At 61.4% G+C, this 224,458-nt stretch carries 217 protein-coding genes, 3 tRNA genes, 1 pseudogene and 1 riboswitch (1 of these 222 cut by a window edge); of the genes and pseudogenes, 125 read left to right on the top strand and 96 right to left on the bottom strand.

The window, feature by feature from the left end:
- Positions 1-635 carry the 5' portion of an aldo/keto reductase family oxidoreductase gene (locus tag AB6803_RS15540; protein WP_371109715.1) on the bottom strand. 244 nt of this gene lie to the left of the window's left edge, so only the first 635 of its 879 coding nucleotides appear in the window; the start codon lies at positions 633-635; its stop codon lies off the left edge, out of view.
- A gap of 95 nt (positions 636-730) precedes the next feature.
- On the opposite strand from AB6803_RS15540, the gene AB6803_RS15535 reads away from it, so the two are divergent.
- A complete protein-coding gene (locus AB6803_RS15535; RefSeq protein ID WP_007702765.1) occupies positions 731-1,681 on the top strand; it encodes a LysR family transcriptional regulator in 951 nt (316 codons plus the stop codon).
- Positions 1,665-2,195, top strand: coding sequence for a tRNA (N6-threonylcarbamoyladenosine(37)-N6)-methyltransferase TrmO (gene tsaA, locus AB6803_RS15530; RefSeq protein ID WP_371109714.1), 531 nt, complete (start codon positions 1,665-1,667; stop codon positions 2,193-2,195). The genes AB6803_RS15535 and tsaA overlap by 17 nt, the downstream gene beginning before the upstream one ends.
- Here the strand turns inward: tsaA and AB6803_RS15525 are convergent.
- Together AB6803_RS15525 and betC are read right to left on the bottom strand one after the other, a co-directional pair.
- A complete protein-coding gene (locus AB6803_RS15525) occupies positions 2,192-2,401 on the bottom strand; it encodes a molybdopterin-binding protein (protein WP_007702758.1) in 210 nt (69 codons plus the stop codon). The genes tsaA and AB6803_RS15525 overlap by 4 nt on opposite strands.
- Before the next feature lie 65 nt (positions 2,402-2,466).
- Positions 2,467-3,981, bottom strand: coding sequence for a choline-sulfatase (gene betC, locus AB6803_RS15520; protein WP_371109713.1), 1,515 nt, complete (start codon positions 3,979-3,981; stop codon positions 2,467-2,469).
- A gap of 139 nt (positions 3,982-4,120) precedes the next feature.
- On the opposite strand from betC, the gene AB6803_RS15515 reads away from it, so the two are divergent.
- The gene (locus tag AB6803_RS15515) at positions 4,121-5,023 is read left to right on the top strand and encodes a LysR family transcriptional regulator (RefSeq protein ID WP_371109712.1); all 903 of its coding nucleotides are present in this window, start codon (positions 4,121-4,123) and stop codon (positions 5,021-5,023) included.
- Here the strand turns inward: AB6803_RS15515 and otsA are convergent.
- Together otsA and otsB are read right to left on the bottom strand one after the other, a co-directional pair.
- The gene (gene otsA, locus AB6803_RS15510; protein WP_371109711.1) at positions 5,001-6,416 is read right to left on the bottom strand and encodes an alpha,alpha-trehalose-phosphate synthase (UDP-forming); all 1,416 of its coding nucleotides are present in this window, start codon (positions 6,414-6,416) and stop codon (positions 5,001-5,003) included. The two genes, AB6803_RS15515 and otsA, sit on opposite strands and share 23 nt — an antisense overlap.
- Positions 6,417-6,461: 45 nt before the next feature.
- Positions 6,462-7,256: a trehalose-phosphatase gene (gene otsB / locus AB6803_RS15505; RefSeq protein ID WP_371109710.1), complete on the bottom strand. Its 795-nt coding sequence runs from the start codon at positions 7,254-7,256 to the stop codon at positions 6,462-6,464.
- A gap of 621 nt (positions 7,257-7,877) precedes the next feature.
- Between otsB and AB6803_RS15500 the strand changes: the two genes are divergently transcribed.
- Positions 7,878-8,693 (top strand): class II glutamine amidotransferase, encoded by an 816-nt coding sequence (locus tag AB6803_RS15500; RefSeq protein ID WP_371109709.1) that lies wholly within the window; start codon positions 7,878-7,880, stop codon positions 8,691-8,693.
- On the opposite strand, the gene coaBC is transcribed toward AB6803_RS15500, so the two are convergent.
- A complete protein-coding gene (gene coaBC / locus AB6803_RS15495; RefSeq protein ID WP_371109708.1) occupies positions 8,680-9,891 on the bottom strand; it encodes a bifunctional phosphopantothenoylcysteine decarboxylase/phosphopantothenate--cysteine ligase CoaBC in 1,212 nt (403 codons plus the stop codon). The two genes, AB6803_RS15500 and coaBC, sit on opposite strands and share 14 nt — an antisense overlap.
- Positions 9,892-10,060: 169 nt before the next feature.
- Here coaBC and AB6803_RS15490 point away from each other — a divergent pair, with 169 nt between their 5' ends.
- On the top strand, positions 10,061-10,507 hold the full coding sequence (locus AB6803_RS15490) for an ester cyclase (protein WP_371109954.1): 447 nt from the start codon (positions 10,061-10,063) through the stop codon (positions 10,505-10,507).
- Between the two features lie 78 nt (positions 10,508-10,585).
- On the opposite strand, the gene AB6803_RS15485 is transcribed toward AB6803_RS15490, so the two are convergent.
- Positions 10,586-11,350: an SDR family oxidoreductase gene (locus tag AB6803_RS15485; RefSeq protein ID WP_371109707.1), complete on the bottom strand. Its 765-nt coding sequence runs from the start codon at positions 11,348-11,350 to the stop codon at positions 10,586-10,588.
- A 118-nt stretch (positions 11,351-11,468) separates the two neighbouring features.
- Between AB6803_RS15485 and AB6803_RS15480 the strand changes: the two genes are divergently transcribed.
- Positions 11,469-12,374 carry a LysR family transcriptional regulator gene (locus tag AB6803_RS15480; protein ID WP_371109706.1) on the top strand — a complete coding sequence of 302 codons (906 nt, stop codon included), beginning with the start codon at positions 11,469-11,471 and terminating at the stop codon, positions 12,372-12,374.
- Here AB6803_RS15480 and AB6803_RS15475 read toward each other — a convergent pair whose 3' ends face one another.
- Entirely contained in the window at positions 12,375-13,250 is an 876-nt protein-coding gene (locus AB6803_RS15475) for a LysR family transcriptional regulator (RefSeq protein ID WP_371109705.1), read from the bottom strand. It abuts the gene before it with no gap.
- Positions 13,251-13,347: 97 nt separating this feature from the next.
- On the opposite strand from AB6803_RS15475, the gene AB6803_RS15470 reads away from it, so the two are divergent.
- A complete protein-coding gene (locus tag AB6803_RS15470) occupies positions 13,348-14,631 on the top strand; it encodes an MFS transporter (RefSeq protein ID WP_371109704.1) in 1,284 nt (427 codons plus the stop codon).
- 15 nt (positions 14,632-14,646) lie between these two features.
- Complete coding sequence (locus AB6803_RS15465) at positions 14,647-15,048, top strand: VOC family protein (RefSeq protein ID WP_371109703.1); 402 nt, start codon at positions 14,647-14,649, stop codon at positions 15,046-15,048.
- On the opposite strand, the gene AB6803_RS15460 is transcribed toward AB6803_RS15465, so the two are convergent.
- The 9 genes from AB6803_RS15460 to AB6803_RS15420 form a co-directional block, all read right to left on the bottom strand.
- Positions 15,045-15,440: a type II toxin-antitoxin system VapC family toxin gene (locus AB6803_RS15460; protein ID WP_371109702.1), complete on the bottom strand. Its 396-nt coding sequence runs from the start codon at positions 15,438-15,440 to the stop codon at positions 15,045-15,047. The two genes, AB6803_RS15465 and AB6803_RS15460, sit on opposite strands and share 4 nt — an antisense overlap.
- Positions 15,437-15,679, bottom strand: a complete 243-nt coding sequence (locus AB6803_RS15455; protein ID WP_371109701.1) for an antitoxin — start codon at positions 15,677-15,679, stop codon at positions 15,437-15,439. The genes AB6803_RS15460 and AB6803_RS15455 overlap by 4 nt, the downstream gene beginning before the upstream one ends.
- A 68-nt stretch (positions 15,680-15,747) precedes the next feature.
- Positions 15,748-16,425, bottom strand: coding sequence for a spermidine synthase (locus AB6803_RS15450; protein ID WP_371109700.1), 678 nt, complete (start codon positions 16,423-16,425; stop codon positions 15,748-15,750).
- 70 nt (positions 16,426-16,495) lie between these two features.
- Positions 16,496-18,157, bottom strand: a complete 1,662-nt coding sequence (locus AB6803_RS15445) for a urocanate hydratase (RefSeq protein WP_371109699.1) — start codon at positions 18,155-18,157, stop codon at positions 16,496-16,498.
- Between the two features lie 204 nt (positions 18,158-18,361).
- A complete protein-coding gene (locus tag AB6803_RS15440) occupies positions 18,362-18,691 on the bottom strand; it encodes a cold-shock protein (RefSeq protein ID WP_371109698.1) in 330 nt (109 codons plus the stop codon).
- Positions 18,692-18,706: 15 nt separating this feature from the next.
- Positions 18,707-19,807, bottom strand: a complete 1,101-nt coding sequence (locus tag AB6803_RS15435) for a DUF917 domain-containing protein (protein WP_371109697.1) — start codon at positions 19,805-19,807, stop codon at positions 18,707-18,709.
- A gap of 4 nt (positions 19,808-19,811) precedes the next feature.
- Positions 19,812-21,086 carry a Zn-dependent hydrolase gene (locus AB6803_RS15430; RefSeq protein WP_371109696.1) on the bottom strand — a complete coding sequence of 425 codons (1,275 nt, stop codon included), beginning with the start codon at positions 21,084-21,086 and terminating at the stop codon, positions 19,812-19,814.
- The gene (locus tag AB6803_RS15425) at positions 21,086-22,483 is read right to left on the bottom strand and encodes a dihydroorotase family protein (RefSeq protein ID WP_371109695.1); all 1,398 of its coding nucleotides are present in this window, start codon (positions 22,481-22,483) and stop codon (positions 21,086-21,088) included. Before AB6803_RS15425 ends, AB6803_RS15430 begins: the two co-directional genes overlap by 1 nt.
- A gap of 15 nt (positions 22,484-22,498) precedes the next feature.
- Positions 22,499-24,082, bottom strand: a complete 1,584-nt coding sequence (locus AB6803_RS15420; RefSeq protein WP_371109694.1) for an aromatic amino acid lyase — start codon at positions 24,080-24,082, stop codon at positions 22,499-22,501.
- A gap of 221 nt (positions 24,083-24,303) precedes the next feature.
- Here AB6803_RS15420 and AB6803_RS15415 point away from each other — a divergent pair, with 221 nt between their 5' ends.
- Positions 24,304-24,636, top strand: a complete 333-nt coding sequence (locus tag AB6803_RS15415) for a DHCW motif cupin fold protein (protein WP_047461858.1) — start codon at positions 24,304-24,306, stop codon at positions 24,634-24,636.
- Between the two features lie 66 nt (positions 24,637-24,702).
- Here the strand turns inward: AB6803_RS15415 and ubiB are convergent, their stop codons facing one another.
- Complete coding sequence (gene ubiB / locus AB6803_RS15410) at positions 24,703-26,277, bottom strand: 2-polyprenylphenol 6-hydroxylase (protein ID WP_007702710.1); 1,575 nt, start codon at positions 26,275-26,277, stop codon at positions 24,703-24,705.
- Between the two features lie 62 nt (positions 26,278-26,339).
- A complete protein-coding gene (gene ubiE, locus AB6803_RS15405; RefSeq protein WP_371109693.1) occupies positions 26,340-27,116 on the bottom strand; it encodes a bifunctional demethylmenaquinone methyltransferase/2-methoxy-6-polyprenyl-1,4-benzoquinol methylase UbiE in 777 nt (258 codons plus the stop codon).
- A 247-nt stretch (positions 27,117-27,363) separates the two neighbouring features.
- Between ubiE and mutM the strand changes: the two genes are divergently transcribed.
- From mutM to AB6803_RS15380, 5 genes are all read left to right on the top strand, one after another.
- Complete coding sequence (mutM, locus tag AB6803_RS15400; RefSeq protein ID WP_371109692.1) at positions 27,364-28,254, top strand: bifunctional DNA-formamidopyrimidine glycosylase/DNA-(apurinic or apyrimidinic site) lyase; 891 nt, start codon at positions 27,364-27,366, stop codon at positions 28,252-28,254.
- A 33-nt stretch (positions 28,255-28,287) separates the two neighbouring features.
- Positions 28,288-29,061, top strand: coding sequence for an enoyl-CoA hydratase (locus tag AB6803_RS15395; RefSeq protein ID WP_371109691.1), 774 nt, complete (start codon positions 28,288-28,290; stop codon positions 29,059-29,061).
- Between the two features lie 192 nt (positions 29,062-29,253).
- Entirely contained in the window at positions 29,254-29,529 is a 276-nt protein-coding gene (gene rpsT / locus AB6803_RS15390; RefSeq protein ID WP_007702696.1) for a 30S ribosomal protein S20, read from the top strand.
- An 876-nt stretch (positions 29,530-30,405) separates the two neighbouring features.
- Entirely contained in the window at positions 30,406-31,959 is a 1,554-nt protein-coding gene (gene dnaA / locus AB6803_RS15385) for a chromosomal replication initiator protein DnaA (RefSeq protein ID WP_371109690.1), read from the top strand.
- Positions 31,960-32,101: 142 nt separating this feature from the next.
- Positions 32,102-33,184: a saccharopine dehydrogenase C-terminal domain-containing protein gene (locus tag AB6803_RS15380; RefSeq protein ID WP_371109689.1), complete on the top strand. Its 1,083-nt coding sequence runs from the start codon at positions 32,102-32,104 to the stop codon at positions 33,182-33,184.
- A gap of 5 nt (positions 33,185-33,189) precedes the next feature.
- Here the strand turns inward: AB6803_RS15380 and gcvA are convergent, their stop codons facing one another.
- Entirely contained in the window at positions 33,190-34,086 is an 897-nt protein-coding gene (gcvA, locus tag AB6803_RS15375) for a transcriptional regulator GcvA (RefSeq protein WP_371109688.1), read from the bottom strand.
- A 151-nt stretch (positions 34,087-34,237) separates the two neighbouring features.
- Here gcvA and AB6803_RS15370 point away from each other — a divergent pair, with 151 nt between their 5' ends.
- A complete protein-coding gene (locus tag AB6803_RS15370) occupies positions 34,238-35,161 on the top strand; it encodes a DMT family transporter (protein WP_371109687.1) in 924 nt (307 codons plus the stop codon).
- 103 nt (positions 35,162-35,264) lie between these two features.
- On the opposite strand, the gene hemW is transcribed toward AB6803_RS15370, so the two are convergent.
- The 4 genes from hemW to rph are packed head-to-tail and all read right to left on the bottom strand — an operon-like array spanning position 35,265 to position 38,283.
- Complete coding sequence (hemW, locus tag AB6803_RS15365; RefSeq protein WP_371109686.1) at positions 35,265-36,458, bottom strand: radical SAM family heme chaperone HemW; 1,194 nt, start codon at positions 36,456-36,458, stop codon at positions 35,265-35,267.
- Between the two features lie 19 nt (positions 36,459-36,477).
- Positions 36,478-37,122 carry an RdgB/HAM1 family non-canonical purine NTP pyrophosphatase gene (gene rdgB, locus AB6803_RS15360; RefSeq protein ID WP_371109685.1) on the bottom strand — a complete coding sequence of 215 codons (645 nt, stop codon included), beginning with the start codon at positions 37,120-37,122 and terminating at the stop codon, positions 36,478-36,480.
- Between the two features lie 11 nt (positions 37,123-37,133).
- A complete protein-coding gene (locus tag AB6803_RS15355; protein ID WP_371109953.1) occupies positions 37,134-37,547 on the bottom strand; it encodes a VOC family protein in 414 nt (137 codons plus the stop codon).
- Between the two features lie 19 nt (positions 37,548-37,566).
- Positions 37,567-38,283: a ribonuclease PH gene (rph, locus tag AB6803_RS15350; RefSeq protein WP_174050177.1), complete on the bottom strand. Its 717-nt coding sequence runs from the start codon at positions 38,281-38,283 to the stop codon at positions 37,567-37,569.
- Between the two features lie 172 nt (positions 38,284-38,455).
- Between rph and hrcA the strand changes: the two genes are divergently transcribed.
- Complete coding sequence (gene hrcA, locus AB6803_RS15345) at positions 38,456-39,544, top strand: heat-inducible transcriptional repressor HrcA (RefSeq protein WP_371109684.1); 1,089 nt, start codon at positions 38,456-38,458, stop codon at positions 39,542-39,544.
- A 68-nt stretch (positions 39,545-39,612) separates the two neighbouring features.
- Here the strand turns inward: hrcA and AB6803_RS15340 are convergent, their stop codons facing one another.
- Entirely contained in the window at positions 39,613-40,047 is a 435-nt protein-coding gene (locus AB6803_RS15340) for a GFA family protein (RefSeq protein ID WP_371109683.1), read from the bottom strand.
- Positions 40,048-40,267: 220 nt separating this feature from the next.
- On the opposite strand from AB6803_RS15340, the gene grpE reads away from it, so the two are divergent.
- Entirely contained in the window at positions 40,268-40,894 is a 627-nt protein-coding gene (gene grpE, locus AB6803_RS15335) for a nucleotide exchange factor GrpE (protein ID WP_371109682.1), read from the top strand.
- Positions 40,895-40,985: 91 nt separating this feature from the next.
- Here grpE and ptsN read toward each other — a convergent pair whose 3' ends face one another.
- From ptsN to lptC, 6 genes are all read right to left on the bottom strand, one after another.
- Complete coding sequence (ptsN, locus tag AB6803_RS15330; protein WP_153367102.1) at positions 40,986-41,450, bottom strand: PTS IIA-like nitrogen regulatory protein PtsN; 465 nt, start codon at positions 41,448-41,450, stop codon at positions 40,986-40,988.
- A gap of 88 nt (positions 41,451-41,538) precedes the next feature.
- Positions 41,539-42,114, bottom strand: coding sequence for a ribosome hibernation-promoting factor, HPF/YfiA family (gene hpf / locus AB6803_RS15325; protein WP_371109681.1), 576 nt, complete (start codon positions 42,112-42,114; stop codon positions 41,539-41,541).
- A gap of 252 nt (positions 42,115-42,366) precedes the next feature.
- Entirely contained in the window at positions 42,367-43,926 is a 1,560-nt protein-coding gene (rpoN, locus tag AB6803_RS15320) for an RNA polymerase factor sigma-54 (RefSeq protein ID WP_371109680.1), read from the bottom strand.
- Between the two features lie 195 nt (positions 43,927-44,121).
- Complete coding sequence (lptB, locus tag AB6803_RS15315) at positions 44,122-44,892, bottom strand: LPS export ABC transporter ATP-binding protein (protein WP_371109679.1); 771 nt, start codon at positions 44,890-44,892, stop codon at positions 44,122-44,124.
- Positions 44,893-44,947: 55 nt separating this feature from the next.
- Complete coding sequence (locus AB6803_RS15310) at positions 44,948-45,613, bottom strand: LptA/OstA family protein (RefSeq protein WP_371109678.1); 666 nt, start codon at positions 45,611-45,613, stop codon at positions 44,948-44,950.
- Complete coding sequence (gene lptC, locus AB6803_RS15305; RefSeq protein WP_371109677.1) at positions 45,610-46,296, bottom strand: LPS export ABC transporter periplasmic protein LptC; 687 nt, start codon at positions 46,294-46,296, stop codon at positions 45,610-45,612. The genes AB6803_RS15310 and lptC overlap by 4 nt, the downstream gene beginning before the upstream one ends.
- A gap of 327 nt (positions 46,297-46,623) precedes the next feature.
- Between lptC and sppA the strand changes: the two genes are divergently transcribed.
- The 3 genes from sppA to AB6803_RS15290 all read left to right on the top strand — a co-directional run bounded on the left by sppA (position 46,624) and on the right by AB6803_RS15290 (position 48,509).
- Positions 46,624-47,580 carry a signal peptide peptidase SppA gene (sppA, locus tag AB6803_RS15300; RefSeq protein WP_371109676.1) on the top strand — a complete coding sequence of 319 codons (957 nt, stop codon included), beginning with the start codon at positions 46,624-46,626 and terminating at the stop codon, positions 47,578-47,580.
- Between the two features lie 27 nt (positions 47,581-47,607).
- On the top strand, positions 47,608-47,916 hold the full coding sequence (locus AB6803_RS15295) for an integration host factor subunit beta (protein ID WP_371109675.1): 309 nt from the start codon (positions 47,608-47,610) through the stop codon (positions 47,914-47,916).
- A 260-nt stretch (positions 47,917-48,176) separates the two neighbouring features.
- Positions 48,177-48,509 (top strand): LapA family protein, encoded by a 333-nt coding sequence (locus tag AB6803_RS15290; protein WP_371109674.1) that lies wholly within the window; start codon positions 48,177-48,179, stop codon positions 48,507-48,509.
- On the opposite strand, the gene AB6803_RS15285 is transcribed toward AB6803_RS15290, so the two are convergent.
- Both AB6803_RS15285 and AB6803_RS15280 read right to left on the bottom strand, forming a co-directional pair.
- Positions 48,510-48,959 carry an N-acetyltransferase family protein gene (locus tag AB6803_RS15285; protein ID WP_371109673.1) on the bottom strand — a complete coding sequence of 150 codons (450 nt, stop codon included), beginning with the start codon at positions 48,957-48,959 and terminating at the stop codon, positions 48,510-48,512.
- Between the two features lie 20 nt (positions 48,960-48,979).
- Positions 48,980-49,432 (bottom strand): carbon monoxide dehydrogenase subunit G, encoded by a 453-nt coding sequence (locus tag AB6803_RS15280; RefSeq protein ID WP_371109672.1) that lies wholly within the window; start codon positions 49,430-49,432, stop codon positions 48,980-48,982.
- Between the two features lie 115 nt (positions 49,433-49,547).
- Here AB6803_RS15280 and AB6803_RS15275 point away from each other — a divergent pair, with 115 nt between their 5' ends.
- The 5 genes from AB6803_RS15275 to AB6803_RS15255 all read left to right on the top strand — a co-directional run bounded on the left by AB6803_RS15275 (position 49,548) and on the right by AB6803_RS15255 (position 55,544).
- Entirely contained in the window at positions 49,548-50,702 is a 1,155-nt protein-coding gene (locus AB6803_RS15275; protein WP_371109952.1) for a class I SAM-dependent methyltransferase, read from the top strand.
- The gene (locus AB6803_RS15270; protein ID WP_371109671.1) at positions 50,699-51,559 is read left to right on the top strand and encodes a TrmH family RNA methyltransferase; all 861 of its coding nucleotides are present in this window, start codon (positions 50,699-50,701) and stop codon (positions 51,557-51,559) included. The genes AB6803_RS15275 and AB6803_RS15270 overlap by 4 nt, the downstream gene beginning before the upstream one ends.
- Positions 51,556-52,074, top strand: a complete 519-nt coding sequence (gene lspA / locus AB6803_RS15265; RefSeq protein ID WP_371109670.1) for a signal peptidase II — start codon at positions 51,556-51,558, stop codon at positions 52,072-52,074. The genes AB6803_RS15270 and lspA overlap by 4 nt, the downstream gene beginning before the upstream one ends.
- Before the next feature lie 55 nt (positions 52,075-52,129).
- Complete coding sequence (locus AB6803_RS15260; RefSeq protein ID WP_371109669.1) at positions 52,130-54,442, top strand: ATP-binding protein; 2,313 nt, start codon at positions 52,130-52,132, stop codon at positions 54,440-54,442.
- Positions 54,443-54,665: 223 nt separating this feature from the next.
- On the top strand, positions 54,666-55,544 hold the full coding sequence (locus AB6803_RS15255; RefSeq protein WP_371109668.1) for a GNAT family N-acetyltransferase: 879 nt from the start codon (positions 54,666-54,668) through the stop codon (positions 55,542-55,544).
- 33 nt (positions 55,545-55,577) lie between these two features.
- Here AB6803_RS15255 and AB6803_RS15250 read toward each other — a convergent pair whose 3' ends face one another.
- Both AB6803_RS15250 and AB6803_RS15245 read right to left on the bottom strand, forming a co-directional pair.
- Positions 55,578-56,987, bottom strand: a complete 1,410-nt coding sequence (locus tag AB6803_RS15250; RefSeq protein WP_371109667.1) for an adenylate/guanylate cyclase domain-containing protein — start codon at positions 56,985-56,987, stop codon at positions 55,578-55,580.
- A 78-nt stretch (positions 56,988-57,065) separates the two neighbouring features.
- Positions 57,066-59,354, bottom strand: coding sequence for an NADP-dependent malic enzyme (locus AB6803_RS15245; protein ID WP_371109666.1), 2,289 nt, complete (start codon positions 59,352-59,354; stop codon positions 57,066-57,068).
- 112 nt (positions 59,355-59,466) lie between these two features.
- Between AB6803_RS15245 and mutS the strand changes: the two genes are divergently transcribed.
- The 20 genes from mutS (at position 59,467) to AB6803_RS15145 (ending at position 81,166) form a co-directional block, all read left to right on the top strand.
- Entirely contained in the window at positions 59,467-62,208 is a 2,742-nt protein-coding gene (mutS, locus tag AB6803_RS15240; RefSeq protein ID WP_371109665.1) for a DNA mismatch repair protein MutS, read from the top strand.
- Positions 62,209-62,235: 27 nt separating this feature from the next.
- Entirely contained in the window at positions 62,236-62,529 is a 294-nt protein-coding gene (locus AB6803_RS15235) for a hypothetical protein (protein WP_371109664.1), read from the top strand.
- Positions 62,530-62,686: 157 nt separating this feature from the next.
- A complete protein-coding gene (locus AB6803_RS15230; RefSeq protein WP_371109663.1) occupies positions 62,687-65,602 on the top strand; it encodes a [protein-PII] uridylyltransferase in 2,916 nt (971 codons plus the stop codon).
- Positions 65,599-67,200, top strand: a complete 1,602-nt coding sequence (gene murJ, locus AB6803_RS15225; RefSeq protein ID WP_371109662.1) for a murein biosynthesis integral membrane protein MurJ — start codon at positions 65,599-65,601, stop codon at positions 67,198-67,200. Before AB6803_RS15230 ends, murJ begins: the two co-directional genes overlap by 4 nt.
- A 4-nt stretch (positions 67,201-67,204) precedes the next feature.
- The gene (locus AB6803_RS15220) at positions 67,205-67,600 is read left to right on the top strand and encodes a VOC family protein (RefSeq protein WP_371109661.1); all 396 of its coding nucleotides are present in this window, start codon (positions 67,205-67,207) and stop codon (positions 67,598-67,600) included.
- Between the two features lie 114 nt (positions 67,601-67,714).
- On the top strand, positions 67,715-68,779 hold the full coding sequence (trpS, locus tag AB6803_RS15215) for a tryptophan--tRNA ligase (RefSeq protein WP_174163782.1): 1,065 nt from the start codon (positions 67,715-67,717) through the stop codon (positions 68,777-68,779).
- Between the two features lie 74 nt (positions 68,780-68,853).
- Positions 68,854-69,345, top strand: a complete 492-nt coding sequence (locus tag AB6803_RS15210; RefSeq protein ID WP_047461320.1) for a universal stress protein — start codon at positions 68,854-68,856, stop codon at positions 69,343-69,345.
- Positions 69,346-69,464: 119 nt separating this feature from the next.
- Positions 69,465-70,031 (top strand): NifU family protein, encoded by a 567-nt coding sequence (locus AB6803_RS15205; RefSeq protein ID WP_007695391.1) that lies wholly within the window; start codon positions 69,465-69,467, stop codon positions 70,029-70,031.
- Positions 70,032-70,056: 25 nt separating this feature from the next.
- Positions 70,057-70,713, top strand: coding sequence for a tRNA (adenosine(37)-N6)-threonylcarbamoyltransferase complex dimerization subunit type 1 TsaB (tsaB, locus tag AB6803_RS15200; RefSeq protein ID WP_371109660.1), 657 nt, complete (start codon positions 70,057-70,059; stop codon positions 70,711-70,713).
- 2 nt (positions 70,714-70,715) lie between these two features.
- Positions 70,716-71,210, top strand: coding sequence for a GNAT family N-acetyltransferase (locus tag AB6803_RS15195; RefSeq protein ID WP_371109659.1), 495 nt, complete (start codon positions 70,716-70,718; stop codon positions 71,208-71,210).
- Positions 71,211-71,248: 38 nt separating this feature from the next.
- Positions 71,249-71,677 (top strand): Fur family transcriptional regulator, encoded by a 429-nt coding sequence (locus tag AB6803_RS15190; protein WP_371109658.1) that lies wholly within the window; start codon positions 71,249-71,251, stop codon positions 71,675-71,677.
- 30 nt (positions 71,678-71,707) lie between these two features.
- Entirely contained in the window at positions 71,708-72,505 is a 798-nt protein-coding gene (locus tag AB6803_RS15185; protein ID WP_371109657.1) for a lysophospholipid acyltransferase family protein, read from the top strand.
- A 60-nt stretch (positions 72,506-72,565) separates the two neighbouring features.
- Positions 72,566-73,978 carry a tRNA (N6-isopentenyl adenosine(37)-C2)-methylthiotransferase MiaB gene (miaB, locus tag AB6803_RS15180; protein WP_371109656.1) on the top strand — a complete coding sequence of 471 codons (1,413 nt, stop codon included), beginning with the start codon at positions 72,566-72,568 and terminating at the stop codon, positions 73,976-73,978.
- Between the two features lie 30 nt (positions 73,979-74,008).
- Positions 74,009-75,073, top strand: coding sequence for a PhoH family protein (locus AB6803_RS15175; RefSeq protein WP_371109655.1), 1,065 nt, complete (start codon positions 74,009-74,011; stop codon positions 75,071-75,073).
- Positions 75,073-75,579 (top strand): rRNA maturation RNase YbeY, encoded by a 507-nt coding sequence (gene ybeY, locus AB6803_RS15170; RefSeq protein ID WP_371109654.1) that lies wholly within the window; start codon positions 75,073-75,075, stop codon positions 75,577-75,579. Before AB6803_RS15175 ends, ybeY begins: the two co-directional genes overlap by 1 nt.
- A gap of 25 nt (positions 75,580-75,604) precedes the next feature.
- Positions 75,605-76,774, top strand: a complete 1,170-nt coding sequence (locus tag AB6803_RS15165; RefSeq protein ID WP_371109653.1) for a hemolysin family protein — start codon at positions 75,605-75,607, stop codon at positions 76,772-76,774.
- Between the two features lie 79 nt (positions 76,775-76,853).
- The gene (gene lnt, locus AB6803_RS15160; RefSeq protein ID WP_371109652.1) at positions 76,854-78,455 is read left to right on the top strand and encodes an apolipoprotein N-acyltransferase; all 1,602 of its coding nucleotides are present in this window, start codon (positions 76,854-76,856) and stop codon (positions 78,453-78,455) included.
- A gap of 153 nt (positions 78,456-78,608) precedes the next feature.
- Positions 78,609-79,028 (top strand): helix-turn-helix domain-containing protein, encoded by a 420-nt coding sequence (locus AB6803_RS15155; protein WP_034489843.1) that lies wholly within the window; start codon positions 78,609-78,611, stop codon positions 79,026-79,028.
- 186 nt (positions 79,029-79,214) lie between these two features.
- Positions 79,215-80,468 (top strand): methionine adenosyltransferase, encoded by a 1,254-nt coding sequence (gene metK, locus AB6803_RS15150; RefSeq protein WP_371109651.1) that lies wholly within the window; start codon positions 79,215-79,217, stop codon positions 80,466-80,468.
- Complete coding sequence (locus AB6803_RS15145; RefSeq protein ID WP_371109650.1) at positions 80,465-81,166, top strand: tRNA (guanosine(46)-N(7))-methyltransferase TrmB; 702 nt, start codon at positions 80,465-80,467, stop codon at positions 81,164-81,166. Before metK ends, AB6803_RS15145 begins: the two co-directional genes overlap by 4 nt.
- A gap of 144 nt (positions 81,167-81,310) precedes the next feature.
- On the opposite strand, the gene AB6803_RS15140 is transcribed toward AB6803_RS15145, so the two are convergent.
- Positions 81,311-81,571 (bottom strand): DUF1150 family protein, encoded by a 261-nt coding sequence (locus AB6803_RS15140; protein ID WP_007695413.1) that lies wholly within the window; start codon positions 81,569-81,571, stop codon positions 81,311-81,313.
- 45 nt (positions 81,572-81,616) lie between these two features.
- On the bottom strand, positions 81,617-82,048 hold the full coding sequence (locus AB6803_RS15135) for an Hsp20 family protein (RefSeq protein ID WP_047461348.1): 432 nt from the start codon (positions 82,046-82,048) through the stop codon (positions 81,617-81,619).
- 229 nt (positions 82,049-82,277) lie between these two features.
- Here AB6803_RS15135 and AB6803_RS15130 point away from each other — a divergent pair, with 229 nt between their 5' ends.
- Positions 82,278-83,222 carry a nucleoside hydrolase gene (locus tag AB6803_RS15130; RefSeq protein WP_371109649.1) on the top strand — a complete coding sequence of 315 codons (945 nt, stop codon included), beginning with the start codon at positions 82,278-82,280 and terminating at the stop codon, positions 83,220-83,222.
- Positions 83,223-83,298: 76 nt separating this feature from the next.
- Here AB6803_RS15130 and AB6803_RS15125 read toward each other — a convergent pair whose 3' ends face one another.
- The 3 genes from AB6803_RS15125 to AB6803_RS15115 form a co-directional block, all read right to left on the bottom strand.
- Entirely contained in the window at positions 83,299-85,638 is a 2,340-nt protein-coding gene (locus tag AB6803_RS15125) for a methyl-accepting chemotaxis protein (protein WP_371109648.1), read from the bottom strand.
- 232 nt (positions 85,639-85,870) lie between these two features.
- Positions 85,871-86,770 carry a ribokinase gene (locus AB6803_RS15120; RefSeq protein ID WP_371109647.1) on the bottom strand — a complete coding sequence of 300 codons (900 nt, stop codon included), beginning with the start codon at positions 86,768-86,770 and terminating at the stop codon, positions 85,871-85,873.
- Between the two features lie 103 nt (positions 86,771-86,873).
- A complete protein-coding gene (locus AB6803_RS15115; protein WP_371109646.1) occupies positions 86,874-88,070 on the bottom strand; it encodes a DNA recombination protein RmuC in 1,197 nt (398 codons plus the stop codon).
- Positions 88,071-88,256: 186 nt separating this feature from the next.
- Between AB6803_RS15115 and def the strand changes: the two genes are divergently transcribed.
- The 6 genes from def to mqo all read left to right on the top strand — a co-directional run bounded on the left by def (position 88,257) and on the right by mqo (position 93,244).
- The gene (def, locus tag AB6803_RS15110; RefSeq protein WP_371109645.1) at positions 88,257-88,772 is read left to right on the top strand and encodes a peptide deformylase; all 516 of its coding nucleotides are present in this window, start codon (positions 88,257-88,259) and stop codon (positions 88,770-88,772) included.
- A gap of 66 nt (positions 88,773-88,838) precedes the next feature.
- The gene (locus AB6803_RS15105; RefSeq protein ID WP_371109644.1) at positions 88,839-89,099 is read left to right on the top strand and encodes a plasmid stabilization protein; all 261 of its coding nucleotides are present in this window, start codon (positions 88,839-88,841) and stop codon (positions 89,097-89,099) included.
- Positions 89,100-89,167: 68 nt separating this feature from the next.
- A complete protein-coding gene (locus AB6803_RS15100; RefSeq protein ID WP_371109643.1) occupies positions 89,168-89,587 on the top strand; it encodes a type II toxin-antitoxin system VapC family toxin in 420 nt (139 codons plus the stop codon).
- Positions 89,588-89,660: 73 nt separating this feature from the next.
- Positions 89,661-90,608 carry a methionyl-tRNA formyltransferase gene (gene fmt / locus AB6803_RS15095; protein ID WP_371109642.1) on the top strand — a complete coding sequence of 316 codons (948 nt, stop codon included), beginning with the start codon at positions 89,661-89,663 and terminating at the stop codon, positions 90,606-90,608.
- Entirely contained in the window at positions 90,608-91,405 is a 798-nt protein-coding gene (truA, locus tag AB6803_RS15090; protein WP_371109641.1) for a tRNA pseudouridine(38-40) synthase TruA, read from the top strand. The genes fmt and truA overlap by 1 nt, the downstream gene beginning before the upstream one ends.
- A gap of 120 nt (positions 91,406-91,525) precedes the next feature.
- A complete protein-coding gene (mqo, locus tag AB6803_RS15085) occupies positions 91,526-93,244 on the top strand; it encodes a malate dehydrogenase (quinone) (protein WP_371109640.1) in 1,719 nt (572 codons plus the stop codon).
- Between the two features lie 180 nt (positions 93,245-93,424).
- Here the strand turns inward: mqo and AB6803_RS15080 are convergent, their stop codons facing one another.
- The 3 genes from AB6803_RS15080 to dapD form a co-directional block, all read right to left on the bottom strand.
- Positions 93,425-94,024, bottom strand: a complete 600-nt coding sequence (locus AB6803_RS15080; RefSeq protein ID WP_371109639.1) for a hypothetical protein — start codon at positions 94,022-94,024, stop codon at positions 93,425-93,427.
- Positions 94,011-95,204 carry a succinyl-diaminopimelate desuccinylase gene (gene dapE, locus AB6803_RS15075; RefSeq protein ID WP_371109638.1) on the bottom strand — a complete coding sequence of 398 codons (1,194 nt, stop codon included), beginning with the start codon at positions 95,202-95,204 and terminating at the stop codon, positions 94,011-94,013. Before dapE ends, AB6803_RS15080 begins: the two co-directional genes overlap by 14 nt.
- 168 nt (positions 95,205-95,372) lie before the next feature.
- Complete coding sequence (gene dapD, locus AB6803_RS15070) at positions 95,373-96,230, bottom strand: 2,3,4,5-tetrahydropyridine-2,6-dicarboxylate N-succinyltransferase (protein ID WP_371109637.1); 858 nt, start codon at positions 96,228-96,230, stop codon at positions 95,373-95,375.
- 213 nt (positions 96,231-96,443) lie between these two features.
- Between dapD and AB6803_RS15065 the strand changes: the two genes are divergently transcribed.
- Complete coding sequence (locus AB6803_RS15065; protein ID WP_371109636.1) at positions 96,444-97,316, top strand: LOG family protein; 873 nt, start codon at positions 96,444-96,446, stop codon at positions 97,314-97,316.
- A 63-nt stretch (positions 97,317-97,379) separates the two neighbouring features.
- Here the strand turns inward: AB6803_RS15065 and AB6803_RS15060 are convergent, their stop codons facing one another.
- On the bottom strand, positions 97,380-98,015 hold the full coding sequence (locus tag AB6803_RS15060; protein ID WP_371109635.1) for a calcium-binding protein: 636 nt from the start codon (positions 98,013-98,015) through the stop codon (positions 97,380-97,382).
- A gap of 113 nt (positions 98,016-98,128) precedes the next feature.
- Positions 98,129-98,833, bottom strand: a complete 705-nt coding sequence (locus tag AB6803_RS15055; protein WP_371109634.1) for a pyrimidine 5'-nucleotidase — start codon at positions 98,831-98,833, stop codon at positions 98,129-98,131.
- A gap of 222 nt (positions 98,834-99,055) precedes the next feature.
- Between AB6803_RS15055 and AB6803_RS15050 the strand changes: the two genes are divergently transcribed.
- On the top strand, positions 99,056-99,826 hold the full coding sequence (locus tag AB6803_RS15050) for an isocitrate lyase/phosphoenolpyruvate mutase family protein (RefSeq protein WP_371109633.1): 771 nt from the start codon (positions 99,056-99,058) through the stop codon (positions 99,824-99,826).
- Positions 99,827-99,882: 56 nt separating this feature from the next.
- Here AB6803_RS15050 and argB read toward each other — a convergent pair whose 3' ends face one another.
- Positions 99,883-100,770 carry an acetylglutamate kinase gene (gene argB, locus AB6803_RS15045; RefSeq protein ID WP_371109632.1) on the bottom strand — a complete coding sequence of 296 codons (888 nt, stop codon included), beginning with the start codon at positions 100,768-100,770 and terminating at the stop codon, positions 99,883-99,885.
- 181 nt (positions 100,771-100,951) lie between these two features.
- Here argB and AB6803_RS15040 point away from each other — a divergent pair, with 181 nt between their 5' ends.
- From AB6803_RS15040 to AB6803_RS15030, 3 genes are all read left to right on the top strand, one after another.
- Complete coding sequence (locus AB6803_RS15040) at positions 100,952-101,491, top strand: sigma-70 family RNA polymerase sigma factor (protein WP_371109631.1); 540 nt, start codon at positions 100,952-100,954, stop codon at positions 101,489-101,491.
- Positions 101,488-102,198: an anti-sigma factor domain-containing protein gene (locus AB6803_RS15035; protein WP_371109630.1), complete on the top strand. Its 711-nt coding sequence runs from the start codon at positions 101,488-101,490 to the stop codon at positions 102,196-102,198. The genes AB6803_RS15040 and AB6803_RS15035 overlap by 4 nt, the downstream gene beginning before the upstream one ends.
- Before the next feature lie 108 nt (positions 102,199-102,306).
- Positions 102,307-102,864, top strand: coding sequence for a fasciclin domain-containing protein (locus AB6803_RS15030; RefSeq protein WP_371109629.1), 558 nt, complete (start codon positions 102,307-102,309; stop codon positions 102,862-102,864).
- 71 nt (positions 102,865-102,935) lie between these two features.
- Here the strand turns inward: AB6803_RS15030 and yihA are convergent, their stop codons facing one another.
- Positions 102,936-103,595, bottom strand: coding sequence for a ribosome biogenesis GTP-binding protein YihA/YsxC (yihA, locus tag AB6803_RS15025; RefSeq protein WP_371109628.1), 660 nt, complete (start codon positions 103,593-103,595; stop codon positions 102,936-102,938).
- A 121-nt stretch (positions 103,596-103,716) separates the two neighbouring features.
- On the opposite strand from yihA, the gene AB6803_RS15020 reads away from it, so the two are divergent.
- Positions 103,717-104,046: a hypothetical protein gene (locus AB6803_RS15020; protein WP_371109627.1), complete on the top strand. Its 330-nt coding sequence runs from the start codon at positions 103,717-103,719 to the stop codon at positions 104,044-104,046.
- A 111-nt stretch (positions 104,047-104,157) separates the two neighbouring features.
- Here AB6803_RS15020 and yidC read toward each other — a convergent pair whose 3' ends face one another.
- From yidC to rpmH, 3 genes are read right to left on the bottom strand one after another with little or no spacing between them, the layout of a single operon-like run.
- Positions 104,158-105,960 (bottom strand): membrane protein insertase YidC, encoded by a 1,803-nt coding sequence (yidC, locus tag AB6803_RS15015; protein WP_371109951.1) that lies wholly within the window; start codon positions 105,958-105,960, stop codon positions 104,158-104,160.
- Positions 105,960-106,361, bottom strand: a complete 402-nt coding sequence (rnpA, locus tag AB6803_RS15010; RefSeq protein WP_371109950.1) for a ribonuclease P protein component — start codon at positions 106,359-106,361, stop codon at positions 105,960-105,962. The genes yidC and rnpA overlap by 1 nt, the downstream gene beginning before the upstream one ends.
- A gap of 20 nt (positions 106,362-106,381) precedes the next feature.
- A complete protein-coding gene (rpmH, locus tag AB6803_RS15005) occupies positions 106,382-106,516 on the bottom strand; it encodes a 50S ribosomal protein L34 (RefSeq protein ID WP_046794124.1) in 135 nt (44 codons plus the stop codon).
- Between the two features lie 427 nt (positions 106,517-106,943).
- On the opposite strand from rpmH, the gene AB6803_RS15000 reads away from it, so the two are divergent.
- The 3 genes from AB6803_RS15000 to AB6803_RS14990 all read left to right on the top strand — a co-directional run bounded on the left by AB6803_RS15000 (position 106,944) and on the right by AB6803_RS14990 (position 110,828).
- A complete protein-coding gene (locus AB6803_RS15000) occupies positions 106,944-108,938 on the top strand; it encodes a methyl-accepting chemotaxis protein (RefSeq protein ID WP_371109949.1) in 1,995 nt (664 codons plus the stop codon).
- A gap of 168 nt (positions 108,939-109,106) precedes the next feature.
- Positions 109,107-110,627, top strand: coding sequence for an ATP-binding protein (locus tag AB6803_RS14995; protein WP_371109626.1), 1,521 nt, complete (start codon positions 109,107-109,109; stop codon positions 110,625-110,627).
- Positions 110,628-110,751: 124 nt separating this feature from the next.
- A tRNA-Arg gene (locus AB6803_RS14990) sits at positions 110,752-110,828 on the top strand.
- 184 nt (positions 110,829-111,012) lie between these two features.
- On the opposite strand, the gene AB6803_RS14985 is transcribed toward AB6803_RS14990, so the two are convergent.
- From AB6803_RS14985 to AB6803_RS14975, 3 genes are all read right to left on the bottom strand, one after another.
- The gene (locus AB6803_RS14985) at positions 111,013-111,333 is read right to left on the bottom strand and encodes a hypothetical protein (protein ID WP_371109625.1); all 321 of its coding nucleotides are present in this window, start codon (positions 111,331-111,333) and stop codon (positions 111,013-111,015) included.
- 119 nt (positions 111,334-111,452) lie between these two features.
- Positions 111,453-113,015, bottom strand: a complete 1,563-nt coding sequence (locus AB6803_RS14980) for an MDR family MFS transporter (protein WP_371109624.1) — start codon at positions 113,013-113,015, stop codon at positions 111,453-111,455.
- Positions 113,012-113,461 carry a MarR family winged helix-turn-helix transcriptional regulator gene (locus AB6803_RS14975; RefSeq protein WP_371109623.1) on the bottom strand — a complete coding sequence of 150 codons (450 nt, stop codon included), beginning with the start codon at positions 113,459-113,461 and terminating at the stop codon, positions 113,012-113,014. Before AB6803_RS14975 ends, AB6803_RS14980 begins: the two co-directional genes overlap by 4 nt.
- A gap of 137 nt (positions 113,462-113,598) precedes the next feature.
- Here AB6803_RS14975 and AB6803_RS14970 point away from each other — a divergent pair, with 137 nt between their 5' ends.
- Positions 113,599-114,075, top strand: coding sequence for a BA14K family protein (locus AB6803_RS14970; RefSeq protein WP_371109622.1), 477 nt, complete (start codon positions 113,599-113,601; stop codon positions 114,073-114,075).
- Between the two features lie 47 nt (positions 114,076-114,122).
- Here AB6803_RS14970 and AB6803_RS14965 read toward each other — a convergent pair whose 3' ends face one another.
- On the bottom strand, positions 114,123-115,070 hold the full coding sequence (locus AB6803_RS14965; RefSeq protein ID WP_371109621.1) for an oxidoreductase: 948 nt from the start codon (positions 115,068-115,070) through the stop codon (positions 114,123-114,125).
- A 227-nt stretch (positions 115,071-115,297) separates the two neighbouring features.
- Between AB6803_RS14965 and AB6803_RS14960 the strand changes: the two genes are divergently transcribed.
- Both AB6803_RS14960 and AB6803_RS14955 read left to right on the top strand, forming a co-directional pair.
- Positions 115,298-115,996 carry a class I SAM-dependent methyltransferase gene (locus tag AB6803_RS14960; RefSeq protein ID WP_371109620.1) on the top strand — a complete coding sequence of 233 codons (699 nt, stop codon included), beginning with the start codon at positions 115,298-115,300 and terminating at the stop codon, positions 115,994-115,996.
- An 11-nt stretch (positions 115,997-116,007) separates the two neighbouring features.
- Positions 116,008-116,661: a TetR family transcriptional regulator gene (locus AB6803_RS14955; RefSeq protein ID WP_371109619.1), complete on the top strand. Its 654-nt coding sequence runs from the start codon at positions 116,008-116,010 to the stop codon at positions 116,659-116,661.
- A 2-nt stretch (positions 116,662-116,663) separates the two neighbouring features.
- On the opposite strand, the gene AB6803_RS14950 is transcribed toward AB6803_RS14955, so the two are convergent.
- On the bottom strand, positions 116,664-117,593 hold the full coding sequence (locus AB6803_RS14950; RefSeq protein ID WP_371109618.1) for a LysR family transcriptional regulator: 930 nt from the start codon (positions 117,591-117,593) through the stop codon (positions 116,664-116,666).
- A 133-nt stretch (positions 117,594-117,726) separates the two neighbouring features.
- Between AB6803_RS14950 and AB6803_RS14945 the strand changes: the two genes are divergently transcribed.
- The 6 genes and pseudogenes from AB6803_RS14945 (at position 117,727) to AB6803_RS14920 (ending at position 124,510) form a co-directional block, all read left to right on the top strand.
- Positions 117,727-118,563, top strand: a complete 837-nt coding sequence (locus AB6803_RS14945) for an oxidoreductase (protein WP_371109617.1) — start codon at positions 117,727-117,729, stop codon at positions 118,561-118,563.
- Positions 118,564-118,602: 39 nt separating this feature from the next.
- On the top strand, positions 118,603-119,484 hold the full coding sequence (locus AB6803_RS14940; RefSeq protein WP_371109616.1) for an aldo/keto reductase: 882 nt from the start codon (positions 118,603-118,605) through the stop codon (positions 119,482-119,484).
- Between the two features lie 591 nt (positions 119,485-120,075).
- Positions 120,076-121,380 carry an alpha/beta hydrolase gene (locus tag AB6803_RS14935; RefSeq protein ID WP_371109948.1) on the top strand — a complete coding sequence of 435 codons (1,305 nt, stop codon included), beginning with the start codon at positions 120,076-120,078 and terminating at the stop codon, positions 121,378-121,380.
- Positions 121,381-121,490: 110 nt separating this feature from the next.
- Positions 121,491-122,737, top strand: a pseudogene (locus AB6803_RS14930) (NAD(P)/FAD-dependent oxidoreductase).
- Between the two features lie 10 nt (positions 122,738-122,747).
- Positions 122,748-123,458 carry an SDR family oxidoreductase gene (locus AB6803_RS14925; protein WP_012650894.1) on the top strand — a complete coding sequence of 237 codons (711 nt, stop codon included), beginning with the start codon at positions 122,748-122,750 and terminating at the stop codon, positions 123,456-123,458.
- 14 nt (positions 123,459-123,472) lie between these two features.
- Positions 123,473-124,510, top strand: a complete 1,038-nt coding sequence (locus tag AB6803_RS14920; protein WP_371109615.1) for a 4-hydroxyproline epimerase — start codon at positions 123,473-123,475, stop codon at positions 124,508-124,510.
- A 3-nt stretch (positions 124,511-124,513) separates the two neighbouring features.
- Here the strand turns inward: AB6803_RS14920 and AB6803_RS14915 are convergent, their stop codons facing one another.
- Both AB6803_RS14915 and AB6803_RS14910 read right to left on the bottom strand, forming a co-directional pair.
- Positions 124,514-124,945 (bottom strand): RbsD/FucU family protein, encoded by a 432-nt coding sequence (locus AB6803_RS14915; RefSeq protein ID WP_371109614.1) that lies wholly within the window; start codon positions 124,943-124,945, stop codon positions 124,514-124,516.
- The gene (locus AB6803_RS14910; RefSeq protein ID WP_371109613.1) at positions 124,929-126,176 is read right to left on the bottom strand and encodes an ROK family transcriptional regulator; all 1,248 of its coding nucleotides are present in this window, start codon (positions 126,174-126,176) and stop codon (positions 124,929-124,931) included. The genes AB6803_RS14915 and AB6803_RS14910 overlap by 17 nt, the downstream gene beginning before the upstream one ends.
- A 253-nt stretch (positions 126,177-126,429) precedes the next feature.
- On the opposite strand from AB6803_RS14910, the gene AB6803_RS14905 reads away from it, so the two are divergent.
- The 5 genes from AB6803_RS14905 (at position 126,430) to pyrC (ending at position 131,294) form a co-directional block, all read left to right on the top strand.
- The gene (locus tag AB6803_RS14905; RefSeq protein WP_007695513.1) at positions 126,430-127,455 is read left to right on the top strand and encodes a sugar ABC transporter substrate-binding protein; all 1,026 of its coding nucleotides are present in this window, start codon (positions 126,430-126,432) and stop codon (positions 127,453-127,455) included.
- Positions 127,456-127,632: 177 nt separating this feature from the next.
- Positions 127,633-128,697: an ABC transporter permease gene (locus tag AB6803_RS14900; protein WP_371109612.1), complete on the top strand. Its 1,065-nt coding sequence runs from the start codon at positions 127,633-127,635 to the stop codon at positions 128,695-128,697.
- Positions 128,673-129,479: an ATP-binding cassette domain-containing protein gene (locus AB6803_RS14895; RefSeq protein ID WP_371109611.1), complete on the top strand. Its 807-nt coding sequence runs from the start codon at positions 128,673-128,675 to the stop codon at positions 129,477-129,479. The genes AB6803_RS14900 and AB6803_RS14895 overlap by 25 nt, the downstream gene beginning before the upstream one ends.
- Complete coding sequence (locus AB6803_RS14890; protein WP_371109610.1) at positions 129,476-130,108, top strand: nucleoside triphosphate hydrolase; 633 nt, start codon at positions 129,476-129,478, stop codon at positions 130,106-130,108. Before AB6803_RS14895 ends, AB6803_RS14890 begins: the two co-directional genes overlap by 4 nt.
- A 145-nt stretch (positions 130,109-130,253) precedes the next feature.
- Positions 130,254-131,294, top strand: coding sequence for a dihydroorotase (gene pyrC / locus AB6803_RS14885; protein ID WP_371109609.1), 1,041 nt, complete (start codon positions 130,254-130,256; stop codon positions 131,292-131,294).
- Positions 131,295-131,308: 14 nt separating this feature from the next.
- Here the strand turns inward: pyrC and AB6803_RS14880 are convergent, their stop codons facing one another.
- A complete protein-coding gene (locus tag AB6803_RS14880) occupies positions 131,309-131,785 on the bottom strand; it encodes a DUF1772 domain-containing protein (RefSeq protein WP_371109608.1) in 477 nt (158 codons plus the stop codon).
- Between the two features lie 192 nt (positions 131,786-131,977).
- Here AB6803_RS14880 and AB6803_RS14875 point away from each other — a divergent pair, with 192 nt between their 5' ends.
- Positions 131,978-132,676 (top strand): orotate phosphoribosyltransferase, encoded by a 699-nt coding sequence (locus tag AB6803_RS14875; RefSeq protein ID WP_371109607.1) that lies wholly within the window; start codon positions 131,978-131,980, stop codon positions 132,674-132,676.
- A 76-nt stretch (positions 132,677-132,752) separates the two neighbouring features.
- The gene (locus AB6803_RS14870) at positions 132,753-133,679 is read left to right on the top strand and encodes a carbohydrate kinase (RefSeq protein ID WP_371109606.1); all 927 of its coding nucleotides are present in this window, start codon (positions 132,753-132,755) and stop codon (positions 133,677-133,679) included.
- 143 nt (positions 133,680-133,822) lie between these two features.
- Here AB6803_RS14870 and pgi read toward each other — a convergent pair whose 3' ends face one another.
- Both pgi and AB6803_RS14860 read right to left on the bottom strand, forming a co-directional pair.
- Positions 133,823-135,448: a glucose-6-phosphate isomerase gene (gene pgi, locus AB6803_RS14865; RefSeq protein ID WP_371109605.1), complete on the bottom strand. Its 1,626-nt coding sequence runs from the start codon at positions 135,446-135,448 to the stop codon at positions 133,823-133,825.
- Positions 135,449-135,622: 174 nt separating this feature from the next.
- Positions 135,623-137,320 carry a long-chain fatty acid--CoA ligase gene (locus tag AB6803_RS14860; RefSeq protein ID WP_371109604.1) on the bottom strand — a complete coding sequence of 566 codons (1,698 nt, stop codon included), beginning with the start codon at positions 137,318-137,320 and terminating at the stop codon, positions 135,623-135,625.
- Between the two features lie 350 nt (positions 137,321-137,670).
- Here AB6803_RS14860 and AB6803_RS14855 point away from each other — a divergent pair, with 350 nt between their 5' ends.
- The gene (locus AB6803_RS14855; protein ID WP_371109603.1) at positions 137,671-138,066 is read left to right on the top strand and encodes a PRC-barrel domain-containing protein; all 396 of its coding nucleotides are present in this window, start codon (positions 137,671-137,673) and stop codon (positions 138,064-138,066) included.
- Between the two features lie 59 nt (positions 138,067-138,125).
- On the opposite strand, the gene AB6803_RS14850 is transcribed toward AB6803_RS14855, so the two are convergent.
- Positions 138,126-138,521: a VOC family protein gene (locus tag AB6803_RS14850; RefSeq protein WP_371109602.1), complete on the bottom strand. Its 396-nt coding sequence runs from the start codon at positions 138,519-138,521 to the stop codon at positions 138,126-138,128.
- 209 nt (positions 138,522-138,730) lie between these two features.
- On the opposite strand from AB6803_RS14850, the gene AB6803_RS14845 reads away from it, so the two are divergent.
- Together AB6803_RS14845 and AB6803_RS14840 are read left to right on the top strand one after the other, a co-directional pair.
- Positions 138,731-139,114, top strand: coding sequence for a YciI family protein (locus AB6803_RS14845; protein WP_371109601.1), 384 nt, complete (start codon positions 138,731-138,733; stop codon positions 139,112-139,114).
- A 111-nt stretch (positions 139,115-139,225) separates the two neighbouring features.
- Positions 139,226-139,630, top strand: a complete 405-nt coding sequence (locus AB6803_RS14840) for a hypothetical protein (protein WP_371109600.1) — start codon at positions 139,226-139,228, stop codon at positions 139,628-139,630.
- Between the two features lie 49 nt (positions 139,631-139,679).
- Here the strand turns inward: AB6803_RS14840 and AB6803_RS14835 are convergent, their stop codons facing one another.
- The 4 genes from AB6803_RS14835 to AB6803_RS14820 all read right to left on the bottom strand — a co-directional run bounded on the left by AB6803_RS14835 (position 139,680) and on the right by AB6803_RS14820 (position 143,574).
- On the bottom strand, positions 139,680-140,429 hold the full coding sequence (locus tag AB6803_RS14835; protein WP_371109599.1) for an ABC transporter permease: 750 nt from the start codon (positions 140,427-140,429) through the stop codon (positions 139,680-139,682).
- A complete protein-coding gene (locus AB6803_RS14830; RefSeq protein WP_371109598.1) occupies positions 140,426-141,373 on the bottom strand; it encodes an ABC transporter ATP-binding protein in 948 nt (315 codons plus the stop codon). The genes AB6803_RS14835 and AB6803_RS14830 overlap by 4 nt, the downstream gene beginning before the upstream one ends.
- A complete protein-coding gene (locus AB6803_RS14825; protein WP_371109597.1) occupies positions 141,370-142,536 on the bottom strand; it encodes an ABC transporter permease in 1,167 nt (388 codons plus the stop codon). The genes AB6803_RS14830 and AB6803_RS14825 overlap by 4 nt, the downstream gene beginning before the upstream one ends.
- Positions 142,537-142,665: 129 nt before the next feature.
- Complete coding sequence (locus AB6803_RS14820; protein ID WP_371109596.1) at positions 142,666-143,574, bottom strand: ABC transporter substrate-binding protein; 909 nt, start codon at positions 143,572-143,574, stop codon at positions 142,666-142,668.
- 436 nt (positions 143,575-144,010) lie between these two features.
- Between AB6803_RS14820 and AB6803_RS14815 the strand changes: the two genes are divergently transcribed.
- Positions 144,011-145,228, top strand: coding sequence for a LysR family transcriptional regulator (locus tag AB6803_RS14815; protein WP_371109595.1), 1,218 nt, complete (start codon positions 144,011-144,013; stop codon positions 145,226-145,228).
- On the opposite strand, the gene AB6803_RS14810 is transcribed toward AB6803_RS14815, so the two are convergent.
- The gene (locus AB6803_RS14810; protein WP_371109594.1) at positions 145,221-145,514 is read right to left on the bottom strand and encodes a hypothetical protein; all 294 of its coding nucleotides are present in this window, start codon (positions 145,512-145,514) and stop codon (positions 145,221-145,223) included. The two genes, AB6803_RS14815 and AB6803_RS14810, sit on opposite strands and share 8 nt — an antisense overlap.
- A gap of 157 nt (positions 145,515-145,671) precedes the next feature.
- On the opposite strand from AB6803_RS14810, the gene AB6803_RS14805 reads away from it, so the two are divergent.
- Positions 145,672-145,941: a hypothetical protein gene (locus tag AB6803_RS14805; protein WP_371109593.1), complete on the top strand. Its 270-nt coding sequence runs from the start codon at positions 145,672-145,674 to the stop codon at positions 145,939-145,941.
- 99 nt (positions 145,942-146,040) lie between these two features.
- On the opposite strand, the gene AB6803_RS14800 is transcribed toward AB6803_RS14805, so the two are convergent.
- Entirely contained in the window at positions 146,041-146,340 is a 300-nt protein-coding gene (locus AB6803_RS14800; protein ID WP_034520190.1) for a putative quinol monooxygenase, read from the bottom strand.
- Between the two features lie 439 nt (positions 146,341-146,779).
- Here AB6803_RS14800 and AB6803_RS14795 point away from each other — a divergent pair, with 439 nt between their 5' ends.
- Complete coding sequence (locus AB6803_RS14795) at positions 146,780-147,853, top strand: RelA/SpoT domain-containing protein (RefSeq protein ID WP_371109592.1); 1,074 nt, start codon at positions 146,780-146,782, stop codon at positions 147,851-147,853.
- A 98-nt stretch (positions 147,854-147,951) separates the two neighbouring features.
- Here the strand turns inward: AB6803_RS14795 and AB6803_RS14790 are convergent.
- The 3 genes from AB6803_RS14790 to AB6803_RS14780 all read right to left on the bottom strand — a co-directional run bounded on the left by AB6803_RS14790 (position 147,952) and on the right by AB6803_RS14780 (position 149,582).
- Positions 147,952-148,027: transfer RNA gene (locus AB6803_RS14790), tRNA-Thr, on the bottom strand.
- A gap of 137 nt (positions 148,028-148,164) precedes the next feature.
- Complete coding sequence (locus AB6803_RS14785; RefSeq protein WP_371109591.1) at positions 148,165-149,124, bottom strand: NAD(P)H-dependent flavin oxidoreductase; 960 nt, start codon at positions 149,122-149,124, stop codon at positions 148,165-148,167.
- Between the two features lie 146 nt (positions 149,125-149,270).
- Positions 149,271-149,582, bottom strand: a complete 312-nt coding sequence (locus AB6803_RS14780) for a hypothetical protein (RefSeq protein WP_371109590.1) — start codon at positions 149,580-149,582, stop codon at positions 149,271-149,273.
- A 299-nt stretch (positions 149,583-149,881) separates the two neighbouring features.
- Between AB6803_RS14780 and AB6803_RS14775 the strand changes: the two genes are divergently transcribed.
- Complete coding sequence (locus tag AB6803_RS14775) at positions 149,882-151,114, top strand: hypothetical protein (protein WP_371109589.1); 1,233 nt, start codon at positions 149,882-149,884, stop codon at positions 151,112-151,114.
- Positions 151,115-151,133: 19 nt separating this feature from the next.
- Here AB6803_RS14775 and ppk2 read toward each other — a convergent pair whose 3' ends face one another.
- Positions 151,134-152,015 (bottom strand): polyphosphate kinase 2, encoded by an 882-nt coding sequence (gene ppk2, locus AB6803_RS14770; protein ID WP_371109588.1) that lies wholly within the window; start codon positions 152,013-152,015, stop codon positions 151,134-151,136.
- A 246-nt stretch (positions 152,016-152,261) separates the two neighbouring features.
- On the opposite strand from ppk2, the gene phoR reads away from it, so the two are divergent.
- The 7 genes from phoR (at position 152,262) to phoB (ending at position 159,934) form a co-directional block, all read left to right on the top strand.
- A complete protein-coding gene (gene phoR, locus AB6803_RS14765; protein WP_371109947.1) occupies positions 152,262-153,518 on the top strand; it encodes a phosphate regulon sensor histidine kinase PhoR in 1,257 nt (418 codons plus the stop codon).
- Between the two features lie 188 nt (positions 153,519-153,706).
- Complete coding sequence (locus AB6803_RS14760; RefSeq protein ID WP_371109587.1) at positions 153,707-154,741, top strand: substrate-binding domain-containing protein; 1,035 nt, start codon at positions 153,707-153,709, stop codon at positions 154,739-154,741.
- A 71-nt stretch (positions 154,742-154,812) separates the two neighbouring features.
- Positions 154,813-156,294, top strand: coding sequence for a phosphate ABC transporter permease subunit PstC (gene pstC / locus AB6803_RS14755; protein ID WP_371109586.1), 1,482 nt, complete (start codon positions 154,813-154,815; stop codon positions 156,292-156,294).
- Complete coding sequence (gene pstA / locus AB6803_RS14750) at positions 156,291-157,625, top strand: phosphate ABC transporter permease PstA (protein ID WP_371109585.1); 1,335 nt, start codon at positions 156,291-156,293, stop codon at positions 157,623-157,625. The genes pstC and pstA overlap by 4 nt, the downstream gene beginning before the upstream one ends.
- 13 nt (positions 157,626-157,638) lie before the next feature.
- Positions 157,639-158,454: a phosphate ABC transporter ATP-binding protein PstB gene (gene pstB, locus AB6803_RS14745; protein WP_371109584.1), complete on the top strand. Its 816-nt coding sequence runs from the start codon at positions 157,639-157,641 to the stop codon at positions 158,452-158,454.
- Between the two features lie 51 nt (positions 158,455-158,505).
- Positions 158,506-159,219, top strand: coding sequence for a phosphate signaling complex protein PhoU (phoU, locus tag AB6803_RS14740; RefSeq protein WP_371109583.1), 714 nt, complete (start codon positions 158,506-158,508; stop codon positions 159,217-159,219).
- Positions 159,220-159,250: 31 nt separating this feature from the next.
- On the top strand, positions 159,251-159,934 hold the full coding sequence (gene phoB / locus AB6803_RS14735) for a phosphate regulon transcriptional regulator PhoB (protein ID WP_120662906.1): 684 nt from the start codon (positions 159,251-159,253) through the stop codon (positions 159,932-159,934).
- 87 nt (positions 159,935-160,021) lie between these two features.
- Here the strand turns inward: phoB and AB6803_RS14730 are convergent, their stop codons facing one another.
- Positions 160,022-160,558 carry a GcrA family cell cycle regulator gene (locus AB6803_RS14730; RefSeq protein ID WP_007695572.1) on the bottom strand — a complete coding sequence of 179 codons (537 nt, stop codon included), beginning with the start codon at positions 160,556-160,558 and terminating at the stop codon, positions 160,022-160,024.
- A 429-nt stretch (positions 160,559-160,987) separates the two neighbouring features.
- Between AB6803_RS14730 and AB6803_RS14725 the strand changes: the two genes are divergently transcribed.
- The 3 genes from AB6803_RS14725 (at position 160,988) to AB6803_RS14715 (ending at position 164,215) form a co-directional block, all read left to right on the top strand.
- A complete protein-coding gene (locus AB6803_RS14725; protein WP_371109582.1) occupies positions 160,988-162,187 on the top strand; it encodes an aspartate aminotransferase family protein in 1,200 nt (399 codons plus the stop codon).
- A gap of 71 nt (positions 162,188-162,258) precedes the next feature.
- Entirely contained in the window at positions 162,259-163,176 is a 918-nt protein-coding gene (argF, locus tag AB6803_RS14720; RefSeq protein ID WP_007695576.1) for an ornithine carbamoyltransferase, read from the top strand.
- Between the two features lie 49 nt (positions 163,177-163,225).
- Positions 163,226-164,215 carry an Hsp33 family molecular chaperone gene (locus AB6803_RS14715; protein ID WP_371109581.1) on the top strand — a complete coding sequence of 330 codons (990 nt, stop codon included), beginning with the start codon at positions 163,226-163,228 and terminating at the stop codon, positions 164,213-164,215.
- 6 nt (positions 164,216-164,221) lie between these two features.
- On the opposite strand, the gene apaG is transcribed toward AB6803_RS14715, so the two are convergent.
- Both apaG and AB6803_RS14705 read right to left on the bottom strand, forming a co-directional pair.
- Positions 164,222-164,614, bottom strand: a complete 393-nt coding sequence (apaG, locus tag AB6803_RS14710; RefSeq protein WP_371109946.1) for a Co2+/Mg2+ efflux protein ApaG — start codon at positions 164,612-164,614, stop codon at positions 164,222-164,224.
- A gap of 321 nt (positions 164,615-164,935) precedes the next feature.
- A complete protein-coding gene (locus AB6803_RS14705) occupies positions 164,936-166,120 on the bottom strand; it encodes an O-succinylhomoserine sulfhydrylase (protein WP_371109580.1) in 1,185 nt (394 codons plus the stop codon).
- A 44-nt stretch (positions 166,121-166,164) separates the two neighbouring features.
- Positions 166,165-166,243: riboswitch (SAM riboswitch) on the bottom strand.
- 75 nt (positions 166,244-166,318) lie between these two features.
- Between AB6803_RS14705 and AB6803_RS14700 the strand changes: the two genes are divergently transcribed.
- The 4 genes from AB6803_RS14700 (at position 166,319) to AB6803_RS14685 (ending at position 169,329) form a co-directional block, all read left to right on the top strand.
- Positions 166,319-167,410 (top strand): 2'-deoxycytidine 5'-triphosphate deaminase, encoded by a 1,092-nt coding sequence (locus tag AB6803_RS14700; protein WP_371109579.1) that lies wholly within the window; start codon positions 166,319-166,321, stop codon positions 167,408-167,410.
- 58 nt (positions 167,411-167,468) lie between these two features.
- Positions 167,469-167,542, top strand: a tRNA-Gly gene (locus AB6803_RS14695).
- Positions 167,543-167,713: 171 nt separating this feature from the next.
- Positions 167,714-168,301 carry a DapH/DapD/GlmU-related protein gene (locus AB6803_RS14690; RefSeq protein WP_371109578.1) on the top strand — a complete coding sequence of 196 codons (588 nt, stop codon included), beginning with the start codon at positions 167,714-167,716 and terminating at the stop codon, positions 168,299-168,301.
- Between the two features lie 152 nt (positions 168,302-168,453).
- Entirely contained in the window at positions 168,454-169,329 is an 876-nt protein-coding gene (locus tag AB6803_RS14685; RefSeq protein ID WP_371109577.1) for a transporter substrate-binding domain-containing protein, read from the top strand.
- A gap of 9 nt (positions 169,330-169,338) precedes the next feature.
- Here the strand turns inward: AB6803_RS14685 and AB6803_RS14680 are convergent, their stop codons facing one another.
- The 4 genes from AB6803_RS14680 to AB6803_RS14665 all read right to left on the bottom strand — a co-directional run bounded on the left by AB6803_RS14680 (position 169,339) and on the right by AB6803_RS14665 (position 172,341).
- Positions 169,339-169,752 carry a tellurite resistance TerB family protein gene (locus AB6803_RS14680; protein WP_371109576.1) on the bottom strand — a complete coding sequence of 138 codons (414 nt, stop codon included), beginning with the start codon at positions 169,750-169,752 and terminating at the stop codon, positions 169,339-169,341.
- Positions 169,753-169,834: 82 nt separating this feature from the next.
- A complete protein-coding gene (locus AB6803_RS14675) occupies positions 169,835-171,094 on the bottom strand; it encodes a hypothetical protein (RefSeq protein ID WP_371109575.1) in 1,260 nt (419 codons plus the stop codon).
- Positions 171,095-171,109: 15 nt separating this feature from the next.
- On the bottom strand, positions 171,110-171,775 hold the full coding sequence (locus AB6803_RS14670) for a helix-turn-helix transcriptional regulator (protein WP_371109574.1): 666 nt from the start codon (positions 171,773-171,775) through the stop codon (positions 171,110-171,112).
- A 137-nt stretch (positions 171,776-171,912) separates the two neighbouring features.
- Complete coding sequence (locus AB6803_RS14665) at positions 171,913-172,341, bottom strand: hypothetical protein (RefSeq protein ID WP_371109573.1); 429 nt, start codon at positions 172,339-172,341, stop codon at positions 171,913-171,915.
- A 106-nt stretch (positions 172,342-172,447) separates the two neighbouring features.
- Here AB6803_RS14665 and AB6803_RS14660 point away from each other — a divergent pair, with 106 nt between their 5' ends.
- On the top strand, positions 172,448-172,804 hold the full coding sequence (locus AB6803_RS14660; protein WP_371109572.1) for a DUF952 domain-containing protein: 357 nt from the start codon (positions 172,448-172,450) through the stop codon (positions 172,802-172,804).
- A complete protein-coding gene (locus AB6803_RS14655) occupies positions 172,801-173,889 on the top strand; it encodes a quinone-dependent dihydroorotate dehydrogenase (RefSeq protein ID WP_371109571.1) in 1,089 nt (362 codons plus the stop codon). The genes AB6803_RS14660 and AB6803_RS14655 overlap by 4 nt, the downstream gene beginning before the upstream one ends.
- Here AB6803_RS14655 and AB6803_RS14650 read toward each other — a convergent pair.
- From AB6803_RS14650 to AB6803_RS14640, 3 genes are read right to left on the bottom strand one after another with little or no spacing between them, the layout of a single operon-like run.
- Positions 173,865-175,214 carry an MATE family efflux transporter gene (locus tag AB6803_RS14650; RefSeq protein WP_371109570.1) on the bottom strand — a complete coding sequence of 450 codons (1,350 nt, stop codon included), beginning with the start codon at positions 175,212-175,214 and terminating at the stop codon, positions 173,865-173,867. The genes AB6803_RS14655 and AB6803_RS14650 overlap by 25 nt on opposite strands.
- Before the next feature lie 17 nt (positions 175,215-175,231).
- Positions 175,232-175,735 carry a CAP domain-containing protein gene (locus tag AB6803_RS14645; protein ID WP_371109569.1) on the bottom strand — a complete coding sequence of 168 codons (504 nt, stop codon included), beginning with the start codon at positions 175,733-175,735 and terminating at the stop codon, positions 175,232-175,234.
- 1 nt (position 175,736) lies between these two features.
- Positions 175,737-176,003, bottom strand: coding sequence for a DUF6460 domain-containing protein (locus AB6803_RS14640; RefSeq protein ID WP_007695617.1), 267 nt, complete (start codon positions 176,001-176,003; stop codon positions 175,737-175,739).
- Between the two features lie 167 nt (positions 176,004-176,170).
- Between AB6803_RS14640 and AB6803_RS14635 the strand changes: the two genes are divergently transcribed.
- Together AB6803_RS14635 and AB6803_RS14630 are read left to right on the top strand one after the other, a co-directional pair.
- Positions 176,171-177,115, top strand: a complete 945-nt coding sequence (locus AB6803_RS14635; protein ID WP_371109568.1) for a methyltransferase domain-containing protein — start codon at positions 176,171-176,173, stop codon at positions 177,113-177,115.
- Positions 177,116-177,221: 106 nt separating this feature from the next.
- Positions 177,222-177,857 carry a YitT family protein gene (locus tag AB6803_RS14630; RefSeq protein ID WP_371109567.1) on the top strand — a complete coding sequence of 212 codons (636 nt, stop codon included), beginning with the start codon at positions 177,222-177,224 and terminating at the stop codon, positions 177,855-177,857.
- 12 nt (positions 177,858-177,869) lie between these two features.
- On the opposite strand, the gene AB6803_RS14625 is transcribed toward AB6803_RS14630, so the two are convergent.
- Positions 177,870-178,061 carry a DUF2735 domain-containing protein gene (locus AB6803_RS14625; protein WP_371109566.1) on the bottom strand — a complete coding sequence of 64 codons (192 nt, stop codon included), beginning with the start codon at positions 178,059-178,061 and terminating at the stop codon, positions 177,870-177,872.
- A 442-nt stretch (positions 178,062-178,503) separates the two neighbouring features.
- Here AB6803_RS14625 and AB6803_RS14620 point away from each other — a divergent pair, with 442 nt between their 5' ends.
- The gene (locus tag AB6803_RS14620; RefSeq protein WP_007695624.1) at positions 178,504-179,544 is read left to right on the top strand and encodes a glutamine synthetase beta-grasp domain-containing protein; all 1,041 of its coding nucleotides are present in this window, start codon (positions 178,504-178,506) and stop codon (positions 179,542-179,544) included.
- 374 nt (positions 179,545-179,918) lie between these two features.
- Here the strand turns inward: AB6803_RS14620 and AB6803_RS14615 are convergent, their stop codons facing one another.
- Positions 179,919-180,380: a carboxymuconolactone decarboxylase family protein gene (locus AB6803_RS14615; RefSeq protein WP_371109565.1), complete on the bottom strand. Its 462-nt coding sequence runs from the start codon at positions 180,378-180,380 to the stop codon at positions 179,919-179,921.
- Positions 180,381-180,403: 23 nt separating this feature from the next.
- Positions 180,404-180,904 carry an Rrf2 family transcriptional regulator gene (locus AB6803_RS14610; RefSeq protein WP_371109564.1) on the bottom strand — a complete coding sequence of 167 codons (501 nt, stop codon included), beginning with the start codon at positions 180,902-180,904 and terminating at the stop codon, positions 180,404-180,406.
- 402 nt (positions 180,905-181,306) lie between these two features.
- Here AB6803_RS14610 and AB6803_RS14605 point away from each other — a divergent pair, with 402 nt between their 5' ends.
- Both AB6803_RS14605 and pdeM read left to right on the top strand, forming a co-directional pair.
- A complete protein-coding gene (locus AB6803_RS14605) occupies positions 181,307-183,817 on the top strand; it encodes a ligase-associated DNA damage response DEXH box helicase (RefSeq protein WP_371109563.1) in 2,511 nt (836 codons plus the stop codon).
- A 75-nt stretch (positions 183,818-183,892) separates the two neighbouring features.
- Positions 183,893-184,618 (top strand): ligase-associated DNA damage response endonuclease PdeM, encoded by a 726-nt coding sequence (pdeM, locus tag AB6803_RS14600; protein WP_371109945.1) that lies wholly within the window; start codon positions 183,893-183,895, stop codon positions 184,616-184,618.
- Here the strand turns inward: pdeM and AB6803_RS14595 are convergent.
- A complete protein-coding gene (locus AB6803_RS14595) occupies positions 184,615-185,175 on the bottom strand; it encodes a dihydrofolate reductase family protein (RefSeq protein WP_371109562.1) in 561 nt (186 codons plus the stop codon). The two genes, pdeM and AB6803_RS14595, sit on opposite strands and share 4 nt — an antisense overlap.
- Positions 185,176-185,286: 111 nt before the next feature.
- Here AB6803_RS14595 and AB6803_RS14590 point away from each other — a divergent pair, with 111 nt between their 5' ends.
- The gene (locus AB6803_RS14590) at positions 185,287-185,790 is read left to right on the top strand and encodes a winged helix-turn-helix transcriptional regulator (RefSeq protein ID WP_371109561.1); all 504 of its coding nucleotides are present in this window, start codon (positions 185,287-185,289) and stop codon (positions 185,788-185,790) included.
- Here the strand turns inward: AB6803_RS14590 and AB6803_RS14585 are convergent, their stop codons facing one another.
- Both AB6803_RS14585 and AB6803_RS14580 read right to left on the bottom strand, forming a co-directional pair.
- Positions 185,791-186,600: a TIGR02186 family protein gene (locus AB6803_RS14585; RefSeq protein WP_371109560.1), complete on the bottom strand. Its 810-nt coding sequence runs from the start codon at positions 186,598-186,600 to the stop codon at positions 185,791-185,793.
- Entirely contained in the window at positions 186,597-187,523 is a 927-nt protein-coding gene (locus AB6803_RS14580) for a sulfite exporter TauE/SafE family protein (RefSeq protein WP_371109559.1), read from the bottom strand. Before AB6803_RS14580 ends, AB6803_RS14585 begins: the two co-directional genes overlap by 4 nt.
- 292 nt (positions 187,524-187,815) lie before the next feature.
- Between AB6803_RS14580 and AB6803_RS14575 the strand changes: the two genes are divergently transcribed.
- Positions 187,816-188,202 (top strand): hypothetical protein, encoded by a 387-nt coding sequence (locus AB6803_RS14575; RefSeq protein ID WP_371109558.1) that lies wholly within the window; start codon positions 187,816-187,818, stop codon positions 188,200-188,202.
- Between the two features lie 12 nt (positions 188,203-188,214).
- Here AB6803_RS14575 and AB6803_RS14570 read toward each other — a convergent pair whose 3' ends face one another.
- Positions 188,215-191,892, bottom strand: coding sequence for a peptidoglycan-binding protein (locus AB6803_RS14570; RefSeq protein WP_371109557.1), 3,678 nt, complete (start codon positions 191,890-191,892; stop codon positions 188,215-188,217).
- Positions 191,893-192,298: 406 nt separating this feature from the next.
- On the opposite strand from AB6803_RS14570, the gene AB6803_RS14565 reads away from it, so the two are divergent.
- From AB6803_RS14565 to AB6803_RS14550, 4 genes are all read left to right on the top strand, one after another.
- Positions 192,299-193,303 (top strand): acyltransferase family protein, encoded by a 1,005-nt coding sequence (locus AB6803_RS14565; RefSeq protein WP_371109556.1) that lies wholly within the window; start codon positions 192,299-192,301, stop codon positions 193,301-193,303.
- 278 nt (positions 193,304-193,581) lie between these two features.
- The gene (locus tag AB6803_RS14560) at positions 193,582-195,378 is read left to right on the top strand and encodes an acyl-CoA dehydrogenase C-terminal domain-containing protein (protein WP_371109555.1); all 1,797 of its coding nucleotides are present in this window, start codon (positions 193,582-193,584) and stop codon (positions 195,376-195,378) included.
- 208 nt (positions 195,379-195,586) lie between these two features.
- Positions 195,587-196,795, top strand: coding sequence for an acetyl-CoA C-acetyltransferase (locus tag AB6803_RS14555; RefSeq protein ID WP_371109554.1), 1,209 nt, complete (start codon positions 195,587-195,589; stop codon positions 196,793-196,795).
- A 14-nt stretch (positions 196,796-196,809) separates the two neighbouring features.
- Positions 196,810-199,020 (top strand): FAD-dependent oxidoreductase, encoded by a 2,211-nt coding sequence (locus AB6803_RS14550; RefSeq protein WP_371109553.1) that lies wholly within the window; start codon positions 196,810-196,812, stop codon positions 199,018-199,020.
- Between the two features lie 117 nt (positions 199,021-199,137).
- On the opposite strand, the gene AB6803_RS14545 is transcribed toward AB6803_RS14550, so the two are convergent.
- A complete protein-coding gene (locus AB6803_RS14545; RefSeq protein WP_371109552.1) occupies positions 199,138-200,349 on the bottom strand; it encodes an MFS transporter in 1,212 nt (403 codons plus the stop codon).
- Positions 200,350-200,491: 142 nt separating this feature from the next.
- Here AB6803_RS14545 and AB6803_RS14540 point away from each other — a divergent pair, with 142 nt between their 5' ends.
- The 4 genes from AB6803_RS14540 to galE all read left to right on the top strand — a co-directional run bounded on the left by AB6803_RS14540 (position 200,492) and on the right by galE (position 204,303).
- On the top strand, positions 200,492-201,058 hold the full coding sequence (locus tag AB6803_RS14540; RefSeq protein WP_371109551.1) for a TetR-like C-terminal domain-containing protein: 567 nt from the start codon (positions 200,492-200,494) through the stop codon (positions 201,056-201,058).
- Positions 201,059-201,305: 247 nt separating this feature from the next.
- Positions 201,306-201,731, top strand: coding sequence for a large conductance mechanosensitive channel protein MscL (mscL, locus tag AB6803_RS14535; protein ID WP_371109550.1), 426 nt, complete (start codon positions 201,306-201,308; stop codon positions 201,729-201,731).
- A gap of 145 nt (positions 201,732-201,876) precedes the next feature.
- Positions 201,877-203,043, top strand: coding sequence for a pyridoxal phosphate-dependent aminotransferase (locus tag AB6803_RS14530; RefSeq protein ID WP_371109549.1), 1,167 nt, complete (start codon positions 201,877-201,879; stop codon positions 203,041-203,043).
- Between the two features lie 225 nt (positions 203,044-203,268).
- The gene (gene galE / locus AB6803_RS14525) at positions 203,269-204,303 is read left to right on the top strand and encodes a UDP-glucose 4-epimerase GalE (RefSeq protein WP_371109548.1); all 1,035 of its coding nucleotides are present in this window, start codon (positions 203,269-203,271) and stop codon (positions 204,301-204,303) included.
- A gap of 10 nt (positions 204,304-204,313) precedes the next feature.
- On the opposite strand, the gene AB6803_RS14520 is transcribed toward galE, so the two are convergent.
- Positions 204,314-205,231 carry a LysR family transcriptional regulator gene (locus AB6803_RS14520; protein ID WP_371109547.1) on the bottom strand — a complete coding sequence of 306 codons (918 nt, stop codon included), beginning with the start codon at positions 205,229-205,231 and terminating at the stop codon, positions 204,314-204,316.
- A gap of 171 nt (positions 205,232-205,402) precedes the next feature.
- Between AB6803_RS14520 and AB6803_RS14515 the strand changes: the two genes are divergently transcribed.
- From AB6803_RS14515 to mmsB, 8 genes are read left to right on the top strand one after another with little or no spacing between them, the layout of a single operon-like run.
- Entirely contained in the window at positions 205,403-206,611 is a 1,209-nt protein-coding gene (locus AB6803_RS14515) for an ABC transporter substrate-binding protein (protein WP_007695670.1), read from the top strand.
- 16 nt (positions 206,612-206,627) lie between these two features.
- Positions 206,628-207,410: an ABC transporter ATP-binding protein gene (locus AB6803_RS14510; protein WP_371109944.1), complete on the top strand. Its 783-nt coding sequence runs from the start codon at positions 206,628-206,630 to the stop codon at positions 207,408-207,410.
- Between the two features lie 2 nt (positions 207,411-207,412).
- Entirely contained in the window at positions 207,413-208,114 is a 702-nt protein-coding gene (locus AB6803_RS14505) for an ABC transporter ATP-binding protein (protein ID WP_371109546.1), read from the top strand.
- Positions 208,115-208,118: 4 nt separating this feature from the next.
- Positions 208,119-209,006, top strand: a complete 888-nt coding sequence (locus AB6803_RS14500) for a branched-chain amino acid ABC transporter permease (RefSeq protein WP_371109545.1) — start codon at positions 208,119-208,121, stop codon at positions 209,004-209,006.
- A 1-nt stretch (position 209,007) separates the two neighbouring features.
- On the top strand, positions 209,008-209,991 hold the full coding sequence (locus AB6803_RS14495) for a branched-chain amino acid ABC transporter permease (RefSeq protein WP_371109544.1): 984 nt from the start codon (positions 209,008-209,010) through the stop codon (positions 209,989-209,991).
- 11 nt (positions 209,992-210,002) lie between these two features.
- Positions 210,003-211,598: a GMC family oxidoreductase gene (locus tag AB6803_RS14490; protein WP_371109543.1), complete on the top strand. Its 1,596-nt coding sequence runs from the start codon at positions 210,003-210,005 to the stop codon at positions 211,596-211,598.
- A 39-nt stretch (positions 211,599-211,637) separates the two neighbouring features.
- A complete protein-coding gene (locus AB6803_RS14485; RefSeq protein WP_371109542.1) occupies positions 211,638-212,693 on the top strand; it encodes an enoyl-CoA hydratase/isomerase family protein in 1,056 nt (351 codons plus the stop codon).
- 23 nt (positions 212,694-212,716) lie between these two features.
- The gene (gene mmsB / locus AB6803_RS14480) at positions 212,717-213,604 is read left to right on the top strand and encodes a 3-hydroxyisobutyrate dehydrogenase (RefSeq protein ID WP_371109541.1); all 888 of its coding nucleotides are present in this window, start codon (positions 212,717-212,719) and stop codon (positions 213,602-213,604) included.
- Here the strand turns inward: mmsB and AB6803_RS14475 are convergent.
- Positions 213,601-215,670: an ATP-dependent helicase gene (locus AB6803_RS14475; protein ID WP_371109540.1), complete on the bottom strand. Its 2,070-nt coding sequence runs from the start codon at positions 215,668-215,670 to the stop codon at positions 213,601-213,603. The genes mmsB and AB6803_RS14475 overlap by 4 nt on opposite strands.
- A 263-nt stretch (positions 215,671-215,933) precedes the next feature.
- Here AB6803_RS14475 and AB6803_RS14470 point away from each other — a divergent pair, with 263 nt between their 5' ends.
- The gene (locus AB6803_RS14470; protein WP_371109539.1) at positions 215,934-216,806 is read left to right on the top strand and encodes an SMP-30/gluconolactonase/LRE family protein; all 873 of its coding nucleotides are present in this window, start codon (positions 215,934-215,936) and stop codon (positions 216,804-216,806) included.
- A gap of 70 nt (positions 216,807-216,876) precedes the next feature.
- Here AB6803_RS14470 and secD read toward each other — a convergent pair whose 3' ends face one another.
- The 3 genes from secD to ybaL all read right to left on the bottom strand — a co-directional run bounded on the left by secD (position 216,877) and on the right by ybaL (position 221,808).
- Positions 216,877-219,432 carry a protein translocase subunit SecD gene (secD, locus tag AB6803_RS14465; protein ID WP_371109538.1) on the bottom strand — a complete coding sequence of 852 codons (2,556 nt, stop codon included), beginning with the start codon at positions 219,430-219,432 and terminating at the stop codon, positions 216,877-216,879.
- Between the two features lie 93 nt (positions 219,433-219,525).
- The gene (locus tag AB6803_RS14460) at positions 219,526-219,945 is read right to left on the bottom strand and encodes a hypothetical protein (RefSeq protein ID WP_371109537.1); all 420 of its coding nucleotides are present in this window, start codon (positions 219,943-219,945) and stop codon (positions 219,526-219,528) included.
- 15 nt (positions 219,946-219,960) lie between these two features.
- Positions 219,961-221,808, bottom strand: a complete 1,848-nt coding sequence (gene ybaL / locus AB6803_RS14455) for a YbaL family putative K(+) efflux transporter (RefSeq protein WP_371109536.1) — start codon at positions 221,806-221,808, stop codon at positions 219,961-219,963.
- 37 nt (positions 221,809-221,845) lie between these two features.
- Between ybaL and AB6803_RS14450 the strand changes: the two genes are divergently transcribed.
- Positions 221,846-222,157 (top strand): helix-turn-helix domain-containing protein, encoded by a 312-nt coding sequence (locus AB6803_RS14450; RefSeq protein ID WP_371109943.1) that lies wholly within the window; start codon positions 221,846-221,848, stop codon positions 222,155-222,157.
- Between the two features lie 8 nt (positions 222,158-222,165).
- Here the strand turns inward: AB6803_RS14450 and AB6803_RS14445 are convergent, their stop codons facing one another.
- Entirely contained in the window at positions 222,166-223,662 is a 1,497-nt protein-coding gene (locus AB6803_RS14445) for an ArnT family glycosyltransferase (RefSeq protein ID WP_371109535.1), read from the bottom strand.
- Between the two features lie 179 nt (positions 223,663-223,841).
- A complete protein-coding gene (locus AB6803_RS14440) occupies positions 223,842-224,300 on the bottom strand; it encodes an AAA family ATPase (RefSeq protein WP_371109534.1) in 459 nt (152 codons plus the stop codon).
- Positions 224,301-224,458: the final 158 nt, after the last annotated feature.

Genomic DNA, 224,458 nt, shown 5'->3' with positions numbered 1-224,458 from the left:
AACGGCACATAGGCGGTACTCTCGCGGGCAAGCGCGTCGATCAGGGCGTCGTCATCGCGGTGTGCCAGATTGTAGAAGTTCTGCACGCAAACGATCTCGCAGATCTTGCGGCCGTCGGCAATCTGCGTCGGTGTGACGTTGCTGAGCCCTATATGGCGCACCAAGCCCTTTTGCTGGAGTTCGGCAAGCACCGTCAGGGGCGCTTCGAGCGATCCCTCGATCGGGCCGTACACATCGAGCATGCTACGAAGATTGACGATCTCAAGCACATCGAGACCGAGATTGCGCAGGTTGTCATGCACGGCCTGTGTCAATTCTTCGCGCGACATCGCCGGGATCCACGAACCGTCCGTTCCGCGACGGGCACTGATCTTGGTAACGATGACAAGTTCGTCAGGATAGGGATGGAGCGCTTCGCGGATGATTTCATTGGTGACGTGCGGGCCGTAGAAGTCGCTGGTGTCGATATGGTTGACGCCGCTCGCAATGGCTTCCCTTAGGACGGCCACCGCCGCGTCGCGATCCCGAGGCGGCCCGAACACGCCGGGCCCGGCAAGCTGCATGGCTCCATAGCCGAGCCGCTTCACGCTGCGATCGCCAAGGGTGAATGTTCCGGAGTGGTCGATGCTGGACATGGGATATCTCCTTTTAACTTCCATCCAGAAATAGGCGTTGCTGGCCTGCGTGATAATCCGGTACAATCCGCACAGGCTGTGCGGAGTAGCGAACAGTGAAGATCGATCTGTTGGACATGAGCGCGTTTGTCGCCGTAGCGCGTGCCAAGGGCTTTCGCGAGGGCGCGCGCCTGAGCGGCAAAAGTCCTTCCGGCTTGAGCGAGGCGGTCCGCCGCCTTGAGGCCGAGCTTGGTGTGCGATTGCTTAATCGGACAACCCGCAGCGTCGTGCCGACCGAGGCGGGAGAACGACTGCTGGAAAGGCTCGGGCCTGCACTGTCGGAGATGGAGGCGGCCTTCGACGTGGTCAACGGTTTCCGCGACAGGCCGGCGGGAACCTTGCGGCTGAACGTGCCGATCAGCGCAGCGCGGCTTGTACTGCCTGACATCGTCCCGCGGTTTCTCGCCGCCTATCCCGATATCCAGCTGGAGATCATCGCCGAGGACAGCTTTGTCGATGTCCTCGCAGCCGGCTGCGATGCCGGCATCCGCTATGACGAGCGGCTGGAGCAGGACATGATCGCCATACCGATCGGACCACGCACCCAGCGCTTCGCCACTGCCGCTTCACCCTCGTACCTTGACCTTCATGGCAGGCCGGAGCATCCGAGCGAGCTGATCAATCACGCCTGTCTTCGCGGTCGTTTCTCCAGCGGCCTGATGCCGCCCTGCGAGTTCGAGCGTGACGGCGAAATCGTGCGGATCACGCCCACAGGCCCGCTTATCGTCAGCATCGGCGGCGCGACCGATCTCGTCGTGGCCGCTGCGATCGCCGGCACCGGCATCGTCTATCTTTTCGAGGAATGGCTGCGTCCGCATCTCGACAGCGGCGCGCTCGAACCCGTGCTCGAACCATGGTGGCAGTCCTTCTCCGGGCCGTTTCTCTATTATCCCGGGCGGCGCCTTGTGCCCGCTCCGCTCAGGGCATTCATCGATTTTATAACCACATCGGCCAAGCCGCCGAACACTCTTGCTCCGGAAGGGGGAAACCATGGTCCGCGAGAATGAAATCCGCGAAAACGAGGTGGCGGTCGAGCCGCCGGCCGCGGCCGATGCCGGTCTCACCTTCATCGGCCGCATCTCGACGCCATGGACCTCGCGGATGGAGACGCCGCGCCAGGGGCGACATGACGGGCCGCTTTGCCGCATCGAGATTTTCGAGCCCTGGGTGCCGGCGCTGAAGGGCGTGGAGGCTTTCGAACGGCTGGAAATTCTCTATTGGCTGGATCGCTCACGCCGCGATCTCGTACTGCAAAGCCCGGCCAAGAGCGGCAAGGTGCACGGCACGTTTTCGCTGCGCTCGCCGGTGCGGCCAAACCCGATCGGCACCTCCATCGTCAAGCTGGAAGCGGTAGAGGGAGCTATTCTGCTCGTGCGCGGCCTCGATTGCCTCGATGGTACGCCGCTTCTGGACCTGAAGCCGGACAGGACATTGTTCAAACCGATCGCACCGCCGCAGCCCGGCGATTTCCAGACCGGCGACGAGGGAAGGGCGCATTACTGCCAAAAGCGGGAAACTTAGTCGACGGCGACCATGACGTCGGATGCCTTGATGACGGCATAGGCGTCAGCGCCGACCGTCAGGCCCAGTTCGTCGACCGCCTCGTTGGTGATCGATGAGGTGACGATCGAGCCGTTGCCGATATCGATGCGGACATGGGCGGTCGTCGCACCCTTGGTGACTTCGACGACCTTGCCCTTGAGGCGATTGCGTGCGCTGATTTTCATGGACATTTTCTCCCCGATGTCGGCCGGACCATATCGTCTCCGGCAAAGCCCGGCCACAGGAAACCTCATTCCCCGCGTGGAAAACGCTGGTTCTCCTCCAGGACGTTCAGGTCCATATGGTTGCGCATATAGCGCTCGGAGGCCTTCTGCAGCGGCTGGTAATCCCAGGGATAATAGGCGCCGTTGCGCAGCGCCGCATAGACCACCCATCGCCGCGCCTGGCTCTCGCGCACGGCGGCGTCGAAGGCGGCGAGGTTCCAGCGCTGCATCGCCTGCGCGGTCAGCTGCGCCAGCGTTTCCGCATGGGCGGGATCGCCGGCGAGATTGGTCAGCTCCTTGGGATCGGCTTCGAGATTGAAGAGCATGGGCGGGTCCTTGTCGCAGAGCACCAGCTTGTAATGCCCATCGCGCAGGCCGATGAGCGGCGCTTCGGACCCTTCCGCCGCATATTCCATCGGCACCGGTCCACGGCTTCCCGTACCATGGGCGAGGGGCGCCAGATCCTCGCCATCGGTCCATGGGCGGAGCGAGGCGATATCGATACCGGCAAGACCGGCCAGCGTCGGTGTGACGTCGAGTGTCGAGACCGGCTGGTCGATGCGACGGGCTTGCCAGCCGGGTGCAGCGATCATTAGCGGCACGCGGGCCGAGCCCTCGAAGAAGTTCATCTTGAACCACAGTCCGCGCTCTCCGAGCATATCGCCATGGTCGGAGACGAAGAGGATAACGGTGTTGTCGGCCATGCGGCCGCGCTCCAGCGCATCGAGGATTTCGCCGATCTTCTCGTCGACATAGGAGATATTGGCGAAATAGCCGCGCCGCGCCCGGCGGACCTGTTCCGGCGTGATGTCGAAGGCGGCATGATCACTCGCCTTCATCAAGCGCTGCGAATGCTGGTCCTGCCGGTCGAAGGGGATTTCGCCAACCTCGGGGTCGAGCGCCGGGCAGTCCTCGTAGAGATCCCAGAAGCGGCGGCGGGCGACGTAGGGGTCGTGCGGGTGGGTGAAGCTGACGGTCAGGCACCAGGGCCGCTCATCGTGTCCGCGCGACAGATCGAGCAGCTTGCGGGTGGCGTGATAGGCGACCTCGTCGTCATACTCCATCTGGTTGGTGATCTCGGCGACACCGGCGCCGGTCACTGAGCCGAGATTGTGATACCACCAGTCGATGCGTTCGCCGGGCTTGGTATAATCCGGCGTCCAGCCGAAATCGGCGGGATAGATATCCGTGGTCAGACGCTCCTCGAAGCCGTGCATCTGGTCCGGCCCGACGAAATGCATCTTGCCGGAGAGCGCCGTCTGATAACCGGCGGCGCGCAGATGATGCGCGAAGGTCGGGATATCGGAGGCGAATTCGGCGGCATTGTCATAGACGCGGGTGCGGCTCGGCAATTGTCCGGACATGAAGGAGGCTCGCGCCGGCGCGCAGAGCGGACTTGCCGTATAGCTGTTGGCAAAGCGCACGGAACGTTCTGCCAACGCCTTCAACACGGGCGCGTGGAGAAAATCGGTCGGGCCGTCGGGAAACAGGGTTCCGTTGAACTGATCGACCATCAGGATGAGAATATTCGGACGCGCCATTGCTGCAATTCCTTGGGCGGGATCGGAGGCCGAAAGAGGTCTTTACGATTCTCTCTTACTATTTGCTGATTTTATTGAACATCAGTAGCATCGAGGCTGTAAAGCTTGCTTTTTTCGATAGGTGCCAAAAGGAAATTTTATGGCTGAACGGCCAATAGATCTCGGGTGGCTGCGGATTTTTGTCGAGGTGGCACGTTCAGGCAGCCTGTCATCTGCGGCAGCCAGCCTCGGACTGACACAGCCGGCCGTCAGCTATCAGATCCGGCGGATCGAGGAGCAGATGGGTGTCCCCCTGTTCCATCGCCAGCATCGGGGCGTCGAACTGTCATCGGAAGGCCGTCGTCTGTTGGAGATCGCCGAAAAAGCGGTCGGTGGCGTCGATTCATTGGTGCACAGCTTTCGCGCCGAAGCGGAGCGCCCGATGGTGCGGCTGCGGACCGACTATGCCTTCTCCGCCCTGTGGTTGATCCCGCGCATGCAACGTTTTCGCTTGGCCTATCCGGAGCTGGATATCCAGATCGTCGCCACGCAGCGGCAGGAGCGCGGCCAGTCGGACAGCGGCGATGTCGCCGTCGTCTTCGGCACCCGTCAGGAGTTTGGCCCCGAAGCGGTGCTGCTGTTGCCCGAGAAGGTGGCGCCGGTCTGTGCGCAGGGCTTCGTCGACAAATACGGCCCTTTCAACGATCCAGGCCATCTGGTGCGGGCAACGCTCATACATCTGGACACGGAAGCGCCATCGCCCTGGTTCGACTGGAAGAGTTATTTCGCCGAACTTGGCATCATTAGGGACACCTATGCCGCCCAAGGCGACCTGCGGTTCAACACCTATTCTCTGGTGGTGCAGGCGGCGATCGGCGAGCAGGGGCTGGCGCTCGGCTGGATGGGCCTGGTGGATCAGTTGCTGGCCGGGTGCATGTTGGTAACCGCTGGTCCGATGCTGGAGACACCGGATCGCGGTTACTGGCTTCTCCCGCCGAAGTCGCCGAGCATGCATGCCGGGCGACTGACGGAATGGCTGCTCACGGAACCAGCCGTAAAGTGACCTGATTGACCGGCGGCTTCGCCTCTTCCGTCAGGTCCTTCAGAAAATCATTGCACCAGCGCACGACATCATGTTCGAGCAGATAATCCATCATACCGCGCCAGCGCCGCTGCCGTTCTTCAAGCGGCATGGTCAGCCCACGCGCCATGGCATTGGCGGTTGCCTCGATGTCGTAGGGATTGACGAGGAGTGCGCCCTTCAGCTCGCGCGCGGCGCCTGCGAAACGCGATAGCACCAGCACGCCGGGATCATCTGGGTCCTGTGCTGCCACATATTCCTTGGCGACGAGGTTCATGCCGTCACGCAGCGGCGTCACCAGACCGATCCTGCCCAACCGATAGAGGCCGGCCAGCACGGGGCGGCTGATCGAGCGGTTGATATAGCGGATCGGCACCCAGTCGACCGTGCCGATCGCGCCGTTGACGCGACCCGCCTGCTCGGCGACGGCCTGTTGCATCGCCTCGTATTCCGGCACCTCGGAGCGCGATTTCGGGGTAACCTGCAGATAGGTCACACGGTTCTGATAGGCGGGATTGTCGCCGAGGAAACGCTCGAAAGCTTCGATGCGTTGGGTGATCCCCTTGGAGTAATCGAGTCGGTCGACGCCGATGATCAGGTCGCGGCCCTCGATGCTCTGCCGGGCCTTGCGCACCATGCTGTGACCGGCCGCTTTGCGGGCGAAGTCCGCGAAGGCGGCGGTCTCGATGCCGATCGAATAGGCCCCACCACGAAACGTCCGGCCATGGGCGCTGAAGAGGCCGGGACCGATCTCGTCGCCGATCTCCTCACGCTTGAGGCAACTGGCGAAGTTTTCGAGGTCGTGGTCCGTCTGGAATCCGAGCAGATCGTAGGCGGAGAGACTGCGCATGATCTCCTGATGCACGGGCATGATGGCGAGCACATCGGCCGGCGGCCATGGGATGTGCAGGAAGAAGCCGATGCGGTTCTTCAGACCCATTTGCCTCAGCTCGGCTGCCAGCGGAATGAGATGATAGTCATGCACCCAGATGACGTCGTCCGGCTCGATCAGCGGCGCGAGGCGATGGGCAAAGAAGCGGTTGACGCGGAAATAGCCGTCCATCTCCTTGCGGCCATATTCGGCAAGATCCAGCCGGTAATGACAGATCGGCCAGAGCACGCGGTTGGCGAAGCCATGGTAATATTCCTCGACATCGGTCTGGGTGAGATCGGTCAGGGCATAGGTGATGTTGCCATGGTCCGTCATTACCAGTGGTTCCGGCTCCTTGTCGCCGCTGGAATTGCCGGACCAGCCCATCCAGATGCCGCCATGCTCTTCAAGTGCCGCGCGCAGGGCCACGGCCAGACCGCCAGCGGCGGTGCCTTTCTTATCGGGAACGGAGACACGATTGGAAATAACGATGAGACGGCTCACGGGGTGTCCTTTCAAAACGAATACGACAATCGGCAGTGAAGGTGCCTATGCCGCGAGGGACGCGAGTATCTCTCTTAAACGCGCGGGCGAGGAAATGGATGCACGCGCCAGTGTTTTGTCGTTTGGCGGGCCGATGCGCACGGACTGGCCGCCGAGGCGGTTGGCGGCGGCGAACATGGCTTCGTCGGTGACGTCGTCGCCGATCGTAAGCGGCTTTCGCCCGATGAAGGGCTCCTCGCCGAGAAAGGCTTCGACGGCATGGCCTTTGCCGGCGCGCGCCGGGCAGATCTCGACCACCGACTTGCCGCGCTGCAGGGTCCAGTCCGGGCCGGCTTCCTCGAGATAGCGCTGCATCGCCTCGGCAATCTCGGCCTCGCGCTCCGGTGCCTGCCGGTAGTGAACGGCGACCGCAGCCCCCTTGTCCTCGACAAGCGCGCCGGGCCAGGCTTCCGCCTCCCGTGCAATCGTGCGTTTCATTTCCTCAAATGCCGGCGGGATCAGAGCGCGCCGCAACCGTCCCGCCGCGTCGCGCCGCTCAGCACCATGGAGGCCTGCGACCGGAAAGTGGAAGGGGGCGAAGAGGGGGTCGACAAAGGCAACAGAGCGACCCGTTACCACTGCCAGAGCGCCGCCGAGCTTACGGGAAAGGGCCTGCAGGGCGTAGGGCAGGGACGGAGGAACGACAATCGCTTCCGGCGTTTCCGCGAGGTCGAGCAGCGTTCCGTCGATGTCGAGAAACAACGCCCACTGGTCAGGATACATTGAGAGTGCGGTAAGCGCCGGTTCGTTCGACAGCGCCGGTTTGGCTTCGCCCTGTTCGGGCTGTTCCTGGTAAGTCATACAGGGTTAGCTAAGGCGCTCTTCCCATTCGGCAAGTAAAAAAGCGACCGCAAGCTGGTTTCTCTTGGAGATGAGCAGTCTTGGATGCCGCGATATCGGTAATCGCCGGACACAAAAAAGGGCCGCACGAAGCGACCCTTCCATGAGTTTTGGCCCGTAACTGGCCTGAAGCGTAGACCGCTTCCGGAAGGCTTTGATCAGAGCGAGGGCTGCCCCGCTGCGCTCACAACCATTTCCATGCCCGGTACGAGGACCGAAATCTCACTAGACATTGGATCACCTTCCTTTCGTTACGTTGATAATATGCCTAACGTAGCTCAAATTTCACCGGATGCAAGAGGGTGGGTGCTTGGAGCGTTTCACGCTTCGTTTCGCATTGAAACGCGACGACCTCATTGCGCTTTTGCTTGAGGCAGGATGCGCTGCCTCAAGAGCGCCGTTCACAAAAGAAAAATGCTGCGACGCAAAAATGTGATCGGACGATGCGTCAAATATCTGTCATCTTGACGGTCGGAGCAGCCAGAAATTAACAGTTTATTACCCATTCCGCTGAACAATCGTCCTTAGATTTGACATTCTCCCGCGAGACAGGAAGCCAGCGGGAATTGGAGAAAAAGACATATGTGTCGCTGGGCAGCCTATCGTGGAGACCCCCTCTATCTGGAGGAGCTGGTGTCTTCGCCTGCCCACTCCCTGATCGAACAATCTCATTGCGCTACGCGCGCCAAGACGGCGACCAACGGCGACGGTTTCGGCATTGCCTGGTATGGCGACCGGCCGGAACCGGGCCGCTATCGCGATATCCTGCCGGCCTGGTCCGACTGCAATTTGAAGAGCCTGGCGCGACAGATTCGCTCGCCGCTCTTTCTCGCCCATGTCCGCGCCGCGACCGGAGGCGGCACGCGGCGCGACAATTGCCACCCCTTCGTGCATGAGAACTGGGCTTTCCAGCACAACGGCCAGATCTCCAATTTCGACCGCTTGCGCCGGCCGATGGAAGCCATGCTCGACGATCACCTGTTTCAGGCTCGCAGCGGCACGACCGATTCCGAGCTGATGTTCCTGCTGGCGCTGCAGTTCGGCCTCACGACCAACCCGGTCGCGGCCATTTCAGAGACCATCAGCTTCGTCGAGGGTCTGTCGGTGCATCTGACCGGTTCGGCGCTGGTGCGCTTCACGGCTGCCTTTTCCGATGGAAAATCGCTGCATGCAGTGCGCTATGCCACCGACCGCAAGGCGCCGACGCTCTATGCCTCGCCGGTCGGGTCAGGCTATTGCTTGGTGTCCGAACCGCTGAACGACGATGTCGATGCCTGGACGGAAATTCCGGATGGAAGCGCCGTTTTGATCGACGACATGGGCGTGCACATCACGCCCTTCCAGCCGGAAAAGCGCAGCTCGGCCGTACCCCAGACGGCTGCCGCTATCCCTGCCTGAATTGTTCGGCGATCAGCGCCGCCAGCCGCGCCGCCACCTCGTCCTTGTCGAGGTCGGGCCATTGCTCGACGCCGTCATGACGGACGAGCTTCACACGGTTGCGCGTGCCACCCATGATACCGGTTGAGGGCGAGACATCGTTGGCAACGATGATGTCGGCGCCCTTGCGCTCCAGCTTTGCCTTGGCGTTGTTCTCCACATCCTGCGTTTCGGCAGCAAAGCCGATGACGAGCTTCGGCCGCTGCGTATGATGGCCCACGGTTTTCAGGATGTCGGGATTTTCGGTGAGTGCCAGCGTCGGGATGGATTCGCCCGGATGCTTCTTGATCTTCTGGTCGGCGGCTGATGCCACCTTCCAGTCGGCGACGGCGGCGACCATCACGGCGATATCTGCCGGAAGGGCTGAGAGCACGGCATCGCGCATCTCGTCTGCTCGCTCGACATGGACGACGCGCATGCCGGTCGGATCGGGGATGGTGACGGGGCCGGAAACGAGGGTGACATCGGCGCCGAGGGCTGCGAGCGCCGAGGCGATGGCATGGCCCTGCCGGCCCGATGAGCGGTTGGCGATATAGCGCACCGGGTCGATCGGCTCATGCGTCGGACCCGAGGTGACCACGGCTTTCCGGCCAGCAAGCGGTCTTGCTCCATCATCCAGCCGCATCTCGACGGCGGCGACGATCTCCAGCGGCTCGGCCATGCGGCCGGCGCCGGCCTCCTTGCTTTCCGCCATCTCGCCGACCATGGGGCCAACAAAGCGGACGCCGTCGCCCCGCAATATCTCGACATTGCGCTTCGTTGCCGCATGCGCCCACATTTTTGGGTTCATCGCGGGCGCCACAAGCACAGGCCGGTCGGTGGCGAGCAGGATCGTCGAGGCAAGATCATCCGCAAGCCCGTTCGCCATCTTCGCCAGCAGATCGGCGGTGGCTGGGGCGATCAGCACTAGGTCGCAGTCCCGCGCCAGCCGGATATGGCCGACATCCTGTTCGTCCTGCCGCGAGAACAGGTCGGTGAAGACATGGTCGGCCGCCAACGCGCCAACGGCAAGCGGCGTCACGAATTGCTGGGCGCCCGATGTCATGACCGGACGGACGGCAGCGCCGCGTTCGCGCAGCCGCCGGATGAGGTCGAGGCTCTTATAGGCCGCGATGCCACCGGAAATGATCAGAAGAATACGTTTTCCCGCAAGAACCATGGCTTGAGCCCGCCGCTTGTTTTTATGCCCATGAGCCTAAGCCTTTGGCAGACAATAGGCAATCGCCAGTCGTGGTCAGCCGGAAATCACGGCTTTGTCATTTGCGACGCTTCGTCGGGTCGGCGAGCATTGGCGGAAAGTTCGCCAAAGGAGTAAAGCCTTGAAACTGATGAAGGTCGTGATGATCGCTCTACCGATTCTGGCCGCAGCCATGCCGGCCTTCGCCGAGCGCGCCTATTCGCCGGAGGAGCAAAAGAACAAGGAAATCGTTCTGGATTTCTACCAGAAGGCGCTGAATGACAAGGACTTCGATGCCGCTTCAAAATATCTCGGCAAATATATTCAGCACAACCCGCTTGCCGCCGATGGTCCCGAGGGCCTGCGCGGCTTCATCGAATTCCTGAAGAAAACCTATCCGCATTCCAAGAGCGAAATTACCCGGGTAATGGTCGATGGTGACTATGTGATCCTGAGGGTCCACGCCATTCGTGAACCCGGCGACAGGGGCAGCGCTATTGTCGATATTTTCCGCGTCGAGAACAACAAGATCGAGGAGCATTGGGACTCGGTCCAGCCGATCCCGGAGAAGTCGATGAACACGAATACGATGTTCTGAACGGATAGGCCGCGAGAAGGATCCGCGGCCTGTCTTTATGCATTCATGCCGCCCGCGATGAGCGCGCCCTGAAAGCGGTCAGGTCCGGGTGATCGAGACGCCGCCATCGACCAGCGACGCGGTGCCGGTGACAAAGCTCGCATCGTCGGACGCAAGATAGAGGACCGAGCGGGCAATCTCTTCGGGACCGGCAACACGCTTCAGCGCATGCAGATTGGTCACGAAAGCCTGCTTGTCGGGCGTATCGTTCATCTCGCGATACATGTCGGTGTCGACCGCGCCCGGCAGTATGGCATTAACGCGCACATTCTGCGGACCGAATTCAGCGGCAAGTGTCTGTGTCAGGCCGATCAGACCGGATTTGCTGGCGGCATAGGCGGCGACACCCGGGAAGCCGACAGTATGGCCGACAAAGGTCGAGGTGAAGATCACCGAACCACCACCGTGCTTGACCATTTCGCCGATCTGATGCTTAGCGGCTAGGAAAGAGGCAGTGAGATTGATCGCCAGTGCTTCGGCAAAGCCTGCCTCCGAAACCTCGGTGCTGGGGCCTGCCTCGCCGAGTGTGCCGGCATTGTTGAAGGCGATGTCGAGCTTGCCGTAGCGCTCGACCGCAAGCGTGACCAGCGCCTTGTGATAGTCTTCGGAGCGCACATCGCCGGCCAATGCGGCTGCGTCACCGCCGGCGGCCTCGATCTCGGCAACGAGGCTTTCCAGTTCGGCTCCGCGACGAGCGCCGACGATCACTTTTGCACCTTCAGCGGCGAAGAGCTTGGCGGTGGCGCGGCCGATGCCGGAGCTGGCGCCGGTGACGATTGCGACTTTTCCATTCAAGCGATTCATTGTTCGATCTCCTGTGTGAGGACGGTCCGTTGTCTCGTCCGATGCAGGCAAGATGGTCTTTTTCAATCGTTCGGATTAGTCTGCAAGTCATGGAACTCGAATTCGGGATTGCCGAACGATGCTCAAGATTGAAGGGCTCACTGCTTTTGTAACAGTTGCCGAGGCGGGATCGATCAGCGAGGCTGCCCGCCGGCTGCGCCTGTCGAAATCCGTCGTCAGCGAGCGGCTGGCGGAGATGGAAAAGACGCTGGGTGCCACGCTGCTGCATCGCACGACGCGCAAGTTGACGCTGACGGAGGACGGCACCGTATTCCTGGAGCGGGCGACGCGGATCGTACGCGAGGTGCGTGAAGCCGCGGCCGATCTCGCGGAACGGCGTGGCACGCTTGCCGGGCCGCTGCGGATCGCCGCCCCCGTCACCTTCGGCCGCATGCATCTCGGCCCGGCGCTCTATCCCTTTCTGGCCGCCCATCCCGAGATCGAACTGACGCTCGAACTCGACGACCGCCGCGTCGATGCTGCGTCCGATGGATACGACGCGATCATTCGTCATGGGCTGATTGCCGATTCCCGTCTCGTCGCCTGGCCGCTCGCCCGCAGTCGCCGGCTTCTCGTCGCTTCGCCTGACTATCTGGCACGGCATGGCCTGCCTGCCTCGCCATCCGATCTCGAAAACCACAGGGGGATCTTCTACACCAATCGCGGTGTCGCGGACTGGCGTTTCCAGGGGCAGGAGGGGGCAGTCGTCGTCAGAGGGAAATTGGCGCTCGGCATCAACAATGGCGATGTCTCCCGCGATGCGGCGATCGCGGGGCTGGGCATTGCGCTGTTGCCGGCCTTCATCGCCGGTCCGTCCGTCAACGAGGGGCTGCTTGTCGAAATCGATGTCGGCTGCCGGCCGGAGCCCGAATTCGTTTTCATGGCGCATCCGGAGGGGCGCAATCCCTCCGCGAAGCTGCGCGCCATCGCCGATCACCTGAAAAAGGCATTCGGTGATCCACCCTATTGGGATACCTTGAGATAGTCAGGCAATCAGGCTCATCAGATTGGCCGCGACCGGCGAACGCTGCGCCTTCAGCACCGCGAGCCCGAGCCGCGCCACCAGCGGCGGCCCGTCGATGGGGCGGTAGGTGACGCCGTCGAGCTTGATCTGGGCGATCGAGGCGGGAACGATGGAGACGCCGAGATTGGCGGCGACGAGATTGACGACCGAGGGGATTTGCGGCGCCTCCTGCGTCACCAAGAGCTCGAAACCGGCGTCGCGGCAGGCGGCGGCGATATCGTCATAGAGGCTCAGCCCCACCATGCGGGGGAAGAGGATGAAGGGCTCTTGCGCAAGCGCCGCGATCGGCACGCGGTCCTTCTCGGCGAGGGGATGATGAGCGGGCAGGGCGATCAGCATCGGCTCGTCGTCGAAGCGTTTGAGGCGGACGTTGCGCGGGTCTTCCAGGCCGGGGCGAATGAAGGCGGCGTCGATCTCGCCGCGCATCAGCCGCTCTGTCAGGGCATTGGTGTTCATCTCGGTCAGCGACAGACGCACCTGCGGCCAGCGGTTGCGGAATTCGCGGATGGTCGAGGTGACGATCGTGTTGAAAGCGGAAGACGCGGTAAAGCCAAGCGACAGGCGGCCGATCTCGCCGCGATTGGCGCGCTGGGCAGCAAGCTTGGCCTTTTCCGCCGCATCCACAGCCAGCTTGGCCTCGACCTGAAAAGCCTCGCCCGCCGCTGTCAGCTCCGCGCCATGCGGGACACGGTGAAACAGTGCCGCGCCGACTTCGTTTTCGAGGTCGCGGATCTGCTGGCTGAGCGGCGGCTGGCCGATGCCGAGCTTGGCGGCGGCGCGGGTGAAATTTCCCTCATCCGCCAGCGCCAGAAAATAGCGGATATGTCGCAGTTCCATCGCTATCTCCAAAAACTATTGAAATCGTCTGTTCCATATATTGGACTAATGACGTCGGCTTGGCTAGATTTGTGGGCAAGAAAGGTTGTGTGCCCTCATGTCCCGCGCCGTCCAGACGGAAGATCTTGTCATCTCCGAAGTCCCCTCCCGCCCCGAATTGAAACTTGTCGATACCGAGCCGCATTCAGAGGCCCGGCAATTCCTGACGCGCGGCACGCGGCCTTTCAGGCGTGCGACGATCGCTCTGTTCCTCTCCGGTTTCGCGACATTCTCGCTGCTCTATTGCGTGCAGCCGCTGATGCCGATCTTCGCCGAGGATTTTGGGGTGACGCCGGCGGCAAGCTCGCTGTCGCTGTCTCTCTCGACCGGTTTCCTCGCCTTTGCGATCTTCTGCGCCGCCGCCGTTTCTGAAAGCCTCGGCCGCCGCAGCCTGATGTTCATTTCGCTGCTGGGCGCTGCCCTTTGCACCATTGCCTGCGCCGTCGCGCCGAACTGGCAGACATTACTGGTGTTCCGCGCACTGGAAGGATTCCTCCTCGGCGGCGTGCCGGCGGTCGCCATGACCTATCTCGCCGAAGAGATCGATCCGCGTGGCCTTGGCGGCGCCATGGGCCTCTATATCGCCGGCAATGCCTTTGGCGGCATGGCCGGCCGTGTGGTCACGGGTACGATCGCCGAACTCTTCACCTGGCGGCCTGCGCTTGCCGCTGTCGGTGTGCTCGGGCTGATCGCCGCTACCGGCTTCCTATTCCTGCTGCCGCCATCGCGCAATTTCACCCCGCGCAAGGGCTTTGATGCCGCCTTCCATATTCGCGCCTGGGCCGGTCACTTCCGCAATCCGGCGCTGCCGCTGCTCTTCGCCATCGGCTTCCTGGTCATGGGCTCCTTCGTCACGGTCTATAACTATGCCGGTTTCCGGCTGGTGGCCGATCCCTATGATCTCAACCAGACAGAACTCGGCCTGATCTTCACCGCCTATCTCTTCGGTATCGTCGCCTCGTGGCTCGCCGGTCTGCTCGGCGATCGTATCGGCCATTTTGTCGTGCTGCCCGCTGGCGTACTGGTGACTGCGCTTGGCGCTGCCGTCACGCTCGCCACGCCGCTGCCGTTGGTCATTCTCGGCATTATCCTGGTGACCATCGGCTTCTTCGTTACCCATTCCGTGGCCAGCGCCCTGGTCGGCCGGCTTGCAAGCGGGGCCAAGGGGCATGCATCGTCGCTCTATCTGCTGGCCTACTACCTCGGCTCCAGCATCGCCGGCTCGGTCGGCGGCTATTTCTGGCTTGCCGATGGCTGGTCGGCCGTGGTTGCCTTCATCCTCGCCATGCTGGCCATATGCCTTGTCAGCGCCTTTGGGGTGGCAGGGCTGGCTCGCCGCTAAGGACGGAGATTGAGAATGATCCGCATCGACCATCTCGATCATCTGGTACTGACGGTCGCCAGCATCGAGGAAAGCTGCGCTTTCTACGCCCGCATCCTCGGCATGGGCGTGGAAACCTTCGGCGAGGGCCGCAAGGCCCTGACCTTCGGCAGTCAGAAGATCAACCTGCATCGGGCGGGGCACGAGTTTGAGCCGAAGGCCAAGCGCCCGACACCGGGCTCCGCCGATCTCTGCTTTATCAGCGAGACGCCGCTGAGCGATGTCATCGCCCATCTGACAGCAGAGGGCGTCGTCATTGAAGAAGGCCCGGTCCGCCGCACCGGCGCAACCGGCCCTATCCTCTCGGTCTATTTCCGCGATCCGGATGATAATCTGATCGAGGTTTCCAGCTATCTCGGTGCGAACGACGGGCTCTAAGCCGTCTCCCAATCCTCGACGCGCAGATTTTTGACGCGCTGAAATTCCTGAACATTGTGCGTTATCAGGATCAGGTCGCGGGCCACCGCCTGGCCCGCGATCAGCACGTCATAGGCGCCGATCGGCGTGCCGAGGATGGCAAGTGTCGCCCGAATTTCGCCTGCCTTGCGCGCATCCTCCCTGTCGAAATCCAGTGTCTCGAATTGCAGGGCATCGACACGCGCCAGATTGTCGACAACGCGCTGGCCTTTATAGGCGCCGTAAAACAGCTCGTGCGCAACGATCGCCGGAATGGCGAAATCCTGAGGCTTGTGTTTGCGGATCTCCACTACGAAGCCGGGATTGCCTTTCATCAGCGCGATGACGGCATTGCTGTCGAGCAGATACTTCACTTGAAAATATCCAGCTCCGGGCGCTCCTGCTCGACCGGCTGTTCAGTCGTCGCCTCGGCAAAATCCTGGTCGACGGGACCAGTGACTGTCTCCAGCCAGTCCCAATCCTCGACGATCGGCTCCAGGATGATCGCCTGTCCCTGCCGCCGAATGCGTACTGCATCCGTATCGAAGCGGAATTCCTTCGGCAGACGCACGGCCTGCGAGCGGCCGGACCAGAAGATTTTTGCAGTGTCCATGCCATGGCTCCTCTTGAGATATGACATTGATATATAGCAATTGGGTGGTTATTTCAATGCGGTGGTTTCTACCGCCCCGCCTTCACCGCCAGCCAGATGACATGCCGCGCACCGCTCTTGCCGTTGGCGCGGGTGTTGATCTCTTCGACGGTAAAGCCGGTGTCGCGCAGTCGACGGGTGAAATCCCGGTCTGGGCCGGATGACCAGACGGCGAGGATGCCGCCGGGGCGCAGTGCGTCATGAGCGGCCTTCAGGCCCTTGAAGTCGTAGAGGCCGTCATTGGCCTCATGGGTAATGCCATCGGGTCCGTTGTCGACATCGAGCAGGATGGCGTCATAGGTCGCCTTGCTGGCACGGATCAGCGGACGGACATCGCCCTCATGGATGACGACACGCGGATCGTCGAGGCAATTGTCGAAGACAACGGCCATCGGCCCGCGCGCCCAGGCGACGACCGCCGGAACCAACTCCGCGACGGTGACCTTGGCATCACCGCTCAATTCACCGAGGGCGGCGCGCAAGGTAAAACCCATGCCGAGACCGCCGATCAGGATATGCGGTGCGGCCCGACCTTTGATCTTCTCGCAGGAGAGCGTGGCAAGCGCCCGCTCCGAACCGCTGAGGCGGCTGTTCATCAGCTCATTGGTGCCGAGCATGATCGAAAACTCCTGGCCGCGCTGCTTCAGGCGCAGCTCGCCGCCGCCATTGGGGATTTTCGCGGTATCAAGCAGGGTCCAGGGGATCACGGGCAACTCTTAAAGGTCGTTTCGAATTGCCCGGGACCATAGTCGTTCGTACTCTGTAAGAACAGATGCCCTATCCAAGCCGAATATAGGGCACATCTTTCTTCGCCACTTCGTCCAGCGCCTCTTCATAGCCGGCATCGGCATAGCGCATGACGCCGAGCGCCGTGTCGTTGGTGAGCGCATGGTCGAGCCGCTCGTCGGCGTCTGCCGTGCCGTCGGCAACGACGGTGACGCCGCAGCTCGTCATATAGCCGGCATAGCCGCCGCCGCCGGAATGGATGACGACAAGGTCGGCCATGGACGAGCACAGCATCATGGCGTCGATCAGCGGCCAGTCGGCAATGGCGTCGGAGCCGTCCTTCATGCGCTCGGTCATGATATTCGGATGCGCCATGGCGCCGGCGTCGAGATGGTCGCGCGAGAAGGCGACCGGGCCCTTGAGTTCGCCGCTCGCCACCAGCTCGTTGACGCGGCGGGCGAGGTCCGTGCGTTCGCCGTGCCCGAGCCAGGCGATCCGCGCCGGTAGGCCCTCGAAGGGCACATGCTCTCGAGCAAGCCTGATCCAGTTGGTGATGATTTTGTTATCAGGGAACATTTCGAGCAGCAGATCGTCGATACGCGCGATATCGCTTTCCTCGCCCGACAGCGCCATCCAGCGGAAGGGGCCGATGGCGCGGGCGAACAGAGGCCTGAGATAGGCTTCGGTGAAGATCGGGATATCGAAGGCGTTCGTGACACCGCCTTCCTTTGCCTGAGTGCGGATCAGGTTGCCATTGTCGAAAACCTCAGCACCTTGTCTCTGGAAATCCAGCATGGCTTTGACATGCTCGACGATCGAGGCGCGGCTGGCGGCCATCAGCTGGCCCTGGCCGTCGTCGCGCAGATCCTTGACCTGGGCAAGGCTCATGCCCTTCGGCACATAGCCGTAGACGAGGTCATGCGCCGAGGTCTGGTCGGTGACGATATCGGGCACGATGCCGCGCCGGGCGATCTCGGGATAGATCTCTGCCGCATTGCCGACGAGGCCGACTGAGAGTGCTCTTTTGTCCTTCACCGCCGCATCGATCATCGCCAGTGCCGCATCGAGGTTCGGCGCGATCTCCTGGAGATAGCCGATCTCCTGCCGCTTCTTCGCACGCTCCGCATCGATATCGACACAGAGGATAGCAGCGCCCGCCATACGGCCGGCCAGCGGCTGCGCACCGCCCATGCCGCCGAGCCCGGCGGTCAGCACGAAGCGACCGAGCAGGTCGCCGCCGAAGCGGCGTTCGGCGATCCGCATGAAGATCTCATAGGTGCCCTGGATGACGCCCTGACTGCCGATATATTGCCAGGCGCCGGCCGTCAGCCCGCCCCAGCAGATCAGGCCCTTGCGCTGCAGCTCGTAGAAGACTTCGGCTTTTGCCCATTGTCCGACGATGTTGCAGTTGGCCATGATCACCAACGGCGCCTTGGCATGGGTGCGAACGAGGCCGATCGGCTTGCCGGACTGGATCAGCAGAGTCTGATCCTCCTCCATCTCAGTCAAAGCCTTGACGATGCCTTTATGTGCCGCCCAGTTGCGCGCCGCCTTGCCGAGTGCTGCATAGACAATGAGATTGTCCGGGTCCTCGCCGACGGAGAGCACGTTTTCCAGCAGCCGCAGCAGCGCTTCCTGCCGCCAGCCCTTGGCGCGCAGCACCGGGCCGCCCGGAATGGGGAATTTCGGATGACGTGGATTGGCTTTCGGCATGATTGCTCTTCCCTGTTGTTTGGTGGTCTCTCCTTCTCCCCGCCGGGGAGAAGGTGGCCCGAAGGGTCGGATGAGGGGGCGGTGCGGCATATGCCGTCTTCGCTTGCCGCTCAGACGTTCGCTCCTTCGTCGCTCACCCCCTCATCTGTCCTGACGGACATCTTCTCCACGGCGGGGAGAAGAGGATTGCTCTTCAATACTCGTTCATTTCGGCGGCAGGCCTTCGACGAAGTCCAGCGCGGCAAGTAGTAGCCGCTTGCGCAGCATGTCGTTGCCGTAGGCTTCCGGCCCGGCGCGCACCCAGCCCTGCATTTCGCGCGGGCCTAACAGCATGGGCTTGATATCAGACAGTTCCAGTGCCCAGCTGTCGTTGCCCTTGCCGAGGCGCACCAGCATTCCGTCTTCGCGCGCGCCGCAGAGCAGATGGCCATTGAGCAGAAAGGCCCAGCCGCCGAACATCGTTTTTTCGCTGAGTCCGGGCCTTTGCCCGAGATCCTCTCTCAGCAATTCCTCAAGACCTGCGTCGCGGGCCATCTGCGCCTCCTGATGTCAACCTTTCTGGCCGGCCAGTGCGTATCTGGCGATCTCGATCCCCATCGCCTTTTCGACCGAGGGGTAGACTGTCGGATCAAGGACGCTGGCCGAGAGCGGGATGATATCCATCGGCACATGCAGGATGAAGACATGCATGCCCTCGTGCAGCTGGCCGACGCTCAAGGGTTCACCCTCCGGCGACAGCGTGGTGATGACCGAGGGGAATGTCGCCAGGCGCTTACCATCGGTGTCTTCGACCGCCATGTATTCGTTCATCACATGCATGGTGACGGCCTTGTCGCCGGCGCCGACCGTGATGGTGCCGATATCGAAGGCTTCCTTGGTGTAGACGACATCCTTTCTGGCGATGACGCCTTCGGCAAGGATATGCCCGCCAGTCGTCTTGCAGATCGCGTCGATGACGGCACTGCCGCCCTTCTTTTCGGCGTCGATGATCGCTTCGCCAAGCGCGAGCGCCATGGAGATCCCGCCGAGTGCTGCATGGGTGCGGACATAGGAGGCCCGTAGCGGATTGCGGCAGGAGGCGATGAAGCCGCCGGACTGATCGGAGGCGGCGCGCAGGATCGGAGAGATCTTCGCCGTCGCGCCCTTCACTACCAGCTCGATATAGCGGTTTTCGGCGCGATTGCCGCCGACGGCGGTCTGGATCATCTGTTCGGGCGAGCCCGCCATGCCGATCGAGCCCATGTCGCCGGTCGGATGCGCGCGGATGTCGCCGACCGCATCCACAACCTTGGTGCCGAGAATGGCAGAGGGCAGCCAGCCGTTCAGCGTCGAGGACTTTCCATTCTGGCCGATGATCAAGCCGGAAAGCTTTTCGCCAAGCTCGTCCTGCAGCAATTGCACGGCCTTCACATAGTCGATGCCCTGCATTTCCCAGGGGGTCGTGGAGGCCGGCGCGCCGATGGCGGCAGCCGTCGCGATCCAGTCGGTATCATTGAGCTCGTCGATCGACACCAGCTCCGGCTTTCCGACATTGACGGCGGCATAGCCGAGCATGCGGCCGTGATCGGCCCAGCCGCCGCCGCCGGCGGCATAAACGGAGCCGCCCTTGACGGCTGCTTCGACATCCTTGGCTACGAGTATGCGTCCCATCCGGCTACTCCTGGCTGGTTTTCTGCAGGTTCTTGTCCATGTCGCGCACGGCTTCGAACAGCACGGCGGCGCCCATGGCGATATCGTCATTTTCGGCCCATTCGTCGGCACAATGGCTGCGGCCTTCCTTGCAGGGCACGAAGATCATGGCTGCCGGCGCCACCTTGGCAACCCAGGCGGTGTCGTGGCCAGCGCCAGACGCCATGCGGCGGTGCTTGGCTCCGACCGTCTCGCAGGCACGTTCCAGCGTTTCGAGCAGGCCGGCATCGCCGGGCGTCGGGAAATTGTCGGAGACGCGGACAGGCGGCTTGATCGTTACCCCGTAAGCCTCGGCTATCTTTTGTACGGCGCCATCGATCCAGGCCAAAAATTGTTCCATATCGCTGCGGATCTCCGCGCGCCCGTCGATCAAAAGCACGACCTTGGAGGGAACGACATTGGCGGCATTCGGCTCGATGCGGAATTCGCCCACCGTGGCCGCGAAATGACCCGGCGTCTTCGCCTGCTCTGTCGCTTGGCTCCGGATATCGAGCACCAGTTGCGAGGCGGCCACCAGTGCGTCGGCGCGGCGTCCCATCGGCGTGGTGCCGGCATGGTCGGCACGGCCCTCGACGGTGATCTCGATGCGGGTGATACCGGCAATGGCGGTGACGATGCCGATATCCTTGTTTTCGGCTTCGAGGATAGGCCCTTGCTCGATGTGCAGCTCAAGGAAACCGGCAAGATCGGGACGCTTCTGCGCGAGCAGCGTCGCCGGATCGCCACCGACCTCGGCAATGCCCTGCGCGAGGTTGCGGTCGCCGCTCACGCGCGTCAGCCACGCCTCCGGCAATTGCCCGGTCATCCCGCGACTGCCGATGCAGGAAACGCCGAAGATGCTGACTTCCTCGGCAAGGAAATCGACGATCTCCAGATCGTGATCCAGCTGAATATCCTGATCCTTCAGGGAGCGTGCGACTTCCAGCGCCGCGATCGTGCCGGCAATGCCGTCGAAGCGGCCGCCATCGGGTACGGTGTCGGAATGCGAGCCGACGAGGATGGTGCCGAGGCCGGGCCTTGCGCCAGCGCGCCGGCCGATCAGATTGCCGGCGGCGTCCATCCGGGTCTCCAGCCCTGCCGCCTTCATCCGTGCGTCGATGTAAGCACGGCCTTCCAGAAACAGCGGCGAAAAGGCGCGGCGCGTCCAGGGGTGATCCGGCTCGGTGATCTTGGCCAGCGCGTCGATATCCTCGGCGATGCGATCGGCGTTGACGGGCAGGTTGCGCTTCGGTTGGTTCATCAGGCAGTCTCTCCAGCAATATTCTGGCCGGCAATAATCTGACGGGGAAGCGGGCGAACGAATTTGCCGCCGCCCGGCTCGGCCAGCACTTTGTTTTTGTCAGTAATCTGTTTGCCCCTGAGATAGGTGGCCGACACCGTCCAGGGCAGACGGATGCCGTTATAGGGGCTCCAGCCAACGATATTGTTGCCGCTCGAGGCGGCGTCATAGATGGTTTCGCGCGGTTCCAGCACGACGATATCGGCATCCTTGCCCGGCGTCAGCGCCCCTTTGATATGGTCGAGGCGAAAGTGCTTAGCCGGGTTCTCCGCCATCAGCTTCGCCGCCCAGGTGAGCGGCACGCCGCGCTCCAACGCGCCCTTGACGAAGAGCGGCACCATAACTTCCAGCCCCGGTACGCCGGAAGCGTTCGCCAGCATGTCCGGATTGGTCTTGCGGTTTTCCGACCAGCTGACATGGTCGGTCGAGACCAACCAGACATTGCCTTCCGCCACCTTGCGCCACAGCGTCTCGACTTCGGCGCGCGAGCGAATCGGCGGGTTGATCTTGGCCTTGCCGCCAAGGCGCTTCACGTCGTTTTCCTCGTCCAGCGTCAGGTAGTGGATGCAGCACTCCACCGTCGCCTCGAAGCCGTCGCGGCGATAGGCGCGGGCGATGTCATAGCCGCGTCCGAGCGAGCAATGCACCACATGCGCCGGGCAGCCGGTATTGGCGCCGGTCTCGAAGATCGTGTGCATGGCGAGCAGTTCGGTGATCGGCGGACGGGAGAGGCCGTGAGCGCGATAGTCGGTGACGCCGCTCGCCTTTACCTGCTCCATATAGGTTCGAACCGCTTCGTCATCCTCATTGTGCACGCCCGCCGTCAGTCCGGTCGGGGCGATCGCTGCAAAGCAGGCGTCGAGCAGGGCAGGGGGAATGCGCGGGAAACGCTTGGGGTCCGTGCCGAAGGTCGAGAACTTGAAGGCCGCAACGCCGGCCTCGACCATCTCGCGGATTCGCGCAGGCCCTTCTTCCGGGTCGACCGTGCCGTAGAGCGCGAAGTCGACGCGCGCCTGCGGCGACGCATGATCGACCTTCTTCTTCACGGCTGCCGCCGAGCAGACGAGATTACCCTCGTCATAGGGCATGTCGACGATGGTGGTGACGCCGCCGGCGGCGGCAGAGCGTGTCGACCAGATGAAATCTTCCTGATCTTTCTGGGAGAGCGAATGCACCTGGGCGTCGATCGCGCCGGGCAGGATCAGCGCTTTCCCGAGCAGATGCCGCTCGCGTGCTTGCGGCGGCACGCCGATGCCGATCTCGGCGATCTTGCCGTCGCGCACGGCGACATAGCCCTCTTCCACGATGCGGTCCGGCAGAACCACCGTACCCTGCAGAACGAGATCGAAGTCAGCCATACCCATTCTCTCCGTTCAGATTGTTACTGTATCGCGATAAAGCCGTTCTTCGACCCGTTCCAGTGAACCGAGGGCGAAGAAATCATCATAGGCGAGGATCGGCTGATGGGCGATCATCTCGGACACGAAGGCCTCGGAGCCCAGCTCCTCCTCGATCGCCTCGACCTCGGCCGACAGCGGCCGGTCGACTTCATAGAAGTCGGCATGTTTGCGCACGACATCGTAGAGCATCCGGGCAACCCCTTCCGGCTTGTCGCCGAGAATGTCTATCGCCTGCGCCGAGAGCAGGGCTTCCAGCGCCGCAAGGCGTTTCAGCGCCCGCATCTGCCGATCGAAGCGTTCGATGACCAGCGGCAGGAAGGCGGCCTCGTCCTCCATGCCGCCGGCCACCACCAGCGACTGCGCCGAGACCGGATTGGACATGGACAGCACTCGCGAAAAGATCTCGCCGGCAAGCTTGATGATCGGGCCGAAGCCGGTGGCGATCTTGCCTTCGGGCACCAGATTGACCGGCAGGCCACGCCGCTGGCCGTTGCCGAGCAGGACGCAGTGGTTGAAGGCATTGCGTGCCGCATGCGCCATGCAGATGACGGCGGCTTCGAGCAGGATGGTGACGTCGAGCGGCAGCGAGCCGCCGGAGGTCATGACGCGCCCGTCGACGATGACGGGATTGTCGTCGGAGCGGCCGGTCGCCGCCAATATCTTATGGCCGGCGGTCAGGAGATTCTCGATCACCGCGCCATAGACCTGGCCGATCATGCGCAGGCTCAAGGGATCCTGCACGTGTGTGGCGACCGGCCATGGCCACTCGTCCGAAGCATTGCAGAGCCATGCGCCGATCAGGGCTTCCCGCGCCGTGCCGACATGGCGCACCGCATACCAGGGATCGCGCGAGGCGCCGAGCGCGCCTGCCGCCATCATGCTGGTTGCCAGCAGGACCCGGATCGAGGAGGCGGCGTTGCGGGTGGTCTCGGCGGCGGCCGCGAAGCTGACCGCGTTGACGCTGAGCGAGGCAAGGCTGTCGCGCGGCAGCATCTTCACCGGCTCGATGCCGGCAGCGGTAAAGGCATCGGCCGCCTGCATGCGCCGGCCGCGATAGACGGCCTCGCCGACCCCGGTCAGCACCGCGCCGATCTGGCCCATCAGGCCGATATCGGCGCAGCCGATCGAGCCGGTGCGGCGAACGACAGGGATGACGTCGGTATGCAGAAGCTGGAGATAGGCGTCGATCAGACCCGGCGAGCAGCCGACCTTGCCGGTCAGCGCCGTGTTGACGCGGATCGCCATGGCATTGCGCACAACGGACATGGAAAAAGGTGCGCCGGTTCCGAAGTGATGGGCGCGCACCAGGCCGAGATTGAAGGCGTCAAGGTCTTCCGGCGACCACTCCACATCCTTCATCGCCCCGACGCCTGTGGTCGAGCCGTAGACGGGCATACCGGACTGGATCGTGCTTTCGAGAACCTCGCGCGCCACGTGCACCCGCGCCATGCCGCTTTCCGATGCCGTCGGTATTACGGCGCCCGCGCCGATCCGCATCAGATCGCTGAACCCCAGGGGGTGCCCGGTGAGTTCGATGCCGGCCTTCTGACGCTCCATCTTCGCTGTTCTCCTTTTCCGCAAGGCTATGCGAGCATCATCGACAATGGGATATCCCAAATGATGAACACCTATTATTCCGGGCATGAAAAGCACGGGCAAAATATGCTGGGGCACAGTCAAGCACGCATTATAGCTGAAAGTGGAGTGCAGGATTGACCAATAGGTTCCGCAACGGTTTTGATATCGAATCACCTATCCAATCTCAGAAGATCAGCAAGATGAAAATCCCGGAACTCGCTTTCACCACAACGAATTGGGATGAGGTTCCCGCGACCCGGCACGAGGGCGAGAGCGGCCATGCGCTCTGGCGAACCTTAAATATCGGCGATATCCGCGTCCGGGTCGTCGAGTACACGCCCGGCTATGTTGCCGACCACTGGTGCGATCGCGGCCATGTCATCTATGTGCTCGAGGGAGAATTGATCTCGGAGCTGAAAGATGGGCGGGTCTCGGTCCTGACGAAGGGCATGGGCTATCAGGTGTCCGATTTCGGTGATGCCGCGCACCGCTCGTCAACCAAGACAGGCGCCAAGCTGTTCATCGTCGACTAGCGCATCGGTTAGGGCGACTTGAGCCGACAGCGAGCCGCGGCCCCAATCCAGGGCCGCTGAGACGGGTTAGCTCAGGTGCCAGGCCAGATAGAGCAGCGAAAGCGCGATGATCCAGAGCGCCAGGCGGCCGGACCGGCTGTGCTTGGCCTCCGCCTTGCCGATCGCCTCGGCGGTCTGCGGGTCGAAACGCACGCCGTTCTCGCTCATATGCAGCAGTTCGTGATGGAACTTCTCGGTCTTGGCGGCGATTTCGGGGATAGCCTCCGCAAGCTTCACGGCCGCTTTCAAACCGTCCTTGAGGTCGGTTACGATGCGTTTGGGTCCGAGATTGGTGCGGATCCAGTCACCGACGACAGGCTCGGACGCCTTCCACATGTTGAAACGCGGATTGAGCATGCGTGACACGCCCTCGACCACGACCATGGTCTTTTGCAGCATCACCAGCTCCGGCCGCGTCTCCATGTCGAAGAGTTCGGTTACTTCGAAGAGCAGCGTCAGGAGCTTGCCCATCGAGATCGTCTCGGCCGGCTGGCCGTGGATCGGCTCGCCGATGGCGCGGATCGCCTGCGCGAAACTCTCGGTATTGTGATGCGCCGGCACGTAACCGGCCTCGAAATGCACTTCAGCGACGCGGATATAATCGCGGGTAATGAAGCCGTAGAGGATTTCGGCGAGGAAACGGCGTTCCTTCTTCCCGAGCCGCCCGACGATGCCCATGTCGACGGCAACGATCATGCCCGTGGCATCGACGAAGAGATTGCCGGGATGCATATCGGCATGGAAGAAGCCGTCGCGCAGCGTATGCCTGAGAAACGACTGGATCAGCGTGTCGGCAAGCGTATTGAGATCGTGGCCGGCGGCCTTCAGGCCCTCGACGTCGGACATCTTGACGCCGTCGATCCACTCCATGGTGATGACGTCGCGGCCGGTGCGCTCCCAATCGACCTTGGGGACGCGGAAGCCCGGATCCTTCTCGGTGTTCTCGGCGATCTCGGATAGCGCGGCCGCCTCCAGCCGCAGATCCATCTCGACCTTGGTCGTCTGCTCCAGCGTCCGCGTCACCTCGACGGGCCGAAGCCGGCGGCTCGACGGCAGGAAACGCTCCTGCAGATGGGAAACGAGGTACATCGCCTGGATATCGTTGACGAAACGCTGGCGCACGCCGGGCCGGATCACCTTGACGGCAACGCGCTTGCGGCCCTCTGGTGTTTCGACTTCGGCCGGATGCACCTGTGCGATCGAAGCGGCTGCAATTGGTTCGCCGAAGCTGACATAAAGCTCATCGATCGTCCGGCCAAGCGAGCCCTCGATCGATGACTTTGCCGCCGCATGCGGAAAGAACGCCATGCTGTCCTGCAGCTGCGACAGGTCGTTGGCCATGTCGACGCCGACGACGTCGGGCCGCGTGGCCAGGAACTGGCCGATCTTCACATAGGAAGGCCCGAGACGCTCGACGGCCTTGGCGAGCCGGTCGCTGCGCGCCTGGCTCTTGGCGCGCTTGCGGGCGAACATGCCGACGAAGGATTTGGCAAGGCTGACGGAGGGCGGCAGGCCTTCCGAGGGAAGCGAAATGACCACGCCTTCGCGCACCAGCACCCAGCCGACCCGGAGAAGGCTGAAATATGCGTTGAAAGCACTCATCGGGTCTCAAAATCTCGCAGGCTGCCAGCCGGAAACCGCGTCACATCTTTCGGTATCATGCGTCAGAGCTTCCAGCCGGAGTGCAGGGCGGCAATACCGCCGGTATAATTGGTGAAGTTCACGCGCGAAAAGCCGGCCTCGCGGATCATCGTCGCGAAATCCTGCTGGTTCGGGAATTTGCGGATTGATTCCACCAGATACTGGTAGGGCTCGGCGTCGCCGGTGATCGCCTTACCGAATTGCGGAATGGCATTGAAGGACCAAGCGTCGTAGACGCGGTCGAGCAGCGGCAGGTCGACCTCGGAAAATTCCAGCACCAGCAGCCGGCCGCCGCGCTTCAGCACGCGATAGGCTTCCTTCAGCGCCACGTCGATGCGCGGCACGTTGCGGATGCCAAAGGCGATCGTATAGGCGTCGAAGGAGTTGGGCTCGAAGGGCAGTTCCTCGGCATTGGCCTCGACGAAGGTGAGGTTGTCGGTCAGCTTCTTCTTCGCCGCGCGCTCGGCACCGACGCCCAGCATCGAGCCGTTGATGTCGAGCACGGTCGCATGCGCCAGCCGGTTCGAGGCTTCGACGATGCGGAAGGCAATGTCGCCGGTGCCGCCGGCGACATCGAGAACCTTGTAGCTCGGATCCTTGCGCGGATTGAGCGCCGAAATCATAGCGTCCTTCCAGGCCCGGTGCAGGCCCATGGACATGACGTCGTTCATGATGTCATAGCGCTTGGCAACCTTATGGAACACCTCGTTGACGAGGCCCTGTTTCTCGCCATCGGCCACCTCGCGGAAGCCATAGGATGTTTCCATGCCGCCATCGGCGGAGGTGCGGCTTTCTGCCATCAGCTCAACTCCGTTACACTACAGCGCCGCGCGTCATATGCGACGCGCAAAGGTCGCTGTAGCACTTTAAATCTGCTGCATAATTTTATCCTTAAATCGATCCCGATTTCAGGAATTATGCAGTATTCAGCGGCGGACCATAGCGAAATCGCGTTTGCCACGCTATCTCATCAGCCAGGTGACCGGCCGCAATGCTCTTGGGCTATAGCCCAGATCATAAGCGGTTGAAACATAAAGATGGATAGAGATGCCGGAATTACCAGAGGTCGAAACCGTCAGGCGCGGGCTTGCTCCTTCCATGGAAGGGGCGGTGCTCGCCGCGCTGGAACTGCGGCGCAACGACCTGCGCTTTCCCTTTCCGGCCGAGTTTTCACGCCTCGCCTCCGGCCGCGGCATCACGTCGCTGTCGCGCCGCGCGAAATATCTGCTGATCGATCTCGATGACGGCATGACCATCATCGCGCATCTCGGCATGTCCGGCTCCTTTCGCGTCGAAAGCGGCGCGGTCGCGGAGACCCCGGGCGAGTTTCATCACCCGCGCTCCAAGGACGAGAAGCACGATCACGTCATCTTCCATCTGACGGGTGCCAACGGACCTGCGCGCGTCATCTATAATGATCCTCGCCGCTTCGGCTTCATGGATATTGCCAGGCGCGCCGATCTCGCCAGCCACCCGTCCTTCCGCGATCTCGGCCCCGAGCCGACCGGCAATACGCTGAGCGCCGACTATTTGGCCGAGCGCTTCTCGGGCAAGGCGCAGCCGCTGAAAAGCGCACTGCTCGACCAGAAGAACATCGCCGGTTTGGGCAATATATATGTGTGCGAGGCGCTATGGCGTTCGCATCTGTCGCCGGTGCGCGCCGCCGGCAGTTTGGTCACCAAGGCCGGAAAGCCGAGCGGGGAGTTGCTTCGATTGGTCGAGGCGATCCGTGAGGTCATCGCCGACGCGATCGCGGCCGGCGGCTCGTCCTTGCGCGACCATATTCAGACGGATGGCTCGCTTGGGTATTTCCAGCATTCCTTTTCGGTCTACGACCGCGAGACCCAGCCTTGCGGCACGCCCGGCTGCGGCGGTACGGTCGCCCGCATCGTCCAGGCGGGGCGCTCTTCTTTCTATTGCGCTTCCTGCCAGAGCTGATTGACCGGACCTGATTGAACGGAGGAGAGACACATGGCCTATGAAACCCTGATCGTCGAAACGCATGGAGCCGTCGGTCTCGTCCGGCTGAACCGGCCGCAGGCGCTGAATGCGCTGAATTCGACCGTACTGGCCGAGTTGAAGCAGGCCTATGCCGCCTTTCACGCCGATGACGCCATCGGCGCGATCGTGCTGACCGGCTCGGAAAAGGCGTTTGCGGCCGGCGCCGATATCAAGGAGATGCAGCCGCTCGACTTCGCCGATGTCTACAAGGGCGATTTGATGAGTGGCTGGGACGAGATTGCCGGCGCCCGCAAGCCCGTTATCGCAGCCGTCAGCGGCTTTGCGCTCGGCGGCGGCTGCGAACTCGCCATGATGTGCGACTTCATCATTGCCGCCGATACGGCGAAGTTCGGCCAGCCGGAGATCACGCTCGGCATCATCCCCGGGATGGGCGGCTCGCAGCGCCTGACGCGCGCTGTCGGCAAGGCCAAGGCGATGGATCTGGTTTTGACCGGCCGGATGATGGATGCGGCCGAGGCGGAGCACTCCGGCCTGGTGTCCCGCATCGTGCCGGCCGACAGGCTGATCGATGAGGCGCTCGCCGCGGCGGCCAAGATCGCCTCGCTGTCGCGCCCCTCTGTGCTGATGGCCAAGGAGGCCGTCAACCGGGCGCTGGAGACGACGCTGGAAGAGGGACTGCGCTTCGAGCGCCGGCTGTTCCACAGTCTGTTTGCCACCGAGGATCAGAAGGAGGGCATGGCGGCTTTCATCGAGAAGCGCAAACCCGTCTTCAAGAACAGGTGAAGGCAAGATTCCGGAATTGCGCGGGTTCCGCAAGAATCCGCGTTGACGTCGTCGCTCATTCCGGCTATATGCCCGCCACAGTTTGGAAAGCCGATCTGGTTTTCCGCAATTGCTCCCGCATTGCTGGATGAAGTGGCCGCAGGGCCCGCGCTGCACTGACGGAGTTATGTTCGAATTCTAAGAGAGGCATACATGGCCAATACCAGCTCGGCGAAAAAAGCGACCCGCAAGATCGCCCGCCGCACCGAAGTCAACAAGGCTCGTCGCTCGCGCGTTCGCACTTTCGTCCGCCAGGTCGAAGAAGCCATCGCATCGGGTGACGCTACCCTCGCGAAGGAAGCCTTCCTCGCCGCGCAGCCGGAACTGGCTCGTGCCGCTACCAAGGGCGTCCTGCATGCCAACACCGCTTCCCGCAAGGTTTCGCGTCTTGCCAAGCGTGTGAAGGCGCTTTCGGCTCCGACCGCGTAATATTTCCTTAAAGATTCAGTCGTTAGACTTAAGCCCGGCCTTTGTGCCGGGCTTTTTGGATTCTGCCAAATTGCTTCATTTCGCTAAAATGTAGCCGGCTGACCATGTCAATGACATGACAGAAATATACATTTTAAAACAGTGGGTTACAGCAGGTTATCCCAGCGCCGAGTGATCCGCGTGATACGTTGCCGGCTCATGAGTGAGTCAAGGGATTTTTTATTTTTTTTGTTTTTAAACCCCAGGGAATCGCGCTGAATGGGAATCTCCTTGATTCAAAAGCGATTCTTTTTTGACGGGCTTGTGACAGTCAAAAACGGCCTCCCGAGTCAATGGCTGCCTCTTAATTTTGTGTAAAATTCATCGTTGATATCCGCCCTCGATCCTGCCTAAATGGCTTTCAACAAGGGGCGCGGACATCACCTTCAACGGCTTCGGCGAACACTGCCACTAAAGGCGGTGGGGGTGGTTTTTGTCTCTTGTGACGGAGCGGTTCAGTTCCGTTTTTTCAAACAGTTGATGAGTTGAGACCGCAAGCGGTAACGCCGGCGGAACGAGAAAGCTTGTCTGCCTTTACAGTCTAATTCCCGAGCGTGACTGTAGGGGAGGGGAGAAAAATTGACAGCCGTTTTGGAGCAGCCGGTCGGAATACGAGGACCGCACGGCTGCTCCAGATAAAAGATGCGAGGGCGAAATCTGCGCAAGCAGCCATTTTCGCCGAAGCATTTTCGTCAGGTCCATTTGGCGGGACCCGGCTGATGAACCGGTATGCGGCGAAGCTCATAATAACGAGCGCGACCGTTATGCCATGGCGTAGACGTAAGGGCGGCGGCGCAATCTCCGCCCTATAAAAAAGAGACTGTGGAAGGCGGCATTATGCAAATAAATACGAGGACGACGGGTGCGTTGGAGAATGGGGACAATGCACCGCAGGCGTTCAGTGCGGTTTGCCTTGAAGCGGCGGGGGAAAAGGGGGAGATGCAGCATAATGTATTGTTCGAGCGTGTCAGTGCACGCTTGAAGGCTCAGGTCGGTCCGGATGTTTATGCCAGCTGGTTTGCACGGCTTAAGCTGCATTCGGTCTCGAAGAGCGTCGTTAGGCTGACTGTTCCGACAACATTTCTGAAGTCCTGGATCAACAATCGTTATCTTGATCTCATCACCAGCCTGTTCCAGGCCGAAGATGCGGAAGTCCTGAAGGTTGAAATTCTGGTTCGCACCGCGACCCGTCACGCTGCAAAGCCTTGCGCGGACGAACAGGTCGTGGTTCCGGACTCGACCGCGGTGGCGCCAATCCGTCGCACGACGGCCCAGCCTGCCGGTCAGATCGTGGCGCATGCCGTGAGCGCGGCTGCCGCTGCCCGGCCGGCGACGATGGGTTCGCCGCTGTTCGGCTCACCGCTCGATTCCCGCTTTACCTTCGACACCTATGTCGAGGGCAGCTCGAACCGGGTGAGCCTCGCCGCCGCCAAGACCATCGCGGAAGCCGGTTCCGGCGCGGTGCGGTTCAATCCGCTCTTCGTTCATTCGACGGTCGGTCTCGGCAAGACGCATCTCCTGCAGGCGATCGCCAATGCGGCCGTGCAGAACCCGCGCAACCTGCGCGTCGTCTATCTGACTGCGGAATACTTCATGTGGCGCTTTGCCACCGCCATTCGCGACAACGACGCGCTGACGCTGAAGGATTCGCTGCGCAATATCGACTTGCTGATCATCGACGACATGCAGTTCCTGCAGGGCAAGATGATCCAGCACGAGTTCTGCCATCTGCTGAACATGCTGCTCGACAGCGCCAAGCAGGTCGTCGTTGCCGCCGACCGTGCACCCTGGGAGCTGGAATCGCTCGATCCGCGCGTTCGCTCGCGCCTTCAGGGCGGTGTCGCCATCGAAGTCGAGGCGCCGGACTACGAGATGCGTCTTGAAATCCTCAAGCGCCGTCTGGAGGCTGCCCGTCTGGAAGATCCGTCGCTGGAAATCCCGGCCGAACTCCTCTCGCACGTCGCCCGTAATGTCACGGCAAGCGGTCGTGAGCTGGAAGGCGCCTTCAACCAGCTGATCTTCCGCCGCTCTTTCGAGCCCAACCTGACGGTCGAGCGCGTTGATGAGCTGCTCGCGCATCTGGTCGGCTCCGGTGAACCGCGCCGTGTTCGCATCGAGGACATCCAGCGCATCGTGGCGCGTCACTATAACGTCTCGCGCCAGGAGCTGGTTTCCAACCGCCGTACTCGCGTCATCGTCAAGCCGCGCCAGATCGCCATGTATCTGTCGAAGACACTGACGCCGCGCTCCTTCCCGGAGATCGGCCGTCGCTTCGGCGGTCGCGACCACACGACGGTTCTGCATGCCGTGCGCAAGATCGAGGAGCTAATTTCGGGCGACAGCAAGCTGTCGCATGAGATCGAGCTGCTGAAGCGCCTGATCAACGAATAGTTCGCGACATCTAGCGATTGATGGACGGCCGGCTTCATCGCCGGCCGTTTTCATTTATGCGGCCTTTATTCTATAAATATCTGAAATGCTGAGTCGGATGCCCGGCTTCCGGCGGCCGGCGGCGCCAAGGGGGAGGCTATCGATGGGCTTTGACAGAATTGCCGTTCTCGGTCTCGGCAAGGTCGGGCGGCTTGCCGCCACCTTGCTGCATGAAAGCGGCTTTGCCGTCATCGGCGTCGATGCACGCCTGCCTGCGGAAACTCTGCCTTTTGCCTGCGAGACGGGGGATGTTTCCGATCCGGCACTGATCGGCAATCTCTTTTCCCGCGTCGATGCCGTGCTCTCCTGCCTGCCCTTTCACCTGAACGCCGCGCTGGCGAAGCTGGCCCATGACGCAGGCATTCACTATTTCGACCTCACAGAGGACGTGCCGACCACGAATGGCATCATCGGGCTTGCAAAGAGCGCTCGCGGCCTGATGGCGCCGCAATGTGGCCTGGCGCCCGGTTTCATTGGCGTAGTCGGCGCGAGCCTTGCCGATGGCTTCGATCGCTGCCGCTCGATCCGCATGCGCGTCGGCGCGCTTCCTCAGAATCCGACGGGATTGCTGGGCTATGCCTTCAACTGGTCGCCGGAAGGCGTGGTCAACGAATATCTGAACGATTGCGAGGTCATCGAGGGCGGCGTGCGCAAGCTGGTCTCGCCGATGGAGTGGCACGAGACGCTCTATGTCAATGGCGTCAAGCTTGAAGCCTTCACCACCTCGGGCGGCCTTGGGACCATGTGCGCCACTATGCTCGGTCGCGTGGAAAATCTCGATTACAAGACTATCCGCTATCCCGGCCATATGGAGCTGATGAATTTCTTCTTTCATGAGCTGCTGATGCGTGACCGCCGCAAGCTCGCCGGTGAGATCCTGACCGAGGCGAAGCCGCCGGTTGATGACGATGTCGTCTATGTCCATGTCTCTGCGGAAGGCACGATCAATGGCAATCTGCGCCGCAAGGAATTCGTGCGCGCCTATTATCCGATCGAGATTGCCGGCGAGAGCCGCACCGCCATTTCCTGGACCACCTCGGCCTCCGTCGTCGCGGTCATCGAACTGGTGCGCGCTGGCCGGCTGCCCGCGACCGGCTTCCTGCATCAGGAGCATATTCCGCTCGACACGTTCCTGGAGACGCGGACCGGCAGCCTGTTCAAGGGCGGCGCCACCCATCTCGGGTGATCCGCCTATACCGGCGGCGTTGTGCGCGTAACCTCGGAAAACAACCAGAGGCGGAAGGCGGCGATGGCCGGCCGCTCCAATGCCGCCGGCGGATAGACCAGATGATAAGCCAGCGTGCTTGCAAGCCCAATGGGGAAGGGTGCGACAAGCGTGCCGTCAACCAGCTCCTGTTCGATGAAGGAACGGCGCATCAGCGCGATGCCAAGCCCCGCCTTCATAGCGTGGTAGGCGCCCATGCCGTCGGTGAAGATCGGACCGCGTGTGGCGTCGACCTTCGTTGCGCCGGCCGCCTCCAGCCAAAGTTGCCAGTCGCGCCGGTAGACGTCATGGATCAAGGTCAGGCTGGCCAGCGCATCGGCCGGGGGCGAGGGGCCGAGGGCGGCGGCGATCTCGGGGGTGCACACCGGCACATATTGGTCGTCGAGCAGCCTCTCGCTCGCCAGTCCCTCATAACCGCCAAGGCCGTGGCGAATGGCGATGTCGATGCCGTCGCGCTGGAAATCCATCATCCGATACGAGGCGCTGATGCGCAGATCGATGTCGGGATGGGCCTGCTCGAAACGCAGGAGCCGCGGCACCAGCCAATGGGTGGCGAAGCCAGCGGTACAGGTGACGGTCAGCACCGTGTCGCGCGCCCGCATGGTCAGCGCCGTCGTTGCTTCACGTATCAGGCGGAAAGCGGTGCGCAGCGTCGCGAAATAATCCGCGCCCTCCGCCGTCAATGCCAGACTGCGGGCGCGGCGCTCGAAAAGCCGGACGCCGAGCGCGGTTTCGAGATCGCGCACTTGCAGGCTGACGGCGCCGGGCGTCACATGCAGCTCCCTGGCGGCGAGCGTCATGCTCAGATGCCGGGCGGAAGCTTCGAAGGCGCGCAACGCCGAAAGGGAGGGCAGTTGGTCCATGACGATTGAGTATAACTAAACTATCGAGTGAGAAAGATTCGCTTGTCAGAGCCTTATGATCGCGAGATCATCCCATTAATATCGATGGTTGGCAAGAAAGTGCATTTCAGTTCTCATCGAGAATAACTCAATAAAGGGGAAGGATATCAGGATGGCGCAGAAATCGATGGGCGCGGCGGAGTGGGGCATGCTGCTGGGGTTGTCGATCCTCTGGGGCGGCTCGTTTCTGTTCAACGGCATCCTGGTGCATGAGTTGCCACCCTTCACAATCGTCACCGCGCGCGTCGCCTTGGCGGCGGTCGCCCTGCATGTCATCGTGCGGATGACCGGGCAGGCGATGCCGCGCGACCGTCAGGCCTGGGCCGCCTTCTTCGGCATGGGGTTCCTCAACAATGTCATTCCCTTCCTGCTGATCGTCTGGGGACAGACCCATATCGCCAGCGGCCTCGCCTCGATCCTCAACGCCACCACACCGCTCTTTGCGGTCGTGGTGGCGCATTTCCTGACGGCGGACGAGAAAATGACCGGCAATCGCCTGATCGGCGTCATCGTCGGTTTTGCCGGCGTGGCGCTGATGATCGGTCCGTCGGTGCTGAGCAGCCTCGGCTCGAACGTGCTGGCGCAGCTTGCCGTGCTGGGCGCTGCCTTCACCTATTCGCTTGCCGGCATCTTCGGCCGCCGCTTCCGCCGCATGGGTCTGGCGCCGATTATCCCCGCGGCCGGGCAGGTGACGGCCTCGACGATCCTGCTGCTGCCGGTCGCCCTCTTCGTCGATCATCCGTGGACGCTGGCGCTGCCTTCGACCGAAACTTGGGCAGCACTGGCCGGCCTGGCGATCCTCTCGACCGCAATCGCCTATGTCCTGTTCTTCCGCATCCTGGCGACGGCGGGCGCCACCAACCTGATGCTGGTCACCTTCCTTATCCCCGTCAGCGCCATCCTACTCGGCGCGCTGTTTCTCGGTGAGCAACTGCAGCTGAAGCACTTCATCGGCATGGCAATGATCGCCGTCGGCCTTGCGGCGATCGACGGGCGGTTACTTACCCTCACCTCGAGGGGGAGGGTCGGCACATAGTACCGGGGTCGGGTGAATGCGGTAAGCACTGAGGCATCAATTTGTCCCCGGGGATCACCCCACCCGCCGCTTTGCGGCGACCTCCCCCTCAAGGGGGAGGTAGTTAACGCGCCAGATCCGCGACCACGGAATCGAGGATCAGCATTCCAGCCGGCGTACAGCGCAGGCGGGAATTGCCGAGGCGCTCGATGAAGCCGTGTTCCAGCAGGAACTGCTCGCGCGCCTGATCGGGCTCCCGGCCGGAGAGCTGCTGCCAGCGGACGAGATCGATCCCCTCTTTCAGGCGCAGGCCCATCAGCAGCAATTCGTCGGCCTGTTCGTCGTCGCCGAGCATTTCCTGATCGGCTATGCCGTGGCCGTCACGCTCGACCAGTTCCAGCCACGCCTCCGGCTTGCGCTCGGTAGCGGTCGCCAGTTTCTTCGGGCCGAGGGTCAGGCGGCCATGGGCGCCTGGACCGATGCCGGCATAGTCGCCATAGCGCCAGTAGGTGAGGTTGTGGCGGCTTTCCGCGCCTGGGCGGGCGTGGTTGGAGACCTCATAGGCCGGCATGCCCTCGCGCTCGGTGATCTCCTGCGTTGCCTCGTAGAGCAGCGCCGACTGATCGCCATCCGGTACGATCAGCTTGCCCGCCTTGTGGAGGCCGTAGAAGGGCGTGCCTTCCTCGATGGTGAGCTGGTAGAGCGAAAGGTGATCGACGGCATAGGAGATCGCCTCCTTCAGCTCGCGCTCCCATTCCTCGACGGTCTGGTTCGGGCGGGCATAGATGAGGTCGAAGGACATGCGCGGAAAGATATCGCGCGCCAGCTTGATCGCTTTCAGCGCGTCGTCGACATTGTGTAGGCGCCCTAAGAATTTCAGATCGCGGTCGTTCAGCGCCTGCACGCCCATCGACACGCGGTTGACGCCGGCGGCGCGATAGCCGCGGAAACGCTCGGCCTCGACGCTGGAGGGATTGGCCTCCATGGTGATCTCGATACCATCCGGCACATGCCAGTGCTTGGCGATGCCGTCGAGAACCGCACCGACCGTCTCCGGCTTCATCAGCGAAGGCGTGCCGCCGCCGAGAAAAATGCTGGTCACGGTCTTCGGGCCGCCGATCGCCCGCATCGACGCCATCTCCTTCAGGAAGGCGGCTGTGAAGCGCTCCTGATCGACCGGCTGATGGCGAACATGGCTGTTGAAATCGCAATAGGGGCATTTGGCCGCGCAGAAAGGCCAATGCACATAGACACCGAAGCCGGGTTCACCGGTATCGGGCAGCAATTGCGCCTCACGCGTCATGTCTTGCGGTTCCATGATGTCCACAGGCTTGAGCTTACGCCTCCAGACAGGTTTCGACAAAGAGCTTGAAGGCCCGGGCACGGTGCGACAGCGCCTGCGCGTCGCCCGGCTTCCAGCCGTGCTTTTCTTCGGCGCTCATCTCGCCAAAGGTTGTGTCATAACCCTTGGGCTGGAAGATGGGATCGTAGCCGAAGCCTTGGGCGCCGCGCGGCGGCCAGGCAACGGTGCCCTCGACTTCGCCGCGGAAAAGCTCGGTATGTCCATCCGGCCAGGCGAGGCAAAGCACGCTGACAAAGCGCGCGGTGCGGCTTTCGGGTGCGGTCGCGCCGGCCTTTTCCAGTGCTGTCTCGACCTTCTGCATCGCCATGACGAAATCGCGGGTGCCATCAGTTGTTTCCGCCCAGTTGGCGGTATAGACGCCGGGATCGCCGCCGAGCGCATCGATCACTAGGCCGGAATCGTCTGATAGTGCGGGCAGGCCGGAAGCATTGGCCGAGGCCAGCGCCTTGATCGTCGCATTTTCCTCGAATGTCGTGCCGGTTTCGTCCGGCTCGATGAAATTAAGGTCGGCAGCCGATTTTGCGGTAAAACCGAACGGGCCGATCAGATCCTGGATTTCACGGATCTTGCCGGCATTGTGGCTGGCGACAACGATGGTCTTGGTATCGAGCTTACGCATATCCTGTCCTGTCAGATGCCCCAGATCCGGGGTTCGGCGCATTCCAGGCTGTTGCCGGCCGGGTCGCGGAAATAGATCGAGCGGCCGCCGTTCGGCCAGTGAAAATCGGCTTCAATCGCGACGCCGGCGGCTTTCAGTCTCTTCGCCATCGCCTCGATATCGTCGCCGCTGATCCGGAAGCAGACGTGACCATGGCCCGTCGTGCCATGCGGCGGTACGGGCAGGGTACTCGGTTCCGGCGGCTTCACCGTCTCGGCCGGATTGAAGATCAACAGCACGCCCGGCCCGCAGCGATAGAACACATGCCGGTTGCCGCCGCGCGAGATCTTCTGAAGCCCGAGTATGCCGCCATAAAAAGCTTCGGCGGCATCGAGATCATCGGCATAGAGAGCGGTTTCGAGAATGCCTTCCAGCGACGGGTTCATCGGCTGATCGCCTTTCCGGTCAGGCAATCGCCTGCTTCTGCAGCTCCACCAGTTCGGCGATGCCGTTCTTGGCGAGATGCATCAGGGTGGTGAATTCCTCTTCGCTGAAGGGCGTGCCTTCGGCTGTGCCCTGGATCTCGACGATGCCGCCCTTGCCGGTCATGACGAAGTTGGCGTCGGTCTCGGCGGATGAATCCTCGAGATAGTCGAGATCGATCACCGGCTGGCTGGCGAAGATGCCGCAGGAAATGGCGGCGATATGATCCTTCAGGACACGATCGACCTTGATCATGTTGCGGCTTTCCATCCACTTCAGGCAGTCGTAGAGCGCGATCCAGGCGCCGGTAATCGAGGCCGTGCGCGTGCCGCCATCGGCCTGGATGACGTCGCAGTCGATGGTGATCTGGCGCTCGCCGAGCTCCTTCAGATCGACGACAGCGCGCAGCGACCGGCCGATGAGACGCTGGATTTCCTGTGTGCGGCCACCCTGCTTGCCGGAAGCGGCTTCGCGCTTCATGCGTTCGCCGGTGGCGCGCGGCAGCATGCCGTATTCGGCCGTGACCCAGCCCTTGCCGCTGTTGCGCAGCCATGGCGGCGTCTTTTCTTCCAGGCTTGCCGTGCAGAGCACATGCGTATCGCCGAACTTCACCAGGCACGAGCCTTCCGCATGCTTGGAAAAATTGCGCTCGAACGAGACCTTGCGCATCTGGTCGGTTTTTCTGCCTGAAGGCCGCATTCTACTCTCCTGAACGTTTATCGACCGCTTCTACGATCCACCGGCGGCTTTTGCAAAGGAAAAGCAGGCTGAAAGGCCCGGATGTGGCGGTGTTGGCATTTTTCCCTTTTGCCAATGCTAACTGAATGATTATATTTTAACTGAGGTTCAACAGAAGGGGTCTGACAGCGAAATGGGGTTCACGACATCGTCGGTTACGGATGCCATTGCAGCGCTGGACGAACGCTCGAAAGAAATCTTCCGTCGCATCGTCGAAGGCTATCTTGAGAATGGCGAACCACTCGGCTCGCGCAATCTTTCGCGCCTGCTGCCGATGTCGCTGTCGCCGGCCTCGGTGCGCAACGTCATGAGCGATCTGGAAGAGCTCGGGCTGATCTATTCGCCGCATATCAGTGCCGGCCGCCTGCCGACGCAGATTGGTCTGCGCTTTTTCGTCGACGCCTTCATGCAGGTCGGAGATCTCTCGGCGGAGGACCGGGCCACCATCGACCGGCAGGTGCGCGGCAGCAATCGCGACCAGCCGATGGAATCGGTCATGACCGAGGCGAGCCGCATGCTCTCGGGCATTTCACGCGGCGCGGGGCTGGTGATCACCTCGAAGAACGATCCGGTGCTGAAGCATGTCGAATTCATCCGCCTGGAACCGACCAAGGCGCTCGCTGTGCTCGTGGGCGAGCATGATCAGGTGGAAAACCGCATCATCGAACTGCCGGCCGGCGTCACCTCCTCGCAGTTGACGGAGGCCGCCAATTTCCTCAATGCCCACATGACCGGCCAGACCCTGCCCGATCTGCGCCGTCAGTTGCAGACGCTGAAGGAGAGCGTGCGCCACGAGCTGGATACGCTGTCGCATGAGCTGGTCGAGCGCGGCATCGCCGTCTGGTCGGGCGGCGAGGATGAAGGCAAGCCGACCCAGCTCATCGTGCGCGGTCACGCCAATCTGCTGACCGAAATCGGAGGCGCCGAGGATCTGGATCGGCTGCGCATGCTCTTCGACGATCTCGAAAAGAAGGACAGCCTGATCGAGATCCTGAACCTGGCCGAAAGCGGGCCGGGCGTGCGCATCTTCATCGGCTCGGAAAACAAGCTTTTCTCGCTCTCCGGCTCGTCGCTGATCGTTGCGCCCTATCGCGATGACGATGACCGCATCATCGGCGCCGTCGGCGTCATCGGCCCGACGCGGCTGAATTATGCCCGCATCGTGCCGATGGTGGACTATACGGCCCAGCTTTTTTCCAGGATGTCGCGGCCCGGGCTTTGACGGAAGACGCTCTGATCGTTCGGAACATCTCATCCGCTTTCAAGTGCTTTCGCCGAAAGCGGGATGTCCTAATCCGGAAGCAAGGTTCCGGATCCACCCATTTCCGCCGGCATGTCCTTTTGCTTTGGCAGACCGTCCCTCAGGTGCAACACGGTGTTTTCGTAGTTGACATGAAGCGCCGGCTGAAAGTCGAGTGTGGGAATGATGGCAGAGTAGACGTCGGTTACACCCCACAAAGGATGCTCGGTCAGCAGATGGCCGCCGCAAATCTCGCACCATTTGCGCACACTCGTTCCGCTTCTCTGGTAGCTGCCGACATGATCGGCACCCTTGGTGACGTGGACGGCTTCCGGCGGCCACAGCGAGAACGCATTGATCGGCCCGGCCGACCATTCCCGGCAGGAGTCGCAATGGCAATAGCCCATTGCCACCGGTTGGCCACTGACCACGACCTCCACGGCGCCGCAGAAGCATTTGCCTAAATGGGATTTGCCGTTGGACATGGATCATACCTCCCGTCGTATTGAAACGGTGCCAATTATACCGGGAAAGGGTGGTAGATAGTAGAGGCCTCAACGGAGGAGGCGTTCTTACCCGATTGGTATTCGTGCAAATAAGGCCAGAATGCCGGGAATCGGCTGTTCTTCGCGACAAAGCCTTGATTTTTTCCAGCCAAACCTCGATATCGGGCACATTCAAAAGACAAACAATTCGGAGACCGTCATGACCGACGAAACAACGAAAACCGGACCTAACGCCACGGCGGCCGACCTCGCGCAAGATGTCGCGGACACTGTGGAGACGGCGGCTGAAACTCAAGAGCCGGATCCGGTCGAGCTGCTGAAGGCCGAGAATAGCGATCTGCGCGACCGCTACCTGCGCCTTGCCGCCGAGATGGACAATCTGCGCCGTCGCACCGAGCGCGAGGTCAAGGATGCCAAGTCCTATTCCGTCGCCGGCTTTGCCCGCGACATGCTCGCCGTATCGGACAATCTGCGCCGCACGCTGGACGCCATCCCGGCGGAACTCCACGACGATGCCGGCCTGAAGACGCTGATCGAAGGCGTTGAGATGACCGAGCGTTCCATGCTGTCGGCGCTGGAGCGCCATGGCGTGCGCCAGATCGAGCCGGTCGGACAGAAGTTCGATCCCAACTTCCATCAGGCGATGTTCGAAGTGCCGAACCCGGAAGTCCCAAACAACACCGTCGTGCAGGTGGTACAGGCGGGTTACACGATCGGCGAGCGCGTTCTGCGCCCGGCCATGGTCGGCGTCGCCAAGGGCGGTCCTAAGCTTGCCGAAGTCTCAGAACTGGGCTCCAACAGCCCGTTCGACGAAAAAGACGCCTGAGTCTCGAAAAGCATACTCAAAAGCAAAAGCCGGATGATCGAAGATCATCCGGCTTTTGTCGTTTCAGCGTCCTGAATTCAGTTTATGCCGCTCAGGCGGCATTGGATGCCTGTTCCTCGTTGAGGAAGGCGTAGATCGCCGAGGCGGAATCCGTGGCGCGCAGCTTGGCGACGAGATCCTGGTCGCGCAGCACGCGTGCAATGCGCGACAGCGCCTTCAGATGGTCGGCGCCGGCGCCCTCAGGCGCAAGCAGCAGGAAGACGAGGTCGACGGGCTGGTCGTCCAGCGCCTCAAAGTCGACGGACTGTTCCAGGCGCGCGAAAATACCGATGATGGACTTGATGCTATTGAGCTTGCCGTGCGGAATGGCGATGCCGTTGCCGACGCCGGTGGAGCCCAGGCGCTCGCGCTGCAGCACGACATCGAAGATTTCGCGTTCGGGCAGTCCGGTCAACTTGGAGGCTTTGGCTGCCAGTTCCTGAAGCAGTTGTTTCTTGGAATTTGCCCTCAAGGCGGGGATGATCGCATCTTGGTGCAGCAAATCTGCCAATGCCATTCTCTTTATCCTTCGTGTCGCCGAGATCCAATGACGGAGGAGCGGCGGCCGGCTGACATGGTGCAGGGCCGCCACTCATCTTCTTTTCTCAGCTTTTGATATTGGCTGCGTCTATCCAGCCAATGTTGCCGTCCTGACGACGGTAAACGATGTTCAAATGATCCTTGCCCGGGCTGCGGAAGAGCAGCAACGGCTCGTCGGTCATGTCGAGCGCCATCACGGCGGTCGCGACCGACATGGTCTTCAGCTGTTTCGTGCTTTCGGCGACGATCGCCGGCGCGAAATCAGCTGGGATTTCCTCGTCGTCGTCCGACATGCCGTCCATCACGGTATAGGCGACTTCGATATGGCCGTTCGCGTGGCTCGCGGCCTGATGATCTTTCAGTTTGCGCTTGTAGCGGCGCAAGCGCTTCTCGATGCGTGCGGACGCCGCGTCAAACGCCAATTGCGGGTCCATCGCCTCTCCGGCGGCATGCAGAACGACGCCACTGTCGAGGTGAAGCTTGCAATCGGCTGCGAAGCGGGAACTGGATTTCTGCACCGTCACATGGCCTGAATACCCCCCGTCGAAGTATTTCGTCACGGCCATACCGATCTGGTCTTCAATCCGCTGGCGGAAGGAGTCACCAATTTCCATATGTTTACCGGAGACACGCACACTCATGGAGTTTCCCTTCTTGTCGTGGTTATTGCGCGTACCAGTTTACGCCAAGCCTCAAGCTCATCCAAGCACTTCACGCGCTCAAAGACAAATTGCGTTTATGCGGGGCCTTTGGGATGATGGGGATAAGTTCATGGTCGTGCCGTCGTCCTGCACCGATTGCGGCGGGCTTCTAGCCCTGCCGCATGGGAAAGTCAACTGCGTCTTAACGATCCGTTAGGAGTCTTGCAGTCCAAGGTTGAATCTGGGCAATTGCTAAAAGTTTGCGACTTTCGCCATTGCGCGCTTCTCTCGCCGCCGCTGCACGGACGAAGGGATGTTCATCGCCTCGCGGTATTTTGCAACCGTGCGGCGAGCCAGCTCAATGCCACCCTTCTTCAGCGTATCGACGATATCGTCGTCGGAAAGAACGGCCTCCGGACTTTCATGCGAGATCAGCAGGCGGATCTTGTGGCGCACAGCTTCGGCGGAATGGCTGTCGCCGCCCTCGACGGCGCTGATCGAGACGGTGAAGAAATATTTGAGTTCGAACAGCCCGCGCGGCGTCAGCATGTATTTGTTCGAGGTTACGCGGCTGACGGTGGACTCGTGCATCTTGATGGCGTCCGCCACGGTTTTCAGATTAAGCGGCCGCAAATGGTCGACGCCGTGGATCAGGAAGGCGTCCTGCTGCCGGACGATTTCGCTCGCCACCTTCATGATCGTCTTGGCGCGCTGATCGAGGCTGCGCGTCAGCCAGTTGGCGTTCTGCAGACATTCCGACAGGAAGGCATGGTCCTGGCTCGTCTTGGTAACGGAGGCGAAATAGGATTGGTTGACAAGAACGCGCGGCAGCGTATCGGGATTGAGTTCCACCAGCCAGCTGCCGTCGGAGGCGGGGCGTACGACGATATCGGGCGTGATCGCCTCGGATATGCCGGTCTCGAAGCCGCTGCCGGGCTTCGGGTTCAACTGGCGGATCTCGCCCATCATGTCGAGCAGGTCTTCCTCGTCGACGCCGCAGAGCCGCTTCAGAGTCGCGAAGTCGCGGCGGGCGAGAAGTTCGAGGTTCTGGATCAGCCGCTCCATGGCGGGATCGAAACGATCCCGCTGCCGGAGCTGGATTGCCAGGCACTCGCTGAGGGAACGGGCAAAGACGCCGGGAGGATCAAGCTGTTGCAACACGCCAAGCACGCGCTCGACATCGCCAAGGGTCGCACCGAGACGTTCCGCAATCTCGCGCAAGTCAACCTGCAGATAGCCGCAGTCGTCGAGCTGATCGACGAAATGCTGGGCGATCAGCCGATCGGCCATGACGGGTAGGGAAAAGGGGATCTGTTCGTTGAGATGGTCGCGCAGCGAGACCTGGCCTGCGACGAAATCGTCAAGATCGTAGCTTTCGCCGGCCTCGCCGCCGGGCATGGATTTCCACTGGCTTAGAAGCTCGGGCGCATCGGCGCGCTGCGCGGCACTATCGTCGGGATAGACATTGCTGAAATTGGTGTCGAGTTCATCGTTCAGCCGGTCGGCGTGACCGGTATTCTCGCTCTCGTACCAGTCGCTCTTCAGGTCGCCGCTGTTACGGTCGGATCCATCGTCGCCACGGTTCTCGTCCGCGGCGTCGTATCGTTCGTCCTTCGCCTCGCGTTCGTTGCTGCTGCCTATATCCTCGTCATTTGACGTAAATTCGAGCAGCGGATTCTTTTCGACTTCCTGGGCGATGAACTGGGTGAGCTCAAAATGCGTCATCTGCAGCAACTGGATGGATTGCATCAGTTGCGGTGTCATCACCAGGCTTTGGCTTTGGCGCAGGAAAAGATTGGCCGATAATGCCATGGCGGACGCGGGACTCCCCTTGATCTCCTAGGGATTCGCGTTTTCTTTTCAGAAAAATGACCGCAAAATCCCAACTGGCCCAAAAATTGCTTTTTTATTGGGTTTGGTCAAGCGGAACTGTATCGGTAAGGTGAATTTCCGGAGCGCCGTGCCTTTTGGCACCGTAACAGCACGCTCCGGTCTGGGCCTAGACTATCAAAGACTGAAATTGTCGCCAAGATAGAGTTTGCGCACTTCCGGATTGCTGACGATATCGTTGGCCCGGCCATGGGTCAGCACTTCACCGGCATGGATAATATAGGCGCGGTCGATCAGGCCGAGCGTCTCGCGGACATTGTGGTCCGTGATCAAGACACCGATGCCGCGCGCCGTCAGGTGATGCACCAGATTCTGGATGTCGGCGACCGAGATGGGGTCGACGCCGGCAAAGGGTTCATCGAGCAGCATGAAGGTCGGATCGGTCGCCAGAGCGCGGGCGATTTCCAGACGCCGCCGCTCGCCGCCGGACAGCGCGATTGCCGGCACCGTGCGCAGATTGCGGATGTGGAATTCCTCGAGCAGCTCGTCGATCTTGTGTTCCCGCTTCTCCTTGTCCTTTTCGTGGACTTCGAGCACGGCGCGGATGTTCTCCTCCACCGTCAGGCCACGAAAGATCGAGGCTTCTTGCGGTAGATAACCGACGCCAAGACGAGCACGACGATACATTGGCATCGAGGTGACATTGTTGCCGTCGATCTCGATGGTGCCTTCATCGACGGGCACGAGCCCGGTGATCATGTAGAAACAGGTCGTCTTGCCGGCGCCGTTCGGCCCGAGCAGGCCGACAGCCTCGCCACGCCGCACAACCAGCGAAACGCCGTTGACGACGCGTCGGGTGCGATAGGTCTTGGTGAGGCCGCGCGCGATCAGGGTGCCCTGATAACGCGCTTTATCAGCGGTCGGCGTGCCGGATGCCGCGGTGGGCAACCCGGACGCGCCGGGCAAGGGGGATGTTGTCGATGTCGTCACGAGGGGGCCAGAATCAATTCTTTTTTTGCTGTTGCTGTTGCACTTGCTGCGACTTCGGATCGAGCTGGATCTGGACGCGGCCCCCACAGGCATCCAGCTGTGCTTCGCCCGTCGCCATGTGCACGGTCAGCTGGCAGCCGGTGAAAACGTTTGGCCCATCGGTCAACACGACCTTCTGGCCCTTCAGGATTGCAAGCTGGTTAGCCATGTCGAAGGAGCCGTCATCCGCCGTTGCCGTCTGTGTGCCGGAGACGAGGTAGACCTTGTTGGTGACCAGAATGTGGTCGATATTGGCATCGCCGGAGACCAGCGACTGGTTCTGTTCCTTGGCGGCCTTTGCGACTGGATTGTCGGTCGCCGGCTTGGCGTCGGCGTCTGCGGCGGGCTGCTTCTTCTTGTAGAAGACCGTCATCTTGCCGGCCTGCATCGTCGTCGTCCCCTGGACAACCTTGACGTTGCCGGTAAAGACCGCCTGGCTCTCCGCGTCATGGATTTCCAGCTTGTCGCTTTCGATCTGAATCGGTTGATCGCTGGAAAGGGCGAGGCCGGGCATCTTGCTGGTGGTCGTCTGTGCATCGGCCGCGGCCGCCGCGAAAAACGCCAGCGCACCGAGCGCACAGAGAAGCCCAGCCTTGCGCCGGTTGGAATTAAAAAGTGAATATTGCCAATCGTTTATCATGAACCGCCCGGCCGTTGTTCGCTAGCTTTGTTGTGGAGTGTGGTCGGATCAATATTCATCCGAACCTGTCCGTCGAATTCGATTACGCTCCCCTTATCCGTCATCTTGATCGACTGCGCAACAACCGACATGCCGCCTCTGTAGATTGCAACCTGATCCTGGCTGGAGAGGTCGCCTTTCTTGACATCGAGGAAGGCGGTTCGGAATTCCGCGCGCAGACCATTGTCCATCAGGATGGTAAAGGGGTCGGTGAGTTTCAGCGTGTCGGCTTGGCGGTCGAAATCCGCGCTCGCAGCCGTCACATGTGCGATCACGTCGTTGTTGACCGGCATGGAGGCCTTGATGCTCTTGAGCGTGATCATGTTCGGATTTTTAATGTCCTGCAGCGCCTTCTCGGCGAGCATGGAGTAATTAATGCCGTCCTTGTTGCGGCCGGCGATCGCGGGTCGTTCCATCACGACCTTGCCGTCCTCGATCCGCGCGCCTTCGATCTGGATATTTTCCGGCAGATAGGCGCGCACCAGTGAGACGGCGATGAAGATCAATGAGACGATCAGAGCGGCCAGCGGCAGGAATATCCTCAGCTTGCGTACGCGCGTGGAATGAAAGATCGCGTCCTTATACGCGTTCCTCTCCGCCTCGGAGCCGATTGCCTGGCCGGTGGTCTCGACAGTATTGAGCATGCAACAGGTCCGTGTTCTCTGATCCGGAAAACCGCATTGGGTTATGCACAGACTGTGCCAACAAGCCCGCCGGATCGTTTCGCATTATTGCATTGGCTTGCCAATATGGATTTTTTCTGCAACCGAGCAAATTTAGCAGAAAAACATAATGGCTGCCTGTTTCATCGGATCGGGTGACGCCCTATCTGACAAAGTACTGGACAGAAGTCCTGATATATAAGCCCGAAAAGGCGGCCGGCATACTCGCGAAGGATTGCGCCCGTTTCAAGGTATTATATATCCGGTTGTAGCATGCCCAGTTTACAACAAGGGGAGAGATAAGGCGTCATGGACAGTTCTGCAATCGCAGACAGGCGGCAATTGCGCCGCAAGGTTGGTTTTTGGCGCATCATCGCCGTTCTTCTCTTGGTGGCGCTTGGTTTTGCTCTGTACCGTTTCTTCGCGGCTGACCTGCCGGATACGCGCGGGCCGCAGATCGCCCGGGTCACTATTTCCGGCCTTATCCAGGATGATAGCGAGCTTCTGGAGCGGCTGAAGAAGATCAAGGACAATGACCAGGTCAAGGCGCTGATCGTGTCGATCTCGTCGACTGGCGGCACGACCTATGGTGGCGAACGGATCTTCAAGGCCATCCGCGCCGTCGCCGCCAAGAAGCCCGTTGTTTCCGATATCCGCACCGTCGCTGCCTCCGCTGGTTATATGATCGCCACGGCGGGTGACGATATCGTCGCGGGCGACACCTCGATCACCGGTTCGATCGGCGTCATCTTCCAATATCCGCAGGCCAAGGACCTGCTCGACAAGCTCGGCGTCTCGCTGGAGGATATCAAGTCGTCGCCGATGAAGGCCGAGCCGTCACCTTTCCATCCGCCGAGCGAGGATGCCAAGAACATGATCCGCAACATGGTGATGGACAGCTACGGCTGGTTCGTCGATCTTGTCGCCGATCGCCGTAAACTGCCGCGCGAAGAGGTGCTGAAGCTTGCCGACGGCAGCATCTTCACCGGCCGTCAGGCGCTGCAGAACAAGCTGATCGACACGCTCGGCGGCGAGGACGAAATTCGCGCCTATCTCGATACGCGCAAGGTCAACAAGGACCTGCGGATCGTCGATTGGAAGGCTGAGGACAAAACGTCGTCCTTCTTTTGGCCGGGCGCTGCTTCCTGGTTGCTAAATCTCTTCGGTTATGATGATTTTGTGAAGGGAGAGGATCTCCAGAAAATAATGACCGAGAAGTTGTTTCTTGACGGCCTGCTTTCTGTTTGGCAGGGTGCAGCCAATTGATAAATCAATGATTTAAGGGGGCAAACCGTGATCAAGTCGGAATTGGTGCAGATTGTTGCGGCTCGTAACCCGCATCTCTATCACCGCGACGTCGAAAATATCGTCAATGCGGTCCTCGACGAGATCACCGATGCGCTCGCCGCCGGCAACCGAGTGGAGCTGCGCGGCTTCGGCGCTTTCTCCGTCAAGAACCGTCCTTCCCGATCAGGCCGCAACCCACGTACCGGCGACACCGTGTTCGTCGAGGAAAAATGGGTTCCCTTTTTCAAGACGGGCAAGGAGCTGCGCGAACGTCTCAATCCCGGCGCTGGCGACGAAGAAGACGACGACAGCTAACAGCTGCTTCCGACCGAAATTCCCCGATGGCTACTCATGGTGGACATCATTGTGCCGCAACCTGGCGGCACTTGAACTCTGCCCAGTCTTTCTTATTCTGCGGCTGGAGCACCCGCTTTCCGGTGAAACCATTTGAAAGCGGATAAGATGCTCTAGATTAAAATGCTAGAGCGACCTTTATGCGTTCAAATGAACGCACGGCGCTCTAGGGGCGATACGAGTGCGTTGCACGAAGGCGTCGGGATACAGGAGCGTGCGCAATGACCAAGAAGATCATTAATCTGCTGATATTGCTGCCGCTTGGCATCATCCTGATCGTCTTCTGCGTTGCCAACCGGCAATCGGCCACGCTGGCGCTCAATCCGTTCAGGCCCGAGGACCAGGTGCTGTCGCTGCATGCGCCGCTTTTCGTGCTGCTATTTGCCGCACTGATACTCGGCATGGTGGTCGGCGCGGCGGTCACTTGGGTTAACCAGAGCAAACACCGCAAGCGCGCTCGCAATCAGTCGCGCGAAGCCGTGCGCTGGCAGGCCGAAGCCGACAAGCATCGCAGCCGCGCCGAACAGATTGCCGGTCAGCTCCCCTCGAAGTGACTATTCGCCGCCGAGCTGCATGTCCTTGTAGTCGCCCTCCGGCGATGCGCCGTCGCCGACGATCTTAAAGCCGATGGCGCGGTAGAAGGCGATGGCGCGCGTGTTCTTCACCAGGCATTTCAGCCGGTAGCGTCGCCTCGGCCAATCCGGCAGCGTGGCAAGCAATGCCTTGCCGGCGCCGCGGCCCTGAAATTCCGGCAGAATATAGAGCATATGGATGAAGTCATCCGGTTCCCACAGCGTCAGGAAGCCGGCGATCGTCCCATAACCATCCTCGCAGACGAAGACACGCTCGCCCTGCGTATGCGCGGCGAAATCTTCCCGGTGGAATCGGACGGGATCGACCCAGATAAAAGTCTGGCGGCGCACGCCGAGATAGATTTCGGCGAGACTGTCCGTGTCCTGCTCGCGTGCCGGTCGGATGATCCAGTGGTTTGCCTCAGACGTCATGAGCGATCTTCAAGAGGCAATCAGGTGTTGGTCTGGCCATTGATCGCGGCGGTGAAGTCGGCGAAAAACTGCTGCGCCAGCTTCTTGGCGCTGGAATCGACCAGCCGCGAACCGAGCTGGGCGATCTTGCCGCCGACCTGGGCTCTCGCCTCATATTGGAGGATCGTCTCGTTGCCATCCGCCTTGAGAACGACATCGGCTCCGCCCTTGGCGAAACCGGCAATGCCGCCCTTTCCTTCACCGGAGATCGTATAGCTCTCCGGCGCATTGATGTTGGAAAGCGTCACTTCGCCGTTGAAGGAGGCGGAGACCGGACCGATCTTCAATTTCACTGTCGCTGTCAGTTCGGTCGGCGAAATCCTCTCCAGGCTCTGGCAGCCCGGAATGCATTGCTTGAGAATGTCGGGGTCGTTCAGTGCGGCCCACACCGCATCCCGCGGTGCGGCAATCCGTTCTTCGCCGGTCATGTCCATGCGCAATCCTCCCGATCTGGCATTTTGTCCGGGGATCATCGCAGATCGGAAAGCGCTTTGCCAAGTGGCGGGCAGATGCTATTTGCACGCACATATCAATTTCGAGACAAGCATGGTGAAACACAGGGAAAGCCGGCCCGGCCAGAGAGCCGCGGGCGGCGCGAGCGCAAAATCCCCAAGGGATGCAAGGCGAGAGGCGCCCGTCAAAGCCGGCAAGCCACCGGCAAAGCCCGTGCGCGATGCCGGTCCGAGGCCGGCGGCGGTGGCGCGGGACCGTGGTGAGCGAATGGCGGAGCCACGCGACGCGGCACCCGTTCCGTCAGCGCCGGAACGCCCGCTGATCGTGCGCAGCGGCGAACGTCCGGTCGAGCGTGTTCCCGTTATCCTCGAATCGATGGGCGCCGGCGATTTCCACCTGATCGACACCGGCAATGGGCTGAAGCTCGAGCAATATGGTCCCTACCGCATCGTGCGGCCGGAGGCGCAGGCGCTGTGGCAGCCGTCACTCCCCGCCCATGTCTGGGACAATGCCGATTCGATCTTCACCGGTGACACCGATGAGGACGGCATGGGCCGCTGGCGGTTTCCGCGCGAGGCGCTCGGCGAGACCTGGCCGCTGAAACTGCTCGGCGTCGATTTCCTCGGCCGCTTCACCGCCTTTCGCCATGTCGGGGTCTTCCCGGAGCAGATCGTCCATTGGGCCTGGATGAAGCAGCAGGTGGAAGCCGCGAACCGACCGCTGAAGGTGCTGAACCTCTTTGGCTATACCGGCGTTGCCTCGCTGGTGGCAGCTGCCGCTGGCGCGGAGGTGACCCATGTCGACGCCTCGAAGAAGGCGATCGGCTGGGCACGCGAGAACCAGGCGCTCGGCCGCATGGAAAAGCTGCCGATCCGCTGGATCTGCGAAGATGCGATGAAATTCATCCTGCGCGAGGAACGGCGCGGTAATACCTATGACATCATCCTCACCGACCCGCCGAAATTCGGCCGTGGTCCCAATGGCGAGGTCTGGCATCTGTTCGAACATTTGCCTTCGATGCTCGATATCTGCCGCGAGATCCTGTCGCCCAAGGCGCTTGGCCTGGTGCTGACGGCCTATTCCATCCGCGCCAGCTTCTATTCGATCCATGAGCTGATGCGCGAAACCATGCGCGGTGCCGGCGGTGTCGTCGAATCCGGCGAGCTGGTGATCCGCGAGGCTGGCCTCGACGGCAAGACGCCGGGCAGGGCGCTTTCCACATCCCTCTTCAGCCGCTGGGTGCCGAAATGAACCAGGACTATAGAAATGACGGTCCCCGCAAGGTCGGACAGGTCAAGGAGGTCACCTCGCTTGCCAATCCGATCATCAAGGACATCAAGGCGCTGACCAACAAGAAGTCGCGCGAGGAGAGCGGCGCTTTCCTTGCGGAAGGGCTGAAGCTCGTCATCGACGCGCTTGAACTCGGCTGGACGATCCGCACGCTGGTTTACGCCAAGGCCGCCAAGGGCAAGCCGCTGGTCGAGCAGGTGGCCGCCAAGACTGTCGCCGCCGGCGGGCTGGTGCTGGAAGTCAGCGAAAAGGTCATTGCCTCGATCACTCGGCGCGACAATCCGCAGATGGTGGTCGGCATCTTCGACCAGCGCTGGCGACCGCTTCGGGACGTCAGGCCGAAGGCTGGCGAGACCTGGGTCGCGCTCGATCGCGTGCGCGATCCCGGCAATCTCGGCACCATCATCCGCACGGCGGATGCGGCCGGCGCGTCGGGCGTGATCCTCGTCGGCGAGACGACCGATCCCTTTTCGCTGGAAACCGTGCGCGCCACCATGGGCTCGGTTTTTGCCGTTCCCGTCGTTAAGGCAACGCCGGAAGAGTTTCTAACCTGGAAGAAGACGGCCGGCGTTTCGGTCGTCGCCACACATCTGGCCGGCGCGGTCGACTATCGCACCATCGATTACAAGAAGAAACCCGTCGTGCTCCTGATGGGCAACGAGCAATCCGGTCTGCCGGATGCCCTGGCGAAGGAGGCCGATGCGCTTGCCCGCATTCCGCAGGCCGGCCGCGCCGACAGCCTCAACCTGGCGGTGGCGACGGCGGTGATGCTGTTCGAAGCCCGCCGCCATCTTCTCACTCTCAGCGAGACACGATGACCGACAGCGACATCAACGACCAGGCCGCCGCCAAGCCCGCATTGTTTTCCCGGCCCTTGCCGATCCTGATTTTCATCATCATCGCCGTCATCCTCGACCAGGCCGTGAAGATCATGGTCGATCACTGGCTGCCGCTGCAGGAGATGGTGCCGGTCATTCCGATGCTGGCGCTCTACCGCACCTACAATCTCGGCGTCGCCTTCTCGATGCTGTCGGGCATGGATGGCTGGTTCATCGTCGGCATGCGGCTCGTCATCGTCGCCTTCGTGCTCTGGCTCTGGCGGCGTACGCCCAATCATCGCTGGCTCGCCCATCTCGGCTTCGCCCTGATCATCGCCGGCGCGCTTGGCAACCTGATCGACCGGTTTCTCTACGGCCATGTGATCGACTACGTTCTCTTCCACACGGAGACATGGTCTTTCGCGGTCTTCAATCTCGCCGACAGTTTCATCACCGTCGGGGCCGCCTGCGTCATTCTGGACGAGCTTCTCTTGCCAAAAAAGGCAAACGCTTAAAATTCTAGCGAATCCCTGAAGGCATCGGGAAGAGTGCGCGTGTTAGCAAACGGGCATGAGCACTCTGGCAAACCTGCAGGATAAGCTTGTCGCCGCCGCTGATGACCAAACCGGTTCGCGTGAACGGCCGCTCGTGGACGCGCCCGGCCTGGACGCCGATCCAATCGAGATCTTGCCGGCAGCCGGGCAGGGCCCATCCACTCCGTCCAGATTTTCTCCCAGATTTTCTCAATGGCTGCAAAGCCATTGGCTGAACGGCGGCGGCCTGATCGCCGGCGCGGCGCTGTTGTGCGCCGGCTATCTCGGCGGCCCGCTGGTGCTCGTCGGCCTGTTGGGCCTGATAGCCCTGGCAATCGCGGTTGCGGGTATCGCCATGGAGCGGAAGACCGGCCGCAGGGTCATCGCCGATGCGCCGCCGCTCAGCGAGCAGGAGTATGACCGTCTCTGGGAGAGCAACGAGAGCACCAGCCTGTTTGCCACTATCCATGATGCGCTCGGCGATATCACGGTCACGCGCAGCATCGAGCGCCGCATCATTCATGCGAATGCGACGTTCCGCAAGCTGACCGGCAAGGCGAATCCGGAGGGCCTGACGCTGGAAGAGGCCGGGCTCGTCTTTCGCGCCGTTACGGCATCGCAGCGTCAGGATGCCGAGATTTTGACGCCCGAAGGCCCGCGCATCTTTGCCTGGCACGATGTGATGTTCCGCGATCCGGTCACAAGCCGGCTGAGTATCCAGAGCGTCGCCCGCGATGTGACCGAGGAGCGGCAAGCCACGCGTCTGCGCGAAGAGGCACGGCTGAAAGCCGAGTACAACAGCGCCGCCAAGTCGCGGCTGCTTGCCACCGTCAGCCATGAGATCCGCACGCCGCTGTCGGGTATTCTCGGCATGAACCATCTGCTTGCCCAGACGCCGCTGACCCTTGAGCAGGCCAATTATCTGACCGGCATCCGCCAGTCCGGCAATGCGCTGGTGCAACTGGTCGAGGACCTCCTGGATTTCTCGACGATCGAAGTCAATCGATTCCAGCTTCGCCCGCGCGCCGAGACGCTGCGGCCGCTGCTCGAAGGCGTCGTCGAGATGCTCGCCCATCGCGCCCACGAGAAGGGCATCGAGATTGCCGCGACCGTTTCGGCCGATGTTCCCGAAACCATGGAGTTCGATCCGGCCCGGCTGCGCCAGGTCCTGTTCAACGTCATCGGCAACGCCGTGAAGTTCACCCAGACGGGCGGCGTCCTCATTCGCGCCAGCCTTGACGGCGGCAATCTGCTGATATCGGTCAGGGACAGCGGGCCGGGCATGACGGAAGAGGAGCAGGCGCGGATATTCGGCGAGTTCGAGCAGGCCGGCAATATGCTGGACAGAAGCGCCGGCACGGGTCTCGGACTTGCGATTTCCGCCCGCATCCTGCGCGAATTCGGCGGCGCGCTAAGCGTCGCCAGCGAGCGGGGCAACGGCAGCGAATTCACCATCCGCTTCCCGGTTTCCCTCGTCGCCGGCGAGGATGCGCCCGGCAGGCGGGATGATCTGCTCAAGGGCTCCCGCATCCTGCTGCTGGCGCCGGAAGGGGCGGCAAGCACGGCGATCGCCGAAACCATCCGAACGCTTGGCGGCCGCTGCCGCCTGATCGGCCCCGACGATACCGAAAGCCTGCGCCTGTACGTGTCGTATAGCGAAGATGGGCCGCTGACGGATCTGATCGTCGATCACCGCATGGCCCCATGGTATTTCCGCGAGGGCAGCGAACTGGCGACTTCCCGTCTGCGCAAGATCTTCCTGGTCAACCCGGAGGAACGTAACACGCATCCGCTTGATCTGTTCGATGCCTGGCTGATCCGGCCGCTGCGCGAGCAATCGCTGATCGATGTCTTGAGCGGCCGCATGCGCGGCATGGAGAAGCGGGAAGCGTTGATCGACAATCCGCCTGGCTTCGGTCTGATGGCGCCGGAAGCGACGGACTTGGCCTTCAATGTCCTGCTCGGCGAGGACGATCCCGTCAATGCCATGCTGGTTCGTGCCATGCTGGCCAAGGCCGGACACCGGGTTCGCCTCGTCGAGGATTTCACCGGCCTGCTGGCTCGCATGGAAAAGGGCGAGAGCCGTCCAGACATTATCGTCACCGATCTCACCATGCCCGGCGGCGATGGCGTAACCGTGCTGGCGCAATTGCGGGCGCAGGAGCGCCGGGCCGGCCTTTCGCCTTTGCCGGTGATCGTGCTGACCGCGGACAGCCGCGATGCCATTCGCCGTCAGGTGCTCCTGGCCGGCGCCGATGCCGTCATCGTCAAGCCGGTCGATCCCCAGCGCCTCATCACCATGGTGCAAAACCTGTCGAAGATCGCTTTCGAACGCGCCAGGAACCAATAATCTGATTGCGAATCAACGTTCCCCTTGATCCGCTTATTTAAGCACGATCTTATTGGAAAACCGCGTGGCATCATTTCGCGGGTCCCCTCGGAAGTTGGGGACTTTGCGCTTATTAGACATTTGCAACAGGCACGCTTCTTGCTTTTCGTAAAGCACCATGTCACTTTCCTGTCGCAAGAATTTGCTTTATGGCGCTATATCAACCCGCCGAGGGGGAGGCGTCATGTCCATCGAAATTTTGAATCGCGAAGCTCAGGGCGAAATGGTTCAGTCTTCAAAGGCGACGATCGCACCGGTTGCAAGCGATGTGTTCGGACGCATCGGAAATCTAGAAACCCGCCTGGCTCGCACGGCGCGGGAAATCGACGCTGCTCAGGCTGTTCGTTATCGCGTCTTCGTCGAGGAGATGAACGCGCAATTGCCGGCCGACGCCATGCGTCGCCAGCGCGATGTCGATAGCTATGATTCGATCTGCGATCATCTGCTGGTGCTCGACCGTTCGCTGGAAGGCGATACCGAAGATCAGATCGTCGGCACCTACCGTCTGCTGCGCCAGGAAGTGGCCATGGCAAATGGCGGCTTCTATTCCTCGTCGGAATTCGACGTCGACGCGCTTCTGGCCCGCCATCCCGACAAGCAGTTCATGGAACTCGGCCGCTCCTGCGTGCTGCCGGCCTATCGCAACAAGCGCACCGTCGAATTGCTGTGGCAGGGCAACTGGGCCTATGCGCTGAAGCATGGCATGGGCGCCATGTTCGGTTGCGCCTCCTTCCCCGGCATCCGTCCGGAACAGCATGCACTGGCGCTGTCCTTCCTCTATCATAACGTCGTTGCCAAGGATGAATGGACCGTCGGCGCGTTGCCATCGCTCGCGCGCACCATGGACCTGATGCCCGTCGAGGCTATCAATTCCAAGAAGGCGCTGATGGCGTTGCCGCCGCTGATCAAGGGCTATCTGCGCCTCGGCGCCATGGTCGGCTCCAATGCCGTCGTCGACCATGCCTTCAATACGACAGACGTGTTGATCGTCCTGCCGATCGCCAGCATCTCGGACCGCTACGTCAACTACTATGGCGCTGCCGCCGGCCGGTTCGCGAGCTGATCGAAGCAAGCCCCATTCGCTCGGTTAAAGCCCTCAGGGAATAGCGAAAATATCGATCTCATCCGTGATGCCGCGAAGCGAGACATGATGCGAGACCGGCTTCAGGCCGCGCATCGTCAGGAGCTCGGCGGCGCGGGGATTGTCGAGCACCGGGCCGGTCGCGAATATCTCGCGTGATGTCGCCAGATGCTGCACGCGAGAGGCGATGTTGACCGTCTGTCCGAAATAATCCTGTCGCTCGTTAAGGCTGACCGCGATGCACGGTCCCTCATGGATACCGATTTTCAAAAGAAGATCGTTATTGCCGCGCTCATTGTTGAGACCGAGCATGGCTTCGCGCATCCGCATCGCCGCGATCAACGCCCGATCCGGGCTGGGAAAGGTCGCCATGACAGCATCGCCTATGGTTTTGACGACGGCGCCCGCCTCATCGGCGACGATCTCGTGCAGAATGCCGAAATGGGTTCTGACCAGGTCGAAGGCCGCGAGATCGCCGACCCTTTCGTAGAGCTCTGTCGAGCCGCGCAGATCGGTGAAGAGGAAGGTGAGACTGGTGATCTTCAGCCGCTGGTCCACATCGATTGTGTCGGTGCGGTGGATGTCACGGAAGGTCTGGTTGGAAAGCAGGCGCTTTGCGGTCAGGAACGGGCGGCGATGGCCGAGCAACTCGTGAAGGGCGTCGTTCGCCACGCAAACGGATGGCAGCGCGCGGACATTCGTATGGTTTTCCATCACAATACGCAGGGGACCGGGCCGCAGAGTGATGGGATCGCTGTGCCGATGCAGGCGATCGAAGACGAGCGAGATGGTCTGGCGTTCCCGTGACGGTTCGCCCTTGACATCAAGGAATTGCGCCGCATGGGTGACCGGCTCGAAGATGATGACGAACTCCGCCGGCAATTGCAGCGACAATACCGCTTTCTCTCCGGCGGGCAGTTCCAGCGACTCCAGCACGAATTCGTCGACCTTCGCCTCATAGCCTTCTTCAGGCAGGTCGACGCCTGAACTCCAATAGATCTGGCGGAAATATTCGAACGGTGACAGCTCGTGCGGATTATGCGCCTCGATGTGGCGCACACGGGGGCTGACGGTGAAGGTGACCTCGACCATCTCGTCGAGCGTCGGTTCATATCCGGCTGCGCAAAGGGCGCAGCTATAGGTGTCGCTCTGCACGGTCTTCAGAGAAGTATTGGCGTCCAGCACCCCACCGCAGCCGGGGCAAAGAACATTCCAGGATATTTCGAACAGGCCAAGCCGGGATGCATGCAGGAACGCATTAATAACCTGTTCTTCATCGAAGCCATGATCGGCTGCGAAGGCAAGGGCGTTCACGCGGTTGAGCTTGCGGTCGGGCGCCTCAAGGACGAGCCGCTCGATAGCGTCGACAATATCTGGCCGCGCTGAATGGCGCAGCGTTCCAAAGAGGGGACGAGCTTCACTCATCTTCGTATTCTACACCCAATTGAGGCGGCGGCCATCGTCTTTCTTTGACCGCCGACCCTCCATGATATGGGTTCCCAGTTAGGATCCCCCGCCATAGGCGGCAATCGCCGCCATGTTGACGATATCGGAATCCTTGGCGCCCATCGAGGTAATCTGCACCGGCTTGTCGAGGCCGACGAGCAGCGGACCGATGACGGTGGAGCCGCCGAGTTCCTGCAGCATCTTGGTGGAAATTGCGGCGGAGTGGAAGGCCGGCATCACCAGCACGTTGGCGGGACCGGAGAGGCGGGAGAAAGGATACTGGCTCTCCATGATCTTGCGGTTCAGCGCCACGTCGGCGGCCATTTCGCCGTCGAACTCGAACTTGACATAGCGCTTGTCGAGGATGCTGACGGCTTCGCGCACCCGTTCGGAACGCTCGCCCGAGGGATGGCCGAAGGTGGAGTAGGCCAGCATGGCGACGCGGGGTTCGTAGCCCATGCGCCGCGCGAAGCCGGCGGCTTCCTCGGCAATATCGGCCAGCTCCTCCGCCGTCGGCATGTCGTGGACGGCGGTGTCGGCGACGAAGACGGTGCGGCCGCGGGCAAGCACCAGCGACACGCCGACGACGCGGTGCCCCGGCTTGGCGTCGATGCAGCGGCGCACGTCTTCGAGCGCGGTCGAATAGTTGCGGGTTACGCCGGTCACCATGCCGTCGGCATCGCCAAGCGCCACCATGCAGGCGGCGAAGTGATTGCGGTCGTTATGGATCAGGCGCGCCACGTCGCGGTGCAGGTAGCCTTTGCGCTGCAGCCGGGCGTAGAGATAGTCGATATAGGCCTCGACCCGCTTGGAAATGCGGGCATTGACGATTTCGAGGCCGGGCCGGTTGAGGTCGATGCCGGCGCGCTCCGCGGTGGCGTGGATCAGGTCCTCGCGGCCAAGCAGGATGGCAGTGCCCAGCTCCTGGTTGGCATAGGATAGCGCGGCGCGCATGACCTGCTCTTCTTCCGCCTCCGCAAAGACGATGCGTTTGGGACGCTGGCGCACGCGCTCGTAAAGCTGCGACAGCGTCGAGGCGATCGGGTCGCGCCGGGCCGATAGCTCGCGGGCATAGGCGGCCATGTCGGGAATGGCGCGGCGGGCGACGCCGCTTTCCATCGCGGCCTGCGCGACGGCAACCGGGATCGCCGAGATCAGGCGCGGATCGAAGGGCACGGGGATGATGTATTGCGCGCCGAAACGTGGTCTTGCGCCCTGATAGGCGGCGACCACGTCGTCTGGCACGTCTTCACGCGCCAGGCTCGCCAGGGCCTTCACTGCGGCGATCTTCATTTCATCGTTGATCGTCGATGCACGAACATCGAGCGCCCCGCGGAAGATATAGGGGAAGCCGAGGACGTTGTTGACTTGGTTCGGATAGTCCGAGCGCCCGGTTGCCATGATGGCATCGTCGCGGATGCGGGCGACTTCCTCCGGCGTGATTTCCGGATCGGGATTGGCCATGGCGAAGATGATCGGTCTGTCGGCCATGGAACGGATCATCTCGGCGGAGAAGGCACCCTTCTGCGACAGGCCGAAAACCACGTCGGCGCCCTTCATGGCTTCTTCCAGCGTCCGCTTGTCGGTTTTCACCGCATGCGCCGATTTCCACTGGTTCATGCCTTCGCTGCGGCCCTGGTAGATCACGCCCTTGGTGTCGCAGAGCACGACGTTTTCCGGATTGAAGCCCATCGCCTTGATCAGCTCGACGCAGGCAATCGCGGCAGCACCCGCGCCATTGCAGACGAGCTTGGTGGTCTTGAGGTCGCGGCCGGTCAGTTCCAGCGCATTGATTAAGCCCGCGGCGGCGATGATGGCGGTGCCGTGCTGGTCGTCGTGGAAGACGGGGATGTCCATCAGCTCGCGCAGGCGCTGTTCGATGATGAAGCAGTCGGGCGCCTTGATGTCCTCGAGATTGATGCCGCCGAAGGAAGGGCCGAGATAGCGCACGCAATTGATGAACTCGTCGACATTTTCGGTGTCGATCTCAAGATCGATCGAATCGACATCGGCGAAACGCTTGAAGAGAACAGCCTTGCCTTCCATCACCGGCTTGGAGGCGAGCGCACCCAGATTGCCGAGGCCGAGAATGGCGGTGCCGTTGGAGATGACGGCCACCATGTTGCCACGCGCCGTGTAGTCGTAGGCCGTCGCCGGATCGGCGGCGATCGCCTTTACGGGAACAGCGACGCCCGGCGAATAGGCGAGCGAAAGATCGCGCTGCGTCGCCATTGGTTTCGTCGGGTTGATCTCAAGCTTGCCGGGGCGGCCCTGCTTGTGGAAGTCGAGTGCTTCCTGATCGGTGATCCCCGTTCCTGGACGCGACGTGGTGTTGGTGTCAGGCATGTATCCTCCAAACCTCCTGTGGGCGACCGGTTCCTCTTGCCCGATAGCTGTTGTCTTCTATAGCGGCACGCGGATAGGGTGACACCTCATTTTTGGGAAAAACTGCACATCCGTGAATGAACGAATAATGACCAGCGTCGATGCTTTCTCGGCCGCCGAGCTTGCCTCGGAGGAAAGTCGTGCCTCCGCGACTCCGATGATGGAGCAATATATCGAGATCAAGGCGAACAATCCCGGTTCGCTGTTGTTCTATCGCATGGGCGACTTCTACGAGCTGTTCTTCGAGGACGCCGTCGACGCCTCGCGGGCGCTTGGCATCACGCTCACCAAGCGCGGCCAGCACATGGGCCAGGATATTCCGATGTGCGGCGTGCCGGTGCATGCCGCCGATGATTACCTGCAAAAGCTGATTTCGCTGGGTTTCCGCGTTGCCGTCTGCGAGCAGATCGAGGATCCGGCGGAGGCGAAGAAGCGCGGCGGCAAATCGGTGGTCCGGCGTGATGTCGTCCGTCTTGTGACGCCGGGAACCATCACCGAGGAAAAGCTGCTTTCGCCCTCGGAATCCAACTATCTGATGGCGCTCACCCGTATTCGCGGTGGCACCGAGCCGCAGCTGGCGCTGGCCTGGATCGATATATCGACCGGTGTCTTCCGGCTGGCCGAGACCGAGGCGTCACGGCTGCTTGCCGATATCCTGCGCATCGATCCGCGCGAGCTGATCCTGCCGGACACGATGTTCCACGATCCGGAGCTGAAGCCGGTTTTCGACGTGCTCGGCCGCGTGGCCGTGCCGCAGCCGGGTGTCCTCTTCGACAGCGCCAGCGCCGAGGGCCGCATTACCCGTTATTTCGGCGTTTCGACGCTCGATGGCTTCGGCACGTTCACCCGTGCCGAGCTTGCCGCAGCTGCGGCAGCCGTTGCCTATGTCGAAAAGACCCAGATCGCCGAGCGGCCGCCGCTTGGGATGCCGGAGCGCGAAAGCGGCGCCTCGACGCTGTTCATCGATCCCGCCACCCGTGCCAATCTGGAACTGGTGCGCACACTTTCGGGCGACCGCAACGGTTCGCTGCTGAAGGCGATCGACCGCACGGTGACCGGCGGCGGCGCGCGCCTGCTGGCCGAGCGGCTGATGTCGCCGGTGACCGACCCCGCGCGCGTCAGCGAACGGCTGGATTCGATCGGCTTCCTCGTGGAAGAACCCTCGCTTTGCAACGATCTGCGCACGGCACTGAAACATGTGCCCGACATGCCGCGCGCGCTGTCCCGCCTGGCGCTCGACCGGGGCGGCCCGCGCGATCTCTGGGCGATCCGCCAGGGTCTCGGTGCCGCCGCCGATATCGCTCGGATGCTCGGCTCGGCGCTTCTGCCGGAAGAGCTGGAAGCTGCCCTTGCCGGGCTCCGCTCTCTGCCTGCCGATCTTGAAGCTCTGCTTGCCGAGATGCTTGCCGATGAATTGCCGCTTCTGAAGCGCGACGGCGGTTTCCTGCGGGAAGGGGCGAATGCCGAGCTGGACGAGGTGCGGGCGCTCCGCGACCAGTCGCGCCGCGTCATTGCCGGGCTGCAACTGCAATATGCCGAGGAAACCGGCATTAAATCGCTGAAGATCAAGCATAACAACGTGCTCGGCTATTTCATCGAGGTCACCGCCGGCAATGCCGGGCCGATGACCGACAGCGCCGAAGCCAAGGCGCGCTTTATCCATCGCCAGACCATGGCCAACGCCATGCGCTTCACCACGACGGAGCTTGCCGATCTCGAAAGCCGTATCGCCAATGCCGCCGACAAGGCGCTGACGATCGAGCTGGCCGCCTTCGACCACATGGTCGCGGCCGTCGTTGCCGAGGCAGAGGCGATCAAGGCCGGCGCCCGCGCGCTGTCGGTGATCGATGTCGCCGCCGGGCTGGCGCTGCTCGCCGAAGAGCAGGCCTATTGCCGGCCCGTGGTCGATGCCAGCCGGATGTTCGCCATTGAAGGCGGCCGCCATCCGGTGGTCGAGCAGGCGCTGCGCCGACAGGCGGGTGGCCCTTTCGTCGCCAACAATTGCGATCTGTCGCCGACATCAGATGGCAAGGATGGGGCGATCTGGCTGCTGACCGGCCCGAACATGGGCGGTAAATCGACCTTCCTGCGCCAGAATGCGCTGATCGCCATTCTTGCGCAGATGGGCTCCTTCGTGCCGGCTGCCTCCGCCCATATCGGCATCGTCGACCGCCTGTTCTCGCGCGTCGGCGCGTCCGACGATCTGGCGCGCGGCCGCTCCACCTTCATGGTCGAGATGGTCGAGACGGCGGCGATCCTCAACCAGGCGACCGACCGCTCGCTGGTCATCCTTGACGAGATCGGCCGCGGCACCGCCACCTTCGATGGTCTCTCGATTGCCTGGGCTTCGGTGGAGCATCTGCATGAGGCCAACCGTTGCCGGGGCCTGTTCGCCACGCATTTCCATGAGCTGACCGTGCTATCGGAAAAGCTCGAGCGGCTCTCCAATGCCACCATGCGCGTCAAGGAATGGGACGGCGACGTCATTTTCCTGCATGAGGTCGGGCCGGGTGCCGCCGACCGTTCCTACGGCATTCAGGTGGCCCGGCTTGCCGGCCTGCCGGCCTCGGTCGTGGCACGCGCCCGCGACGTTCTGACGCGTCTGGAGGACGCCGACCGCAAGAATCCGGCAAGCCAGCTCATCGATGATCTGCCGCTCTTCCAGGTCGCGGTCCGCCGCGAGGAGGCGGGCGGCAGGCGCGGTCCGTCTAAGGTCGAGGAGGCGCTGAAGACGCTCGATCTTGACGATTTGACGCCACGCGCAGCTCTCGATGCGCTATACGAACTGAAAAAGACTCTGAACAAGGCCGGCTGATAACAGGCGATTCCCAAGGATAATCGGATGCATATCGAAAATCTTCTTGCCGAGGTCCGCGTTCTCGCCGACCGCTTTTCGCCGATTGCGGCGCGCGGCAAGATTTGCGGCGAGGGGGAAGCGCCCGACTGTGAGTCCGATCGGGGGCTTCTCAACATCGCCTTGTCCTGCAGCCGGATTTCCGACATCACGACTGCAATCGCCAAGGCCGGCTATTGGGAATGCGAGCGGGAAATGGTGACGCAGATCGGTGCTCAATCGCGAAACATATTGCATAGCATAAACGAGCTGAGACGGTCGCTTGTGGTGCCGCAGCCCTAAAACCGCCGATTTCTGCGTCGACAGCCGTCACTCTTCGTCAACCTTGACCCGATAGAACTCCCGAAAGCGCTGGTTCGGGGAATTGGGCTCCAAGCCGGATTACGGGATTCGGGCGTAGAAAGCCTGTGTCAATCGCCGGGCAAAGAGGCTATAGCGCATGCAGACGAAAAGACAGGCGCGCCGGCAATTGGCCGCGGTCAATGAACAGGATTCCGGTCGGCCGAGCATGGTTAAGCATGACATCGATTTCTCCGTCATTCTCGACGTCCCCGCGCTGAGGGCGGAATGCGAGACCCTCGCCAAGCGCCATGAAGACAAGAAGGACGAGCGTTCGGCCCTTCTCGCTCTGTTGAAGAAGGCGAGCCAGGAAGGCCGCGAAAACGCGCGCCGCCTGCTCTCGGAAGAAGGCGGCGGGCTCGATTGCGCGCACCGGATTTCCTGGCTGCAGGATCAGATCATCACTGTTCTCTACGACTTCACGGTCAGCCACGTCTATCCGAGGCAGAAGGGCAGCTTCACCGTTACCGCCGTCGGCGGCTATGGCCGCGACACGCTGGCGCCGGGCTCGGATATCGACCTTCTCTTCCTCTTCCAGCCGAAACCGGCAGAGGAGACGCACAAGGCGGTCGAGTTCATCCTCTATATGCTCTGGGACATGGGCTTTAAGGTCGGCCATGCCACGCGCACCGTCGAGGAGTGCATGCGCGAGGCGAAATCCGACATGACGGTACGCACCGCCATCCTCGAGACACGCTATATCTGCGGCAACGAGCCCCTGGCGCACGAGCTGGAGACGCGGTTCGACAAGGAAATCGTCACCAATACTGGTCCGGAATTCATCGCCGCCAAGCTTGCCGAGCGCGACGAGCGCCACCGCAAGGCCGGCGATACCCGCTATCTGGTCGAGCCCAACGTCAAGGAAGGCAAGGGCGGCCTGCGCGACCTGCACACGCTGTTCTGGATCTCCAAATATTATTACCATGTCCGCGATCCGGTCGAGCTGGTGAAGCTCGGCGTGCTCTCGAAACAGGAATACCGCCTCTTCGAAAAGGCTGAGGATTTTCTCTGGGCCGTGCGCTGCCACATGCATTTCCTCACCGGCAAGGCGGAAGAGCGGCTGTCCTTCGACATTCAGCGCGAAATTGCCGAGGCGCTCGGCTATCACGCCCGCCCCGGCCTTTCCGCCGTCGAACGCTTCATGAAGCACTATTTCCTTGTCGCCAAGGATGTCGGTGATCTCACCCGCATCCTCTGCGCGGCGCTCGAGGACCAGCAGGCCAAGGCGACGCCGGGCCTGACCGGCGTCATCAGCCGGTTTGCCCATCGCTCGCGCAAGATCCCCGGCACGATCGAGTTCGTCGAGGATCGCGGCCGCATCGCGCTTGCCAATCCCGATGTCTTCAAGCGCGATCCGGTAAGCCTCATCCGCCTGTTCTTCGTGGCCGATATCAACGGGCTTGAATTCCATCCCGATGCGCTGAAGCGCGTCACCCGCTCGCTGGGGCTGATCGACAATGATCTGCGCGAGAACGAGGAAGCGAACCGCCTGTTCCTGGCGATCCTGACCTCGAAGCGCGATCCGGCGCTGATCCTGCGCCGCATGAACGAGGCCGGCGTGCTTGGCCGCTTCATTCCGGAGTTCGGCAAGATCGTCTCGATGATGCAGTTCAACATGTATCATCACTATACGGTCGATGAGCATCTGATCCGCGCCGTCGAGGTGCTGTCAGAGATCGACAAGGGCAAGGCCGAGGATATCCATCCGCTCGTCAACAAGCTGATGCCGGGCATCGAGGACCGCGACGCGCTCTATGTCGCCGTGCTGCTGCATGACATCGCCAAGGGCCGCGAGGAGGATCACTCCGAAGCCGGTGCCAAGGTGGCGCGCAAGCTTTGCCCGCGCTTCGGCCTGTCGCCGAAGCAGACCGAGTTGGTGGTCTGGCTGATCGCGGAACATCTGACCATGTCGATGGTCGCACAGACCCGCGACCTCACCGACCGCAAGACCATCATCGACTTCGCCGACCGGGTGCAGTCGCTCGACCGGTTGAAGATGCTGCTGATCCTGACCGTCTGCGACATCCGCGCCGTCGGCCCCGGCGTCTGGAACGGCTGGAAGGGGCAGTTGCTGCGCACGCTCTATTACGAGACCGAGCTGCTGCTGGCCGGCGGTTTCTCGGAGGTATCGCGCAAGGAGCGGGCGGAAGCCGCCGCCAAGGCGCTCGAAGCATCATTGGATGATTGGGGTCAGAAGGCCCGCAAGGCCTATGTCAAGCTGCACTACCAGCCCTATCTTCTGTCCGTGCCGCTGGAAGACCAGATCCGCCATACGCGGTTCATCCGCCAGACCGACAAATCGGGCCAGGTTCTGGCGACGATGGTGCGCACCGACAGCTTCCACGCCATCACCGAAATCACCGTGCTGTCGCCGGACCATCCGCGGCTTTTGACGGTTATCGCCGGCGCCTGCGCCGCAGCTGGTGCCAACATCGTCGACGCGCAGATCTTCACGACGGCGGATGGCCGCGCGCTCGACACCATCCATGTCAGCCGTGAATTCACTGACGATGCGGACGAGTTGCGTCGGGCCGGCACCATAGGCAGAATGATCGAGGACGTGCTGGCCGGCCGCAAGCGCCTGCCGGAAGTCATCGCCACGCGCACCAAGAATCGCCGTAAGAACAAGGCTTTCGTCATCCCGCCATCGGTGACGATCTCCAACAGCCTGTCCAACAAGTTTACCGTCATCGAGGTCGAATGCCTCGACCGCACCGGTCTTCTGTCGGAAATCACTTCGGTTCTTTCGGACTTGTCGCTCGATATCCACTCGGCGCGGATCACCACCTTCGGCGAGAAGGTCATCGATAGTTTCTACGTGACCGATCTGGTCGGACAGAAGATCTCCAACGAAAACAAGCGAGCCAATATTACCGCGCGCCTGAAGCCGGTGATGGCGGGTGAGGAGGACGAGATGCGCGAGCGCATGCCGTCCGGCATGATCGCGCCCGCCTCCACGCGGTCGCTCAATGCCGAAAAGCCCAATACCGAAAAGAAAGCCGGTTCTGCCGCATGAGCCTCGTCAAGAAATTCATCACCGTCGGTGGCGCGACGCTCGGCAGCCGCATCTTCGGTTTCGCCCGCGAAACGCTGATGGCCGCCGCCCTGGGTACCGGGCCGATGGCCGACGTGTTCTACGCCGCCTTCCGCTTTCCGAACCTGTTCCGCCGCCTTTTCGCCGAGGGTGCCTTCAACGCCGCCTTCGTGCCGCTGTTTGCCAAGGAGATCGAGGCGAACGGCATCGACGGCGCCAAGCGCTTTTCCGAAGAAGTCTTCGGCGTTCTCTTTTCCGTTCTGTTCCTGATCACTGTCGTCATGGAACTGTGCATGCCGCTGATCGTGCGCTGGATTATTGCGCCGGGCTTTGCCGACGATCCGGAGAAGTTCTCGATCACGGTGCGCCTGGCGGCCGTGATGTTCCCCTATCTCATGTGCATGTCGCTGACGGCGATGATGAGCGGCATGCTGAATTCGCTGCATCATTTCTTCGCTGCCGCCGTGGCGCCCATCTTCCTCAACGTGGTGATGATCGGAGCGCTGTTCTATTCGCTCTATTTCGGCGCCGTTCCGTTGGAGACCGCCTGGTACCTGTCTTGGGGCGTGCTCGCCGCCGGCATCCTGCAATTGCTCGTCGTCTATATCGGTGTGCGCTATGCCGGCATCAACATCGGCTTCCGTTGGCCGCATTTCACGCCGAATGTGAAGCGTCTGCTGATCCTCGCCATTCCCGCCGCCGTGACCGGCGGCATCACGCAGATCAACCAGATGATCGGCCAGGCGATTGCCTCCAGCCGCGAAGGCGCGATCGCCGCCCTGCAATATGCCGACCGTATCTATCAGCTGCCGCTCGGTGTCGTCGGCGTCGCCGTCGGTGTCGTGTTGTTGCCGGAGCTGGCCCGCGCGCTGAAATCCGGTCATCTGAAGGAAGCCGGCAATCTGCAGAACCGCTCGATCGAGTTCGTGCTGTTCCTGACCTTGCCGGCCGCCATGGCGCTCTGGGTGCTCTCGGATGACATCATTCGCGTTCTCTATGAACGCCGCGCTTTCCATCAGGAAAACACTCTGATCGTCGGCTCGATCCTGGCAATCTACGGCCTTGGCTTGCCGGCCTTCGTCCTGATCAAAGCGTTACAGCCCGGCTTCTATGCGCGCGAGGATACCAAGACCCCGATGCGGTTCTCTGGTGTTGCGGTCGCCACCAACTGCGCGATCGCGCTCAGTCTCTTCCCTTACATGGGCGCGCCCGGCATCGCCGTGGCCGAAGCGACGGCCGGCTGGATCAGCACGGTGCTGCTGTTCACGACGCTGTTGCGTCGGGGACATCTGACCTGGGAATGGGCGCTCGCCCGCCGTGCCGCGCTGCTGGTCGTTTCCGCAGGCGTCATGACGGCGATGGTCGTTTATCTCCAGCACCGCTGGGAGCCATGGCTTGCCTCGAGTGCATCGCTGTTGACCAAGGTCAGCACGCTCGGCCTGTTGATCGGCATCTCCATGCTGGTCTACTTCACCGTCGCCTTCCTGATCGGCGGCGCCGACATCGGCATGATCCGCCGCAATGTGAAACGCAAGCCGCGGACGCCAGCACCGGATGCGGAAGTGGTGAACGGGGAGTAGCATCTTGCCGCGGCAATCCCTCTTCCTCATCACCCTCGTTGTCGACGACTACGATCGCGCCAAGGCGTTCTATTGCGATTGCCTCGGCTTCGACTGCCTACAGGACGAGCCGCAGCCCGAGGGCAAGCGCTGGGTCGTGGTGAAGCCGAAGGGCGATGAGGGTGCGGCGTTGTTGCTCGCACAAGCCGTGGACGACGGGCAGAGGGCCGCTATCGGTAATCAGGCCGGCGGCCGTGTCGGCTTCTTCCTCAAGACCGATGATTTTGCCCGCGATCACGCGGCGATGGTCGCAAAAGGCGTCCGTTTTCTGGAGGAGCCGCGCCATGAGGTCTACGGCACCGTCGCGGTCTTTGCCGATCCCTACGGCAACACCTGGGATCTGATCCAGCATTCTTCCTGAATTCCCGCCACATATCCTCTTGATCCCCGCCTGTCCGCCGTGCATAAGCCCGCCGAACACCAAGGGTCGAGCGCGAGCTCGCCCGGGCCCTCCACCAGCCTTTTTGAGGACGACATGACCGAATTCAAGCCGCTCGTATTCTCCGGCGTCCAGCCGACCGGCAATCTCCATCTTGGCAACTATCTCGGCGCGATCCGTAAGTTCGTGGCGCTGCAGGAAAACAACGACTGCATGTATTGCGTCGTCGACATGCATGCGCTCACCGCGCAGCTCGTGCATGAGGACATGCGGAGCCAGACGCGGTCGATCACCGCTGCGTTTCTTGCCGCTGGCATCGACCCGGAAAAGCATATCGTCTTCAATCAGTCGACTGTGCCGCAGCATGCCGAACTCGCCTGGATCTTCAATTGCGTCGCCCGCATCGGTTGGATGAACCGCATGACGCAGTTCAAGGACAAGGCCGGTAAGGATCGCGAGCAGGCTTCCCTCGGTCTCTACGCCTATCCGAGCCTGATGGCCGCCGATATTCTGCTTTATCGCGCCACCCATGTGCCGGTCGGAGACGACCAGAAGCAGCATCTGGAACTGACCCGCGACATCGCCATGAAGTTCAACCTGGACTTCATGGAACACATCCGCCGCTCGGGCTATGGTATCGACATCACGGTCGGCGATGAGCCGGTGCATGCCTATTTCCCGATGGTCGAGCCGCTGATCGACGGCCCGGCGCCGCGCGTCATGTCACTGCGTGACGGCACCAAGAAGATGTCGAAGTCGGATGCCTCCGATCTGTCGCGCATCAACCTGCTCGACGACGAGGAAAACATCTCGAAGAAGATCCGCAAGGCCAAGACCGATCCGGACGGTTTGCCGAGCGAGATCGCCGGTCTTGCCGGCCGCCCGGAAGCCGACAATCTGGTCGGCATCTATGCAGCCCTTGCCGATAAGTCGAAGGCGGATGTGCTCTCGGAATTCGGCGGTCAGCAGTTCTCCGTCTTCAAGCCGGCCCTGGTCGATCTCGCCGTCAATGTGCTGTCGCCGATCACCGGCGAGATGCGCCGCCTGATGGCCGATCCCGGTCATATCGATGCGGTCCTGCGTGACGGCGGTGCCCGCGCCCGCGCCCGCGCCGAGGTGACGATGAACCAGGTCCGCGACATCGTCGGCTTCATTTATTGACCATCTTATGAAGGCAGCCCCCGTCGACAAACGGGGGCTTGCAAAACGCCTCCTTCAGGTGGCAGAGTCGTCGCATGGTATCAAAACGTCTCTCACGGCTCGAAGGTCACCGCCGCAAGTTTATGGCGGTCATCGACGGCACGCCTGAATGCCAGCGCGCCGTCCATTATGCCGGCCGGCGGGCCAAGAATTCCAATGGCGGCCTTGTGCTTCTCTATGTGATCCCCGAGGGCGATTTCCAGCAATGGCTGGGTGTCGAGGAGATCATGCGGGCGGAAGCGCGCGAGGAGGCCGAGGCGACGACGGCGAAAGCGGCGCAGATCGTGCGCGAGAATATCGGCATCGATCCGGAGATTGTCATTCGTGAGGGGTCGGCCGCCGATGAGATCAATGCGATGATCGAGGAAGACCGGGATATTGCACTTCTTGTTCTGGCCGCAGGTTCGGCCAAGGAGGGGCCAGGGCCGCTGGTATCTTCGATCGCAGGGCGTGCTGCTGCCTTTCCGATCCCGGTGACGGTGCTGCCGGATACGTTGACGAACGAGGAAATCGACGCCCTGAGTTGAGTTGGCGAGGGCTATTTCTTGAGGCCTGGTCTCTTGATTAGAGCGGCCAAAAAGCCTATCTTCTTTTGAAATATTCTAAAGTCGGCGCAGGGCTTTTAGCCCGCCGCATGGAGATCAAGATGTTCATTCAGACCGAAGCGACGCCGAACCCCGCCACCCTGAAGTTCCTGCCGGGCAAGGTGGTCATGGAAAGCGGCACGGCCGAATTCCGCAGCGCTGATGAGGCGGAAGTTTCGCCTCTCGCCGCTCGCCTGTTCGATATCCCCGGCGTCAGCGGCGTCTATTTCGGCTACGATTTCATCTCCGTCTCCAAGGACGACCAGGAATGGCAGCATCTGAAGCCCGCCATCCTCGGCTCGATCATGGAGCATTTCATGTCTGGCAAGCCGGTCATGGGCGCGGCATCGGTTCTCTCCGAAGCGCAGGATGCCAGCGGCGAGTTCTTCGATGAGGGCGACGCGACGATCGTGTTGACCATCAAGGAATTGCTGGAGACCCGCGTTCGTCCGGCCGTTGCCCAGGATGGCGGTGACATCACCTTCCGCGGCTTCCGCGACGGCAAGGTCTACCTCAACATGAAGGGATCCTGCGCCGGTTGCCCGTCGTCCACGGCGACGTTGAAGCATGGCATCCAGAACCTGCTGCGCCATTTCGTTCCGGAAGTTCAGGAAGTCGAAGCCGTCTAAATCTTCGCATTTCGGAAAAATAAACATGATTGTACTGGCGCTCGACACGGCAGGTGTAGATTGCGCTGCCGCGGTGTATGATAGCGGCAGTGATTCTGTGATGGGGGAGGTCACGGAGACGATCGGGCGGGGGCATGCCGAGCATTTGATGGATGTTGTCGACGCGGCGCTGGCGAAAGCCGGGATAGCGCTTGCGGCGGTCGAACGCATCGTAGTGACCGTCGGCCCCGGCTCTTTCACCGGCATCCGCATCGGCGTCGCTGCCGCTCGCGGTTTCGCGCTCTCCCTCAATATTCCAGCCATCGGCATCACGACCCTAGAGGTCATGGCCGATGCCGCGCGGGAACAGAATCCGGGTCAATCGGTTCTGGCCGCCATCGATGCCAAGCGCGAGGAGATTTATCTCCAGTCCTTCGACGCCGATGGTCGCCCGTTGGACGAGGCCCGTGCCGTGACGATCGACGAAGCGCGGGCAATCGCCGGCGCCTTCGATGGTGTCGTCACCGGCACGGCCGTCGCCCGGCTCAGCGATGCGCCGCCCGCGGAGCGGCCCGACGCATTTCCGATTGCCGTCGTTGCCCGGCTGGGTGCTGCCAAACCCGTCAGCGACAAGCCGAAACCGCTTTATCTTCGCGGACCCGATGCCAGACCGCAGGCCGGATACGCTGTTGCCAGGCTATAGACATGCTCGAATCCTATCTGACCCTGAAAGCCGAATATGAAATCGTCCCGATGCAGCTGCGGGATTGCATTGAAGTAGCTGCCCTGCATGGCGAGCGCTTCGCGCGGGTCTGGAGCGATACCGAGTTCGAGGATCTGCTGTCGCAGGACACGACCTTCGGCTTCGTCGCCCGGCAGACCAACGCCATCCTGAAGAAGCCGCTTCCGGGCTTCGTGCTGGCGCGGCATGTGGCGGGTGAGGCCGAAATCCTGACGATTGCCGTCAGCGCCAAGCTTGGCCGGACGGGCCTTGGCTGGCGGCTGATGCAGGCGGCGCTGCGCGAGGCGCGCAATCGCGGCGGCGAAACCATGTTTCTCGAGGTTGACGGCGTCAATCAGCCGGCCATCGGGCTCTACCGCAAGCTCGGTTTCGAGACGGTGGGCGAGCGCAAGGCCTACTATGTCGATGAAAACGGTGCGAAATCGACGGCGCTTGTCATGCGGCGCGTTCTTCGCTAGTCCGTTGTCATAGACGAAGTGACCGAAGACCGTATTTGATGATCGATCCCGTAAAATCTCTGGAGGAGCTTTGCGCCGAGCGCGGCATGCGTATGACGGAGCAGCGCAAGGTCATCGCCCGGATCATCGAAAGTTCCGAGGACCATCCCGACGTCGAGGAGCTGCACCGCCGCTCTGTCAAGGTGGATGCGAAGATCTCGATTTCGACGGTTTATCGCACGGTGAAGCTTTTCGAGGATGCCGGCCTTCTTGCCCGTCATGATTTCCGCGACGGTCGCTCGCGCTATGAGACAGTGCCGGAAGAGCATCATGATCATCTGATCGATCTGAAGAGCGGCGAGGTGATCGAGTTTCACTCGCCGGAGATCGAGGCGCTGCAGGAGCGCATTGCCCGAGAACATGGTTTCAAGCTCGTCGACCACCGGCTGGAGCTTTATGGTATCCCGCTGAAGAAGGACGAACGCTGACGTGATGACTGTCGTGCCGGAGCGAAAGATTTGGTGACCTGGCTGCGCGTCGGCTGTGCCGCTATCGTCATCTTTGCCGTCAGTCTCGTCATGCTGCCGTTGCAGATCCTCTGCCTGCGCTTCGACTGGAAGCTCCGGCGCTATCTGCCGCGCTACTGGCACCGCATCGTCTGCTATTGGCTCGGCGTCCGCATCCATGTCATCGGACAGCCGGAAAGCCGCCGGCCCCTGATGCTGGCCGCCAACCATTCGTCCTGGCTGGATATCCTCGTGCTGTCAGCCGTTGCCGACGTCGCCTTCATCGCCAAGTCGGAAGTGCGGGACTGGCCGATCTTCGGCCAGTTCGCTGAGTGGCAGAAGAGCGTCTTCATCGAGCGCGAGCAGAAGCGCAAGACAGGCGATCAGGTGAACGAAATTGCCGAGCGCATGGCCAATGGCGAGATCATGGTGCTGTTTCCCGAAGGCACGACCTCGGACGGCAATCGCCTGTTGGAGGTCAAATCCTCGTTGTTCGGCGCCGCCGCCGCCGCCCTGCCGAAAACACCGGATGCGGTCGTGCATGTGCAGCCGGTGGCGGTCGCCTATACCCGAATTCACGGCATCGCCATGGGCCGCTACTATCGCCCGATCGCTGCCTGGCCCGGTGATATCGAGCTGGTGCCGCACCTGAAGGATATCGTCGCCTGTGGCGCCATCGATGTCGATGTCTGCTTCGGCGAGGCCGTGGAATATCGCGCCGACACCAAGCGCAAGGATGTCAGCGCCACGATCGCGCGGCGCATCCGCAATATGCTCGCAAGCCGGCTGCTCGGCCGCGAGATTGCCTGATATCCGGGCGTTTTCAACTTTTTGATTTTCTCGGCGAGCAAAAGCCACTACATAGCGGCCATGACCAAGGACAGCTTAACTCTCGACGCCCCCGAGCCGACCGCCCTGCAGCTCGGCCCGCGCGATGGCTCCAACAGCCGCAAGGTTTTCATCAAGACCTACGGCTGTCAGATGAACGTCTATGACTCGACGCGGATGAGCGATGCGCTCGCCCGCGATGGCTATGAGCCGACCGAGGACATGGAAGAGGCCGATCTGGTCCTGCTGAACACCTGTCATATCCGCGAGAAGGCCGCCGAAAAGGTCTATTCCGCGCTCGGGCGCCTGCGCGACATGAAGAAGCGCAAGGCTGCCGACGGCCGCGAGATGATGATCGGCGTCACCGGCTGCGTCGCCCAGGCCGAAGGCGAGGAAATCCTTCGTCGTGCGCCGGCCGTCGATGTCGTCATCGGCCCGCAGACCTATCACCGCCTGCCGGACGCGCTGCGCCGTGCCAAGGAAGGCCACAGGGTCGTCGATACGGAATATGCGCTCGAGGATAAGTTTGAACATCTGCCGATTGCAGAAAAGTCGAAGATCCGCGCTCGTGGCGTCACGGCGTTCCTGACGGTGCAGGAAGGCTGTGACAAGTTCTGCACTTTTTGCGTGGTGCCCTATACGCGCGGCTCCGAAGTCTCCCGTTCGGTCGCCCAGATCGTCGAAGAGGCTGAGAAACTTGTGGATGGCGGGGTGCGCGAAATCACGCTTCTCGGCCAGAATGTCAACGCCTGGCACGGCGCTGGCCCCAATGGCGAGGCCTGGAGCCTTGGCGATCTGCTCTACCGGCTGTCGGACATTCCGGGTCTGGCCCGGCTGCGCTACACCACCAGCCACCCGCGCGACATGGACGACCGGCTGATCTCGGCGCACCGCGACCTGCGCACGCTGATGCCTTATCTGCACCTGCCGGTGCAGTCCGGATCGAACCGCATTCTGAAGGCGATGAACCGCCGGCATACGGCGGCCGAATACTTTGCCCTGATCGAGAAAATCCGCGCTGCACGGCCGGATATAGCCCTTTCCGGCGATTTCATCGTCGGTTTCCCGGGGGAGACAGAACAGGATTTTGCGGATACACTCCGTCTGGTGGAGGAGGTGAACTATGCGCAAGCCTTCTCGTTCAAATATTCGACCCGCCCGGGCACGCCCGGTGCGGAGCTGAAGGACCAGGTGCCGGAAGAGATCAAGGCGGAACGGCTTGAACGGTTGCAGGCGTTGCTATTGAAGCAGCAACACGCTTTCGCCGATGCTTGTGTCGGCAAAGTGGTCGATGTGCTCCTGGAAAAGCCTGGCCGCATGCCGGGACAGTTGATAGGTCGCTCTCCCTGGCTTCAGTCTGTGAATATTGATGCAAAAGCATCGCAAATCGGTGACATTATAAACGTACGAATCACCGGGACCAGCACCAACAGCCTTTTTGCTGAGTTGCTCTAGGTTCCGGACGGGCACAAGGAGCCACACCGCTTGAACGGACAGGAATTGGTTTCTTCATCATCGCGCCAGCCCCGCATCGCGAGCGACGCCAATCACTTCATCCTGACGTTCGAGAATAATCGGTTCGCCAGCGAACTTTTCGGACAGTTCGATCAGAATCTGAAGCTGCTGGAGGAGCGTCTCGGCATCGACGCCCGCGCCCGCGGCAACTCCGTCGTCATCACCGGCGATGTCTCGGCCACTAACCAGGCGCGCCGCACTCTCGATTATCTCTATGACAAGCTGCAGAAAGGTGGGAATGTGGAGCGCTCCGACGTGGAAGGGGCAATCCGTATGGCGGTTGCCGCCGACGACCAACTGACGTTGCCGACCATGGAGAAAAAAGCCAAGTTGACGATGGCGCAGATTTCGACGCGCAAGAAGACGATCATCGCGCGCACGCCGACACAGGATGCCTATATGCGGGCGCTGGAGCGTTCCGAGATGGTCTTCGGCGTCGGCCCTGCCGGTACCGGCAAGACCTATCTGGCCGTCGCCCACGCCTGCCAGCTTCTGGAGCGCGGTGCCGTCGAGAAGATCATCCTGTCCCGCCCGGCCGTCGAAGCCGGTGAGCGCCTCGGCTTCCTGCCCGGCGACATGAAGGACAAGGTCGATCCCTATCTCCGTCCGCTCTATGACGCGCTCTACGACATGATGCCGGCCGACAAGGTCGAACGCGCCATTACCGCCGGCGTCATTGAAATTGCGCCGCTTGCCTTCATGCGCGGCCGCACGCTCGCCAACGCCGTCGTCATTCTTGACGAGGCGCAGAACACCACGGCGATGCAGATGAAGATGTTCCTGACCCGCCTCGGCGACAACGGACGCATGATCATCACCGGCGACCCGAGCCAGGTCGACCTGCCGCGCGGCATCAAGTCCGGCCTGGTGGAGGCCCTGGACCTGCTGACCGGCGTCGAGGGCATCACCATCGTCCGCTTCAAGGACGTAGACGTCGTCCGCCATCCGCTGGTGGCGCGCATCGTCAGGGCCTATGATGCGACCTATGCCGTCCCTGCTGTGGGTGGTGGCGGTGAGGCCGATCCGCAGATCTGATGGCCGAACTCGATATACAGATCAGCGTCGAGGAGGGCGATTGGCCCTCCGAAGACGTTTTGCAGGCTTTGGCTGAGCGCGTTCTTGGCGTAGCCGCCGCCTATCTCAAAAAAAATGAGAAGCAGCCTTTTCCGAAAACGGCGCCGGAACTGTCGCTCGTCTTCACCGACGATGCCGCGATCCGTGAGATCAATGCGGAATGGCGAGAACAGGACAAGGCGACCAACGTCTTGTCTTTCCCCGCTTTTCCGCTGGTTCCCGGCGGCAAGCCCGGCCCGATGCTCGGCGATATCATCATCGCCCGGGAGACGGTGGAGCGTGAGGCGGTCGAGCTGGAAAAGAGTTTTGACGACCATCTGACCCATTTGATGGTGCATGGTTTCTTGCATCTCTTCGGCTACGACCATATGAATAATAGCGAAGCCGAAAGAATGGAGGGGCTGGAGACTCGCATTTTGGCTAGTCTTGGCCTATCTGATCCCTATGCGGGGCAGGACCCCATTTGACTTGAACCCTGTCTGATCAGGAACAATGAGCGACTTTACGACAAGACCGGCCTCTGAGGCCAAAGACGGCGCCGACACCGCCTCCTCCGATGAGGCAGGCAGTAGTAGCAACGGCAAGCGATCGCAATCTTCCTTCTGGGCACGCGCAGCGCGCATTCTACGTCCGGCTCAAGGGTCGGCACGACTGCGCGAGGATCTGGCCGACGCGTTGATGACCAGCGCAACGGATGACGATGCCTTTTCGCCGGACGAACGGGCGATGCTGCACAATATCCTCCGCTTCCGCGAAGTGCGTGTCGAGGATGTCATGGTGCCGCGCGCCGATATCGAGGCGGTCGACCAGAACATCACCATCGGCGAATTGATGATCCTCTTCGAGGAGAGCGGCCGCTCGCGCATGCCGGTCTATGCCGAAACGCTGGATGACCCGCGCGGCATGGTGCATATCCGCGACCTCCTCTCCTATGTCGCCAAGCAGGCGCGCAACAAGCGCCGTGCCGGCAATGGCAAGACCGCTGCGTCTGCATCGACCGCGACGCCGGCCGAAAAGCCGGCGCGCTCGGCCAAGCCGAATTTCGACCTTTCGCGCGTCGATCTCCAGAAGACGCTGGCCGAAGCCGGTATCATCAGGAAAATCCTGTTCGTGCCGCCCTCGATGCTCGCCTCGGATCTTCTGCGCCGCATGCAGGTCAACCGCACGCAGATGGCGCTCGTCATCGACGAATATGGCGGCACCGACGGTCTCGCCTCGCATGAAGACATCGTCGAAATGGTCGTCGGCGATATCGATGACGAACATGATGACGACGAGGTGATGTTCAAGCGCGTCTCCGAAGACGTTTTCGTTGCCGACGCCCGTGTCGAACTGGAGGAGATCGCTGCGGCGATCGGCTCCGATTTCGACATCAGCGAGCAGGTGGACGAGGTGGATACGCTGGGTGGATTGATCTTCTCGGCGCTTGGCCGCATCCCGGTGCGTGGCGAGGTTGTCCAGGCGCTGCCGGGCTTCGAGTTTCATATTCTCGATGCCGATCCGCGCCGCATCAAGAAGGTTCGCATCACCCGCAAGCGTCATCCGGTGCGCCGTCGTCCGGCCAGGGCGGACGGTGAGGGAGGCGGGCTCGACCGGGATCTTCCATCGCCGGATATGCTTTCTGAGGTATCTTCGGCCGAACGGAACGCCGCCAACCAATAGAGTGGCGCTTCAACAGGACAAATCGCTGCTTTTTTGAAAGACTGCGGCCAATTGATTCGCAGTTTGACGGAGCGCGCGCATGGAACGGCTTTCGGGCAAGGTGATCCTCGTCTGGGGTTTCAAACGCGCACTGCTTGCCATTCTCGCCGGAGCCATCGGTGTCCTGGCGCTGCCGCCTTTCGGCTTCTTCGCGGCGATGTTCGTGTCCTTCACCTTGCTCGTCTGGCTGCTGGATGGCGCCGCCGCCGGTCCTGATAGCGGCTTTCTCGGCCGTCTGTGGCCGGCTTTTGCCACAGGCTGGCTGTTCGGCTTCGGATATTTCGTCGCCGGTCTCTGGTGGCTCGGCCACGCGCTTCTGATCGATGCCGATCAATTTGCCTGGGCATTGCCGTTGGCGATCCTCGGTCTTCCTGCCTTCCTGGCGATTTTTTACGGTCTGGCGGCGGTGCTTGCCCGCCTGCTCTGGTCCGACGGCATGGGGCGTATTGCCGCACTCGCCTTCGGTTTTGGCCTGCTGGAATGGCTGCGCAGCTTCCTTTTTACCGGCTTTCCCTGGAACGCCATCGGTTATGGCGCCATGCCCATTCCGCTGATGATGCAATCGGCGCATGTGATCGGTGTGCTCGGCGTCACCGTGCTCGCCGTCTTCGTTTTCGCCGCGCCGGCCTTGCTCGGAACGCGCCAGGGCCGGCTGCCGGGGATCGGGCTTGCCGTGCTCATCGCCGCCGCGCATTTCGGCTATGGCTATTATGCGCTCAACCTGCCAGCGGCACCGCCGGCGGCCGGCAAGGCCGCTCCGGTGGTACGCATCGTCCAGCCGGCGATCGACCAGGAAGCCAAGATGGATACGGCCGCCGATCGTGCTGCCATCTTCGACAAGCATCTTTCGCTCTCGGTCCAGCCGCCGGCGAATGGCGGCAAGCGGCCCGACATCATCGTCTGGCCGGAGACCGCTATCCCCTTCATTCTGACCGATAATCAGGATGCGCTCACCCGCATTGCCGACCAGCTCGACGACGACCAGATCTTGATCACCGGCGCGGTTCGGGTCGAGGACATGGGGCCGGGCGTCGAGCCGCGCTATTACAATTCCGTCTATGTCATCGACGGGCGCGGCCAGATTATCGGCGCCTCCGACAAGACCCATCTCGTCCCCTTCGGCGAATATGTGCCCTTCGAAAATATCCTCGGCTATCTCGGCATCCAGAATGTCGTCGAGCTGCCTGGCGGCTTTTCGGCGGCCGCGAGCCGGCAGTTGCTGGCGCTGCCCGATGGCATCAAACTCTACCCGCTGATCTGCTACGAGATCATCTTTCCAAACGAGATGACGCCGGAAATCCGCCAGGCGGATGCCATTCTGAACGTTACGAACGATGCCTGGTTCGGGGATACGCCCGGCCCTTACCAGCACTTCCTGCAGGCGCGGGTGAGGGCGGTCGAGCAGGGGCTGCCGCTGATTCGCAGCGCCAATACCGGAGTTTCGGCCTATGTCGATGCTCACGGACGTTTGGTTTCCGGCATCGACTTTAATGAGCAAGGATTCGTTGACGCTACTTTGGGTGGCGCAACCGTATCGCGAATCGACGATAGCGTACGGAAAACCTATTTCTGGTTGATCATCGGGATGGTCGGCATAATCGCTGCGATTTCACGCATGGGTTTTATTTCGAGGGCGAATTGACCAAAAAACCCTAAAATTGCATAGTGCTTGCCGTACGCCATTTTGTACGTAAACTAGAAGTCGGGTGGGCGTCGACTGCAACGTGGCGTTAATAGGGGCGGTTAAGGGCACCGGGTGGCAGGACCTGTATTCAACCTATGTTAGGGTAAACTAATGATTGAGAATAAAAAGAAGCCGAACCCGATCGACATTCATGTCGGTAGCCGCATCCGCCTCCGTCGTACCATGCTGGGCATGAGTCAGGAAAAACTCGGCGAGAGCCTCGGAATTACGTTCCAGCAAATCCAGAAATATGAGAAGGGCACCAACCGCGTTGGCGCCAGCCGCCTTCAGAATATTTCGAGCATTCTTAACGTTCCCGTTTCTTTCTTTTTCGAGGACGCTCCAGGCGAGCATACGGCCACCGCCGGCGGTTTGGCCGAAGCCTCCAGCTCCAATTATGTGGTTGATTTCCTGTCCTCCTCCGAGGGTCTGCAGCTCAACCGCGCCTTCGTGAAGATTTCCGATGGCAAGGTCCGCCGCAAGGTGGTTGAGCTCGTGAAGGCGCTCGCGGCCGAGGCCGATGCGGAATAGCCATTTCGCGGTAGTCCCGTAACGTAAAGTCGAAAGGCGGTCATTTTGGCCGCCTTTTGCATGTTTGGCGCAAAAATTTATCCCGCCCGATGGGACATAAAGATATATTTATGTCCTTCTGTGTCTTGTTTTTCGGCCCCGACACGAATATCAAAAGAGGAGTTTGTTCTTTGAGGGGAATCCCGCATGCGCGCGAATTATCTGTTTACCAGCGAGTCTGTTGCCGAAGGTCACCCGGATAAAGTTTGTGACCGTATCTCCGATGAAATCGTCGATCTGGTCTACCGCGAAGCCGCAAAGACCGGTATCAACCCCTGGGGCGTGCGCATTGCCTGCGAGACCCTTGCCACCACCAACCGCGTCGTCATCGCCGGCGAGGTTCGCCTGCCGCCGAGCCTGATGAAGAAGGACAAGGACGGCAACGACGTCATCAATCCCTCGAAGTTCAAAGCTGCCGCTCGCCGTGCCATCAAGGACATTGGCTACGAGCAGGACGGCTTCCACTGGAAGAAGGCACGCATCGACGTGCTTCTGCATTCGCAGTCCGCCGACATCGCTCAGGGTGTCGACAGCGCCTCCGACCAGCAGGGTGACGAAGGTGCGGGCGATCAGGGCATCATGTTCGGTTATGCCTGCCGCGAAACCCCGGATCTCATGCCGGCACCGATCTACTATTCGCACAAGATCCTGCAGTTGCTCGCGACCGCTCGCAAGAAGGGTGACGGCGATGTTGCCAAGCTCGGTCCGGACGCCAAGAGCCAGGTGACTGTCCGCTACGTCGACGGCAAGCCGTTCGAGGCAACCTCGATCGTGCTGTCCACCCAGCATCTCGACGAGAGCTGGGATTCGAAGAAGGTTCGCGCCGTTGTCGAACCCTATATCCGCGAAGCGCTCGGCGAGCTGAAGATCGCTCATGATTGCAAATGGTACATCAATCCGACCGGTAAGTTCGTCATCGGCGGACCGGACGGCGATGCTGGTCTGACTGGTCGCAAGATCATCGTAGACACCTACGGTGGCGCAGCGCCGCACGGCGGCGGCGCCTTCTCCGGCAAGGACACGACCAAGGTCGACCGTTCCGCCGCCTATGCCGCGCGTTATCTCGCAAAGAACGTCGTTGCCGCCAGCCTTGCTGATCGTTGCACGATCCAGCTTTCCTACGCCATCGGCGTTGCCCAGCCGCTGTCGATCTACGTCGACCTGCATGGCACCGGCAAGGGGGTTACCGAGGACCAGGTCGAAGCGGCGATCCGCAAGAACATGGATCTTTCGCCGACCGGCATCCGCCGCCATCTCGACCTTAACAAGCCGATCTATGCCAAGACCTCGGCATACGGCCATTTCGGCCGCAAGGCGGGCCGTGACGGTTCGTTCTCCTGGGAGCGCACGGACCTGGTCAAGGCGCTCAAGGAATCCGTGAACGCCCGGGAAGCTGCATGATCGATACGGAGCGCCGGTCACGGGCGACGGAAGCATTCTTCGGCCGGCGCAAGGGTAAAGCCTTGCGCGGCCAGCAAGCCGAAAAGCTTGAAACGCTGCTGCCGCAGTATCTCGTCGACCTTTCTATGCCGGCGCCTCTGCCGCTGAAAGACCTGTTTCCGGTGCCGGCCGAGCGTCTGCGCCTGGAAATCGGTTTTGGCGGCGGCGAGCACTTGATCCACAGGGCGCTCGAACAGTCGACGACCGGCTTCATCGGTGTAGAGCCTTTCGTCAACTCCATGCAGAAGCTGCTTGCCAGCATCGATGAGACCGGCGCGCGCAATATCCGCGTCTATAACGACGACGCGGCACAGCTGCTGGATTGGCTGCCGGACGCCTGCCTCGATCAGATCGATCTGCTCTATCCCGATCCCTGGCCGAAGAAGAAACACTGGAAGCGCCGCTTCGTCTCGCAGGTGAACCTCGAACGTTTCCACCGCGTCCTGAAGCCCGGCGCGCGCTTCTGCTTCGCTTCCGACATCGACACCTATGTCAACTGGACGCTGCAGCATTGCCACGCCCATGGCGGCTTTGAATGGACGGCTGAAAATGCCGCCGACTGGCTGACACCCTATGAGGGCTGGCCGAGCACGCGCTATGAGGCGAAAGCTCGGCGTGAAGGGCGGTCTTCCGCCTATCTGACGTTCAAGAGAGTTTGAGCAGCCGTTTCGGGGTCGCCGGAGGTTGATCTCCAGACATTCAGGCTCTCGTGCCGCATCGGCCCTGACGCAGCCCTGTCGGGCTGCGCGCATCGACGTTGCGAACGTCGCGGCGTTTGTTCCGCCGCCTCGTCTTACCGGCGCTTAATGCAGGCTAACAGTCTTCAACTCGTCCTCGGCCGCCTTGTAGAAGGTGCTGGACCGGTTGTCGGTCAGAAGGATCGGGGTGCCGTCGGCGCCGAAGAGCGCCCAGAGGTCGACATCGGGATCGATATCGGAAGGCGCTTCCGGGAAGCAGCGGGACACTTCTTCGGAGCGAATTTTCCGGATATAGGCAACCTCACCGCTGCCCAGATGGGCAAGCTCGGATTGGGTCAGGCGGGCAGTGGCTTCTCTCATAAGCATGTTCGTACCTCCAGTATGAGGGACCAACGGCAATCAGCCGTTGTCCTACTGTGAGACCGAAATGTTAATTTTCTTTACCATACGCGCCGGCTCCGGCCGAATGAGGTCGACGGAGAGCAGCCCATTCTTCAAAACGGCGCCAAGCACCTGCATGCCATCCGCCAAAACGAAGACGCGCTGGAATTGGCGGGCCGCGATGCCGCGATAGAGATAATCGCGTTCTTCCTGCTCGACCTGCCTGCCGCGGATCAGAAGCTGGTTTTCTTCCGTGGTGATGTCGAGCTCGTCTTCCGAGAAGCCGGCGACCGCAAGCGTGATGCGCAGGCGCTCGGGCTCGCCCGAAACGCGATCGGGGCGCATGCGTTCGATATTGTAGGGGGGATAGCCATCGCTGGCCTTGGAAATCCGCTCCAGCGTCTTTTCCATGGTATCGAAGCCCAGAAGGAGAGGGCTGGCAAAAGGCGTCGTCCGGCTCATCGTCAAGTCCTTGGGTAGCAAGCGACCTTTCCGGACCTGATTTTCAGCACCCGGTTACAGCTAATATGGGAGTATGGGTGGGGGAGTGCAAGACGGTGCGGCTTCGCACCTGCGAAATCAGTTTGGCTGGGAAAATGTTCGTTGTCATCGCGCCCTGATGGCTGCTTGACAAAGCTCGGGCGGGCTCGCATCAAGTCATGCCGATCTGCACCGGAGGGAAGCCACAGACATGACCGAGCCCAGAAAAATTATCATCGATACCGATCCCGGCCAGGATGATGCCGCCGCGATCTTGCTCGCCTTCGGAAGCCGCGAGGAGCTCGACGTGCTCGGCATCACGACGGTCGCCGGCAATGTGCCGCTGGCTTTGACGAGCCGCAACGCCCGTATCGTCTGCGAGCTCTGCAATCGCCGCGACGTCAAGGTCTTTGCTGGCGCCGACGCGCCGATCAAGCGCAAGCTGGTCACCGCCGAGCATGTGCATGGCAAGACCGGCCTCGACGGTCCCGAGCTGCCCGAACCGACCATGCCGCTCCAGCCGGGCCATGCCGTCGATTTCATCATCGAGACGCTGCGCAAGGAACCGGAGGGTACCGTCACGCTCTGCACGCTCGGTCCGCTCACCAATATCGCGCTGGCCTTCCAAAAGGCCCCCGACATCGTCGGCCGCGTTCGCGAGCTGGTGATGATGGGCGGCGGTTTCTTCGAGGGCGGCAACATCACGCCGGCCGCCGAATTCAATATCTATGTCGATCCGGAAGCCGCCGACGTCGTGTTCCGGTCCGGTGTGCCGATCGTCATGATGCCGCTCGATGTGACCCATCAGCTTCTCACCCGCAAGGATCGCGTCGCGCGCATCGCCGCGATCGGCTCGGCTCCGGCCAAGGCGATGGTCGAGATGCTGGAATTCTTCGAGCGCTTTGACATCGAAAAATACGGCTCCGACGGCGGCCCGCTGCACGACCCGACCGTTGTCGCCTATCTGCTGAAGCCGGAACTCTTCAAGGGCCGCGATTGCAATGTCGAGATCGAAATCACCTCGGAACTGACGGTTGGCATGACCGTTGTCGATTGGTGGCATGTGACCGACCGCAAGCACAACGCCAAGGTCATGCGCGACGTCGATGCCGACGGCTTCTTCGCGCTGCTGACGGAGCGTTTCGCGCGCATCTGATAGCCACGCTGGCCCGCATAAATGCAAAAGGCCGCCGGGATGAACCGGCGGCCTTTTACGTTTCTATTTAGTCGGCTCAGAACTCTTCCCAGTCGTCCCGGGCAAGGGCATTGGCGCCCTGCGTCTGAGGCTGCGCCTTGCGGGCAGGCTGGGGTGGGAGTGCGCGACGGGCAGGTGCGGGTGCGCGCATCTGTTGGGCGGTAGCACGCAGTGCCGAGGCATTGTCCTGTGTGCCGTGCGAAGTACGGAAGCGGGCGACAAGCGCCCTCAGGGTCTGCGCCTCGTCGTTCAGCGTGACACTGGCGGCGGTGGTTTCCTCCACCATCGCCGCGTTCTGCTGCGTCACCTGATCCATCTGGTTAACCGCCGAGTTGATTTCCTTCAGCCCGATGGCCTGCTCGCTGGCCGAAGCCGAGATCTGCCGGATGAGGCCGTTGATCTCCATCACCTGCTCGGCGATCTTGTGCAGCGCGTTGCCGGTACGGCCGACGAGATCGACGCCTTCCTTCACTTGGCTGGCCGAGGTGTTGATCAGGGTCTTGATTTCCTTGGCGGCGTTGGCGGATCTCTGCGCCAGCTCGCGAACTTCCTGTGCCACGACGGCAAAGCCCCTGCCGGCTTCGCCGGCGCGGGCGGCTTCGACACCGGCGTTGAGAGCCAGTAGATTCGTCTGGAAGGCGATCTCGTCGATGACGCTGATGATGCGGGAGACCTCCTGTGAGGACTGCTCGATGCCCTGCATGGAGGCGATCGCCCTCTGGACGATTTCGCCGGAGCGTCCGGCATCCTCCGACGCCGCATTGACGCTGTTCGCTGCCGTGCGGGCATTATCGGCGCTGGAATTGACTTGGGCGGTGAGCTGGTTGAGCGCGGCCGCGGTCTCCTCCAGGCTCGCCGCCTGCTGTTCCGTGCGCCGAGCGAGGTCGGAGGCGCTGTTGCTGATTTCGCCGGTGCCGCCGCCGATATTGCCGACGCTGAGGTTCATTGTGTGTACGGTCTCTTCGAGGCTTGCGAGGGCTTCGTTGAAATCCTGCTTCAGGCTGGCATATTCACCCGGAAACTCCTCGGCGATGCGATGGCCGAGATTGCCCTTGGACAACTCCGCTAGGCTCTGGCCGAGAATGGTGACGATGCGCCGCTGCAGCGCGACGGTTTCGCCGCGTTCCGTCTCCGAGCGGTAGCGCTCGCCTTCCGCGGCGCGACGCTGATTGTCCGCCTCAGTTTCAAGGCGCTTCGCATGGGCAAGCCCAAAGCGGAAGCCTTCCAGCGCCTTGGCGACAGAGCCGATCTCGTCGGTGCCGGTTTGACCCTTGACGGGCTCGGCGTAGTTGCCGGCGCTGAGGCTGTTGACGCTGGCCACCAATCCGCCAAGCGGCCTCTGAACGAAGCTGCGGACGGCGGCATAGAGGGCAAGCATGACGGCGGCGAGCACAAGGATGCCGCCGATGATCATCATGTAGGTCTGATCGCGCACGGGCGCTTCGATCGCGCTGTGCGGCACATCGACGAGAACGACCCAGGTGGCGTTGAGGCCCGGCACCGCGAAGGGATAGACCACGCGGTCGAATGTTTCACCGCCGCTGTCGGCGAGGTTCTTCAACAGGCCCGCTGTCGAGGAGGTCAGCGCGGCCTTGATGGTCTCAGTGCCTTCGCCGTTATAGTCCTTCATCAGCAGTTCCTTGCTTGGCGCCACCAGCCACTTGTTATCCTGCGAAACCAGCAGCACGCGGCCGGAACCGAAGGGATGCAGGTTCTGCAGCTTGGTGGATAGCGAGGCGAGCGAGATGTCGACGCCGGAAACGCCGATCATCTTGCCGCCGGACATCACCGGATAGGCGATTGAGCTCATGGTCGTCGGAACTTCGGTGCCCTCGGCCATGTAGGGTGGCGTGATCGCGCCCTTGCCGCTGTCGGCGGCGAGCTTCCACCAGGCGGCGGTGTAGTCGTTGTCGAAGGTGGAGTACTGGATGCCGCCATCCTTGGTCTTCGACCAATAGGGCGTAAACGCGCCCTTGTCGTTGACGCCTTGATCCTTGTTGCCGGCAAGCTCCGTCGTCTTGCCGTCGAACGTGCCGAGTTGCTCGCAGAACCAGCTGCCGAAGGCGAAGGCGTTCTGCTCGACATTGGCCTTGAGGATATTGATGATGCCCTTGCGATCGAAGGTGTGGCCCTCGTGGCCACGGCCGATCACGGCCGCCATCGAGCGGGCGGCGCTGGCGAGTTCGCCGACATTGGCGGCGATCTCGTTGGAGATGGATTTGGCCTCGCTATTGGCCTGGTCCATCGTCAGCGTCTGGACGCGCTCGCGTGTCTGAGAAATCAGCAGGAAATTGGAGACGAACAGGACGAGCGCAATCGCCAGCCCGGTGACCAGGATGAGCTTGGCCGCAAGCGACTTCATACGAAAGATGGACATCATTTCCTCGAGAGAACGATGCGTCGGATGCACATTATCCGAATGCAAGGTCGGCACAGGATGGCCCTGTCATGGGGCCGCCGGGAGGGCGCCTGCCACCACCAGACGGCGATACACGGCAGACGAGAGGAGAATGATGGCGAAGCGGAAAAATTTAATTAACTTGCTTTGCTGAAATATCCCGTTCGCAGGCGATTTCGCCTGCAAACGGGATACTCGAGCACAGTGGGTTTCAAAGACGCGCGGCGACGTCGCTTGCAACCGGAATGGCAGGCTGTGCGCCGGGCTTCAGGCAGGCGAGCGAACCGGCGACGGCGGCGCGGCGCAGGCTCGCGTGGAAATCCAGACCCTGGTCGAGGCTGGCGGCGAAATAGCCGCAGAAGGTGTCGCCGGCACCGACGGTATCGACCGGCTCGATGACGAGGCCCTTGGCGCGCGAAAGCTCGCCATTGCGGATGGCGATGACGCCGTCGCCGCCGAGCGTGACGATCAGCGTCTGCCCGGTCTCGGCATGCAGGCGGGTAAGCGCTGCCTCGCGATCGCTCGCGGACATATTGTCCTGGCCGGCCAGCAGCTCGAATTCCGTCTCATTGGCGATGACGATGTCGGCGAGCCGTCCGAGGCGCGCTGCTTCAGGGATCAGCGGCGCGAGATTGAGAATTGTGCGAACGCCCTTGGCCTTGGCGGCAACAAGCGCCGTTTCGACGGCCGCGACCGGGATTTCGAATTGCAGCATCAGCGTATCGCTGGGGCTCAGCGCATCGACGACGGCGGTTGCGTCTTCGGCCGTCTTTGTGCCGTTGGCGCCGGGGACGACAGCAATCATGTTCTCGCCGTCACCGCCGACCAGGATCAGTGCCGTGCCGGTCGGTTCGGAAACATGGGCCACGGTGGAAAGATCGGTGCCGGCAGCGTCGAGGAGGGCAAGAGCGGGCTTGGCGAAACCATCATTGCCGACGGCACCGGTCAGGCGCACCGTCGAGCCGGCACGCCGCGCGGCCAATGCCTGGTTGGCGCCCTTGCCGCCGGCGGCGGTGGAAAAGTCGTTGCCGGCCACCGTCTCGCCCGGCTTCGGCAGACGGTCGGTGGTGGCGATGAGGTCCATGTTGATGGAGCCGAAAATGGTGATCATGGGATGTCCTGCCCTGCTTGCTGGTCTTGCACGCTCCCATCCAAGAATTGCTTCATCCTTTGGCAGGGCACGCATTGATTTGGCGCGACACTGCCCGAAGCGGTCAGTCCTCGTCAACCACCCTTAGCTTGAGTTGACCGGTGCGATTGTCGATCGGTTTCGGCCGGTCCTCGGCGGCGGGCTTTGCCGGCTCGGCCGCGGCCTCGAATTCGAGCGCTTCTATTCGCTCGCCACGCCGCGCCAGCTTGTCGGCGGAGGTGACGATCATATCGACATCCTTCTGCGCCATGGCGAAATGCCCCTGCAGCTTGCGCACCCGCTCGTCGAGGCGGGAGAGATCATCCATCAGATGCGCGACTTCCCCCTGGATCACATGCGCCTGCTCGCGCATGCGCTGGTCCTTCAGCACCGCCTGGATGACCTGGATCGACAGCATCAGCAGCGACGGCGAGACGATGACGATGCGTGAGCGCTGCGCCTTCTGCACGATCGCTTCGAAATTCTCGTGGATTTCGGCAAAGATCGATTCGGAGGGAACGAAGAGGAAGGCGGTGTCCTGTGTCTCACCCTGGATGAGATATTTCTCGGCAATATCGCGGATATGCACTTCGAGATCCCGGCGGAATTGCTGCGCGGCGATCTTGCCTTGCTCCGGGCCTGTCGCTGTGGCGTTGCGGATGGCGTTCCAGGCTTCCAGCGGAAATTTCGCGTCGATGACCAGCGGCGGCGAGCCGTTCGGCATGCGGATGGTGCAGTCCGGCCGCGAGCCGTTCGACAGCGTCGGTTGGAACGCATAGGCGCCCATCGGCAACCCATCGGCGATGATCGTCTCCATGCGTGCCTGGCCGAAGGCGCCGCGCGTCTGCTTGTTGGAGAGAATTGCCTGAAGCCCGACGACATCCTTTGCCAGCGACTGGATATTGGTCTGCGCCGCGTCGATGACGGCCAGCCGCTCCTGCAGGCGGCGCAGGTTCTCATGCGTCGAGCGCGTCTGTTCGCCGATCGTCGCCGTTACCCGTTGGGACATGCCATCCAGACGCTGACCAATGGCCTGATTGAGCTCCGCCTGCCGCGAGCCGAACACCTCGGTCATGGCGGCAAGCCGCCCCTGCATCTCCGCCTGCGCCCTGAGGATCGCCGCCATGTTATGCTCGGCATCCTCGGCTCGCAGCATATCCTCCTCCGACTGCCGCCCTCTGCCGTTGACGACAAGAACGATGACAATGATCAGAAGAAAAATAACAAGGCCGGTCAGAGCCGGAACTGCGGGAATTGCTTGGCCGAGCAGGGTAAAGGACATGATATCGTATATACTCGTGGAACTCTTGCCGGCACCATAACAAAACCGCGAAGAATATCCAGATCAAAACGTGAACAAAATTCCGAGGCGTCTTTGTCGACCCGAAGCCGCAGTCGTTGAAAAAACACGCTTCGACTGCCAACTAGATAATTCCATCGCGCCAAAAGATGCGTTATGGGAAACGTCATGACGATCAAGCCACTCATCATTTTGCCCGATCCGCTGCTCCGCCAGGCCTCCAAGCCCATCGAGCGCGTCGATATCGAAATTCTGCGCCTTGCCGACGACATGCTGGAAACCATGTACGATGCGCCGGGCATCGGCCTTGCCGCCGTCCAGATCGGCGTGGCCCGCCGCATGCTGGTGATCGATGTGGCGCGCGAAGGCGAGGACAAACAGCCGCTGGTCTTCATCAATCCCGAAGTCGTCGCCTCGTCGGACGAGCGTTCGGTGTACGAAGAGGGCTGTCTCTCAATCCCTGACTATTACGCCGAAGTCGAGCGTCCTGCACGCGTCACGGTCAAGCATATCGACCGCGACGGCGAGGAGCAGGTGATCGAAGCCGACGGCCTGCTCGCCACCTGCCTGCAACACGAGATCGATCATCTGAACGGTGTGCTGTTCATTGACTATATCTCGCGCCTGAAGCGCGAGATGGTGATCAAGAAATTCACCAAGGCGGCCAAGTCGAAGGCGCTCTGAGGAGCGGCTGTTGAAAGATGGATCTGAAGCGCCTATGATATCAGTGATATCAAATGGAGGTGCTGAATGAGCGATCTTTTGCTACGCGGCATGGACGCGGCACTGAAAAAGCAACTGCAAGCGAATGCCAATCGACATGGCAGAAGCCTTTCCGATGAGGCAATCGATCTGTTGCGCCAATCTCTTGGACGGCAGCAGAATGCAGGTACCTCTGCGGGGCAGAGACTGCGGGCCATTCTTGGCAAAGAGAAATTGACCGAGGATGAGATTGAGGCAATCGCCGCTTTCCGGCATGCGCCGGATCGCGAGCCGCCGCGGTTCGAGTGACTGCACTGTACAACAGGCTGTGTTGCAGGAGATGCTGCTGTGAGTGATCTCCTACTCGGAGATTCCGAATGATCGTTCTAGACACCAATGTTATATCGGAGCTGCAGGGGCGGTTATACAGCGATCGGATACTTTCGTGGCTCGATGCTCAGGATGCTGAGGCTGTTTTTCTGACAACGATTACCATTGGCGAGGTTCGTTTTGGACTGGAGCTTCTGGCCGAGGGCAAGCGCAAAGCCGGGTTGCTTTCGGAATTGGAGGCAATCGAAGCGGAATTTACAGGGCGTATTCTTGTTTTTTCGCCGAACGCTGCTCATCAGTACGGAGCGCTTTCTGCCCAACGCCACAAGATCGGGCGACGCATGGAAACCAAGGACGCCATGATCGCCGCCATATGCCTTGCGCATGGGGCAACACTGGCGACGCGGAATACAAAAGATTTCGAAGGGCTTGATCTTAAGCTCGTAAACCCGTTTGAAGGCGGCTAGGCATGATCCCAAAAAGCGTGAACCGTTTTTTGGGATCATGCCAAACTAAATACCTCTCAGCCGGACGGATCGCATGTCGCTCAGCATCATCTTTATGGGAACGCCCGAATTTTCCGTGCCGACGTTGCGGTCGCTGATCGATGCCGGCCACAGGATCCGCGCCGTCTACACGCAGCCGCCGCGTCCCGGCGGGCGGCGTGGGCTCGATCTGCAGAAGTCGCCGGTGCATCAGGCGGCGGAGCTGTTGGGCCTGCCGGTGTTCACGCCGGTCAACTTCAAGGATCCGGACGAGCGCCAACGTTTTCGCGAACTCGATGCCGATGTGGCCGTGGTTGTCGCCTACGGTCTGCTGCTGCCCGAGGCGATCCTCACCGGCCCGCGGCTCGGATGCTACAATGGCCATGCTTCGTTGCTGCCGCGCTGGCGGGGTGCTGCACCCATCCAGCGGGCGATCATGGCCGGCGACAAGAAGACCGGCATGATGGTGATGAAAATGGATAAGGGCCTCGATACCGGCCCGGTCGCCCTGACCCGCGAAGTCGAGATCGGCAGCACCATGACTGCCGGCGAGCTGCACGGCAAGCTCATGCTGACCGGCGCCAAGGCGATGGCCGAGGCGATGAATAAGCTGGAATATAATGAGCTGCCGCTGACCGAGCAGCGCGCCGAGGGCGTCCTCTACGCTGCCAAGATCGACAAGGGCGAGACCCGCATCGATTTCAGCAAGCCGGCCGCCGATGTTCACAATCATATTCGCGGCCTGTCGCCCTTTCCCGGCGCCTGGTTCGAAATGGAAATCGCCGGCAAGCCGGAGCGTGTGAAGGTGCTTGGGTCTGAACTCGGCGAGGGCGAGGGTGCTGTTGGCAAAGTGCTGAGCGACAATCTGGTGATTGCCTGCGGCTCTGGTTCCGTCAGGCTGACGAAATTGCAGAAGGCCGGCGGCAAGCCGTTGGCCGCAGCCGACTTCCTGCGCGGCACGCCGATTGCGGCCGGCGCGATTCTGACGACGGGATCTGTCTGATGCCGCGTTACCGCATGACTGTCGAATATGACGGTATTCCCTATGTCGGCTGGCAGCGTCAGGACAACGGTCCTTCCGTGCAGGGCGCGATCGAGCGCGCCATCCTGTCGTTGACGGGGGAGAAGGTTTCCATTCGCGGCGCGGGACGCACCGATTCCGGCGTGCATGCCGTGGGTCAGGTTACCCATGCGGATCTTTCCAGGGAATGGAAGCCGCATACGCTGCGCAATGCGCTCAACGCCCATCTGCGCCTTGCCGGCGACCGTGTCGCAATTCTCGATGTCACGGAGGTTGATGCCAGCTTCGACGCCCGCTTCTCGGCGATCCGCCGGCACTATCTCTATCGTATCATCGTCCGCCGCGCGCCGCTGGCGCTGGAGGCCGGGCGTGCCTGGTGGGTGCCGAAGGATATGGATCACGAGGTCATGCACGCGGCGGCGCAGACGCTGGTCGGCCTGCACGATTTCACGACATTCCGCTCGGTGCATTGCCAGGCCAACAGTCCGGTACGCACGCTCGACCGGCTGGACGTGACGCGGAGTGGCGAGCTGATCGAGATCCGCGCCACCGCGCAGAGCTTCCTGCACAACCAGATCCGTTCCTTTGCCGGCACGCTGAAGCTTGCGGGCGAGGGCAAGTGGACGCCGGACGACGTCCGTGCCGCATTGGAGGCGCGCGACCGCAAGGCCTGCGGCCCTGTCGCGCCGCCGGACGGGCTCTATTTCATGCAGGTGGATTATCGCGATGATGCCGGTTCTGCGCCGCCGATCATTGACGACGAATCCGACGATTCGTGAAGTACCCATCCAGGTCTGGGTGGAGTGATACATTATGTCGCGCGCATACTTGTCACGGCACAATCGATGGCTTATAGCCCTGCCCGGGAGGATCGACAGCCGAATAATATGAGGTTTGCGATGCCCAATAATTCCAAGAGCATCAACACGCGCGCCGAGCGCTCTCCCACCATTGAGATGAGCCGGCGGCAACTTCTTGGATCCGCAGCCGCCAGCGCCGCTGCTTTCAGCCTTCCCGCAGTGCCCAGCTGGGCCGCGCCTGCCGAGAGGGCAGTGGATGTTCTCCTTGTCGGCGGCGGCATTATGAGCGCGACGCTCGGTGTTCTCCTGACCGAGCTGGAGCCGTCCTGGACGATCGAAATGATCGAGCGGCTCGATGATGTCGCGCTGGAGAGCTCCAACGGCTGGAACAATGCCGGGACCGGCCATTCGGCTCTCGCCGAGCTCAACTACACGCCCCAGGACGAGAACGGTGTCGTCCATATCAGCAAGGCGGTCGAGATCAACGAATCCTTCCAGATTTCGCGCCAGTTCTTTGCCCATCAGGTGGATGTGGGTGTTCTGAAAAACCCTCGCTCCTTCATCAATTCGACACCCCATATGAGCTTTGTCTGGGGCGACAAGAATACCGACTTCCTGGAAAAGCGTCATCAGGCGCTGAAGGCGAGCCCGCTCTTTTCCGGCATGAAGTTCTCGCGCGATCACGATGAGATCGCGAAATGGGTTCCGCTCATGATGGAAGGCCGCGATCGCTCGCAGAACATCGCGGCGACATGGTGCCCGCTCGGAACCGACGTGAATTTCGGCGAGATCACCCGGCAATATGTCGCGCATCTCAAGAGCCAGTCGACCTTCAAGCTGCACGCCTCTTCGGAAGTGAAGGAGATTACGCGCAACGAGGATGGCACCTGGCGCGTCACCTATGCTGATACCAAGGACGGCTCCAGCAAGGGCGCGATCAACGCCAAGTTCCTGTTCCTCGGCGCCGGTGGCGCAGCACTACCATTGCTCCAGATGTCGGGCATTCCCGAAGGCGACGATTATGCCGGCTTCCCGGTCGGCGGTTCGTTCCTCATCTGCGACAATCCCGATGTCGTGAGCCAGCACCTGGCAAAGGCCTATGGCCAGGCGTCAACCGGTGCGCCGCCCATGTCCGTGCCGCATCTCGACACGCGCATGCTGGACGGAAAGCGAGTGGTTCTGTTCGGACCCTTCGCCACCTTCTCCACCAAGTTCCTGAAGGAAGGATCCTTCCTTGACCTGCCGGCCTCGGTGACGCTCGACAATATCTGGCCTATGATCCGGGTAGCCCTGGATGAGTTCAGCCTCGTCGAATATCTGGCAGGCCAGCTGATGCTGTCCGACGAGGATCGTCTGGCGGCGCTGCGCGAATATTTCCCGAAGGCCGAAGCGAAAGATTGGCGTCTGTGGCAGGCCGGTCAGCGTGTTCAGATCATCAAGCGCGACGAGGAAAAAGGTGGCGTCCTCAAGCTCGGGACCGAAATCGTTGCATCGAAGGACGGCAGCATCGCCGCGCTGCTCGGCGCTTCGCCCGGTGCCTCCACCGCGCCGCCCATCATGCTTGATCTGCTCAAGAAGGTGTTCGCCGAGCGGCTCGCGACGGCCGAATGGCAAGAAAAGATCCACAATATTGTTCCGAGCTATGGCGTGAAGCTGAACGAGACTCCTGAGGTGCTTGCTAAGGAATGGGCCGCGACGGCCGATCGGCTGCAACTGGCTATCGCTTCGCCGGCCATCGATCCGTCCGTGCTCGCAAAGCCCGATGGGACGAGTGCTCCGAACGGTGCAGTCAAGCATGTTCCGGATATGGCACTCTGATTGTGCTCCGGCACGATCGGCTCTGAGATGTCTGTGAAATTAGGTCGCGACGCCGTAGCGCTTCGAAAGAGCGCTACGGCTTTTTATTTGTTGTATCGCTTGACGGACCGCTTTTGTCGTTGTGGCGCATCTCTCCATTCCCATGGGAATAATGCGCGGTCCTATGCCGGGAGCAGACATCTAGCCCGGCGGATAGATGCCGAGGAAGCGCTGCAGAAAATCAGTCAGCAGCATGGTCGGGATCAGCAGCACCAGCGTCAAGGTGCCGATGAAAAGCGGATGGGTACCGCAGATCATCCTCAGCATGCGGGCAAGCGAAAAGACGATCGCCATCATCAGCCCCAGCCACAGGATAGCCACCAGCCCGCCCGAGCCGGGGATGAAGGCAAGTAGCGCGATCAAGAGGGCATTGAGATAGGACGTCGGCAGGCCGAGCCAGTTGACGACGACGACGACAGGCGCGAATTTGTCGCCGAAGCGGAAGATCATCAGCAGCACGCCGGCGAGCACCAGCGGCGTCAGCCAGCTGGCCGCCTCGACCAGCGCCAGACGCAGGAAGAAGGCCATGCCGGTCGAGGTTTCCGGCGGCATGGCGCTAAGATAGGCCTGCTGCCACCACAGCCAGGAAATGCCGATCGACGGCAGGCTCCAGAGGATCGCCCAGAAGGAGCGCAGCATACCACGGTCCGATATGTCGAGATATTGGAAGCCTCGCGTGTCCATGCGCAGCAGAAGCCACAGGCCCGCCAGATAATATTGGACTTCCTTAAAGCTCGGCATTCGCAAACCAGCGCTGGATGAAGGTCTCGTAGATCTCGGTCAGGGTTTCGAGATCTGCGACAGCCACCCGTTCGTCGACCATGTGCATGGTCTGGCCGACAAGACCGAATTCCACCACCGGGCAATAGTCCTTGATAAAGCGGGCATCCGAGGTGCCCCCGGTGGTCGAAAGCTTCGGCGTGCGGCCGGTGACGTTTTCGACTGCGGAGGAGAGCGAGGCGATCAGCGCATTGTTGCGCGTCAGGAAGACTTGGCTCGGACGGTCGGACCAGATGATGTCATATTTAGTCGGCTCACGACCGGGACGGAGCGCCTGATCGGCCGCAGCGGCATCGAGGCGGGCGAGAATCTCCGCCCTCAGGGTCTCGACGGTCCAGGTGTCGTTGAAGCGGATATTGAAGGCAGCGGTCGCCTTGGCGGGGATGACGTTGGTGGCGGCATTGCCGACATCGATCGTCGTCACTTCGAGGTTCGACGGCTGGAAATTGTCGGTGCCGGCGTCGAAAGGCGGGTCGAGCAGCGCCTCGGTCAATTTGATGATGCTGCGCACCGGATTGTCGGCGAGATGCGGATAGGCCGCGTGACCCTGCACGCCATGAACGGTGATGAAGCCGGAGATCGAGCCGCGCCGACCGATCTTGATCATGTCGCCGAGCTGATCGGGATTGGTCGGCTCTCCGACGAGCGAGGCATCCCATTGCTCGCCGCGCTCGGCTGCCCATTGCAGCAGCTTGACCGTACCGTTGATAGCAGGGCCTTCCTCGTCGCCGGTGATGAGGAAGGAGATGGAGCCGGCCGGCAGTCCATGCTTTTCGATATGGCGTGCGATGGCGGCCGCAAAGCAGGCGATGCCGCCCTTCATGTCGACCGCGCCGCGGCCGAAGAGCTCGCCACCGGCGATGTCGGCGGCAAAGGGCGGATGGCTCCAGGAAGCGGCGTCGCCGACGGGAACGACGTCCGTATGCCCGGCGAACATCAGATGCGGCCCCTCGGTGCCGAGACGGGCATAGAGGTTCTCGATATCGGGCGTGCCTGCCTCGCTGGCCGTCATGCGCTCCACCTTGAAGCCAAGCGGCAGCAGCATGTCGGCGAGCGCGGTGAGCGCGCCGCCTTCGGCCGGCGTCACGGAGGCGCAGCGGATCAGGGTTTGCAGATTGGCGACGGGATCGGTGGCGGTCATCGGAGGCTACTTATCCGGGGAGAGATGGCAAGGCGATGGCGAAGCTATGGCAACTGATGGGCCATTATTGTCTGAAATTTCCGCCGCGGTTCCAGCCTATCATGCGGGGGCCGTCACACGGCCGGCGAGCGGGAGCGCTTCCCCAGGAGGTGCGCTCCCGAAGTCGTATCAATCGCGCAGCAGCTCGTTGATGCCGGTCTTGGAGCGGGTCTTTTCATCGACGCGCTTGACGATGACGGCACAATAGAGGCTCGGAGCCGGCTGGCCGTTTGCCATGGTGTTGCCGTTCGGCAGAGCGCCGGCAACGACGACTGAGTAGGGCGGCACTTCGCCATAGGTGATCTCGCCGGTGGCGCGATCGACGATCTTGGTCGACTTGCCGATGAAGACGCCCATGCCGAGCACCGAGCCTTCACGGATGATGCAGCCTTCGACCACTTCCGAGCGCGCACCGATGAAGCAATTGTCCTCGATGATCGTCGGGCCTGCCTGCATCGGCTCCAGCACGCCGCCGATGCCGACGCCGCCGGAAAGATGCACATGCTTGCCGATCTGCGCGCAGGAGCCGACCGTCGCCCAGGTGTCGACCATGGTGCCCTCGCCGACATAGGCGCCGAGATTGACGAAGGACGGCATCAGGATGGCGTTCGGAGCGATATAGGCAGAGCGGCGGACGACGGCGTTCGGCACGGCGCGGAAGCCTGCCTCGCGGAAGCGGTTCTCGCCCCAGCCCTCGAACTTCGACGGCACCTTGTCCCACCAGGTCGAGCCACCAGGGCCGCCATCGACGATCTCCATGTCGTTCAGGCGGAAGGAGAGCAGCACGGCTTTCTTGAGCCACTGGTTGACGGTCCAGTTGCCGTCGGAACCGCGCTCGGCCACGCGCACCTTGCCGCTGTCGAGCAGGTTCAGCGCCGTTTCCACGGCGTCGCGAACTTCGCCGCGTGTCGAGACGTTCACATTGTCGCGATTTTCAAAGGCCGCCTCGATGGCGTTTTCGAGAGAGGCGAGATCGGTGGCGCTCATGAGAATTCCTTAAACTTCAATGGCTATCGTTGCGATCGGAAGAGTGTCCGGAGATGCGGTCGATTGGTCCTACAGCATGGGCCCGAAAAATGGAATGATTTTTCGGTGCGGATTGAGCTTGGATTGAAGGCGTTAGAGGGGCATATGCGATACTCGGCCGCTCGCGCTGCGGTGTATGGCGGCCCTTGAAGGATCGATCGAAAGGCATTGGAAATGAGCAAGGCGAAGAATGGCAGGCTGAGGCGCAAGGATGGTGTATGGGATCCCTTGAAGACGAGCTCGGCCGACAAGCAGCGGGCTGAATCCGTTCCGAAGACGCCACAATCGATGTCGCCTTCCTATCGTCTGGCCTATGCCGACGAGGATTTTCTCTGCCGTGAGGAGCTGCGGCCGATCCGGCTGCAACTCGAACTCCTGAAGACCGAGATGTCTCTCACCGAGCGCGGCATCAAGTCGACAGTGGTGATGTTCGGCGGCGCGCGCATACCAGCGCCGGGCACCAGCGCCTGGGCGGCGCGCAACGACGTGCAGCGGGCCAATCTCGAAGCGGCTTCCGTCTATTACGAGGAAGCGCGCAAATTCGCGCGGCTGTGCTCACGCTATTCGGCGAGCTTTGATTTCCATGAGTATGTCGTGGTCACCGGCGGTGGCCCCGGTGTCATGGAAGCCGGCAATCGCGGTGCATCGGAGGAAGGCGCTCCCTCGATCGGCCTCAACATCGTGCTGCCGCACGAGCAGGCGCCGAATGTCTATGTGACGCCGGAGCTCAGCTTCAATTTCCATTATTTCGCGATCCGCAAGATGCATTTCATGGTGCGCGCCAAGGCGATCGCGGTGTTTCCGGGCGGGTTCGGCACGCTGGACGAACTGTTCGAATGCCTGACGCTGATCCAGACCGGCCGGATGGAGCGCCTGCCGCTCATCCTGTTCGGCGAAAAATTCTGGCGCGACATCATCAACTTCGATGCGCTCGCCGAATTCGGCACCATCGCGCCCGACGACGTCAAGCTGATCAGTTTCGTCGATACGGCTGAGGACGCATGGAAGATTGTCTCGGATTTCTACGAGCACGACAACGGACACTGACAAGAAAAACCCGCCGAAAGGCGGGTTTTTCAGTTCAATGGTCAATCATACCCGATCGGACATTCAGAGCAGCGGGCGGTCCGGCATGTCGTCCAGCGAGATCACGCCGTCATGGTTGCGGTCCATGCGGTCGAAGAACTTGTTGGCGGCGTCTTCAGCTTCCTGCTTGCTGATCTGACCGTTTTCATCCTTGTCGATGCGGTGGAACAGCATCATGCCACGCATCAATCCGGCTTCATGCATGAAGCGACCGTGATGTCCGTGATGGCGTGGGCCGTTATCGCCCTTGTTGTCGTCGTTTTGAGCCTGGTCGCCCTTGGCCTGATCGTTCTGGGCCTGGTTGTTGGCCTGATCGTCATCGCCCTTGGCGTGCGCGGCCTTCCATTCCTTGATGCGCTCCTGACGATAGGCGCGCACTTCACCGGGGGTGATCTGGCCATCGTGGTTGGTGTCGATCTGATCGAATATCTTGTCGACGCCGGCCTTGACTTCATCTTTGGTGATCTTCGTGTCGCCAGGCTGGCCGAACTGCTTCAGCATGCGAACATAGGCGATTTCCGGCGAAAAGCGCGGACCGTCTCGACCATCCCGGCCATCTCTGCCGTCGTGGCCGCGTTGCGCGGCAAAGCTGCCCTGCGCGGCAGCGCCGACCAGAAGTGCTGCGGAAAGGCCCGCCAGAAGAAGTTTTTTCCCGTTCATCGTTTTTCCTTTCGTGTCGAGGACTGGTCAAACGATACGGCTGGCGGTCAGAAACGACCAATTAAACATCTGTAAGGCGGATGAAACTTTCGTAACCCGATCCTAATGAATCCTTAAACCAAAGTTTTGAGGAAGGCCGTGAGGTCGTCGGTCACATAGTCGATATGCTCGTCCTCGCCGGTGGTCTTTTCCCACCATTCGACGATGGTGCCCTCAAGGTTCTGCGGCACGAGCAGCACAGTCTTCATGCCGAGTGCCTTCGGTACGGTGAGATTGCGCGGAAGATCCTCGAACATGACGGCACGCTTCGTATCCACCCGGTTGAGGCTCATGAACTTGTCATAGGTGCTGCCGGCCGGTTTCGGCACGTAGTCGGCGGCGACGATGTCGAAAATATCGTCGAAGTGATCGAGGATGCCCAGCGCACCGGCGGTTGCCTGCGCATGGCTGACACTGCCGTTGGTGAAAATGAACTTGCGTCCCGGCAGCGCCTTGATGGCGGCAGCCAGCTCCGGCTGCGGCATCAGCGCCGAATAGTCGATCGCATGCGCCTTCTCCAGGAAGTCGTTGGGGTCGATGCGATGATGGATCATCAGCCCCTGCAATGTCGTGCCGTGTTCGAGATAATATTGCTTCTGCAGCTTGCGCGCCTCGTCCCGCTCCATCTGCAGGAGCGTTGAGACATAGGCCGTCATGTTCTTGTCGATCTGCGCGAACAGGTCGACATGATGCGGATAGAGCGTATTGTCGAGATCGAACACCCAGTCACGGATATCGGAAAAATCGGCGGGCGTGGGCTGTGTTTTTGTCTGGGTCATGGCGGCGTTATGGCATGCGGCATCGCCTGAGGAAAAGCAAAATATGCCGGCGGCCCATAGGACAAATGGTGCCGACATTGCCGGCAGTTACAATGCAGGCTATGGTCTTGACGGTTGAACTCCGGGGTTTTGCGCTAGTTTCCTGGTTGAGGAGGAGCCTGGAACTTCCTCGGATGCATGGGACGGAATCGGCCCGGTCGGGCTTTTGCAAAGGGGGATGCGATGAGTCAGGTGGAGAAGGCGGAGGAGTTCGCGCGGCTGCACAAGAAGGGTGATCCGTTGATCCTCTTCAACATATGGGACGCAGGTTCGGCCAAGGCGGTGACCGAAGCGGGCGCCAAGGCGCTGGCGACGGGAAGCTGGTCGGTCGCCGCGGCCAATGGCTTCGGTGACGGCGAGGCCGTACCGCTATCGCTACTCGCGGTTATCGCTCGCCTGATTTCGGTGACGAGCCCTCTGCCGCTTTCTGTCGATTTCGAGGGCGGCTACGCCGTGGAGCCCGATGCTGTCGCCACCAATGTCGAAAAGATCATGGATCACGGCGCCATCGGCATCAATTTCGAGGACCAGGTGATCGGTGGTCGCGGCGTTCACCCGATCGAGACGCAGGCGGCTCGCATCCGCGCTATCCGCGAGATGACCACCCGGCGGGAAATGCCCTTCTTCATCAATGCCCGCACCGATTTGTTCCTGCAGGAAAGCGACACCGCGCACCACCAGCTGCTGCTTGACGAGGCCTATCGCCGTGCCGACGCCTTTGCCGAGGCCGGCGCCAGCGGCTTTTTCGCGCCGGGCCTTGTCGATGCAGAGCTGATCGAAGCGCTCTGCGATCGCTCGCCCTTGCCAGTCAACATCATGGTGCGCCCCGCGACCCCCGACAATATCACCATGGCCGGCCTCGGCGTCAGTCGCATCAGCTACGGCCCCGCACCTTACCGCTCGGTGATGGGAATGCTGAAAAGCGAAGCCCAGGCGCTTTATCAGCAGGATTGATCAAGTTCGATGAACGCTCCCGCAAGCGTGCCTGCGCGAGCGCATAAAACTTCTTGTCAGGGAACGATCAGAGTGCCGGCACCGTGCTCGGTGAAGATCTCGAGCAGCACGGAATGGGCGGTCTTGCCGTTGAGAATGACGACGCCCTGGACGCCGGCCTTGATGGCGTCGATGCAGGTCTCGACCTTCGGGATCATGCCGCCGGAAATCGTGCCGTCGGCGATCAGCGCATGCGCCTGGGCGACGGAGAGTTCCTTGATCAGCTGGCCCTGCTTGTCGAGCACGCCCGGAACGTCGGTGAGGAAGAGCAGGCGGGTGGCGCTGAGCGCACCGGCGATCGCGCCGGCAAAGGTGTCGGCGTTGATGTTGTAGGTGGCGCCGTCGCGGCCTGGGGCGACTGGAGCGATCACGGGGATCATCTCAGACTTGGCGAGCAGGTCGAGCAGGGTGCGGTCGACTTCGACCACTTCGCCGACGAAGCCCAGATCGAGCACGCGCTCGATGTTGGAGTCCGGATCCTTGATGGTCTTGTGCGCCTTTTCGGCGAAGACCATGTTGCCGTCCTTGCCGCAGAGGCCGATCGCCCATTCGCCGGTCTGGTTGATCAGCGCGACGATTTCCTTGTTGATCGAGCCGGCGAGCACCATTTCGACGATCTCTACGGTCTTGGCGTCAGTGACGCGCAGCCCGCCTTCGAATTTCGATTCGATGCCCATCTTGGTCAGCATGGCGCCGATCTGCGGGCCGCCGCCATGGACGACGATCGGGTTGACGCCCGACTGCTTCAGGAGCGCGATATCGGCCGCGAACGCCTTGCCGAGCTCGGCATTGCCCATGGCGTGGCCACCGTATTTCACCACGATGGTCTTGTTTTCATAGCGCTGCATGTAGGGCAGGGCCTTGGCAAGCAGGCTGGCCTGAAGTTCGCTTTGGGCTTCGGACATGGGGCACCCCGTAAGATTGATCGCGGCCTTTTATCTCAAGTTTTTGACAGAGGGAATAATGATGACAAGATTAGTTTTTATTACGTCACATCATCTCTTCCGTGTCTCATCCTTTAGGCGAGCTTGTCGACCGGCATTTTTCCCTTAAAGATGCTTGAGATGGCCGCGACCGGGGGAGCAGATGGCGGGTGAGGAGATAGAGACGCTGATCAGCCGGGTGGCGATGCGTGACCAGAAAGCCTTTGTTGCGCTTTACAGGCAGACCAGTCCGAAACTCTATGCCGTCTGCTTACGTATCCTTCGCAACAAGACTGATGCCGAGGAGGTTTTGCAGGAGGTCTATGTGAAAATCTGGCAGCGGGCCGAGCGCTTTCTTGCCTCCGAAGGGCCGGCGATGCCGTGGCTGACGACGATTGCGCGCAATCAGTCGATCGATGCCATCCGCGCCCGAAAACCCGTAGCCGACGAAATAGACTCAGCCTATGATCTTGCCGACACCGAACCCGGTCCGGAGGAGCAGGCAATCGTGAAGGGAGAGGGAAGGCGCATTGACAGGTGCATGGAAGAGTTGGAAGCTGGTCGGGCTCAAGCTGTTCGTAGCGCCTATGTCGAGGGCCTGAGCTACCAGGAACTTGCCGAGCAATATTCGGTCCCTTTGAATACCATGCGTACCTGGCTGCGCCGAAGCCTGATCAGACTGAGAGAGTGCTTGGACCGATGAGTTCGTCCGATCAAAGCAAGGGAGGCCGCTCCCGCGATGAAGTCCTGGCCGGAGAATACGTGCTCGGCGTGCTGTCATTGGAAGATCGGCAGAAGGTAGAGCGGCGCATGCGCAGCGACCGTCAGTTCGCAGCGATCGTCAGCCGTTGGGAGCAGAATCTTTCAGGATTCAACGATGATTACGAGATGGTCGCGCCGCCGGCCTCGGTATTTCCCAAGGTCGAGAAACGTGTCTTCGGAGAAACCGCGTTCGGCGCCCATCTCTGGGGCTCGTTGCTGCTTTGGCGCTCGGTCGCCTTCGGTTCGCTGTTTCTCGCGATCGGCGTTCTGATGTTTACCGTCACCAACAACAGCTCGCAGCCATCCCCCGGCAAGCAGCTCAGCGCGTCTCTTGCCGGACAAAACAGCCCTATCAATTTGCTTGCGAATTATGACGCCACCAATGGCCTGCTGAGGGTAACGCCGGTTGCCGCCGGCCAGCCGCAGGAAAAGTCGCTGGAACTCTGGCTGATTCGCGGCAGTGATCCGGCCGAGGCACTCGGCATCTTGCCGCAGACAGGCGAGGGCGAGATTGTTTTGCCGTCGGAGCTTCACGGCAAGCTCACGGAAGGCGCGATCATCGCCGTGAGCGTCGAGCCCTTCGGCGGCTCGCCGACCGGCAAGCCCACGGGCAACGTCATCGCCTCCGGCACGATCCATCTGCCCTGAAACATCTTTCTTCCGAAAAAAGAACCACGGCTGAAACTCTTCTTCCAACGTCTCCGTATCTTGCTCTGACCCCGCAAGATCGGGGCAAAAGAGGAAGAGGATAGACCTATGATCAAGACCGTGATCCGCATCGCCGCAGTTGCCGTAACGCTCTCGGCCGCGACCGGCCTCGCCTACGCCAAGGACCCGATCGTCGGCGGTGCACCGATGTTCGCCACCAAGAACATCATTCAGAATGCAGTGAACTCGAAGGACCACACGACGCTGGTTGCCGCCGTCAAGGCTGCCGGCCTTGTCGATACGCTGGAGGGCAAAGGCCCGTTCACCGTCTTTGCCCCAACGAATGAAGCCTTTAAGAAGCTGCCGCCCGGCACCGTCGAGACGCTGCTGAAGCCGGAGAACAAGGCAACGCTGACGAAGATCCTGACCTGCCATGTGGTGGCCGGTGACGACATGGACGCTGCTATCAAGAAGATGGCGATGAGCAATGGCGGCGAATACGACCTGAAGACGGTCGGCGGCTGCGTGATCAAGGCCAAGGAGAAGGGCGGCAAGCTGACGCTGGTCGACGAGGCCGGCGGCACCGCTCATATCACCATCGCCGACGTCAAGCAGTCGAACGGCGTGATCCATGTGGTCGACAAGGTGTTGTTGCCGAAAATGTAACGAGCGTCGGCAGCAGGGCCGCCGTTCCCCGGGCGTTGGGGGCGGCGGCTTCATTTTGTTCGTGTCAGGAATTAGACCGGAATGCCGACCGTCAGCCGGATCGCCTGGCGCACTTCCTCGAGGCCATCGCCCTTTTCCGAGGAGGTAGAGAGAATGCCCGGATAGGCAGCGGGACGCTTGCGGATTTTTTCGGCGGTATCGGCCAGCAGCTTCGGCAGGCCTGCTTCCTTGATCTTGTCGGTCTTGGTCAGCACGATCTGATAGGAAACGGCGGCCTTGTCGAGCAATGCCAGGACTTCTTCATCGTTCTTCTTGATGCCGTGGCGGCTGTCGATCAGCACATAGACGCGCTTCAGCGTCGTGCGTCCCCTGAGATAGTCGAAAACCAGCTTTGTCCAGGCATCTACCTGTTCCTTCGGCGCTTCGGCGTATCCGTAGCCGGGCATGTCCACCAGGGCCATCGGCGGCAGGTCGCCGCCTTCTCCGGAAAAGCCGTCGGGAACGAAGTAGTTGAGTTCCTGCGTACGGCCCGGTGTGTTCGAGGTGCGCGCCAGACCTTTGTGGCCGACCAGCGCATTGATCAGCGACGACTTGCCGACATTCGAGCGTCCGGCGAAGGCCACTTCCAGAGGCCCTTCCGGCGGCAGGAATTTCATCGCCGGCACGCCGCGGATGAAGATCCACGGGCGGCCGAAAAGCGGCTTGTCGTCTTTTGTCGTCTGTTCTGCCATGCTGCGTCAGGTCTTCCGGTTCGATTGGCTGTCTGCTTCGGGGTTTTGCCCGCGAAAGTCAAGTTTTGATCGGTATATGCTTAAGTTGGAGGAAATGTAGCAACTTTGCCAGCTTCGGCTTGTGGCCATTGCCGACGCGTACACGTCCTGCCATTCTGTGCCGATGGAACACAACGCCCCGGAAAGCGACGATGCTGCGGAAATACGCCTCGACCCGAACGAGGCGGTCGTGCTCTTCGAGCTTCTTTCTCGTTGGAGCGATCCTAAAACAACGCATACTCCTGATCATTTATGCTTCGAAAGCGCTGCGGAATGCGCCGTGTTGAACGGTCTACTCGTGGATCTCGAAAAACAACTCGTTGGCCCGCTCAAGCCGGAATACAAGCAAATTCTTGCCGATGCTCGAAGCTTGCTGGCAAAGCGATGGAGTTACCCAACCCTCAACGGCTGATCGTCCAGGCATGGCGCATAGTTTCCGTAGCGGTTCTTCTATCTCGTAGTTCCCATTGGCGGCACCTGCCATCGAAAAACAAAAAGCCCCGCCGAAGCGGGGCTTGAATGGTCATTTCGATGGCGCCGGTTTTCGTTTGAAGAGGCCCTTCATATTGTCGAAGAGTTCCACCTTCACGCCGTGGCGCTTCATGATGATCGACTGCTGGATCACCGAGAGCGTATTGTTCCAGGCCCAGTAGATCACGAGACCGGCCGGGAAGCTTGACAGCATGAACATGAATACCAGCGGCATCCAGTTGAAGATCATCGCCTGGGTCGGATCCGGCGGCGTCGGGTTCATGCGCATCTGCAGGAACATGGTGACGCCCATGATCAGCGGCCAGACGCCGAGATGCAGGATGGTCGGAGCCGTGAATGGCAGCAGGCCGAAGAGGTTGACGATCGAGGTCGGATCGGGAGCCGAAAGGTCCTGGATCCAGCCGAAGAACGGCGCATGGCGCATCTCGATGGTGATGTAGATCACCTTGTAGAGCGAGAAGAAGATCGGGATCTGCAGGAGCACCGGCCAGCAGCCAGCGATCGGGTTGATCTTTTCTTCCTTGTAGAGCTGCATCGTCGCCTGTTGCAGCCCCATGCGGTCATCGCCGAACTTGGCCTTCAGCTCTTCCATCTTCGGCTGCATGCGCTTCATGTTCGCCATCGAAGCGTATTGCTTGCTGGCGAGCGGGAAGAACAGCGCCTTGACGACAATGGTCGTGCACAGAATGGCGACACCGAAATTGCCGAAGAAGCGGAAGAAGAAATCCATCAGCTTGAACATCGGCTTGGTGATGAAATAGAACCAGCCCCAGTCGATCAGGCGATCGAATTTCGGGATCGAATAGCTCGTCTCGTAACGGTCGATGACTGGCACTTCCTTGGCGCCGGCGAAGACGAGGCTCTTCAGCTCCTGCGACTGGCCGGGGGCGACGGTGACGGCATCCTGCTTGTAGTCGGCCTGATAGCGCGGCTGGCCATCGGCGAAATGCGAGAAATGCGCGTCATAGGCGCCCGATTGCGGCGGCACGATCGTCGCTGCCCAGTACTTGTCGGTAATACCGAGCCAGCCACCGGTCGCCTTGGCGGGATTGACGGCTTCCTTCTCGGCGGCGGTATATTTGGTCTCGATCAGGCCGTCGTCGCCGATGACGCCGATGAAGCCTTCATGCAGGACGTAGGCCGACGGCGTGGTCGGCTTGTTGTAGCGCGTCACGCGGCCATAGCTCGACAGCGATACCGGCGCCTGGCCGGCATTGGCGATCTTGTCGGTGATCGTGAACATGTAGCGTTCGTCGACCGAGATGGTGCGGGTAAAGGTGATACCCTTGTCATTGGTATAGGAGAGCGTTACCGGCGTGCTGTTGGTCAGCTTGCTGCCGCTCGCAACAGTCCATACCGTCGAGGGCCCGGGAACGGCGCCAGTCGCGTCGCTGCCGACATAGCCGAGTTCGGTGAAGTAGCCGTCCTTGGTGTCGGCCGGGCTGAACAGCGTGATGATCGGGCTGCTCTTGTCGACCGTTTCATGGTAGGCCTTGAGCTGCAGATCGTCGAAGCGGGCACCTTCCAGATTGATGGAGCCGGACAGCGCGGGCGTGTCGATGGTGACGCGCGAGGCGGCCGACTTGGCAACCGATTGATCGTGGGTCAGCGTCGTCGGTGCGCTCTGGCCGCTTGACGGCGCTGCGCCGTCCACGCTGGCGCCGGCGGCCGGGTTCTGCGTCGTCTGGACCTGCTGCGCTTGCTGCTGCGCCTTGGCGGCGAGATCGGCCTTGCGCTGCGCCTCGAGACGCGGGTTCATGTAGAAAAACTGCCAGGCGAGAACAATCAGCACTGACAGGGCAATTGCTATGAAGTAATTGCGTTTGTTTTCCATCATACTTTCCTGGAGCGGTCCGTCTCCGGCCGGCGGGGTTTCGGCCTGGTTTCGATCCGTTGGGCGAGCTCGCTCGCCAGTTTTTCGAAAGGTGCGGTCAGTACATCGCGCCGCGCGACAACCACATAGTCGTGTCCGGGCTGCATTGCAAACCCGGCATGAAGCCGCACGGCTTCTTTCAGCCTGCGCCGTATGCGGTTGCGTTCCACCGCGTTGCCATGTTTTTTGGTAACGGTAAAACCGACGCGGGGTTCGGCGTCGGTGAGCTTGCGGTCCAGCACTTCGATTAGGAAGAGACTTCCCTTGCGCTTTTCGCCTTGGCGGACAGCAAGAAACTGCGGCCGGCTTTTCAGCCGCCCGACAGTCTTTTGGGATCGTTCATTCGTCAATTCGCCCGCCATCTTCTCGGGCATTCCGGCCCTTAGGCCGAAAGACGCTTGCGACCGCGGGCACGGCGGGCGGAAAGAACCTTGCGGCCGCCTGCGGTTGCCATGCGCGCACGGAAACCGTGGCGACGCTTGCGAACAAGCTTGGATGGTTGGTAAGTACGCTTCATTTATTTGAATACCGCGGAGTGCGGCCCTTCTTGAGCTTTGCCTTAAAAGCAAGCAGCGTTGTTGATTATGACGAACGGACTCGGCCCGCAAATGCAGGCTCCGTGACCGGACGTGCGCGGGCTTATACGGATCATGGCTCCGGAAGTCAATTATATCGCCACAGATTCCTGAAAGCCTGCTACCTGGGCAAAGCGCGGCTTCGTCTAGCCGGCGCGTAGTGCCGTTACGATTCCGGACAACCGGTAAATTCGTACTTTATAATATTAAAATTGTTACTTTTGGATATATACTAAGTATCCGAAAGTGTTTTGAAATTTATATTAAGGATGCCTCAATATAACATTAATAATTTTAGTGGATATTTAGGGGTATTGCGGAAAGCCCAAGTTTTTGAGGGGGTGGCTTCCGCTTCCAGGAGGCATGTCGTTGAAGATTCGTGGCAAGATTAATCTGCTTGTATGTGTGATGGCCGGTGCCGCGCTTTTGATCGGCGTAACCGCTCTTTATGCCGTGCACCGATACGAGCAGCAGATGCGAGCCTATGAACAGGCAGCGAGCCGCGCCTACCAGGGCGAGCATCTGAACCGTGTCGTGACCGCCGTCGTTATGGAAGCGCGCGGTATCTATGCGTCGGCCACCATCAAGGACGCCAAGGGCTTCGCCGATGGATTGATGAAGGATCTCGACGAAATCGACAGCACATTTGCCACCTGGTCCCCAATGGTTCCCGAAGCACAGAAGGCGGAATTCGCCAAATTGCAGGATCGAGCCCAAGAATTCCGTACATTCCGGTCTGAGACCGTGAGGCTTGCTCTGTCGGACGGTCCTGATGCCGCCAGCAAGCAGGGTAATAATGAGGCCAACCGTGCCAACCGCAAGGCCTTCCAGGCCGAGATCGATACCGTCGTCAAGGTCGACAAGGCCGAGCTCGCGACGATCGGCGCCGAAATCGACGCTTTCCAGAAAACGGTCCTTTGGGCTGTGCTCGGTATCACGGTGTCGGGCATCGTCGCGGGTGCCGGCCTCGGTACCTATATCGGCGCCGTGCATCTGAGCCGCCCGATCCGCAAGGTAACGGAGACCATCAAGCTCGTGGCGGACGGCAATTTCGATGTCGAGGTTCCCTTTGCCGGGCGAGCGGATGAAATCGGCGAGATGGCGGTCGCCGTCGATATATTCAAGCAGAACGGCAAGACCGTGCAGCGCATGAATGCCGAGGAAACGACGATGCGCGCCCGGAACGATGAGCTGCAGTCCGACATGTCGGTCGTCGTTGCAGCGGCGGCGGCCGGCGATTTCAGCCGCCGAATCGACAAGGACTACGAGGACGTCAACCTCAACCGTTTCGCCGGCAATATCAACGAGCTCCTGGTGAGCGTGGATACGGGCACCAGCGAGGTCCGCCGCGTCATTGCGAGCCTTGCGGACGGCGATCTGACCCAGACCATGCAGGGCGAATTCCAGGGCGCCTTCGCCGAGCTGCAACAAAACGTCAACGCCACACTCACGACGCTGAAGAGCACCATGCGCGAGGTGCGCGAGACGACAGGCTCGATCAACATCAATACCAGTGAACTGGGCCATGCCAGCGACGACCTGTCGCGGCGCACCGAGCAGCAGGCCGCCGCCCTGGAAGAGACTTCCGCGGCACTCGACGAGATCACCGCCGTGGTGCAAAACTCGACCGAACGGGCGCGTGAGGCAAGCGTCATGGTGACGGAAGCCAAGGAAGATGCCGCCCGTTCCGGCACGGTGGTGCGCAATGCCGTCGACGCCATGGGGCGCATCGAGCAGGCATCCGGCGAGATCAGCCAGATCATCGGCGTCATCGACGAGATCGCTTTCCAGACCAATCTTCTGGCGCTGAATGCCGGTGTCGAGGCAGCCCGTGCCGGTGATGCCGGCAAGGGTTTCGCCGTCGTCGCCCAGGAGGTGCGCGAACTGGCGCAGCGCTCCGCCACCGCCGCCAAGGATATCAAGGCTCTGATCAGCAAATCCGGCAGTGAGGTGCAGGTCGGCGTCAAGCTGGTGCAGGCAACCGGCGAGGCACTGGCGACCATCGAGTCGCGCGTCTTGAAGATCAACGATCACATTCATTCGATCGCGACGGCCGCCCGCGAGCAGGCAACTGGTCTCAACGAGGTCAACAAGGCCGTCAACCAGATGGACGAGGTGACGCAGCGCAACGCCGCCATGGTCGAGGAAACCTCGGCCGCCACCCATCGTCTTTCGGAGGAGGCGGACGGTCTCGTTCGCCTTGTCGCCCGTTTCAAAGTCGACGCGGGTTCCATGCCCGCATCCGCGCCGGTCTCGGCACGCACTGAGACCCATCGCGCTGTGGCATCACCGGCGCATCGGATGATCGGCAAGCTCGCCAGCGCCTTTGGCGGCGGTTCGGCAAACGGCGCGCAGGAATTCTGATCCGTTAAAGCGGGACGGGAGAGCCGTGCGAATGCGCCTTTCCCGCTCTCGCAACGGCCGAACTTGCCACCGGTCATGGAAGCGATTGGAAAACGCGACGCAATCCCCTATTATCCCGTTTCGATATGTCGTCATTAGATCGCTTTGCAGCAAAGCGGGACAGCTGAAATGGATAGTGGGCAGGACAGGAACCTTGGCGCGGCCAACAAGGCCGAAGCGCGTGGTCACGCCCGTTTCTGCCGGCCCACCGGCATTTTCGGCGGCCTGTCCGGCAAGCTCCTGATCCTCACGGTCTTCTTCATCCTGCTTGCCGAAGTACTGATCTTCGTGCCGTCGGTCGCCAATATGCGGCTGCGCTGGCTGGAGGATCGGCTGAACACGGCCGCTGCCGCCGCCACCGTCATCGACGGCCTGCAGCCGGCAGAACTCCCCCGCGCGCTTCAGAAGGAAACGCTGATGGCGACGGGCACGCGCGCCATCGTGCTGCGCAAGGACGGAACCTCGCGGCTGCTGGCGACCGCCGAGATGCCGGCCTCGGTCGATGAACAGTACGATCTGAGCAATGTCTCGCTGCCGACCGCGATGCGTGATGCTCTGGACACGCTGCTGTTCGGCGGCAACCGCATCATTCGCGTTTTCGGCCCGGTCGGCGGCGACGCCGGCACCGGCATTGAGGTCGTGCTGAAGGACACGCGCCTGCGCAATGCCATGCTCGCCTATTCCGGCAGCGTCTTCCTGATGTCGATCCTGATTTCGCTGTTCACAGCGACCCTGATCTTTTTTGCCATCAACCGCATGATGATCCGCCCGATCCGCCGGCTGACCGACAGCATGCAGGCCTATTCCGACGATCCGGAAGACCCGAGCCGCGTGCTGGTGCCGGACGAAGGACGCGACGAGCTTGCCGTGGCCGGCCATCACCTCGCCTCCATGCAGTCGCAGCTGCAAAAGACGCTGAAGCAGCAGAAGAACCTCGCTGCCCTTGGCCTTGCCGTGTCGAAGATCAACCACGACATGCGCAACATCCTGTCGGCGGCGCAACTAATGTCGGACCGCCTGGTCGATGTCGACGACCCCATGGTCAAGCGCTTTGCGCCGAAGCTCCTGCGTACCATCGACCGTGCCGTCGGCTATACGACCGAGGTCCTGTCCTACGGCCAGACCTCCGAATCAGCGCCGCGCCGCCGCCGGGTGCATCTGCACGAGTTGATCGACGAGGTGCGCGATATCCTGGCGATCGATCCGGAAGGCGGCATCGAGTTCGTCGAGCAAGTGAGCCAAGAGCTGGTCGTCGACGCCGACAGCGAACAACTGTTCCGCGTTATCCACAATCTCTGCCGTAACGCCCATCAGGCGCTGGTCGCCTTCGGCGAGTCCACGCCAGACAGTGTCCGCCGCATCACGGTTTCCGGGCATCGCATCGGCAGTGTCGTCGGCATCACCGTCGACGACACTGGCCCCGGCATGCCGCAGAAAGCGCGGGAAAACCTGTTTACCGCCTTCCGAGGCTCGGCGCGCTCCGGCGGCACCGGCCTTGGGTTGGCGATTGCCCGCGAGCTGGTGCTGGCCCATGGCGGCACCATTGCGCTGGTGGAAAAACCCGCCGCCGGCACGCAGTTCCGCATCGAAATACCGGACCGCCCGGTGTCGCTCGACGATTACCGCAGCCGCAGCGCCCACGAAAGCTGAGGTTTTTCAGCTTCTTCGCCTCCGCTTCTGTGAAAATCGCGATCTTTTTCACAAACCCACTTGCATTCCCCGGAAGGACGCTTTAGAGAACCGCCACGCCAACGGATTACACCGTCTCGGCCACGCACCCGTAGCTCAGCTGGATAGAGCACCAGACTACGAATCTGGGGGTCAGGAGTTCGAATCTCTTCGGGTGCGCCATTTTTTTCATTTATAATTAGCAGAGTGAGCCCGCCCCGATCTTATCGATGGGGGCAGATTATCCATGATTTGCGATGATCTAGGGCATGACAAGGTTTGGCTGTGTTGAGCAAGCCTACGCGCTCGTCGTGTCCGAACCGCCCGATGCTGCTGGCCAGGTGATGTAATAATACTGCGATCCGACCTAGCCGAAATAGGCCTCGTTGCCGATGACCTTGTCGATGAAGCTGCCGTCGGTATTCTTGACGAACGTTGCGTCGGAACCGCGCTGGAGATGTGCCTTCAAATAGCTGTTCCAATCGCTGGTGGGGATCGTGTCCGCGGTCTTGCTGGTCGTGCTCTGTTCGCTGGCGGCATAGACATCCCAGGCCGTGATCGAAGCGCCGTTGGTTGGATCGGAGACCGTAAGCGTGCCCTGATCGAGGGCGTCGAGCGTGGCCTGTGTCTGACCTCCCGTGCCCTCGCTCTTTACGGCATCCTGCAGGTTCTGCTTCAACAGGGTCATGAACGAGCTGCTGTTCATGTCGGGATTGGCGTGTGACGCCGACGTACCATCGGATTGGGTTGTGGACAGGCCGTTGAGTATGCTTGCCAGCGACGCTTTCGGACTTGCGCCGAGCCGTCTCAACGCGTCGGCTTGCCGTTGGCGCCTTCGCTGTGATCCGTTCTCAGCGGAAGTTCGGGAAGGAATAGCAACGCAATCAGCGCCAGCGCCACGATGGCGGTTCCGGTGGCGAAGGTCATGGCGATGGCGTGACGGTAAAGCGCGATCGCCGCGGCATGGGCCTCCGGCGAAGCGGTGGCAAGCTGCTTCAGGCCGCTTTCGGTCAGCGCTGACATGTCCAGGCCGCCGGAGGCGCCAGTCGCCTGTTGCACGCGATAGGCAAGGATCGCGCCGGAGCCGGTGACGCCGATCAGGCCGCCGAGTGAGCGGAAGAACGCAAGCGTCGCCGTGCCGACACCGCGATGGGCGAGGGGCAGGGCGTTCTGTACTGCGATCGTCATGGTCGGCATCACCAGCCCAAGCCCCAGGCCGAGCGCAAAGATCGAGGGTTCGATGACGGTGAATCCCAGGCTTTCGGCGGTCGCCCAGGCGAGCACGGCGAAGGCTGCGGTTGCAAGACCGAGGCCCAGGAGTTGGGCCGGCTTGTAGCGCCCCGAGCGTTGTAGAAGTACGCGTCCGTTGAACATCGAGGAAATGACGAAGCCGACCATCAGCGGTCCGGTCAGAAGGCCGGATTGCGAGGGGCTGACACCCATCACCATCTGGAAGAACAGCGGAAAGAACAGGCTCGCGCCGAGCATGCCCATAAAGGTCAGGGCCAGCACGATACAGGCAACGACGAACAGGCGGTTGCGGAAGAGATCGGGCGGCAGGACCGGCTCCGGCTCATGACGGATATGGAAGACGAAGAGAACGGTCAGGATGAGGGAGGCGGCCGACAGGCCGATGATCTCAGGTGAATTCCAGGCCCATTCGTTGCCGCCAAGCGCAAGCACCAGCAGGAAGCCGGTGGTGCAGGCGGTCAAGAGTGCCGCGCCGAGATAGTCGATACGGCGGCTGCGCGCCTGATGCGGCCGCTTCATGGCACGGCCGATCATGACGAGGGCGATCGCGCCGATCGGCAGGTTGACGTAGAAGATCCAGTGCCAGGAGAGCAGGTCGGTGATGACGCCACCGACGATCGGGCCGATGACGCTGCAGACGGCGAAGACGGCCGCGATCGAGCCCTGGCTGCGGCCGCGCCTGGCCGGCGGCACCAGGTCGCCGATGATGATCTGCGCAAGGGGCATCAACCCGCCGGCGCCAATGCCCTGAATGGCGCGGAAGATAATGAGCTGGAGCAATGTCTGCGCCATGCCGCTCAGGACGGAACCGAGAAGGAAGATCAGGATCGCCGTGTAGATCATCGGCTTTCGGCCATATTGGTCGCTGAGCTTGCCATAGAGCGGCATAGTGCTCGTTGAGGCCAGCACATAGGCGCTGACCACCCAGGATAGATGCGTCACGCCGCCGAGATCGCTGACGATGCGCGGCAGGGCTGTGGCGACGATGCTCTGGTCGATGGCGGCGAGACCGAGCACGATCATCAGGCCGAGGATGACGGCGCGGATTTCGCGCCGGTCGGGCATGTTGTTTCCGCTCGGTGCCGGCTGAGGAGCGGCTTGTTGTACCTGCGCGGTCATTGTCCGATGTCTCCAAGCGGGCCGACGGCGGCGCGGATGGCCGCACGCGCTTCGGGCGATAATCTGGCGAGTTCCGAGGCGAGCCAATCAGTCCGCCTTTGTTTGATCCTCTTGATCAAGGCCCGCCCCTTGTCGGTGGCGATCAGGCCGTTGCGCCGCCTGTCGTGCGGATCGGGCGCGGCGCGGGCCACCAGGCCCTCGCGTTCCATTGCCTTGATGTGCCCTGATATCGTCGGCCCACGCAGCTTTTCCAGCCGCGCCAGCTCCGCGACGCCGATGCCCGGTTGCCAGATGATTCCGACGAGGAGAAGGGCCTGCAGTGGCGAGATGCCGATGTCGCCGGTCTCGCGTTTTAGCTGGCGATGGAGGCGATGCAGCGCCGGGCGCAGCGCCTCGGCGAGTGCCGTTGCTTCCTCCAGTGCCTCGATATATCCGGTTTCGCGCATGGTGTTCCTATTTATAAATAGGTAGGCTTCCTATCTATAGGGATATCGTACTGTTCAAGCATCCGCAAGCGGTCGAACCTGGCGGAACCTTTTTCAATCATTGCGCGTTTTCTGATGTTATTGGACTTGAGAGGAGAATGACCGTGAGGAGATTGTTGTCGGCGGTGTCAGCCACCGCCCTGAGTGTTTTGCTTGCCGTTTCGTCTATCGATCCGGTTGCTGCGGGGCCAATCCAACCCCTGCCGCAGCCGCTGCTCACACAGACGACCGGTCCGGTCAGCGGTGTGACCGAGGTGCAATATCGGCATTACCGACCGCACTATCGTCCGCATCACCGTCCATACTACCGACCTGGTTATCATCATCGCCCGGGTTATTGGCATGGCCATCGTGGTTATCGCTACGGGCGCCCCGGCTATCGCCGCTACAATGATGGCTGGTGGTATCCGATGGCCGCCTTCACCGCCGGCGCGATCGTCGGTGGCGCCGTAGCTCGCCCATCGCATGGAAGCGCGCATGTTCGCTGGTGCGCCAACCGGTATCGGTCGTATCGCGCGTCCGACAACACCTATCAGCCGACCAATGGTCCGCGCCGGCAATGCGTCGTGCGGTGATTGCGCATAAAAACCCTCTCCCCGCTTTTGCGGGGAGAGGGCGAAAATCACGCTATAGCCGGCATCGCTATCTTCAATCCCGTCAACTGCTCCGATACTTCCCAAAGCCGCCGCCCTATGGCTTTGTTCTGGGCATAGGGCACGATCTTGGCCCGCACGGGCGAGCCCTTCATTTCGTAGAAGCCATCCGGACCATACATGACGCCGCTTTCGGCGTTGGGTGATGTCGCGGCGAACAAGGTCGGCAATGCGCCGCCCGCCGCCGAATGCGAGAAGATCGGTTCCATCGCCTTGCCAAGCAGCTCAAGCCAGCCCGCCCTGTTCCGACCCATGCGCGGGCCGGTGCTTTGCAGGCCGGTGATCGCGTAACCGGGATGGGCCGCCGTGCTCGTGAGGTTCCAGTTCTCAGCCCGGGCGATCCGGTCGAGTTCGAGGCTGAACATCAATGTCGCCAGCTTTGACTGGCAATAGGCGCGCCATGCGCTGTAGCTCTCCTCCCAGTGCAAGTCGTCGAAATTGATTTTGCCGCTGCGGTGCGCCAGGCTGCTGACGGTGACGACGCGCGAGTTGCTGGCGGCAAGGACATTGCGCAGCAGCCGCATGGTCAAGGCGAAGTGACCGATATAATTCGCGCCCATCTGCATCTCGAAACCATCTTCCGTCTCATGCCGGTCCGGAATGGCCATGACGCCGGCATTGTTGATGAGCAGGTCGATCCGTGGCGCGGATGCGGCGATGCGCGTGGCGGCGCGGGCGACGGACACGAGGCTGGCGAGATCGAGCGGCTCGAAGGTGACGTCGGCGCCGGGTGTATCGGCGCGGATCTTGGCCAATACTTCTGCGCCTTTTCTTTCATTGCGCGAAGCGATGATCACCCTGGCGCCGGCGCCGGCCAGCGCCTTGGCGGCTTCATAGCCGATGCCGCTGGTGGCACCGGTAATGACGGCGATGCGGCCGGTCTGCGAGGGAATGTCTTTCACGGTCCAGTCAGGCATTGCGGGTCTCCAAGGGAAGAGCTTGTTTATTTCTGTACCAGATTAATTATTGCACTAAACGCAAAAATACAATAGTTAAAAATATGCATTGATTATGAAGGGCGATTATGCTTTGCATGCCGCTGATTTCGGCAATTTCATTGGCTGCCGTGCCTTCGAATTGCCACGCTGTTCGTGGTGTGATTGCGCCATAATCGGTATGTTCGACCACAGATGGGATTCACGGAATGACGACAAAGACGACATGCTCCGAATTCGTGCAATTCTTCCGCTCCTGGGTGAGCGACCCCATGCGCGTGGCGGCGATCGCGCCGTCCGGTGAGCGCCTGGCGCGGCTGATGACGCAGGAGATCGAGCCGCTCGATGGTCCGGTCCTCGAGCTCGGCCCCGGCACCGGCGTTTTCACGCGGGCATTGCTGGCGCGTGGCGTCTCCGAATGCGATTTGACCCTGATCGAGTTCGGCGAAGAGTTCGTCGTTCCGCTGCGTGGCCGTTTTCCGCAAGCGCGCGTGGTGCAGATGGATGCGGCCCAGCTCACCCAATGCGGCCTGTTCGCCGATGCGCCATTCGGCGCGGTTGTCAGCGGCCTGCCGCTGCTTTCCATGCCTCCGGCGAAGATCACCGCGATCGTCGGCGGCGCTTTCGCGACGATGAAGCCCGGCGGGTCCTTCTATCAGTTCACCTACGGTCCACGTTGTCCGGTGCCACGCGCGATCCTCGACCGCCTTGGCCTGAAGGCGACACGTGTGGGGGGCACCGTGCGCAACATTCCGCCGGCGGGCGTCTATCGGATATCGCGTGGAAAACCGCTGGAGCTCTCGATTGATGGCTCCGAATATCGTAGCACGAATGAGAATGCCGGAATCGCTGCCTATGCGGCCGACGCCGGCGCGGCCGATGTGGGGCGGCCGGAAGCGGGCGCATAGCGGGGCAGTTCATGGCCGATGTTCAGGAGATCGATGGTGCGGTGAAGGAAGGCCGGCGCGAACGCAAGCGCCGCCAGACGCGTGAGCGCATCGAGGCGGCGGCACTGGCCCTGTTCCTGGAGCGCGGCTTCGACGGCACGACGATCGAGGACATCACCGAGGCCGCCGATGTCTCCAAGCGCAGCTTCTTCGATTATTTTCCGAGCAAGGAAGAGGTGGTCTTCGCCTGGCAGGACAGCTTCGCCGATGAACTGGCGGACGCCATTGCCGCGCAGCCCGAGGATGCATCGATCGCCGAGGTCATCGAAGGTGCTCTCACCTCGCTGCTGCTGACCGCATCGTCCGATCCGCAACGCCTCGCCATCGGCGCCCTGATCCGCGATACGCCGGTCCTCCGCGCTCGCGATCAGTTGAAATATACCAAGCTCGAAAAGAAACTGACGGAGGCGCTCCGTGCCCGGTTCGGGGACAGCGAGGAGGAGCGGCTTCGCCTGCGTCTGCTGTCGGCGATTGTCGTCAGCACATTGCGTATCGGCGGTGAACGCTGGAACGAGGGCGCGCATGAGCTGTCCCTGCAGGAGTTCGCCCAGCATATGTTCGGGGAGCTCTGGGCTACGCTTGCCGATCTCGGCGCACTGGTGCGCCAGCGTGATCCCAATCGCTGATCTCAGGTAAAAGCGCCCGCTGTTTGCGGCAGTTCGACCTGCCGACGCTGGCGCAGGAAATCGATCAGTGCCCTGAGCTTTGCCGGGACGCGGCGGCGGTCAGGGTAATAGAGTGCCAGTCCCGCTAGCGACGGGCTCCAGTCGGAGAGGATGCGCACCAGCCGTCCGTCATCGAGGAAGCGATCGATATAGCCGTTGATCATATAGGCGATGCCGATGCCGTCGAGGGCCGCCTGGGTCAGCGCGGCGGAATCGTTGAGGATCAGCCGGCCATTGACCGCAAGCTCGATTTTCTCGCCGTCCTTCTCGAATTCCCAGCGTTCGATCTGCCCGCTGGAGGAATGGCGGAAGCCGATGCAATTGTGGTGGAGCAGATCACGCGGATGTCTAGGGATGCCGTATCGGCCAAGATAGTCGGGCGATGCGATGATATGGGCAGATATAGCCGGCCCGATCTTCACCGCCACCATGTCGCGCTGCACGAGGTCGCCGAAGCGGATGCCGGCGTCGAACCCTTGGCCGACGATATCGACCAGCGACCCCTCGATGCGTACCTCCAGCTCGATCTCCGGATAGGTGTCGAGGAAATCGCGCAGGATCGGTTGAAGCGCGATCATGTAGCCCGAACGCGCCACGTTGATGCGCAGCAGTCCGGCGGGCTTGTCGACAGCTTCGCCAAGCTCCTGAGCGGCGGCCGTCAAGTCGTGCACGGCGGGAACGACGCGTTCGAGATAGCGCAACCCCGCCTCGGTGAGGCTGACGCTGCGGGTGGTGCGGTTGAAGAGCGCCAGCCGCATCCGGCCTTCGAGTTTGCTGATCGACTGGCTGACCGCCGACGGCGATACGCCGAGCCGTACGGCTGCGGCTGAGAAGCTCTTTTCTTCCGCGACGGTGACGAATGTCACCAGCCCATCCAACATGTCCTGACGCATCCATGCTCTCCGAGCGACGTTTTGCTTCGCCCGAGATTAATCAGTTTTTCTAAAAGGGCCATCTGCGATTGATGAGATTATCGAAACTGTCGTCTCGGCCTATCCTGACTGCCTTCAACAAGGAGACATCATCATGTCCGATACCAAGACGTTCTTTATCACCGGCGTTTCCAGCGGCTTCGGCCGGGCTCTCGCCGAGGCTGCCCTTGCTGACGGGCACACGGTCGTTGGCTCATTGCGCAGTCAAGCGGATATCACTGAATTCGAGGCGTTGAAGCCGGGTTTTGCTTTTGGCAGGCTGCTCGACGTTACCGATACTGCGGCCATCGCTCCGGTCATCGCTGGCGTCGAGAACGGGGTCGGCGCCATCGATGTTCTCGTCAATAACGCCGGCTACGGCCATGAGGGCCTGCTGGAGGAATCGACGATCGATGATTTGCGCCGCCAGTTCGAGGTCAACGTTTTCGGTCCGGTTGCCCTCATTCAGGCCGTACTGCCCTATATGCGCCAGCGCCGCGCCGGCCGCATCCTCAACATCACCTCGATGGGCGGCATTGTCACCTTTCCCGGACTTTCCGTCTATCACGGCAGCAAGTTCGCGTTGGAGGGGATTTCCGAAAGTCTCGGCAAGGAGGTCAAGAGCCTTGGGATCCATGTGACGGCTGTCGAGCCCGGCGGTTTCCGTACCGACTGGGCCGGACGCTCGATGGTGCGGGCTGAGCGCTCGATTTCGGATTACGACGAAATCTTCGAGCCGTGGCGCCAGCGCCGCCTCGAACGCAGCGGCAAACAGCTCGGCGATCCGAAGAAGGCGGCACAAGTTATGCTGCGGCTTATTGCATCGGAAAACCCGCCGACCCATCTTCTGTTAGGCCGCGACGCGATCAGCTTCGTTCGCGAAAAGCTCGGCCTGCTCAAGACCGAGTTCGACGCCTGGGAACAGGTCTCGGCTTCCACGGATTTCGAATAAGTTCAACGATATTATAGGCCAAGTGCAAGGACCAAAAGCATGTCAGATTTGAACGCAGCAAAGTCCGGTCAATTCAAGATCGGCGGCGATCTCACCGTCAATCGTCTCGGTTTCGGCGCCATGCGCGTCACCGGCTACGGTATCTGGGGCGAGCCGGATGATCACGCTGAATCCATCCGCACCCTCAAGCGTCTGCCGGAACTCGGCATCGATTTCATCGATACGGCCGACTCTTACGGCCCCGATGTCTCAGAGCGCCTGATCAAGGAAGCGCTGCATCCCTACGGCAAGCAGCTGGTTGTCGCCACCAAGGGCGGCCTGACGCGGACCGGCCCCGGCGAATGGATCCCTGTGGGGCGTCCCGAGTATCTCATCCAGCAGGCGCATAAGAGCCTGCGCAATCTCGGCGTCGAGCAGATCGACCTCTGGCAGCTTCACCGTATCGATCCCAAGGTGCCGGCGGCCGAACAGTTCGATGCGGTCAAATCGCTATTGGACGCCAAGATCATTCGCCATGCCGGTCTTAGCGAAGTGTCGGTCGCCGATATCGAGGCTGCCTCGAAACACTTCAAGGTGGTGACAGTACAGAACCGCTATAACCTCATCGACCGCACCAGCGAAGACGTGCTCGACTATTGCGAAAAGCACAATATCGGCTTCATCCCGTGGTTCCCGCTGGCATCGGGTGAACTCGCCAAGGAAGGCTCGCTGCTCGACACCATCGCCAAGAAGCACGGCGCTGCCCCGAGCCAGATCGCGCTTGCCTGGGTCCTGAAGCGTAGCCCGGTGATGCTGCCGATCCCCGGCACGTCGAAGGTCAAGCACCTCGAGGAGAATACGGCGGCCGTGAACATCACCCTGTCCGACGAAGAGTTTTCGGCGCTGGATGCCGAAGGCAAGAAGGCGTTCGCGGCCGCTTGAGCTGATATCGCTACCCTTGTGTGCGATTCGACGACGGACGACGCCTGCCGATGGCGCCGTCCGTCGCGAGATGTGTACGGGCTTTGCAATCGCAATCCAAAAAACGGTGGATCGCGATTATGTGAATCATCTCAATCAGTATTTTTCGGCTGTAAAATAGGCAGTCGAGTGCCGGAAGTGTCGGTGGTATGCGGTATTTTAGCTTGGTGTAGACGTAAGTATTGCGTCTCTTGCATTGCTGCATTGCGGAATATGGTCTGTTCAGATCTGCCCGGTGGTTATATCCACTCTCCCGAAGGCAGCGCATCTCCTCCTCCCAGCGCGCCTTCATCGATTGGCAACGCTCCTCCTCCTCCCTGTTGCCAATCCGGATCAAGAGCCCGATGCATCCTCCTCCCGCATCGGGCTCTTTCTATTTCTATCCTCTCCCAACAGCTTCCCCGACAGTCCCGGCGACCGTTGCCTCTTTGCCGCGCTTGCATGAATTAGCACTAGGTCACATGGGGCGGAGCGGCGAAGGCGGCTTGCGCCGTGATCCCTCATGCGTAGAGTGGCGGCCACTTTGGGCTTGCGACGACGAGGTTTGGCGTGATGCAGCGTATGGAAGATGCCGGCCAATGGGGGAGGAAGACGGTCTTCCGGGCTATCGCCGTTGTCGCGACGCTCTCCCTGACAGCCTGCGGGCGGCCGATTGGCGTCATGCAGCCGATTGTGGAAAATGTTCCAGGCACCACCAAAGTCGACGTGATGGTCGCCACCACCCGACTGCCGGACAAGGATCCGGCGATCCTGTTTTCCGGAGAGCGCGGTGCGGGGCTGAAGGTGGATGCCGTCAGCATCTCGATCCCGCCGGAAGCCAATCGCAAGGTCGGCCAGGTGCAGTGGCCGAGTAAACTGCCCGGCAATCCGCTGAAGAATTTCGTCACTACCGCCGTCCAGCCGCTGCCGACCGAGGCCGACGTTCATGCCTGGCTGCGCCCGCATCTGCCGAAGAGCAAACGGGTCCTGATCTTCGTGCACGGCTTCAACAATACCTACGAGGACGCGGTCTACCGCTTTGCGCAGATTGTTCACGATTCCCATGCCGATGTCGCGCCGATCGTTTTCACCTGGCCGTCTCGCGCCAGCATTTTCGATTACGCCTACGACAAGGAAAGCACCAACTATTCCCGCGATGCGCTGGAAGAGATGCTGCACCGCGCCGCTACCGATCCCAGGGTCGGCGATATCACGGTCATGGCCCATTCCATGGGCTCATGGCTTGCCGTGGAAGCTCTCCGACAGATGGCCATCCGCGACGGCCGCGTCGCGCCGAAGATCACCAACGTCATTCTTGCCTCTCCCGACCTCGACGTCGATGTTTTCGGTCAGCAATTCGCGGCCCTCGGCAAGGACAAGCCGCATTTCACCCTGTTCGTCTCGCGTGACGATCGAGCATTGTCGCTGTCGCGTCGTATTTCCGGCAATGTCGATCGCCTCGGGCAGATCGACCCGACTGCCGAACCCTATCGCAGCGAGCTGGAAAAGCAGGGCATCACTGTACTTGATCTCACCAAGCTCAAGACCGGCGATGGGTTGAACCATGGCAAATTCGCCGAGAGCCCGGAAGTGGTGCGGCTGATCGGCGACCGGCTGATTGCGGGCCAGACCATCACCGATTCCGATGTCGGCATTGGCGATGCGGTCGGCGCGGTTGCACTCGGAGCGGCGCAGACGGTCGGCAGCGCGGCGAGCGCTGCCGTCAGTGCACCGATCGCCATCTTCGATCCGCGCACCCGGCGCAATTATGGCGAACAGCTGCGGCGTGTCGGCGCGTCCGCCGGCAATACCGTCGGCTCCGTCGGCGATAGCCTGCAGACGACGGGCAGCAATGTCGGCGAAGCGATCGGCCAATAGCCTCGTCCTTCCACGCCTCTGAAAAACATCATAGCCACCTTCCTCGATCTGATATATCAGAGAGTCGCGCCATAACGCGCATTGCGGTGCTCTGCGGACGGACTTTGGGAATGGACGAAAACAAGCGTACGGTCGTCGTTGTTGGGGCCGGTATCATCGGCGCGGCGATCGCCTTCGAATTGCAGCGGCGCGGCCGGCAGGTGACGCTGATTGACAAGGGCCAGCCGGGTGAGGGTGCCTCTTTCGGCAATATGGCGAGCATCGCGCTCGATTTCGCCGCCGGTTCCGGCCCATCCACCTGGGCGAAAATTCCCCGCTGGCTGCTGGACCCGGAAGGTCCCGTCTGGCTGAGACCGTCCTACGCGCCGAAAATGCTGCCCTGGTTCCTGCGCTTCATCGCTGCCGGTCGTCCATCGCGATGAGAGAGATCGAGGATGCCGGCATGAGCCTGTCACGCCATGCTCTCGGCGATTTCAGGGCGATGCTTGATACGCTCGGCGTGCCGGAGCTAATGACGGAGGAGGGATGTCTCGCCATCTACGAGACCGAATCCGAATTCTCCGGCGATCGTGCCCATATCGAGCTGATGCAGCGTTACGGTCTGGAACACAAAATTCTCTCTGGCGCCGAAATCCGCGATTATGAACCGGCACTATCGTCCGATATCGCCAAAGCGGTGCTGCTGCCGGACAACAAGTCGATCCGCAATCCCTATCAGCTCGTCCTCAAGCTGGTGGAGGCCGCAAAGGCCCTCGGCGCCACCTGTGCTTCCGGCACCGTGCGAACGGTCGAACGACACGCGAAGGGCGCCGTGACGGTGCTTCTCGAAGATGGGCGGCGGCTGGAGGCCAATGATGTCGTGCTTGCTGCCGGCGTCCGCACGCGCTTCATTGCCTCGGCACTTGGCGAGCCGATATCGCTCGAGACCGAGCGCGGCTATCACACGCAGATCATGAAGCCCGGAATCGCCATGCGCTATTCGATCATCTGGCCGCATCGCGCCTTCATGGTGACGCCGACGGCCGGCGGCATCCGCGTCGGCGGCAATGTCGAACTGGCCGGCCTTGATGCGCCCCCGGATTTTCGTCGCCCGCGCATCCTTGTCCGCCACGCCCAGCGGGCGCTGCCCGGCCTGCAGGTGGAAGACGCCAAGGACTGGATGGGCCATCGCCCGGCGCTGCCCGACACGATCCCGATCATTTCGCCGTCATCCCGTGTGTCTGGCGTCTGGTACGCCACCGGCCACGGTCATCTGGGGCTCACCTTTTCGGCGACGACAGCGCGGCTGATGGCCGATATGATGACCGGCATAACGCCCGAGGTTGACATGACCCCGTTCCGTATCAATCGCTACTAGGAGGAAATAAATGTCCGAAACCGAAAAGCCCGTCGCGCTGATCACGGGCGGCGGCCGTGGAATGGGCGAGGCAATCGCTCGCGAACTCGCAGCCGGCGGCTATCGCCTGGCGCTGATGTCGCCCTCGGAAAGCTGCGAAAAATTGGCGGCTGAACTTGGTGGCGTCGCCTCGCGCGGCGTCGCCGAAAAGGCCGAGGATATCCAGGCGATCTTCGACCTGACGATGAAGAGCTATGGCCGCATCGACGCCGTGGTCAACCATACCGGCCATCCGCCGAAGGGCGATCTGCTCGATATCACCGACGAGAACTGGACGCTCGGCTCCGACATGATGATCCTGTCGCTGGTGCGCATGGCGCGGCTGGTGACGCCGGTCATGCAGAAGCAGGGCAAGGGCGCCTTCGTCAACATCACCACCTTCGCGGCTTATGAGCCGACGCTGGTCTTCCCAGTCTCCTGCACCTATCGCGCCGCTGCCGGTGCCTTCACCAAGCTCTATTCGGATCGCTATGCGGCGGACAATATCCGCATGAACTGCATCCTGCCCGGCTATATCGACAGCCTCAACCACAAGCCGGAAACCGCTGACAAGGTACCGATGAAGCGCATCGGCCTGATGAGCGAGATCGCCAAGACGGCGGCCTTCCTGCTCTCCGACGGCGCCGGCTATATCACCGGCCAGAACATCCGCGTCGATGGCGGCGTTACCCGTCACGTCTGATTGGAGTTACCGAGATGAGATGGAAGCGCACGATCCAGTTGCTGGATGTCCATTGTGAGGGTGAAATCGGCAGGGTCGCCATCGGCGGCGTGCCGAAGATCCCCGGCAATACGGTCGCCGAGCAATTGCACTGGCTGAACACCGATCCGAAAGGCGAGGAGCTGCGCCGCTTCCTGGTGCTGGAGCCGCGCGGTGCGCCGATCGGCTCGGTCAACCTGCTGCTGCCGGCGAGGCATCCCGATGCCGACGCCGCCTTCATCATCCTGCAGCCGGATCAGGCGCATGCGAGTTCCGGCTCCAATTCCATCTGCGTGACCACGGCACTGCTCGAATCCGGCATCGTCGAGATGAAGGAGCCGGAAACGGTGGTGACGCTGGAGACCGCCGCCGGCCTGGTGCGCGCGACCGCCACCTGCCACGACGGGCGCTGCGAAAAGGTCCGCCTCACCATGGTGCCATCCTTCGTGCACGAGCTGGATGTCGGGATCGACACGCCGCAATGGGGCAGGATTAAGCTCGATCTCTGCTATGGCGGCATCTTCTATGCGTTGGTCGATGTCGGCCAGATCGGCCTAACGATCGGAAAGGCGAATGCCGCATCCTTGGTGCAGGCCGGCATGGTCCTCAAGGAGCTGATCAACCGCACGATGTTGATCGTCCATCCGGAAATCCCGGCAATCTCCGGCGTCGCCTATGTGATGTTCCGCGATATCGACGCCGATGGCGCGATCCGAACCTGCACGACCATGTGGCCCGGCCGCGCCGACCGCTCGCCCTGCGGCACCGGCAATTCCGCCAATCTGGCGACGCTGCATGCGCGCGGCAAGGCCAGGGTCGGCGATGTCTTCAAATCCCGCTCGATCATTGGCTCGGAATTCGAGGTCGGCCTGCAGGCGGAGACTGAAGTCGCCGGCAAGCCCGCCATCATCCCCACCATCACCGGCAGAGGCTTCACCTTCGGCTTGAGCCAGGTGGCGCTCGATCCGTTCGATCCGATGGCGAATGGCTTTGCGTTGACGGATGTCTGGGGCCCGTTGGCGGGAGAGATCTAAACACTATCCCGGATAAATCACGCCCTTGCGCAAAATGATGTTCCCATAAAGCCGTGGCTCGCTGGTCTGCACCAACGCATGCGTCTGCTTCACCCGCTCATAGAAATCCGCCGGCAGCAGCGGCACGACCTTGATGTCGGGCACATGCCGGGCGCAGACCTCGATCATGTCCGCATGCACCGGATCGATGGCATCGCGGTCCTGCCTGACCGTCGCGCGGAAAATCGCCTGCGGTACGAAATCGTCGATCGGCAGGACGCTGAGTATGGCATCGAGCACGCGGACGACGCCATGGCCGTCGAGGCGGATGAGGCGGCGGGCGTGTTCGAGGCCGGGATAATTGCCGTCGACGAGGGCGATTTCGTCGCCATGGCCCATGGCGCGCAACGTCGCCAACAGCTCGGGGCCCAATAGCGGGTCAATGCCCTTCAGCATGCTCTATCTCCTTGAAGAGGATGTTTTGATCGATGAGGTAGCGCGCGAAGATCGGCAGGCTGGCGCCGCCGATGGCGCGCGCCTGCGGCCCCACCATGCCTTCGATGATTTCGGGCATGACGACGCCCTGCAGGTCGAGTTCGGCGGCTTCCTTGATGGTGGCGCGCACGACCCGTTCGCGCACCCAGTTTGGAAAACCGCCATCGATGACGGCGGCGCTGAAATCGATGACCGAGGCGGCGGCGACGATCGCCTGCGCCAGCGCCTTGGCCGTCTCCTGGATCCAGATCTCCAGGGGTTCGCCGAAATCGATCCAGTTGTCTGCCGAGTACCAGAGCGGCTGCGGATCGAAGCCATGATCCCGCAGCAGATTTTCCAGCACGAAGATCGAGGCGATCTCGAGCAGCTGAAGGGTTTCGCCGTTGCGCCCGCGCACGGGCAGAGGGCCAAGCGCCCCGGCGGTTCCGGTTCGTCCAACGAAGATAGACGAATTCAGAACGATACCGCCGCCGAGAAAGGAGCCGATGAAGAAATAGACGAAATCCGGATAACGCGGACCGACGCCAAAGACGAGTTCCGCCCCGCAGGCGCTGGTGGCGTCGTTCTGCAGATAGACGGGATAGGGCACGCGGGCGGCGATTTCCGCCTGCAGGTCGACGCCGCGCCAGACCTCCATCGCACCATCGGGCGCACCGACCTCCTCCGCCCAGTTCCAGAGCTCGAAGGGCGCCGCGATGCCAAGCCCGGCAAGCCTGCCGCGTTCCTCGGTGCTGAGGCGCGATTCGAGTTCCTGGATGCCCGAGGTGACAAAGGACAGGATGTCCTGCGGCAGCGGATAGGGATAGATCTGATGAAGCTGCATCCGGATCTGCCCGACGAAATCCATCAGCACGAGGTCGGCACTGCGCCGGCCGATCTTGACGCCGAAGGAGAGCACTGCATCCGGATTGAGCCGCATCGGAATGGACGGCTGCCCGACCCGCCCGCGCACCGGCTCGCCGCGTGACAATAGTCCATCCTTCTCCAGCGCCCGCATAATGACGGAGACGGTCTGCGCCGACAGGCCGCTGCGCCGGGCGATGTCGGCTTTCGACAACGCGCCGTGGCGGCGCACGAGCGACAGCACCAGCCGTTCGTTATGCGCGCGGACGCGAACCTGATTCGCACCCCCGCTGGGGTCGAGAATCAAGGGTGATGTCGGCGTTTCCTCAGGGTCTTGCAGGGGAGACATTGGCCCGCTCCTTCCATCATGGCCATGCCCTATTTTTCATCAAAATGCCACAACAGATTAATAATTCAATCGGATTTATTTATTGACAGGGCGAAATCTTTAGGGTCAGATATATCCCGTCGAGGATGTGCGCATGACCTTGGAGGCGGTCCAGCGGGAAGAAATCTAAACGGACATGGCACGTCTTGAAGCCGGACTCAGTGCGAGCCGGAGTGGCCGGGGGATCCCGGTTTTCAAATCTTGGGAGGATTGAATGAAGAAATCTGTTATTTCCGCAGCACTCGCCGCTCTGGCAATCGGCGTGGCGTTTGCTGCCCCAGCCAAGGCCGCCGATGTGTCCGCCTGCCTGATCACCAAAACCGACACCAACCCCTTCTTCGTCAAGATGAAGGAAGGTGCGACGGCCAAGGCCAAGGAACTCGGCGTGACGCTGAAATCCTACGCCGGCAAGATCGACGGTGACAGCGAAAGCCAGGTCGCCGCCATCGAAAGCTGCATCGCCAGCGGTGCCAAGGGTATTCTGATCACCGCTTCCGACACCAAGGGCATCGTTTCCTCGGTCAAGAAGGCACGCGACGCCGGCCTCTTGGTCATCGCGCTCGACACGCCTCTGGAGCCGGCTGACGCTGCCGACGCGACCTTCGCCACCGACAACCTTCTCGCCGGCAAGCTGATCGGCGAATGGGCCAATAAGACGCTCGGCGACAAGGCCAAGGACGCCAAGATCGGCTTCCTCGACCTGACACCGTCGCAGCCTTCCGTCGACGTGCTGCGCGACCAGGGCTTCATGATCGGCTTCGGCATCGACCCGAAGGACCCGAACAAGATCGGCGACGAAACCGATCCGCGCATCGTTGGCCATGACGTTACCAACGGCAACGAGGAAGGTGGCCGCAAGGCCATGGAAAACCTCCTGCAGAAGGATTCCAGCATCAACGTCATCCACACGATCAACGAACCGGCCGCTGTCGGCGCCTATCAGGCTCTGAAGGCCGTCGGCTTGGAAAAGCAGGTTCTGATCGTGTCCGTTGACGGTGGTTGCCCGGGCGTCAAGTCCGTCAAGGAAGGCGTGATCGGCGCTACGTCGCAGCAATATCCGCTGATGATGGCAGCCCTCGGCGTCGAGGCGATCAAGAAGTTCGCCGATACCGGCGAAAAGCCGAAGCCGACTGAAGGCAAGTCCTTCTTCGACACCGGCGTCTCGCTGGTGACCGACAAGCCGGTTTCCGGCCTGAAGTCGATCGACACCAAGGAAGGCACGGCGAAGTGCTGGGGCTAAGCCTCACCTGAATTTGGCATGATCCAGTCCGAAAACTGCTTCACATTTTTCGTTGAAGCAGCCCTACGGTTCGCGGTTATGCCTTCCTGACATCAACGCCGGCCGGACCTCAGATCCGGCCGGTTTCAACACCCGGCGGTTTCCGCGTATAATTCGGCGCGGCAGCGGAGGAATACAATGACCGGAGCACAGGAATTCGAGCGTGTTCTCGACGGCAGCGACAAGAACGTTGCCTCGTTCGAGCACCAGGATGTCTCTCTTCTCAAACGCATGCAGCATTTCTTGCATTCGACGCCGGCCGCCGTGCCGTTGATCGTATTGGTGATGGCGATCATCATCTTTGGCTTTGCCATCGGCGGGCGCTTCTTCTCCGCCTATACCCTGACGTTGATCCTGCAGCAGATCGCCATCGTCGGCATTCTTGCCGCGGCGCAGACGTTGGTGATCCTGACCGCCGGCATCGACCTGTCGATCGGCGTGATCATGGTCATTTCTTCAGTCGTCATGGGCAATGTCGCCGTTACCTACGGCTTGCCGACGCCGGTCGCCATTATTGCCGGCATGGCTGCGGGCGGTATCTGCGGATTGCTCAATGGTTTCCTCGTCGCCAACATGAAGCTGCCGCCGTTCATCGTGACGCTCGGCACCTGGAACATCGTCATGGCGACGAATTTCATCTATTCCGCCAATGAGACCATCCGCGATACCGATGTCGACGAAAAGGCGCCGCTCCTGCATCTCTTCGCATACAGCTTCCGGCTCGGCGGCGCGGTGCTGACGCTGGGCGTCATCGCCATGGTGCTGCTAGTGGTGGGCCTATGGTACATTCTCAATCACACCGCCTGGGGCCGGCATGTCTACGCTGTCGGCGATGATCCGGAAGCGGCAAAGCTGTCGGGCATCCAGACCAAGAAGGTGCTGCTTGCCGTCTATGGCGTCTCGGGCCTGATCGCGGCCTTCGCCGCCTGGGTTTCGATCGGCCGTAATGGCTCGGTCTCGCCGTCTTCGGCGGTGACGGACTTCAATCTTCAGGCAATCACCGCGACCGTGATCGGCGGCATCTCGCTCTTCGGCGGCCGTGGCTCGATCCTCGGCACGCTGTTCGGCGCCATGATCGTCGGCGTCGTCTCCATGGGCCTCAATATGCTCGGAGCCGATCCGCAGTGGAAGGTCCTCCTGACGGGCGTGCTGATCATCGGCGCCGTCGCGATCGATCAATGGATCAGAAAGGTATCGGCATGACCACGACTGGCGAACCCCTTCTCACCGCGCGTGGCCTCGTCAAGCGCTATGGACGTGTTACCGCGCTCGACAACGCCGATTTCGATCTCTATCCCGGCGAAATCCTTGCTGTCATCGGCGATAACGGCGCCGGAAAATCCTCGCTGATCAAGGCGATTTCCGGCGCGGTCACACCCGACGAAGGCGAGATCAAGCTGGAAGGCAAACCGGTCCATTTCCGCTCGCCGATGGAAGCGCGCGAAGCCGGCATCGAAACGGTCTATCAGAACCTGGCGCTGTCGCCGGCTCTCTCGATCGCGGACAACATGTTCCTCGGTCGCGAGATCCGCAAACCCGGCGTCCTCGGCTCCGTGTTCCGCATGCTCGACCGGCCGGCAATGGAAAAGCGCGCCCGCGACAAGCTGACCGAACTTGGCCTGATGACCATCCAGAACATCAACCAGGCGGTGGAAACGCTGTCCGGCGGCCAGCGTCAGGGCGTGGCGGTGGCGCGTGCCGCCGCCTTCGGATCCAAGGTCGTCATCATGGATGAGCCGACGGCAGCTCTCGGCGTCAAGGAAAGCCGCAAGGTGCTGGAGCTGATCCTCGACGTGCGCTCGCGCGGCTTGCCGATCGTGTTGATCTCGCACAATATGCCGCATGTCTTCGAGGTGGCGGATCGCATCCATATCCACCGTCTCGGACGCCGGCTGACCGTGATCGATCCGAAGGAATACACCATGTCCGATGCCGTCGCCTTCATGACCGGCGCCAAGGCGCCGCCGGAGACCGTCGCCGCATGAGTTCCACGCTCGAGGACATCGCCGGCGAGATCATCACGCGCGCCGGCGATACAAGACGGTTCCTGGTGGCCATCGCAGGCCCACCAGGCGCCGGCAAATCGACCTTGGCCGATAAGGTGGCCGAGGCGCTGAGGGCCGAGGGCGAAAGCGCCGAGGTCCTGCCGATGGACGGCTTCCACATGGACAATGCCGTCCTGATCGAGAAGGGCCTGCTGAAGCGCAAGGGCGTGCCGGAAAGCTTCGACGTGCGCGCCTTTCTCGATATCGTCAAGGCGGTGCGCGCGGCTGATCAGGAAGTGCTGGTGCCGGTTTTCGACCGCTCGCGCGAGCTCGCCATCGCCTCGGCCCGCATCGTATCGCCCGATCATCGCTTCATCGTCATCGAAGGCAATTACCTGCTTCTCAGCCAGGGCAAATGGGCGGAGCTGGAGGGCATGTTCGATTATTCGATCATGCTCGCGCCACCCATGGACGTCCTGGAGCAGCGGCTCTGGGACCGCTGGAAGGGCTATGAACTTGACGACGAGGCCGCCCGCGAAAAGGTCTACGGCAACGATCTGCCCAATGGCCGCCTGATCCTGGAGAACCGTCGTCCGGCTGACGCTACCGTCGATATCGTGCAGGGCTGAGCCCCGCTATCATTTCCTCGGCATGGGCGATTGTTTTGCGATGGTGGATGGTGCTATCGAAGCGCCATACCAAAAAGCATGATCCCGAAAAGTGTGAAGCGGTTTTCGGACAAGATCATGCACATATTTCCAGAGGTTCGCGCCCATGCAAAAGCTCACCATCCGCCGCCCCGACGACTGGCACCTGCACCTGCGCGATGGCGCCATGCTAGAAGGCGTGATCGGCGATACCTCAAGGCATTTCGCTCGCGCCATCATCATGCCGAACCTGGTGCCGCCGGTCGTCACCACGGCCGACGCCACGGCCTATCGCGAGCGCATCCTGAAGGCGTTGCCGGCCGGTGATCGCTTCCAGCCGCTGATGACGCTTTACCTCACCGAGCACACCAATCCCGACGATGTCGAAGAGGGCAAGAAGAGCGGCCTCATCACCGCCGTCAAGCTCTATCCGGCGGGTGCGACGACCAACTCCCACGGCGGCGTGCGCAATCTCGATAAGGCAATGCCGACGCTGGAGCGCATGGCGAAGATCGGCCTGCCGCTTTGCGTCCATGGCGAGGTGACGACGCCGGAAGTGGACATTTTCGACCGCGAAGCCGTCTTCATCGAAACCGTGCTCGATCCTCTGCGCCAGCGCCTGCCGGAGCTGAAGGTTACGATGGAACATGTAACGACTTCGGACGGTGTCGACTATATCAAGTCGGCCAAGGCCAATCTCGCTGGCTCGATCACCACGCATCACCTGATCATCAACCGCAACGCCATCCTGGTCGGTGGTATCCGGCCGCATTATTACTGCCTGCCGGTCGCCAAGCGCGAGAGCCACCGCCTGGCGCTGCGCGCGGCCGCGACGAGCGGCGATGCCAGGTTCTTCCTCGGCACCGATTCCGCCCCGCATGTGGATCCGCTGAAGGAATGCGCCTGCGGCTGCGCCGGCATCTACACCTCGATTAACACGATGAGCTGCCTGGCACATGTCTTCGAACAGGACAGTGCGTTGGACAAGCTCGAGGCTTTCGCCTCACTGAACGGCCCGGCCTGGTATGGGCTGGCGCCCAACGAGGAGCGGATCACGCTCATCCGCCGAGTGGAATCGGTGACCTTCCCCGAGAAGATCGAAACCGGAGCAGGTGCGGTTACCGTGTTCGACCCGATGTTCCCGCTGCATTGGGACGTCGAAGGCTAAGCCGTCGCGATCCTCTAAAAAAGCGCCCTGACGAAGGCACAGGACGCCAGCAGCGACGCTGCCGTGCGCAGATGGTTCCATTTCGTCCAATCGCTGAGATAGGTCGCCCATAGCTCGGCTGCTTCAGCCGTGCGGCCATCGACCTTGTCCAGCGCGTCGTTTAGCGGGACATTGAAGACGATCGTCGAGACAAACGTGGTGACGATATAGAGCGCGGCGCCGACAAGCATCAGGATGCTGACACTGCCTCGCCAATGCACGATCGCCATGACGGCGATGAACACCGACAAAGCGAGGGTCAGCAGAAACAAGACCATGAATGGCGAGCGCAGGATCGTCGTGTTGATCGACTGCATGGCGGCGATACCCTGTTCGGCGGGAAGCCGGGCGAAGGCCTGCATGATGAAGGTCGAAAACGCAAAGAAAATACCGGCGATGAGGCTACTGCCGAGCGCAGCCGCGATAAGAGCGATATTCGTGATCGGCACCATGAAGCTCCTCCTCCTCAAAATGTGATGATTCTCTTATACCTGCGACCCACGTTTCGGAGAAGCCGGCGGCGGCGCAGCCGGGGATAAGGCCGCTGCCGAGAACGAACGCGTGCAAATCCCCCGAAGCTTCTGGAAACCGCCGCCGCTAGCTGCTATTGCCGCAGGGACGTCCCAGGAGCCAAGGAGACCCGCATGACCCAGTTGACATTTTCCGACCGCGCCGTGATGGCCGAACTGGTGGCGAAGATGCTTTGGGAGATCAAGGCGGTGCACTTCAGCGCCGATAAGCCCTATAAGCTCGCTTCAGGCATGGCGAGCCCGGTCTATATCGATTGCCGCAAGCTCATTTCCTATCCGCGTGTCCGCTCGACGGTGATGGACTTCGCCGCCAGCCTTATTATGCGCGATGCCGGCTTCGAACAGTTCGATTGTGTCGCCGGTGGCGAAACCGCAGGCATCCCCTTTGCCGCATTCCTCGCCGAACGCCTGAACCTGCCGATGATCTATGTTCGCAAGCAGCCGAAGGGCCATGGCCGCAATTCGCAGATCGAAGGCCATATGCCCGAAGGCGCCCGCGTGCTGGTCATCGAGGACCTGACGACGGCCGGCGGCAGCATGTTCACCTTCATTGACGCGATCCGCGCCGCCGGTGGCATCGTCGATCACGGCATGGCGCTGTTTTACTACGGCATCTTCCCCGAGGCCGAGGCGCGGTTTGAGAACGGCAAGGTCCGGCTGCACCATATCGCCACCTGGCGCAACGTGCTCGCCGTCGCCAGGGAACAGAAGCTGTTCGACGACAAGACGCTCGAGGAAGTGGAAGCTTTCCTCAATGCACCACTCGCCTGGTCCGGCCGCAACGGCGGTGTGGCGGAACTGGCAACAAAGTGACACTTTGCTTTTGCCGTGAATTTATCTAATCGATTTACGGAATTAGACCGATAGACGCGCTCTCCAGGAGGCCGGAATGATATTGTGCTGTGGCGAAGCTTTGATCGACATGCTGCCGCGGGAGACGACGCTGGGTGAAAAGGCCTTTGCGCCCTATGCCGGCGGCGCGATCTTCAACACCGCGATTGCGCTTGGCCGTCTCGGTGTTCCCACAGGGTTCTTCACCGGCATTGCCGACGACATGATGGGCGAGATCCTGCGCGAGACGCTTGGCGCCGCCAAGGTGGACTATAGCTATTGCGCCATCGCTCCCCGCCCGAGCACGATCGCTTTCGTCAAGCTGGTCAATGGCCAGGCGACCTATGCCTTCTACGACGAAGGCTCCGCCGGCCGGATGATCACCGAAGCCGATCTGCCGACACTAGGCGATGATTGCGAGGCCCTGCATTTCGGCGCCATCAGCCTGATCCCCGATCCGTGCGGCGCGACCTACGAGGCGTTGATGAGGCGCGAATATCAAAGCCGGGTGATCTCGCTCGACCCGAACATCCGTCCGGGCTTCATCAAGGACAAGCAGGCGCATCTGGGCCGCATTAGCCGCATGGCCGCCATGTCCGATATCCTGAAATTCTCCGACGAGGACCTGGAATGGTTCGGCATCGCCGGAAACCATGACGAACTCGCCGCTCACTGGCTGAACCAGGGTGCCAAGCTCGTCGTCGTCACCAAGGGTGCCGAGGGGGCGACGGGCTATACCAAGTCGCTGAAGGTCTCGGTCCCGAGCGAACGCGTCACCGTGGTCGACACGGTGGGCGCGGGCGACACCTTCGATGCCGGTATTCTGGCTTCGCTAAAGATGAACGATCTGCTGACCAAGGCGCAGGTGGCTAGCCTCGACGAAAAGGCTCTGCGGGATGCGCTGGCGCTCGGCGCCAAGGCAGCGGCAGTTACGGTTTCCCGTGCTGGGGCCAACCCGCCTTGGGCAAGTGAGATTGGTCTGTAATTTACCCTCCCCTTGAGGGTGAGGGTCGGCACGCAGTGCCGGGGTGGGGTGATCCTTAGTCATTCCGACATGGAGAGCAGTCCTCACCCCCACCCGCCGCTTTGCGGCGACCTCCCCCCTCAAGGGGGAGGTGAGTAAGCTTCTTACTTCTCGAGCTTTGCCAGCGCAGCCACCAGCCCCTGCGTCGAGGAATCGTGGCCGGCGGCGCTTTCCTTGCCTTCGACGACCGGTAGCAGGCCGGTTGCCAGTTCCTTGCCGAGTTCGACGCCCCACTGGTCGAAAGAGTTGATGCGGAAGAGCACGCCTTCGACGAAGACGCGGTGTTCATAGAGCGCGATCAGTCGGCCGAGGGCGAATGGCGTCAGCTTGTCGTAGACGAAGGTGATCGACGGGCGGTTGCCGGTGAAGACGCGGTGCGGCGCGATGAAATCGGCCTTCTTATCGTCCATGCCCTTGGAGGTGAGCTGGGCCTTGGCTTCCTCGAAGGTACGGCCCTTCATCAGCGCTTCCGACTGTGCCAGGCAGTTGGCGATCAGCAGCTCGTGCTGGTGACGCAGGTCCGGTTCGAAACCGTTGGCGGCGATCATGAATTCGGCCGGGATGATGCTCGTGCCCTGGTGGATGAGCTGGTAGAAGGCGTGCTGGCCGTTGGTGCCGGGCTCGCCCCAGACAACCGGGCCGGAATTGCCCTCGACCGGCGTGCCATCGATGGTGACGCCCTTGCCGTTCGATTCCATGTCGAGCTGCTGCAGATAGGCCGGGAAGCGCGACAGGCGTTGGTCGTAGGGCAGGATGGCGCGCGTGGCGTAGCCCAGCACGTTGCGATGGTAGAAGCCGATGAGGCCGAGCAGCATCGGCAGATTTTCTCTGAACGGCGCCTTGCGGAAATGGTTGTCCATCGCATGCGCACCGTCGAGGAACTTGCCGAAGTTCTCCGGACCGACTGCGATCATCAGCGGCAGGCCGATGGCTGACCAGATCGAGTAGCGGCCGCCGACCCAATCCCAGAAGCCGAAGACGCGCGCGCTGTCGATGCCGAAGGCCGCGACCTTGTCGAGCGCGGTCGAAACAGCGGCAAAGTGGTGCTGAACCGCCGCTTCGCCAAGCGCCTTGGCGATGAAGTTGCGCGCCGTCTGGGCGTTGGTCATCGTCTCGATGGTGGTGAAGGTCTTGGACGCGATGATGAACAGCGTCGTTTCCGGCGAGACCAGCTTGAGTATGTCGGCGATATGGGCGCCGTCGATGTTGGAGACGAAGTGCGAACGCGGGCCGTCGTGGAAGGGCGCAAGTGCCAGCGTTGCCATGACCGGGCCGAGATCGGAGCCGCCGATGCCGATGTTGATGACGTCGGTGATCGCCTTGCCGGTGGCGCCCTTCAGAGTGCCGGAGCGGATACCGTCGGCGAATTTGCCCATGGCGGCGAGCACGCCGTTGACATCGGGCATCACGTCCTTGCCATCGACGAGCACCGGGGTGTTGGAGCGGTTACGCAGGGCCGTGTGCAGAACGGCGCGGTTTTCGGTGAAGTTGATGGCAACACCCGAGAACATTTCCTCGCGCTTGGCGGCAACGCCACCCTCGGCTGCAAGCTTTTCGAGCAGCGAAAGGATCTCGTCGTTCACTGCCGTCTTGGAATAGTCCATCAGCAGGTCGTCGAACGAGGCGCTGAAGTGGGAGAAGCGTTTTGGGTCGGCGGCAAAGGCGGCGCGGATATCCGTGGCTTTCGTTGCCGATGCGGTGCTCTTCAGTTGATCGACGAGGGCGTTCATGGGAGGCTCCTTGCGGTTCGCGCCGCTTGCCGTCGGACGAGGGCAGGGCACTTAATGTTTGGTCGCGGAAACTATTCGCTATCTAGGGCGTAAATCAAGTTCACCTATCCGGCAAAACGAAAAAAGCCGCTCGCGGATGAAGGCGAGCGGCTTTCGAAATGACATGGAATTATGTCAGCCACGCAACTCCTTGCGCAGGATCTTGCCGACATTCGATTTCGGCAGTTCGGTGCGGAATTCGATGAAGCGCGGCCGTTTGTAGTTGGTGAGGTTGGCGGCGCAATGGGCTTTTACGTCGGCCTCGGTCAAAGCCGGATCCTTCTTGACGACGAAGAGCTTCACGGCCTCGCCGGAATGCTCGTCCGGCACGCCGACCGCCGCTGCTTCCAGAATGCCCGGATGCATGGCGGCGACTTCCTCGATCTCGTTCGGATAGACGTTGAAGCCTGAAACCAGGATCATGTCCTTCTTGCGGTCGACGATCTTGGTATAGCCGCGTTCATTCATGAAGCCCATGTCACCGCTACGGAAAAAGCCGTCCGGCGTCATCACCCTGGCGGTTTCCGCCGGCTGCTTCCAATAGCCGGCCATGACCTGCGGCCCGCGGATGCAGATTTCGCCGACCTCGCCGAGCGGCAGGGAATTGCCATTCTCGTCGCGAATGTCGAAATCGGTGCCGCTGAGCGGCAGGCCGATCGTGCCGGTGAAGTCCGAACTGTCGAAGCGGTTGGCGCTGGCGACCGGCGAGGTCTCCGAAAGGCCGTAGCCTTCAGTGATCCAGGCGCCCGTCATCTTCTGCCAGCGTTCGGCCACGGGGCGCTGCACCGCCATCCCGCCCGCAAGCGTCCCGGTCTGCGACAGGTCGAGTTTGGAGAATTCCGGATTGTTCATCAGCGCGTTGAACAGCGTATTGAGGCCGGGGAACATGTCGAACTTGTATTTGCCGAGTTCCTTGATGAAGGCCGGAATGTCGCGCGGATTGGCGATCAGCAAATTATGCGCGCCGATCGACACGCCCATCAGCGAATTCACCGTCAGCGCGAAGATATGGTAGAGCGGCAGCGCACAGACGAAGTTCAGCTGTTCGGGCCGTTTTTTGGTGGTGTAGGCAGTGGCCAGCCAGAGCTGCAATTGCAGCTGGTTGGCGAGCAGATTGGCGTGCGTCAGGATTGCGCCCTTGGCCACGCCGGTGGTGCCGCCGGTATATTGCAGGAAGGCGATATCGCTGTGCGTGAGTTCGGCCGGCTTCAGCGACAGTCGTGCGCCTTCGGCAAGCACGGCGGCAAAGCTATGATGGCCGGGGATGGACCAGGCCGGTACCAGCTTCTTCACCTTGCGCACGATGAAATTGACGATATGGCCCTTCAGCCCCAGCATGTCGCCGAGTGCGGTGACGACGACGTGGCGGACATCCGTATGCGTCAGCACCTGCTCGACCGTATGCGCAAAATTTTCCAGGACGAAGATCGCCTTGGCGCCGCAATCGCGCAACTGGTGTTCGAGTTCGCGCGGCGTGTAGAGCGGGTTGACGTTGACGACGACGAAGCCGGCACGGAGGATGCCGTAGACGGCGATTGGGTTCTGCAGCACGTTCGGCATCATGACTGCGACGCGATCGCCCTTTTGCAGGCCGAGGTTCTGCAGCCAGGCACCAATCTTGCGCGTTTGGATGTCGAGTTCTCGATAGGTGATCGACTTGCCCATGCTGGTGAAAACGGGGCGATCGGCATAGCGCGCGCAGCTTTCCTCCAGAAGTTCGGCGAGTGAAGCATGCTCCAGCGGCGGCAAATCGGCCGGCACCATGTCGGGATAGGAGGTGAGCCAAATCTTGTTGACCACCGGTCCATCCGAAGGAGCGGAAACTGAATTCATGCGTACTTCCTCCCTGACGCATCCAACGTCCCACCGTCGGTGAACGGCGGTTTTCTAGCGTGTCACTGTCCGGCTGAAAAGTCTCCCGCTTTTCGCACCGTCACGGCCTTCCTCTCATCCATAGGCTGAGAGCTAGGGCAAAAGTTATACTAACTTTGACGTAAACGTCAACAATCGCGAGACGTTAATCCTTTTTTTGCAATTTTGAAAAAAGGACTGGAACTTTTGCGGGAAGAGCGCGTTAATGGGCCGTGGGCGAAAACCCACCGGAGCATCATGCCGCCTTCACGAAAACGGCGGTGATCGGACGCTCCAGCGTATGTGAAGCGTATCCAAAGGGAGGTGCGCGCATGCATAAAGAGAGTGCCGATACGATGACCCGTGACCTCTATGTCAAGGATATGTCGATGCTGGTCGCCTGCGACCGGGTCGAGGGGTCCAAAGTGTTCGGTTCGGATGGCAAGCAGATCGGTCATATCGAGCGCCTGATGCTGGAAAAAAGCGATGGTCGGATCGCTTTCATCATCCTGAGCTTCGGCGGTTTTTTCGGCATCGGTCAGGAACACTACCGGCTGCCGTGGGAAAAGCTGCGCTTCGATGCTCGCATTGATGGCTATCGCATCAACATGACCAAGAGCGACGTTGAAAAAGCCTGCCGTTTCCTGGGCAAGGACGACATCCTCGCCCATAAGGACAACGGCCATAAGAGCCACGACTATTTCGGCGTGCCGCCCTACTGGATGTAGGCATCGAGATAGTGAACCCGGACAAGCCCTGCTTGCGCGGGTTTTTGGCTTGTCTGGCCCTATTGAAATCGCCCGTGCCTTTGCACCACTTCGATCTTGTAACCATCGGGGTCGGTGACGAAGAAGAACAGGCCAAAGAGTTTTCCATCGCGATTGAGTTCGGTGATCTTGCCGGGATTCAGCCCGAGCGAGGAAAACCGGGCATGTTCGTCCCCGAGCTCTTCGACGGAAACGGCGAGATGGCCGTAGCCCTCGCCAAGCGGGTAGGGTTCGACCCGGCCTTGATTGACCGTCAGCTCTAGCTCGAAGCCGGTCTCGGCGTTGCTGAGATAGATCAGCGTGAACGTCGGGAAGACGATGCGGTCGGCAACCTCGAGCCCGAAGGCCCTGCCGTAGAAATCGACAGAGCGCGCCTCGTCGAGAACACGGATCATCGAATGGATCATCTTGGCCATTGGCACCTCCATGGATCATCTGGATATCGCACCAAAAGCCAATGCCACCCGTCGTCGGCCATGGCAAGCGGTGAGCCCATCGTATATCGTCATTCGAAACGAAACTTCAGGGCTTCTGAATCTCGATCCATCTGCGTAGACTTCCGGGTATCTTGGCAACCGGCCCGACCAGCGGGGGCCGACGGAAGTTCTTGGGGGGGAGGAAATCCATGTACTACGCGATCCTGGCCTATCATGAAGAAGGCGTTGTCCAATCCTGGAGCAAGGAGGAGGATGCGGCACTCATGACCGAACTGTTTGAGATCAATGACCGACTGGTGGCGGAGAAGTCGCTCGGACCGGCCGCCCGTCTCGGTTCGACCCGAGATGCCGTAACCTTGCGGGGGAAGGGAGCGGGAATGGTGATCGATGGCCCATTTGCCGAAACCAAGGAACAGCTGCTCGGATTCTACGTGGTTGATTTTCCAACGCTCGATGCCGCGGTCGCGGCGGCGCGCGATTTGCGCAGCGTCAATCCGACCGCCGTCTATGAAATCAGGCCGATCTCGCTTTATCTGCCCGGAGCGCCGCTGAGTTCGGGAGAGGGCGGTTAACCCCGCCAAGACAAGTCAATTGTAGATTATTACGCGAGCTGATTTTGGTTTGCTTCTTATGATTGAATCTCATACGATGTGTTGAGTTAACCTGCCCGGAGATTTTCGGTAATGGCGGCGATTGTTGAGGAGCCTCGCGAAAAGTTTCCTGAAGTCGGAGACGTCGCGAATCCCGCCATCTTCTTCGACGGTGAGGATGTATTTCTCTGCTATCAGATTTCGCCGCGTGGTGGAGGCGGCAACGCTGTGGTCAAATTCGGAGACGTCTTCGAATTCCAAGTAAAGCCCATGAACGTTGAAGGCTTGGGGCAATGCAGATATCCGGTCCGCCCATGGTCATTTAATGAAATAATCAACGCGGAAGAAATCTTACGCTGGAGGGTTCTCAAACCGAGATTCTGGATGATTTCCTTCAATGACGTAATGGTCGAGGTTCTATTTGAGTCCGCTGCCTTGCTACTCCATGATCTGCAGCCGGTTCATCCGAAAACGACACTCACAAAAATCTTCCAATGATGGCTGTTCTTGCCGGACATTGCATGTCCGCCGACGCTTTCCTCCGACGTCACTGCTCCTGCACGCCGATCTTCCGCGTCACGGTATGCTCGATCAATTCCATGCCGTCATAAATCAGCACCGCCATTAGCCCGACGATCAGGCCGCCTTGCAGGATGAAGGCGGTGTTGTCGTTGATGAGGCCGGCGATGATGACTTCTCCCAGCCCCTTGGCGGCGACGGTCGAGCCGATGGTTGCCGTACCGATATTGATGACGGTGGCGATCTTCAATCCCTCGATGATCAGTGGCAGGGCGAGCGGCAGCTCGACGCGGAACAGCCGCTGCCAACCGTTCATGCCCATGCCGTCGGCGGCGTCGAGCACGGTGGCGGGCACCTGCTGCAGGCCGGCGACCGTGTTTTCGAAGATCGGCAGCAACGCGTAGAGAAAAAGCGCGATCAGCGTCGGCATGGCGCCGAAGCCAGTGGTGGAGATGGCGAGCGCCAGCACGGCGACCGGCGGGAAGGTCTGGCCGGCATTGGCGATCGCCCGCGACAGCGGCAGGAAGTCGGCGCCGCTTTTGCGGGTGACGAAGATGCCGCCGAGCACGGCGAGGATGCCGCTGGCCGCAATCGAGATCAGGATCAGCTCCATATGGCTGAGGGCGAGGGACGGCAGGCTGTTCTGCGTGTAGATCGGCGACGCGCCGAATTTGGTGAGCGGCGCCAGGATCGGGATCAGCCATTCCGGCCGGAACAGCAGCACCAGAAGCAGCGCCAGCGCCAGAAGGCGGAAGAGGTTGGCGGCGAGAAACCTCATGCCTTGCGACCCAGCTCGATCAGATGCTGCATTGAGATCGAACCGACCGGCACCTTGCTGTCGTCCTCGACCGCCGCCTCGTCGGCCCCTTGCCAGATCATCTCGGCCAGCGCGTCACGCAGGTTGAGTGTTTGCGGCAGGCTATAGCCGAGGCCCGGCCGTGGCGGCTGCATGCTTCCTTTCAGCGGCAGCAGCGACATCAGCTTCAGTGCCCGGTCGGAGGTGCCGGTCAATTGCTGCACGAAGGGATCGGCCGGCTCCGTCAGGATTTTTTCCGGCTCCGAACATTGCAAAAGCTTGCCGTTGCTCATGACCGCGATCTGGTCGCCGAGATGGAAGGCTTCGTCCATGTCGTGGGTGACGAGGATAACGGTCGTGCCGAATTGCTTCTGGATCGCCAGCAGATCGTCCTGCGCCTTGCCGCGGATCACCGGATCGAGCGCGCCGAAAGGTTCGTCCATCAGCAGCAGTTCCGGTTCGGCGGCAAGCGCGCGGGCAACGCCGACGCGCTGTTGCTGGCCGCCGGAGAGTTGGCTCGGATATTTGGCCGCAAACGTGCCGGGATCGAGATGGAAGAGATTGAGCAGCTCCTCGACGCGGCGGTTGATCCGAGCCCTGTCCCAACCGAGCAGCTCGGGGACGGTGGCGATATTCTGCGCCACCGTGCGATGCGGAAATAGCCCATGGCCCTGAATGGCGTAGCCTATACGGCGGCGAAGCTCGGTCGCGGGCACGTCCATCACATCCTGGCCGCCGACGGAGATATGGCCGTCCGAGATCGGCACCAGCCGATTGATCATTCGCATCAGCGTCGATTTGCCGGAGCCGGAGGTGCCGACGATGACGGTTATCGTGCCCTTCTCCATGCTCATGCTGATATTGTCGACCACGGTGGCGTTGCCGTAGCGCTTGGTCACGCCCTTAAGCTCGATCATGGCGGTCATGCGCGTTTTCCCCGGATGCTGTCGATGACCGCATCGAGGATGACGGCCGATGAGAAGGCGAGAAAGACCGTCGGCACGGCGCCGAGCAGCACGAGGTCATTGGCCGTCTGGCCGATGCCCTGGAAGATGAAGATGCCGAAACCGCCGCCGCCGATCAGGGCCGCGACGGTGACGAGACCGATCGCCTGCACCAGCACGATGCGGATGCCGGTGAGGATGACAGGAAAGGCGAGCGGCAGGTCGATACGGGTGAGAATCTGGCGACGTGTCAGCCCCATGCCGGCGGCGGCGTCGCGCACCGAGGGATCGACGCCGGCAAGCCCGACGACGGTATTGGCGACGATCGGCAGCAGCGAATAGATCACCAGCGCCACCAGCGCCGGCGCGGTGCCGATGCCCTTGATACCGATCGCGGCGGCAAAGGGGACATGGGCGGCGATATAGCCGAGCGGCAGCATCAGAATGCCGAACAGCGCCAGGCTGGGAATGGTTTGCACGAGGCTTAGAGCTCGCAGCACGACGGCGCGAAGTTTCGGCTGCCAATAGCAGAAGATCCCAAGCGGTAGGGAGAGCAGGATGGCGATAGCGACCGAGCCGAGCGCCAGGAAGACATGGCCCAGCCCCTCATTCCAGAACTTGTCGGCATTGTTGGCGTATTCCTTCATGATCGACAGATTGTCGAGCAGTCCGGATTTGAAGATGATGCCGAGGATCACCGCATAGAGGGCAAGCGACCCGACGCGGAGCCATGGCGACAGCCGCAGCTTCACCAGCGCATCCGAGATCACCAGACCGATGAAGGCGAGCAGCACCCAGAAGGCGCCGCCCGGCGTGATGCGCGCCACGGTGCTGCCGGCGGGCGTCGCCGCCGTCGAGACGAGGCCGAGCGCGACGATGAGGAAGGCGATGGTCAGCGTGGCAATGCCGAGGCGGGCAAGCTGGTTGTGTAGGAAGAGGGCGGCAAGGGAAGTGGCGACGAGAAGGGCCAGAAGCGCCAATGCTGACGGCTGGGCGAGGAGCTGTATCAGCAATTGCGGCTTGCCGGCGGCGATGCGGTTTGCCTTGACGATGATGAACGGCATCAAGGTCGCGGCCAGCGCCCCAGCGGCCACCAGCACCACTCCGAGACGGTCCACCCTGCGGGCCGCGAGCGCATCTTCCATCAGGCAAGCTCCGTCGGGGGCATGATCCCAAAAAGTGTGAAGCGGTTTTTGGATAAGATCATGCCCATTCAATATCCCTGCGGCTCCACTCTATCAAAGCGGAGCCGCCTGGGTAGTCTCCGTAAGCTCTTACTTCAGGAAGCCACCATCCTTGAGGTAGGATTCGGCAACGGCCTTGGCCGGCTCGCCATCTACCTGGATGCGGCCGTTCAGCTTGCGCAGCACGTCGGCGGTCAGACCCTTGAAGATCGGGGCGAGAACCTCCTCGATCTTCGGATTGGCCTTCAACACGGCTTCGCGGACGATCGGCGTCGGGGCGTAGACCGGCTGCACGCTCTTGTCGTCTTCGAGAACCGTCAGTTCAGCCGCTTCGATGGCGCCGTCGGTGCCGTAGACCATGGCGGTGTTGACGCCGTTGGTCTGGTCGGCCGCAGCCTTGATCGTCGCCGCCGTGTCGCCGCCGGAGAGCACGACTTCCTGGTCGGGCTTGATCTGGAAGCTATAGGTCGTCTGGAAGGCTGGCAGGGCGGCTGGCGAGTTGACGAACTCGGAGGAGGCCGCAAGCTTGACGGGACCGCCGCCGGCAACCCACTTGCCGAAATCGGACATGGTCTTGAGCTTGGCCGGGCCGGCAACGTCGTTGCGAACGGCAATCGCCCAGGTGTTGTTGGCGGGCGAGGGCGTCAGCCAGACGATCTTGTTGGAATCATAGTCCAGCTTCTTGGCGAGATCGTAGCCCTTTTGCAGGTCTTTCCAGGCGGCATCGTCGGCCTTGTTAAAGAAGAAGCCGGCATTGCCGGTATATTCGGCATAGATATCGATCTCGCCGGCGGTGATCGCCTTGCGCACGACCGGCGTGGTGCCGAGCGCGATGCGGTCCTGCGCCTTGATGCCATTGGCATTGAGCGCCGCCAGGATGATGTTGCCGAGCAGCGTGCCTTCCGTGTCGATCTTCGACGAGACCACGACGTCTGCGGCGCTGGCGCCGCTGGTAAGGAGTGCCGCGAGCGTGGCGGCGAGTGCGAGCTTCTTGAACATGATGCTTCCCTTTGTACCCCGTTGAACCATTATTGCGCGCATCCGCTCGGTCTCAGGGCCGGTCTCGGACACGCAATTTGTAGCTGCGGGCCGAAGAACCCGCAGGCGAAGTCCTATCTGCGTTGGGGAAATAGCGCTCGCCATCGAAAAATCGATGCCACACCAGTCCTCCACCTGCAGTCGCGGCGCGATTATGACGAGGGTGCCCGGCATAAGCGCGAAAATTGATTTCTTTTTTCGGGGGTAAGCGCGTTTGTTTTTGTTCCCCTTACCCGTTTGACGCTGTTCCGATCTCCTTTTGATTGTGGGACCGGTTAGGCGACTCGCCGACGATAGCCGCTGCCCCATGGCTTTGGGATATCTTTTTTCAAGAACACATCATATCGTCGCGCCGTCTTGGCCGGGCGCATGGGGCCGATCTGAAAGGAGCGCGAGCTTGTATCTCGGAGCATTGTTCATCGCCGACACGGTTTTCTCGATCGGCTCGGTCCGGGAGACCGCTCGCCGATTGTCCCTTTCGGCCTCGACCGTATCGGGGGCGCTCCGGCGGCTGGAGACGGATCTGGCGATGAAGCTTGTCGAGCGAGCCTCCGGGGAGCTTGCCACCTTGCTCGCCAGCGCGAAGGTGAAGAAGGGGCTGCAGCCGATCCTTGCCGGCATGCGGGCGCTGTCGGTCCTGACGAAGGAACCGCCGGCACCGCAGGATTATGCCCAATGGGCCGCCCGCCTGTCGCTGAAGATCGCCACCATCGAGCGTTTCCTCGAAGTCGCCGATCAGGGCAGCATCAATCGCGCTGCCCGCCGCCTGCGTCTCGGTCAGCCGCAGCTTTCGCTGCAAATCGCCAATCTCGAGGATCTGTTCGGCTGCCGTCTGTTCGAGCGGCAGGCGCAGGGCTCGATGCTGACGGAAGCGGGCCACGAGGTCCATGCCATTCTCGCCGGCATTGCCGAGGCCTGGGACGAGATGAAGGCGACCTCGGACGAGCGGTTCCAGCGGGTCGCCCGCGCCGTTCGCATCGGCTCGATCATTCCGACCGGCTCGGAGAGCTGGGTGGCCCGCTCGCTTGCCAGCCTCGTTGCGCGCTGGAACAGCAGCGGCAATCGCAACATGCTGTCCCTGATGCTGATGACCGCCGACGACCTGCGCGAGGCGCTGAGGTCCGGCCGCATCGACGTCGCCATCGTCGATTCCGTCTTCGGCCTCGACGCCTTCGATCACATGGAGTTGCTGACGACCGACATGGTGGCGATCGCGCCGCCCGACAGCACGGAGCAGACGGTGACGGCGCTGGTTGAAAGCCATCCGCTCTGCGTGCCGAGCCCGCGCACTGGCATCGGCAACGCGGCCATGGCCTTCGGCTTTGACGGTGGCGACCGCCGCCGCTTTCGCGGCCGCGACATCACCTCGGCCGACTCGCTGCCCGTCATCGTCGATCTCGTCGCCAACCATGGCTACGTGTCCTTCCTCGGCCGTGTCAGCGCCATGCCGATCGCCGACAAGGTCCGTATCGTCGATCCGGACGAGGTGCTGCCGCTGTCCTATCACCTCGCCCATAACGGCCGAAAGGCGTCGGTCGATGCCTGCCGGCTGATCCGGCAAGCGGTACGGGAATTGGTGGGCAAGACGGAGGCCGATAAGGACGTCTCTATTTAAAGGCGATCTGGAACCAATGGGGTGCAATCGCGTTATCCGATGCTGCGTTCGTTAGGACGCACGCAAGAGTGATCTCATCCCAGCCGGAGGTTTGTTCCGGCACCCAAGGAGACGGAAAATGAAAATCCTGGCAGCAGCTCTCGTCGCGCTGGGCATTGTCGCTTTGCCCGCAACCTACGCCGAAGCCCGCGATTATCACCATCACCATCGGCATCATGTAACGGAGATGCGCCATGGCCATCATCATGGCGATACCTGGCGTCATCACCGGCCGATGCATCACCATAGGCCGCATTTCTCGCATAGCTGAGTGACGCTGCCATCTGGAACTATACCTTCTTCTTAAACGTTATTTCTCTATCCGCTTTCATGCGGGAAATGATGCAATCCTCGGGCCGGCGCGGTGTCGCCGGCCTGGCGGATTGCGTTTGAGGAGACGTGTCATGAGGATTATCGCAACAGCGCTGCTGGCGCTGGGTATCCTCGCTCTGCCGGTGACCAATGCCGACGCGCATCGCCGCCATTATCATCACTGGCATCATCGCCACGGCCCCAGCGTGATGGTCGCGCCCGGTTTCTTCGGCGTCTATGTCGGCCCGAGCTATGGTCATCGCTATTATTACCGCGACCGCTATTGGCGCGGCGATGACTGGGAATACCGTCGTTGGCACCGCCACTATTGGCGCGATCGCTACGACGACCCGTGGGATTGATTGCGCGGGCGGATCGCCGGCGCAGCGAGCGGGAAGCATGCTATGAAAAACGACGCCGGAGGGCGCCGTTGAGGTGCGATTGTTCGCTGAGATCGGCGATCAGGCCGGGTTCAACACATGCACCGCGCGCGCGGCCATCAGATCCTTCACCTTCTCGCCATAGGCAGCCATATGCGCCGCAGCCGCATGCGCCTTCAGCGCCGCCAGGCTTTCCCATTTTTCAACGACGACGAAAGTATCCGGCCCAAAAGCCGGATCGGCACCCTCGACATCCACCACCGCGGTATACTCGATGCAGCCGTCTTCGGCATGCACGGCCGGAACATTCGCCTGAAAGGCTTCGAGCACTTCGGCGCGCTTGCCGGGCTTGGCGGTGAGGATGGCGAGAACGTGGATCATGGTGTTTCCCTTGGATGAATTGGGTGATGCTGGTGTGAGAGTACCAGATGGGGCCGATTCAGCGGCCGGGTTTGATGAATATCATGAATCGGCAAGGAGCCGAACGCTTAGCCTTACTTTTGCGCGGGCATGGCTTTTGTCTCGGGAACGTTTGATGGATAAAATAACACGGTGCTTCGGCATCTTACTAACGAGGCGTTCCCAATGAATGGGTCCACGGATTAGACGGAGTATACCAAGATTACTGGGTACGTGTAAAAACTGCGAGGATCAAAAGGAGACAGTTCGGCGGCCAAAGTGTCGGCAACTTGCTTGTTATGTACGTGGCAAAAAGTGAGAGATTACATTATATTGTAGATTGTATTAAGCTGCGCGAAAATACTCGTCGATCGCGGATTTTATCTGAGCGATCTACCAGAAGGCTAGAGAGCGCCGCAATATGGTTTGGGCCACACCGCAATATTCAAGAGAACAGATTAATCAGGCAGGCAGGGCTTTGCTGAATCCGGAAGGCTGGGCTGGATCAGGTAGATCGCTCAAAGATCTTGATACATATATGGATGCCTTATCCGTTGTGAACAATTGGCGAGCATCCCACGGATATCCGCTCAACACATTCCAAGCTACCCTTCGAAAACGAGCGCGTAAACTCGATCGACATTGCATTTTCGCAACGAGGATCAAGCGGCTGGATTCCATAACAAAGAAGCTAGTCAAACACGAAGATATGAAACTATCGCAGATGCAGGATATCGGCGGACTGCGAGCGATATTACAGAACTGTGACCAAGTTTACAAACTCGCAGGCGTCTATGAGGAACGCCGTCTTACACATGAATTGGCAAAAATAAACGACTATATCGCCAACCCCAAACCGGATGGCTACAGGAGTATGCACTTCATCTATCGCTATCAAGGAGGTGGCCGAACGACACACTACGACGGTCTCAAGCAGGAGATACAGATTCGTTCTGTTCTTCAGCATGCATGGGCAACAGCGGTTGAAACCGTGGGTATTTTTACAAAGCAAGCGCTGAAGTCTAGCGAAGGGGACGCTAATTGGCTTCGGTTCTTTGCGCTTGCAAGCTCGGTAATAGCCGGAAAAGAGGGTGGAGCAGACGTTCCTGGTGTCCCGGGCGATACGCGCGTGCGGGATGAGGAGTTCAAAGAGCTGGCTAGGCAGCTAAACGTCAGAGAAGTCCTTAACACATATCAGAATATGTTGCGGGCACTCGAGCGACATACAACTAAAGACGCGAAGTTCTTTCTGCTCTCCCTTGAGCCTGAAGAAAAACGTATCGCCGCCAAAGGGTTTCTCACGAGAGACTCAATCACCGCAAACCAGCAATACACCGAAATGGAAAAACGATTGGCCGAAAAGCCTGGGGCTCAAGCAGTTCTGGTGAAGGTCGATTCGGTGGCTGCCTTACGTCGCGCCTACCCTAATTATTTTGCTGATACGACAAAGTTCATTCAGGCTGTGAATGAATATCTGCCTGAGCATAGGGTCTAGGGATTACTGAGTTTCACCAGATACTTGCTGGTTTCCATGGCAGACGGTAATCGGTTTTGCTTGTGTACAGGTCCGTCTTTTAGTCGTTTTAAAACAAATGGTGCCGCTTGCAGGACTCGAACCTGCGACCCCATCATTACGAATGATGTGCTCTACCACCTGAGCTAAAGCGGCATTCAAGGGGCGTTCGGTTCGGCCCCGCGATTTGCATGGCGCTGATACAGTCAATGCGACGAGATTTCAAGCGTTCAAATTGCCAATTGGCAAAAAAGCGGCTGGCCTGTGAAAAGCCGGCCGCATTTGCGATGATCTCAGAGCGCCAGCCGGGCGCGTGCCTGGCGGTATTCGGCCTCCAGCCGGTCGACGAGGGCTGCCACCGGTTCGACGGCCTTGACGGCGCCGATGCCCTGGCCGGAGCCCCAGATATCCTTCCAGGCCTTGGCGCCGGTCGTTGCCGTTTCGAAATCCATTTTCGAGGGATCGGCCTCGGGCAGGTTGTCCGGGTCCATGCCGGCAGCGAGGATCGAGGGCTTGAGGTAATTGCCGTGTATGCCGGTGAAGAAATTGGAATAGACGATGTCGGCGGCGGCCCCCTCGACGATCGCCTGCTTGTAGGCGTCCGCTGCGCGCGCCTCCTCGGTCGCGATGAAGGGCGAGCCGATATAAGCCATGTCGGCGCCCATCGCCTGCGCCGCCAGGATCGCGCCGCCATTGGCGATGGCGCCGGCGAGCAGCAGCGGCCCGTCGAACCATTCACGGATTTCCTGAACGAGCGCGAAGGGCGAGAGCTGGCCGGCATGGCCGCCGGCGCCCGCCGCCACCGCGATCAGCCCGTCCGCGCCCTTGCGGATCGCCGAATTGGCGTGGCGGTTGTTGATGATGTCATGCAGCACGATGCCGCCATAGGAATGCACCGCCGCGTTGACCTCCGGCACGGCACCAAGCGACGAGATGACGATCGGCACCTTGTACTTCACGCAGAGCATCAGATCGTGCTCCAGCCGCTTGTTCGACGTATGAACGATCTGGTTGACCGCGAAAGGCGCGGATGGCCGCTCCGGATGGGCGGCGTCATGGGCGGCGAGATCCTCGGTGATCATCGCCAGCCATTCGTCGAGCTGGCTCTCCGGCCTCGCGTTCAACGCCGGAAACGCGCCGACGACACCGGCCTTGCACTGCGCCAGCGTCAAAGCCGGATGCGAGATGATGAAGAGGGGTGAAGCCACGACCGGCAGCCGCAGGCGCTCGGTCAAGATTGCAGGAAGAGCCATGAACATCATCCATCTTTGACGTTTACGAAAACGTCAAAGAGATAACAGATGTCTGTTTGGAGGGAAAGATGGGGTCCCCATGGAGGTTCAATCGGCGGCCGGTCTCATAGCCAAGCCATCCGAATCTTCCTTCGGCATGGTAGCCTTCAGGTTTTCTTTTTCCGCTTGAGGTAATTACCCAACGCCATGTCCGGAATCTTTCTCTTGGCCGGACGTCTAGCTTTCCTATCCGCTTCGAGAAGATCGGCTTCCTCATCAACCGTTTCGTCGCCGCTCATTTGAGCGACTACGATATTGGAACCGTGTCGGCCTTGCCTATTGGATTGAGCTTTGAATCGCGGGATGGCTTTACGCTTGGATTTGTTGTTTTCCCCGTACGCATCCCGTCCATCACGTTCATAGGAAAGGAGCTTGTCTCTCGGTGGAGATCGGCTTTCTCGGGTCTTTTGGTCGCTCATTCTTTTGCACTCCCTCAAGGGCCGGAGGCTATCATCGGGAAATCGTTTATGTCGAGAGAGTTCCCCGCAATAGTCTGCCGTTCGTACGTGATGGTGATCCAACCCGATGTGCCTGTTTGGCCACCCCATTTGTGTCGTCTTTGCCATTTATCCCCGCCGGAGTGTCCGTGGGTGATTCAGAGAGGCTTGCACATTGCCAAGCGGGGCGTTACCGATTCTGGTTAGCCAATGGTAAAGAGAATGGTCGTCTTGCCAGTAGAGTATGCGGGCGTATCGCGAGTGAGAGTAAAGGACCTGAAGTGAGCGGATTAGAAGCGGCTATCAGAAACGCCTTGGAGCGATCCGATCGCGCCAATCCGGAAATTCGGGCCCGTGTCTATCAGTCGGCGCGACAGGCGCTGGAAGCCGGGCTTCGCAAGCAGGACATTACCGACATCAATATCGTCTCGGGCCAGCGTCAGCGCCTGGAAGAAACGATCCGGGCGATCGAGGGCGAAGAGCGTATCCGACAGCCGGAGACGCCGGCGCCGATCGAGCCGGAAGCACCCCATATCCCCTCAGTGACGACGCCGCAGCAAGCCCAGCAGTCGATGCAGCAGGAACAGGAGCCTGCGATGAGCGTGCGTGGCGACACGCGCGACCACCATCCGGTCGCTGCGCCGACCCCTGTTGCCTCTCAACCACGCGCGCCGGAAGGCGATTTTGGCGATATGGGCGCCAGCCCCGCCGATCATCTCGGCGCCGATAGCGACGTGCGGCAGGCAGCACCCGCGCCGACGGCGACACGGTCGATGAATTTCAAGCCGGAGCGCGCCGCCGTGCGCCGCAAGCCGCGCAAGTTCTTCTCGCGCCTGCTGGTGTTCTGCATTCTCCTCGCTTGCCTCGGCGTCGGCGCCTGGTGGGTCAAGACCTCGGGTGTGTTCATGACGGCGGCGCAGCGCGACACGAGCGTCCCCAATCCGCCGGCGCATGTCGATTCCCAGGATTTCGACGGCAGCGGCGACGACACCGCGTCGAACGATGATGACAATAGCGGCCCCGTCAATCCGGGTCTGGCGGTGATCGATCCGCAAAACAGCTTCTCCGAGGAATGGATCGAGGTCTTGAAGCCGACTGACGCGGCGAAGGTCGTCAGCGGTACGCAGGCCAAGGCCGAGAACGTCTCGGAAAATGAAGGCCCGGCGGTGCGGCTGACCTCCGCGAGCAATGGTTCGGACGGCGACGTCTCCGTCGAAGTGCCGGCCAGCGTGCTGCAGCAATTGGCCGGCAAGTCATCGACCGTGGCGCTGACGCTGCAATCGACGTCCGACACGCCGACACAAATCACCGTCGAATGCAATTTCGGTTCGCTCGGCACCTGCGGGCGTCATCGCTTCAACGTCACCCGGCAGAAGACCGATGCCCTGTTCCAGGTTCGCTATGATCGGTCGCTGGCGCCCACCGCATCAGGCCATCTGATCATCAACAGCGATCTCGACGGCAAGGCACGCGGCGTCAACGTCTACGCAATCCGCGTCCTTCCCGGACAATAGCGCCTAGGGCCGGGATTCTCTATTTCAGGACCTGCGCGCCAGAGCCGAGGATTTTGCCGTCGACCTCGCCGATCGCCTTTAGGTCCTTGCCGTCATAGTCGAGCGTCAGCAGCAGATGACGGATGAGGTTGAGGCGGGCGCGGCGCTTGTCGTTGGCGCGGATGACCGTCCAGGGCGCATAGTCCGTATGCGTGTCTTTCAGCATGCGGTCGCGCTTTTCGCTGTAGTCCTTCCATTTCGTCAGGGCCGCGATGTCCATGGAAGAAAGCTTCCAGACCGCGCGCGGGTCGTGGCGTCGGTCGTGAAAGCGCTTGAGCTGCATTTCCCGGCCGATATCGAGATAGAATTTGAAGAAGAGGATGCCGTCCTGAACGATCAGCCTCTCCATCCGCGGCGCCTGCTTCAGGAACTGCTCGTATTGCTTCGGCGTGCAGAAGCCCATGACCGGCTCGACCCCAGCGCGGTTGTACCAGGAGCGGTCGAACAGGACGAACTCGCCCGCCGTCGGAAATTGGGCAACGTAGCGCTGGAAATACCATTGCCCTGCCTCGCGGTCGGTCGGCTTGGTCAGCGCCACGACGCGCGCAAGGCGAGGGTTCATATGCGCCGAGGTGGCGGCGATCGAGCCACCCTTGCCGGCGGCATCGCGCCCTTCGAACAGCGCCATCACCCGCTTGCCGGTCGCCTGCAGCCAGAATTGCACCTTGATGAGCTCTATCTGCAGCTTTTCGAGCTCTGCCAGGTATTCCTCGTCCTTCAGCTTCTTCTTGTAGGGATAGCCGTCGGAGGCAAGCGCCTCGTCTTCGATCCAGGCTGGTAGGATGGGGTCATCGACATCGAAGATGCGCGTCTTGCCGTGGATGTCCAGTTCCACCGCGCGGCTTTCCACTTCCTCTGCCATGCGCTTCGCTCCTCCGCGATTGGCGATATCAAAGCCGTATTTGCCGGTGCGGCAAAAAAACCTCGCGGTGAAGGTGGGGCATTTATCCAGTATTTTCAAGCCTTTTGCATATACCCTCCTTCGCCGGCTACATTTATTATCGTAAGCTGACGGCTTCTGTGGATAGAGCCGTAAACTTCTGTCATGAATCCCCACTAAGACGAGGAGTCTTGGGTTTGGCGATGGCAGACGAAGGGACGGGTGCGCTTGCAAGACGAATGGGCATTCCTCAGGAAGCTGGGGGCACGGTTGCGGCAGGAGACCGCCATCCTGATTCTGGCGACGCTGATCGCCATTCTGGCGCTGATCGAGGGCATCAACACCGCCGTCGTCTTTTGGATCTGGATGATTGCCGTGATCGTGGCGGTGACCCGTCCGCCGCTGGTCGAGAAGGTTGAGCCGCAATCGCCCGTCGCGCCGGCGCCGGCCGATCCGGCCGCACTGCTGGGCACGGTCTCCGCCGGCCTTGCCGCGCTCGACATGCCGGTGCTGATCATCGACCGCGAGGCTTCCGTCGTGGCGCAGAATCCCGCCGCCGAAAAGGCATTCGGCGCCTTTCCGCTCAACGCCCATATCTCCGCCAAGCTGCGCTCTCCCGGTGTGCTCGACATGGTGCGCGAGACGATCACCACCAATGCACCGAACCAGATCGAACATTCCGAGCGGCTGCCGTCCGAACGCGTCTATGTCGTCCGCATCGCCCCGATCGATCTGCCGGAGACCGAGATCGAGCCCGGCGTATTCTTCGTGTTGTCGTTCCGTGATATTTCGGAACTCCGTCACATCGACCGCATGCGTTCCGACTTCGTCGCCAATGCCAGCCACGAGCTGCGCACGCCGCTGGCCTCACTGCGCGGTTTCATCGAGACCATCCAGGGTCCGGCCAAGGCGGATCTGAAGGCGCAGCAGCGCTTCCTCGGCATTATGTTCGATCAGACGACGCGCATGAGCCGGCTGGTCGACGATCTCCTGTCGCTGTCGCGGCTGGAACTGAAATCCCATATCGCGCCGGACCAGAAGGTCGATCTCGTGCCGCTGCTCGGCCATGTTCGCGATGCGCTGCTGCCGCTCGCCGGCGATCTCGACGTCACCATCAACCTGCATCTGCCCCCCGGCAAGGTAGAGGTGCTGGGCGATCGCGACGAACTGGTGCAGGTCTTCGAAAACCTGATCGAGAACGCCTGCAAATACGGTCAGGAAGGCAAGGTGGTCGAGGTTTCGCTCTTGAACGAGCCGGCTCAGGCCGTCGAAGTCATCATCTCCGACAGGGGGCCGGGCATCCCGGCCGAACATGTGCCGCGCCTGACCGAGCGCTTCTATCGCGTCAATGTCGAGGACAGCCGCTCGAAAAAAGGCACTGGTCTCGGGCTTGCCATCGTCAAGCACATTCTCACCCGCCACCGTGCGCGGCTGATCGTCAAGTCAGAAGTCGGAAAAGGAACGGACTTTACCGTCCGCTTCTGAAAGCCTCTCTGAATCGACAATTTTGCGCAGAGTATAACCCATGAATTTCAAGGGATTACACTGTCATAATTGTTTCACCCGCCTGACATAAAAGGGCGGTGCTTTGACAGCTAAAAAAGGGATGCTGAAACAGGCGGACGTTCCCGTTCGCCGTCGCGCTCTTCAAAGTCCGTCAGGGAGGATGCACCATGAATGCGTTGAAACTGTCTATCGTTGCGTTGGTTGCTTCGGTCGCCTTCGCCGGGGTCGCCACGGCCCGCGATCAGATTCAGATTTCCGGTTCCTCCACCGTATTCCCCTATGCCAAGATCGTTGCCGAGACCTTCGGCGAGACCTTTGCCAACTACAAGACGCCCGTGGTCGAATCCGGTGGTTCCGGCGCCGGCCTGAAGGAATTCTGTAAGGGCGTCGGTCCCGACTCCATCGACATCGCCAATTCCTCGCGCCCGATCAAGGGCAGCGAAGTCGACGCCTGCAAGGCAGCCGGCGTTGCCGACATCCAGCAGGTCAAGATCGGCTATGACGGCATCGTCTTCGCCTTCGACAAGAGCAATCCCGACATGAAATTCGTGCCCACCGACCTCTACAAGGCGCTCGCCGCCGAAGTCGTCGTCAACGGCAAGCTGGTGCCCAATCCCTACAAGAAGTGGTCCGAGATTAATCCGGCCCTGCCGGATTTCGAAATCGCCGCCTATATTCCGGGCGAAAAACACGGCACGCGCGAGGTCTTCGAGGAGAAGGTGCTCGCCGCCGGCTGCAAGGAGTCCGGCGCGCTCGACGTCATCAAGGCCAAGGTATCCGGTGCCAACAAGCAGGCCGAGACATGCGTCGCGGTCCGCAAGGATGGTGTCGCAGTCGATATCGACGGCGACTATCCCGAGACCCTCGCGCGCATCAATGCCAACAAACACGGCGTCGGCGTCTTCGGCCTGTATTTCTATCAGAACAATGCCGACAAGCTGAAGGTCGCGACCGTAAGCGGCATCGTGCCGTCGGGCCAGACCATTGCCGACGGCACCTATCCGGTGTCGCGGCCGCTGTTCTTCTACGTCAAGAAGGCGCATCTCGGCGTCATTCCGGGCCTGAAGGAATATGTCGACTTCTTTACCAGCGATCAGATGATCGGACCGGACAGCCCCTTGGCCGAATATGGCTTGGTGCCGGCGCCGGATGCCGAGCGCGACCAGATCCGCAAGGACTTCTCCGACGGGAAGATCATGTGAGTGCATAGAGACTGAGCGCCGATGCGGTCACCCGCGCCGGCGCTTGCCGGGGAATGGGCCAAGGAATGGGAATGAGTGTGTCACTGCTGCTGTTGTGTCTGTCGATCATCGGCGCCTCCGCCTTCGTGCTGGGGCGGACGAGAGCGGCTGCGCTGTCGGGCGGCAGATCCTCGGCCATGCATTCGCGGCTCGGCTATCACGGTGCCTATGCGGCCATTTGGGCCGTCTTGCCGGCGCTGGCGCTGATCTGCGCCTGGCTTGTCATCAGCCCGCAGGTGATCGACGAGTTCGTGGTCAAATCCTTTCCCGATGAGGTGAAGACCTTGCCGGAAGCCGAGCTCAATCTCAGTTACGGCACGGTGCGCAGCATCGCCCACGGCATGCGTCTGCTCGACAATCAGGAACTTGCCACCGTCGCCGCCGGCTCGGCCGATCTTCAGCGGATGCTGGCGCAGAAGGGTGTGCCGCTCGCGGTTCGGCCGACCGGCTACATGATCGACGCCGCGAACAAATATAACGGCATGCGCCATGTAAGCCGCGTCGTCATGTCGGCCGCGGCCATCGTCCTGTCCGTTCTCTGCGCCATCTATGGCCTGCGTGCTATCGCGCCGCGTTTTCGCGCCCGCAACCGGGTGGAGCAGGTTATTCTCGGCGGCCTGATTGTCGCCTCGTCGATTGCCGTCCTGACGACGCTCGGCATCGCCGCCTCGATGCTGTCGGAGGCGGCTCGTTTCTTCAACATGGTTCCGGCGGCTGAGTTTTTCTTCGGCACCGTCTGGAATCCGCGCTTCACCGGCGCCGGCGCGCAAACGTCTGGCACTTTCGGCCTCATCCCGCTTCTGGCCGGCACGCTTTACATCGGCCTGGTCGCCATGCTGGTCGCGGCTCCCGTCGGATTGTTTGCCGCTATCTACATGGCAGAGTATGCCTCGGCCCAGGTGCGCTCCATCGCCAAGCCGATGCTCGAAGTGCTGGCCGGCATACCGACCATCGTTTACGGCTTCTTCGCACTCGTCACCGTCGGACCTTTCCTGCGCGACATCTCCGCCGACATCAACGGCCTGCTGACAGGCAGTTATGCAAGCTTCATCCAGGCGCAGAGCGTTCTGACCGCAGGCTTTGTCATGGGCGTCATGCTGATCCCCTACGTGTCCTCCCTCTCGGACGACATCATCATGGCGGTGCCGCGCTCGCTGCGCGACGGCTCGCTCGGCCTCGGCGCGACACGCTCGGAAACGGTCAAGCGTGTCCTGCTGCCGGCAGCCCTTCCGGGCATCGTCGGCGCGCTGTTGATGGCCGCTTCCCGCGCGCTCGGCGAGACGATGATCGTCGTGCTCGCCGCCGGCGTCGCCGCCCGCATGCAGTTCGATCCCTTCGAGCCGATGACGACGGTCACCGTGAAGATCGTCAACCAGTTGACCGGCGATCTAGAATTCACCTCGCCACAGACCTTGGTCGCCTTCGCGCTCGGCATCACGCTCTTCTGCCTGACGCTCTGCCTCAACGTCTACGCGCTCTACATCGTTCGTCGCTATAGGGAGCAATACGAATGAGCGATGTCGTATCCTCCGCAAAGCCGCCGATTCCGCGCGGGCTGACGCCCGGCGCGCCGGCGCGGCGCGATATCGGCATCAAGCGCCGCTACGCCGCCGAGCGCCGGTTCCGCGCCTATGGCATCGCCGCCGTCATCTTCGGCCTTGTCTTCCTCATCGCCCTGGTCTCGTCGGTGGTGCGTCATGGCTATACCGCCTTCGTGCAGACCTCGATCACGCTGCCGATCGAGTTCAACGAGAAGGTGATCGACCCCGCCGGCAGTCGCATCGGCGATCCGAAGGTGCTGATCGCGGCCAACTATCCGCTTCTCGTCCGCGACGCTCTGGTGAAGGCGCTCGGCATTGATCCCGCCAATCGCACACTCGTGCGTGAGGCGATGGCGATGGTATCGGACAGCTCGCGCATCGTGCTGCGCAACAAGGTCATGGCCGATCCCGCCATCATCGGGAAAACGGTGAAGATCACCTTCCTCGCCGACGCCAATATCGATTCCGCCAACAAGGGGCAGATCGACCTGACGGCGAATGAAGCGGATCGCAAGGTCTCCGACCGACAGCTCGGCTGGATGAAGCAGCTTGCCGCCAGCGGCGCGCTCCACAAGGCATTCAATAGCGGCCTGTTCCTGTCGGGCAATTCCAGTCGTCCGGAAGCGGCCGGCCTCGGCGTTGCGCTGATCGGCTCGCTCTATCTGATGCTGACCGTGCTGGTGCTGGCATTGCCGGTCGGCGTCGCCGCTTCGATCTATCTTGAGGAATTCGCGCCCAAGAACCGATTGACGGACCTGATCGAGGTGAACATCAACAATCTCGCCGCCGTGCCGTCGATCGTCTATGGTCTCCTCGGCCTCTCTGTCTTCATCAATGTCATGGGCCTGCCGCGTTCGGCCTCGCTGGTCGGCGGGCTGGTGCTGAGCCTGATGACGCTGCCGATGATCATCATCGCCACGCGCTCGGCACTGCGCGCCGTGCCGCCGTCGATCCGCAGCGCCGCCCTCGGTCTAGGCGCCTCTCGCATGCAGGTTGTGTTCCACCATGTCCTGCCGCTCGCCATGCCGGGCATCCTGACCGGTACGATCCTTGGGCTTGCGCATGCGCTTGGCGAAACCGCGCCGTTGCTGTTGATCGGCATGGTCGCCTTCGTCGCCAATTATCCAACATCGCCGCTCGATCCCGCGACCGCGCTGCCGGTGCAGATCTACATGTGGGCGAGCGAAGCCGAGCGCGCCTTTGTCGAGCGAACCTCCGGGGCCATTATCGTTCTGCTCTTCTTCCTTGTTGCAATGAACATCGGGGCCATCCTGCTGCGTCGTCGCTTCGAGCGGCGTTGGTAGAGGGGGAGACGAGATGAACGTGATGACGGAAGCCGCAAGCGAGAAGGCATTGGCCAGGAAGATGACGACGATCCCCTACAAGATGATCGGCCAGGACGTCTCGGTCTATTACGGCGACAAGCGCGCCCTGTTCGGTGTCGACCTGAACATCCGTGCCAATACGGTCACCGCGCTGATCGGCCCTTCCGGTTGCGGCAAGTCCACCTTCCTGCGCTGCCTCAACCGCATGAACGACACGATCGACACCTGCCGCGTCACCGGCAAGATCACGCTCGACGATCAGGATGTCTATGACACCGCCATCGATGTCGTGGAATTGCGCGCCCGCGTCGGCATGGTGTTCCAGAAGCCCAATCCCTTCCCGAAGTCGATCTATGAGAACGTGGCCTACGGCCCGCGTATTCACGGGCTGCACCGCTCCAAGTCCGATCTCGACCATATCGTCGAAACCAGCCTGCAGAAGGCCGGCCTCTGGGGCGAGGTCAAGGATCGATTGCAGGAAGCCGGCACCAGCCTGTCCGGCGGCCAGCAGCAGCGTCTCTGCATTGCCCGCGCCGTTGCCGTCAGCCCGGAGGTCATTCTCATGGACGAGCCGTGCTCGGCGCTCGATCCCATCGCCACGGCTAAGGTCGAGGAACTGATTCACGAGATCAGGGAAAATTTCACGATCGTCATCGTGACGCATTCCATGCAGCAGGCGGCCCGCGTCTCGCAGCGCACCGCAATGTTTCACCTCGGCCATTTGGTCGAGGAGAACGATACCGATAAGATGTTCACCAATCCCGACGATTTCCGCACGCAGGATTACATCATGGGCCGTTTTGGTTGATGATGGCAGGCGCGCGGCTCCTTTCACACAGTTCACCTTGAGGATAGAAAAATGGTCTCCACTCACATTCTCTCAGCCTATGACGAAGACCTGAAGTTCCTGACGCGCCGCATTGCCGAAATGGGCGGCCTGGCCGAGCAGATGGTCAGCGATAGCGTACGCGCGCTCGTCAACAGCGACGCGGCTCTGGCTCAGAAGGTCATCTCCGACGACGTCGTTCTCGACCATGCCGAGCGCGAAGTCGGCGATAAGGCGATCGTCACCATCGCTCGCCGTCAGCCGATGGCCGCCGACCTTCGCGAAATCATGGGCTCGATCCGCATCGCCTCCGATCTGGAGCGTGTCGGCGACCTCGGCAAGAACACCGCCAAGCGCGTCATCGCCGTCCAGGGCACCGGCGTTCCACGGAAACTTGCCCGTGGCATCGAACATCTCTCCGAACTGGCGCTTAGCCAGCTCAAGGAAGTGCTCGACGTCTACACGACCCGTTCGCCCGACAAGGCCGTGTCGATCCGTGAGCGCGACGAGGAAATCGACGCGATGTACACCTCGCTCTTCCGCGAGATGCTGACCTACATGATGGAAGATCCGCGCAATATCACTACCTGCACGCATCTTCTCTTCTGTGCCAAGAACATCGAGCGTATCGGCGACCATGCCACCAACATCGCTGAGACGATCTATTACATGGCAACCGGCAGCCAGCCCGAAGGCGAGCGCCCGAAAGACGATACCGCCAACACCGTCGGTGCGGTGACGGAATAATCCAGACGCCAAAGAAGGAGACCAGAGACGTATGGTTCCGAGAGTTGCTGTTGTAGAAGACGAAGAAGCGCTCAGCGTTCTGCTGCGCTATAATCTCGAGGCCGAAGGCTTCGAGGTCGACACGATCCTGAGAGGCGACGAAGCCGAGCTTCGCCTCCAGGAGCGCATTCCCGATCTTCTGATCCTTGACTGGATGCTCCCCGGCGTGTCCGGCATCGAGCTCTGCCGCCGGCTGCGCATGCGGCCGGAGACGGAGCGCCTGCCGATCATCATGCTCACCGCCCGCGGCGAGGAAAGCGAGCGCGTGCGCGGCCTTTCCACCGGTGCGGACGATTATGTCGTCAAGCCGTTCTCGACGCCGGAACTGATGGCCCGCGTCAAGGCGATGCTGCGCCGTGCCCGTCCGGAGGTTCTCTCCACGGTGCTGCGCTGTGGCGATATCGAACTGGACCGCGAGACCCATCGCGTTCACCGCAAGAGCCGCGAAGTGCGGCTGGGGCCGACCGAATTCCGCCTGCTGGAGTTCCTGATGTCCTCGCCGAGCCGTGTCTTCTCGCGATCGCAACTCCTCGACGGTGTCTGGGGGCATGACATCTATGTCGACGAACGCACTGTCGATGTCCATGTCGGACGTCTGCGCAAGGCGCTGAACTTCTCCAATATGCAGGATGTCATCCGCACCGTTCGCGGCGCGGGTTATTCCATGGAGGCCTGAGCGGGAAACCGGTCAGTCACCCAACATAGCGGCGGAAACAGAAAACGGGCCTTTCGGCCCGTTTCTTTTCTTCAGCTATGGCGCATCTCAGCCGCGTGGCTGAGCCGCCGGCCGCCGGCGCTCATGCACCGGCTGATAGGCCAGGCGCTGATGGTAGCCGCAATAGGGCGATGCATCCGGGCTGTCATTACCGCAGAAGTGGAAATCATCCTTCAGAGGATCGCCGACCGGCCACTTGCAGGTACGTTCGGTGAGTTCCGTCAGGCCGAGGCGTCGCGAAATCGGAACGACCACATTGGCTGCCGGACGATATTCGATCTCGTTGACCGTATCGATCTCGACTTCTTCCTTGAGCATCGTTGCGCCCTGCTGACGGGTAACCGTGCGGGTTGCAACGCGCGAGGCGTAGTTCGGTGCGCGTGGCGCCGAAGTGTTGCGCTTCTGCGCTCGGGCCGCCGTCGCCGTGCCACCGGCCTTCGCTCGGCCCGGCAGGCTCAAGCGATGTACCTTGCCGATGACGGCGTTACGACTGACGCCACCAAGCTGCGCCGCGATCTGGCTCGCGCTCAAACCCTCGGACCACAGCTTCTTCAGCTTCTCGACGCGTTCGTCTGTCCAATTCATGCCCTGTCTCCGCTGTCGCGTTTCCGATGGCAGAATCCTTCACCATTGCCTCAGATGGGGTCGAGGCCCGAAACGCTTAAAAAATTGTGGTGACTAGTTCCCGCCGCATGCAGTCTAGTAATTGAGATTTAACCTAGTGTGAGGCTGACTCCGTGACAAGAGTCGCATGATTCCTGGGGAATCGATTTCGGGGTTTTCCCCAACTTGCTTGTCTAGGCGTGGCATTTTTGCAATATTAGCAATTGAAGGCATACCTCTCGTTCAGAGGTGCTCTGCCGCGCCTGCTAAATCGCCTGTTTTGTTGACATTGCGGTGCAAAACATCAATAGTGCCTCAGCCGCCGCAAGGCGGCATTTTTGATTTTTCCGGGCCCGTTTCACTTGAAGGAAACGATTGGCCCTAAAGGTTGTGATCGAGGAGATACGGGCCATGGCTGAAACCGCGCCGCTTTATGACACCTATATGCGTGCCCCGCTGCGGTTTGAGCGAGGAGAGGGCGTATGGCTGTTCACGGAGACAGGCGAGCGCTATCTCGATTTCGCCGCAGGCGTCGCGGTGAATTCGCTCGGTCATGCGCATCCCCATCTGGTTGCGGAACTGAAGGCGCAGGCCGACAAGGTCTGGCACCTGTCGAACCTCTATGAGGTGCCGGGCCAGGAGAAGCTGTCGAAGCGCCTGACGGAAGCCACCTTTGCCGACAAGGTGTTCTTCACCAATTCCGGTGCCGAGGCACTGGAATGCGCGATCAAGACGGCGCGGCGGTACCAGTTCTCCAAGGGCCATCCCGAGAAATTCCATATCATCACCTTCGAAGGCGCTTTCCACGGCCGCACGATCGCGACGATCGCCGCCGGCGGACAGGAGAAGTATCTCGAAGGTTTCGGCCCCAAGGCGCCGGGCTTCGACCAGGTGCCGTTCGGCGATCTCGACGCCGTGCGTGCCGCTGTCACCGATGCGACGGCCGGGATTCTTATCGAGCCCGTGCAGGGCGAGGGTGGCATCCGCCCTGCGACCAACGAATTCCTGCGCGGCTTGCGCCAGATCTGCGATGAGCATGGCCTTCTTCTGATCCTTGACGAGGTCCAGTGCGGCGTCGGCCGTACCGGCAAGCTGTTTGCCCATGAATGGTCCGGCGTCACGCCCGACATCATGGCCGTGGCGAAGGGTATCGGCGGCGGCTTCCCGCTCGGCGCTTGCCTTGCGACGGCGGAAGCCGCTTCGGGCATGAAGGCCGGTACGCATGGCTCGACCTATGGCGGCAATCCGCTCGCCATGGCAGTCGGCAATGCCGTGCTCGATATCGTGCTGGCAGACGGCTTCCTCGAACATGTGCGCGACATCGCCCTGGTGTTCCGTCAGGGCCTCGCCTCGCTTCAGGATCGTTTCCCCGATATCATCGAGGATGTCCGCGGCGAGGGCCTGATGCTGGGCATCAAGGCCGCCATTCCACAGGTGGAGCTGCTGCAGGCCATCCGCGCCGAGCATCTTCTCGGCGTGCCGGCCGGCGATAACGTCATCCGTCTGCTGCCGCCGCTGGTGGTGACCGCCGAGGAAGCACGCGAAGGCATTGCCCGCATCGAACGCGCTGCAGAATCCGTGCGCGCGACCCGCGTCAAAAAGTCGGCCTAAATCCAGCGCCCGTTGATTGGGGCGTTTTGCCCCGCGCGGGCGTTGTTGTTTTCTAGAGTACAGGTAGGGACATGGCTTCTCCGAAACACTTTCTCGATCTCTCGGCCGTCGCGGCTGCCGATCTGCGCAGCATCATCGATGATGCCATCGTGCGAAAGCGGGCGCTGAAGGCCGGCACGGCCGACAAGCCGCTGGCCGGCAAGATGCTGGCGATGATTTTCGAGAAGCCATCCACCCGCACCCGCGTCTCCTTCGATGTCGGCATGCGCCAGCTCGGCGGCGAGACGCTGTTCCTGTCCGGAACCGAGATGCAGCTCGGCCGCGCCGAGACGATCGGCGATACGGCCAAGGTGCTGTCGCGTTATGTCGACGCCATCATGATCCGCACGACCGAGCATTCGCGGCTGCTGGAGCTGGCCGAACACGCGACCGTGCCGGTCATCAATGCGCTGACCGACGACACGCATCCCTGCCAGATCATGGCTGATATCATGACCTTCGAGGAGCATCGCGGCCCGATCAAGGGCAAGACCATCGCCTGGACCGGCGACGGCAACAATGTACTGCATTCGTTGATCGAGGGGGCCGCACGCTTCGACTATCGCATGAACATGGCCGTACCCCTTGGTTCCGAGCCAAAGGATCACTATTTGAACTGGGCCCGCAACCAGGGCGCCGAAATCATGCTCTCGCATGATGCCGACCGTGCGGTCGCCGGCGTTGATTGCGTGGTAACCGATACCTGGGTTTCCATGAATCAGGAACACCGGGCTCGCGGTCACAACGTCTTCCAGCCCTATCAGGTCAACCAGGCTTTGATGGCACAGGCCGGCAAGGACGCCTTGTTCATGCATTGCCTGCCCGCTCATCGCGGGGAGGAAGTGACGGACGAAGTGATCGATGGTCCGCAATCCGTTGTTTTCGATGAGGCGGAAAACCGCCTTCATGCGCAAAAGTCGATTCTTGCTTGGTGCCTGGGCGCGATCTGAGGATATAGAACCGCGAGTTTGATGCCGCGGGCGCAGTAGGAGTAAAGCAATGGCGGAAAGTGCAGCCTCGCTGGGTCAATTCGATTTTGCCGGCGACGATCATGTCGTTCCCTTCCAGGTGGAAGGTCTTGATGTGCGCGGCCGCGCCGTGCAGCTCGGGCCTCTGCTGGACACAATTCTCGCCCGGCACAATTATCCGGCCCCGGTTGCCCGGCTTTTGGCCGAGGCCGTGGTGCTGACTGTCTTGCTCGGCACCTCGCTGAAATTCGAGGGCAAGTTCACCGTGCAGACCAAGGGCGACGGACCGGTCGATCTTCTGGTCGCCGATTTCGCGACGCCGGAAAATGTGCGCGCCTATGCCCGCTTCGATGAAGAGGCGCTGGCAAAGGCTGTGGCAGCTGGCGAAACCGAGCCAGAACAGCTGCTTGGCAAGGGCGTGCTCGCCTTCACCATCGATCAGGGTCGCTACAGCCAGCCCTATCAGGGGATCGTGGCGCTTGACGGCGCCTCGCTCGAGGAGATCGCCGGGACCTATTTCCGCCAGTCGGAGCAGATCCCAACCCGCGTTCGCCTGGGCGCTGCCGAGCTGTTCGACCGCGACGAGGCCGGCAAGCCGCGCCATCGCTGGCGGGCGGGCGGGCTGATAGCGCAGTTCCTGCCGGAAGCGCCGGAGCGCATGCGCCAGCCGGATCTCCATGGCGGCGACGGCGATAGCAATCCGCGCCATCATGTCGAGGATGACGCCTGGGAGGAAGCCCGGTCGCTGGTCGAGACGATCGATGCCGACGAATTGACCGACCCGCAGGTCGGCACTGAACGTCTGCTGTTCCGTCTCTTCCACGAGCGTGGCGTGCGCGTCTATGAGCCGAAGGCAGTCTTCGACCGTTGCACCTGTTCGCGCGATAAGCTGAAGGGCGTATTGCAGGGCTTTTCCGCCGAGGAAATCGAGGTGAGCCAGGAGAATGGCGAAATCGCCGTCACCTGCGAGTTTTGCTCGACCACCTATCGCTTCGAAGTTTCCGAGGTAACGGACGCCTGATCGAGCTCAGTTCAGCGTCCGCAGCAGATTGGGCGTATCGAGAGAAAAGGCGGGGATCTTGACGTGAAAGAGCTCCCCGTCGTCCGTCTCCATCTGATAATGGCCGAACATCATGCCCGATGGCGTATCGAGCGGGCAGCCTGACGAATATTCGTAGGTGTCGCCGGGGCCAAGCCGCGGCTGCTCGCCGACGACGCCAGGCCCGGTCACCTCGTCCACCAGCCCGTTCTGATCGGTGATGTGCCAATAGCGCGTCACCAGGCGGACATTGAGGGTGGAATGGTTGGAAATGACGATGCGATAACCCCAGACATAGCGGTCGTCATCCGGATCGGATTGCTCCTCCAGATAAAAAGGTTCGACGACGACTTCGATATCCCGTGTTAGAGCGCGATACATGCCTGACACCTTGGTCATTACTCCGAAACGTCGTACGTTCCAATAAACGCACACCGGACGCTCCAGCATTTTAAGTCTAGGGCATCTTCTCCGCTTTCCATGATCCCACGAAAGCGGGACATCTAGCGGTATCCTATACACAACCTGTCCCGTCAAGGAACGGATCGGTGAAAACCCCTATAACGGGTAAATCATACGGCTTTTCAGGGACTAAGGCTAGCTCCAAGGGCCAATCGCCTTGGCTGAAGCGATCCGGCACGCCTGCTGTCAAGGCAAGCCGCCCCGCCCGAACGAGATCCGGGCGGGTTTGGATGACAAAACTCAGGCCGAAACCTGTGCCAGCGCGCGGGCGAAATCCTCGACCAGATCGTCGCCGTCCTCAATGCCGGCCGAGAAGCGCACGGTGCCCGGCGAAATCCCGAGTTCGGCGCGGGCCTCATCGGTGAGGTTTTTGTGCGTGGTGGTGGCCGGATGGGTGATCAGGCTCTTGCTATCGCCGAGATTGTTGGAAATCCTGACGATCTCCAGCGCGTTCTGCAGCTTGAAGGCCGCTTCCTTGCCGCCCTTCAGCTCGAAGGCCACCAGCGTTGAGCCGCCGGTCATCTGCTTTGCAATGATGTCGGCCTGCGGGTGGTCCTTGCGGCCGGGATAGATCACCTTGGCGACCTTGCTTTGCTCAGCGAGGAAATCGGCGATCTTGGCGGCGTTCGCCGTCTGTTGTGCCACGCGCAGCGGCAGCGTCTCGATGCCCTTCAGCAGCGTCCATGCGGTAAACGGCGACATGGCCGGACCGGTGTGGCGGAAATAATCCTGCAGGTTTTCGTCGATCCACTGCTTGTCGGAGAGAATGACGCCACCGAGCGAGCGGCCTTGGCCGTCGATATGCTTGGTGGCGGAATAGACGACGATATGGGCGCCGAGTTCGAGAGGCTTCTGGAAGAGCGGCGTCGCGAAGACGTTGTCGACCACGACCTTGGCGCCGATCTGGTTGGCGAGCTTGGCAACGGCGGCGATATCCACCACTTCCAGCGTCGGGTTGGTCGGGCTTTCCAGGAAGAAGACCTTGGTTGTCGGCCGGATCGCCTTTTCCCAGTTTTCGACAAAACGGCCGTCGACAAGTGTGCATTCGATGCCGTATTTCGGCGCCAGGGTTTCAACGACCCAGCGGCAGGAGCCGAAGAGCGCGCGGGCGGCAACGATGTGATCGCCGGCCTTCAGCTGGCAGAGAATGGCGGCGGAAACGGCGGCCATGCCCGAAGCCGTGGCGCGAGCATCTTCCGCGCCTTCGAGCGCACACATGCGCTTTTCGAACATGTCATTGGTCGGGCTGCCATAGCGGGCATAGATGAAACCGTCGGTCTCGCCCTTGAAGCGCGCCTCGGCGGCTTCCGATGTGTCGTAGACGAAGCCCTGGGTCAGATAGATTGCTTCGGAGGTCTCGCCGAATTGCGAGCGAAGCGTTCCGCTGTGAACGAGTTGGGTTGCGGGGCGCCAAGTCTTGCTCATGCCATCACCACTTTCAAAACAAAAAAACCGGCCGCAATTGCAGACCGGTTTTCAACCCGGTCTTTTTAGCCACTTATTTAACGTGGCTGCAAGCCGACCGGCCAAATCACCACGGGATAAGTTGCAATACTGCTGTTGACCGCTTGCGTCAATTCCCTGAGTTTGGTTTTGTCTGCGGCAAATTATGGAAAAGGCAGAATGGCTCGCAACACTGGAATTTTGGCCGATCGCGCCATTGCCGCGCTCTTCGAAGCGGGGCGGCTGACGAGCGAACGAGACCTGGACGATGATCAGATCCAGCCGGCGAGCCTTGACCTTCGCCTCGGCGCGCATGCCTTCCGCGTCCGCGCCAGTTTCATGCCCGGCCCGTCGCATCTTGTCGCCGACAAGCTCGACCGGCTGAAGCTGCATGTGATCGATCTTTCCGAAGGTGCTGTGCTGGAAACCGGCTGCGTCTACATCGTGCCGTTGATGGAGCGCCTCGACCTGCCGGCCGATATGTCGGCCTCTGCCAATCCGAAAAGCTCGACCGGCCGCCTCGACATCTTTACCCGCGTCATCACCGACCGGGCGCAGGAGTTCGACAAGATCCCGGCCGGCTATTCCGGCCCGCTCTATCTGGAGATCAGCCCGCGCACCTTCCCGATCGTCGTTCGCCGCGGCTCGCGCCTGTCGCAGATCCGTTTCCGCGTCGGCCAGGCACTGCTGAACGAGCCGGAGTTGATGGCGCTGCATGCCAGCGAAACACTGGTCGCCAGCAAGCAGCCGAACGTCAACGGCGGCGGCATCGCGCTGTCGATCGACCTTGCCGGCGACAAGGAAGGTCTGATCGGCTATCGCGGCAAGCACCACACGGCTGTCGTCGATGTCGACAAGAAGGCGCAGCACGATATCTACGATTTCTGGGAGCCGCTCTATAGCCGAGGCCGCACCGAACTGATCCTCGACCCGGACGAGTTCTATATCCTCGTCTCGCGCGAAGCCGTGCATGTGCCGCCGCATTATGCCGCCGAGATGACGCCTTTCGATCCCCTCGTCGGCGAATTCCGCGTCCACTATGCCGGCTTCTTCGACCCGGGCTTCGGCCATGCCCCCGCCGGCGGCCGCGGCAGCCGCGCCGTGCTGGAAGTGCGCAGCCATGAAGTCCCCTTCATCCTTGAAGACGGCCAGATCGTTGGCCGCCTGGTCTACGAACACATGCTGGAACAGCCGACCAGCCTCTACGGCTCCGGCCTCGGCTCGAACTATCAGGCGCAGGGGCTGAAGCTGTCGAAGCATTTCCGGCTGTGACCGAAGGGTTTCCGGCCTTGACAGAGGCCGGCAACTGTTGGACATCTCCGGATATCAGGCGGGTGTAGCTCAATGGTAGAGCAGCAGCTTCCCAAGCTGAATACGAGGGTTCGATTCCCTTCACCCGCTCCAGTTTTTCCTTGAAAATAGCACCCGCCAATAGCAGAAATGGATTTCTGATTTCAGGTTCGCGCGCAATGCAGAGCTGAATGGTGCCGACTGCTGCCACAACAAAACCTTTGTTTGTTCAGGTTAGTGCCAGACAACTCTGACAGAAGGTCGTCCTTAACTGGAACGGACCAGATGCTCAACTTTGCGTCATTCTACAGACTGAAGGCCATCTTCACGCGCGGCGTGCTGCGGATCTCCCGCCGCACGAAGGTGCCGCTGGGCACCGCGATCATCTGGAAGGATGGAAGCGTCCGGATCGGTAAAAAGGCTTTTATCCGCAAGGGAGTCGTCATCGATGCGCAGCGTGGCAGCATCGAGATCGGCGATCATGTCTCCCTTAACGACTATGCCATTCTGCTCGGACGTGGCGGCATCACCATCGGCAATGACGTGCGGATAGCCGCCCATGCCATGGTCGTGTCGTTCGATCATAATTTCGATGATGTCACGCAGCTGATCCGCATGCAGGGCGTCACCAAGAAGCCTGTCGTCATCGAGGACGATGTCTGGATCGGTGCTGGAGCAAAGATCCTCGGTGGCTCGCATATCGCCAAGGGCTGCGTCATCGGCGCCAATGCCGTCGTCAAGGGAAAGACCGTGCCCTACGGCATCTATGTCGGTGCCCCCGCGAAACTGGTCAGACGGCGAGGGGACAAGGGCAAGGACACCCCTGCGAAACTCGAATTGCTTCCGTCCCCAAAACGGATAGCGGGTCGCTAAGCTGCGCTACCTTAGCGCCCGATGATGTTGCCATGTCGGGCCGGGAGTTTCCGGTTCTCGGCACGGCGCGATATTCCCCCATCGGCATGACTCTGTTACACCGGTCTTGAAATCAGGAAGCTGAACACCCGACCGGAGGCCCGATCATCGTCATGCGCGTTTGCCTTTCGTCGTTGATATCCGTGGCGAGATCCGTGACAGGCGCACTGCTGATGGCCGTCTCTTGCGCCATGCCTGTCGCCGCGCAGCAGGCGACGCCGCCCGGCCTGCCGATCCTTTTCGATGCGCGCGAACGGCTGCCGAAACCGGATCTTTCCACGCTGGTCAGGCTGCGCTTCCTGACTTCCGTCGACTTCCCGCCCTTCAATTTCGCAGATCAGAACGGCAAGCTCTCAGGCTTCCATGTCGATCTCGCCCGCGAGATCTGCGACGAGCTCGGCATTTCGGACAAATGCCAGATCCAGGCGCTGCCCTTCGGGGAGCTACAGGGCGCGCTTTCGGCGTCGCAGGGGGATGCGGTGATTGCCGGCGTCGCTGTGACGCCCGAACTGCGCAAGAACTTCGCCTTCTCGCGTCCCTTCCTGATGCTGCCCGCCCGCTTCGTGCGCAATCTCAAGGCGCCGGTCGATGGCCGCACGGCGGCAGCCCTTGCCGGTCATTCGGTCGGCGTGGTCAAAGGCACGACGCATGAGGCGATGCTCGCGGCGTTCTTCCCGGCGATCAAGCCGGTGCCATTCGACGACAAGGACGCGCTTCTGGCGGCGGTCAAGGATGGCAAGGTCGATGCCGGCTTCGCCGATGGATTGCAGCTCTCCTTCTGGGTGTCGTCGCCCTCAGCGGAAAAATGCTGCGCCCTGTTCGACGGCCCCTATCTCTCGCAACAATTCCTCGGCGAGGGCATGACCATCATGTTGCGCGAGCAGGATGCCGATCTGACGGCGGCGATCAACCATGCCCTGGCGACCCTGTCGCGCAATGGCCGGCTTCAGGAAATCTATCTGCGTTATTTCCCCTACGGATTGTATTGAGCGGGCTTTTCAGCCCTTGCGGTAGCGGGCAATGGCGCTGCGCTCGATCGCGGCGCAGGTGAGTTTGCCGAGTTCGAGGCGGTCGCGCAGCAGGCTCAGCAGGCGCAGTTCCTCGGCCTTGACAGAGAGATCGGCGGAAGCGACCTCGACGGCAAGGGCATAGGCGGTATCGTAGAGCCGTGGCGGCAGGGTGTCGCGCACCGTTTCCAGCACGATGTCGAGCCCTTCGCTGCCGGCCAGAAGCTTGGCGCAGTCGCGCGAAACGTCGATCAGCTTTTCGTCATCGAAGCCCTTGAAGACCGGCAGGGCATGGATGAGTTCACCGATCCGGGTCATCTCGCGGTCGTTCATCGTCCGGTCGACGGCGGATGCCATGACCATGACGTAGATCAGGGCCTCTTGGGCGGAAAGCGGCTTATTCATAACGAAACAAAATCCTTTGAAACTGGCGGCAGACTAGAAACTCATGTCTCTCATGACAAGAGCCGGTGGCGGAAGCGTGGCGTCAGATCGGATTGAGCGGATCTTCCTTGGGCAAGGCTGGCCCCAGCGTCGATTTTCCGTCCTTGCGCGGATCGTCGCCGTAGATGCCGCGTTTCTGTTGCTTCGCCTGTTCCGCAACGGCCTCCAGCGGCGACCCGGCCTCCGGCTCCGCCCAGCCGAAGCGTACGAGCCATTCGCTGAGATCGATGCGGACATAGCGGCAGTTTCCCGTCACCGTGCCTTGCCAGGTCTGGCTCGGCAGGTCGCAATCGATGGTGCGGCCGCGCAGATACATGCGAAAGGCCGTGCGCGCCGCCGCCCCGCAAGGCCAGCTCTTGCCATCCGATCCGCTGCACATCCGGCCGATATCGGTCGGAATGATGCCTGAAAGCTGCACGCTCCTGTTGCCAACGGTTAACATGCCGGCGCGGTCGGAGGATGGCCGTATCAGCTCCACGGGCGTTGCCCCATCGGCCTGCTTTTCGTCATCGCCCGGTTTCTGGCTGTCATCGGGCGACGCCTGCTGGGTGGATGGCGCCATGGGTGCGGTCCGGTGAGCCGCGGCTGCCGCCGCCCTATCGGCCTGGTCGGCGGGGGCGGGGAACGATGTTTGTGCCTGCTTCGTCTGGTCCGCCTCAGTTTGCTGGGGTGCGGGCGGATTCGCGAGGATCTGTTTCGAAGTGGATTGCTCCGGTTCAGTCTTCTTTGCCTCGGGCGCCTCTGTCTTTATCGCTTCGGCGTCAGTCGTATTTTGGTGAGCCGGCTGCGCATCACGCGTGTTTGCGGGCAACGCCTCGGATTGCGCCGGCTCAGCCGGCGGCGTGCTCTGCGGCTCCGTCGCGGGCTTGGTCGTGGACGACTTGTCCTGATCGGCGGGCGCGACGGCGGTGTCCTTCGCAACATTCTCGGTTGCCAGGACGGGCGTTACCGCAGGTTCGGATATCGAAGTTGTGGCGGGCGTTTCGCTCTTCGTGGTCGTCGGCGGGGCCGATGCTTCGGCCGTAGTGCTATTCGCCGTCGCGGGAGCGACCATGCTGCCTGTTATGGGCAAGGTCTTTTTGGGCGCCGTATCGGCGAGCGTTTGCGCTGGCGCAACATCGGCCTGTGCAACCTCAACCGCTCCTGGTTTCACCGCCGCCGCTGCCGGATGATTTTCGGCTTCGGCCTTGCTCCCGCTACCCCGCAGGTGGAAGCCATGCTCGCTCACCTGCACCGCAACCAGGGTCAGCCATGAACCGACCACGGCACCTGCCACACCTGCAAGCCAAATATCACGACGCATAACGGGAAAACTTTCCTATTGGCTGGCCCAGATGATCCGGGCGATCCATTCCACATCCGCGAGATCGAAGCTGCGATTGGGATGTTCGGGGTTGAGCGACAGCAATTCGATGGACTTAGCACTTTGCCGCGCCAGCACCTTGGCCATGACCTCGCCCTCGCGGGTCTTGACCACGACACGGTCGTTGCGCCGGATCTGCGCGCCCGGCTCGACGATCAGCACGTCGCCGTCGCGATAGAGCGGCAGCATGCTTTCGCCCTGAACCTCGAGCGCATAGACGCCGCCCTTCTGTCCCGGTGTCGCCGGAAACTCCACCATGTCCCAGCCCTGGCCGGCCGGAAAGCCGCCATCGTCGAAAAAGCCACCGGCGCCAGCCTGTGCGAAGCCAAGCAGCGGAATCGAGCTTGTGGGTGGTGAAGAGGCGTGATCCGCGCTGCCATCGCCTCTCTCCACTGGACGCAGGATGCCGAGGAACTGCTCCATGCTGGCCCCGGTCGCGCCCAACACCTTGGCAATCGATTCCGTGGACGGCCAGCGCAGGCGTCCGTCCTGACTCAGCCGCTTCGACTTGTTGAAGGAGGTGGGGTCGAGGCCGGCGCGCCGGGCAAGGCCCGATGGCGTCAAGGCATAGCGTTCGGCAAGCTTGTCGATCGCGCTCCATATCTGCTCATGTGACAGCATCGCCGCTCAGCACCCGGAAGCCGGATATCCGGCGTTTGACCTTTAAGGAAAGGTTAACCGAGGCTTTTTTACGAGTAAAGGGCGGGGTAGGAATAAGGTCCTTTATCCCCTTGCTTTCGCTCTTGGTTCCGAAGGCGTCAGGTTTTCTGCGGCTGTGCCTTGTTGTCGGGTTCCTCGTTCTGGAATTCCTTGGCCATGCCCATGAAGCCGCGCATGAATTTCTGCATGATGCCGAGCGTGCGGTCGACATCGGCATCGCTCGGCAGGGTCGATCCACCGCCGGCGCTCGCGGTCTTTTCCAGCTTGGTGACGCGGTCGGAGAGGCGGTCGAGTTCGTCGTCATAGGCGGCGCGCTCGTCGGCGGCCATGCGGCAGACCAGATTGCCGCTTTGATCCTGGCAGATCGACATGGCACCCGTCTGCTTGTCGAGGCGGATGAAATGATCGCCGCTGCGCTCAAGCTGGAAGCGCGTTGCGTCCGGCTCGGCCGCCTGGCTTGGTACGGCAAGAAGAAGAGTGGCGGGCAGGAGCAGGGCTGCGAGACCCGTTACGATTTCCTTCGTCATGTCATCCTCCGGATTTTCTGCGTTAAAACCCTAAATCCACCACGGAAACCGTGGACATCGGCGTCGGTTTTCGTGCAAAGCCCTATCAGGACATGTTTACACGGGGATGATGACCGCTATGCCAGTGGTTTACAAGATCGTGCCGGATACGCTCTGGCAGCAAGCCAGACAAAGCGGCGTTTTTCATGGCGCGTCGATCGACCTGACCGACGGTTTCATCCATTTGTCGACGGCCGGGCAGGCGGTGAAAACCGCGGAGCTCTATTTCGCCGGCCAGACAGGCCTGCTGCTGGTGGCGGTCGATGGCGACGCTCTTGGTGACAAGCTGGTGTTCGAACCCTCGCGCGGCGGAGATCTCTTCCCGCATCTTTATGCGCCGCTCCCGCTTTCGGCAGTGCTCTGGGCAAAACCGCTGTCGCTTGGCCCCGATGGCGCGCATGTCTTCCCGGAGATGTCAGAATGATCGGTGCTTTCCGCGATCTTGGCCGGCGCGGCCTTTTTATGTTCGATCCGGAAACGGCGCATGGCATGTCTATCGCGGCGCTAAAGTCCGGCCTTGTCCCGGCCTGCCGCACCAGTAACGACCCCCGCCTTCGCCAGACTGTGGCCGGGCTCGATTTCGCCAATCCGCTTGGCATGGCCGCCGGATACGACAAGAATGCCGAGGTGCCCGAGGCGCTGCTGAAGCTCGGCTTCGGCTTTACCGAGATCGGTACGGTGACCCCGAAGGCACAACCCGGCAATCCGCGCCCGCGCATCTTCCGGCTGGTCGAGGACGAAGGCGTCATCAATCGCCTCGGCTTCAACAATGAAGGCCACGACGCTGCTCTCCGGCGCCTGCAAACTGTTCGCGGCAGCGGCATTATCGGCGTCAATATCGGCGCCAACAAGGATAGCGCCGACCGCATCGCCGATTACGTCGCCGGCATCCGCCGCTTCTATTCGGTGGCGCGCTATTTCACCGCCAATATTTCCTCGCCTAACACACCGGGCCTGCGCGACCTGCAGGCGCGCGAAAGCCTGTCGGCACTGCTCTCAGCCGTAATTGCGGCACGCGACGACGAAGCAGCGAAGGCCGGCAAGAAGATCCCGGTCTTCCTGAAGATCGCACCGGACCTGACCGAAGAGGGCATGGACGACATCGCCACCGAAGTTTTGGCGCATGCGCTGGACGGGCTGATCGTCTCCAATACCACGCTTTCGCGTGACGGCCTGAAGGATCAGGCGCAGGCCAAGGAAGCTGGCGGCCTCTCGGGCAAGCCGGTGTTCGAAAGGTCGACGGTGGTGCTCGCCAAGATGCGCCGCCGCGTCGGTGCGGCCCTGCCGATCATCGGCGTGGGTGGCGTTTCCTCAGCGGAAACGGCATTGGAGAAGATCAAGGCCGGCGCCGATCTGGTGCAGCTCTATTCCTGCATGGTCTATGAGGGGCCGGGCTTGCCGGGTCGCGTCGTTGCCGGCCTGTCGAAACTGCTCGATCACGAGCGCGTCGCCTCGATCCGCGAGCTGCGTGACAGCAAGCTTGATTACTGGGCCGATCGGAACGTCTGATCGACGCGCTTTTTCAGGCCGATGATCAGGAAAAGGCCGCGAAACAGCAGGAAGGCATTCATGGCCATCCACAGGCCGTGATTGCCCAGCGTCGGCACGAGGATCGCAAGGACAACCAGATAGCCGACAAAGGACAGCAGCATGCGGTTGCGCATGGCGCTCGACCATGTGGCGCCGATGTACACGCCGTCCATGAGGAAGGCGAGCGCACCCGTGAGCCCAGATATGGCGGCCCAGGGCAGGTAGGCTCCGGCAGCAGCGCGCACGTCTTCGGACGTGGTCAGCAGGCGGATCAGCGCCGGGCCGGCCGCAAAGAAGAAGAGGGCGGCGGCAAAAGCCAGCCCGAATGACCAGAGACCGGTCAGCTTCAGCCCGCGCTCGAAGGCGGGGCGATAGTTGGCGCCGATCGAGCGCCCGGTGATCTGCTCTGCGGCATTGGCGAGCCCGTCCAGATAATAGGCGGACAGCAGCAGGAAGTTCATCACCACCGCATTGGCGGCGAGCGTCACCGCGCCAAAGCTGTTGCCGATGCGGGTCATCAGCGTGAAGGCGCCGAGCAGCACGAAGGTGCGGATGAGGATGTCACGGTTGAGCGCGAAGAGCTGCTTGAGCTTGGCGGTCGACAGCAACTCGGCGCGGCTAGGCCGTGGTTCGCCGGCGAAGCTTCCGAGCACGATGGCAAGGCCGGTAAGCGTGCCGGCCGCCTCGCCTATCAGCGTGCCCCAGGCAACGCCAGCCACACCCCAGCCAAGCCAGAGGCCGAGCACCAGGGCGAGGACGATGTTGACGCCGTTGATCACCGTCTGCAGCAGCAGGCCGATGCGGCCCTGGCCGCGCCCGAGCACGAAACCGAGAATGGCGTAGTTGGCGAGCGCCATCGGGCCAGCCAGCATGCGGATCGAGAAATAGGTGCGCGTTGCCTCGGCAACGCCGCCCTCCGGTCCCATCAGCTTGATGCCGAGCCAGAGCAGGACGGGCGACAACAGAACGATCAGGATGCCGCATGCAAGCGCCGAGAGCAGCGCCCGCCAGAAAATCGCTTGCTGCTCGTTCCGGTCGCGGCGGCCAAAGGCTTGCGCCGTGAGGCCGGTGGTCGAAGCACGCAGGAAGTTGAAGCTCGAGAAGATAAGATCGAAGAGCATGGCGCCGATCGCCAGGCCCGCCAGCGCGTCCGGCTGGCCGAGCTGCCCGACGACAGCCGTGCCGACAATGCCGAGCAGCGGCGTCGTGATGAAGCCGAGCGTCATCGGAAGGGCGATGGACAGCACCAGCCGGTGCGTCACGTCAAAGGGCAGGACTTTGCCGCCGCGTGCTTGTTGATCCATCTCCGGTCGGCCTCTCCTCAGTTTGAGGAGAGCACCATGGACCAATAAGGCCTGCTGCCGGAAGAGGGGGTATAGGCGAGAGCGACGCCGAGACCATCATATTTGCCGAGCATGTTGTGCAAATGCTTCGGAGAGTTGATCCAGGCGGTCACCGCGGCGTCGACGCTCTTTTGTCCCTCGGCAATATTCTCGGCGGCCGGCAGCTTGACGCCGCTTGCCTTGACGCGCTTGCCGAAGTCGTCGCCGATGCCGATCAGGTGCTCCATCTTGCCGGCATCCGCCATGCGCCTGGCCTGGTAAATCGCAGCCGCGCTGGCGGCGGTATCGATCTTCAGCGGCGGCAGCCCATTCTTGGCGCGCAGCGCGTTGACGAGCGGCAGCGCGGACGCGGTCTGGTCGCTGGCCGGTATGTTGGAGACATGGCGCGGCGCCGTGGCGCAACTCGCGACGATGGCGGCAAGCGCAAGGCCGGTGAGACGCAGCGCGTGGCGCCGCGCGAAAGACGTGTTTTGGGAGATCATATCAACGACGATAATTGAAGAGGCGCAGGAGGATGAAGAGCGGGATGACGAGCGTGGCGCCCAGGACCAGATAATCGCCGAATTCGCCGAGCGCGGCAAAGCCGCTGTGCCAGAGGTCCAGCAGGAAGCGACGGACGCCATAAAGGAAGTCGAGCGGGCGCCAGCCGAAGAACTTCATGGTGAAGCCGACGATCAGCGACACGATGATAAGCTTCACCAGCGTGCGGCCGGGCGAGTCGCCGAGGAACTTGTTCATCTGATCGGACATGCTGACGTCTCCATAATGCCTGTAGAGCGGTCCTGAGATAGGGCTGCGACCCACGACTCGCAAGCGCTTTTGTCCCAGCGCTCACCTGAAACAGGTGCCTGCCTGAAATAGGACTTGAGTTTTTTTGTGGCCACGTCCAAAGGCGGAGGTCAAACAGGACCCTGATCATGCTGCCGAGCCAGCTTTCCTCCGGCGACGTTATTGCCGACCGTCGTGCCGACTACGCGAAGATGCTTGCCGAAAGCGGCGAACCTGCCAGCGCCGCCGAGCTGATGGAGCAGGCGCTGGAGCTGGCGCCGTCCTGGGCGGCCGGCTGGTTCAGTCTTGCAACCTATCGTGAAAAGGCTGGTAATGCTGAGGGCGCCGTCGCGGCGCTGAACGAGGTTCTGGCGCTCGATGAAGGCGATGTCTTCGGCGCGCGGCTGAAGCTTGCGGTTCTGGGTGCCGCCGAGCTGCCGGAACAGCCGCCGAGCCGCTATGTCGAGCGGCTGTTCGACGATTATGCCGACCGATTCGAGACGTCGCTGGTCGAAAAGCTCGGCTACACCGTGCCGCAGAAGCTCAGCGCCTTGATTGCCGAAACGGCTGACATACCGGTGCGTTTCCACCATGCCGTCGATCTCGGCTGTGGCACCGGCCTATTCGGCCCGGAAGTCCGCACGCGGGTCGACCGGCTGGAAGGGTTCGATCTGTCGAAGAGCATGCTCGCCAAGGCGGCGGAAAAGGACGTCTACGACTATCTCGGCCAAGCCGACCTGTCGCTGGCGCCGCCCCTGTCCGGCGTGTTCGATGGCGGGCTTGCGCCGGCCCGCGCGGACCTGATCACTGCGGCCGATGTTCTGATGTATCTCGGCAATCTCCAGGGTGTCATGGCGATCGTTGCGGAGTTGTCTGCTCCCGACGCCGTGTTTGCTTTCTCAGTCGAGGATGCGCAGGAGCCGGAAGGCTATCTCCTGCGGGATTCGCTGCGCTTTGCCCATTCGGAAGCCTATGTAAGGGCGCTTCTGGCCGATCATGGCTTTGTCGTCCACAATCTGGCCCGCAGCGTCATTCGCATGGATGGCGGAAAACCGGTGCACGGCATTCTGTTCGTTACGCGGAAATCCGCCTGACGGATCGAATCTTGCAAAGTTCAGATAGGTCAGCATTCCTTACATATTCCGCTTGATTGTCGTTTCCGTTTTTTGGCAGAATCTCGAAAAACAAGGGGAAAGCATCATGGCAAACCTGAAGAGCGCTTTCGGCGTCTGGAACACTTCCGCTACGCGGCATTCGCTCGTCGAGGATATCCAGGGGATATTGTCCGGCAGCCTGATATCGTCGCTCGGGCTATTTTGCCTGTCGAGCGCCGGCCTCTTGACGGGCAGCACGGCGGGCATCGCCTTCCTGCTGCATTACGCGATCGGCGTGAATTTTGGCCTGGCCTTCTTCGTCGTCAACCTGCCGTTCTTCTATCTGTCCTGGAAGCAGCTTGGCCGCGCCTTCACCATCAAGACCTTCATCGCCATCGCGCTGACCTCGCTGCTGACGAACCTGCAGCCCCGGCTGTTGGAAATCGCCCATATCAACGCCTTCTGGTCGGCGCTGCTCGGCGGTGTCCTGCTGGGCTTCGGGCTGCTCGCACTCTATCGCCACCGCGCCAGCCTGGGCGGCGTCGGCATATTGGGCATCTATCTTCAGGAACGTTTCGGGATACGCGCCGGGCTTGTCCAGCTAGCGGTCGACATGTGCGTGCTCGTAGTCGCCTTTACGGTGACCACGCCTTTCGTGGTCATCTGCTCGGTGCTGGGCGCGGTCGCGCTCAATCTCTTCGTCGCGATCAACCATCGGTCGGATCGCTACATCGCCTTTTAGAGCGGCGCAGACCTATTGCTTGCGGGTTGTGTCGGAGTCCGCGATGGCGGCTTCGTGATACCAGCTGTCGAAATCGACCACAGCGATGCGCGGGCCGATATCGGGATTGAGGTTCACATGGCTACGCTGACCGGCCGGAATGGTCCGGGCCTTGATGGGAAACTGAAAAATCTTTGCCGTTTCATGCAGTGGACTGATGGCCATTACGATGTCTCTCCCTTTTGATGCTCAAGCGGGTGCGCTTCAAGAGACAGCTTATATATAGCAGAGTTGCAGCCCATTTTTCAGGTGTTTGCATAAAAAAAATGCAAAAGGTTGAAATTATAGGCAATTTTGATGTTTTGAGCCGGTAAATCACGGCGTTTGGATGATGAATTGCTGCGCTGCTTCGAATCTGGTGCGCTGCGACAAGTTGTCAGTGATTTGCCCGCAAATAGTTCAGGATTTTGAGAGAATCGGAGGCATGGCAGTGGAAAGTCGGCCCGATTTGACTCCGAACTGCACGTTTTTCTCGAATTGAGCGCCGCGACGGTGGAATCTGGCATGTCACATGCATGGTGTTGGTCAGCCGTTTGTAGTGAAAATTTTTGGGCGGGCGCGCCTTCTAATTTTTCTGCTTCGCCTGATTAACTCTATGAGGTGCGTAATGACTAAATTTAAGCTCGAGTATATCTGGCTCGACGGGTACACCCCAGTACCGAACCTGCGTGGCAAGACGCAGATCAAGGAATTCAACGATTTCCCGACGCTCGAACAGCTCCCGCTCTGGGGCTTCGACGGTTCGTCGACGCTGCAGGCCGAAGGCCGCAGCTCGGATTGCGTGCTGAAGCCCGTTGCCATTTACCCGGACCCGGCCCGCACCAACGGCGCACTCGTCATGTGCGAAGTCATGATGCCGGATGGCGTTACGCCGCATCCGTCCAACAGCCGCGCGACCATCCTTGACGATGAAGACGCATGGTTCGGCTTCGAGCAGGAATACTTCTTCTACAAGGACGGCCGCCCGCTCGGCTTCCCGGAAGCTGGTTATCCGGCTCCGCAGGGCCCGTATTACACCGGCGTCGGCTACAGCAATGTCGGTGACGTTGCCCGCGAAATCGTCGAAGAGCATCTCGACCTTTGCCTCGAAGCCGGCATCAACCACGAAGGCATCAACGCCGAAGTGGCCAAGGGTCAGTGGGAATTCCAGATTTTCGGCAAGGGCTCGAAGCGCGCCGCCGACCAGATCTGGATGGCTCGCTACCTGCTGCAGCGCCTGACGGAAAAGTACGGCATCGACATCGAGTTCCATTGCAAGCCGCTCGGCGATACCGACTGGAACGGCTCGGGCATGCATTGCAACTTCTCGACCAAGTTCATGCGCGAAGTCGGCGGCAAGGCCTATTTCGAAGCGCTGATGGCTCAGTTCGACAAGAACCTCGACGCTCACATCGCCGTCTACGGCCCGGACAACGACAAGCGTCTGACCGGCAAGCACGAAACGGCTCCGTGGAACAAGTTCAGCTACGGCGTTGCCGACCGCGGTGCTTCGATCCGCGTTCCGCATTCCTTCGTGAAGAACGACTACAAGGGCTACCTCGAAGATCGTCGCCCGAACTCGCAGGGCGACCCCTACCAGATCGCTTCGCAGGTTCTGAAGACCATCTCGGAAGTCCCGACTGAAGGCTTCGCTTCGGCTGCTGCCTAAGTGTTTTCAGTCGCCGGCTTATCCGGATAGCTAAAAAAAGGCGTGGGATTTCGGTCCCGCGCCTTTTTAATTTTGGGCTCGCTCTGAGGCCATTAATGGCGACTATCGCCCAGACTCTCGTCTGTTTCCTGCCACCGACCCCAAAACTCCGTCATCCTCGGGCTTGACCCGAGGATCCACGCCCAAGCTGCGGGCTATACGAGAGGTTTCCGGGTGCAGCGTTCAAAAGATGCACTCTCGCCAAGGCTTGCCAGCTACATTTTTGCCGTGCTGACGCGCCTGTTCCTGTATCCTCGGGTCAAGCCCGAGGATGACGGAGTTCAGGGGGATGCGGAGACACACAACGAGCCGAGAGCTTGCCGGAAAGAAGGCCTTCAGGCCGCCTTGCTTGCCGCATCGATCGGATGCTGGGAGCGGAAGCCGACGGCGAGGCGGTTCCAGACGTTAATCGTGCCGATCGCCACGGTGATCTTGACGATTTCCTCTTCGCTGAAATGCTGCTTCAGCACCTCGAAATCCGCATCCGGCGCGCCGGTTTCTGCGATCTTCGTCACCGCATCGACCCAGCCGAGCAGGGCGCGTTCGCGGGCGTCATAGACCGGCGATTCCCGCCAGACGCACATCAGGTTGATCCACTGTTCGCTCAGACCGTCGTGGCGGGATTCCTTGACATGCATGTCGACGCAATAGGCGCAGCCATTGATCTGCGAGGCGCGCAGCTTGATCAGGTGGATGAAGCGGCGTTCCAAGCCAGAGGTCTGGACATAGTTTTCAAGGGCTACAACGGCCTTGTAGGCTTCCGGCGAGGCTTTTGCGAAATTGAAACGAGCTTGCATGGTTCTCTCCTTGGGTTTTCGATCTATCGGTTGGTTCTGCGTTCATTGAGGGCAAGGAAGGCACAGCCTCTTGCTGCGATGGAGCCGTCGTCGCTTTCGGCGAGGTCGGCCAGAATGTCGGCGATGGCGGTTTTCGCCAGTTCGGCGCGGTAGACCCTTTCGGCGGCCAGCATCACCGCGCTGATGCCGCAGGGTTTCGTGAAATATTTGCCCGGCAGCGGGTTCGGCCCGCGCTGGCGGATCTCGGCACAGCGAAAGGCAGGTGCCGGCCCTTCGACCGCCAGCACGATATCGAGAAGGCTGATGTCCTTTGGCAGTCGTGCCAGCCGGTAGCCGCCCTTGGGGCCGGGCACGGTGTCGAGAATGCCGGCACCGGAAAGCGCTTGCAGATGCTTCAGGAGATAGCTCACCGACACACCATGAAACTCGGCAATCGCCGCCGCCGAAAGCACACCGCCTTCGGACAGTCCGGCCAGCACTGCAACGCTGTGTATGGCTTGCTCTACGCCCTCGCCGAGTTTCATTGGTTTGTCCTTTTTGTATCGTGGATATTTTTTATCCGTGATTAAAATGGATGTCAAGCGGCAGGAGATTATGGGTGAAGTCGAATGTCGGAAGAGTTGGCCCAGCACTCTCGTCTGCCGGCATCGCCAACCTCAACACTCCGTCATCCTCGGGCTCGACCCGAGGATCTACGCCCAAGCCTAGCCGTTATGGGGAAATAGCGGGGCTGCCATTCCTCAAAGACGCGACTGGCATAGTCTGTTGGTTAAATTAAATATCGACCGGAAGTGCCTGTGCTTGGATCCTCGGGTCAAGCCCGAGGATGACGGCGCGTGTGGGGAGTTCGCGGACAGATAGTTGACTCGGAGAAGGAACGCCCATCTCGTCCTTAACATTCCCCGCATATCCATTACATTCGACCCGTGGACCAGATCGATTCCGAGAGCCGTCTTGCCTTGCCTGCCCCCTTCATCCGCTGGTTCGCGGAAAAGGGCTGGCAGCCGCGCGCGCATCAATTGGAATTGCTGGCCCGCGCCGAGGCCGGCGAAAGCACGCTGCTGATCGCGCCAACGGGTGCCGGCAAGACGCTGGCCGGCTTCTTGCCCTCGCTCACCGACCTGACACGCCGGGGCAAAATCCCGCCGGGCTCCGCTTTCACCGGCATCCACACGCTCTACATCTCGCCGCTGAAGGCGCTCGCCGTTGATATCGAGCGCAACCTGATGAAGCCGGTCACCGAAATGGGCCTGCCGGTCTCCGTCGAAAACCGTACCGGCGATACGCCGAGTGGCAAGCGCCAGCGCCAGAAGCTCAATCCGCCTGACATCCTGCTGACGACGCCGGAGCAGGTGGCGCTGCTGCTCGCCAATCGCGAGGCCGAGCGCTTCTTCAAGGATCTGAAATACATCGTTCTCGACGAGCTGCATTCGTTGGTGACGTCGAAGCGTGGCCATATGCTCTCCCTCGGTCTCGCCCGCATCCGCAAGCTTGCCCCGCGCGTGCAAACCATCGGCCTTTCCGCCACGGTCGCAGAGCCGATGGATCTGCAGAAATGGCTGGTGGCACAGGAGGAGAGGGAGGAGCGGCATGCTGGGCTGGTGATGGTCGAGGGTGGCGCCAAGCCTGATATTTCGATCCTTGCGACCGACGAACGCATCCCCTGGTCCGGTCATTCCGCCAAATACGCCATCCCCGATATCTATCGCGAGTTGAAGGAGCATCAAACGACGCTGCTCTTCGTCAACACGCGCTCGCAGGCGGAAATGCTGTTTCAGGAACTGTGGTCGGCCAATGACGACAATCTGCCGATCGCACTGCATCACGGCTCGCTCGATGTCGGTCAGCGCCGCAAGGTCGAGGCAGCGATGGCCGCCAACAAGCTCCGCGCCGTCGTCGCGACCTCGACACTCGATCTCGGCATCGACTGGGGCGATGTCGATCTCGTCATCCATGTCGGCGCACCGAAGGGAGCAAGCCGCCTTGCCCAGCGTATCGGCCGCGCCAATCACCGCATGGACGAGCCGTCGAAGGCGATCCTCGTGCCGGCCAACCGCTTCGAGGTGATGGAATGCCAGGCGGCGCTCGATGCCAATTACGTCGGGGCGCAGGATACGCCGCCGGTCGGCGCCGGCGCGCTTGATGTCCTTGCTCAGCATATTCTCGGCATGGCCTGCGCCGAACCCTTCGACATGCTGGAACTCTATGACGAGGTCCGCAGCGCCTCGCCCTATGCTGATCTCTATTGGGAAACCTTCGAGCGCATCGTCGATTTCGTCGCCACCGGCGGCTATGCGCTGAGGACCTATGAGCGCTATGCCCGCATCCGGAGGACGCCGGAGGGGCGCTGGCGGGTCTCCAATCCGCAGGTGGCGCAGCAATATCGCCTGAACCTCGGTACCATCGTCGAAGAGGCGATGCTGAATATCAGAATGGTGAAGCGCAATGCGCTCGGCTCGCTCGGGCGGGGCGGGGCGTCTCTCGGCAAGGTCGAAGAGTATTTCCTCGAACAGCTTTCGCCCGGTGACACGTTTCTCTTTTCCGGCAAGGTGCTGCGTTTCGAAGGCATCCGTGAGAATGAATGCCTGGCCTCGCAGGCCTTCTCCATGGACCCGAAAATCCCGTCCTATGCGGGCGGCAAGTTTCCGCTGTCGACCTATCTCGCCGATCAGGTGCGCTCGATGATCGCCGATCCGGATCGATGGCGTCGTCTGCCGGATCAGGTGCGTGACTGGCTGGAAATTCAAAAAGAGAAGTCGATGCTGCCGAAGCGCGACGAGTTGTTGATCGAGACCTTTCCGCGCGGCAGCCGGGCCTACATGGTCGCCTATCCCTTCGAAGGACGTTTGGCGCACCAGACGCTCGGCATGCTGCTGACGCGGCGGTTGGAGCGTGCAGGGGCAAAACCGATGGGCTTCGTCGCCACCGATTATTCGCTTGGTATCTGGGGGTTGGAGGACCTGGGCGTGATGATCGCCAACGGCCATCTCAGCCTCTCCGATCTCTTCGACGAGGATATGCTCGGCGACGATCTCGAGGCGTGGCTCGATGAATCCTTCCTGCTGAAGCGGACCTTCCGCAATTGCGCCGTGATTGCCGGCTTGATCGAGCGTCGTCATCCCGGCAAGGAAAAGACTGGCCGGCAGGTGACGGTGTCCGCCGATCTGATCTATGACGTGCTGCGCAGCCATGAGCCAGACCATATTCTGATGCAGGCGACAAGGCAGGATGCAGCCACGGGACTTTTGGATATCGGCCGTCTTGGGGATATGCTGAAGCGAATCAAGGGCCACATCACCCACCGGGCGCTGGACCACATCTCGCCGCTCGCCGTGCCGGTGATGCTGGAAATCGGCAAGGTGCCGGTGCCGGGCGAGGCGCATGATGTCCTGCTGGCCGAAGCGGCGGATGATCTGATCCGCGAGGCCATGGAATAAGCTTGATCCCCAAAAAATGCGAAGCGTTTTGGGATGGGGTCATGCGAAACGAATGATGAAGGTAGACTAAAGGTGATGAACCGGCTGGCGTTAGCGCGAGAGATGAATGGCCTGACGCCTGCATTGGGCGTAGAGACCATCGTTCATGGCGTTGCCGCCGTCTGCGATCCGCTCGGCGCGCTCTATCTGCCGGATGCCGGCATTCTCGTCGTTTCCGATCTGCATCTGGAAAAGGGTGCGGCCTTCGCGCGGCGCGGCATGTTGCTGCCGCCTTACGATACGCTGGCGACGCTGACCGTGCTTGCCGCCGTCATTTCCCGCTACGATCCGAAGCTGGTCGTCTCGCTCGGCGACAATTTTCACGACCGCGTCGGCTCCGCGCATCTGCCGGAGGAATTCCGCAGCCTGATCGTCACCATGGCGTGCGGCCGCGATTGGATCTGGATCAACGGTAATCACGATCCGGATGGCACGGTCGATCTGCCCGGCCAATCCGTCGATGAGATGCATTATGGCGGGCTGACCTTCCGTCACGAGCCCAAGCTGGGACGGCAAGCCGGCGAGATCGCCGGCCATCTGCATCCCTCCGCCACCGTCCGCCGTCGCGAGAAATCCATCCGCCGGCCGTGCTTTGCCACCGACGGCGCCCGCCTGTTGATGCCGGCTTTCGGCGTCATGACCGGTGGGCTGGACCTCCGCCACAAGGCCATGACCGGCCTGTTCGATCGGGAAAGTCTCATTGCTCACCTGCTCGGCCGCGACCGGATCTATTCGGTGCGCTTCGGCAATCTCGCAGGTTAGGCCGCCTTCACAGGCTCATAGCGCAGGATCACCGCGCCGGTCTGCAAAGGCGTGGAGTCGATGAGCTTCATCGGCCGCTGCTCTCCTGCCGGCTTGAAATGCGGGTCGCCGGCTCCGAGAACGACGGGGACGAGACAGATGCGGATTTCGTCCACCAATCCCGCCTTCAGCAGCACATCCGTTATCTCGGCGCTGCCGAAGATGAACATGGTCTTGCCCGGCTCTGCTTTCAGTTTTTTGACTTCAGCGGCGATGTCGGAGACGACGCGAGTATTGTTCCACTCTGCTTTGTCGAGCGTTCGTGAGGCAGCGATTTTGGCAATGCCATTCATATAGGCGGCGATATCGGGCGTTTCCGTCGCGGTCTGCCAATAGGCGGCCATGCCCTCATAGGTCTTGCGGCCGAAGATCAGGAGATCGCCTTCCTGGCCGAGTTCGGTCGCGTAGCGCTCCAGCTCGTCTCCCCAGGCGAACATGTGGAAATCCAGATCCCAGGGTTTCGTTCCCTCGAAATATCCGTCGAGCGTCATCAGGTTCCAGACAACAAGCTTTCTCATCGGTTTCCTCCTTGGCGATACCGTATCATAATTAAAACTGGTTGCTAAAAGCAATCGGTTGATTGCTAGATCGACTGATGGCAAAATGCAAGCAGTTTTTTGGAGACCTCTATGGACGCACCTCATCGCTCCGGCTGCCCGATCAATCTGACGCTCGAAATCCTCGGCGACCGCTGGAGCCTGATCATCATCCGCGACATCATGTTCGGCAATCGCCGCCATTTTCGCGAGCTCCTGCAGAATTCGCAGGAGGGCATCGCCTCCAACATCCTAGCCGATCGGCTAAAGCGGCTGGTCGAGCGTGGGCTTCTCACCCGTGACGACGATCCAACCCACAAGCAGAAAGCCATCTACAGCCTCACGGAGATGGCGATCGAGCTCGTGCCGCTTTTCGCCCATATGGGCGCCTGGGGCCGCAAGCACCTGCCGGTCTCGGAAGAGCTGTCGATCCGTGCCGAGTTGCTGGAGGATGGCGGGCCGGCGCTCTGGGAGGACTTCATGGACGAGCTGAGGGCAAGGCACCTGGGCAAGATACTGCCATCGGGCACGCCGTCGGTGCTGGGACGGCTGACGGAAGCCTATCTGAAGGTGGTGGCGCGGAAGAAGAGTGCTTGATCAGCTTTTCCGGAACACAAAACTTGCTGTCCATCCCGTGATCACCGCCAGCAGCACCGAAAACATGCCATAGGCAATCGGCTGTCCGTGTGCCGCGTCGGTGATGGTCTGCTCTATGCCGGTCTTGATGACGCGTAGCGGCAGGGCTTTTTCGCCGATGAACTTGCCGCTCTTGAAGAGATAGGCACGCACCGTATGCACGCCGTTCGGGACGTTGGCCGGGAGCCTCAGCGTTGCTTTGAACAGGCTGGAGCTGACGAAGCGTACGCCGGCCGGATCGCTCTCATAGAGGCCGCCCGTCTCCTGCAGACGCCGGAAGGCCCGCCGGAATTCGGGCACATCGGCGCCGCTGCCGACGAAGCCGACCGGGGTGAGCGGAATATGATCCATGCCGATGCCGCGGTCGTTCAGTTCGAGCGGCGCGGTGATGTTGTCGACGGCCCGCGTGCTCGATAGCGAATAGGCCTGCGGCACATGCTCGAAGGTCATCGAGCGGGTGTTGATCCAGATGCCGAAGACCCGCTCCTTCTTGCGCACGGTGGCATTTTCGCGCGGTCCCTCCAGCACGACGACGATGTCGTATTGGCCGATCGCTAGAAGCAGCTGGTCGGTATTGGACAGCGCGCCGAAGATCGTCAGATCCGCACCGGTGAAATCGGAGGTGATGGCGATTTCGCTGGTCGAGGTGCCGATCTCCATCGTCTCGCGCACAGTGGTCGAGGTCGTCGGTTGGTCGAGCAGCACCTGCGCCTTGGCGCTGAACGGCGCAAGCAGGAGGCCGGCTGCGAGGATCAGGCTGTAACGTCTCATCGGCCCGATCCTTCGAGCACGACGGAATAGATATCGGCCGGCGTGACCACCAGCGCGATCAACAGGCGCAGGCCGACGGCAAGCACCAGCAGGCCAAGCAGGGCGCGCAGCTGTTCGCCGCGCAGCTTCTGGCCGACGCGCACACCATATTGCGCGCCGATAACGCCAGCCACCATCAACAGGAAGGCCAGCACGATATCGACGGAATAGTTGGTCGCCGCCTGTACGATGGTGGTGTAGGCGGTGACGAAGATGATCTGGAACAGCGAGGTGCCGACCACGACATTGGTTGGAATGCGCAAGAGATAGATCATCGCCGGCACCATGATGAAGCCGCCGCCGACACCCATGACCGAGGTCAGGATGCCGATGCCGAAGCCGAGGCCGATCACCGGGATGACGCTCAGATAGATCTTCGATTTCTTGAAGCGCATCTTCAGCGGCAGCCGGTGTACCCAGCTATGATGCCCCGGTCTGCGGGGTGCCGCCGGCTCGTTGCGGGCGGCGCGGCGCATCGCGTTGAGGCTTTCCCACAGCATCAACCCGCCGATCGTGCCGAGGAAGACGACGTAGAGCAGCGAGATGAAGAGATCGAGCTGGCCGATGCGCCGGAGCAGCGAGAAGATCCAGATGCCGACCGTAGCGCCGGAAAGACCGCCGATCAGAAGCACCGATCCGAGCTTCATATCCAGAGTGCCGCGCCTGAAATGGGTAATGGCGCCGGAGATCGACGAGGCGACAACCTGGTTGGCGCCGGTGGCAACGGCGACGACGGGGGGGATGTTGTAGAAGATCAGAAGCGGCGTGATCAGAAAGCCGCCGCCGACGCCGAACATGCCGGAGAGAAACCCAACGGCTGCGCCCATGCCGAGAATAATGAAGATATTCACGGACAGTTCTGCGATCGGCAGATAGATCGTCACGGTCTGATCCCAGTTGCAGACATCCGGACGCAAACGAGCGGACGCCTATGGACAATTCCCCATTAAACAGAGGAGCCTAATCTGAAATGATTGCCAGAGCCTTAGGAAAAGCGCTGACATCTCTCAGCTTTTGCAGTCTTCATCCCAACTTAGCGTGGCTTTTTTCGCGATCATGTGACGGTTTTCTTCACGATGCAAAGCCGGCCTAAAGCCGCTATAGGCCTTTTTGTCGTCACAGGCGTGTTGCTAGAATTGGCCGAACACGCACAAGTTTAACACATGAGGGTTTCGGTTGCGAAAACTTGCTATCTCGATCTTGGTTGCTGCCATTGCTGTCGCATCGGCCGCCGCCGCGCAAGCGGATCGGTCTGTCATGATCGCCAAGCAATATGGGGTCGCAACCGGCCTTGCCGCCTATTGCCCGAACCTGACCCTCAACGAGAGCAAGCTGGATGCATTCCTGGATGCCGAGGGAATTCACAGGGTCGACCGCGTCGAGGGAAGCCCGTTTTATGAGACGGTCAGCGAGGCAATCAAATCCGCCGATGACATGATCAGGCAGTCGCCGGCCGGAAAGAAAAACGACGGCAAGGGCAAGCAGGCTTTCGCCTGCAAGACGCTGCTTGAGATCGTGCATCGCAACGACAGCGTGCTCAAGGGCTTCCTAGATCCGAAATGAAGCGCGCGACGCTCAGTTGTTGCGTGCCAGCAGTTCCTTGACGAGCTTGTCGGTCACCTTTCCGTCCTGCGGCAGGCCGACCGATTTCTGGAAGCTCTTCAGCGCGGCGACCGTCTTCTCGCCCATGGAACCATCCGGAGCGCCGGCATCGAAGCCGTTGTTGTTGAGGATCGCCTGGATGTTGCGGATCGCCTTCTTCATGTCGACCGAGGCGGTGTTGACGCCCTTGCCGGTCGTCCATTCCTCGGGGATGTTGGTGCCGTTGGCCCCGGCGTCCAGCGGCTGTACCTTCCAGAGGTCGACCTTGGCGCGGGCGCCTTCAAGCGCGTCGGGCTTCATGGCGTTCGCCACTTCGTCACGTTTCTGCGCTGCGTCCTTGTCACCACCCTTGGCGGCGATCGCGAACCATTTGTAGGATTCCTGCAGGTCCTGCGTCACACCGTTGCCGCGCGCATAGAGGATGGCGAGGTTGAACTGGCTGTCGGAGACGCCGAGATTGGCGGCCTTGATGAACCAGTTGGCAGCTGTCTGATAATCCTGCGGGCCTGCCGTGCCGGAGGCCTCAAGGACGGCGAGGTTGTGCATGGCGCTGGCATTGCCCTGATTGGCGGCCTGCTCGTAATAGCTCTTGGCCTTGGCCAGATCGCGGTCGAGGCCGTTGCCCTTCTCGTACATGCTGGCAAGCCGGTATTGCGCCGGCGCATAACCCTTGTCGGCCGCAAGCTGGTACCAGCTCGCGGCTTGCTTGAGGTCGGCAGTCACGCCCCGGCCATCCGTGTAGCGCGCGCCGATCTCGAACAGGGCGACGGGATCACCGGACTTGGCAGCAGCAACCAGCGTCGGTGGCTGGATGCCGTCTGGCACGGCGATCACGGCGGACGCGGGAGTTGTGGTGGCAGCGGCATCCGTGGGCACGAAGGCCGTGGTCTGCTGGACGGGTGCTGTGCTGCCGGCCGGCGTCAATGCCTCGCTGGTCTGGTTGCCGTCAAGCGGGGCCGCGGTGGTCAGGTGATCGCTGGTGGGCGCGACAGCCGGGGAGGGCTGTGCCGTTCCCGCAGTGCTGTCGGTTGAGGCTTGCGTCGCCGGTGCTTGGCTGGCCGGTGCACTCGCTGTCGCCTGAGCGTTCGATGTTGGCGTTTGGGCGGCGTCGGTCGCCGAGGTGTGTACGGAGATCTCGGTCGGCGCCTTCTGGCCGCGCGTTAGCGTGTTGACCAGGGGGAAGGCCATGATGGCGAGCAGGGCTGCGCCGACGGCGAGCAGGATCGGCCGGCGGAAGCGCGAGAATGCGCCGCGCTTCTTGTCGTCGCTCTTGGCGGCGGGAGCTGAGCGCTGCGTCTGGTCCACTTCCATCGCGGCGGCCTGTGCGGCGCGGCGCGCGGCGGCGATATAGTCGGCGCGTTCGTTTTCGCTCGGCTGCTTGGCATTGCCGTTGCGCGCCGCATTCTGGCTGGCGCGCACGCGCTCCAGGATCTTCTTGATATCGGGAGCGCCCGCACCCGGCTCGATGAGCTCATTCGCCTCTTCGGCCGGCATCATGTCGATCGGATCGATCGACGGGGCCGGCTCGATCACAGGCCGGTCGGGCGTGAAGATCGGTTCGGCTTTCTCAGGCGTGAAAAAGCGTTTGCCGAGGCTGGCGAGCAGGCCCGGTTTCACGCCGTCCTTTTTCGCCGCAGCCTTGATCTCCGCTTTGGTGACGGCATCGATGGCTTGGGCGACGGCGACTTCCCCTGAGGGCTGGGGCTCCGCCGGAGCTATGGTGCGGATGATCGGGCCAGCCTGCTGCGGCGCAGCCAGAGGCGGCTTGATCGGCGGGGCCTCGGCCTCGGCAAAGACGTCGCTCTCGAAACTGGCGGCGGGCATGGCAGCCGCCGGCCGGCGATGCTCCATACGGTCGAGGCGATCGGCAATCTGGAGCAGCGTGTCGTGCAGTGCCTCGAAGGTCCGGTGCGTGCGCTCGTCGCTGCTGCGGCTGAGATCTTCGAGATGGCGGAGGTCCTCGGCGAGCGCCGTCATTGCCGACATGTCGGAGGCATGTGCGCTGTGGCCGAAGTTGCCTTCACGCGAATAGGCCTCGACGACCGCTTCCGCCGCGTGGCGGGCCGCCTCGATGACATATTCGTCGTTGGTCGTCATATACTCTTCGATGGCGCTCATGCGCCGATCGAAATCGACGGGCATGTGATCGGCGCCGGGGCGCGGCTCGCTCATCAGCAATGTAGAGAGATGGGCGATCTGCTCTTCGAGATGGCGCAAAGCCAGCGTGTCGGTCGGCGGCGCGGCGGTGCTGACCTCCAGGCGCGCGGCGATATCCGAGAGGCGGCCTTCCAGGCGGCGAACCGCGCCGTCATCCAACCCAGCCACTGACTGCGCTGGATGGGACTCCATCTCGTCGATGCGTCGCGCCAGATAGTCCAGCCGTTCTGCCAGCACATGGTCGACCGATCCATGGTCGAGCGCATCGATCTTGCGCGAGATGTCGGCGAGGTAGTTGACCAGTTCCGGCTGCGGCACGGCTCTCTGCGAGCGCTCCATCAGCTGGGACAGCTGGTCCAGGCGTTCTTCCAGCCGGGCGACGGTCTTGCTGTTGCCGAGGTCGTCGATACGCATGGCTAGCGCTTCGAGGCGGTTGGAGAGATCGTCCGACGGCTGCTGGCGCGTGGTATCGCGGCTCATCGTGTCGATCTGGTCGGCGATGCCGCTGATGCGGCCTTCGAGCCGCTGCATGGCCTGATCCTGCGGCTTCATCATGCCGCCGAGGCTTTCCATGGCGGTGGCAATCGTCAGCAGCTTGTTTTCCAGCGCCCTAACAGCGGGACTGTCGCTTGTGCTGCCGAGATGCTGCTTGATATCGTCAAGGCGATAGGCAAGCGACACCACTTCGTCCTGCAGGCCGGCGGTATCGATTGCCTGAACCTGGCGTTCGACATGGTGCAGGGATTCTTCGCGGGCAAGCCCGTCCATCAGCGAGCGCAGTTCGTCGAACTCCGCCTTCAGGCCGGTGGTTTCCGGCTGGCCGGGATGCACCGCGAGCTGGCTGATGCTATCCGCAAGCCGCGCCATGTCCTCGCGAACGTCGGCGGCGAAATGCTTGTCCTCGGTATTATCTCTGATATCGCGGATCTCGGCGCGCAGCGCGCTGACCTCGCGGGTAACGCTTTCGGCGATGTCGCGCTTCAGGTCCTGACGCAGGTTGACCAGCGCCTGGGCGATATCGACAGAGCTTTCGGCGGTGGGCCGCAGTGCCGAGGGCAGCGGCGGGCGGGGAGCGTGATGGTCGGCGACGCGCCGACCAAGCGGTTGCTCGGCCACGGCACTATCCTCACGGCGAGGATGCATGCGCTCGCGGCTGGCCTCCAGCATGCGCTGCCGCTGCCGGATTTCTGCGAGGGGATCGGAGCGCAGCTCGGTTTCGGCGCGCTCGGGGCGAAGAGGACGTTCATAGGGGCGGCTCGCATAGGCTTCGCGTTCGGTACGCGGCGCCCGCTCCGGGAGGGGAGTGCGTTCCGGCATGGCCCGGCGTTCCGGTACTGCACCATAGCCGCCGGCAACACGCTGGCGCGTATCCTGCGCGGCAGCCGTGCCCATCAGGCCCTCGATGCGTGCTTCCAGCCCTTCGATGGTGCGACTCAGCGCATCCAGCGATGTCCAGTCGCCCGTGCCGGTAGGATTTGATCGCGATCCGCTCATCTTTTGCTCGCCTCGACCCCGCTTTGGGCCTTCTTGCTGTGCAGGAGGGCGACTTGGCTTTCTCAGCGCAAGATCGCATCCCACCGTTCGGAAAGGGATGATTTAGTAGACTTTCCTCAGACCGAGCCGCGAAACGGCGCTTCCCCGAACCATATTGATGAAGGAAGCGCGAAGCATCGCTACTCATCCCGCACAATCTATGAAACGTGGTAAACAACCCGTTAAGTTTTGCCGAAATCTTAACCTTTTATTTCGGTCTTGTTATTGAATATGTTCATGTTCTTATAAATCTGCAGATCCCGGAAAGCTCCGGGAGAAAAATTTTAACGTCTTGGTCACCGTCTTTCCAAGGTAGATCGATACACGTACTGGTATTGTAATTTTCGCAACTAAGTTGTGAAAAGGTGTGGTGGCGTCGATATTCTGGAGAGCCGCGCTCGTGTCACCGTCACCCTCCCGTGAAGCCGATCGGTCGCCTCATATCCTGTCACTGGATGGATGGCGGGGGTTGGCGATCATTGTGGTGCTGATGGGCCATTTCGGAGCCGATAGGTATCTGCACCGCGTCAGCACCTTCGGCGTGGATTTGTTCTTCGTTCTGTCGGGGCGGCTGATGGCGGATATTCTGTTGGTGAAGCTGATGCCGCTGCAGACATTCTTCGCCCGGCGATTTGCGCGTGTTTATCCGACGCTGCTCGTTTTCATAGTAGTTACCGGTTTGGTGTTTCAAGGTACCGTCGGTGAATACGATCTGAAGACCGCCGCTTTCGCGCTAACCTTCACGCTGAACTACGCCATCGTTTACGGTCTTCCGTACAGCTTGCTGGATCACATCTGGTCCCTGAGCGTCGAAGAGCAGAGTTACATCCTCCTGGGGTTGATCGCCTTTGCCACTCGCTATCGAAGCGTACCCGTCGCCGCTGGTATCATTCTTGCTATGGGTTTGATCGCTATGATCAACGGCATGGTCCGGATCAACATCTCAACCGGCTACGGGATATTATGGCGCACCGATGTCGCCATGGCGGGAATATTCATCTCGGCGGGCCTCTCCGTCCTTCTTAAGCCGACATTGCACCGCGAGTGTTGGGCGTGGATAGCGCCATGCTCCTTGGCGCTTGTCATATTGGCGATGGTGTTCTGTGCGGACGACAGCGTCTTTTTTGGCATAAAGATAGTCCTGCTGGCGATCGCGGTGATCGGGCTCGAACATTCAGCACCATGGTTCCGTGACAATTTCGAAGGCAGCGTCCTCCGCTTTTTTGGGCAATGTTCCTTCTCGATCTATTTGTGGCAGGAACCTTTTTCAAGTTATCGGGCTTGGGTGTCGTACCGCTCGTTTTTTTGCTCATTCTGGGGATCGCGTGCGGCGTGGCGAGCTACTACCTTATTGAACGCCCGTTGCGCGTAATACTCAACGCCATGTTCAGTAGGCAGACCGTGGCGCAGACCATTGCGTGACAATGGCTAGGTGAAAGCCGGGGGTAGCCTGTCGGTGGATACAACGGCCATCGGCACTCATTTTGGGACAAGCCTGTCTTATGCTTCGTTCTTGGAGCAGGGTGCGTCGCCCACCAAAAAAACCGCAGCGTCACTCAAATTTGACGTTTACGCAAACGTCAATATTTTGTAAGACTAGCGCAAAGGCCGGAATACGAGGTCCGGCACCGAATTGGAGGAATTCGAAAAATGCCATTCTACAAGGCCCCGGTGACCGATACGCTCTTCGTCCTGAACGACGTACTTGGGCTGGAACGCTACAACAATCTGCCGGGCTTTGCCGAGGCCAGCCCCGACATGATCGAGGCGATCGTCGGCGAGGCGGCGAAATTGGCGGAAGAGGTACTTTTCCCGCTCAATTATTCCGGTGATCAGGAAGGCTGCGTGCGCCACGACGACGCCACGGTCTCGACGCCGAAGGGCTTCAAGCAAGGGTATCAGGCCTATTGCGAAGGCGGCTGGATCGGCCTTGCCGTGCCGGAAGAGTTCGGCGGGCAGGGGCTTCCCTATACGCTCCACGCCGCCGTCGGCGAATATACCTCCGCCGCCAACATGTCGCTGATGATGTATCCCGGCCTGACGCAAGGCGCGATCGCCGCGATCCTCGTGCATGGTTCCGACGAGCAGAAGCGCGCCTACCTGCCGAAGATGGTCGAGGGCACATGGTCAGGCACCATGAACCTCACCGAGCCGCATTGCGGCACCGATCTCGGCCTGCTGCGCACCAAGGCGGTGCCTCAAGGCGACGGCAGCTACAAGATTTCCGGGCAGAAGATCTTCATCTCCGCCGGCGAACACGACATGACCGACAATATCGTGCATCTGGTGCTTGCCCGCATCGAGGGCGCGCCGGAAGGCACCAAGGGCATCTCGTTGTTCATCGTGCCGAAATTCATGGTGAAGGATGATGGTTCGCTCGGCGCCCGCAACCCGGTTTCCTGCGGCGCCATCGAGCACAAGATGGGCATTCATGGCAACGCCACCTGCGTCATGAACTATGACGAAGCGACCGGCTTCCTCATCGGCGCCGAGAACAGGGGCCTCAACGCCATGTTCGTGATGATGAACGAAGCCCGCCTCGGCGTCGGCCTGCAGGGGCTTTCTATTGCGGAGATTGCCTACCAGAACGCCGCCGCCTATGCCCGCGACCGCATCCAGGGCCGTTCGCTCTCCGGCCCGAAAGCGCCGGACAAGAAGGCCGATCCGATCATCGTCCATCCCGATATCCGCCGCACGCTGATGACCATCCGCGCCTTCAACGAGGCCGGCCGTGCCTTCCTGCTCTGGACGGCGCTGAAGTCTGACATTGCTCATCGCTCGCAGGACGAGAAGGAGCGGCAGGCGGCTGACGATATTCTTGGTCTGGCAACGCCGATCCTCAAGGGCGTCCTGACCGACAAGGGTTTCGATCATGCCGTCATGGCACAGCAGGTCTTCGGCGGCCACGGCTATATTGAAGAGCATGGCATGAGCCAGTATGTTCGCGATGCCCGCATCACCATGATCTATGAGGGCGCCAACGGCATCCAGGCGCTCGATCTGGTCGGCCGCAAGCTGGCATTGAATGGCGGTCGTGCCGTCATGGCCCTGTTCAAGGAAATCGGCGATTTCTGCGAGGAGAACCGCAACGACGAGCAACTGGGTTTCTTCACCAAGCACCTGAAGAAGGGCTTGAACGATGCCCAGGCCGCGACCATGTGGTTTATGCAGAACGCCATGGCCAAGCCCGACAATGCCGGTGCCGGCTCGACCGACTATATGCACCTCTTCGGCCTTGTCGTCCTCGGCTATATGTGGGCGAAGATGGCAAAGGCGGCGCAGGACGGTCTTGCGAACGGCGACACCGCGCGCGAGGATTATCTGAAGAACAAGCTTGTCACGGCGCGGTTCTACATGGAGCGCATCATGCCGGAAACGGCACTGCGCAAGGCCCGCATCGAGGCCGGTGCCGACACGATGATGGAACTGGCCGCGGAAGCGTTTTGATTGGAATCCCCTTCTCCCCTTGGGGAGAAGGTGCCCGAAGGGCGGATGAGGGGGGCGAGGAGCAGAGCTCCGAGGCCTTGAGCGGCACGCGAAAGGCAGCCTTACGGTGCAACGCCCCCTCAACCTGCGCTAACGCGCATCCTTCTCCCCGATGGGGAGAAGGTGGGTAATGAATGAAACGGCGCTTGCCGCCGCAGGGAGATGAGACATGACTGAGGTTTTCATTTACGACCATGTGCGCACGCCGCGCGGGCGTGGCAAGAAGGATGGATCGCTGCACGAAGTGCCGTCCGTCCGTCTGGCCGCCAAGACGCTGGAGGCGATCCGTGATCGCAACGGCCTCGATACCGGAACGGTGGATGACATCATCATGGGCTGTGTCGATCCGGTCATGGAAGCCGGCGCCGTCATCCCGAGGGGCGCTGCCTTCGAAGCTGGCTATTCCACCAAGGCGCCCGGCATGCAGATCTCGCGCTTCTGCGCTTCCGGCCTCGATGCCGTGAATTTCGGCGCGGCCAAGATCGCGCAAGGCGCTGACGATATCGTCATCGCCGGCGGCGTCGAGAGCATGTCGCGCGTCGGTCTCGGCATGTCCGGCGGCGCCTGGTTCATGGACCCCTCGGTCAATTTCCCGGCCTATTTCATGCCGCAGGGCGTCTCCGCCGATCTGATCGCCACCAAATACGGCTTCTCGCGAGACGATGTTGACGCCTATGCCGTCGAGAGCCAGAAGCGGGCAGCCAACGCCTGGGAGAAGGGCTACTTCAAGAATTCCGTCGTGCCGGTGAAGGATATTAACGGCCTGACCATCCTCGACCGGGATGAGCATATGCGCCCCGGCACAGATATGCAGGCGTTGGCCTCGCTCAACCCGTCCTTCCAGATGCCCGGCGAAATGGGCGGCTTCGAAGCCGTCGGCATCCAGGCGCATCCGGAAGTGGAGCGCATCAACTATGTGCATCACGCCGGCAATTCTTCTGGCATCGTCGATGGCGCCGCTGCCGTGCTGCTTGGTTCCAAGGCGGGCGGCGAGAGCATGGGGTTGAAGCCGCGGGGCCGCATCAAGGCTTTCGCCAATATCGGCTCCGACCCGGCGCTGATGCTGACCGGCCCGGTCGACGTCACCGAGAAGCTTTTGAAGCGCAGCGGCATGACGCTTGCCGACATCGATCTCTTCGAGCTCAACGAAGCCTTCGCCGCCGTCGTGCTGCGCTATATGCAGGCCTTCGCCATCCCGCATGACAAGATCAACGTCAATGGCGGCGCCATCGCCATGGGCCATCCGCTGGGCGCAACCGGAGCGATGATCCTCGGCACTGTGCTGGATGAGCTGGAACGCCGCGACCTCAAGACCGCGCTGGTCACGCTCTGCATCGGCGCCGGCATGGGCACGGCCACGATCATCGAACGCGTCTGAGGGAGGGGAAAGCAATGGCTTACACAAATTTCACCATCGAGATCGACGCAGACGGCATCGCAATCGTCACCTGGGATATGCCCGGAAAATCCATGAACGTCTTCACTTCCGAGGTGATGGACGAGCTGAACGCCATCATCGACGCGACCGTTGCCGATGCGGCGGTCAAGGGTGTGGTCTTTACCTCCGGCAAGTCCTCCTTCTCCGGCGGCGCTGACCTCTCGATGATCAAGTCGATGTTCTCCTTCTATCAGGATGAGAAGGCGAAAGAGCCGGCCGGCGCCGCGCAGAAACTCTTCGATCTTGTGGGACGCATGACCGGCCTGTTCCGCAAGCTCGAAACCTGCGGCAAGCCGTGGGTTTCCGCCATCAACGGCACCTGCATGGGCGGCGCATTCGAGCTTTCACTCGCCTGCCACGGCCGTGTTGCCTCTAGCGCGAAAAGCGTCAAGATCGCTCTGCCGGAAGTCAAGGTCGGCATCTTCCCGGGCGCCGGCGGCACCCAGCGTGTGTCGCGCCTGACCGATGCGCAGTCCGCCCTGCAAATGATGACGACGGGCCAGTCGCTGACGGCGGTGCGCGCCAAGGCAATGAACCTGGTGCATCAGGTGGTCGAGCCGGATCAGCTGATCCCGGCTGCCAAGCAGATGATCAAGGATGGGCTGAAGCCCGTGGCACCCTGGGATGAAAAAGGCTTCAAGGCGCCCGGCGGCGGCATCTGGACGCCGGCTGCCGCGCAGCTCTGGCCAGCTGCCCCCGCGATCCTTCGCCGCGAAACCTCGGGCAATTATCCGGCTGCACTCGCCATCCTCAAATGCGTCTATGAAGGCCTGCAGGTGCCTTTCGATACCGGCCTCAAGATCGAGCAGCGCTATTTCACCCAGGTACTGCAGACCACCGAAGCCTATTCGATGATCCGTTCGCTGTTCATCTCCATGCAGGAACTCGGCAAGGGCGCCCGCCGCCCGGCGGGGCAACCAAAGACGGTGCTGAAGAAAGTCGGCGTTGTCGGCGCCGGCTTCATGGGCGCCTCTATCGCCTATGTCACCGCCGCCGCCGGCCTGTCCGTCACCCTGATCGACCGCGATACGGAAGCGGCGGAGAAGGGCAAGAGCGTCGGCGAAGGTCTGGTGAAGGATGCAGTTGGTAAGGGAAGGATGACGCAGGAAGATGGCGCAGCGCTGCTCGCCCGCATCACGCCGTCTGCAACCTATGCCGATCTCAGCGATGCCGATCTCGTCATCGAAGCGGTGTTCGAGGATCGTGAAGTCAAGAAGGCTGTCATCGAGGCGGTCGAAGCCGTGCTGCCGGAAGGCGCCATCTTTGCCTCCAATACCTCGACGCTGCCGATCTCCGGTCTTGCGAAGAATTCCAGGCGTCCGGCTGATTTCATCGGCGTCCATTTCTTCTCGCCGGTCGAGAAGATGATGCTGACTGAAGTCATCCTCGGCAAGGAAACGGGCGACCGCGCTCTTGCCGTCGCGCTCGATTATGTCGCCGCCATCAAGAAGACGCCGATCGTCGTCAATGACACTCGTGGCTTCTTCGTCAACCGTTGCGTCTTCCGCTACATCCATGAAGCCTATGACATGCTGATCGAAGGCGTGCCGGCGACAATGATCGAAAACGCCGCCAAGATGGCTGGCATGCCGGTCGGCCCGCTGGCGCTGAACGACGAAGTCGCCATCGACCTGTCGCTGAAGATCCTCAAGGCGACCGTCGCCGATCTCGGCGAGAAAGCCGTCGACCCGCGTCACATGCAGCTGATCAGCGGTCTTGTGGAGGGCGAAGGTCGCCTGGGCCGCAAGAACGCCAAGGGCTTCTACGACTACCCGCCGAAGCCGGCTAAGAAATCGCTGTGGCCAGGCTTGAAGGACCTCTATCCGCAGAAGAAGTCGGACGAGATCGATGTCGCCGTCCTGAAGCAGCGCTTCCTCGCCACCATCGCGCTGGAAGCCGCCCGTACCATGGAAGAAGGCATCGTCACCGATCCGCGCGAAGCCGATGTCGGCTCCATCCTCGGTTTCGGCTTTGCCCCCTATACCGGCGGCGCGCTCTCCTACATCGACGGCATGGGCGTCAAAGTCTTCGTGAGCTTTTGCGAAACGCTGGCCAAGACTTACGGACCGCATTTCGCGCCGACCGCGCTGCTGAAGGATATGGCAGCCAAGGGCGAGACGTTTTACGGACGGTTTGATCCGTACGGCGTGAAAGCTGCTGCCTGAGGGTCGATTTATTTCGAGCATAAAAATGGGCCGTTCCTGCCGGGAGCGGCCCTTTTCGTTGTTCTGCGTCTGGCAGGTGGCCGTTTCGCTACGGATGGTAGCGGGTCGGTGGACGCCTTATGCCGAAGCCGCCACTTTTCTCCGCCCCGCCCTCAGAGCCAGCACACCGCTGCCGACCAGCAGCAGGATGGCGACCGCGTAGATGTCGGTGGTTTCCGTGTACCCCACAGCCTTCGATAGAAATCCGGCCAGGATGGCAGGCAGGCTGAAGGCGAGGTAGCTCTGAATGTAGTAGGTCGAGAGCAGGCCGGCGCGCTCGTCGGGCTTGGCGAGCGGCATGATGCTGCGTACGGCGGCGAGGAAATTGGCGCCGAGGCCAGCGCCGGCGATCAGCGTGCCGGCGATCAGGATCGGCACTTGAGCCATATGCACGCCGGCAACGATGGTGAGAATGCCGAGCGTCATGGTGGATATCCCGAAAGTCAGCGTCGTTGCTGCAAGTTTTTTGCGCAGCAAGAATACAGTCGTCGCAGCGCTGACCGTCAACGCGGCAACCACGGAGCCGCCGACGAGGGGGGCGGTGCTACCTGTTGTGGCACTCACCAGTGACGGGATTAGCGAGAGATAAAAGCCGGCCACGGCCCAGACGGCGATATTAATCGGGGTCAATGCCAGCAGCGTTCGGCGGGCCTGTGGCGGGACGGTCGCTTCGGGCTTCAGCGAGGCAAGCAGGCCGGCCCTGCGGCGGGTCGTTTCGGGTATCATCCAGATCAGGGCGGCTTGTGCTACGAGAAGGACGAGCACGACTGCATAGACGAGGAACATCGGCGCCGGCGCATATTGCACCAGGGTGCTGGTACCGAGCGCGCCGATCGCCATGCCGGCCAGAGGCGCGATGCTGTTGGTGATCGAGCCCTTTATCGGATCGAGATCGACGAGGGCGGCGCCGATGGAGCTTGCCGCCGCACCGGTGGCAAAGCCCTGCACGATGCGGGCGGCAATCAACCAATTCGGACCGTCGGCCATTAAAAAAAGCGCCATCGCCACCATATTGAGGATGAGCGAGGCAAAGACCACCGGCCGGCGCCCGAGGTGATCGGAAATCGAGCCGACGATCAGCAGCGAGACGAGAAGGGCAAAGGCATAGACGGCAAAGATCACCGTGATCAGCACCGGTGAGAAGGCGAAGGCCTGCTGGTAGATGCGGTAGAGCGGCGTTGGCGCGGAGGAGGCGGCAAAGAAGGTGGCGCTGGTAGCGGCATAAAAGAGCGGTGCTAGCCGTCTGCCGACCGGGTTCTGTGAATTGGCGGTGGATTCGATCGTGGTCATCGCCTATATCCTGCCTTAAAGCTAAGATGTTGCGTTAGGTGGGATATAATATCTTGCGCAGATAAAAGCAAATAATTTGCGTTAGTGGTTTGTGGCTGTTTGCACAGACCGCCGGCAGCAAAGGGAAAGATTGGCATAGTTCATGGTTTCCAGGGAAAATCCACGTCCAGGTGGGCGCAGCGCCAGGGTTCAAGCCTCGGTGCATCAGGCGGTTCGCGATATGTTGGCCGTGATGGACCGTGCGGAGGTAACGATCCCGCTGATCGCGCAACGCGCCAATGTGACGCCATCGACGATCTATCGCCGCTGGGGCGATTTGCAAGATCTTCTGGCAGACGTCGCCGCCTCGCGCCTGCAGCCGGAGACAGAACCGGCCGAGACCGGCAGCGTCTATGAGGACCTGCAGGCCTGGGTCGAGCAATATGCCGACGAAATGTCCTCCGGCGCCGGGCGAGAGATGATCCGGGATATATTGTCGGTGCCCGACACGGCCAATGCGGAAAAGTGCAGCGGCTACACGCAGCAGCAATTGCGCGTCCTCATCGCCCGGGCGCAAGAGCGGGGCGAGCCGTTCCCGACGCTTACCGAACTGATGGATTACGTCATCTCGCCGATCATGTACCGCATCCTCTTCGAGCAGCCACCAAACGCCGAGTGTGTTCGCGGGCTGACATCGCGGGTAATACCGGAAGGTGCGGTGAAATCCTGAAGCGGCGGCCGGGCTAGCCGAATCACCCGATAGGGGGCGACACATTCTGTCGGCTTTGGTTGTGTTACCCGCAACTGACGAACAAGTAACCTGGCGATCACACTTAAAAATTGCTTAAATTGAACAATTCCTTTGGGATATGCGGACGCGGCTCAAGTATCATGCCATTTCGCTATTGAAAAATAATACAAAAGATGATGCTAATAGTTGCCAATGAATTCAACGGCAACGCGAAGGGGACTACTCAATGCTTAATGAATTCAAGGCATTTATCGCCAAAGGCAATGTCATGGATCTCGCCGTCGGCGTGATCATCGGCGGCGCTTTCGGCGGCATCGTAAAATCATTGGTTGACGATATCATCATGCCGATCGTCGGCGCGATTTTCGGCGGCTTCGATTTTTCGAATTACTTTATCGGCCTCGCCTCGGGGGTCAATGCGCCGACGCTTGCTGCGGCCCGTGCCCAGGGTGCAGTTCTCGCCTATGGTAGCTTCATCACCGTCCTCATCAACTTCCTGATCCTTGCCTGGATCATCTTCCTGATGGTCAAGGGCGTGAACACGCTGCGCAAGCAGGTAGAGCGCAAGAACGAAACGATCGCCGAGGCAGCTCCGCCGCCGGCAGATGTTCAGCTGCTCACCGAAATCCGCGATCTGCTCGCCAAGCGCTAAGACGCTTTTCGCGGCTCATTTTCAAAGCCTCGGCCTCGCAAGGGCCGGGGCTTTTATTCATCACGGAAATCGATCGGTCGCTAAGGCAAAGTCATGGGATTTGTCCGGCGTTCTGCTTTATGAAGGCGAAAACCGGAGACCTTGCATGTCGATATTGAATAGCCTCAGCCCGCGCGCGCTCGCCGCGCCCGAAAGCGGGATCGTGGAAGTCGTGAACTATGCCCGTGGCCGCGACGGCCTGCTGCCGCTCTGGGTCGGCGAGGGCGATCTGCCGACGCCGGATTTCATCAATCGCGCCGCCATGGCCTCACTCAACGCCGGCGAAACCTTCTACACCTGGCAACGCGGCATTCCGGAACTACGCCAGGCACTGTCGGCCTATTACGCCCGGCATTTCGGCGTCTCTCTGCCGATGGAGAATTTCTACGTCACCGGCTCCGGCATGCAGGCGATCCAGCTGTCGGTGCAGGCGATCACGTCTCCCGGCGATGAGATGATCTACCTCTCGCCCGCCTGGCCGAATATCGCGGCGGCGCTGGAGATCGCCGGCGCCCGCTCGGTCGGCGTGCCGCTGCAATTCGAGAATGGTAAGTGGACACTTGACCTCGAGCGGCTGACGGCGGCGATCACGCCAAGGACCAAGGGCCTGTTCATCAACACGCCGTCGAACCCGACCGGCTGGACGGCGACGCATCAGGACCTTTCCGATATCCTGGCGCTCGCCCGCGAGCACGGCCTCTGGATCATGGCCGACGAGATCTACGCGCTTTATTATTATGCCGGTGGCCGGGCGCCCTCCTTCCTCGACATCAAGGAAGCCGACGACAAGATCATGTTCGTCAATTCCTTCTCGAAGAACTGGTCGATGACCGGCTGGCGGGTCGGCTGGATCGTCGCGCCGGCCGAGATTGGCCAGGTGATGGAAAACCTCGTGCAATATTCGACCTCCGGCGTGGCACAGTTCATGCAGAAGGGCGCGGTTGCCGCACTGAACGAAGGCGACGATTTCGTCCGTTCCAACATCGCCAAGGCTACCCGCTCGCGCGATATTCTCTGCGATGCCCTGCTGGCCACCAACCGCGTCCAGACCCTGAAGCCGGACGGCGCGCTTTACGCCTTCCTGAAGATCGACGGCGTCACAGACAGCCGCAAGACCGCCATCGACATCGTCGACAAGACCGGCGTTGGCCTCGCACCCGGAACGGCCTTCGGCCAAGGCGGCGAACTCTTCCTGCGCGCCTGCTTCCTGCGTGATCCGGCACAGGTCGAGGATGCGGCCGAGCGGTTGAGCCGGTATGTTTTGAGTTTGTGAGCCCATAGGCTTGCTGGCAGATGAATTGACAAAACCCGGCCGCTGAGCCGGGTTTTTTGTGTGTTTGGCCTGGATCACTAAAATCCCACCAATCCCGAAAAACCTCCCCTAACCATAGCAACAAACTTCCCCTTCCAACGGCGTCCACAGCGCGCGCTTTTAATCAAATCGCACGAATACAACCCTCATATATCCCCTGCTTAAGACTTGGCGGGGACGCGAAGAATGACGGTGTTGGTGACGGGCGGAGCCGGTTATATCGGCAGCCATATGGTCTGGAAATTGCTGGATGCCGGCGAGGACGTGGTCGTTGTCGACCGCCTGTCCACCGGCTTTCGCTGGGCTGTTCCTTCGGCCGCGCGCTTCTATCTCGGTGATGCCGCCGATGAGGCCCTGTTACAGACGATCTTTGCCGAAAACGATATCGACGCCATCATTCACTTTGCCGGATCCTCGGTCGTGCCGGCCTCGATCGAAGACCCGCTTGGTTATTATGAGAACAATACCGGCAAGACACGCACCCTGATGAGCGCGGCTATCAGAGCCGGCATTCGCCATTTCGTCTTTTCGTCCACCGCCGCAGTCTATGGCTCGCAGCCCGCCGATAGACCCGTGAAGGAAAGTGCGCCCTTACTACCGGAAACGCCCTACGGCCAGTCCAAGCTGATGTCGGAGCTGATGCTGCGCGACGCTGCCACGGCGTATGATTTCCGCTATGTGGCGCTGCGCTATTTCAACGTTGCCGGCGCCGATTCGCAAGGGCGGGCTGGGCAATCGACCGATGGCGCCACCCATCTGGTCAAGGTTGCCTGCGAGGCCGCACTCGGCCGCCGCCGCCAGGTGGAGATCTACGGCACCGACTATCCGACGCATGACGGCACCGGCGTGCGCGACTATATCCACGTCTCCGATCTCGTCGATGCGCATCTGATGGCGCTCCGGCATCTGCGGGATGGCGGCCGGCCGCTTGTCGCCAATTGTGGCTATGGCGTCGGCTATTCGGTGCTGGATGTGCTGAACATGGTGATGCGCGTCCATGGCCGTGCCTTCCGGATTCACATGGCGCCGCGCCGGCCCGGCGATACCGCCAGTGTCGTCGCCGACGCCACGCTTGCCCATCGCGAACTTGGCTGGACGCCGAAGTATAATTGCATGGAGACGATCGTGCGCTCGTCGCTGGAATGGGAACTTCAGCTCGCCGACAGATCCGGCTTCGATGCCAGCGGCTTACGCAAGGTGTTCGCGGCACCCAGTCTTTGACATCGGATATTCAAGCCGATCCGTGGCCGAGAAAGGCCGGGGCATTGCGGTGCACTGCTTCCATCAGAAAATCGATAACAGTACGCACACGCGGCGACTGGCGCAGGTCGCGGTGGCAGGTGATCCAGTAGTGACGCTTCAGGTCGACGTCATCCGGCAGCACCATCTGAAGATCCGGATGCCGGCAGGCGATGAAGTAGGGTAATACGCAGAGCCCGAGCCCGTTCTTCGTCGCCGTCAATTGCGCGAAGATGCTGGAACTCTGGAATTGCGGCTTGATGCGCGGATGGATATCGCCGAGATAATCGAGACCGGGCGCGAAGATCATGTCTTCGATGTAGCCGACGAAGGCATGGTCCGGCAGATCGTTACGGCTCTCGACCGGCGGGTGGCTGGCAAGGTAGTCCCGCGATCCATAGACCTGCAGATGATAGTCGGTCAGTTTCTCGGTGAAGTAGGGGCCGGCTTTCGGTGGGTCGAGCACGACGACGATATCGGCTTCCTTGCGTGACAGCGACATGATCTGCTGGATCGTCACCAGCTCCAGCGAGATGTTCGGATAGCGCGTGGTGAACTCCGGCAGCATGGAGGTGAAGAAGAAGTTGGAAATGCCTTCCGGCGCGCTGATGCGCACCACGCCGCGCTGTGCCGCCGAGCCAACCGTCAGGTCTGCCCGCAGACGCTCGGTCTCCTGCTCCATCCTCTCCGCTGTCTCGATGAAGCGCTGACCCATGCCGGTCAGCACATAACCGCGCGGATTGCGCTCGAAGAGCTTGACCTTTAACGCGAATTCCAGCCGGTCTATCCGGCGTGATACGGTGGCGTGGCTGCTGCGCAATTGCCGCGCGGCGGTCGAAAGCTGCCCCGTCCTCGCCACGGCCAGGAAAAATTGCAGATCGTCCCAGGTGAAATGCGGCGCGCTCTTCATGTCTTCCTTTCTGTTCAAAAATGAACAGACCTTGTTTGGAATTAGTTCCAAACACCGCTTGCGTCAACGCACGATTTCCGTGATCTTGAATGTTAGGAAAGTCGTTTTGAGGAGAACGGCTCGCCAAATTTGAACAGATTCATGTTTGCCAAATCTCTGGGAGGAGAGGATATGCGAAAGAGTCTCATTGCATCCCTGGCACTTCTGCTTGCATCCGGCACCGCGGCCTTCGCGGCTGGCGCGTCCGACGGCGTGGTGAAGATCGGTATTCTGAACGACCAGTCTGGCGTCTATGCCGACTTCGGCGGCAAGTCCTCGGTGGAAGCGGCCAAGATGGCTGCGGAGGATTTCGGCGGCAAGGTGCTGGGCGTGCCGATCGAGATCATCAATGCCGATCACCAGAACAAGCCGGACATCGCCTCCAACATCGCCAGGCAATGGTATGACCAGGATAAGGTCGATGCCATCATGGAGCTGACGACCTCGTCGGTGGCGCTCGCCGTGCAGGCCGTCGCCAAGGAAAAGAAGAAGATCGATATCGTCACCGGCGCGGCGACGACGGATCTCACCGGCAAGCAGTGCTCGCCCTATGGCTTTCACTGGGCCTATGACACGCATGCGCTGGCCGTCGGCACCGGCGGCGCGCTGGTCAAGCAGGGCGGCGACACGTGGTTCTTCCTGACCGCCGACTATGCCTTCGGCTATTCGCTGGAGCAGCAGACCGGAGATTACGTCAAGGCAAGCGGCGGCAAGATCCTCGGTTCGGTGCGCCATCCGCTCTCGACCAACGATTTCTCGTCCTTCCTGCTGCAGGCGCAATCGTCCGGCGCCAAGGTCATCGGTCTTGCCAATGCCGGCCTCGACACGGCGAACGCCATCAAGCAGGCATCGGAATTCGGCATCACCCAGGGTGGCCAGCATCTGGCGGCGTTGCTCTTCACGCTCGCCGAAGTCCATGGCCTCGGCCTGCAGGCGGCGCAAGGGCTGACGCTGACCGAGGGCTATTACTGGAACCTCGACGACAAGAGCCGCGAATTCGGCAAGCGCTTCTTCGCCCGCACCGGCAAGATGCCGAACATGATCCATGCCGGCACCTATTCCGCCGTGCTGCAATATCTGAAGGCCGTGCAGAAGGCCGGCACCGACGACACCGAAGCGGTTGCCAAGGAGCTGCACGAAATGCCGGTCGACGACGTTTTCGGCCGTGGCGGCACGGTCGGCGCGAACGGCCGCATGATCCACGACATGTATCTTCTTCAGGTCAAGAAGCCCGAAGAGAGCAAGGAGCCGTGGGACTACTACAACGTGCTGGCGACCATCCCCGGCAAGGAAGCCTATATTGATCCGGCCAAGAGCGGCTGCGATCTGGTCAAGCCATGACCATGCGGGCGACCTGATGGCGATACCCGCGACAGAGCAACAGGAAGTGCCACGGGTGGTCTTGTCCGCCCGTGGTCTTCGCCGGGATTTCGGCGGCTTCACGGCCGTCAAGAATGTCGATCTCGATGTGCATGATGCCAGCGTCCACGCCCTCATCGGCCCGAACGGCGCCGGCAAGACGACGGTGTTCAACCTGCTCACCAAATTCCTGCAGCCGACGCATGGCACGATAACCCTGCTTGGCACCGATATTACCCAGACGAAGCCGGACAAGGTGGCGCGAATGGGACTGGTGCGTTCCTTCCAGATCTCTGCCGTCTTTCCACACCTGACCGTGCTCGACAATGTCCGCGTCGCCCTGCAGCGGCCGAACAATCTGGCGCATCAATTCTGGTTGCCGGTCTCGGCACTGGCGAGCCTTGACGACCGCGCCGAGCAACTGCTGGCGGCCGTCGGCCTGACGAAGGAGCGCGATGCCATCGCCGCCGATCTCTCCTATGGCCGCAAGCGCGTGCTGGAGATCGCAACGACGCTGGCGCTCGATCCGAAGGTGCTGCTGCTCGACGAGCCGATGGCCGGCATGGGGCTGGAGGACGTCAACACTGTCTCTGCCATCATCCGCGAGGTGGCGCGCACTCGTGCGGTGCTGATGGTCGAGCACAATCTCTCCGTCGTCGCCAATATCTGCCACCATGTCACGGTGCTGCAACGCGGTGAGATCCTTGCGGCCGGCGATTATGCCACGGTCAGCCAGGACCCGCGCGTCCGCGAGGCCTATATGGGCACGGAGGAGGACTGAGGATGGCGGCGCTACTCGAAGTCCAGGGTCTCAATGCCTGGTATGGCGAAAGCCACATATTGCACGGCGTCGACATGAAGGTCACCGAGGGCGAGACGATCACAATCCTCGGCCGCAACGGCGTCGGCAAGACGACGACGCTGCGCACCATCGTCGGCATCGTCCGGGCGCGCAAGGGTAAGATCGCCTTTGCCGGCGCCGACATGATGCAGGTGCCGCTGCATAAGACGGCGCATAAGGGCATCGGCTTCGTGCCGGAGGAGCGTGGCATCTTCTCGACGCTCACTGTCCATGAAAACCTGATGCTGCCGCCGGTGGTGGCTGCGGGCGGCATGACGGTGGACGAGATTTTCGAGCTGTTTCCCAATCTGCACGAGCGTCGCAACAGCCCCGGCACCAAGCTCTCCGGTGGAGAGCAGCAGATGCTCGCCATGGCCCGCATCCTGCGCACCGGCGTCCGCATGCTGCTGCTTGATGAACCGACGGAGGGGCTGGCCCCGGTCATCGTCCAGCGCATCGGCGAAGTGCTGAGGAAGTTGCGCGAGCGCGGCATGACCATTCTTCTGGTCGAGCAGAACTTCCGCTTCGCCAGCCGCATTGCCGATCGCTTCTATCTGATGGATCACGGCCAGATGGTCGCGGAGTTTCCGGTGGGTGAATTGCCGGAACGGATGGGCATGCTGCACAAGGTTCTGGGGGTTTGACGCCATGACCACGATATTCGGCATTCCGCTCCAGGCGCTTCTCGGCCAATTGTTGATCGGGCTGATCAACGGCTCCTTCTATGCGCTTTTGAGCCTCGGGCTCGCGATCATCTTCGGCATGCTCCGGGTGATCAATTTCGCCCATGGCGCTTTCTACATGCTCGGGGCCTTCACCGCCTATCTGCTGCTCGCCTATGCCGGCATCGGCTACTGGCCGGCGCTGGTGCTGGCGCCGCTGATCGTCGGCCTGTTCGGCGCCGTGGTCGAGCGCCTATGCCTGCGGCAGCTCTACAAGATCGATCCGCTCTACGGCCTACTGTTTACTTTCGGCATGGCGCTGACCATCGAGGGCACCTTCCGCTATCTCTATGGCTCCTCGGGCCAGCCCTATGCGGTGCCGGCGGCGCTTGCTGGTGCGAAGAACATCGGCTTCATGTTCCTGCCGGTCTATCGCGGCTGGGTGGTCGTCGCCTCGCTCGTGGTCTGCATCGGCACCTGGCTGTTGATCGAAAAGACCAGGCTCGGCGCCTATCTTCGCGCCGCGACGGAGAATTCGGTGCTGGTGCAGGTCTTCGGCGTCAATGTCCCGGTGCTGCTGACGCTGACCTATGGTTTCGGTGTGGCGCTTGCGGCCTTTGCCGGAGTGCTGGCCGCGCCCATCTATCAGGTCTCGCCGCTGATGGGATCGAACATGATTATTATCGTCTTTGCCGTCGTGGTCGTCGGCGGCATGGGCTCGATCATGGGCGCCATCGTCACCGGCTATATGCTGGGGGTCGCCGAGGGCCTGACCAAGGTCTTCTATCCGGAAGCCTCCAATATCGTCATCTTCGTGATCATGGCGATCGTGCTGCTCCTCAGGCCCGCGGGCCTCTTTGGTCGGGATGTGTGACATGACCGATATCACCTCGCCCAAATCCAGCACACGCCCGGCATTGACAGTGCAAAAGCTGCTGCTGCTTGCTGGCCTCGTCGTTCTGATCTGGGTGCCGTTCTTCATCTATCCCATCTTCGTCATGAAGGTGCTCTGCTTCGCGCTGTTTGCCTGCGCCTTCAATCTGCTGCTCGGCTATACCGGGCTGCTGTCCTTCGGCCACGCGACCTTTTTCGGCGGCGCTGCCTATTTCACCGCGCATGCGGTGAAGGAATGGGGCCTGCCGCCGGAACTTGGCATATTGATCGGCGTCGCCGGCGCGGCGCTGCTCGGCCTGATCATGGGCTTCGTCGCCATCCGCCGGCAGGGCATCTATTTCTCCATGATTACGCTGGCGCTGTCCTACATGTTCTATTTCTTCTGCCTGCAGGCGGAGTTCACCAAGGGCGAGGACGGCATCCAGTCGGTGCCGCGCGGCTATCTCCTAGGCATTCTCGATCTGAATAACGCCTTCAACATGTATTACTTCGTGCTGGCGGTGTTCATCATCGGCGTGCTGATCATCTGGCGTTTCATCAATTCGCCCTTCGGCATGATCCTGAAATCGATCCGAGAAAACGAGCAGCGGGCGATTTCGCTCGGCTATTCCGTGGCGCGCTACAAGCTCGGCGCCTTCGTCATGTCGGCCGCACTGGCCGGGCTCGCCGGCGCGGTCAAGGCGCTGGTCTTCCAGTTTGCGACGCTCACCGACGTCGCCTGGCAGATGTCCGGCGAGGTGATCCTCATGACGCTCCTCGGCGGCATCGGCACCTTGATCGGCCCGCTCTTCGGCGCCGGTCTGGTGGCGACGCTGGAAAACTATCTCGCCACCTCGGATTTCCCCGTCACCATCATCACCGGCATCGTCTTTATGGTCTGCGTCCTGCTATTCCGCCGCGGTATCATCGGCGAGTTCTATGCGTCGCGGCTGGGACGGAAGCTTGGGTTTGAATATCGACGGTAAGCTGGCAGGACATGGATCGCTTCGACTACATCATCATCGGTGCCGGCAGTGCCGGCTGCGTGCTGGCTAACCGGCTGTCCGCGGATCGCAACACCAGAGTGCTGCTGCTGGAGGCAGGGGGCAGTGACAATTACCACTGGATCCATATCCCGGTCGGCTATCTCTATTGCATCAACAATCCGCGCACCGACTGGTGCTTTACCACCACGCCGGAAGAGGGGCTGAACGGCCGCGCACTGAACTATCCGCGCGGCAAGGTGCTCGGCGGCTGCTCCTCGATCAACGGCATGATCTATATGCGCGGCCAGGCGCGCGACTACGATCTCTGGCGGCAGCTCGGCTGCGTCGGCTGGGGCTGGGACGATGTGCTGCCCTATTTCGTAAAGTCGGAGGATCATTACAGGGGCAAGGACGAGATGCATGGCGCTGGCGGCGAATGGCGCGTCGAGAAGGCCCGCGTGCGCTGGGCCGTGCTCGACGCCTTCCAGGCGGCAGCGCGGGAAGCCGGCATTCCCGAGACGGTGGATTTCAATCGCGGCGATAATGAAGGCTCCGGCTATTTTGACGTCAACCAGCGCTCCGGCATCCGTTGGAACACGGCGAAGGCCTTCCTGCGGCCAGCACTGAAACAGGGCAATCTCACCGTCCTCACCAAGGCGCAGGTACGCCGCCTCATCATCGAGGGAGATGCCGTTACCGGCGTCGAATTCCAGCATGACGGGGTGGCGAAGCGCGCCTATGCGACCCGGGAGACGGTCCTGTCGGCCGGATCGATCGGCTCGCCGCAGATCCTCGAACTCTCCGGCATCGGCCGCGGGGAGGTGTTGAGCGAGGCGGGTATCGACATGGTGCGCGAGGTCAAGGCGGTCGGCGAAAACCTGCAGGATCATCTGCAGCTGCGCATGGCCTACAAGGTGACGGGCGTGCCGACACTGAACGAGAAGGCGACGTCGATGTTCGGCAAGGCGGCGATCGGGCTCGAATACCTCGCGCGTCGCTCCGGCCCGATGGCGATGGCGCCGAGCCAGCTCGGCATCTTCACGCGCTCCGGTCCCGACAAGGAAACGCCGGACCTGCAATATCACGTGCAGCCGGTCTCGCTCGACAAGTTCGGCGATCCCGTCCATCCCTTTCCGGCGATCACCGCCAGCGTCTGCAATCTGAGGCCCGAGAGCCGCGGCTCGGTGCATATCCAGGGCCCCGATTTCGCCATGCAGCCGGCGATCAGCCCGAACTATCTCTCGGCATCGCGCGACCGCGAAATCGCGGTGCGTTCCATCCGCCTGACGCGGCGGATCGTGGCGCAGCCGTCTTTCGCCAAATTCCGGCCGGAAGAGTTCAAGCCCGGCCCTTCTTATCAGACCGATGCCGATCTCGATCGCGCCGCCGGCGATATCGGCACGACGATCTTTCATCCTGTCGGCACCTGCCGCATGGGTAGCGATCCGCAAAGCGTGGTCGATCCGCGCCTGCGGTTCCGGGCGTTGGCAAGGCTCAGGATCGCCGACGCCTCGGTGATGCCGTCGATCACCTCGGGCAATACCAACTCGCCGACCATCATGATTGCCGAAAAAGCCGCCGAGATGATCCTTGCCGACAACCGCTGAGCGCCTATTGATTAGGTAAGCAAGGATAAGGAGATTCGAATGGACAGCACGGACGAGGTCATCATCGAGCGCCGGGGATCGGCGGGTCTCATCCGCCTCAACCGGCCGCAGGCCCTGAACAGCCTGACACTGTCGATGATCCGGGCGATCGCACCGGCTCTGGATGGTTTCGCTGTCGATCCCTTCATCGCCAGCGTCATTGTCAAGGGAGAGGGCGAACGGGCCTTCTGTGCGGGCGGTGACATCCGCCTGCTGCACCAGAGCGGCAAGGAAAAATCGGAGGGCGCCGAGGCCTTCTGGCGCGAGGAGTTCCGTCTCAATCACGCCATCGCCCATTATCCCAAGCCCTATGTGGTGCTGATGGACGGCATCACCATGGGCGGCGGCGTCGGTCTCTCGGCGCATGGCAGCCATCGCGTCGTCACCGAGCGCACGCGGCTTGCCATGCCCGAAACCGGCATTGGCTATTTCCCCGATGTCGGCGCCACATGGCTGTTGCCGCGAGCACCCGGCGAGGCCGGCACCTGGATGGGTTTGACGGGCCTGATCATCAGCGCTGCCGATGCCATCCATGCCGGGCTGGCCGATCACGCTGTCGCGTCTTTGGACCTTCCGGCCCTGATCGAGGCGATCGCCGCACTGCCCGCCGCGGCATCCCCGGCGGATGTGCACAGGGCGATCTCGGCCATGGCGCTCGACACCGGGACAAGCCGTCTGACCGCCAACCGGGAGGCGATCGACCAGGCCTTCGCCCATAATACCGTCGAGGACATTCTGCAGGCGCTGGCGCAGGAGCCCGGCGATTTCGCTGCTGAAACCGCTGACGTGATCGCCACCCGCTCGCCGACCAGCCTGAAACTGACCCTGCGATTGTTGCGGGCCGGCCGGGCGAGCGCGAGCCTTGCCGAGTGCCTGAACCGTGAACTCGGTGCCTGCCTCGGCATATTGTATAATCCGGACTTCTACGAAGGCGTGCGCGCTGCCGTCATCGACAAGGACCGCAATCCGAAATGGTCGCCGGCGGTACTTGGCGAGGTCGATGCCGCAAGTATCGACCGCTTCTTCGTGCCGGCGCAACCGCCGCTTTTCGCGTAACGAGGATCTGGGAGGAGAGCATCATGACACGGATCGCATTCATCGGGCTTGGCAATATGGGTGGCCCGATGGCCGCCAATCTGGTCAAGGCCGGCCACGCCGTCATCGGCTTCGACCTCTCGCATGACATGCTGAAGGCGGCAGAGGCGACGGGCGTCAAGGCGGCAAGCGTGCTGACCGAGGCACTGGCGGACGCCGAAGCCGTCATCACCATGCTGCCAAAGGGTCAGCATGTGCTGACCGTCTGGACCGACATCTTGCGCTCGGTGCCGAAGGGCACGCTGCTGATCGACAGCTCCACCATCGATGTCGACAGCGCCCGCAAGGCGCATGCCATGGCCGGAGATGCCGGTTGCCTGTCGCTCGATGCGCCGGTCTCCGGCGGCACCGGTGGTGCTGCGGCCGGAACGCTGACCTTCATGGCCGGCGGCTCCCCGGAAAGTTTCGCGGCCGCCAAGCCGTTGCTGGAGGTGATGGGCCGCAAGATCGTCCATTGCGGCGAGGCGGGGGCCGGTCAGGCGGCGAAGATCTGCAACAACATGATCCTCGGCATTTCGATGATCGGCGTCTGCGAGGCCTTCGTTCTCGGCGAAAAGCTCGGTCTCTCGCATCAGGCGCTGTTCGATGTCGCCTCGACGTCTTCCGGGCAATGCTGGTCGATCAATACCTATTGCCCGGTGCCAGGCCCGGTGCCGACGTCACCCGCCAACAACGACTACAAGCCGGGCTTCGCGGCAGCGCTGATGCTGAAGGATCTGCGGCTGGCGCAGGAGGCGGCTCTGTCGAGCGGCGCATCGACGCCGCTGGGTGCCGAGGCGGCGCAACTCTTCGCTCTGTTCGAAAAGCAAGGCAATGGCGGCCGCGACTTCTCCGCGATCATCGAGATGTTTCGGGAAACAGCGCGAAGCTAACGCCACATACCACGCATCCGTGCCCCGACATCGACGCGCACCTGTCGCGCCTGGATGGCGGCCGGGCTGTCTGATCGCGCCTGCGGCCAGCCGCAGACTTCGAAGAATTGTAAGAGCGTCACCGGAATGAAGCGCGTACGCGAGGCAAAGACATGCCGGTCGCCCTGCGCATGCTGGCCGTGGGTGAAGAAGCGTTGCGGGATGACGAGGTCGAGGCTGTCCTTGGCGCGCGTCATCGCAACATAGAGCAGCCGTCGCTCCTCCTCGATCTCGGCGGATGATCCCACAGCGAGGTCGGCCGGTATGCAGCCGTCCACGGCGTTGAGCAGGAAGACCTTCGTCCATTCCTGGCCCTTGGCGGAATGGATGGTTGAAAGGATGAGATAGTCCTCGTCGAGCAGCGGCACGCCCGCCTGGTCGCTGGTGGCATCGGGTGGGTCGAGCGTCAGTTCGGTGAGGAAGCGCTCGCGCGAGCCATAGCCGCCGGCGATCTGCTCGAGCTGGATCAGGTCGGCCAGCCGCGTCGGGGCATCCTCATGCGCCCGCTCCAGATGCGGCTCGTACCATTGCCGTACCAAGCCGATTTCGGCCGGCCAGCCGGCCTTGCCGCTCTTCAGCTCCTGCATGGTCGCAACGAAACCCGTCCAGTCCTCGCCCGAGCGTGGCGGTGCCGGAAACTCGGCAAGAGCCGCCATCGGGCTGGCTTCTTCGGCGATATGGTCGAGCACGCGCTGGGCAGTCGAGGGGCCGACGCCCGGAAGCAGCTGCATCAGCCGGAAGCCGGCGACGCGGTCGCGCGGGTTCTGGGCGAAACGAAGAGCGGCCAGCATATCCTTGACATGGGCGCTGTCGAGAAACTTCAGCCCGCCGAATTTGACGAAGGGAATGTTGCGGCGGGTCAGCTCGATTTCCAGCGGCCCGCTGTGGCTTGAGGTGCGGAACAGCACGGCCTGCTGCTTCAGCTTCGCACCGCTCTCGCGGTTTTCCAGCACCTGGTCGGCGATATAGCGCGCCTGATCGGCCTCGTCGCGCACCGTCACCAGCCGCGGACGCTCGGCGCTCTGGCGTTCGGTGCGCAGATTCTTGGTGAAGCGCTCCGAAGCGAGGTCGATCACCGCATTGGCGGCGGCAAGGATCGGCTGCGTCGAGCGGTAGTTGCGGTCGAGCGTGACGATATTGGCTGATGGCGTGAAGGCCGTGGGGAAATCGAGAATGTTGCGCACCGTCGCGGCGCGGAAGGAATAGATCGACTGCGCATCGTCGCCGACGACGGTCAGCCCCTGGCCATCGGGCTTCAGGGCCAGGAGGATCGACGATTGCAGCCGGTTGGTATCCTGATATTCGTCGACCAGCACATGGTCGAAGCGGCCGCCAATGTCTTGCGCGATCAGTGGTTCGTGAAGCATATGCGCCCAGTAGAGCAGCAGGTCGTCGTAATCGAGGACGTTCTGCGCCTGCTTGGCCTCGACATAGGCGGCGAAGAGGTCGCGCAGCTGCTTGTCCCAGGTGGCGCACCAGGGGAAGAAATCGCGCAGCATCTCTTCGAGCGGCGCTTCGGAATTGACGGCGCGGGAATAGATGGCAAGGCACGTTCCCTTGGTCGGGAAGCGGCTTTCCAGCTTGGAGAAGCCGAGATCGTGCCGAATGAGGTTCATCAGATCGGCGCTGTCCTCGCGATCATGGATCGTGAAGGCCGGATCGAGACCGATCTGCTCGGCATAATCCCTGAGAAGCCGCGCTCCGATGCCGTGAAACGTGCCGGTCCAGGCGAGCGCGTCGGCCATGATGCCGGCATTGGCGCCCAGCACCTCGCGGCAGATGCGCTCGACGCGGCGACCCATTTCTGCGGCGGCGCGGCGGGAAAAGGTCATCAGCAGGATACGGCGGGGATCGGCGCCCTTGACGATCAGATGCGCGACGCGATGGGCAAGCGTGTTGGTCTTGCCGGAGCCTGCGCCGGCGATCACCAGCAGCGGCCCGGCAATATGGCTGCCTTCGACCATGGTGCCATGCTCCACCGCCAGCCGCTGCTCCGGGTTCAGCTTTTCCAGATAGGCGGCGCTCATGGGCTCTCCTGAAGGCTTCGCACGGCAGGCGCGCGAATGCGGAATCGGCGGCGAATCACGATCGCAATCATATCCGAATGTTCGATGAATGTTCCCAATTGTCCAAAACTGTCAAGTTCGGTCGGTTTTACACGCCGATGTGACCCTCCCGCCAAGGAACTACTTCAGATTTAATGAATGCCTGCTCGAAAACAGCCTTTTGCGTACTTATGTAACATTTATGACAGTCGAGTTTCGGAGCGCATAGGCGAGGGTTCCAGAGCATGAACGAGACAATCGCCACCGGATTGCGCCAGCCTGGAGGGCCGGTTGCCCTGTCGGATGGGCACGTCGCGTTTGTGGAGATGGGCGACAGCCGTCGTTGCCTGACCGTGATTGCCACCAACGGAACGCGCCATGAAATCTGCCGGCCCGGCGGTCGGCCGAGCGGCCTTGCAGTCGACGGCGATAATTGTTTCTGGGTAGCCGGCGGCCCGGAAAATTCCCTGGTTCGGCTCTCTCCGGAAGGCCGGATGCTGCAGGTCATCGAAGGCGGCAGCGACGGCCCGTTTCTCTATCCCAACGATCTTGCCTTCGGCCCCGACGGCCTGCTTTACATGACCGATTCCGGTGTCCGTGCCTCCGATCTGCTCGAAGGCGCCGATATCAATCCGGATTTCTTCCGAGCTCCGTATAACGGCCGCGTCTATCAAATCGATCCCGGCGAAGGCCGCGTGCTGCGGGTGCTTGCGACCGGCCTGCTCCATACCAGCGGTATCGCGTTCGGGCCGGACGGGCGGCTTTATTACAGCGAGACCCTGACCGGGAAAATCCATCGTCAGATCGTCGGTGCGCGGCAGGAACTGTTTGCCCAGGTGATACCCGCACCCGCCATCACGGCGCTGCGCGGCCCCGCCGGCATGGCCTTCGATCGCGATGGCATGCTTTATTGCGCGCTCCATGGGTTGGGTGAGGTCTGCCTGATCGATCCCGCCGGAAAGACGGCCGGCCGGATCCGTACCAACGGCATGCGGCCGGGCAACGTCGCCTTCACGCCCGACGGCAAATATATGCTCATTACCGAGCAGGAAAACGGTGCTTTGGAAAGAATAGTGGCGCCGCGTCCGGGGCTGCCACTGCATATGCCGTCTATCTAGCATACTAGCCCGAAGGCCGCTTGGACATGCCCGGTGGCCGGGCATGTCCTCATTCATGTCGATCCGCTACTTATGCGGCGGGGATCTGCTTGTTGTCCTTGCCGGGCTTGTCGTCAGCCGGCGTTGCATCGTTGGCAACCGCCTTGGCATGGCGGCGGCGCCAGTCGCCGAGGAAGAGCAGGATCGGCGCAGCGATGAAGATCGATGAGGCGCCAGCGACAAGTATGCCGAACACCATCGGGATCGCGAAGCTGGAAACGGCGCTGCCGCCCCAGATCGCCATCGGCACCAGCGCCAGGAAGGCGGTGGCGTTGGTATAGAGGCTTCGCGCCAGGGTCTCGTTGATCGACTTGTCGATGATATCTCGCAGCGGCATCGACTTATAGAGCCGCATGTTTTCACGCATGCGGTCATAGACCACGACCTTGTCGTTCACGGAATATCCCACAAGCGTCAGGATCGCGGCGATGGCCGTCAGGTTGAAATCGAGGCCAGTGATCGCGAAGAAGCCGATCGCCTTGGTGACGTCGAGTATCAGCGTGACGATGGCGCCGACCGCAAACGGCCATTCGAACCGCACCCAGATGTAGACGAGCATCGCCAAGCTGGCGATCACGACCGACAGGATGCCGGCCCAGGCAAGCTCGCCCGAGACCTTCGGACCGATGACGTCGGTGCCTTCAATGGTCGCGGCCGGGTCGATCTTGGTGATTTCTGCCTTGAGCTTGGTCACCGCGGCTGTCTGTGCCTCTTCGCCTCCGTCCTGGCGCTGGGCGCGGACAAGGATGCTGTTGTTGTCGCCGAAAGATTGCAGTGAGATTTCGCCGAGGCCGAGTGTGTTCAGGCCCTCGCGGAAGGTCGACAAATCGGCCGCGTCCTTGGTCTTGACCGACATCTGGATGCCGCCGCGGAAATCGACGCCGTAGTTGAGGCCCGGATGGATGAACAGGACCACCGAGGCGATCGACAGGATCGCCGAGACGGTGATGCCAAAGAAACGGGCCTTCATGAACTGGATGTGCCTGTCATAGGGGCTGAAGGGGATCAGCGGCCTGATGTTGAGCACCTTCAGCTTGCGGCGACGGGTAATGGCGATCATCACGACGCGCACGAAGGCGACGGAGGTGAACATCGAGATAATGAGGCCGAGACCCATGGTCACGGCAAAGCCGCGAACCGGGCCGGAGCCGAAGTAGAACAGGATGGCGGCGGCGATCAGGGCCGTCATATTGCCGTCGATAATCGTCGAATAAGCCTTCTTGAAGCCGTTATCGATGGCGGCGAAGGCGCCGCGGCCCTTGCGGGTTTCTTCGCGGATACGCTCGTTGATGAGAACGTTGGCATCAACCGCAAGGCCGATACCGAGCACGATGCCGGCGATGCCGGGCAACGTCAGCGTGGCGCCGACCAACGTCAGGGCCGAGAAGGTCAGGATCGTGTGGATGAGCAGCGCAACATTTGCGAGGATCCCCCAGGCCCCATAGAGCACGAAGATGAAGGCTGCAACCAAGACGAAGCCTACCAGGCCGCTATAGATGCCCTTCTGGATCGCGTCGGCGCCGAGGTCGGCGCCGACAGTGCGTTCTTCGATGACCGTCAGCTTGGCCGGCAGGGCGCCGGCGCGCAGCAGGGCTGCGAGCGTCGTGGCGCTGTCGGCGGTGAAGTTGCCGGAAATCTGGCCCGAACCGCCGGTGATCGGCTCACGGATGTTCGGCGCGCTCAGCACCTTGTTGTCGAGCACGATGGCGAAAGGCTTGCCGACATTTTCGCGGGTGATTTCCGCAAAGCGGTTGGCACCGGCGCTGTCGAAGCGGAAGGTGACGAGCGGCTCATGCGTGTTCGGATCGAAGCTGACGCGGGCATCGGTCAGGCGGTCGCCGGAAAGCTCGATACGATCGAGGACCGGATAGCTCTGGCCCCGGTCGTCCTTGAGGATCGTAACGCCGGGGCCGGGATTGTTCGGATCGACGTTATCGGCGAGCAGATGGAAGGACATCTTCGCGGTCGAGCCGAGAAGCTGGCGCAGATGCGAGGGGTCCTGCGCGCCCGGTAGCTGCACGAGAACGCGGTTGGGGCCGACGCGCTGGATGGTCGGTTCGGCGACGCCCACCTGGTCGACGCGCTTGCGGATGACTTCCAGGCTCTGCTGGACGGCGGAATCGACGTTGCTGGCGATACCGGCCTTCGAGAAGGACATGGTGATCGCGCCGCCGTTCGGAGCGATCGTCAGGTCGGACTGACCGGCCGAAAGACCGGATGTGATCGTGTTGGCAAGCGTCTGCAGCTGGGTCACCGCATCGCCGCTCTGCGTCGGATCGGTAAGCGTTACGACGATCTGATCACCGTTACGCACGATCGAGCGGGTCAGGATGTTCTTGTCGCGCAGGACGCGGCGAGAGTCCTGTTGCAAGGATTGCAGCCGACCGTTGGTCAGGTCTTTCTCGTCGACTTCGAGGACGAGATATGAACCGCCGCGAAGGTCGAGGCCGAGGGCAACCTGGCTGTGCGGCAGCCAGGCCGGAATTTTGCTCAGGACTGACTGCGGAAGCACGTTCGGCAGGGCGACGAGAAGGCCAAGCACGATGATCACTGAGTAGAGTGCCACCAGCCATGGTGAAGTGCGCATGGGTATTATCCTTGGAGATACGCTGATGCCAGCGGCGGGGCCGCTGGCGGACGTAGGTCATGTCGGGGATGCGCCGACAGGCGCGTTAACCGGTCAGACGAAGCTGGCCGGCGGGGCGCGGGCGAGATAGGCGCGAAGTGCAAAGATGTCCGGCCGTGTGATGTCGCCGCGGTCACGCGGCTGCCACGGGTCGATGAGACGTCCGAAAGACGGAATGGCCGCGAGCGTTACCGGCCCGATATCATGCCAGGTGGCTTTCGGCAGGGCCGTGCGATCGGCGACCGCAATGCCGCGCACCGGATCGCGCTGGGCTATATAAAGCGGTTGGCTGTCTCTGCCGGAGGAAAAGGCTTCCGCATCCGCCCGCGCGGCGAGATTGATGCCGCCGCCAAGCGCCAGCCCGAGATAGGCGAAGAAAGCGACGAACAAAGAGGCGATCACGCGCGTTCCGGCGTGGTGCGTCCTCTCATCGTTCTCTTCGTTGTCGGCGGCGCCGAATTCGAACGGGTTCAACGGTTATAAAGGCCTTCATTCCTTCGCCGGAGCAGGTTCCGACGGTTCGCTCATGATATCAGGACGCTCCGCGTCTTCATAGTGCGGCCTGTCATGATGCACTTGAGCGAGCCGGTCAACCATGCCCAGCGCAATTTCCCGCTCTCCCATGATGACGGTATCGGCGCCATATTGCTTCAGCACGTCGATTTCGGCGTCGGAATGTGCGCGGGCAACGATCAGGATCGACGGGTTGATGGCGCGCGCCTGTTCCGCCGCGCTGCAGGCTTCGAAGGTGTTGGGAATGGCGATGACCAGGCTGCGAGCCTCGACGATATTGGCATATCCCAGGGTCTTCGCGGAGGCTGCATTGCCGTAGATCGTCTCGATCCCCGCCTGCTTGAGTTCGGCGATGCGCTTCTCGGCATCTTCGATGACCACGAAGGGCGTTCCGGAAGATTTGAGGTTTTCCCCGACAATGCTGCCGACGCGGCCGTAACCGATCAGGATGGCGTGGCCGGTGAGCGTAACCGTGCGCTCTTCCTCGTCGACGGTGACGGTCTGCTCGGCGGCGGCAGGCTGGGCTTCGGTCGCCGCGGGTTGTTCCGCCTGCGCGGTGGGCTCGACGACCTCCGGCACTTCGCTCGGGCGCTTGCCGTCCAGTCTCTTCCGCAGCCAGTCGCAGCCGAAAAAGACGAGCGGATTGAGGATGATCGAAATGATCGCACCGCCGAGAATCAGGTCGCGGCCTTCGCTTGGCAATAGGCCGAGCTCGACGCCGAGGGCGGCGAGGATGAAGGAGAATTCGCCGATTTGCGCCAGACTGGCCGAGATGACCAATGCCGTACTCATCGGCTTGCGGAAGGCCAGAACGATGAAGAAGGCGGCAGCCGATTTGCCGATAACGATGATGAAAACGGTCGCCAGCAGCGGCAGCGGATTGTCGATCAGGATGTTCGGGTCGAAAAGCATGCCGACCGAGACGAAGAACAGCACGGCGAAAGCATCGCGCAGTGGCAGGCTTTCCTGTGCTGCGCGGTGGCTGAGCTCACTTTCCGCCAGGATCATGCCGGCGAAGAAGGCGCCGAGCGCCAGCGACACGCCGAAGAGTTTCGCGGCCCCGAAAGCGACGCCGAGCGCGATGGCCAGCACGCCGAGGCGGAAGAGCTCGCGCGAGCCGGTATGGGCGATGCGGTGCAGGATCCAAGGAATGATCCGTCGGCCGACGACCAGCATCAGCCCGACGAAGGCGGCGACCTTGAGGAGCGTCATGCCGATGATGCCGCTGAGGCCCATATCGAGACCGAACAACCGGTTGACGGCGGCCGACAGCGGCTCGACCGCGCCATGGCCATCGCCGGAAATGCTGGCGGCTGCGGGAATGAGGACAAGGGCCAGCACCATGGCCAGATCCTCGACAATCAGCCATCCCACAGCGATCTTGCCGCGCTCGGTCTCGACCAGTCGCCGTTCCTGCAGGGCTTTCAACAGAACGACCGTCGAAGCGACGGAGAGCGCCAGGCCGAAGACCAGGCTGCCGCCGAGCGGCCAGCCCATCAGGGAGCCGAGCCCCCAGCCGAGCAGGGTGGCAAAGCCGATCTGGACAATGGCACCCGGAACCGCGATGCCGCGTACCGACAGCAGGTCCTTCAGCGAAAAATGCAGGCCGACGCCGAACATCAGGAGGATGACGCCGATCTCGGCCAGTTCCGGCGCAAGGCTCTGGTCAGCAACGAAACCCGGCGTATGCGGGCCTGCCAGCACACCGGCGATGAGATAACCGACAAGCGGCGGCAGTTTGAACCTGTTGGCGATGGCGCCGAAGATGAATGCCAGCACGAGGCCCATGACGATGGTCGAAATCAAAGGCGTGTCGTGTGGCATTGCCATTCTCCTCGATACTGGAAATCCCGCGCAGTTTATGACATATTTGGCTTATGTTGACCAATATGGGTGGTTTTTGGTTGTGAATCAAGGCGGTAAACCAATGATTCTCACCCCTGCGCTCTGCCGCGCGGCGCGTGGGCTGCTGGACTGGACGCAGTCGGACATTGCCGAAAGGGCCGGCGTGTCACGAAGCACGATTCGGGATTACGAAGGCGGTCATCATGACATTCATCGGGCGACGGAGGCGCAATTGCGCCTCGCCTTCGAAGAGGGTGGTGTCGTCTTCGCGGAGATACCGGAGCTTGGCTGGGGCGTCTGTCCGCGTCGCACCCCGAACCAGCGCTAGGGCCAGGCTTAGGGATTGGGTGCCAGGCAGGCGGGCGAAACGCGATAGGCGTAGATCGTCTTGCCCTTTTTGTAACCGAATTCCGGCGACCAGCTCTTGATCAGCTCCGATCGACCAGCCGTGCAATCGAGCGGCGCGTCGTCGACATAGAGCACGTCGGCGGTGGTATTCGAGGGCAGCGAGAAATTCTGTTCGTAATAGCTCTTCGGGAAGCCGCCGAAGTTGCGGGCATGGATGCGATAGGGCCTGTCCTTCAGCGTATAGAACAGATCACCAAGAATATCCCGGTCGCTGGAGACGATTTCCGGCAAGTTCGCCTTGGTGGCGATATCGGCGACCTCCAGGCTGATCGCGCTGCGGCCGACATAGCGCTTCATTACCAGATCGCCGTTCGGCAGCTTGATGTCGTAGGCAAGGACGGTCAGCACCGGCAGCAGGAAGGCGACGACAGCACCGATGATCAGCGAGACGACAAGGCCTTTCTTCGTCAGACGGTAAAGTATCCAGACGGCAAGGATGGTACCGGCGGCATAGGCGGCGACGGCCCAATTGGCATAGGCTTTGGCGAACAGCGCCTGCAACGTGATCATGGCGACGACCGGGACCGACAGCCAGACAAGCAGCTTTTCCCTGCCGTCGCTTTTTCCGCGGATCATCCGCCAGGCAGCCCAGAGCATGGCGTAGAAGATGATGGGGCCGACGACGCCGAATTGCGCACCGAGGAAACCGAGCCCGCCGAGCAGGTGCTGCACCAGTCCGCCGCCGCTACCCCCGCCATTCCACCGGGCGATGCTCTCGGTATGGCGCACCGTCGCCGCGTCATGGGCGAAGTTCCACCAGAGGTTCGGGGAAACGACGATGGCGCCGATGATGGCGGCGATGATCACGTCGCGCCAGGCAATGCGCGCCGAACGCAGTGTCAGCATCGCGATGCCGACACCCGGCAGCAGGAAGAGCACCGAATATTTCGTCAGGAAGGCGATGCCGAGGCTGGCGCCGAGGATCAGCGCCCCCAGCACCGACGAGCGCCGGGTGAGGCCAAGAAAGGCCCAGATGGCGATGGTGACGAACAGGATCTGGATCGTATCGGTCGATACCAGCACCGCAGACAGCGAGGCGGCCGGCAGGGTGACGAAGATGACCCCGACCCAGGGCGCGATCTCTTCTCCCGTATCCCCGGCAAACAGCCGCCGTGTGGTCAGCATCAGCATCAGCGCGGTGGCAAGATGGAAGAGCGGCGCGGAAACGCGGATCCAGAAGGTCGAGTCCGATCCCGATATCGTATTGAAGAAGCGGATGACCCAGGCGATCATCGGCGGCTTGGAATAATAGCCGAAATCGAGGTTCTGTCCCCAGAACCAGTATTGCGCCTCGTCGACGAACAGGTCCGTCCTGTTGAAGACGAGCATGATCACGCGCCAAAGCGTGATGCCGAAGATGATGGCGAGAGCAAGCCGCAGTGAAAGTTTCTGGTGGCTTGTTTCGGAATAGGTCGTATCGGACATTGACAGATCGATCTCGGTGCCGGGTCGTGAGGCTTCATACGGAACTATCGAGCTCGACGCCAGCTCCCGATGCGCGGGAAAGACGGCGAAAAGCGCGGCGCGATGCCGCGCACATAGGACCCTTTCATGAGGGATTTGTGTCGCCTTTGGGCGTTGGAAAGGAATTCCAGGCGCCGGCGCTAACGATATATTGAAGCGTCTTCCTCCGGTAGCGGCCTCTCAAGCCAGGTGGCGCACAAGTCGAGGTGTTCCCGCGTCACAGAAAATGTGTCGGGCGGCAGGTCCTGGTTACGCGCCTCGACACGGTTAAGCAGTTCCTCAAAAGGCGGGTCCAGAAAGATTAATCGGGCCTCGGCGCCTGCCTTTGACGCCAGCGCTCGTGCATCGTCGCGCTCTACTCGACGGAAGAATCCAAATTCCAAGACTACGTCGCACCCCAGACGAAGAACCTTGTCGGCCAGCTCCAACTGCAACTGCTGGACCGCACGTCGTCTGTCGGCATCGTAGCCGTCCCCAACAACTCGCGCCATCCATACGTCTGGAGACAGCAGCAATGCCGGGCATTCCCGTTCAAGGCATTTGCCAATTGTGGTTTTTCCCGCCCCAGGCAGCCCCATCAACATGTATAATGTTGCCATAGATCACCTTCCACAGCACTTACACGTCCATCTTGGCGGCGCAACTCGTCTTGCGTTCTCAGTCTGATGTCGCACCTAGACTAGGACGCGGACTCATTAGCTGAAGCGATCCATATCCTCGTTGCGGCGAGTTTGAGGCCGGCAAGGTAGTTGTCCGC

It is taken from the genome of Rhizobium sp. RCC_161_2 (assembly GCF_041355235.1).
Lineage (GTDB): Bacteria > Pseudomonadota > Alphaproteobacteria > Rhizobiales > Rhizobiaceae > Rhizobium.
Note: the sequence above shows the minus strand (reverse complement) of the source record. Positions and strands in the feature narration are given on the sequence as shown.

Excerpts from the sequence above, each read along its gene's own strand:
- tsaA (WP_371109714.1), top strand. The coding sequence starts at position 1,665 with ATGGTCCGCGAGAATGAAATCCGCGAAAACGAGGTGGCGGTCGAGCCG.
- AB6803_RS15525 (WP_007702758.1), bottom strand. The coding sequence starts at position 2,401 with ATGAAAATCAGCGCACGCAATCGCCTCAAGGGCAAGGTCGTCGAAGTC.
- betC (WP_371109713.1), bottom strand. The coding sequence starts at position 3,981 with ATGGCGCGTCCGAATATTCTCATCCTGATGGTCGATCAGTTCAACGGA.
- AB6803_RS15515 (WP_371109712.1), top strand. The coding sequence starts at position 4,121 with ATGGCTGAACGGCCAATAGATCTCGGGTGGCTGCGGATTTTTGTCGAG.
- otsB (WP_371109710.1), bottom strand. The coding sequence starts at position 7,256 with ATGACTTACCAGGAACAGCCCGAACAGGGCGAAGCCAAACCGGCGCTG.
- AB6803_RS15500 (WP_371109709.1), top strand. The coding sequence starts at position 7,878 with ATGTGTCGCTGGGCAGCCTATCGTGGAGACCCCCTCTATCTGGAGGAG.
- coaBC (WP_371109708.1), bottom strand. The coding sequence starts at position 9,891 with ATGGTTCTTGCGGGAAAACGTATTCTTCTGATCATTTCCGGTGGCATC.
- AB6803_RS15490 (WP_371109954.1), top strand. The coding sequence starts at position 10,061 with ATGAAGGTCGTGATGATCGCTCTACCGATTCTGGCCGCAGCCATGCCG.
- AB6803_RS15485 (WP_371109707.1), bottom strand. The coding sequence starts at position 11,350 with ATGAATCGCTTGAATGGAAAAGTCGCAATCGTCACCGGCGCCAGCTCC.
- AB6803_RS15480 (WP_371109706.1), top strand. The coding sequence starts at position 11,469 with ATGCTCAAGATTGAAGGGCTCACTGCTTTTGTAACAGTTGCCGAGGCG.
- AB6803_RS15475 (WP_371109705.1), bottom strand. The coding sequence starts at position 13,250 with ATGGAACTGCGACATATCCGCTATTTTCTGGCGCTGGCGGATGAGGGA.
- AB6803_RS15470 (WP_371109704.1), top strand. The coding sequence starts at position 13,348 with ATGTCCCGCGCCGTCCAGACGGAAGATCTTGTCATCTCCGAAGTCCCC.
- AB6803_RS15465 (WP_371109703.1), top strand. The coding sequence starts at position 14,647 with ATGATCCGCATCGACCATCTCGATCATCTGGTACTGACGGTCGCCAGC.
- AB6803_RS15455 (WP_371109701.1), bottom strand. The coding sequence starts at position 15,679 with ATGGACACTGCAAAAATCTTCTGGTCCGGCCGCTCGCAGGCCGTGCGT.
- AB6803_RS15445 (WP_371109699.1), bottom strand. The coding sequence starts at position 18,157 with ATGCCGAAAGCCAATCCACGTCATCCGAAATTCCCCATTCCGGGCGGC.
- AB6803_RS15440 (WP_371109698.1), bottom strand. The coding sequence starts at position 18,691 with ATGGCCCGCGACGCAGGTCTTGAGGAATTGCTGAGAGAGGATCTCGGG.
- AB6803_RS15435 (WP_371109697.1), bottom strand. The coding sequence starts at position 19,807 with ATGGGACGCATACTCGTAGCCAAGGATGTCGAAGCAGCCGTCAAGGGC.
- AB6803_RS15430 (WP_371109696.1), bottom strand. The coding sequence starts at position 21,086 with ATGAACCAACCGAAGCGCAACCTGCCCGTCAACGCCGATCGCATCGCC.
- AB6803_RS15425 (WP_371109695.1), bottom strand. The coding sequence starts at position 22,483 with ATGGCTGACTTCGATCTCGTTCTGCAGGGTACGGTGGTTCTGCCGGAC.
- AB6803_RS15420 (WP_371109694.1), bottom strand. The coding sequence starts at position 24,082 with ATGGAGCGTCAGAAGGCCGGCATCGAACTCACCGGGCACCCCCTGGGG.
- AB6803_RS15415 (WP_047461858.1), top strand. The coding sequence starts at position 24,304 with ATGAAAATCCCGGAACTCGCTTTCACCACAACGAATTGGGATGAGGTT.
- ubiB (WP_007702710.1), bottom strand. The coding sequence starts at position 26,277 with ATGAGTGCTTTCAACGCATATTTCAGCCTTCTCCGGGTCGGCTGGGTG.
- ubiE (WP_371109693.1), bottom strand. The coding sequence starts at position 27,116 with ATGGCAGAAAGCCGCACCTCCGCCGATGGCGGCATGGAAACATCCTAT.
- mutM (WP_371109692.1), top strand. The coding sequence starts at position 27,364 with ATGCCGGAATTACCAGAGGTCGAAACCGTCAGGCGCGGGCTTGCTCCT.
- AB6803_RS15395 (WP_371109691.1), top strand. The coding sequence starts at position 28,288 with ATGGCCTATGAAACCCTGATCGTCGAAACGCATGGAGCCGTCGGTCTC.
- rpsT (WP_007702696.1), top strand. The coding sequence starts at position 29,254 with ATGGCCAATACCAGCTCGGCGAAAAAAGCGACCCGCAAGATCGCCCGC.
- dnaA (WP_371109690.1), top strand. The coding sequence starts at position 30,406 with ATGCAAATAAATACGAGGACGACGGGTGCGTTGGAGAATGGGGACAAT.
- AB6803_RS15380 (WP_371109689.1), top strand. The coding sequence starts at position 32,102 with ATGGGCTTTGACAGAATTGCCGTTCTCGGTCTCGGCAAGGTCGGGCGG.
- gcvA (WP_371109688.1), bottom strand. The coding sequence starts at position 34,086 with ATGGACCAACTGCCCTCCCTTTCGGCGTTGCGCGCCTTCGAAGCTTCC.
- AB6803_RS15370 (WP_371109687.1), top strand. The coding sequence starts at position 34,238 with ATGGCGCAGAAATCGATGGGCGCGGCGGAGTGGGGCATGCTGCTGGGG.
- hemW (WP_371109686.1), bottom strand. The coding sequence starts at position 36,458 with ATGGAACCGCAAGACATGACGCGTGAGGCGCAATTGCTGCCCGATACC.
- rdgB (WP_371109685.1), bottom strand. The coding sequence starts at position 37,122 with ATGCGTAAGCTCGATACCAAGACCATCGTTGTCGCCAGCCACAATGCC.
- AB6803_RS15355 (WP_371109953.1), bottom strand. The coding sequence starts at position 37,547 with ATGAACCCGTCGCTGGAAGGCATTCTCGAAACCGCTCTCTATGCCGAT.
- rph (WP_174050177.1), bottom strand. The coding sequence starts at position 38,283 with ATGCGGCCTTCAGGCAGAAAAACCGACCAGATGCGCAAGGTCTCGTTC.
- hrcA (WP_371109684.1), top strand. The coding sequence starts at position 38,456 with ATGGGGTTCACGACATCGTCGGTTACGGATGCCATTGCAGCGCTGGAC.
- AB6803_RS15340 (WP_371109683.1), bottom strand. The coding sequence starts at position 40,047 with ATGTCCAACGGCAAATCCCATTTAGGCAAATGCTTCTGCGGCGCCGTG.
- grpE (WP_371109682.1), top strand. The coding sequence starts at position 40,268 with ATGACCGACGAAACAACGAAAACCGGACCTAACGCCACGGCGGCCGAC.
- ptsN (WP_153367102.1), bottom strand. The coding sequence starts at position 41,450 with ATGGCATTGGCAGATTTGCTGCACCAAGATGCGATCATCCCCGCCTTG.
- hpf (WP_371109681.1), bottom strand. The coding sequence starts at position 42,114 with ATGAGTGTGCGTGTCTCCGGTAAACATATGGAAATTGGTGACTCCTTC.
- rpoN (WP_371109680.1), bottom strand. The coding sequence starts at position 43,926 with ATGGCATTATCGGCCAATCTTTTCCTGCGCCAAAGCCAAAGCCTGGTG.
- AB6803_RS15310 (WP_371109678.1), bottom strand. The coding sequence starts at position 45,613 with ATGATAAACGATTGGCAATATTCACTTTTTAATTCCAACCGGCGCAAG.
- lptC (WP_371109677.1), bottom strand. The coding sequence starts at position 46,296 with ATGCTCAATACTGTCGAGACCACCGGCCAGGCAATCGGCTCCGAGGCG.
- sppA (WP_371109676.1), top strand. The coding sequence starts at position 46,624 with ATGGACAGTTCTGCAATCGCAGACAGGCGGCAATTGCGCCGCAAGGTT.
- AB6803_RS15290 (WP_371109674.1), top strand. The coding sequence starts at position 48,177 with ATGACCAAGAAGATCATTAATCTGCTGATATTGCTGCCGCTTGGCATC.
- AB6803_RS15285 (WP_371109673.1), bottom strand. The coding sequence starts at position 48,959 with ATGACGTCTGAGGCAAACCACTGGATCATCCGACCGGCACGCGAGCAG.
- AB6803_RS15280 (WP_371109672.1), bottom strand. The coding sequence starts at position 49,432 with ATGGACATGACCGGCGAAGAACGGATTGCCGCACCGCGGGATGCGGTG.
- AB6803_RS15270 (WP_371109671.1), top strand. The coding sequence starts at position 50,699 with ATGAACCAGGACTATAGAAATGACGGTCCCCGCAAGGTCGGACAGGTC.
- lspA (WP_371109670.1), top strand. The coding sequence starts at position 51,556 with ATGACCGACAGCGACATCAACGACCAGGCCGCCGCCAAGCCCGCATTG.
- AB6803_RS15260 (WP_371109669.1), top strand. The coding sequence starts at position 52,130 with ATGAGCACTCTGGCAAACCTGCAGGATAAGCTTGTCGCCGCCGCTGAT.
- AB6803_RS15255 (WP_371109668.1), top strand. The coding sequence starts at position 54,666 with ATGTCCATCGAAATTTTGAATCGCGAAGCTCAGGGCGAAATGGTTCAG.
- AB6803_RS15250 (WP_371109667.1), bottom strand. The coding sequence starts at position 56,987 with ATGAGTGAAGCTCGTCCCCTCTTTGGAACGCTGCGCCATTCAGCGCGG.
- AB6803_RS15245 (WP_371109666.1), bottom strand. The coding sequence starts at position 59,354 with ATGCCTGACACCAACACCACGTCGCGTCCAGGAACGGGGATCACCGAT.
- AB6803_RS15235 (WP_371109664.1), top strand. The coding sequence starts at position 62,236 with ATGCATATCGAAAATCTTCTTGCCGAGGTCCGCGTTCTCGCCGACCGC.
- AB6803_RS15230 (WP_371109663.1), top strand. The coding sequence starts at position 62,687 with ATGCAGACGAAAAGACAGGCGCGCCGGCAATTGGCCGCGGTCAATGAA.
- murJ (WP_371109662.1), top strand. The coding sequence starts at position 65,599 with ATGAGCCTCGTCAAGAAATTCATCACCGTCGGTGGCGCGACGCTCGGC.
- trpS (WP_174163782.1), top strand. The coding sequence starts at position 67,715 with ATGACCGAATTCAAGCCGCTCGTATTCTCCGGCGTCCAGCCGACCGGC.
- AB6803_RS15210 (WP_047461320.1), top strand. The coding sequence starts at position 68,854 with ATGGTATCAAAACGTCTCTCACGGCTCGAAGGTCACCGCCGCAAGTTT.
- AB6803_RS15205 (WP_007695391.1), top strand. The coding sequence starts at position 69,465 with ATGTTCATTCAGACCGAAGCGACGCCGAACCCCGCCACCCTGAAGTTC.
- tsaB (WP_371109660.1), top strand. The coding sequence starts at position 70,057 with ATGATTGTACTGGCGCTCGACACGGCAGGTGTAGATTGCGCTGCCGCG.
- AB6803_RS15195 (WP_371109659.1), top strand. The coding sequence starts at position 70,716 with ATGCTCGAATCCTATCTGACCCTGAAAGCCGAATATGAAATCGTCCCG.
- AB6803_RS15190 (WP_371109658.1), top strand. The coding sequence starts at position 71,249 with ATGATCGATCCCGTAAAATCTCTGGAGGAGCTTTGCGCCGAGCGCGGC.
- miaB (WP_371109656.1), top strand. The coding sequence starts at position 72,566 with ATGACCAAGGACAGCTTAACTCTCGACGCCCCCGAGCCGACCGCCCTG.
- ybeY (WP_371109654.1), top strand. The coding sequence starts at position 75,073 with ATGGCCGAACTCGATATACAGATCAGCGTCGAGGAGGGCGATTGGCCC.
- AB6803_RS15165 (WP_371109653.1), top strand. The coding sequence starts at position 75,605 with ATGAGCGACTTTACGACAAGACCGGCCTCTGAGGCCAAAGACGGCGCC.
- lnt (WP_371109652.1), top strand. The coding sequence starts at position 76,854 with ATGGAACGGCTTTCGGGCAAGGTGATCCTCGTCTGGGGTTTCAAACGC.
- AB6803_RS15155 (WP_034489843.1), top strand. The coding sequence starts at position 78,609 with ATGATTGAGAATAAAAAGAAGCCGAACCCGATCGACATTCATGTCGGT.
- metK (WP_371109651.1), top strand. The coding sequence starts at position 79,215 with ATGCGCGCGAATTATCTGTTTACCAGCGAGTCTGTTGCCGAAGGTCAC.
- AB6803_RS15145 (WP_371109650.1), top strand. The coding sequence starts at position 80,465 with ATGATCGATACGGAGCGCCGGTCACGGGCGACGGAAGCATTCTTCGGC.
- AB6803_RS15140 (WP_007695413.1), bottom strand. The coding sequence starts at position 81,571 with ATGCTTATGAGAGAAGCCACTGCCCGCCTGACCCAATCCGAGCTTGCC.
- AB6803_RS15135 (WP_047461348.1), bottom strand. The coding sequence starts at position 82,048 with ATGAGCCGGACGACGCCTTTTGCCAGCCCTCTCCTTCTGGGCTTCGAT.
- AB6803_RS15130 (WP_371109649.1), top strand. The coding sequence starts at position 82,278 with ATGACCGAGCCCAGAAAAATTATCATCGATACCGATCCCGGCCAGGAT.
- AB6803_RS15125 (WP_371109648.1), bottom strand. The coding sequence starts at position 85,638 with ATGTCCATCTTTCGTATGAAGTCGCTTGCGGCCAAGCTCATCCTGGTC.
- AB6803_RS15120 (WP_371109647.1), bottom strand. The coding sequence starts at position 86,770 with ATGATCACCATTTTCGGCTCCATCAACATGGACCTCATCGCCACCACC.
- AB6803_RS15115 (WP_371109646.1), bottom strand. The coding sequence starts at position 88,070 with ATGTCCTTTACCCTGCTCGGCCAAGCAATTCCCGCAGTTCCGGCTCTG.
- def (WP_371109645.1), top strand. The coding sequence starts at position 88,257 with ATGACGATCAAGCCACTCATCATTTTGCCCGATCCGCTGCTCCGCCAG.
- AB6803_RS15105 (WP_371109644.1), top strand. The coding sequence starts at position 88,839 with ATGAGCGATCTTTTGCTACGCGGCATGGACGCGGCACTGAAAAAGCAA.
- AB6803_RS15100 (WP_371109643.1), top strand. The coding sequence starts at position 89,168 with ATGATCGTTCTAGACACCAATGTTATATCGGAGCTGCAGGGGCGGTTA.
- fmt (WP_371109642.1), top strand. The coding sequence starts at position 89,661 with ATGTCGCTCAGCATCATCTTTATGGGAACGCCCGAATTTTCCGTGCCG.
- truA (WP_371109641.1), top strand. The coding sequence starts at position 90,608 with ATGCCGCGTTACCGCATGACTGTCGAATATGACGGTATTCCCTATGTC.
- mqo (WP_371109640.1), top strand. The coding sequence starts at position 91,526 with ATGCCCAATAATTCCAAGAGCATCAACACGCGCGCCGAGCGCTCTCCC.
- AB6803_RS15080 (WP_371109639.1), bottom strand. The coding sequence starts at position 94,024 with ATGCCGAGCTTTAAGGAAGTCCAATATTATCTGGCGGGCCTGTGGCTT.
- dapE (WP_371109638.1), bottom strand. The coding sequence starts at position 95,204 with ATGACCGCCACCGATCCCGTCGCCAATCTGCAAACCCTGATCCGCTGC.
- dapD (WP_371109637.1), bottom strand. The coding sequence starts at position 96,230 with ATGAGCGCCACCGATCTCGCCTCTCTCGAAAACGCCATCGAGGCGGCC.
- AB6803_RS15065 (WP_371109636.1), top strand. The coding sequence starts at position 96,444 with ATGAGCAAGGCGAAGAATGGCAGGCTGAGGCGCAAGGATGGTGTATGG.
- AB6803_RS15060 (WP_371109635.1), bottom strand. The coding sequence starts at position 98,015 with ATGAACGGGAAAAAACTTCTTCTGGCGGGCCTTTCCGCAGCACTTCTG.
- AB6803_RS15055 (WP_371109634.1), bottom strand. The coding sequence starts at position 98,833 with ATGACCCAGACAAAAACACAGCCCACGCCCGCCGATTTTTCCGATATC.
- AB6803_RS15050 (WP_371109633.1), top strand. The coding sequence starts at position 99,056 with ATGAGTCAGGTGGAGAAGGCGGAGGAGTTCGCGCGGCTGCACAAGAAG.
- argB (WP_371109632.1), bottom strand. The coding sequence starts at position 100,770 with ATGTCCGAAGCCCAAAGCGAACTTCAGGCCAGCCTGCTTGCCAAGGCC.
- AB6803_RS15040 (WP_371109631.1), top strand. The coding sequence starts at position 100,952 with ATGGCGGGTGAGGAGATAGAGACGCTGATCAGCCGGGTGGCGATGCGT.
- AB6803_RS15035 (WP_371109630.1), top strand. The coding sequence starts at position 101,488 with ATGAGTTCGTCCGATCAAAGCAAGGGAGGCCGCTCCCGCGATGAAGTC.
- AB6803_RS15030 (WP_371109629.1), top strand. The coding sequence starts at position 102,307 with ATGATCAAGACCGTGATCCGCATCGCCGCAGTTGCCGTAACGCTCTCG.
- yihA (WP_371109628.1), bottom strand. The coding sequence starts at position 103,595 with ATGGCAGAACAGACGACAAAAGACGACAAGCCGCTTTTCGGCCGCCCG.
- yidC (WP_371109951.1), bottom strand. The coding sequence starts at position 105,960 with ATGGAAAACAAACGCAATTACTTCATAGCAATTGCCCTGTCAGTGCTG.
- rnpA (WP_371109950.1), bottom strand. The coding sequence starts at position 106,361 with ATGGCGGGCGAATTGACGAATGAACGATCCCAAAAGACTGTCGGGCGG.
- rpmH (WP_046794124.1), bottom strand. The coding sequence starts at position 106,516 with ATGAAGCGTACTTACCAACCATCCAAGCTTGTTCGCAAGCGTCGCCAC.
- AB6803_RS14995 (WP_371109626.1), top strand. The coding sequence starts at position 109,107 with ATGGATAGTGGGCAGGACAGGAACCTTGGCGCGGCCAACAAGGCCGAA.
- AB6803_RS14985 (WP_371109625.1), bottom strand. The coding sequence starts at position 111,333 with ATGACCCTGTTGAAGCAGAACCTGCAGGATGCCGTAAAGAGCGAGGGC.
- AB6803_RS14980 (WP_371109624.1), bottom strand. The coding sequence starts at position 113,015 with ATGACCGCGCAGGTACAACAAGCCGCTCCTCAGCCGGCACCGAGCGGA.
- AB6803_RS14975 (WP_371109623.1), bottom strand. The coding sequence starts at position 113,461 with ATGCGCGAAACCGGATATATCGAGGCACTGGAGGAAGCAACGGCACTC.
- AB6803_RS14970 (WP_371109622.1), top strand. The coding sequence starts at position 113,599 with ATGACCGTGAGGAGATTGTTGTCGGCGGTGTCAGCCACCGCCCTGAGT.
- AB6803_RS14965 (WP_371109621.1), bottom strand. The coding sequence starts at position 115,070 with ATGCCTGACTGGACCGTGAAAGACATTCCCTCGCAGACCGGCCGCATC.
- AB6803_RS14960 (WP_371109620.1), top strand. The coding sequence starts at position 115,298 with ATGACGACAAAGACGACATGCTCCGAATTCGTGCAATTCTTCCGCTCC.
- AB6803_RS14955 (WP_371109619.1), top strand. The coding sequence starts at position 116,008 with ATGGCCGATGTTCAGGAGATCGATGGTGCGGTGAAGGAAGGCCGGCGC.
- AB6803_RS14950 (WP_371109618.1), bottom strand. The coding sequence starts at position 117,593 with ATGCGTCAGGACATGTTGGATGGGCTGGTGACATTCGTCACCGTCGCG.
- AB6803_RS14945 (WP_371109617.1), top strand. The coding sequence starts at position 117,727 with ATGTCCGATACCAAGACGTTCTTTATCACCGGCGTTTCCAGCGGCTTC.
- AB6803_RS14940 (WP_371109616.1), top strand. The coding sequence starts at position 118,603 with ATGTCAGATTTGAACGCAGCAAAGTCCGGTCAATTCAAGATCGGCGGC.
- AB6803_RS14935 (WP_371109948.1), top strand. The coding sequence starts at position 120,076 with ATGCAGCGTATGGAAGATGCCGGCCAATGGGGGAGGAAGACGGTCTTC.
- AB6803_RS14925 (WP_012650894.1), top strand. The coding sequence starts at position 122,748 with ATGTCCGAAACCGAAAAGCCCGTCGCGCTGATCACGGGCGGCGGCCGT.
- AB6803_RS14920 (WP_371109615.1), top strand. The coding sequence starts at position 123,473 with ATGAGATGGAAGCGCACGATCCAGTTGCTGGATGTCCATTGTGAGGGT.
- AB6803_RS14915 (WP_371109614.1), bottom strand. The coding sequence starts at position 124,945 with ATGCTGAAGGGCATTGACCCGCTATTGGGCCCCGAGCTGTTGGCGACG.
- AB6803_RS14910 (WP_371109613.1), bottom strand. The coding sequence starts at position 126,176 with ATGTCTCCCCTGCAAGACCCTGAGGAAACGCCGACATCACCCTTGATT.
- AB6803_RS14905 (WP_007695513.1), top strand. The coding sequence starts at position 126,430 with ATGAAGAAATCTGTTATTTCCGCAGCACTCGCCGCTCTGGCAATCGGC.
- AB6803_RS14900 (WP_371109612.1), top strand. The coding sequence starts at position 127,633 with ATGACCGGAGCACAGGAATTCGAGCGTGTTCTCGACGGCAGCGACAAG.
- AB6803_RS14895 (WP_371109611.1), top strand. The coding sequence starts at position 128,673 with ATGGATCAGAAAGGTATCGGCATGACCACGACTGGCGAACCCCTTCTC.
- AB6803_RS14890 (WP_371109610.1), top strand. The coding sequence starts at position 129,476 with ATGAGTTCCACGCTCGAGGACATCGCCGGCGAGATCATCACGCGCGCC.
- pyrC (WP_371109609.1), top strand. The coding sequence starts at position 130,254 with ATGCAAAAGCTCACCATCCGCCGCCCCGACGACTGGCACCTGCACCTG.
- AB6803_RS14880 (WP_371109608.1), bottom strand. The coding sequence starts at position 131,785 with ATGGTGCCGATCACGAATATCGCTCTTATCGCGGCTGCGCTCGGCAGT.
- AB6803_RS14875 (WP_371109607.1), top strand. The coding sequence starts at position 131,978 with ATGACCCAGTTGACATTTTCCGACCGCGCCGTGATGGCCGAACTGGTG.
- AB6803_RS14870 (WP_371109606.1), top strand. The coding sequence starts at position 132,753 with ATGATATTGTGCTGTGGCGAAGCTTTGATCGACATGCTGCCGCGGGAG.
- pgi (WP_371109605.1), bottom strand. The coding sequence starts at position 135,448 with ATGAACGCCCTCGTCGATCAACTGAAGAGCACCGCATCGGCAACGAAA.
- AB6803_RS14860 (WP_371109604.1), bottom strand. The coding sequence starts at position 137,320 with ATGAATTCAGTTTCCGCTCCTTCGGATGGACCGGTGGTCAACAAGATT.
- AB6803_RS14855 (WP_371109603.1), top strand. The coding sequence starts at position 137,671 with ATGCATAAAGAGAGTGCCGATACGATGACCCGTGACCTCTATGTCAAG.
- AB6803_RS14850 (WP_371109602.1), bottom strand. The coding sequence starts at position 138,521 with ATGGCCAAGATGATCCATTCGATGATCCGTGTTCTCGACGAGGCGCGC.
- AB6803_RS14845 (WP_371109601.1), top strand. The coding sequence starts at position 138,731 with ATGTACTACGCGATCCTGGCCTATCATGAAGAAGGCGTTGTCCAATCC.
- AB6803_RS14840 (WP_371109600.1), top strand. The coding sequence starts at position 139,226 with ATGGCGGCGATTGTTGAGGAGCCTCGCGAAAAGTTTCCTGAAGTCGGA.
- AB6803_RS14835 (WP_371109599.1), bottom strand. The coding sequence starts at position 140,429 with ATGAGGTTTCTCGCCGCCAACCTCTTCCGCCTTCTGGCGCTGGCGCTG.
- AB6803_RS14830 (WP_371109598.1), bottom strand. The coding sequence starts at position 141,373 with ATGACCGCCATGATCGAGCTTAAGGGCGTGACCAAGCGCTACGGCAAC.
- AB6803_RS14825 (WP_371109597.1), bottom strand. The coding sequence starts at position 142,536 with ATGGAAGATGCGCTCGCGGCCCGCAGGGTGGACCGTCTCGGAGTGGTG.
- AB6803_RS14820 (WP_371109596.1), bottom strand. The coding sequence starts at position 143,574 with ATGTTCAAGAAGCTCGCACTCGCCGCCACGCTCGCGGCACTCCTTACC.
- AB6803_RS14810 (WP_371109594.1), bottom strand. The coding sequence starts at position 145,514 with ATGGTGATGCATCGGCCGGTGATGACGCCAGGTATCGCCATGATGATG.
- AB6803_RS14805 (WP_371109593.1), top strand. The coding sequence starts at position 145,672 with ATGAGGATTATCGCAACAGCGCTGCTGGCGCTGGGTATCCTCGCTCTG.
- AB6803_RS14800 (WP_034520190.1), bottom strand. The coding sequence starts at position 146,340 with ATGATCCACGTTCTCGCCATCCTCACCGCCAAGCCCGGCAAGCGCGCC.
- AB6803_RS14795 (WP_371109592.1), top strand. The coding sequence starts at position 146,780 with ATGGTTTGGGCCACACCGCAATATTCAAGAGAACAGATTAATCAGGCA.
- AB6803_RS14785 (WP_371109591.1), bottom strand. The coding sequence starts at position 149,124 with ATGGCTCTTCCTGCAATCTTGACCGAGCGCCTGCGGCTGCCGGTCGTG.
- AB6803_RS14780 (WP_371109590.1), bottom strand. The coding sequence starts at position 149,582 with ATGAGCGACCAAAAGACCCGAGAAAGCCGATCTCCACCGAGAGACAAG.
- ppk2 (WP_371109588.1), bottom strand. The coding sequence starts at position 152,015 with ATGGCAGAGGAAGTGGAAAGCCGCGCGGTGGAACTGGACATCCACGGC.
- AB6803_RS14760 (WP_371109587.1), top strand. The coding sequence starts at position 153,707 with ATGAATGCGTTGAAACTGTCTATCGTTGCGTTGGTTGCTTCGGTCGCC.
- pstC (WP_371109586.1), top strand. The coding sequence starts at position 154,813 with ATGAGTGTGTCACTGCTGCTGTTGTGTCTGTCGATCATCGGCGCCTCC.
- pstA (WP_371109585.1), top strand. The coding sequence starts at position 156,291 with ATGAGCGATGTCGTATCCTCCGCAAAGCCGCCGATTCCGCGCGGGCTG.
- pstB (WP_371109584.1), top strand. The coding sequence starts at position 157,639 with ATGAACGTGATGACGGAAGCCGCAAGCGAGAAGGCATTGGCCAGGAAG.
- phoU (WP_371109583.1), top strand. The coding sequence starts at position 158,506 with ATGGTCTCCACTCACATTCTCTCAGCCTATGACGAAGACCTGAAGTTC.
- phoB (WP_120662906.1), top strand. The coding sequence starts at position 159,251 with ATGGTTCCGAGAGTTGCTGTTGTAGAAGACGAAGAAGCGCTCAGCGTT.
- AB6803_RS14730 (WP_007695572.1), bottom strand. The coding sequence starts at position 160,558 with ATGAATTGGACAGACGAACGCGTCGAGAAGCTGAAGAAGCTGTGGTCC.
- AB6803_RS14725 (WP_371109582.1), top strand. The coding sequence starts at position 160,988 with ATGGCTGAAACCGCGCCGCTTTATGACACCTATATGCGTGCCCCGCTG.
- argF (WP_007695576.1), top strand. The coding sequence starts at position 162,259 with ATGGCTTCTCCGAAACACTTTCTCGATCTCTCGGCCGTCGCGGCTGCC.
- AB6803_RS14715 (WP_371109581.1), top strand. The coding sequence starts at position 163,226 with ATGGCGGAAAGTGCAGCCTCGCTGGGTCAATTCGATTTTGCCGGCGAC.
- apaG (WP_371109946.1), bottom strand. The coding sequence starts at position 164,614 with ATGTATCGCGCTCTAACACGGGATATCGAAGTCGTCGTCGAACCTTTT.
- AB6803_RS14705 (WP_371109580.1), bottom strand. The coding sequence starts at position 166,120 with ATGAGCAAGACTTGGCGCCCCGCAACCCAACTCGTTCACAGCGGAACG.
- AB6803_RS14700 (WP_371109579.1), top strand. The coding sequence starts at position 166,319 with ATGGCTCGCAACACTGGAATTTTGGCCGATCGCGCCATTGCCGCGCTC.
- AB6803_RS14690 (WP_371109578.1), top strand. The coding sequence starts at position 167,714 with ATGCTCAACTTTGCGTCATTCTACAGACTGAAGGCCATCTTCACGCGC.
- AB6803_RS14685 (WP_371109577.1), top strand. The coding sequence starts at position 168,454 with ATGCGCGTTTGCCTTTCGTCGTTGATATCCGTGGCGAGATCCGTGACA.
- AB6803_RS14680 (WP_371109576.1), bottom strand. The coding sequence starts at position 169,752 with ATGAATAAGCCGCTTTCCGCCCAAGAGGCCCTGATCTACGTCATGGTC.
- AB6803_RS14675 (WP_371109575.1), bottom strand. The coding sequence starts at position 171,094 with ATGCGTCGTGATATTTGGCTTGCAGGTGTGGCAGGTGCCGTGGTCGGT.
- AB6803_RS14670 (WP_371109574.1), bottom strand. The coding sequence starts at position 171,775 with ATGCTGTCACATGAGCAGATATGGAGCGCGATCGACAAGCTTGCCGAA.
- AB6803_RS14665 (WP_371109573.1), bottom strand. The coding sequence starts at position 172,341 with ATGACGAAGGAAATCGTAACGGGTCTCGCAGCCCTGCTCCTGCCCGCC.
- AB6803_RS14660 (WP_371109572.1), top strand. The coding sequence starts at position 172,448 with ATGATGACCGCTATGCCAGTGGTTTACAAGATCGTGCCGGATACGCTC.
- AB6803_RS14655 (WP_371109571.1), top strand. The coding sequence starts at position 172,801 with ATGATCGGTGCTTTCCGCGATCTTGGCCGGCGCGGCCTTTTTATGTTC.
- AB6803_RS14650 (WP_371109570.1), bottom strand. The coding sequence starts at position 175,214 with ATGGATCAACAAGCACGCGGCGGCAAAGTCCTGCCCTTTGACGTGACG.
- AB6803_RS14645 (WP_371109569.1), bottom strand. The coding sequence starts at position 175,735 with ATGATCTCCCAAAACACGTCTTTCGCGCGGCGCCACGCGCTGCGTCTC.
- AB6803_RS14640 (WP_007695617.1), bottom strand. The coding sequence starts at position 176,003 with ATGTCCGATCAGATGAACAAGTTCCTCGGCGACTCGCCCGGCCGCACG.
- AB6803_RS14635 (WP_371109568.1), top strand. The coding sequence starts at position 176,171 with ATGCTGCCGAGCCAGCTTTCCTCCGGCGACGTTATTGCCGACCGTCGT.
- AB6803_RS14630 (WP_371109567.1), top strand. The coding sequence starts at position 177,222 with ATGGCAAACCTGAAGAGCGCTTTCGGCGTCTGGAACACTTCCGCTACG.
- AB6803_RS14625 (WP_371109566.1), bottom strand. The coding sequence starts at position 178,061 with ATGGCCATCAGTCCACTGCATGAAACGGCAAAGATTTTTCAGTTTCCC.
- AB6803_RS14620 (WP_007695624.1), top strand. The coding sequence starts at position 178,504 with ATGACTAAATTTAAGCTCGAGTATATCTGGCTCGACGGGTACACCCCA.
- AB6803_RS14615 (WP_371109565.1), bottom strand. The coding sequence starts at position 180,380 with ATGCAAGCTCGTTTCAATTTCGCAAAAGCCTCGCCGGAAGCCTACAAG.
- AB6803_RS14610 (WP_371109564.1), bottom strand. The coding sequence starts at position 180,904 with ATGAAACTCGGCGAGGGCGTAGAGCAAGCCATACACAGCGTTGCAGTG.
- pdeM (WP_371109945.1), top strand. The coding sequence starts at position 183,893 with ATGAACCGGCTGGCGTTAGCGCGAGAGATGAATGGCCTGACGCCTGCA.
- AB6803_RS14595 (WP_371109562.1), bottom strand. The coding sequence starts at position 185,175 with ATGAGAAAGCTTGTTGTCTGGAACCTGATGACGCTCGACGGATATTTC.
- AB6803_RS14590 (WP_371109561.1), top strand. The coding sequence starts at position 185,287 with ATGGACGCACCTCATCGCTCCGGCTGCCCGATCAATCTGACGCTCGAA.
- AB6803_RS14585 (WP_371109560.1), bottom strand. The coding sequence starts at position 186,600 with ATGAGACGTTACAGCCTGATCCTCGCAGCCGGCCTCCTGCTTGCGCCG.
- AB6803_RS14570 (WP_371109557.1), bottom strand. The coding sequence starts at position 191,892 with ATGAGCGGATCGCGATCAAATCCTACCGGCACGGGCGACTGGACATCG.
- AB6803_RS14560 (WP_371109555.1), top strand. The coding sequence starts at position 193,582 with ATGCCATTCTACAAGGCCCCGGTGACCGATACGCTCTTCGTCCTGAAC.
- AB6803_RS14555 (WP_371109554.1), top strand. The coding sequence starts at position 195,587 with ATGACTGAGGTTTTCATTTACGACCATGTGCGCACGCCGCGCGGGCGT.
- AB6803_RS14550 (WP_371109553.1), top strand. The coding sequence starts at position 196,810 with ATGGCTTACACAAATTTCACCATCGAGATCGACGCAGACGGCATCGCA.
- AB6803_RS14545 (WP_371109552.1), bottom strand. The coding sequence starts at position 200,349 with ATGACCACGATCGAATCCACCGCCAATTCACAGAACCCGGTCGGCAGA.
- AB6803_RS14540 (WP_371109551.1), top strand. The coding sequence starts at position 200,492 with ATGGTTTCCAGGGAAAATCCACGTCCAGGTGGGCGCAGCGCCAGGGTT.
- mscL (WP_371109550.1), top strand. The coding sequence starts at position 201,306 with ATGCTTAATGAATTCAAGGCATTTATCGCCAAAGGCAATGTCATGGAT.
- AB6803_RS14530 (WP_371109549.1), top strand. The coding sequence starts at position 201,877 with ATGTCGATATTGAATAGCCTCAGCCCGCGCGCGCTCGCCGCGCCCGAA.
- galE (WP_371109548.1), top strand. The coding sequence starts at position 203,269 with ATGACGGTGTTGGTGACGGGCGGAGCCGGTTATATCGGCAGCCATATG.
- AB6803_RS14520 (WP_371109547.1), bottom strand. The coding sequence starts at position 205,231 with ATGAAGAGCGCGCCGCATTTCACCTGGGACGATCTGCAATTTTTCCTG.
- AB6803_RS14515 (WP_007695670.1), top strand. The coding sequence starts at position 205,403 with ATGCGAAAGAGTCTCATTGCATCCCTGGCACTTCTGCTTGCATCCGGC.
- AB6803_RS14510 (WP_371109944.1), top strand. The coding sequence starts at position 206,628 with ATGGCGATACCCGCGACAGAGCAACAGGAAGTGCCACGGGTGGTCTTG.
- AB6803_RS14505 (WP_371109546.1), top strand. The coding sequence starts at position 207,413 with ATGGCGGCGCTACTCGAAGTCCAGGGTCTCAATGCCTGGTATGGCGAA.
- AB6803_RS14500 (WP_371109545.1), top strand. The coding sequence starts at position 208,119 with ATGACCACGATATTCGGCATTCCGCTCCAGGCGCTTCTCGGCCAATTG.
- AB6803_RS14495 (WP_371109544.1), top strand. The coding sequence starts at position 209,008 with ATGACCGATATCACCTCGCCCAAATCCAGCACACGCCCGGCATTGACA.
- AB6803_RS14490 (WP_371109543.1), top strand. The coding sequence starts at position 210,003 with ATGGATCGCTTCGACTACATCATCATCGGTGCCGGCAGTGCCGGCTGC.
- AB6803_RS14485 (WP_371109542.1), top strand. The coding sequence starts at position 211,638 with ATGGACAGCACGGACGAGGTCATCATCGAGCGCCGGGGATCGGCGGGT.
- mmsB (WP_371109541.1), top strand. The coding sequence starts at position 212,717 with ATGACACGGATCGCATTCATCGGGCTTGGCAATATGGGTGGCCCGATG.
- AB6803_RS14475 (WP_371109540.1), bottom strand. The coding sequence starts at position 215,670 with ATGAGCGCCGCCTATCTGGAAAAGCTGAACCCGGAGCAGCGGCTGGCG.
- AB6803_RS14470 (WP_371109539.1), top strand. The coding sequence starts at position 215,934 with ATGAACGAGACAATCGCCACCGGATTGCGCCAGCCTGGAGGGCCGGTT.
- secD (WP_371109538.1), bottom strand. The coding sequence starts at position 219,432 with ATGCGCACTTCACCATGGCTGGTGGCACTCTACTCAGTGATCATCGTG.
- ybaL (WP_371109536.1), bottom strand. The coding sequence starts at position 221,808 with ATGCCACACGACACGCCTTTGATTTCGACCATCGTCATGGGCCTCGTG.
- AB6803_RS14450 (WP_371109943.1), top strand. The coding sequence starts at position 221,846 with ATGACATATTTGGCTTATGTTGACCAATATGGGTGGTTTTTGGTTGTG.
- AB6803_RS14445 (WP_371109535.1), bottom strand. The coding sequence starts at position 223,662 with ATGTCCGATACGACCTATTCCGAAACAAGCCACCAGAAACTTTCACTG.
- AB6803_RS14440 (WP_371109534.1), bottom strand. The coding sequence starts at position 224,300 with ATGGCAACATTATACATGTTGATGGGGCTGCCTGGGGCGGGAAAAACC.